Below are 230686 nucleotides of genomic sequence, written 5' to 3' on the forward strand. Positions count from 1 at the left end.
TACAATAGAGCTATAAACGACTTAAAAGATCATACTGCCGCTTGAATCGGCTGCAGAAAAGACTCAAAACCCAGCTTTGGAGCACTCACGCGATGGGACAATCTGTAGGTAATGCCGGCGTTTTTCTGGTCATGACCCTTATTAATTTATATCTCTTTATTATGATGCTGCGTTTTATTCTGCAGTTTTCACATGCGGACTTTTATAACCCGATCTCACAAGCTATCGCCAAGGCGACCTCCCCTCTGGTGAACCCACTACAAAAGGCACTGAAACCTGTAAAAGGTATCAGCATCGCAACTCTGGTCGTTGCTTTCTTTGTGAAGTTAATCGGCATCGCATTAGTATTCCTTATTGCCGGTGAAGGGCTTCCACCTGTAATGAATCTGATCCTGGGTTCTCTGACCGGCATCATCACAACCCTTCTGGACATCTACTTCTATGCCCTGATCGGTTCAATCATTCTGAGCTGGGTTGCCCCTCAAAGCAGCCACCCCGGCGCGATGCTGATCTACCAGATTACCGAACCTGTCATGACTCCTGTACGCAATATACTTCCTTCTATGGGTGGGCTCGATCTGTCACCGATCTTTGTCTTTATTGGTATCAATGTTATTGAAATCATGGTGATGGGGACTCTTGGACAGGCATCCGGTATGCCTCGCTACCTGATTGCAGGTCTTTAGCCGTCGGCACCTCACCAAGGGCAGCTCTGGCTGCCCTTTTTCTTTGTTAACCCACCAGCACCAAACCAAACTAAACAGCGATAATCCGTTATTTTTCTTACTGATAAAGCACTGCCTTCTGCTACCGCAACTGTGTTACAGTGAACCTTTCCGTGGCTTGTGTCCCTGCACGTCTGAACACCTGTTTCAACACTTAAATGGCAGCAACTGAAACTCTGTTGCAACCGTTGACCGCAGGGGAGGCTAAGCCGCCCGCAGACATCTTGATTGAGGAAGATCCTGGGAAATGCCTAATGCGATTCCTGAAGATTCTGTCGGTATTGTCGAACCGCAGATTGCCCACTTCGACACCCCGCTGGAACTCACCTGTGGCCGTACACTCGACAGCTATCAACTTATTTATGAAACCTACGGCACACTTAACGCTGACCGCTCCAATGCGGTACTCATTTGCCATGCCCTGAGTGGCACACACCATGCGGCAGGCTATCATTCTGCAGATGACCGCAAACCCGGCTGGTGGGATGCCTATATTGGCCCCGGCAAATGTATTGATACCAACCGCTTTTATGTTGTCTGTCTGAATAATCTGGGCGGCTGCAGTGGCTCTACCGGCCCGACATCCATTGACCCGGCCACGGGCAAGACCTATGGCCCGGATTTCCCGGTGATGACGGTTACCGACTGGGTTAACAGTCAGGTTCGTCTTGGTGATTATTTAGGTATTACCACTTGGGCCGCGATTGTTGGCGGTAGTCTGGGCGGTATGCAGGCGCTGCAATGGTCGATCAACTACCCGGAGCGTTTGCGCAATACCGTTGTGATTGCCGCTGCACCTCGTTTATCTGCCCAAAATATTGCGTTTAACGAAGTCGCCCGACAAGCGATCATAAGCGACCCAGAGTTTCACGATGGCCGCTATGCTGATCACGACACCATTCCACGTCACGGCTTACGCTTGGCTCGGATGGTGGGGCATATTACCTATCTGTCTGAACACTCTATGGGCGATAAATTTGGCCGCGATCTGCGCTCAGATAAGGTCAGCTTTGGCTATGACGTGGAGTTTCAGGTCGAAAGCTACCTGCGCTATCAGGGCGATACTTTTTCGGAAAGTTTCGATGCCAACACCTATCTGTTAATGACCAAAGCTCTGGATTACTTTGACCCGGCTGCTCGCTACGGTGGCGACTTGTCTAAAGCCCTTGGACAAGCAAAAAGTAACTTTCTGCTGGTTTCGTTCAGTACTGATTGGCGTTTCGCCCCATCCCGCTCAGAAGAGATCGTGGATGCACTGACCGAAGCCGGTCGCCACGTTAGTTATGCCTGTATCGAATCACCCCACGGTCACGATGCATTTCTGATACCCAATGAGCGTTATGAAGCGGTCTTCTCTGCTTTTATGGGCCGTGCAGCCAATGAGGCAGAACAGAAAAAGGCCTGCGACAAGGGGGAAACAGCATGCACCTGACACGCCCTGATTTAGCCATTATTCAAAACTGGGTTCAGCCCAAGAGCCGGGTTCTCGATCTTGGCTGCGGTAGCGGTGAACTGCTGGACTTTCTGCAGCAAAAAAAACAGGTTTACGGCTACGGTCTTGAGATTGATGACCAGAAGATCACCGAATGTATTGCCAAAGGCGTTAATGTGATCGAGCAGAACCTTGATGCCGGTTTGAGCAACTTTAAAGACCAGAGCTACGATGTAGTCGTGATGACTCAGGCTCTGCAGGCGATGAAACGCCCGGATCTGATGCTGGAAGAGATGCTGCGTGTCGGCAAAGAATGTATCGTGACCTTTCCGAACTTCGCCTATTGGCGCTGCCGCTTCTATCTGGCGATAAAAGGAGAGATGCCGGTTTCTAAATCTCTGCCGCACACCTGGTACAACACGCCGAACATTCACCTGTCCACCTTTCGGGATTTTGAGCAGTTGTGCAAAAGCCGCAATCTGCAGATTATCGACCGAGCTGTTGGTAACAGCGAACATGAAAGCCATTGGGCAACCAAGTTATGGCCGAACCTATTCGGCGAAGTGGCGATCTATCGGGTAACACGCTGATTCTGAATAATAAGTTGAACCTGAGAACGGCCATAAGCTATGGCGCTCTCAAACCCCGCTTCGGCGAAGTGGCGATCTATCGGGTAACACGCTGATTCTGAATAATAAGTTGAACCTGAGAACGGCCATTAGCTATGGCGCTCTCAAACCCCGCTTCGGCGAAGTGGCGATCTATCGGGTAACTCGCTAGACCGGAACCCTGCGCCCACGCCGGAGTCTGATGGGCAAACGAACTGTTTCTGTGGAGTATGACTATGTGCACATCAACTTTTAACCGCTGGTTGCTCAGCCTAATAGCAGCGGCAACCCTGCTACTTACTTTATCCAGCCCGGCTCAGGCGGAACAATTTGAGCAGGTGGGTGATTATCAGATTCACTACAACGCTTTTACCACAGGCTTTCTTCAGCCTGAGGTGGCTCAATCCTACGGTATCGTCCGCAGCCGCTATCAGGCGATGATCAATATCTCGGTCTTGAAAAAGCAGGTTGATGGCAGCTACAAACCAGTGGAAGCGCTGGTCACGGGCGATGTTGCCAATCTGGCAGGGCAAAGTGTCAATCTGGCATTCCGCACTATCCGTGAACCCAATGCGATCTATCAGATCACCAGCTTTCGTTTTACGGAAGATGAACCGACTCGCTTTCGCCTGAAAGTGCGCTTTGATCCGAATATGGAACCCTATGACCTGAGTTTTATCCGCCGTTTTTATGGTGAATAAAAAAACCTTACAGCACCTCATAAACGCTACCGTGCAGATATCCCGCTATGTTGTCGCCAGAAGACGGCAACAAGTCATAAGATCGATTAAAACAGAGAGCAAAACCCCATGAGCCAGAAACTAGTCCTAGCCAGCGGCAATAAAGGTAAGCTGAAAGAGTTTGGTGAAGTCTTAGCACCGCTGGGTTTTGAGGTTGTACCCCAATCTGAATATAACGTACCCGAAGTAGACGAAACCGGCCTGACCTTTATCGAAAACGCCCTGCTGAAAGCCCGGGAAGCCAGCCGTATCAGCGGCCAACCCGCCATGGCGGATGACTCCGGTATCGAAGTGGATGCTCTGAACGGTGCTCCGGGAATCTATTCCGCCCGCTTCTCCGGCGAAGGTGCCACCGATGCCAAAAACAATGCCAAGCTACTGGAAGAACTGCAAGGATTACCTCAATCCAAACGCACCGCCCGATACTGGTGTGTACTGGTTTATCTGCGCCATGCGAATGACCCAACGCCTATTATCGCTCAGGGTAGCTGGGAGGGTCGTATTCTGGAAGCCCCGGAAGGCGAGGGCGGTTTTGGCTATGACCCACTGTTCTATATTGAAAATCTGAACTGCACAGCGGCATCAATGGAACCCGAGGAAAAAAACAAACACAGTCATCGCGGTAAAGCGACACTGGACCTGGTCAGCCAACTGAAAGCACGGGGCTAAATACCCTCTGCAACAACACCATCAATGTACTGATCGGACCTGCTTATGACTCTGCCACCGTTAAGCCTCTACATCCACATCCCCTGGTGTGTGCAGAAGTGTCCTTACTGCGACTTTAACTCACATGCGGTTGATCGCTTTAAAGCTGTAACAGGTACGCCTGAGGAAGCAGAACTAAGACAGGCGGGCTTACCGGAGCAGGACTATATCGCAGCTCTGATGCGGGATCTGGAGGCCGATCTGGCGGGTGCACAGGGACGGCCACTGACCAGTATCTTTTTTGGTGGCGGCACACCGAGCTTGTTTTCACCGGAAGCAATTGGGCAAATTCTTCAGGGTGTTGAGCAGCGCATCCCTTTTACTGACGATATAGAGATCACGCTGGAAGCAAACCCGGGCACGGTTGAGCAGGCCCGCTTTGAGGGCTATCGCAATGCAGGCGTTAATCGACTCTCCATCGGTATTCAGAGCTTTGACCCAGCTCAGCTGAAACGCCTTGGCCGGATTCATAATAGTCAGGATGCCATCCGTGCCGCCGAAAGCGCCCGCAAGGCTGGTTTTACCCGCTTTAATCTCGACCTGATGCATGGCCTGCCGAACCAGACAGAGGCAGAAGCACTTGCCGACCTGCAGCAGGCGATTGACCTTCAGCCTGACCACCTTTCCTGGTATCAACTCACCTTAGAACCTAATACCGCTTTTTATCAGGCGCCACCTCCGCTACCGGACGATGACACCCTATGGGAGATTCAGCAGGTAGGGCAACGCTTGATCGCAAGCGCCGGCTATCAGCAGTATGAAGTGTCGGCCTACGCCAAACCCGGTTCGGAAGCCCGGCACAATATAAACTACTGGCAGTTTGGTGATTATCTCGCCATCGGTGCCGGTGCCCACGGCAAGATTACCTGGCCGGCAGCCAATGATGACCTGGAGATAGTCCGAACCAGTAAACAGCGCCACCCCAAGCAATACTTGAACGCGGTGGACTATATATCCCAGCGCACAGCCCTTGAGCCGGCAGAGCTACCGGTGGAATTTCTGATGAATGCTTTACGGCTGAAAGAGGGTGTGGATAAAGCACTTTATCCACAACGTACCGGACGACCTCTTAGCAGCTTATCCCCGGAGCTGGAGAAGCTACAAAAGATGGGGTTGATGGAGCTCGGCACAGGTCGACTGAAAACCACAGACGAAGGTTTTATCTATCTGAATGCGGTGCTGGAAACCTTCCTCAGCTCCGAATAAATCATTCTCCAATAGGCATACACATTAGCTGTGGAGTGGCATAGACAGCTTTTCTTCCAGATCCGTGAGCGTGAGGGGGCGGCTATAAAGAAACCCCTGACCAATATCGCAGCCACTATCCGTCAGAAACTCAGCCTGTTCGATCTGTTCAATTCCCTCTGCAACCACACTTAAACCCAGCTGCTGAGCCAACACAATGATTGTCCGGGTAATGGCGCAATCATTCTGACCATGGGGCAGATCTTTAACAAAAGCCCGGTCAACTTTAAGAACATCAATTGGCATCTGCTTCAGGTAAGCCAGCGAAGAGTACCCAGTACCAAAATCATCAATAGCAAGACTTACCCCCAGCCGCTTTAGCTCATGGAGAACCGGCAACATGTCATCCATACTCTCCATCAGCATGCTTTCAGTGATCTCAAGCTCAATCCATTTGGGATCAACGCCCGTATGCTTCAATACGGTCTCTACCTGGCTGACAAAGCCCGGATCCTGGAACTGACGAACGGACAAATTGATCGCCATCCGGACGGGCATACGCCCTGCGTTATGCCAGTTAACGATCTGCTTGCAGGCTGTTTCCAGTACCCAGTGACTGATGGGAAGAATTAAGCCCGTTTCTTCAGCAAAGGGGATAAAATCTAAGGGTGATATAAGACCACGCTCAGGATCATTCCAGCGAATCAAAGCCTCAACGCCGACAATATCCTGTTTCTTCAGGCATACTTTTGGCTGGTAATACAACTCAAGCTGATTATGCTGCATCGCTTTTCTGAGGCGAACTTCAAGATCCAGGCGTTTCTGAGCCTGCTGATTAAGCTCCTGTGAGAAGAAATGGCAATTACTGCCGGTTTGCTGTTTCGCTTTGTACATTGCAAGCTCTGCATTACGCAGGGCTTCTGTTGTATCGGCAGCATCCTGGGGTAAAAAAGCAACGCCAATACTGGCGAAAGCATTAATCGTGTGCGGCCCCAGCTTAACGGTGCGATTAAACTGATAACAAAGCTGATCCAGCCAGTCATTCAGTTTTTCCCGGCTGTTCGTACAGTGCATAATCGCAAACTCATCACCGCCTAAACGCACCAGTATATCCGAGTCACTGACCACCACTTTCAGGCGGTGTGCAGCAGTCTTGATCAGCCGGTCACCGACACTGTGACCCAAAGAATCATTCACTCGCTTGAAATCATCCAGGTCAATAAAAACTAAAACCGTCTGACCATCAAAACCGGAAGCCTCTGACTCAGCGAAAAACTCATCCAGGTTATCCAGCAGAAACTGACGGTTTCCAAGGCCAGTGATCGGATCAAAAAAAGCCAGCTGCTGAATCTTGCGGTCTGTTTCCCGCTGTGCCGTCAGATCTTCACCAACGGCGACAAAACCCTCAATCTCACCTTTTGCACATGCAATCGGTGAAATAGACATGCTTTGCCAGAACAGCTCGCCATTTTTTCGACGACAAAGTAACTCACCGTGCCAGGGTTTACCCTGCCCCAGCGTGGCTGCTAACTGGCGGCGCACCTCAGGGGATGTGCGCCCTGCAGAAAGAAAATCAACATGTCGGCCAATCACCTCATCAGGAGAAAAGCCAGATACCTGACAAAACTGCCAGTTAACATACTCAATTCTGTACTCTGCGTCCGTGAGCATGACGCTACTGCCACTCTGGTCCAATGCATTAGAAAGCTTTTCTCTCTCCCGCTCGGCTTCAAGGCGGCTCGTAATATCATGGACGATAGAGTAAAGCAGTTTCTGGCCATGAAACTCCACCGGGCCGCTGTGTATTTCAACATCCCGGACTTCACCAGAGGCCAGCTTATGACGGAAGACAAAATGATTGCGCTTTTCCTCCTCGGCCTCGACCATCGCCTGAGCAATCTCTTCCTCTGACATCACATTGATATCTGAAGCATTCAAAGACGTAAGCTGCGCATAGTTGTATCCATAAAAGCGACAGGCAGCCTCATTTGCATCCACCAGATCACCAGATTCCGGATCAAAAAGTAATTCAACAACCCGGCTACGCTTAAACAGTTGGTGATAGCGCTGCTCGCTGTCATTCTGGCAACTTTGCCAATGTTTCCGGGATGCACTGACATCTACTAAGTAGCCACTAAAACGCTCAGGAATACCGGTATCGGTCCGATGGATCATCGTCACGCCCGTCACCCAGATATAGTGGCCATCACGGTGGCAAAGCCGGTAATCATTGTGGGTAATACGGGAGGTATCAGAATCAATGACCTGCGAAAAGTCACGTACCAGGCGCTTAAGATCATCAGGGTGAACCAGGTCAGAATAGACCTGCTTTTTTTCCAGGAATGTATTGGCGGTATAACCAGCCAGATCAGCAATATTATCGGTTACATACTGTACCGGCCACAAATCATCGGCAACCGGCCGGGCACCCCATGTAAAAAACACCACAGGCCCGGTATCAAACAAGCTGGGGTTAATATAAGCCTTCCCTTGCGTATTCATTGCCCACTCCAGCGTCGCACGACCTGCACATCCAGAGCATTCTCACAACGCATCCAGCTGCGCGACATTTATTATTAAAATTATATGCAGTCTCTAAGGGTATACCCTAACTCAAACAAAAAAGCCCCTGCAAGAGGGGCTCATCAGGTTAGTAATAATTAACCCGCTTTTTTCTGCAACCACTGATCCAGAGCTGCAATATCATCCTGTTTTAACGTACCAGCAGCCTGCTTCAGCTTGATCATGCTAATCAGGTAACTGTATCGGGTATCAAGATAGGATGTTTGTGCACTGTAATAAGTCTGCTCCGCCTGTAGAACATCAACAATGTTACGGGTACCTACCTCATAACCGGAGCGGGTCGCACGCAGAGCACTCTCAGACGAGAGCAGCGCCTGACGACGGGCTTCCACCTGCTGTACACTGGTAGTTACTTGGATGTAGTAGCTACGAGCACTCAATGCTGTAGAACGACGCTGCAACTCAAGCCCTTGCTCAGACTGATTCAGATAGTGACCGACCTTTCTGATGTTGGCGCTGGTCGAACCACCGGCGTAAACCTGCCAGCCCATTTCAACACCTAAGGCCAGATTGGTCATATCAGTTTCGGCAGAAGAATCTGTATTCTGGTAACTCAGCTCAGCTTTAGCATTAATGTAAGGCAAATATGCAGACTTGGCGGCTTTTACTGCTGTCGTTGCAACATCTGTCTGCTTCTGAGCAGCCTTCACATCCAGGTTATTCGCCAAGGCCAAGTCGATCCAGTACTGGACCGTTGCCGGCTGAGGTGATTCCACTGGAAAGTCTTCTGCCAAAGTATCCAGCTTGCCATAGCTTTTACCCGTCAGCAGCTGCAAAGATTCCTCACTGATCAGCAAGGCTCCCTCAGCACCAATGCGGGCAGCGCGGGCACCATCATAAGCGGCCTGAGCTTCGTTAACACCGGTAATAGGAATCAGACCAACCTTAAACTGTTGTCTGGCCTGCTCCAGCTGACGCTTAATCGCTTTTTCCTGCGCCTGAGCAGAGGTCAGATTATCCTGGGCCCGCAGAACACCAAAGAAAGCTTCCGTTACCCGTACCATCAGGTCCATTTCTGCCGTCTGATACTCATAGCGTGCTTTTTCTGTGCTCGCCTCAGCAACACCAATCTGAGCGATATTTCCTATATTCAGCAGAGGCTGCGTAACGGTCAATGCCAGCTGTGTCTGGTTGTAACTGTCACCAAGATCACTACCCTGATACGTTCCGTCCGGGGAGTTATTCATCAGGCTGCCACCTGCTGTAACCGTAGGTTTAACACCCGCCCAGGCTACACTTTCATCTTCGATAACCGCATTCAATTCAGACTGGGCTATTTTCAGCTGGTAATCGTTCTCCAAAGCATCCTGGTAGACGCCGGATAAGGTTTGCGCCTGAGCATGAATACTCAAAACAGAGATTAAAGCCGCTGAAATAGCGGTAAGTCGTCGCATGGTCTGCTCCTGCACATTATCAATTCGTTCAGATAAAGCGGTTAACAGTGCCTCCTTAAGGAAACACCAAATAGTATAAATAATGTATTTCAGTATAACGTAAGGCCTATCATAGCGAATAAGCATGGATGCCTCATCGCTGCCAGCCATTATTTTAGACTAGACTAATATATTAGTTAACCAAAATAATATTCAGCCGGTAAGTCTCGCAGAGGCTTAAAGCATGCCCAAGTAAGATAATTAATCGGAATTACATCTTTAAGCGAAGACTGTCTGAATAATTCAGAGGATTGGCAATAATGAAGAATTAAGCGGCAAGATTGATCTGGCGAGCCAGCTGCTCACCCAGTTCGGGGGTCTCAACAACACGATAAAGATTAGTAGCCTGGGCCGGACGAACCCCGGTAACCTGCTGAATATTCGGAAACACATCGGACAGGGCCCGTAGGAAACTAAAATAACCACCATAACCGGAGATCATAGAGTCATTCATCGCGCGGTTAACAGCCATGGCCGTTTTACGGGCTTTTGTATCTGCTTCCAGATTCTGACGCAGCATATCAACCTGAGCATTACTATCAATGCCCTGAATATCAGATGCATAGAGAGGTGTCGTTAACAAACTCAGCAACATAGAGAACTGCCCACCCTGCGAATTGTGCAGAGCGGTGTTCATTGACTTGGCAACACCGGTAGACTGTTCTAGCTGATTAACGATTTTCATCGGATAACGACCAATAAAAGCTGACTGTTCTTCCCCTATCGGCCGTATGAAAAATATCTTTACACTTTAATTGCCATATTTTTTTAATCGAGTCCTGAATTGGTCTTTTTTCACCACCAAAGCGCTGGACATCGCCTGTCAGCCTACCTAGACTCTTGGTCATCTTGACGGGGTGCATGGTTGGCTGAGATCGCTGCAAAGCAGCGGAACCCGAAGAACCTGAACTGGGTAATTCCAGCGTAGGAATCGAGAAAGTGAATCCCCTATCTGCTCTGGCGTACAGAGTTAAAGCTGAAACAGGTAGGCGATAAGATATAAAGGCCATTCCCAATCCTGGCCTTCTGATCTGGTTCATCCTCCGGCACAGCCAACCTGTCGCATCGTCATAACTTAACTCGCTGTTTAAACACTGCACTGTTTCGTTCTGCAAATTCAGTTCAGCCGATACTGATGACGGTAAAAGGTAGGTAAGATGCCAAACTCTCAAAATAACCAGAGCACTCCAAACACGCCTCAGGGCCCTCTCAACCAAACTGCACAGGTTGATCAGGCTTCTATTCAGCCGTTCCCAAACTCACGCAAGATCTACATTGAAGGCTCCCGCCCGGATATTAAAGTTCCGATGCGTGAAATCAGCCTGAGTCCCACTACCGGCAGCTTCGGCAGCGAAGAGAACGAGCCGCTGCGCGTATACGATACCTCCGGCCTGTACAGCGATCCGGACGTTCAGGTGGATGTACGTAAAGGTCTGCACCCTCAGCGTAATCCATGGATCGAAGCGCGTGACGATACTGAGATCCTGCCCAAGCTGTCTTCCGAATATGGCCGCATGCGCGAAGCTGACCTGACACTGGAGCCGCTACGCTTTGATCTGCAACGCAAACCGCGTCGCGCTAAAGACGGTAAAAATGTCACCCAGATGCACTACGCCCGCCAGGGCATTATCACGCCAGAAATGGAATACGTCGCGATCCGTGAGAACATGAAACTCGCCGAGATGCGTGAACAGCACCAGTTGAACGAACAGCATCCGGGGCAATCCTTTGGTGCCGCCATTCCGGATGAGATCACACCGGAGTTTGTCCGTTCCGAGATCGCCCGTGGCCGTGCGGTACTACCTGCCAATATCAACCACCCGGAAATCGAGCCGATGATTATCGGCCGTAACTTTCTGACTAAGATTAACGGCAATATCGGTAACTCGGCGCTGGGGTCTTCTATTGAGGAAGAGGTCGCCAAGATGACCTGGGGCATCCGCTGGGGTGCTGACACCGTGATGGATCTGTCCACCGGTAAGAACATTCACGAAACCCGTGAGTGGATCGTGCGTAACAGCCCAGCCCCAGTTGGCACCGTGCCGATTTATCAGGCGCTGGAGAAAGTGAACGGCGTCGCCGAAGACCTGACCTGGGAAGTATTCCGCGATACCCTGATCGAACAGGCAGAACAGGGTGTGGATTACTTCACCATTCACGCCGGTGTACGTTTGGCCTATGTACCGATGACCGCGAAACGTATGACAGGTATTGTCTCTCGCGGTGGCTCCATCATGGCGAAATGGTGTCTGGCGCACCACAAAGAGAGCTTTCTCTACACCCACTTTGAAGATATCTGCCAGATCATGAAGGCCTATGATGTCACCTTCTCTCTGGGTGATGGTCTGCGCCCCGGCTCCGTTTACGATGCCAACGATGAATCCCAGTTTGCCGAACTGGAAACTCTGGGCGAACTGACCAAAATCGCCTGGCAGCATGATGTGCAATGCTTTATCGAAGGCCCGGGCCATGTTCCCATGCATATGATCAAAGAGAATATGGACAAACAGCTTAAAGAGTGTGGCGAAGCACCGTTTTACACTTTAGGCCCTCTAGTCACCGATATCGCTCCGGGTTATGACCACATCACCTCAGGTATCGGTGCCGCCATGATCGGCTGGTACGGCTGCGCCATGCTCTGCTATGTCACCCCAAAAGAGCACCTGGGTCTACCGAATAAGGACGACGTGAAAACCGGCATCATCACCTATAAGATCGCCGCCCACGCCGCTGACTTAGCCAAAGGCCATCCAGCCGCGCAGGTGCGTGATAACGCCATGTCTAAAGCCCGCTTTGAGTTCCGCTGGGAAGACCAGTTCAACATCGGCCTGGACCCGGATACCGCCCGCAGCTACCACGATGAGACCCTGCCAAAAGAATCCTCCAAAGTGGCACACTTCTGCTCCATGTGCGGACCTAAATTCTGCTCCATGAAGATCTCACAGGAAGTACGGGATCTGGATGCGGAGCAGGTCGCCGCCATCAACGCTCAGGCGGAAGAGGGCATGCAGGAGAAATCGAAAGAGTTTATGGAGAAGGGTGCCGAGCTCTATCAAGAGGTTTAAGAGCGGGAGGTTTAAGAACAGGATGTTTAAAAACGGGAAATTTAAGATCAGTAAGCTTATTTAAGCCGCAGGCCGTTTAGCCATAGCGGCTTAAAAGCAGGCAAGAAAAGGATCTCTTGCCTGTTTTTATGCTGTTTTATTATCTGATTGCTCACATCTGTTTATTGACAGAGTATTCTGGCTTTAACCCTTTAGACAGACACATAACGATCTGCTCAAGGGCAACCCTTCTGCACACCATTAGAGACTCTGTTGACAAAAAACCGATATGCGGCGTAACAATGACATTGTCCATTGAGATCAATTTACTGTTGTGATTCGCCTCATCGGCAAGCACATCCAACCCAGCAGCCGATATTTTTTTTGACTGAAGGCTTTCAATTAACGCCTCTTCATCGATCAACCCGCCGCGGGCGGTGTTAATTAAGATGGCACCGTCTTTCATCTGCGAGAAAGTGTCGGCATTCATCATGTTTTCTGTTTCAGGTAATAGCGGCGTATGCAGCGAAACAATATCGGATATGGCTAACAACGCTTCTAAAGAGTCGCATTTAGTGATGCCCAGTTTTTCTGCTTCTTCAGCCGTTTTAGATGAATGGCAGAAAGCGACCTTGATACCAAAGCCTTTCAGCATCGGAATCAATGCGAGAGGAATGGAACCTAATGAGACAAGGCCACAGGTTTTTCCTTTTAACTGGTGAAGTTCGTTGCCGATAAAGGGCGTCCAGTTCCCAGCCTTTACACTGGCACTGTACGCACTAATGCCTCTACTGAGATCGAGTAACAGCGCCATAACATGACTGGCCACTTCATAGGCACAAAAGCCAGGAGTGTTGGTGACATAAATACCGGCTTTATCCGCAGCATTAATATCGACCTCATTGGTGCCGATGCTTTGCAGCGCGATAATTTTCAGGTTGGGTAAATGCGTTAAAGTATCGGCATCGACCTCGGTATATTCCAATGTTAAAGACTCCGCATCCTTAACATCTTCAATCAGATTATTTCCTGTGACCTGCATAAGGGCTAAATCATGGATTCCCCACTCTTTTAAGAGTTGGTTTTCATAATCCAGATCACCTGGCATATTGTAATAAACGACGCTCTTTTTCTGGCTCACTAGAGGCTCTCCTGAACGTACTCAATGTTCTCATCAGACACCAACGCACAGCTTGGCCGCTAGCTCATCCAACAGCGAAGGTTATCAAGCATGGAACAGCAACGTTCAAGCTGTTCAACGCTCACAAACTCATCTGGTTTATGGCCTTGCTCCATACTGCCTGGGCCGCAGACTAAGGTGGCCACGCCTGCCTCATCAAACAAGCCACCCTCTGTACCAAAGGCGACCGTACCGAACGCAGCGCTCTCACTCCAATCAGCAACCCATTGGGCAAATTCTGATTGTGGGTCGGTTAATAGTGGTGGATAGGCTGCGAGCGATTCAAACTGGATGTCGGCTGCGGAGTGAACCGCCTGCATCATCGGTTTGAGGCTTTGTTGAGCATAATCTTGTAGCGCGTTAAAGGTGGTATTGGCGTTAGCTTTTGGCAGATACCGCATCTCTATGTCGAATTGGCAGTATTCAGGCACAATATTTAAAGCGGCACCCCCTTTGATCGTCCCTGTTTGCAAGGTGCTATAGGGCGGGTCAAACCGATCATCTAAATCTTGTTTCAGCGGTTCTGCAAACTCAGTGATTTTGGTAATCAGCTTGGCGGCATACTCAATCGCATTAACGCCCTCAGGGGCATATGCGGAGTGGCACGCATGGCCGTGCACTTTGCAGCGCATGGCGACTTTACCTTTGTGGCCATAGACCGGTTGCATATTGGTTGGTTCGCCAATAATGCACATGGCTGGTTTTTCTGGGGATGCTTTTAGATGCTCAATAAGACTTCGAACACCTAGGCAACCGACCTCCTCATCATAGGAAAAAGCCAGATGTAATGGCATGCGAAGGTTGGCTTGCTGGAACTGCGGAATGGCCTCCAGCACACAGGCGATAAACCCTTTCATATCCGCACTGCCACGGCCGTAACACTTGCCCTCTTGTTCAGTGAGTTGAAAGGGCGGGTGTGACCAGTTTTGTCCATCTACTGGAACCACATCCGTATGCCCTGACAGCATGACACCACCATCACCATCTGGCCCAAGACGAGCATAAAGGTTCGCCTTGGTTTTTTCCTCGTTGAAAATCAGAGTAGATTCGATGCCCAACGTATCAAGATAGTCACGAATAGCCTTGATTAAATCTAAGTTAGATTCTCGACTGGTGGTATCAAACTCCAACAGCGTGCTAAGCAGCTGTCGGAGCTGAACAGAAAGCGTAGCTGAGGGTAAGCTACTCATTACCCGGTACGCCATAACTAGGGGCTTGGCGCGGGTCAAGCGCACGGGTAACGTAAGCCTGCATCTGTGGCTCATAGTCTTGCCAGAGCTTCGACAGCTCGCCAATAGGGTTTTCTTCGGCCCAATCAACACGCAGATCAACTATCGGCCAGGTATAGTCATCAACGACCTTAACCGCGGCAGAGTGTACCGGCCCAGCTTCTCCACCTGCAGCGATACCCGCCGCTAATGCGGTAATTAAACGACTGGTAAGCTCACCATTGGATGCTTCAAAGCTCTGGGTCATAGCTTCAATAACATCAGTGTTAGCCAGCATGTTTCCTGCGGCAACACAACTTTGCGACTTAACCATGTTGTGTGTCCCCAGGGTTTCAGTACCGCTGAAACACGCTGTTTCTCCACTCATGTTGATAACCGTAACCTGACGATAAGCGCTAAATTTATCTTCCGATAGAGCAGCCCTTAATGCTTGGTCAGGCGTTAATCCATCCTGCAGATGCGCAAGGACTTTTTGGCCCAACGCTGGCAGCGTTATGTTTTGACTTGAAACAGCACCCACTCCAGCTAATAGCCAGGGGCAACGAGCCCCAACGGCAATACTCGATGAGCTAATAGCAATGCCTAGCTGGCCACTTTCAGGGCAATACGCCGCAATAGAAATAGTCATATTGACTCCTAATTACTGTTGCTCAGGGATGACGGCAATAATGTCAATTTCCATAAGCCATTCAGGTTGTGCTAACCCTGCAACGACCAGCCCAGTAGAGATAGGAAAGACGCCTTTCATCCATCGGCCTACTTCACGGTAGACCGGTTCACGGAAACGGGGATCAGTAATATAAGTCGTTGTTTTAACCACATGCGACAGGTCGCTACCGGCTTCTTCCAACAATTGTTTGACGTTTTTCATGGCCTGCTCAGCTTGAGCCTGAGGATCGCCAAGGCCGATAAGCTTACCGTCAAAGTCAGTACCAACCTGACCTCGAACATAAACCGTGTTTCCCGCAACAACCGCCTGGCAAAGATCATTATCAAGAGACTGATTTGGATATGTCTCTTTGGTGTTAAACATTCGAATACGAGTATGGGTCGGCATGATAACTCCTGAGTTAAGCTTTGTTGCTGTATTGACGGTACTGGCGTTGAATCACAATTTGATCGGCAATATATTTTGCGTCATGCCATACGCCCCAGATAAAGGTGGAGCCGCGACGCGACAGCCATGGCAGGCCAAGGAAATACACACCAGATTCACTGGATACGCCCCGGTGATGCTTCGGTTGATTATTTTCATCAAAGGCATTCACTTTTAACCAGCTGTAGTCTGTCGCAAAGCCCGTAGCCCAAATAATGGTTGTAATGCCTTTTTCTACAAGGTCCATCTCCAGTACAGGATTTGTCATGCACTCAGGATCAGGTAATAGCTGGTGAGCTTCAGGCTCTTCGGGTAAATCTAAGCCGTTCTTCGCAATATATTCATCCGCTTGTTTTAGCAGCGATAAGTAGTTGTCATCCCCTGCCTGAATATTACGGACTAGGTCATTGTTAAAACGAACAACGCCATTATTGAAGGACTCTGTACGGCCAACTAAATTTAAGCCTTGGTTTGCTAACTCACGGAAGTCGATCGTTTTTCCACCGTGAGCACCGCTTACCGAGATGGTGACATGTTCTTTGCCAGGTTCATTAGCAGCGGCATCCCACAGACCGAGAACACCCAACCACCAAACAAAATCACGACCACGATAGCTCCGAGGCGGACGGTCATGAGGACCAACTGACAGAAAGACATTTTTACCGGCACGCTGCAGTTCATCGGCAATCTGAACACCAGAAGAGCCGGCGCCAATAACCATGACACCACCTTCAGGCAGTTGTTGAGGATTCCGGTATTGGGCAGAGTGAATCTGATAGAGCTCTGGCATTTCCGGAGCAATAGCAGGAATCACAGGAACCTGGAATGCACCCGTCGCCGACACGATGCGCTGAGCGTTAAATATCCCGTCTGATGTTTCAACGGTAAAGCCATCCGCGCCTTCATTTTTGACCGCACTGTATACTTCAACACCGGTGCGTACAGGGGCATTAAATTTTTCTACATAAGCTTCAAAGTATTCTGCAACCTTGTCTTTAGGCACAAAGCTATCTTCGTCAGCACCAGGAAAAGTCATACCGGGAAAGCGGTCATGCCAAGCAGGCCCATTGGCCACCAGTGAATCCCAGCGAGCAGTGCGCCACGCTTCAGCAATACGATTCTTTTCCAGAACCAGGTGAGGTACGTCTTGGCGGGTCAAGTGCTCACTCATGGCAATGCCCGCCTGACCTGCTCCGATAATCAATGTATCTATATCTGTAATATTCGCCGTCATTTATACGCGCCTTTTTATAACTGGGTTCAATTACCCGTAAAGAGAATAAGACCAGCTTATGACAGCGAATAAACACAGTAAATTATTATAAATATACGATCTAAATAGAAAAAATATTAACGCAAAAAATGCATTGAAAACCGGAAAAGGCTGGCAGGGATTTTTTTTAAAAAGATAAGATAGAAAAGAAAAGAGAGCACAGAAAATAAAAAAAGGGATAAAAAAAGGCAAAACGCCACTATAAAAAAATAAAAACAAAACAAGATAAAACACTAAAAAAAGCGTTTCTTTCAACCAATAAAAATCATTAAAAATACAGACCAATCTGAATAAATTTTATGCTGAAAAATTATAACTCTGGCAGTAGTCTATAAATAACTGTGCGGGTTGAGTGGGTTCATTCGTTTTCAGGTAAGCCATTATCAATGTGGAGCTTTCCATCTCATCCAGTATTTCAACATAAGCGAGTTTTTTTCCATCGTATGTCTCATTAGTACTTGGACGCGTCACCAATACTGAAAACCCCTGTCCCTGCCCAACCATGCAACGAACCATCTCGATCGAGGGCGAGGTATAAGCCACTTCCGGGTGCAGCCCCTTTTCAGTGAAAATATTCAGGAAATAATTCCGGCTGGGGATGACATCCAGCAAAATCATAGGCTCACAGCTTAATTCGGCCAATGTAACCGGGCCACCTTTTAGAGCCAGTGGATGCCCTTCAGGTAAAAGTGCATAGGGTTTATGAGGCGCATTCAGCGGGTCCTTGCGAACAGAGTTACCCAGCTCAAGATCGTACAAGAACGCCAGATCGAACTGTCCTCTGTGCAAGCCAATCATGACTTCATGTTGCTCACCGTCATGCAGCTGAATCTCAATATCGGGATAAACAGCCTTAAACCCTGCAATTAATTTAGGCAGATACAAGGGCGCAACGGATGCAAAGCTTCCGATGGAAACTTTACCTCTGGCCTTTTCGCTACCAGCCAATGTATTTTGCTCAAACTCATGGGAAAGACGTAGCAGCTCCCTGGCTTTTTCATAAAAATTACGGCCACTGGGAGTCAAGGAGACACCCTGAGCATGATGCCGAATCAATAGCTTCTGTCCGAATGTATCCTCAAGATTTTTGATCGCAATGGAGATCGAGGGCTGAGCAATATGAAGTTTTCTTGATGCCTCAGCAATACTTTCCGTTTCAACCACTGTGGCAAAATAGTGCAGCTGCTTTAAGGTAAAATGTCTCATGCTCACCCCTTGGAAAAATATCGCTTATCAATAAACCACCTCTATATTTTTCATATGATGCAAGGCATATGCCATAAACCCTATTTTCTTCTCAGAGCAAGCCAATGCCCGCCACCCTGCGTATTTCTATGGAATAAATATTATTCAGCAAACTTATTTCAATATTGATATCACATCCACGCCCCAACCTGGACAGGCCTGCCCTTATTTGGGGCGATTTTGGTTATTTTATATCATTTTTTAAACGCCAATCTTTTTCCACCAAGGATAAATAGCTAGATAGTTTTTTTAAAACCAGAAGAAAACAAAATAATAATTGCCACCGATCCTAATATCGCCACATATTAAATGCACACATTTGAGATCCCAGTGCTCTCAAAGCAGAGCAGTCTCTCATTAATTATTTCAGTTTAAGGTGGCAATTATATGATGTTTGATTGGGACTACATGTTCAGTTTATTCAGTTTATCTGACTTTTGGGTGGCGAGTTTAACCGTCATTAAACTTAGTGTCGCAAGCTGGTTATTAAGTATCGTTTTTGGTTTTGTATTAGCCCTAGGCAAGCAATCTGATTTCGCTTTATTTAATATGGCTTCTAAATTTTATATCTGGCTGTTTCGCAGCCTTCCACTACTTGTTCTACTCATCTTTGTATATAACATGCCGCAAATGCTACCCAGTACTAGCGGCCTTCTTTCAGACCCATTTTGGTCTGGTTTAATTGCCATGGTGTTATGCGAAAGTGCCTATGTTGCGGAGATACACCGAGGTGGCTTGCTCTCTATTCCAAAAGGACAGGGCGAAGCGGCAAGGGCGTTAGGCATCCGTTTTCTAGGCATTCAATGGCTGGTTGTTATCCCTCAAGCATTACGTGTTGCTTTACCGTCACTGGTTAATGAGTACATCTCTATTGTTAAGCTCACATCACTGGTATCGGTCATATCACTAACAGAAATTCTTATGGTAGGTCAGCGCCTATATTCACAGAACTTCCTTGTTCTAGAAACAATGGCGGCTGTTGCCGTGTTCTATATCTTCATTGTGACCATATTCGATTTTCTGCTAAAACGCCTGGAAGACTACCTTGATGTGACAAAAGGTTGTACTAACCAACAGCCGTCAGACGAGCTGATCGAAAAGGTAAAAAATGCACCGGCACCTGAAATCAAACCAACCTCTGAGTTTGACGGCCCGGCATTACAAGCATCCAAGCTGCACAAAGCCTACAACGATGTTGAAGTATTAGGCTCCGTTAACCTGAGCATACAGCAAGGTGAAGTGGTCTCCGTTATTGGCCCGTCAGGTTCCGGCAAAACGACCTTGATTCGATTGCTGAACGGCCTCGAGCAACTCGATAACGGTGAAATTGATATTAACGGGCAGTCATTTCTGAAATTACTGCGCAATGGCCCCGGCAGCAAACCTCGTTTTGTTGAGAGTTCAGAACATCGCAATAAAATCGGCATGGTGTTCCAGAGCTTCAATCTCTTTCCGCATCTGACCGTACTAGACAACCTGTTACTCGCCCCACGGCACCACAATATGGGCAGTAAAGAAGATCTGGAAATGCAGGCGTACCAACTATTGAACAAGGTTGGCATGTTGGAGCACGCCTGGAAATACCCACATCAACTATCCGGCGGACAGCAACAACGTGTGGCGATTTCACGAGCCCTGATGATGCGCCCTCAGATTATGTTATTCGATGAACCCACCTCTGCACTGGATCCGGAGAAGGTCCATGAAGTACTGCAGGTGATCGAAGACTTAGCTCGTGAAGGTATCACCATGGTGATTGTGACCCACGAAATGAATTTTGCTTTCAAGGTATCCGATAGGATTGTGTTTATGGAGAAAGGGCGCGTGGTATGTGACGACGCACCTCAGGTATTGCGTGATGGCCATAACCCTCGTGTAGATGCTTTTCTTAAGGATGTGTCTTTAGCTTAACAAACCATATTGGAGTAACTCATGATTGAACAATGGCAGATAGACCAATACAACGAACAGGGTTTCCTGGTAGTAGAAAACGTTCTGACCCCAGAAGAAATTGCAGCACTACAAAGCGACTTCGATACATGGGTGGAAGAAAGTCGTCAGCATAAGGAGCCTTGGGGAGAAACCCTGGACAAACGCGCTCGCTTTGATATTGAAGGTGATCATAGTGCGGACCACCCATCACTGCGCCGGGTGACATCGCCCACGGAAATCTCCGATGTGTATAAGCGCACAGCACTTGCTTCTCGTGCGGCTACAATTGCCGGCCAACTGATTGGCGGTAGTGGTACACGTTTGCACCACAGCAAGGTGAATTCGAAACTGCCGCATACAGCGACAGAGGTTAAGTGGCACCAAGACTTCCCATTTACACCACACAGTAACGATGACTTAGTGACCTGCCTAATTATGATTGGTGACGTAACGCCCGCTAACGGCCCGTTGCAAGTTATTCCCGGCAGCCACAAAGGGCCACTGTTTTCCCATTGGGACGGCGACCAGTTTACGGGAACCGTTAGTCCAGAAGTTGAAAAACATTATTGCCAGGAGCCTGTTTCCTGCTACAGCCCAGCAGGTTCAGTCTGCTTTATGCACACCCGTGTGCTGCATGCTTCCAGCCCAAATCAGACAGAAGACCCACGCACCTTATTTATCTGCGTATACGCCGCTGAAGATGCGCTGCCGTACGGAGACAACCCATTACCGAGCATCCACACCGGTAGCCTAGTATGGGGTAAAGAGAGCGGTGAGGTTCGCAGTACCGCCAATAAACTGCGCTTGCCAGAAAAACCATCTGGCGCATCCTTTTTTGTTCAACAGGCTGGGAAAGACTCCGCCGACGCTTGATCCCATTGATTTACGAGAGGAATAATCATGACATTTTCTACTTGGTCTACTCGCTCAACCGCCCGTTCTATCGCCATTGGCGTTGTTGGTGCAGTGCTATCGTTCAACTCTTTGAACGCACTAGCATTTAAAGAGTCAGGTAAAATTATTGCCGGTTCAGATATTACTTTTTTCCCTTACGAGTACATGGATGACAACAAACCTGCTGGTTTCGATATTGAGTTTTTAGCGGGTTTATCCAAGGTTATGGGTCGTGAATCTGTCAATGTTGATACACGCTGGGCTAACTTGATTCCCGGTTTGCGTGGAGGACGTTTTGATATGATTAACTCCTCAATGTATATCACCGCCGACCGTATGAAAGTGATCGACATGATCCCTTACCTAAAAAGCGGTGAATCTATTCTGGCCGTAAAAGGGAGCGATTATCAGCCTCAAGTACCCGAGGACTTTTGTGGTCATACCGTTGGCTCCATGGCCGGTACCTCATGGCTGAAACAGCTGCAAACATTGTCGGTAGATTACTGTGAAGCGGAAGGGCTTGAGCCAATCTCCATCAGAGAATATCCAACCGATCCCCAAACCACCCAAGCGATGCTGGCGAACGCAGTCGAGGCTCAAATTACCGATGCAGCGGTCGCCCGTGGTGTGATTGATAAAGTGGGTAACCGTGTCGTTATCTCTTCCAATACTTTGATTTACCCGGTACTGAATGGCTTTGGTGTCAGAAAAGGTAATGATGAAGTAAAAGATGCCTTAATCGAAGGCTTAGAGAAATTCAGCAAAACACCAGAATATGATGCCTTGCTAAAGAAATATAACTTCCAGGCACCAACAGCTGAAGATCTTGATGCACTGATGCCGAAATAGAAATACGGCTACCAAAACAGAAGCCTTGTCGCAGAAAAAGTGATCTCTTGGCGTGCACAGACTCAGTCTGTGCACGCCCCTTACCGGAGAATATTATGTCTCTTTCTATCGAAGAAAAAACGCGAATAGATCTCGCAGCTGCTTTTCGTATCGTTGCACATTTAGGTATGCATGAAGCCGTAGCAAACCATTTCAGTGCCGCAGTTTCCGCTGATGGTAAGCAGTTTCTTATCAACCCTAAGTGGATGCATTTTTCTCGTATTCGTGCCAGCGATCTATTGTTGCTCAATGCGGATGACGCATCCAACAAGGACAACCCTAAAGTTGATGCTACGGCATGGTCGATACACGGACAGCTGCACCAGCGCTTGCCCCACGTACGCGTAGCGATGCACCTGCATCCGGTTTATGCCACGGCAGTTTCTGCTATGGAAAACCCGCATATTCCGCCTATCGATCAGAATACCGCCCGTTATTTTAATCGGGTTTCTGTTGATACGATGTTCGGTGGCATGGCTGATACCGTCGCCGAAGGTGAACGTTTAATCGGATTACTGGAAAACAACAGTCGCCTGTTAATGGGTAATCACGGGGTGATGGTCACCGGTACCGATATTGGTGTGGCTTTTGATGATATCTGGACCTTAGAGCGAGCGTGCCAAATCCTAATCACCGCCTGGTCAACTGGCCGCCCTTTAAATGTACTCTCCGACGAAGTGGCTGAGAAAACAGCCCAGGACTGGGAAAAATTTACCGATTTCTCTCAACAGCACTTCGAAGAGATGAAGGCATTGATGATCAAACAAGACCCATCCGTGCTCGATTAAATCAAGGATACATCTAACGAAACAAAGAGGACAAAGCAAAGGGAACGGAACAAAAGAGACGGAACCAAGGAGCATGCGGGTACACAGATCAACGATATTACGCTAAAGCAGCTCATAGCCCCTGTGTCAGTGGACTTGGGTGTAAAGGATGTTTATTCTTTTTACCCCTGAAAAATATTATCAGTCCACGGTGATTGCATAAGGCAGCATCCTCAACCTGATAGCCACCTGACGAGGTTTGCCATGTATCTACTGAATGGGTCGCCATGGAGACGCACGACGTTACTGTTGACGATTTTTTTCATGCTTTGGCAGGCGTCTAATGCTTTGGCAGATACTCAGCAGTCACTGACGGTCGTCAAAGGAGAAACATCGTCTGTCCTCAGTCTGAATAAGATTGAATCCCTCGGCCTGCATAAGGTAACGATGCAGCACCCCGAAGGGCCTCAGGGCACCTTTTCCGGGGTCTGGCTGGATGCACTGCTGAAAAGCCAGGAGTTAGACAAGGCTCAGCGTGTTCGCTTTATCGCCGAGGATGGCTATACCACCTTTCTTTCATCAAAAGAGCGCAGGGAGAAGCAGTACCTTCTGGTCACCCGCCTGGACGGCAAGCCTGTAACGCAGAAAGATCTTGGGCCTTACATGCTGATCGTCCCCGAAGATGCTCAAGCGGCTCTTGAAGGTACGGCTTCTATTACCCGCTGGATCTGGGCGGTGCGAAAAATTCAGGTAAGATGATGCATCAGTCAGGCAAACGTCTGCGCCGACGGCTTGCGGCCATCTTCGCGCTGTTGCTGCTGGTCTGCGCATTGGCTATCACCTATTACCTGAAAGAAGCTCGACGCCATGTTGGCGCAGACTATACCTCCATGGTCACCGATGTGATTCGTGCCCAGACCAGTATTTCTGAACTACACCAGATACTGGAAAGTCTGCTCAAAGAGCGGGAAAAACATCATCTCGAACAGCTCAACATCGCTCTGATGCGCATCGACAGACGTGTAAAAACAGTACGCCATTCATTAAACCAAAGTGATCTCCCCGATACAGACTACACCCCTCAGTTTGAAGAGATAAAGCGTGCCGAGGATCAATTGTCCGAGCTGCTTCAGTTGTTGAATAACGCTGAAGAAAATAATGCTGACACCTTAGATATCCCCCATATTCATCGTCTGGGGATGGCTCTGGAACAAAACCTGGCCTGGGCCTACAGCGAACTCAACGAAAGACTCCATTTAGCTTCTGCAACTCAGCGCCAACTGATGCAATGGCTCTCCATTGCTGTGATCGGCTTATTGCTACTTGTGGTACTGATAATCGCCAGCCTTATGCTGGCTCTGATGCGTATTCATCAGCAAAACAGTGCACTGCTTCACCAGAGTCAGACTGACACCCTTACCGGGCTTTACAACCGCCGACGGATGTACCGGATCGCTGAGCAGGAGCTGGCTCGTATTCAGCGTAATGGCGGCTCGATGGGGCTGATATTGATCGACCTTGATCATTTCAAACAGATCAATGACACCTATGGCCACCCCACCGGAGATGCCGTGCTAAAGGCCTTCTCGGCCATGCTTATCAGAGAGATCCGGGAAATAGATATAGCGGTGCGTATGGGCGGTGAAGAGTTTGCCATTATCATGCCCGGTTGCGACAAATCATCAGCACATGCTCTGGCTGAGCGTATCCGCAAGGCAGCCATAGCACTGAAGCTACCAAACAGTTTGAGACTTACTGCCAGCTTCGGAGCCAGTGCAACCCAAGGCCTAGGTGACACTTTCGAACAACTCTTCTCCCGCACGGATAAACTGCTCTATAAAGCGAAGATCCAGGGGCGAAACAGCACGCAAGTCGGTTAAAACGCGCCGCGATATAACAGACGCCCTTGGCGCATATCTTTTTATCTGCTCTATCTTTATGCCGGAATAAACACGTCACCAGTTTATAAAGCCCAGTTCTACCTGGCAGCTCTGAAGCCTTTTCTGAACCAGAACATCTCAACCTGCGTATAAAACAGGAACCAAGTCAAAAAACCGGACAATTCACAATGATTCGGCGGAGGTAGAACCGATGAAGGTATTGATAGGTGCCGGTAATGGCGGAGTCGGACAGGGGCTGATCAAGGCAGTCAGTAAGCGCTATCCCGATGCAGAAATCATAGCAACCTTCCGAAGCAGCAGACCAGAAAAAACCTCAGCAGCCGTTCAGTGGTATCAGGCCGATCTGACCAACAGTGATTCAGTCGCCCAACTCGCTAAATCCGTGACTCAGGTGGACTGGCTAATCAATTGCGCCGGCTTTCTTCACCAGCAGAGCGATAATGGCTTCCAGGGGCCGGAGAAAAGTATCCGCCAGTTTGAGCCGGATTTCTTTCTGCATAACATTCAGCTCAACACCCTGCCAACTCTGCTGCTGGCACAGCACTTTTCTTTAGCTCTTAAAAAAAGCACTCACGGTATCTTTGCTGCTGTAAGCGCTAAGGTCGGCAGTATCGAAGACAACCAGCTGGGTGGCTGGTACAGCTACCGCGCCTCTAAGGCGGCTCTCAATATGGCACTGAAAACCCTGTCCATCGAGTGGCAACGCAGCCATAAGCATCTGTGTGTTGCCGCACTGCATCCCGGCACCACAGATACCGGCCTTTCCGACCCTTTTCAGAAAAATGTTCCCGAAGGCAAACTCTTCGCACCAGAACAAACCGGCCATTACCTGCTGAATGTACTTGAGCAGCTGACACCAGATCAGACCGGTTCTTTCCTGAGCTGGAATGGAGAGAAACTGCCATGGTAGCCCTGCAACCGAAATGAGCAAAACAAATATCTGATTATCAGTCACTGAAAAACCTTTGCCTGCTCTGTCTCTGTGTCTATTATCAATAATGTTGCGACGCACAAATAACCATAAAAAATAATGTCAGCTCAACACAGAGGATTCTGCCATGCTCTATCAACTCCATCATAATTACAGCCAGGTTGCCCAGCCGGTTCACCTTTGGGCTCAGGCTTGGCGCAAGCAGCTATCACTACCCTGGAACCCTCTGCGCATCACCCAAACCGGCAAACTGCTCACCGCTGCGGCTGAACTGATCGAACGCTGTACCGATAACTACGAAAAACCCGATTTTGATCTGCCTTTCACCGAGGTTGATGGCCAGAAAGTGCATATTCGGGAAGAGATCCTTCATACACTGCCGTATTGTAATCTGCTGCACTTCCGTCGTTCCGGTGAGCACCAGCATCCTAAAGTGCTGATTGTTGCACCTATGTCCGGCCACTATGCCACTCTGTTACGGGGTACAGTGGAGCAGTTTATTCCCGACCATGAGGTCTATATCACCGACTGGGTCAATGCCCGAGAAGTTCCTCTGGACGAAGGCAGCTTCAGTTTTGATGACTATGTGCGTTATCTGATTGAGTTTCTGCAGCTGTTAGGGCCGGATACCCATGTGATCGGCGTCTGTCAGCCCAGCGTGCCCACTATTGTTGCCACCACTGTAATGGCAGAACAGAAAGATCCCTGCGCGCCCAAATCCTTGATTCTGATGGGCGGCCCGATTGATACCCGCAAAAATCCAACCGAAGTGAACGATTACGCCTCCGGCAAAGATTACGAATGGTTTCAGGATCAGTTGATCTGTACAGTGCCGGAGGGTTACCCCGGTGCGGGTCAGCGGGTCTATCCCGGCTTTATTCAGCTATCCGGCTTTATGAGCATGAATTTCGACAGTCATGTGAATAAACATTTCAAATTCTTTGGCGATCTGATCAAGGGCGATGGCGACAGCGCTGAAGCACATCGTAAGTTCTATAACGAGTACCTGGCGGTGATGGATCTGCCTGCGCCCTTCTTTCTGGAAACGATCAGAAAGGTGTTTCTCGACCACGATCTGCCCCGGGGTGAAATGACCTATGAAGGCAAAAAGATCAACCCGGCTGCCGTGACCAAAACCGCACTCATGACCATTGAAGGGGAAAACGACGATATTACCGGTATGGGACAGACAGAAGCTGCCCATGACATTCTGACCAAGATTCCAAAAACCAGGCGCCAGCATTATATTCAACAGGACGTTGGTCATTACGGCATCTTTAATGGCCGCCGCTTCCGTGAAGAGATCGCCCCTAAGATTAAAAGCTTTATGAAGTCATCATAAAGACAATATTTATGGGTAATAGGGGCTGCGCCCCTATCCCAAAAACGTGTTTACGCCGCTTCGGTACGTTTCTTATGGCCTTCGCGCAGATGATTAACATCTTCACCTGCCAGAGTATTGCCCACCAAAGTATAGGCTGCACCAAAACCTTTAACGAAACGTCCACCCTGGGGTTTGAGGCGGAAAAGCCGGAAGTCAGACAACTGACTCAGATTCCGGATACGTTCACCCAAACGTGCTTCTAAAATATCAACACCTTCCAACCACGCCGCAGAGTCCGTTTCCAGCAGTTCCGCGTTAACCGAATAATTAACCCGTATCCGTGCAAACAGCTCTTTTGCACTATCTTCATCCTGGGCAATCAACACAGAAGCATCGGGGTTACGCTGCAGATTAATCGCATGCAGCGCTATTTCACTCAGCAACACATAAAGGCATTCATCCCCGATAGCAAAGGGTGCATATGATGCATAGGGCTTTCCATCGGGCTGTATGCTCGACAGAAACAGGCTTTTACGGCTTTCAATAAAGTCCATCACATCACGGTTAATTTTAACCGCCAGCTTTTGCTGTTTTTCTTCGGGGGTCATAGCTATCTCCATTGAGCCTCTGTTCTTTTAACCCTCCTACGATAATGCTGAAAACTGATTCTTGCAAATACTAATTATTATCATTAGTCTTTGCTTAAAGCCGCAGCTACAAACCTGCCATTGAATCCGAACCCCATGTGAGAGAGCCATGACCCGACCTAATTCGCCTCTGATCCGTCAGCTACTTTTTGCACTGACACTTACCCTGTCTGCCGTCAGCTTCGCGGCCGGGAACCAACGTATTATCAGTGCCGACTCTGGCAGCACCGAACTTCTGGTCGCTTTTGGCCTGCAGGATCAGCTGATCGCGATCGATGTCACCAGTACACAACCGGATACCGATAACCCGCTCCCTTCGATAGGTTATCACCGCAATCTATCCGCGGAAGGCATTATGAGCATGAACCCGGATATTCTGATCGGCAGCAACCATATGGGCCCTGACCACGTCATTAAACAGCTGAAACAGAGCCCCGTTAAACTGATTCAGCTTCCGGTAGCCCATACCACAGAGCAGCTTAACCAGAATATTCATACTCTGGCTCAACAGCTGGGACAGCCACATCTGGGCAACAACCTGATTGAAGAAAACAATAAAACGCTGCAGCAACTGCAAGCACAATCTCTGCAGCAAGAAACAGCCGTTTTTCTGCTTAGCATGGACAGCAAGCTGCGTATGGCAGGGAAAAAAACCGGCGGCGGTGCCTTAATTGCACTGACTGGTGCCCAAAATCTGGCGGATTACGATAACTACAGAAGCATCTCCGTTGAAGCTTTAGTCGCAATGCAGCCAGGAATTATTCTGGTCTCAACCCGCGACCCAAAAGATGGCATCAGGAAATTTCTGAACAGCAATCCACTGCTAAAACACACACCAGCAGGGCAGCATGGAAAAATTTATGCGGTTGATGGGCGAACTATTGTTTCTGGTGGACTGAGTGTTTCCGCTCTGGCGGAAGCAAAGCGCCTGTCCGATAAAGCTCAGGCCAACGCATCGATAGCTGATGCCAAGCCTCAGGAGTAACGTTATGCTGCGCCTGCCCCCTATTCTGACCGCTTCAGTGCTGCTGACACTGCTATTATTAGCCGCACTATCCTCCATTATGTTAGGGGCGATGCCTCTGCCTGCTCTGGATAGCTTATTAACGGTTATCGATGCGGCAACCGGCTCTGCTTTCAGTAATTTGCAAAGTTATCAACAGGCCGTTGTCACAGAACTACGACTGCCGCGCATACTGCTGGCTCTGGCGGTGGGGGCTATTCTGGCTCAGTCCGGGGCTGTGATGCAGGGCTTGTTCCGTAACCCATTGGCTGACCCCGGCATTATCGGCGTATCCTCCGGTGCCGCCGTAGGCGCCGTCATCGCTATTGTTTGGCTACCCGCGAGCATCTCAGCCTGGTCGGTTCCCGTGGCCGCTTTTATTTCAGGGCTGGGAGCGACACTCCTGGTCTATGGCCTATCTCAGACCCGCTCCGGCACCTCCGTGCTGGTATTACTACTGGCCGGCGTCGCCTTGTCAGCCTTTGCCGGAGCTGCTATCGGCTTTGTCAGCTATTTTGCCAGCGATGAAAACCTACGGGCCCTCAGTCTTTGGCAGATGGGGTCATTGGCAGGAAGCGATACCCACAAAATTCTACTGGCAAGCGCCACCTTTGCCCTGTTGGCCTACGCATTCCAGAAACGAGCCGGGGCTCTGAATGCACTATTGCTGGGCGAAGCTGATGCCCGCCACCTGGGCATTAACGTAGAACGCCTTAAACTGGAACTGATCGTGCTAACTGCCATTGGCGTAGGTGTCGCCGTTGCCTGCTCAGGAATTATCGGCTTTGTGGGTCTGGTGGTTCCCCATATTGTCCGCATGACCACAGGACCCAGTCACAAGACACTACTACCTCTGGCGGCGCTATGCGGCGCTTTGCTGTTACTGGTGGCGGACCTTTTCTCCCGGCTGGCCGTGCAACCGGCGGAACTACCGGTTGGGTTGGTTACCGCGCTGATGGGAGCACCTTTTTTCCTGTTTATGCTGATTCAGCAACGTCGTCGCTGGAATACCTGATATGACTCTGAAAAAAAACATCAAGGCAGAAAAAGCCATGCTACATCTCAGTAACCTGCATGTGCAGGTGGGCACCAAAAGCCTGCTGAATCTGGATAATCTGGAGCTTAAAGCTGGCGAGGTCATGGGCGTTCTCGGCCCTAACGGTGCCGGTAAATCCACACTGTTTAAGGCGATTACCGGCACCATTGAAAGCGAGGGCCGCGTTCTGCTCCATGGTAAGCCACGCCAGGATTGGCAGCATAAGGCACTGGCACAACATTTGGGGGTACTGGCTCAGTCCAGCGAACTGACCTTCCCTTTTCTGGCCCAGGAGGTGGTTGCTCTGGGACTCACCCCGCTGACCATAGGTCATAAAGAGGGCTGGCAGCTGATCTACAATCTGATGGAGCATACCGACTGCCGACATCTCGCAGAGCGAAGCTACCCCTCTTTGTCCGGCGGTGAGCGCCAGCGCGTACAGCTGGCCCGTGTACTTTTGCAATTAAGTCAGGCAGAAAGCACACCACTGCTGATGCTGGATGAGCCAACGTCTGCTCAGGATCTGGGGCAGCAGCACGGTATCCTCTCCCTCGCCCGTGATCTGGCAAAAAATCAAGGCTATGGTGTACTCGTGATCCTGCATGACCTGAATCAGGCCTTGCAGTACTGCGATTACTGCTGCCTGATTGATAACGGTGAAATTGCCCTGCAGGGTGAACCGGAAGCGATTCTGACACCTGAGACCATCGAGCGGCACTGGCAATACCTACCCGAGAAAATTCATATGAGTAGCGGCCAGCCTATTCTGATCTGACGAACCCCAGAAAACCCAATCATTAAAGCTAAAAAAGGGTTGTAACCAGCTAAGGCAACAACCCTTTTTTTATAGTACAACCTGATTTTTATAGCGTAACCCGGTGTTAAATCGATTCGGCCTCGCCTGACCGTTCCAGTGTTTCCAGCAGCGCCTGCCATTCGGTCAGCTCTTTTTGCCCTGGCTTCCTCGCCCCAAACAACTGCAGCACCTGATAGCCCTGTTGATCGAAGAACTCCAGAGAAGAGACCACACCATCTTCGGTGGGGCGCCGAACCAGCCAGGCTTCAGAAAAAGTCTCTGTGTTCGCATGCAGATTAAAGCCCGGATCAAGCACATTGTACCAAGGCCCCATGCGCACCAGTTTATTGACCGGCCCGGTATGGATCTGAACAATACCGGTGTTGCCCACAAAAAGCATAATCGGTAGCTTTTGCTGAGCCGCCTTTTCTAACGCCTGCTCCAGCACCTCAACCGGCAGAGGTTTAGCCCGTTCCTCCCCTGCCAGACGAAACGCCTGTTTCCGCTCTACGTTATGTTTTTTCAACAGGCCGGAAAAATCATGCACATCCTTTAACTGATCCCAGTCTGCCCGGAAATCGTCCAGATCAACATCCGTATCGACTTGAGTCGGCTTGATAACCCGCTGATCAGCCTGAGCAGCAAGCTCAGGATCGATATACTGTCCGGCGGACTGCTCCTCAACCCGATAGCGGGTAACCAGTTGATCCAAACGCTGAATATCCGTGTCAGCATTAGCATAAACTTTATGGACCGCCGTACCCGCCTGATCAAAAAACTGCAGGCTGCGCCGCTCACCCTCTGCTACATGATAAGCAAAAGCCCACCGCTTAAAGAAAATACGCAGATCAATTTCACCCAGAAACAAGCCAACATCTGAGCCGCCAGCCAACTTGCCATATACGCCGGTTTTTTCGTGAACCACACTGTCATTCCGGGACAAAGCCATGACGGAGCCCAGTGTACGCATCTCTGCCATCAATTGACGCAAGCTTTCCGGATCAGAACGCAGCCGAGTAACACTGGTAACACTGTCTCCACAGTTAAGCGCCACCAGCTCAACTTCACTAACCCCCAGGGCGTCTGCCACATTGCGGATTCTTAGCTTAGGATTATCTGCTTTAAAGCGTGCGACACGCTCGCGCAGGCTATTCAAGCTATCGTGACTCGGATGTTGAATCATGCCGTCTCCCTTATTTTTTGATGGTTCACTTATCAAGCGAGGTTCTATTGTTTATGGTTTGGCGCTGGGATTTACTCTGCCGCCTTCCACTGCTCCACCTGAAGGGTCAGCGGGCTATAGCTGCTGAAGTGAATTCGGCCATAAGCATTACCATCTGCTGATTTTACAATCCAGCCATTGCTGTCGCCTTGTTCATGTACGGTAACGATATGCGTTGTGCTGTCGTAGTCATACCAGCCACTTGATGGCATCAGCGTTTTTACTGCATCCGCAGCGGTAACACAGTCATCCGCCTTAACAGCATCAAATTCAGCCAGGGTATTTGCTGCGGTTAGTTTCTCGAACTCGGCGGCAACCGGGTTACCATCCGCGTCATAAAGCGCATCATACTGATGAGCAACGCAGGCTTTAGCGGAAGCATTAAGGCTGAAGCCTACATACTTCTGATAAGCCATATCCCATGCGGTGTTCGTTGCGGTATCAGCAACCGTGATATCTCCGGACAGATCAAGACCTACCGCCGCTCCACCGGTGGCGTCCAGACTGATCGTTTTCTCCACTGCACCTGTGGCAGCATCGGCATAGCGGATAAAGAGACTGGCGGAGGAAAGATCACCGTTCTCACCGGTATTACTCAGAACCTGAACTTTATGGTGGTTACCTTCATCATCGTCAATCAGGTAGACCGCAAAGGTTGGCCACATGGCATGCCCGCCCGCAGCACCATATTCCAACGCACCAAAATCACCGGGCGCATTAAAGGCTCCCTCGGTGGAATCGGTAAAATACTTATAAACCTGACTGGTATCAGCAGGATCTGTGACATCCCATACAGAGTCCGCTAAAAGAGCACCAACACCCTGAGCATCACCTGCTTTATCACTACCGACAATCGCCGCCTGACCGGAGCCTGATGCACCGCCGTTCAGCGAGTAAACTGTGCTATAGCCGGACTTCTCGACCTTAAGCTCCCAATCATCATACTCGGTAACAATACTGTTAGTTTCAAGATCCCAGTAAACAGCCCCCGAATCCGGTGTCAGACCAGGAGAGGCCGTTGCAGCCTGCCAGGAACCCGCACCCGTCTCACCTGCTGCGGTATCACCATCGGAATCATCATCACTACCCGACCCTAAGCAGCCGGTCAGTGTCAGTGTTGCCGCCAGAACAGCAGTGCTCAGTAAAGAACGGGTAAAGGGTAACTCTAAATTCATGATGTTCTCCGTAACGGTTAGCAGAAAAAATATTAAAGATCGACTCTTAAGCCGGAATAGACGAAGCGCCCGGGATGCGGGCCCTGGTCGTAGGGATCTGAAGGGTCTTTAGTGACATCAGCGAGGTTGTCGACGCCCAGATAGACTTTCAGATGCGGATTGATTTGCTGATTCAGTTTCAGATCCCAGGTGCTCCAGGCGGGCGTGTAATGCTTATTGTCGACATCGCTAAAGCTCTTACTCTCATAACTGCCCAGCAGCGAAGCACTAAAACCTGATCCCGGCTTGAGCGTCAGGCCGGTTTTAAACTGCTGCTGAGGACGACCGGTAAGCTGCTTTCCTGTCGATGCATTTTCGGTATCCATCAAGGTCAGTGCCGTATCCCAATACAGCAGGTGACGCCACTGACCTTTTAGCGCCAGCTCGGCACCGGTAATTGTGGCTCGGTCAATATTCAGATATTCGTAAATGACGACGGATGGTGTACTTCTGGGGTGGTCAGCATTCGAGGCAGACGTGATGAGGTCGGTCAGATTATTGCGATAAAGACTCAGATCCATACTCAGCCCGGAGGGGAAGCTCAGCTCTGCACCAATCTGATAACTATCCGAGCGCTCCGGCTGAAGGTCCGGGTTTCCCATGACCATATAGCCCAAATTACTATGATCAAAAACGTAGTAGCGTTCTTTAAGGTTAGGAACACGATATCCCATGCCCACACCCGCCCGAATACGCACCTCCGCAGCATCTAGCCAGTCTGGGGTATAAGATAGATTGACCTTGGGCGTGTAGTGACTGCCAAAATCAGAATCATACTGATAGCGCACACCGGGCAATAACTCCCAGTGACTTCCCAGAAAAATATCGTTCTGAACAAACAGTTCGGCACTCTTGTTATCCGTTCCGTTACCGATCTCTTCCGTTCGCTGATAACCGGTCAGGGTGGGCTTATCCAGATACTGTTCCAGCTCTGCCTGGGACAGATCGGCTCCCAGGGTCAGTAGCTGGTTATCGGCCAGAGGCGTGTCCCATTGGACACTACCTCGAAGAATCTTTTGTTCTGCGGTACGGATATCACCTTTCTCGGTGGTATCACTAAACGTTTCCTGGGTCAGATATAAAGCCAGCTTATCCTCACCAAACTGAAAACGCGCCCCTGCATCCAGATGCTGACGTTCCGCAACTTCGGTTTTATCCCGATAACCCACTCCAGGTGTAAACAGCAGGTTCTCTGCAGTGGTGTCTTCTTTGTAGTAACTGGGCTCAACAAAGTATTCATTACCCGACAGTGTTTCATAGGTCAGGCGCGCAGAAACATTGGTTTTTGTGCCGGATAAACCATCTCTGCCGGGTGTATCCAGATCAAGATCATAACCATCGGTATCCCTGACGCTGCCATTCAGTACGGCACTCCAGTTACCTTTATTCATCCCAAGATTTAATTGACCATAGCGGGAGCTGATATCCTGCGCCCTACCGCCCAGACTCAAATCAGAGTTACCGATGTTCCCCTGATCATAGCTGCCGGCATCGGCGGTTACAGAAAGACTGAACGCTTTATCCGGTCGACGGGTGATAATATTCACCACACCACCCATCGCTGAACTGCCATACAGCGCTGAAGTGGCACCTTTTACGATCTCTATACGTTCAATATCCGCAGTGGCCAGTTGACTGACATCCACCGATGAGCCTGTACTGGCCGTGACAGGTCGGCCATTAACCAGAATCAGAACCCGATCAGCATCCAGCCCCTGCAACCAGACTTCCTGACCGCCTTTACCATGAATATCTTTCAGCATAAGACCCGAAACCGTTTTCAGCGCTTCGCTGACATTGCGGGCATGTAACGTATCAATCAGTTCCCGGGAGATCACCTCAGTGCGTACCGGAGCATCCTCCAGCAGGCGCTCGGTTCGGGTGCCGGTCACCACCCAGGTCTCTTCCCCGGAAACCCCGTCATCTGCTGAAAGCACGACGCCCGAAGACAACAGAGCCACTGAGAAAACGATCAGATTTAAGGGATATTTCACAATAGATCCTGCAACCAGAGATATTAAGTTAATTTGAAGCTAAACGATAATAATTAGCATTAAATTAAAATACAATGGTAATGAGAACTATTTTTATTTTTGGCGCAGGTATAAAAAAACGGCCCTCAGGCCGTTTCACAAAAACAGATTCAGCTTATCAGCTTACCCGACGATAGATAATATCCCACACGCCATGACCGAGGCGCTCACCCCGTTTTTCAAACTTGGTAATCGGCCGGGAATCCGGGCGCGGTACATAGTCACCATCGGCAGCGGTATTTTCATAACCTTCCGCAACCTGCATCACTTCTACCATATGCTCGGCGTAATTTTCCCAATCAGTGGCCATATGGAAGCGACCACCCACTTTCAGTTTCTTGCGCAACAGCTGAACAAATTCAGGCTGCACAATACGACGCTTATGATGGCGCTTTTTGTGCCATGGGTCCGGGAAAAATAGCTGCAGCAGGTCAACCGAGCCATCCGGAATGCATTGGTTCAGAATCTCAACGGCATCGTCTTCATAAGCCCGCAGATTGGTCAGGCCAGCATCGCCAGCTTCGGCCAGTAACTTACCAACGCCCGGCGTGTGCACTTCGATACCGATAAAGTTATGATCTGGCATGGTTTTCGCTTGTTCAAACAGGGAGTGGCCCATACCAAAACCGATCTCGATCACCAGGGGTGCCTCTCGACCAAAAACCTGTTGCGGGTCGATTTCACCCTGCTCCAGAGTCAGCCCCCATTTTGGCCAGAACTCATCCATACCACGCTGTTGGCCCGCCGTCATACGACCGGTACGCAGGACAAAGCTGCGAATACGGCGCTTATGTTCTTCAGGCGTTTCGTTCTCTTTTCTTTCCTGGCTTTCTACCGGCTGCCCAGAAACCTCAGCCTCGTTGACAGCTTGATTCGGGTTTTGAGCATCAGTTGCATCAGACATTGTCGTTCTTTAAACCTGTATGGTGTTATTTAAAAAGTGAGGGTATTGATTGAAAAACATCGGCAACCCTGTAAAACAGGCCTGCCCGAATCTCAGTGCACTTACGGATAAACTCAGTCAATCAGCCCATCTAACGGAGATGATGCACTGGCATATTTTTTACGGGGCATACGTCCAGCACGATAAGCTTCACGGCCAGCCTCAATCGCCTTGCGCATAGCCGAAGCCATCAGCACCGGGTCTTTCGCTCCGGCAATGGCTGTGTTCATCAAAACCGCTTCACAACCCATCTCCATGGCGATGGCTGCATCAGAAGCTGTACCCACACCGGCATCCACCAGCACTGGAATATTAGCGCTTTCCATGATGATACGGATGTTGTGAGGGTTGAGAATACCCAGACCGGAACCGATCAGAGAGCCCAACGGCATAATGGCACACGCCCCCATATCCTCCAGTTTTTTTGCTGCAATCGGATCATCATTGCAGTAAACCATGACATCAAAACCATCGGAGATCAGGGTTTTCATCGCCTTCAGAGTTTCTTCCATATCCGGGTATAGCGTCTTCTGATCGCCCAGTACTTCCAGCTTCACCAGATTATGGCCATCCAGCAACTCACGGGCCAGACGACAGGTACGCACGGCATCTTCAGCGGTGTAGCAGCCTGCAGTATTGGGTAGAATCGTGTACTTGTCCGGGGTGATCACATCCAGCAGATTCGGCTCATCCGGATTCTGTCCGATATTGGTACGACGCACCGCAACGGTGACAATCTCTGCGCCACTGGCTTCAATGGCCAGGCGGGTCTCTTCCAGATCTTTATATTTACCGGTGCCCACCAGCAAACGGGACTGATAACTTTTCCCTGCAATGGTCAGAAGATCGTCTTTGTTGATCGAATCAGTCATCGAATGATTTCCCCTGTCTCTGTTTGTTATGTTTTTGGTCAAGCGCGTACGTCGCAACGGATGTATCAGCCACCACCGATGGCATGAACAATCTCAACCTCATCACCCGCATTCAGTCGGGTTTCCCCATGCTGGCTACGAGGCACAATCTCAGCGTTGACCTCTACAGCGATCCGCTTACCGGCCAGTTCCATCTCAGCGATTAAGTCCGCCAGTGTCGCCTGATCGGAAAGTTCTTTTGGCTCACCATTAACCAGTATCTGCATCGCTTTTGCTACCTGATCTGTCGGTTAGTATGTCGTGTTTTCATCAGTGACTGTAAATTTCGGCATGATGGGGAGTATATTGCCCTTCGACAATTTCCATGTGTCACTGCTGATATAAAAAAGGGGTAACATTGTACCTCAAACCTCCGGCTTTGCGGCCCTAATCTGGAGCTACCTGATGCAAAATCCTGTAGAAACACCCAAAAAAGCACTTTTTTATTTTTACGGCCTTTTGTGGCTATTGGCGGGATTACTGGGCGCATCCAGCGTATTTCTGGATGCCTGGCTAAGTCATGGCTTCAGCAGTACCGACCCTGACATCCTGAATAGCCTGCAAACGGCAGTTCGCTATCAGCAATTTAACAGCCTGACACTGGCGGTCAGCCTATGGATGGCGGGCAGTACTCTGCGTAAAGGAGAGGGTCTAAGAAAACGCGCCCTGATACCGGCGTTACTGTTTCTTGCCGCGATCCTCGCCTTTTGTGGCGGCATCTACGGCAAACATCTGCTGGGGTTTGCCACCGGAGCCATCACACCGACCGGCGGTTTTCTGATGGCGCTGGGCTGGTTAAGTCTGGCTCATTACGGTTTTTATCAGCACAAACGCTGATTGTCGGGCTAAAGCCACGACCTACAAGGATTATGGTGGGCCGTTCTTCAGGGCGATTTATACCTCGGATCAGCGCGGTGGAATTGAGTAAGTCGCAGTGACATGAGCCACCGGCTCATCATCACCTTCTGAATAGATGCTGATCTCGCCTACCGCCAGGCGCTTACCCAATTTTAGCAGGCGTGCCTCAGCGATCATCGCTTTGGCCGGCTCCGGCTTTCTGAGGAAGTTGATATTCAGGTTAGTGGTTACCGCCAGCGCCACCGGACCGATCTGCCCAAGAATAGCGACATAGAGACAGATATCCGCCAGCGCCATCATCGTGGGCCCGGAAACGGTTCCTCCGGGGCGCAGATGGGCATCATCCACATCCAGTCGCATCACGGCACTGTTTTTTCCCATTTCGGTGACAACACCAATATGCTGGGGGAACTCTTTGTGAAGAAACTGGTTGATCTCACCTACAGTCATGACAGTGTCTGACTGCCCGGTTGTATTCTCTGAGGTAGAGGTTGCTTTTGTTGTTATTGTTGCAGTGGTCATAACGACTCCTGAGCCTGTTTTTATTATGACGATCAGTTTTGCTCATTCCCATGTTCCGCGTGGGAATGTCTATGTTGCACAGACCGGAAGCTACCACGCAGAGCATGGGAGCCAGCCTTATAAAATGCACAACTATCAGCATCAGTATGAGGTTTGTATCGTTACGATGCCTAGCCTCTGTTGTAACTCTTTGTTCACGAATCATCCGTTCAAGCGCCCACCCATCTCCTGCGCCAGGTCGACGGCATAGTTGTCAGTCATACCACCAATAAAATCCAGTACCCGACGATAAGCCTCATAGCGGCTCCAGCCGGTATCAGGAATATTCTCACCAATCAGCGACAGCACTCGTTTGTGTTTAAAGCTTAACGGTGCATCCGACCCGGTCTCTTTAAGTAAGCTCAACTCATCCACTGCGCCGCAAAAATTCTCCAGCAAAACACCCAGAGTTGTATAAGCCCCTATCTCCAGTTTCGCTTTACGTGGGTGGTCAAAAATACGCTGCTGAGCCATCTGCTTCGCCTGAGCCACTCCCTGGGCGATATCCGGTGGGCAGGCATCAATCAGATCCCGGTTAAAGCGGCCAGCAAGCAGCTCTTCCTGATGCTCCACAAAGGCTTTCGATACCGCTGCAACGACCTGCTCCATGGCTGCTCCCCGTAGAGCAGCGACCCGGCGTCGGTTCGAGGCCTTTGCCAACCGGCGATACCCTTCCGGCTCACTGCCTGCAATCTGTAGCAGCAGATCTTCCACTTCCTGATAGGCAAGAATCTCCATCTCAAGACCATCTTCCAGATCCAGAAGGGCATAACAGAGATCATCTGCAGCCTCCACCAGATAGACCAGCGGATGACGACACCAAAGTTGATCAGCTAACTGAATCAAGCCCAGAGCTTTTGCGGTTTCCTGCAACATAGGCAACTCAGTCTGATAGCAGCTGAATTTACCGGCGCTTTTTGTGTTGTCGGGGCTTGAGGCATAAGTTGCCGTCCAAGGGTATTTCAGAAAAGTACCAAGAGTGGCATAGGTCAGCTTCATACCACCAGCGAACTGGTTGTACTCCACCTGAGTCACCATACGAAAACCCTGGGCATTACCTTCAAACGTGATCAGATCTGCTTTCTGCTCCGGGGTCAGGCCATCCAGCCGCCCCTGTTTCTCCGCCTGCAGAAACCAGTCACGGATCGCATACTCACCAGCATGACCAAAGGGTGGGTTACCAATATCGTGCGCCAGACAGGCACTTTGTACAATAACGCCAAGGTCAGCAGGGGAGATATTATCAGGCAGCTGATGCCGCAGGCTATCAGCTACCATCATGCCCAGGCTGCGCCCGACACAACTCACTTCAAGGCTATGGGTTAACCGGGTATGGATATGATCATTTTCCGCTAGTGGGTGAACCTGAGTTTTACGGCCCATGCGTCTGAAAGAGCCGGAAAAAACCACACGGTCATGATCTTTATGGAAGGGAGAGCGCCCGACATCATCGATACCATGCCGGGACATACCCTGCAGCCGCTGGCTGGAGAGTAACTGTTGCCAGGACATCATCTGTTGACTCATGCATTGCTCCCTATAAGGATTATCATAAGCCAACAGATTGCCGTTAAATCAGTTTCAGATCAAAGGTGTTATGATCAGAAATTCATAACAAAGCCAAAGTTAAGGTTGCTATCCAGGTCATCTGAACCAGCCCCCACATCGACTTCCATTTTCCGCCAGCCCAGATAGACATCCACATCCTGAAGCGCCTGGTAATAGACACGCAATGAAAGGTCGGTCATACCATCAACGTCACCAAATGAGGCAACCTGAGGGGCAAAATACAGATGACCTCCAAAGCGCATCTGAGGAATCTGCGCAAAAGAAAAGCCACCCTGAAGTCCCAGCCCTATAGCCGCACCATCAATATCACCTGTACCAGTCAGAGCATAGATACGCCCACCGACACCAATGCTATAGGTTGCGGTATCTTCCTGTGTGTGCAGTCCAAGGTGTCCCACCAAAGCATCGGAATTTTTCTCTTCATGGTACAGAGCACCCACGGCCATATTCAGGCGATTCTGGGGCAGAGGCGCGTCGTATTCCGCACGGATTGTTTCGTTATTGATATTCAGGTCAATGGTGGCCGCCTGAGCTGTCACCGCCATTCCCGCAGTTAATGCCGCTAAAGCTAATCGTTTCATCGGAACCTCGGATAAGTGCAATCGATAAAATTCTCTGGCGATATGCATAAAAGATTCGCCAAAATCAATAAAATATCTTTATTCAGTGCAGGTTAATGCCCGGTATTCAGATACCGTACTGCTCGCGATACTGACGAATCGCATCTGCATGCCGTTTAGTGCTATCATCACCTTTCTCATCCAGGTACAGCAATACCTGTTCCAGCGTGATAATACTCACCACCGGCATATTGAAGTCACGTTCGACTTCCTGAATAGCAGACAGTTCACCCTTGCCTCGCTCCTGACGGTCCAGTGCGATCACAACGCCGCCAGGTTGTGCACCATTGGCATCAATAATCTGCATCACTTCACGGATCGCGGTGCCAGCAGTGATCACATCATCAATGATCAACACCTTGCCTTTCAGGTCAGCACCCACCAGAACACCACCTTCACCGTGATCTTTGGCTTCTTTACGGTTAAACACATAAGGTACATCGCGGTCGTGATGATCCGCCAATGCAACAGCTGTAACTGCTGCTAAAGGGATACCTTTATAGGCTGGGCCAAAGACAACATCATATTCAACTTTTGATGCAGAGATCGCCTGCGCGTAGAATCGACCTAAACGGGCTAAAGCCTGACCTGATTTGAACAAACCCGCATTAAAGAAATAAGGGCTGATTCGGCCTGATTTTAGGGTAAATTCGCCGAAACGTAGTACATTTTGCTCAATTGCAAACTCAATAAACTCGCGCTGGTAGTCTTGCATTCATAAACTCCGGTAGATTTGGCTGCTGAGTATTTACCAAAACGTCTAAAGCTCGGGTATCATACACGCTCGTCGTAGCAGGAACCACGTATGAAGATCATCAACATTAACTTAAACGGCATTCGCCGGGCCGTAGACAGAGGCTTTCTGGACTGGCTTCAACAGCAGGATGCAGACGTTATCTGTGTACAAAATCTGCAGGCCAAGTCCTATGAACTGGACGATTCAGTTCTGTATCCACAGGGTTATGAAGGCTACTTTTTCGATGCAGATCAGGACAACTTTGGCGGTGTTGGCATTTATTGCCGCAAACTGCCCAAAGCGATTATGACAGGTCTTGGTTTTGAACAGGCGGATTTTGAAGGCCGCTTTATTCAGGCGGACTTCGATAAGTTCAGCATCGCGTCTTTTCTGATGCCGGATAACAGCGATCCTCAGGCAAAATATGCCTTTATGGAGCAGTTCAACGAGTATCTGAAAAAACTGCGCCGCAAGCGCCGTGAGCACATTATCTGCGGCAGCTGGTATATCGCCCACAAAACTATCGATCTGGCGGACTGGGCTAACAATCAGGACACACCTGGGTTCCGCCCGGTGGAGCGCGCCTGGCTGGATCAGGTATTTGGCCCCATGGGCTTTTTGGATGCCTTCCGTGAGGTCAACCGCGAAGAAGGCCAGTACTCCTGGTATCCAGAGGTTGATAAACCGCGTAACCGTCAGGATGGCTGGAGAATCGACTATCAGGTAACGGGGCCGAACATGCGGCGCAATATCGTCAATGCCTGGTTTGATACTCAGGCTAACTTCTCAGAGTTCGCACCTCTGGTGATTGAATACGATATCGACCTGTAATTCTGGTACCCGGGAAAGTACCTGCACCTGCCGGATTTTTTACCCTCTGCCGTTTCAGGACGGCAACGATCAGATTCAGATCAAAAGCAGGGTTCTGGCTTACGATGAATACGGCACACAGAGAATATCCTAAAGTGCCGCCCAAAAGGTGCAGAGGTACCCCGGACCAGCTTGTCAGACAGGTGACAAAAAGAAGCCCGTGACCACTTCCAACAGTGATCACGGGCTTCTTTGCATCTGCCGTCAGACTGGTACACCTTTCTTAAACGGTAGAAAATCTATCTGCAGTAAAGTATGTAACCTACTCCGCCAACGCCTGTTGCTGCATCTCAAATAGCTCGGTACAGCCTTTCTTCGCCAGCTCTAACATCGCCAGCAGCTCTTCCTGAGTATAAGGTGCACCTTCCGCAGTACCCTGAACCTCAATAAAGCCGCCCAGATCCGTCATCACCACATTCATATCAGTTTCAGCGATAGAGTCTTCCGGATAGTCCAGATCCAGAACCGGCATACCTTTGTAAACACCCACAGAGATCGAAGCGATCATCTGCTTCAGAGGATCGCCCTTGATCATCTTCTCACGCTGCATCCAGCGGATCGCATCCACCAGCGCCACACAGGCTCCTGTGATCGACGCGGTACGGGTACCACCATCTGCCTGAATCACATCACAATCGATCTGAATGGTATGCTCGCCCAGAGCCTGCATATCAACCGCTGCACGCAGAGAACGACCGATCAGGCGCTGAATCTCCTGAGTACGACCTGACTGCTTACCACGAGCCGCCTCACGACCCATACGGCTACCGGTAGAACGCGGCAGCATGCCATATTCCGCCGTTACCCACCCCTGATTTTTACCGCGCAGAAAACGAGGAACAGACGCATCAACCGACGCCGTACAGATCACCTTAGTATTACCAAATTCAACCAGAACAGAACCTTCTGCATGACAGGTATAGTTGCGGGTGATTTTCACCGCGCGCATCGCATCAGATGCACGTCCACTCGGACGAGAAACCATAGAACACCTTTTCGTTTGTTTAATTGAAAATCAAATGGGTTAAAACCGAAGACAGGACTTCGCTGCTTAACATTTTGGCAAAAAAGAGATCAGCGAAACCACAGCAGGGCAGAAGCCCTAAGCTTGATGACACCAGCACCATAAAAAAGCGCCAGCGCTAAGATCAGATACGCCAATTATACACGTTAAGCCAGCACCCGCGGAGACTTTCCCCGACTGAAGCTAACAACGCTCATTTTCATTGTCCAAGTCTGCTAAACATTATCCCGCGCTTTCGCTAAACTAGCGCCAGCATAAAAAGACTTAACGTGGCACTTATTGCACCTCATCATCGACGCAACTGCCTCAAAATCCGACCGGAGCACATAATGACTCACAGCATGACCGCCTTTACCCGTCAGGAAGAACAGCATCCCTGGGGCACTCTCAGCTGGGAGATCCGCTCGGTCAACCAACGCTTTCTGGAACCTCACTTCCGATTGCCGGACACCCTGCGCGAGCTGGAACCTGCTATCCGAGACCTGCAGCGTAAAAGCCTGAACCGGGGCAAAGTGGAATCTGTGCTGCGCTTTCATCCGGCGCAAGTCAGCGACAGCCTCAATATTGATGAGCAACTGGTGAAGCAACTGGCCAGTGCCGCCGAAACCATCAGCAGCCATCTGAGCAAACCGGGCTCCATCAATCCACTGCAAATTATGCAATGGCCCGGCGTACTGCAGAATGAAGAAGTAGACGCCGATCAGCTGAAAAAAGCCGCCCTTGATCTGTACAAAAAAGGTCTGCAGGATCTGATCGCCATGCGGGCACGGGAAGGTGAAGAACTGGCTAACCTGATCAGCCAACGACTGGACGGCATCGACGCCATCGTCGTACAGGTACGCGCCGCACTACCGGGGATTCTGGAGCGTCAGCGCCAGCTGATTCTGGATAAACTGGACAGCATCAAAGACGACCTCGACCCCACCCGTATCGAGCAGGAGATGGTACTCGTCGCCAACAAAACCGACGTCGCCGAAGAGCTTGACCGCCTGGACACCCACGTTAAAGAAGTACGCCGCACCCTGAAGAAGAAAGACCCCGTCGGTCGCCGCCTCGACTTCCTGATGCAGGAACTGAACCGCGAAGCCAACACCCTGTCCTCAAAGTCCATCGTCACCGAGACAACCCAGTGTGCCGTTGAACTGAAGGTTTTGATTGAGCAGATGCGCGAACAGATTCAGAACATCGAATAGTTTCCTGGGTAGAAAATTACCCGTCCAAGAATGTCTTAAAAGCCCTGTATTATCTTTTGAAAGCGCTGTAAATACAGGGCGTTCCATCACGCCATTGCCCTTCGTCACTTTTTCCATATCGACAAGCTTAGTCGCGCTATCTAAGCGAGTTAATGCCCAATCTTCGACAACATCTCCGGTCGCATAAAACGATCCACCAGCAGCATAAACAGTACCGATGGTACTAACAGGATCAGCGCGGTAATCGAAGCGATCTGATAGTTACCTTCCATACTGGCGGTATAAAGCAGCAATGGCAGTGTTGTGATCTCAGGCGCACCAACAAAGAAGGTGCCGGTAAACTCATCCAGCGATTCCAGGAACACAAAGATGCAGCCCGCCAGAATACCCGGCATCGCCTGCGGCAAACTCACGGTGAAGAAGGTACGTATTGGCCCTGCACCCAAATTTCTGGCCGCTCTTTCCTGCAGAGGATCTGTGGCAGAAAATGCGGCCACTGTGATCCAGACTGAGAACATCAAACCATGCACCGTATGCACCATAACGACCCCGGTAATGGTGCCGTTTAGCCCCAGATCATAAAAAATACGCGCAACGTTCATATAAACCGCCAGATTTGGAAATGCCTGCGGCAATAAAAACAGCAGCATTACCAGCACCCGAAACGGCAGACTACGTCGGGCAAGAGCGTACCCCGCGGGTACCGACACCAATACACAAAGCAGTACCGTTAACAGAGCGATCCCGACACTGGTCAGCAAAGAACCGGAAGTATCACTGTAGGGACTAAACACCTGCCCCCAGTATTTAAAACCCCATTCCACAGGTAGTTTATGGGGGAAATACCAAACTTCCGCCACCGTCCATAACAGCAGGTTCAGCACCGGGCCAAAAATCAGTAATGCCAGTACCAGTAAAAATAAACCCTGTAGCCAGAAGCTGTAGTGGCTATTTTTCAAATACTCCTGCAGGCGAGTGATCAAGCCTGCAGGTTGATCAGAGATCTGATTCATTGAAGATTGAGATACAGGCTCTATCATGCGGGTTTACCTCCGTTGGTCAGACCTTGTTTCAGATAGAACCAGGCCAGTACTGCGGTGATGCTATAAGAGATCAGACCCAGCGCATTGGCTACGCCATAATCACCATAGGAATTGATTCGGAATGCCATATCGGCGGTCAGCATAGTGGGTGTGCCGGTACCTATCATCAGAGGCACTGATAATACGGACATAATGGTTACTGTGGATAAAATAAGCGCTACGCCCAGGCTGGGTAGAATTTGCGGAATCATAATTTCAAACAGAATGCGCACACGTCCTGCACCCAGGTTACGGGCGGCCTGAATTTGATTACGCTCCAGAGCCGCCATAGCACCACTGACCAGCAGAGTGGCAAAGGCCAGCTGTTTCCAGACAAAGGTAAATACAATTCCACTCCAGCCCAGAAAAGAAATGGTATCCAAGGGTTCCATTAAGCCACTGGCGACAAAGGTGTTATTCATAAGCCCGTTTTTAGCCAGAAAAGTCCGCATCATCTGTGCTGAAACAATAAAAGGAATGAACAACGGCATGCGATACAACAACCCCAGAACAGACACCATACGCTGATACGGCGATAGGGTGATCAGGCCTGCAATGGTCAGGGACAGTACAGCAATCAGGGCGACAGATAACGCCACAATAACCAGGCTGAATAAAATGTCCTGACTGTATAATTCAAAAGATTTGACCAGATGAGCCAGGGTCAGCTGACCACTCTCATCAGTCACCGCCGAATGCAGGGAAAAGCCCAGCGGATAAACAAAGAATGCCACAATCAGCAGCATGGCTGGTGTGACCATCAGTAATGACAATACGGTTTTTTCGCGCATGGCGATTGTCCTGCAGTAACGGTTCCGGTGTGGTCGGGTAATCAAAATCACAGCCCGATAAAACAAACAGATCCCAGAGGAAAGACCCGAAGCCCTTTCATATAACAAAAGACACGGATACTTCCACTCGGTTTACAGTGATCAGATCCGGCTTGTTATGGCTGTATCTGAGCACTGAAAAACATCATAAGGATCAGTTAGATACCTCACGCTCGTAGCTTTCTTTAATATCGTTAAAGTAAGGTCCAATCGGGAAGCTCTTACCCTTGGTTGCCAGATCTTTTGGGCCAATTTCCGCAAACAGCTTGTTCCAGCTGGCAGAGTCCAGCTCCGGTTTCACATGATCGGCGTCGATACCTGGATACCAGTTAAAGCGTTTTACGATACCTTCGGCCTGAACCGACGGGCTGGTGGCCAGCTCGATAAACTCGCGGGCCAGTTCAGATTGAGCTGCTTTAGCCGGTGTTACGTAGTACATCGGCTGGCCGGGCATACCCGGTGCGATCAGAGATAGTTTCAGAGATGGAGGAATCTTGCCCTGATCTTTCCAGCTGTAGAACATATCCACCCAAACCGGACCCATAAAGATCTCACCACGGTTCAGCATATCCAGCGTGCCGGCATTACCCGGGGTAAAGGTCACGTTCTCGTTGAACTGCTTCAGCTTGCTCAGTGCCGGTGCCCAGCTGTTTTTCAGGTTGGCATCATAGTCAGATGAGGACAGTGTTTTTGCATCGGAGCCATAGGCATAGATCCAACCGGTGACAAAGCTGACGCCGGACATACCGTTTTTGATGCCGTTATAACCGAAGGCCTTAGGGTGTTTTTCGGTCCACTGCACCAGTTCATCGTAGGACTTAGGTGGGTTTTTCACCAGATCACTGTTGTAAGCGATAGCGGTCTGGCTGTGGAACATCGGCATTACATAGCCATCCACATTGGTACCCAGCGCATTTTTAGCGGTATCACGAGTCACCAGCTGACCGGTTTTAATATCGGAACGGTAGTTAGCCAGTAACTCCTTTTGCACCATTTCGCCACCAATTTTCTGGTGAACAACGGCCACATCGATATCCCAGATGTCAGAACCGCTCTTTTTCTGCGCCTGCAATTTTTCCATAATTTTATGGGAGCCAGCATCACCCGGGCCTGTGCCAAATACCCGGATTTTTACATCTGGGTGACTGGCTTCAAACTTGGGAGCCAGATAGGTTTTTACGTAGTCCACCATGTTCTGACTACCGGCGGTTGCTACGTTCAGTACCGTTTCTGCGCTGGCGGCTACGGATACTGCCATCAGACCGGCGGTCGCCAGTGTTGCCATCCCTTTAGTGAAAGTCATCGCTTAAATCCTCGTTGCTAAAATTTGAAGAACATTAAATGGTGGTAAAACAACAATCAGAAAATATGCAGTGCCTGTTCAGGCACTCGCACGGTTACCGCACAGGCTTCATCCAGAGGTTGCGGATGGTCCACCTGTACTTCATGGTCGCCACAACGCACGCTATGGCGATAACTGTTACCCAGATAAGCGCACTGCCCGACAATACCGGTCATCTGTAATCCCGATGGAAAATCTGAGGAGGATTCAGGCAGTAACTGAGCCGCTTCGCTACGGAAAAAGAGTCGTGCCTGCTGACTACCGGGCTGATTCGATAGCGGTGCCCGATCAAATGAGAGCGCAGGAACAGATAACTGCAAACCAGATTGAGCGCTGGTCATACGCTGGTTCTCCACACTGACCGGCAGCTGGACCTGGTTATCAGCACCCATAAAGTCGGCAACAAAAGCTGTGGCTGGCTGCTGATAGATCTCTTGCGGCGTGCCGGATTGCTCGATTCGGCCCTGATTCAGCACCACAATACGATCTGCCATCACCATGGCTTCTTCCCGGTCATGGGTGACCATAATGGAGGTAAAACCCAGCTGCTTTTGCAGGCTCTTAATCTCGTGGCGCACTCTAAGGCGGATACGGGCATCCAGGTTGGATAGGGGTTCGTCCAGCAGTAGCATCGGCGGTTGAATCGCCAGGGCACGGCCCAGCGCCACACGCTGACGCTGACCACCAGATAGGGCTGTGACAGAGCGGCTTTCATAACCGGTCATATTGACCAGATCCAGCACTTCCTGCACCCGACGCGAGATATCGGACTTACTCATATTGCGCAGTTTCAGGCCGTAAGCGATATTCTGGCTGACGGTCATATGGGGCCAGAGTGCATAAGACTGAAACACCATCGCCATCTCCCGCTGCTCGGGAGGCAGGTGGGTCAGTTCACGTCCGGCAACGTTAATCGAGCCTCCGGATACATCCAGAAAACCGCACAACGCATTCAGCAGAGTGGTTTTGCCGCAACCGGATGGGCCTAACAGCGCGATCATTTCACCTTCCTGTACCTGGAGATTAATTCCGTCCAGTACCAGCGAATCGCCGTATCCCACTTTAAGATCCTGAATAGTCAGAAAAGACATTATATTTCCTGTGATCGTATCCGCTCTGTTGGCCACCTCAGCTGATCATCATTTTCAGCATCGGTCTTCTCAGGCCACTGTCGAGCTGTGAAATCAGGCAGGTCAGTTCGAATATTTCCGTTTTTTTGCAAAAATGAACACGTGTTCTTTTTTTTGTAAAAAAAATGCAATGGCTGACCTGCATCTTATGGCCATACTTTTTCCGAAAGTGATGACAATTTGATTAAGCAAAAAAGACAATGTCGATGGAATAGAAATGAAAATAGATGTCGTGGGCTGTGGCAGCGCCTATTCAACAGAGCACAACACCTCATCCATTCGCGTGATGGATAACAAAGGTTTTCAGTGGTTAATTGACTGCGGTGCAACGGTGCCCAGAGCACTCTGGCAAAGGGACTTGGGCATTGATGAAATTGATGCGATTTATTTCACCCATATCCACCCAGACCACTGTCTGGGACTGACCACACTGCTTAACCGCTGGCATAGCCGGGGGCGTCAGAAGCCCCTTGAAATCTGGTGCCAAGGGGAACATAAGCCATGGCTGGAAACGCTGGCACAATTAGCCTACTGGCCAGAAAAACAGTTAAGTTTTCAGCTCAGCTGGCATGAGGCTGAACCTGAATTCAGCTGGCGGGACTGGCAGATTAAAACCGCATTCACTCAGCACGAGATCAGTAACCGCTCGATCAGAATTGAGATCGAAGAGCACAGTATGTTCTTTAGCGGGGATGGCCGCCCGACTCCAGACAATATCGAACTAATGGAAAATGCCGACATTGTTTTTCAGGAGTGCGGTTCACTGAAGGCGTTGCCAAACACCAGCTCTCACGGTGATCTGCCCGATTGCCTGTCTTTGCGCGATAAAGTGAGTTTTGGCCAGCTCTGTCTATACCATTGTGCCGATCACGAGCGGACAGAGATTGAGCAAGAGATCGCCTCAACCCCATATACCATGATGGTTGAAGAGCATTTCCTATTGGATATCGAACAGATAAAACAGGATGCAGATCAGGCTGAAAACATTATTTGAACACGTGTGCATTTTTAATCTAAATTTTTGCCGATTAAACAGCGTTAATTCTGATATGGAAGGATAACAACAGGTGAGTCAGTCAAGTTTACATCGACCGGTAACCGCACAAGATGTGGCAGAGCGTGCCGGTGTTTCACGCTCTGCGGTATCCCGCACCTTTTCCAATAACGGCAGTGTCGCTCAGGCTACCCGTGAGAAAGTGCTGAAAGCCGCAGAAGAACTGGGTTATCAGGTCAATATGCTGGCCCAGAGCATGAATAAACAACGCAGCACCCTGATTGGTGTCGTGACCACCCGTTTAAGTGATCCCTTCCGCAGTGAGCTGTTAGAAAGACTGCTGCAGGAGATTCAGCAAGCCGGTTTTCAGGCGCTGGTTACCGAAATTAACTCCGAAGATGAACTAGAGCCCACCCTGCGTCGTTTTACTCAGTTTCGGGTCTCCGGTGTGATTGTTACCTCGGGGCAACCACCCTCAGAGTTAGTAGCCGAGTGTGTGCGTATGAAAATCCCTGTGGTCGCGATCAACCGGGAATCTGCTCTGGCGGGTGTGGATATCGTCAAATCAGATAACCGCTCCGGTGCCGCTATGGCAGCCAACCAACTGCTGGCAGCAGGTTGCTGTCATCTGGCCTGGGTGAATGTAGCACCGACAGCCTCTACCTGGTCTGGTATTGCGCGGGCGGAAGGCTTTCGGCAGGCATTAAATGACTCGTTAGCCACCAATGAGATCCGCCTAACTGAGCTAACGACAGAAGATGCCAGTTATGAAGGCGGTCGTCTGGCCGCTTACCGACTGTGCCATCAGGAATTCGCCAACGATTCAACCAGCAACCCAGACAGCAAGTCCTCCAAAAAACCAGACAGCATCCATAAGAACAAAGTAGAACAACAGAGCGTTGATGGCGTGTTCTGCGCCAATGCACAGATCGCCTGCGGTTTTCTGGACGGTATGCGTGAGCATGGCAAAGATGCCCCCAAGGATTTCCAGCTGATCGGTTTTGATGATACGCCGCAAACCCGTTTCTACAGCTACCAACTCAGTACGCTGAAACAGAATATTGATGAGCTGGCCCGGAAGGCGCTGCACTGCCTGCAGCAAAGAACCAAAGACCCCGAGCGCCCTCAACGGGTGGAATCGGTCTCTGTTGAGCTATTGCTGCGCAATACCTCACCCAACCCTTATCAAACACGTAATCCCCAGCATTTAGACAACATGCTGAAGCAACAGCACATGTAGTAACAACCTAGTTAGCAGCAACACCATTACGAAACCACTTTTTAATGTCATCCCAGCCATAGGATGAGAAAAACCAGGAACCACTATGAATCTATATGCCGACCGAATGGATACCGTGCAAAAAATCCTTAGCCATGCCGGAGAACTGGCGTGCCAATACCGTAATGAAGGCCTGGCCGTGAGCAGTAAAGGCCTGCAGGATTTTGTCACGCAAGCAGATAAGGCGGTAGAAGATTATCTGATCCGTCAGCTATCCGGGCTTTATCCTGATGATCTGTTTCTGGGCGAAGAAACCGGCCTGACTGACCGCAATGGCAATACGGTCGCGCCAACGGATTGCCCCCAGCAAACCGGTATCTGGGTAATCGATCCGATTGATGGCACCACAAACTATATTCAGGGCATGGATTACTGGTGTATCTCCGTGGGTTATGTGGTTGATGACACGGTGCAATTAGGTTGTATTTTTGCCCCGGATCGCGATGAATTTTTCCACGCCGTACGAGGTCAGGGCAGCTATCTGAATACACAAAAACTGCAGATGCAAACTCCGGCCCCCGGCAAAGCAATTCTGGGCTTGGGCATGTCATCCCGCCACCCCTTGCCTCGCTATCTGGAAGTGATCGAATACCTGATAGGCCATGAAATCGAGTACCGCCGTTTTGGGGCCGGGGCTCTGATGCTGGCACATGCCGCAGCAGGTCAAACCGATGGTTATTTTGAAGCCCATCTGAATTCCTGGGATGCCGCCGCAGGCTTACTGCTGGTGGAAGAAGCCGGAGGTATTTGCTGCGACTTTTTTGCCAATAACGGCTTATTTGAGGGTAGTCCTATCTGGGTCGCAGCCCCAGGACTTTATGAAGAAAATCAGGCTTTTTTACTGCCTGAAACTACCCCGGTATAAATCCAATATATTGAGTTAAACCCTATGGAAAACAACACGTTAATTGGCTTTATGGCCGCATTTTGTACAACCGTTTCTTTTGTACCACAGGTTATTCATATCCTGCGAACCGGTAACGTGGATGGCATCTCTCTGTTGATGTACTCCATCTTTACCACAGGCGTTTCGCTTTGGTTGTTGTATGGCTTTTTAGTCGACGATATGCCGATGATGGCCGCTAATTTGATCACCTTGATTCTGGCGCTGATGGTACTGGGGCTGACCATTTATAAAAGAAAGCTGCAGAAATTTCGGAAGTAGCCCAAGTAAAACGAACCGGCTTAATTTGCTTTAGTCATGAAAGGGGCGGCGCTATCTTTTTAGCCGCTCCCTTTTAACGGGTATGCGGGCGACATATACTCACCTCTAGCTTGTAGGTTGACTGCTCAGGACAGAGCGGGGAGACCCATTCCGTTAATATGCCGGTCAGCGCCCTGCGTATGCTGGTGGGTATTCTGACGGAACTGGGCGAAGGTAATACCGTTAAGCTGGTGCCGATCCATGCGGAACTGACCACTCGGAACCCTTCCTTATTTCAGTTAATCTGGCGATGGTTCGAAAATGGGAGCTTTTTATGGCTGAAAACCTGAATCAGAAAGCGGCCGAAATAAGCCGAAAGGCGAGATTCAAATTATTTCTATCGGAAGATGACAAGCCGCAAAGTAATAAGTCTAACTCCTATATCAGAGCAATCGACCTTATTTGTGAAATGATCAAGCGTCATCCTGTAGGGTTTGGACAGATCCAAAATCTCTGGTTGATTTCATCATCAGAAAAATTAGAGTCGCTTTACCATTTCCTGCTCCAAGAATCCCGAAATAAACATTCTATCTGGTTTTTTGACGATCAACCCGTCAGCTATTTGCGAGATGGTTTTTGTTCCGCAGCAATCAAGCAATATCATCAATTCTTAGTTGAGCTGAGATTTGAGGAGGCGTTAATTGACGCTTATTCCGATAAATTAAATCTAAATGGTCGAGAGTTAGATTTGTTAGAGGCAAAACATGCACTCCCTAACTACCTTACCGAAGAACTTCAAATACCCGAAGGAAGAGATAAGCTTCAGTTAGTGAAACAACGTATTAACCAATCTGTTTTCAGAAGCATCATTCGTAAAAACTACCAAGGCCGATGTTGCATTACTGGGCTGAACATACCAGCAGTTAATCGTGCCAGCCATATTATTGGTTGGGCGAAAGACCCAAGCAAAAGGCTAGACCCGCGAAATGGATTGTACTTATCAGCAACTTACGATGCCGCGTTTGATCGGCATCTAATATCGCTCGATGATAATTACCGAATTATATTATCCACCGAGCTCAAAGAATTTCATACCCAAGAAAGTTTTAAGCAGCATTTTAAATCGATTGAAGGGAAACTGATTGAAGTGCCATTGGTAATGCCACCAAATGATGAATACTTGGCGGTTCATCGGAAGCTCGGTTCGTTTAATTGAAACAGGTAGTGAGACTTATTGATTGGGATTTTCATCCAAGAACCGAATGGTATTATTTTCTCATTTTTTCCCAGATACTAATTTATTGCATTTGGCTAAGGAGAAGATTTCTACAGCCTGCTTTGTAATAGGGTCTTTTGATTTTTTGATCTGATAGTTTTTTACCCCTTCTCGCAGAAAAGCTATATGTCAATTTTTTGCTGTTTTCTCGACATATAAACCCGATATGTCGATAGCATCGACATAAAGGAAAAACGTGTCGATAAAATTTGATTTTATCGACAAGTCAACCTCATCAAACCTCAAAAAACGCCTGCTCAAACAGTAGCAGAAGAGTTACCGACTCATCACCCTGCGGGGACATCAGATCCGGCGATACCACAAAGCCCCGGAACTAAAGGGAAGAAACCAGAGTTTCTTTAGGAAGTCTGTGCTGAGGCTTTGGCATTTCACAGTGCTGAAATCTTCCAGCCCTGATCACTCATCAAGCCCCATCACACAATCGGCAGGTAAATATCCGTTATCAGCTCGTGCTCATCCACTTCCGGGAAGAAGTTGTGGTAGTGGAAGTAGCAGGGGCTGTCGCGGAGTTCTTCGCCGCTTTCCGGTAGCCATTGCCCGTACAGATAATAGACTTTGGCATCCAGCCCTTCGTGGGGGCCGTGGTGGCGTACGACCGCGCAACGGCCTGGGGCCATGGCTTTGTTGATGATGCCGAAGGCGTTTTCCGGAACCGGTTGCGGGACTTCTCCGGCGATATCAAAGCGGAAATCCTCCGGTGCGGTATTTTTCGGATCGCACAAAATAATGCCGAAGGTTTTACAGCTGACGATGGGAGAGTGGCCGGTCTCGATGCGCCATTGGCGGAACTGTCCGGCGGAGGCCATCACGGTTTCCATGGGGCCTTTGTGTTCCAGTACGGCGATCTGCATCTCTGGCTGGGTAACGATATTGACGTTCACAGGTGTCTCCTGTTGAGAATCGGGTGTCGGGTTTTGGTAGTGCTGGTTCCAGAGCATCCAATCCGCCTGATGGCGAAACTCGCTGGGGGACTGAGCAAAACCCCGTCTGAAGGCGCGGGTAAAGGACTCCGGGCGTTCAAAGCGGGCATCAAAGGCGATATCGGTAATGGGGCGATCCGGTTGAAAGGCCAACTGGTAGGCGGCCCGTTTCAGTCGCAGTTGCTGCACAAAGCGGGTGACGCTCATGCCCATAAACTGGCTGAACTGCCGGTGAAAGTGATAGCGGGAAAAGTGCGCGACCTGACTCAGCTCGTCCAGAGTCAGATCACGATCCAGGTGCTGGTAGATGTAGTCACATACCGCCAACATACGTTGCTGATAGCGCTGTTTTGCCTGATTCACTCCGGCCCCTGATTATCTTGTCTGATGTTGTTTGCTGCCGACTAAAAGCCCGCACTCTGCTGAAGGAACCACCTTCTGACACCAGTATGCGATGACACCGGACTAACAACCTGACCCATCTTGCGCTTTATCAGGATAGATATTCAGAATGCGCAATACTGAGCCCTGCATCTTTTTCTGACGCAGCCAGCGATTTACATTGCCTGGTACAACGTCCATTTGGTGCCTCCTGTAACGTCTGAATTCCTACACCCGCAACTGCAGCTGAATCGGCAGCGCATCATTATTCAAACTTACGTTTTTTATCATGCCTGTAGCCTTTGCTGCTGACAGTCTGCGACATTACTTTTGAAACAGAGCTGATGATGGACTCTTTCAGGCCACGCATCAGATGCACCTCCTGACAAGTGGAGAGATAATCCAAAACGCCTTCAGCGGTTACATCTATGATGGAGGCGGCTTCTCTTAGTCTGAAGCTTTTTGAGCTGGCCAGTCCAAGCAGGTCATTACGGTTGGGGAAAACTTTACTGCCTTTAAGCTTCAGCGCCATTTTATTATCGAGGGTTTCGTAAATCAGGGTGTGGGTAATATCAAAAGGCGGTGAAACAAAGATCTGCTGCATGGCCGCTTCATTAATGTTGTAAAATCTTCGTAACCCAACAAGTCTCCCTCTCGCTTGTCAAAGCGCTCCACAACAAAGGTTTCCAGATTGTCTGAGAGGTAAACTTTTGGTGGCTTCAGGCCGCAGTGCCTGGCAGCCTCCATACAGACATATCCATTTACCGTCAGCAGCGGAAATTCAGCATCAAAGGACTTTACGATAAGATCCTTCTGCTCAACGGTTCTGTCAGTTCCTGAGATGCTGACCTTGGGTTGCACCCCGGCCAATGAGTTTCGTAGGTAGTACTTTTCCAGCAGCTGTGGAAACAGCGGCTCTTCACCCCGATAGTTCAGAATTTCATCCAGAGACACGCCTCCCACCTCCGGTAGCGCAAACTCTGACTGGTAGGAGAGCATGCCGATACCGTTATCACCCTGAAGCGCCAGCAGATACATATCATCAACGCGGGCATATCGGGCGAGGCGTTCCGCGATAAACCGACGGTTAAATCCCTCGGGAAGGTTTTGAGCAAAAATAGGATGCAGCGCCCCTGACGAATAACCGTCCAGTGTTGGCCGTGTCATAGTAAGGGATACGAACTGCTCAATCTGCGATGGCTGGTAGAAGTGTACGGAGCCTCGAGTCAGCAGCCCCAACTCTGCATCCTTTAGTTTCACTTTCAGCTTGTCGATGCGCTTGGGGAGTGTTTCAAAGGCCATTAATCTTCTCCAAAAAGCTCGTCCAGCTCATCCCAATCCGGTAAGCGCCTTTTCTTTTCCGTGACGATAATCTCCAGTCCAACCGCATCCAGATAGCGCTCCAGAATATCCAATGATCCTGAGAAATGACCATTTTCAATCTTGGAGAGTGTCGTTGCAGGGATATTGATGTTTTCGGCTATTTTCTTTTGGGTCAAATTCAGCCTTTTTCTGGCCTGCTTTATCACTTCGCCCATTTCTGTTCGTTTATTCACAGCGATGCCAAAATTTCCTATATAGGAAATACCAAATACTATTAGGATTAAATTTCTTATATAGGAAACTATAGAGGTATGATTTCAGAATAGCCAGAGGAGCATTCGGTATCTTCTACGGGCAAACAGAAATAAGGCCAGGACTGAAATTTTTCAGTCCTGATCCTGCTTCAAAAGCCCGACTGGAAACTACACCCGCAGCTGCAGCTGAATATCCTGAATCAGCATCAGATGGTTAGTAGCGGATGCTTTGGCTTCCTGGTTGGTGAGTCGGAACAGGCGCTGATCCTGTCGGGGCAGGGCCTGATAATCCGCGATAATCTGGTAAAGCCAGATCTCCGGGTCCCATTCCAGCTCATATTCATCCCGATAGGAAAGGGCGCTGACCGCAGGGTGCTGCTCTGCCAGTTCAGGAGTTTCAGTGGCTCTGTCTATGATATGCAGATAAAAGTTTTCCACATCCTGTTTCAGCGCTTTCTGACGGGCGGCCACCGCTTCATCCTCAAAGAGAGCGGTGAAGGTGGCACTTTGCGGGTCTGATGACGGAGAAGGAGTGGTTTTTGGCAGATCATGCACCAGTTCCGCCAGGCGTTGACGCTCTCCGGCCCGGTCGAAGGCTGCGGCACCTTTCAGCTTTATTGGTGCCGCCTGATTAAACAGCTCCGGCACACTACTACGATGTGGATAGTCTGCCGGGCTGTATGCCGGGTGCTGCTTAAGAAAGCTGACCATATTGTTAATCAGCAGAGAGCGGGACTGCTGTTGGCGAAATTTAGCCAGCAGGGCCACCAATCGCTTCTGTACTTCCAGTAAGCTGCCATGATGTCCACTCAGCTGATGCTGCAGGCGACTGACTAACAGTTTACGCAGCTGGCTGCTGCCTTCAGCCAGCTCTATCAACTGATTAAAATCGATCAGCTGCAGACCATCCAGCAAGCGGCGCAGCTGTTGCTGGGCACGCTCGTTTTCCCGGATTTTTTCGTTCAGGCTGCCAACAAAGCCAAAGTCACTATTTAGTCGATTCCAGAGGCTGTCTATCGCGTCTTCAAACTGGCCGGAAAGATCATGTACCAGCTCGGTCAGGCGCTGCAGCTGCATGTCAGCTACGCTGTAATCACCTTTAAATTGCGCTTCTTTATAAGCCTGAACCCGGTTATGAATCTGTTCCAACTTTTGGGCAACGTCAGCATTTACCTGACGACGGTTTTCATCGGAGACCATGCTGGCGATCAGTTCACTGAGCTGAGGGCGTAAGGTCAGCGGCTGGGTCTCATCCGGTCGCCAAAGAATACGGGCGCTTATCAGTTTTCTGAGAGCGCTTTCGCTCAGCTGCCCTTCATCCACAAAGCCTTGCAGATACCCCTGCATCAGCACTTTATGGTATTTGCCCAGCAGTGCCAGCCGCTCAGCGCCGATACTGAACAGGCTGGAGGTGAGATTGCGGTCTGTTGCATCCGCCATCAGAGCAGTACCTCCTGGGAAGGGTCATCCTCCACCGGTAGATGCTCTTCATCACGGATAAAACGCACCATATCCAACAGATAATCGATCTTACCAGTGACAACATAGTAATGGCGGTCACTATGGGGCTGCTGCAGATATCCGTGCTCTTTCAGACGGCGAAAAATCAGTTTTACCTGCTGATCTAAAGCATCACTCTGGCTGTTGAAAAAACGATCATTTGCCAGAGACTGGAGCCGCTGTCGCAAACTTTGGTTATCTTCCGCCCGCAGAACAAACTCCTGTAGTTTCAGGGTGTCTCCGGCGGTAAGTGCGCTGTCGTGACCCAATGCTTCCTGAACCAGCTGCAACCATTCAAGTACCGGCAGCAGCGATTGAATGGTGGTGGTGAACTGTTGGCTGATCTGCTCCCGAGCATCCGGGGTCAACTCCTGATAGGCCAGAAAATAGACGCTTTGATCATCATTAGCGGCCAGCCGGCGGTTCAGCGGCCGCAGATAATGGTTCACCTCATCCCGGGTCTGTCTATTACTCAAATGACGAAAGCCGTCCGGATCGCTGATGGCGCAGACGAAATCACCCGCCAGAAGGCGCTCTAACAGGGGGCCGTGTTGAATCATACTGAGGTCTCCTGATGGGATAATGGGGTCTCCTGATGGATTGCAGAGCTGGCCTGTTTCTCCGCCAGACGCTCCGCCAGTTTACTGATTTTAGGTTGAATACGTTTTAACTGACGTCGGTTCGGGCTCGCCTGATCTGCTTCAATCAGATAGCGATGGCGGAACAACATAAGGACATCGGACTCCGGGTTCGGGAAAGCTCCCACTACAACAATCTGGTTGCTACTACAGGCCTGAAACAGTTTTTCGACGTTGTGGTAAGCCAGGGTGCCGATCTCATCAATTGGCCAGTGCAGGGTGACACTGGCATCACCTTTCAATAGGCGGGTAAAAGCCAACAGGTATTTACAGAGAATCAGATAGGCCATGCCATGACTGGAAGACTCCAGCAGCTGACGGTCATTCTTGATCACCAGATCAGAACCACCTTCACTCAGGTGCAATTCCAGTCGCAGTAGAGATTCAAAACTATACTGCTCATCGGAGCGTAAAAGTTCGGCTACATCTGACAAGGCATCCAGATACTCATCTGATGGTTCGCTATGACCCGCATCCCGCCACTGGCCATACAGTTTGGCAAAGTGCTTAAGAGGCTGCCAGAAACCCAGTTCGTCGATGGTAGAAAGAATTCTCACTTCAGAGCGGCTGATCCCCTCCAGGATAAGATCATCGGAAACAGCGTCACTCAGGCGGCGACTCTGACGGTTAATGCGCCGGTTAATATCGCTGAAGACGTCGAAGAATTTTTTCAGATCACCACCAATATTTTCACCCATCTCTAAAAGCTGTTGCTGCTGATCTTTCAGGATATGCAGCAGATCGGTCAGAATGGGCAGCTGCTCACGGGTGCCGGTAAAGTCAGGTAACTTGCTTTTTTCATGCTCAAGGCGATCAATAAATTCACGACTGGCATTTTCATTCAGCTTGTTTTCAAAACGAGCACCCTCTTTATCCAACAGCGCCAGCTGCTGACTACGTAGCTCCAGCGCTTCATTGGCTCGGGCAAGCCGTTCCGTCAGATCACTGCCACCAGGCTGATCCGCAGGAATACTCGCCAACAGCTCCAGTTCATCCAAGCGTCCCAGTACATTTTGCAGCAATACCAGCATCTCTTCTGCTTGCCGGATGCAGTTTTGCTGCTGTTGTTTATCACTTTCCAGCTGTTTGCTCTGGTGACTAAAGTCTGTTTTCAGCTCCGTAAGAGCCTGCTGCAGATGCCGCTGCTGCTGTTTTAATTCGGTCTCTTCCGCCAATAATTGCGGGCGACGCTGCTGCCAGTCCACCTGCATAAAATCCTGCCACTGACGCAGAAGGTCCTGACGCTCTTCTGTCTGCTGGATCTGTCCTTTCAGCTGTTGCTGACGCTGTTTAAGCTCGCTGAGGCGTTTTGGGTCAATCCCTTTGGCGGATAGCTCCTCATCGAACGCCTGTTGTAACTCTTTAAGCTGCTTACGGTTCTCTTCCCGACGTTGCGCTAACTGCTGATCCATCTGCTCTATCTGATCATCCAGCTGCTGCAGGGCACCTTGCCAATCCGATTTCAACTCCAGCCGCTGGCTCTGATGATCTTCTTTCATTGCCTGAAGATCCAGCTGCTGGCGGGAGGTGATCCCTTCCAGCTGCTGCTTTTTCTCATTCCACTGATCAGCTAACTGTTGCTTACGGGCACTGAGCGCCGATGTTTGCTGCTCTCTGAGGCGGTCTCGGGCATCGCGTACGTAGTCGATATTTTGTTCATATTCCTGCTGCTGCCACTGCACCTGCTCCAGCGCTGCCTTTGCCGTTTCAAAGCTTTCGTGGCACTGCCTCAGTGTTTTTTCTGCGTCCGCCTGCCCGGCTTTTGCTGCCGCCAGCTGCTGCTCCGCCTGCTGGATACGGTGCTGGATAGCCGCTTCATCCTGCGCATAGTCCGGCAGATCCAGCACATTTAACTCCAGTAGCAAGCCGTACAAGCTGCTCTGGGAAAAACCGGTCACTGAATCGGTCGCCTGTGAGAGGGCTTCGCTTAGTCGGGGCTGCAGATCACTGCGTTCCAGTAACTCAGGGGCGACCACTTTACCCAGAGTCTGCTCCCAGTTCGGATAGTTAAGGCGCAGAAAGTGGCGCAGGCTGCCCTGCTCCGGTGTTAACTGACGTTGCAGCTGATGCCGCTCTGATTCTGCCTGCTGTACCCGCTGACGCTGGCGGCCTAACTGGTCATCTGCCTGCTGTTGTGCCGTTCGCGCTTCGTCTAATGCTTGTCGGCTGCGCTGTACCTGCTGCTGATGCTGGCGGGCAACCTGCTGCGCTTCTTCCAGTCGGGCATCGGCTTCCGCAAGGGCTTCCCGTTCCTCTTCGGTTTCCAAAGGGGCGTTCAGCTGGCTTTCCAGTACGGCGATGGCGCTCTGGTACTCCGATTTCTGTTCAGCAAACAACTCCTGTTGCTGCTGGAAACGGTTCTGAAATGACTGATCCAGTTCCGCTAACTGATTATCCTGAGATTCGCGGGTTTTATCTTTTTCCTGCTGCAGCGTTTTTACTTTACGACTGTGCTGCTCACTGTGCCGATCCAAGGCTTCCGATAGTTTAATTTTGCGTAGATCCAGTTGGCGTTCCAGGTCGCCATGCTGTTCTGCCATCAGCTGGTGCTGCTCCTGCAGTTCCTGCAGGTTTTCCCGCCAGAGAGGCAGGGCATCGCTGTCGCGCTGAAGTTGTGGCATGTCCTGCGCTTCGTAGTCATCAAAACGCTGCTGCATACGATCCAGTCTCGCCTGCGTCTCTTTCAGGTCGTGGCCAGCTTTGCTCAGGCTGCTGTTGATGTCGCTTTCCTGCTCTTGAAAGGTCTCTTTCAGATGGCTGATCTGCTTACGCAAACCATGCAAAATCTCTTCACTATCTGCTTTTTTCTGCAACTGTTGCTGCTGATCCTGCTGTAACTGCGGCTGAAGCCCTGTCAGTTGGGATTCCAGCCCATCTAACTGGCGGGCCAGCTGCTTCAGCCCATCCAGTTTTTGCTGCAGGTCGTTCAGTCCCTTGGACTGACGCATCTGCTGAATCCACTCACGGGCTTTAGTGTTTTTCACCTTGGTTGCGGGCAGAATCACGCCATCTTCTTCAAAAATAGCCGCTAACATCGCCTTTAGGGTGTCCATTTTTCCCTCTTTGGCGTGGACGGCACTGACCAATTTTTCGATATGGCGCAGCTTGTGGGGGCCGCTAACCAGGCTGAAGCTGGTGGCCAGACGATGTAGCTTAATGCTTTCAGCATTACTGCCTCGCAAAGCACTGGTGTCATTCTGAATGATGCTGCGATATTCGCTGGTAGCGCTGATCTTAGGGGAGAAAAGCCCTGCGGCCTGATGTCGGACAATACTGGCCCACTCACTGTAGCTGTACGCTTTGTACTCCCCTTTACCGTTATCCTGGAGATAGTGCTCACTCTGATATGGAATACCAACCAGGCGGTACTCCAGACCACCATCGCTTTTCTTGAGCAGAACAGCCTGACAGATTTCGCCGCTGTCGCGCTGATACTCATATATGATGTAGCTATTGGTGAAAGGCAGATAAAACTCGTCAAACTTTTTACGTGTTTTCGGCACAACACGATTGGGCAGCTCGCCGTAAAACACCGGCACCAGACGTTGCAGGGTCGTTTTGCCTGAGGCATTCGTACCGCAGATATTCGCATGTTCATCCAACTGCAGTTCCACCACGCCATTCAGGTGGGTGTTAATCAGTACGATACGAAGTAGTTGCGACATATCACATCCTTCAGGCTGGTCGGTTAAAAAAAATGAGGTTATTCTACCTGCTGCATCCAAAACTGGCGCGGCTTTATCTTATCACCTGATCGCAAAGATGCTATTTGACGGTTAGGGTCGATGGCACTGGGTCACATCTTGAGCGAAACCAGTAAAAACCCTCGGTGCAAGTCAGGAAATATCTGGCATACTTGTCATCTTGATACTTATTTTTAACTGGCCTCGTTTTATGCCTGAAGTGGCAATGGGTATTTCTTAAGCAGCCTTCAGATACCTCTGAATTTACAGAACGGAACTCTGCTATGGCAGGATTATTAAAAACCTTTGTCATGATGCTGGTATTTGCAGCACAATTTGCTCACGCATCCCGATCCGCTGTACTGATTGACTCTCACGACGTTAACCTGACACACTTTCAGATGAGCTATTTTATTGACCACTCTGAAACCCTGTCTTTTGACGAAGCACGGGCACAAACATTTACCTTATCTCCCAACCAGGTTTCCCTGGGCACCGATGCAAAAACCACCTGGTCTCAGATAGAGATCAAAAATCTGACGGATCAGCCAAGACGACTTTTTCTTCACCAGCCCCAGGCTTACCATAATCGTCAGGTTGTCTTCTATGAACAGCAAACGGAAGGCTATAAACAACAACAACTAGAGATGGATACTGCCGCCAGCAGCCCTTTGATGTACAGGGGTAGTGCCATTTTTGAGTTCTGGCTGGATGCAAGGGAGAGTAAACGCCTCTATGTGAAAAGCGTCTCTTTCTCCCATCAGTGGTTTTCTCTGCTGATTCTGGATGAAGACCACTCCCGCCGGGCCCTGCTGGGTATCGGAGCCCATAACGATATTGCGCTGATGGTCGGCATTCTTCTGGCGCTGGTGATCTACAATTTTCTACTCTATTTTTCCTCCAACAAAAAAGAAAATATTTTTTATTCTCTGTATCTGATCTCCGGTGCAGTCTGGGTGGCGCTCTCCTATGGACTTTTGGCCAACCTTTTCAACATTTATGGGGCCGATACGCTTAAAATGCATCTGTCACTGGTCTCTATGCCTGTCTTTTTGATTCTCTTTATGATGGATGTTTTCCAAACCGGAAAACATCATCTGAGGGAGCACCGTTTCCTGCAGTGTATTCTGCTGTTACTGGTATTGAATTTTGTCTACGGGCTATTTGATATTGTTCCCGCCCTGCGCCATACCAGTTCACTGGCCGCCTTAATGATGCTGGTAACCCTCTCTGTCAGTATCTCGCTGCTGAGAAAAGGCGACCCTCTGGCGAAGTATTTTCTGTTCGGCCATAGTCTGTTCGTGATCTTCAGTGGCGTAGCGGTACTTTTCTATAAAGGCATTATCGGTTTTAACTATATCAGCAGCCACGGGGTGGGTATCGGTATTATGCTGGAGTCCCTGATGCTGGCTTTTATCATCTCCTATCGCATCAAAATACTGGAAGATATCAAGGCCTCGCAGGATGAACTCAAACTACTGGCGGTAACTGACCCCCTAACGCACCTCTATAATCGCCGCTACTTCTATACAGAAGCCAACTACCTGCTTGAGCAGGCCCGAAAGACAGAAATGCCTCTGGCGCTACTGATTATAGATATCGACCGGTTCAAAGCTATTAATGATGGTTACGGCCATCAGGTTGGGGATCAGGTGATCGTTGCGCTTTCTGACCTGCTGCGGCTGAATAGCAGAAAAGGAGAGTTGATAGCCCGCTTCGGAGGAGAGGAATTTGTTATGCTTCTACCCAACACCTCCGATGAAAAAGCACAACAAAGGGCGGAGCAGATTCGCAGTGCAGTTCAATCGCTCAGCCTTGACCAGCAGGGCGACAGCTTGAGTTTCACTATCAGTATTGGCGGAGTCGCGATCGACAGCGAACGGGAAACCATCGACACCGCTCTTAATCTGGCCGATATTGCACTCTATGAAGCTAAGAATACCGGGCGCAATTGTGTACGCTTCTCTGAGTGCCAGATGACACCCCTAACCTCCTGATATATCAGGCTGGCATTTCAGCCCTAGCCCTAAGAGTCGCATCCGATCCTGAATACCGATAAAATCCTTGCTCAGAATACTGGTTTTAGGAATCCGACATGCCACAGAACATTGCCAATAATCCTCCCGAAAAAAGCCACGCTAAGGGTACACTTTATATTGTTTCTGCCCCCTCAGGCGCCGGTAAATCCAGCTTAGTAACAGCACTTCTGGAGCAAACCCGGGATATTAAAGTGTCTGTATCTCACACCACGCGGGCTCCACGCCCCGGAGAAGAAGATGGTGTAAACTACAATTTTGTCACTGTGGATCAGTTTAAAGCGCTGCTGACGGAAGATGTTTTTCTGGAATATGCGGAAGTTTTCGGTAATTTTTACGGTACGTCTCGTATCTGGCTGGAAGAGCAGCTTAATGCAGGCACTGACATTATTCTTGAGATTGACTGGCAAGGAGCACAGCAGGTACGTCAGCTGATGCCGGAGTCCGTTGGTATTTTTATTCTGCCGCCTTCTAAAGAAGCTCTGCAGGAACGGCTGGATAACCGTGGTCAGGATTCTGCTGATATTATTGCCGGGCGTATGGCTCAAGCCGTCAATGAAATGTCACATTTTGATGAATATCACTATGTCATTATCAATGATCGCTTTGAAGTCGCTCTGAATGAGCTACGATCTGTTATTATTGCCCAGCGCCAGCTGCTGAATAATCAAAAGCTGCGTCAGGGCTCGCTGATCAGCGACCTTCTGGCATAAACCCTGCCGTTTATGGGATTTAGTTATCACGATCTCTTGTCAGAGAAAGCCGTAATTCAGTAAACTGGGCGATTCTCTGCTGGTTGTCATTATTTATTTGGGGATACCAAATGGCTCGCGTTACTGTTGAAGACTGTTTAGACAATGTAGAAAACCGCTTTGAACTGGTTATGGTTGCCAGTAAACGTGCTCATCAACTGAGTACTGGTGGTAAAGATCCTATGCTGGCATGGGAAAACGATAAGCCGACGGTGATGGCTCTGCGCGAAATTGCAGAAGGCCATGTAACCAGCAAGCTGCTGCGGGATGCTGAAGCGATAGGTCGTGAATTCCAGGGTGACGACGAGGAGTAAGTCGCCTATGTTGGCACAGATAAAGACCCCCTATACCGGCAGCTTTATTAGCAAATCAGTTTAAGGAGCTGCACTGTGTCAACGATTGAAGACTTAGTGGACCGTCTGCGTGGCTATCTGAAACCTGAAGAAATTCAGCAGGTACGCCGGGCGTATTATTTTGCCGAGCAGGCCCACGATGGCCAACGCCGCCGCAGCGGTGAGCACTATGTAACTCACCCTCTGGCGGTTGCCACAATTCTTGCCAATATGCACATGGATCATCAAAGTCTGATGGCTGCCATGCTGCACGATGTGATTGAAGATACCCCGATTACCAAAGACGCCCTCGCTAAACAGTTCGGCGATACGGTGGCCGACCTCGTGGATGGCGTATCTAAGCTGACCCAGATCCACTTTGAGGATAAAGCCCTCGCCCAGGCGGAAAATTTCCAGAAAATGGCCCTGGCTATGGCGAAGGATATCCGTGTGATTCTGGTGAAACTGGCGGACCGGCTACACAATATGCGGACACTGGGTGCTTTACGCCCGGATAAAAAGCGCCGCATCGCCCGTGAAACTCTGGATATCTATTCTCCGATTGCCGCCCGTCTGGGGATCAATACGATCCGCACCGAGCTGGAAGAGTTGGGTTTTGCCGGTATGCACCCCATGCGCTACGAGCGCCTGAAGCGTGCAGTACAAAGTGTTCGTGGTAATCGTAAGCAGGTGATTCGTGAGATCCAGAACGCTCTGCAGACCTGTATCGACGATGAAGAACTAAGCGGTAAAGTTTTTGGCCGCGAGAAACACCTGCTCAGCCTGTACCGTAAGATGCGCGCCCGCCGTAAATCCTTCTCAGAAGTGATGGATGTTTACGGTTTCCGTATCGTGACCGATAAGGTAGACACCTGTTACCGCATTTTAGGTGCCATTCACAACCTGTATAAACCGGTTCCCGGCCGCTTTAAAGATTATATCGCCATCCCCAAAGCAAACGGCTATCAATCACTGCACACCTCCCTGATCGGTATGAACGGCATTCCCATCGAAGTGCAGATCCGTACCCGGGAGATGGAGTCGATGGCCAATAACGGCATCGCTGCCCACTGGCTCTATAAATCTGAACAGGAAGAAAGCGCCAAGGGTATGACCGGAGCCAGCCACGCCCGGGCCCGCCAGTGGGTAAAAGGTTTGCTGGAGATGCAGCAGCGAGCCGGAAACTCTCTGGAGTTTATCGAACACGTGAAGATGGATCTCTTCCCGGATGAGGTTTATGTCTTTACGCCAAAAGGCGACATTATGGAACTGCCGTCCGGGGCAACCGCTGTGGATTTCGCCTATGCGGTACATACCGATGTGGGTAACTCCTGTGTGGCAGCCCGTATTAACCGACGCCTGTCCCCTCTGAGTGCTCATCTGGAAAGCGGTCAATCTGTCGAAGTCATTACCGCGCCAAGCGCCCGCCCCAATCTGGCTTGGCTCAGTTTTGTTGCTACAGCAAAAGCCCGAAGTGCAATCCGTCACTACCTGAAAAATCAGCAGCGTACGGAATCTGTTTCACTCGGCAAGCGTTTGCTGAATAAAGCCCTGGATGCTTTCGACAAGCAGTACGATGATATTCCGAAAGCTCAGGTTGAAGCACTGCTGAAAGAGTTCCAATACGAAACAGAGCAGGATCTGCTGGATGCTATTGGCTTGGGTAACCGCATGGCTTTTGGTGTTGCCCGGGCACTAATTGGTCAGGAAGGTAATTCTGCGGAGCAGGAGCCGGCACCATCTCAAGGCAATAACAAGTTGGCCATCAGTGGTACTGAGGGCTTAGTAACCTCTTACGCCCGATGCTGTCACCCGATTCCAGGGGACCCGGTCGTCGGCCATATCAGCAGTGGTCGGGGTATCGTGATCCATATGGATACCTGCCGCAATATCGCAGATATCAGAGATGACAGTAACCGCTGCGTACCCATGGACTGGTCTGAGGGTGTGACCGGTGACTTCACCGTAGTACTCAGGGTTGAAGCTGAACATCAGAAGGGATTTATTGCCTCACTGGCAGCCCTGATTACAGAAGCCGATGCCAATATTGAGAAAATTACCACTGAAGAACGGGATGCCCGCCTGACGATGGTCAATATCGAAATGGGTGTCAGCAACCGCGTCCATCTTGCGAAAGTGATGCGCAGAATCCGCACGCTGACGAATGTCAGTCGTATCAGTCGGGCCCGTCGCTAACCCAACCCAAAAGCTCACAATTCAAGCAGCAGACCCCTTGTGGTCTGCTGTTTCAGTTTTCTGATCCGGTTAATCCGCCAGAACATAAAAATAACACTAAAGAACGCAGCAAATAATAAAACGGAGATTATGCAATGAGTAATAAAAGCGTTATCCACACAGACAAGGCTCCGGCAGCGATCGGAACTTATTCACAGGCCGTTAAAGCGGGCAATACCATTTATCTGTCCGGGCAGATTCCTCTGGTTCCTGAGACCATGGAGATCATCTCCGATGACTTCGCTGAGCAAACAGAGCAGGTATTTAAAAATATCTCTGCTGTAGTTGAGGCGGCAGGTGGTCAGCTGTCCGATGTGGTAAAACTGAATATCTATCTGACAGACCTGTCAAATTTCGCTACGGTCAACGAAGTGATGGGCCGTTTCTTTAAGCAGCCTTATCCGGCACGTGCCGCGGTGGGTATTAAAGAGTTACCAAAAGGCTCTTTGGTGGAGATTGAAGGTATTGTCGTTGTTTAATTAAGCATCGAAAGTCTATGACAAAAGGACAAAAGCAATAACCAACAATGGATTGCTTTTGTCCTGAGTCATCTGCCGCTCGACTTACAACCGGCTTTTCAGACTACTGACTGTAGTCACCACTTCCTGGGCGCCTGCCTGCATCTCTGCCATCGCTTTGCCCGCTTTCTGGGATAGCTCACCGGCCTCTGACACCTTCTCCAGGCTTTGTTCTATAAGACTGACCGCTTGCTCTGTCAGCTGTCTGTTGCGCCCCACTACGTCAATAATTTCCCGTGTTGCCTCACTTGTCCTCAAGGCAAGCTTGCGTACTTCATCGGCAACAACCGCAAAGCCTCTGCCTTGCTCACCAGCTCGGGCAGCTTCAATGGCAGCATTCAGAGCCAATAGATTCGTCTGCTCTGCAATGCCCTGAATACCACTGACCAATGCAGACACCTGCTCAGACTGCGCATTCAGATCAAAGACTCCCTGGCTTGCCTGAACCATCTGCTCTGAAAGCGACGTCATGGTCTCAATTGTATTCTCAATAAGCTCAAGACCTGCTGAGGCATCAGCATCCGTTTTTTGTGAAATTTCATAAGCTACGTCAGACGTTTCAGCAATCGCAAATTCATGCTGCATTCTTTCGGTGATATCGGTAGCAAATTTAACAACCTTGTACAGCTCACCATTATCATCGTGGATCGGGTTGTAGCTGGCCTCCAGCCAAATCTCACGCCCTAGGTGATCCAGACGCTTGAAGCGGCCTGAAACATATTCACCCTGTCCCAGTCTCTGCCAAAACATCCTGTATTCTTCACTGGCCGCTTCTTGTGGATCACAAAAAATCTTATGATGTTGACCGACGATCTGGTCTTTCTTGTATCCAATAGCTGCCAGAAAATTATCATTGGCCGTCAGAATTTCACCTTGCGGAGTAAATTCAATGACTGCCATAGACCGGTGCAAAGCCAATAGCAGATCACTTTCCTGCCGGGAACGCGTGATGGTTCGGGTCAGCTCCACAGCAAGCACACGGCTTTCAGGCTCACCTTCACTGGACTTAGCCCGGTACATGATCAACCGATACCAGCCATCACTACCATCGGCCTTGCGCAGACGCATCGCTCCATGCCAGTGTTTACCCGACCGGATCGCATCCAGTAATAACTGCTGATGTCGGTTATCTTGGTGAACAGGCCGTAGGTAACGCTCTATAGAAGAACCGATCAACTGCTCCCTGTCATAGCCGGCTGATGCCAGAAAGTCAGCATCTGCATCACGAAAATGCCCTGAACGGTCGAGAGAAAACCAAAGCATCTCCTGACGAAGGGTTTCTTTCATCCCACGATAAAAAGCCAACTCTTCTTCAAGTTCGTTGATGCGTGCTTTGTCACGCCTTCCAGTAAACATATCAGGACACCCTTTGGATAATAGATTAACAGCACAGGCTGCTTTGTTTATGTCGAACTAACTTAAGATCCGGATTTAATCTTGGCTTTCACAGCCTGCAGAGCATCCCAATAACCTTCCCGGTATGTCGGATAGGTAAACTGATAACCGGTACTCAACAACAGACGGTTATCACAAATTTTACTGGTACGACGGCGGGTTGGTGACTCGACTACTTCAGTTGGCGTCACCTGAAGCACCTCTGCCATCCAGCTCATCACCTCAAACAGCGGCACAGAACCCTGGTCCGTTGCCAGATAAATCGGCTCCGGCGTTTTACCAGACTCAACCATCGCAACCAGATGAGCTAAAACGCCGGCACAGTCATCACTATGAATACGGTTGGTATATTTTACTGGCACCTCAGGTGCAATACGTCCCTGGCATGCCTGTCGGATCAACATGTCACGCCCCGGGCCATAAATACCGGAGAAGCGAACACAGCTATGATTCAAGCCACTGCTGCGTAAAGCTTCTTCTGCCTTCAACATAATACTCCCAGCAAACCCTGATGGATTCGGCTGAATGGTTTCATCAACCATTTCCCCTTCCGTCTGCCCATACACACTGGAGCTGGATACAAACAGGATATGCCTGGGCGTATGCTTGCTCTTTTTCAACCAATGCAGCATCTGCTGCACACCCTCCAGATAGGCACTCTGATAAAATGCTTCCGAGAAACCACCTGCGGCCACAGAATAGATGATGTAATCAGGCTTTAGGGTCAGTGCCTGCCAGGAATCAGGATCAGCAACATCCAGCGTGACGGGTTGCACCTCTTCCGGTAAATTTTGCGGATTACGACGTGCGCCATAGACCTGATAATTTTCTGTCAGCAATCGGGCGGTACGACTGCCGATATCTCCGCACCCTACAATCAAAATCTCCTGAGCACTCATCTTTCTTATCTCCCTGGGAATCTCTATTATCTGATGTATCCGGCACCGAATGGACAGGCCCGCACGTATCCTTAAGCTGTATTGATGCAGCGTCAGTCATCATACAAGTAAAGCGTGCTGCTAAACTACCGTCAGTCATCGCTGGGGTCTCTTATAAATACAGATGGACAGGATATGCCAACAACGCCAGTAGCCAACCAGGCCAGCAGCCCTAAAAAAACCGGTCTGGGTTCGGATCAGATCTCTCAACCCGTCACTATTCTGAAGGGTGTTGGGGCGGCATTGGCGGAGAAACTGGCAAAACTTCACATTTCCACCATTGAAGACCTTCTGTTTCACCTTCCGTTACGGTATCAGGATCGCACCCGGATCACGCCAATGGGAGCTATTCGCCGGGGCGACGAAGTCGTTGTGGTTGGTCAGGTTGCTCTGGCTGATGTCACAAAAGGAAGGCGACGGGCTTTGATTGTGCGACTGAGTGATGGCACCGGCAGCATTACTCTGCGCTTCTTTCATTTTAATATGACGCAGAAGAATCAGTTCCGGAAAGGCGTTCTGGTGCGCTGTTACGGTGAAGCACGGCCCGGTGCCAGCGGGCTGGAGTTGTACCATCCAGAGTATAGCCTTGTATCTCAGGATCAGACGATACCCGTTGACGACCACCTGACCCCTATCTACCCACTGACGGATGGCCTGACGCAAAATCGCTTACGCCAACTTATTCAGCTTGCTCTGGCGGAGCTGAAAAAAACAGAAGTGATCGACTGGCTGCCAAAAAGTTTGTTTCCCGACCTACCATCACTGAAAGAATCCCTGCAACTGTTACACGAGCCACCACCGGATGCACCGATTGACGAGCTGACACATTACAAACACCCGAGTCAGCACCGGCTGATTATGGAGGAGCTGATTGCCCAACAACTAAGCCTTTTAAAACTGCGACAACAGCACAAACACCATCAGGCTCCGATATTTAAAGCTACAGGCCAACTAGGCCAGCAGCTGTTAGCTCAACTGCCTTTTCCACTGACGGGTGCCCAGAACCGGGTCGTCGGCGAAATTACACAGGATATTCAGCAACCCAGCCCTATGCTACGTCTTGTGCAGGGTGATGTAGGTGCCGGTAAAACCCTGGTTGCCGCGATGGCGGCCCTGCAAGCCATTGAGGCGGGTTATCAGGTAGCGGTGATGGCTCCTACAGAGATTCTCGCTGAGCAGCACTACAGTAACTTCAGGCAGTGGTTCACCCCTCTTGGTCTGGATGTGGCCTGGATGGCAGGTAAACTCAAAGGAAAAGCGCGACAAGCTCAGCTGGAACTGATCGCCGCCGGAGCTCCTATGGTTGTCGGAACCCATGCGCTGTTTCAGGAAAGTGTCGAATTCAGCAAGCTGGGGCTGATTGTCGTCGATGAGCAACATAGATTTGGTGTCCATCAGCGCTTGAGTCTGCGGGAGAAAGGCCAGAAAGGTGACCTTTACCCCCATCAGCTGATTATGACCGCGACCCCCATTCCCCGAACACTGGCAATGAGCGCCTATGCGGACCTGGACACCTCCGTTATCGACGAACTGCCACCCGGGCGGACACCGATAGAAACCGTAGCACTTCCTGATAGCCGACGGGATGAGATTATTGAGCGTATCGCAACAGCTTGCTATCAGGGCAAACAAGCCTATTGGGTTTGCACTCTGATTGAGGATTCTGAAGCGCTGCAGTGTCAGGCAGCAGAAACCACCTTTGAAGACCTCAGCATCCGGCTCAAAGGGCTGAATATCGGCCTGATACACGGCCGTATGAAAGCACAGGAAAAAGCAGAGATCATGGCACGCTTCAAAGCAAACGAACTGCAGCTGCTGGTGGCGACCACGGTTATCGAAGTCGGCGTCGATGTACCCAATGCTACACTCATGGTCATTGAGAACCCGGAGCGCCTTGGTTTGTCTCAGCTGCATCAGCTAAGGGGAAGGGTTGGCCGGGGAGACCAACAGAGTTACTGTGTTTTACTCTATCACAGCCCTCTGTCCCGGAATGGCAAAGCCCGTGTAGCCGTTATGCGGGATACTCAGGATGGTTTTCAGATTGCAGAAAAAGATCTGGAGCTTCGAGGGCCGGGTGAAGTGCTTGGCACACGCCAAACCGGGCTGGCTCAAATGAAGATCGCAGACCTGGTGCGTGACCAATACCTGTTAGATGAGGTCAATATCGCAGCTAACCGGCTTCTCCAGCACTATCCTCACCACCTGTCACCCTTGGTCGACCGCTGGCTTGGCAGTGCAGACCAATATGCTCAAGTCTGAAGCCTGAAGACCCCATCAACTATAAAAAAACTTTGAAAATACATGTTCATACGTCATGTTCATATATCTTCTGCTAGGGCATAGTAGGTATAATTACAGGAGTTTTTAGTTGGAGATGACAATGTCCTTTAAAGGATTAGTACTGGCGCTTCAGGAAGCTTTATCTCAGTCCGTTTCACCGGATAATTTTCCCGAACTGCTGAAAAACCGCCTTGTACCACGCAACCGTGCAACCGCCAGGCAGCTAATACGCTCCTCCGTTCTGGAAGGTTCCGATGGTGTGCGCCATTTGCTGGCTTTTCCGGCTCATTGTCTGTTGGATATGAAACTTTATCAGGGATATCAGGCGATCTCTCCTAATGCCAAACAGTCTCTGCTAAAACGCAAAAAAATTCAGTCCGTCCCGGCTTTACCTGAAGTGATTGACTATAACCTCATTGTTGATAGCCGCTGCTTTGATCCCGAAATTATCTTTACAGAATCCGGAGATCCCTCCTGGTTACTTGAGTTCACCAGTGAAGAATACAAATCACTGACCGAAGAGTTCAGCAGTGCCAGGATTGAGCAGTTTGCTATTCCTCTGGTTTCAGTTCGTCCCAACCTGACGGCTGTCGATCAGGATGAAGCCGAAATTAAAACAGCGGTGGAAACCATTACGTCCCGGCGTATACGTACCCGGCTGGCAGAAAGTATTGAGATTCCACCGCTGCCTCTCAGTGCACACAATATCATTATGCTACGCAATGATGAGAATGCTGATGGTGATGAGCTCGCCTCTATTGTGGAATCTGATCCAAGCCTTGCGTCACAGGTTATCAGCTGGGCTAACTCTCCCTACTATGGCTTACCCGGACAGATCCATTCCATTCAGGATGCGGTTATTCGCGTGCTTGGTTTTGACCTGACGATGAATCTGTCTCTCGGCCTATCCATGGGAAAAAATATTAAAATGCCCAGTGATGGCGTGTTTGGCTATCGGGGCTACTGGCGTGAAGCTGTCATGAAAGCGATGCTGATGGAGCGCCTGGTGAAACAGATCCCTGCGGACCATCGGCCTGTCATTGGCCTGAGCTACCTTTCAGGTCTGGTGAATAATTTCGGTTATCTGGTCATTGCAGAAGTATTTCCGCCTTACTTCTCGCTTTATTGTCGCTATCAGGAGGCCAACCCTCACGTACCGGCAATGTATATCGAGCGCTTTCTTTTTGGTATTACCCGTGAGCAGATCGGCAGTTTTCTGTTTCAGACATGGGGGGTTCCCGATGAGGTATGCAGTGCAATCCGACATCTGCATAACCCCGCCTATGAAGGCCTGCATCACCAGTACGCCAACTTGCTGTATATCGTAAACCAGCTGGTATGTAATGACGGGGAAGTACGCCTTGGCAAGTTACCGGAGACAGTTCTGAACCGACTGCACCTGGAGCGCGCCCTAGTTGAGAAAACCATAGACGAAATAAGCGACTTCAACGAAGAACTAAACTCTTTGGCGGAGATGCTGGAAAAAGCCAGCAAGTAAGGCGCCATCATATAGCATTACAACGCATTTTTGACGCCGACCACCGGAAACAGAATAGCGTTATTCCAGCATTAAAAAACCCGCAGTGCTAAACATTGCGGGTTTTTATGTGCTCTGAAGCTTAGGCTTAGCAGTCAACTGCATCTTTCAGCTTTTTACCCACTTTAAAGCCTACCGTTTTGCTTGCCGGAATATCCATCGGCTCGCCAGTCTGAGGGTTTTTACCCTTGCGGGCACTACGCTCACGTACTGAGAAAGTACCAAAACCGATCAGGGAAACCGAGTCACCTTTAGCAACGGCACCTGTGATCTCATCCAACATCGCATTCAGAACTTCATTTGCTTTGTCTTTAGACAGCTCCGCCTTTTCTGCGATCGCTGCTGCCAGTTCAGGCTTACGCATGCGTTATCCTCTTTATTATTACTGTTTAATCCGTATGAACGAAGATATTTAAGCAGCCCCCTATGCGGGATGCAAAGGTTTTTTGCCCTTCTGTGATAGAATTCACTCTCCTTAAAAGATGGAATAATGAGGCATGTGTTGGATTTGCAGCAACTGACATCCCAACAGGCAGCTTCCCGCTTGGAATGGGGGAAACTCAACTGGATGCGCCCCCATACGCCGGGACAAGTACAACCCGATGAAGAATGGCTTGATTGGCTCACCGATGCCTCCTCTCTGACCCGTCGGTTGAGAAAGGTTAGCCAACAGCACTTTCATGTTCAGCTATTGCAACAAAAACTGCTAAAGCCGGCGCTGAATGAGTGCCACCTTCTGGGTATGGCAACGCAGGAATATGCACTGGTTCGCCAGGTGGTTCTGCATGGCTTCAATCAACCCTGGGTTTTTGCACGTACCGTGATCCCCTTGCCAACCCTGCGTCAGGGTAACCGGCACCTGATGTTGCTCGGTAATCGCTCTTTAGGTAGCGTATTGTTTAAAAATACCCATACTCAGCGGACTTCTCAGGAGATCACACCGTATCATGCGGACTTCTGTACTCCCTTTGTATGGGGCAGGCGTTCGACTTTTGAGATTCGCCAGGCCCCACTTCTGGTGACGGAGTTATTTCTGGAGCCTTTTCGTCAACATCTACAGCTTCAGTCCTGAATAAACTGATAAAGAGTCTGATATAAGCCCCGGAGGGGAGTTCTGATGACAACATCTGCATTTACCCGGCAGCTTCCCCATTACATCAAGCTGATGCGGGTAGACCGACCCATTGGTACCTATTTACTGCTCTGGCCAACGCTCTGGGCGCTCTGGATTGCAGCAGAAGGTATTCCGGACACAAATATTCTGATCATCTTTATTTTAGGTGTCATCAGTATGCGGGCTGCGGGCTGTGTCATTAATGACTTTGCCGACAGAAAAATCGATGGCCACGTAGAACGCACCAAAGAACGCCCACTGGCAACCGGTGACGTAACAGCCAAAGAGGCGATCGGTCTGTTTGTTTTTCTGGGCCTGGTTTCTTTCGCTCTGGTTCTTATGACCAACCCGCTGACCATTCTGCTCTCTCTTGGTGGCATTCTACTGGCCTTTATGTATCCCTTTATGAAGCGCTATACCCACCTGCCTCAGGTCGTTTTAGGTGCAGCCTTCTCCTGGGCAATACCCATGGCTTATGCCGCACAAACCAATAGCGTTCCTGTGGAAGCCTGGTTACTGTTCGCCGCCAAACTGCTTTGGACCGTGGCTTACGATACTCAATACGCTATGGTTGACCGCAACGATGATGTCAAAATCGGTGTCAAATCCACGGCTATTCTTTTTGGAGAGCTGGACCGGCATATTATTGCGTTATTGCAGGCTCTTGCAGTGATCGCACTGCTGATTGTAGCCTCATACAAAGGGCTGGGAATCTTCTTCTATCTGGGGCTTGCCGGAGGTGTGACACTCTTTGTCTACCAGGCCAAACTGATCGCCCATCGCAGACGGGAAGATTGCTTTAAGGCTTTTCTGAACAATCACTGGGTTGGTGTTTTAATTCTATTGGGTATCGTCGTCGACTATGCTGTGAAATAACATCTGTTGCTGGCTTATCTGCTTTAAAACAGAGGAATTTCACACAAACGTCATCATGTCATCTTACTGTCATATTTACTCGCTGTAATAATAGCGTTACTGATGACATAACCGACTTAGACGGGAACACGGAAATGACAGGAAAAACCGTCCTGATTGTGGATGACGAAGCTCCGATCAGGGAGATGATCGCTGTTGCGCTTGAAATGGCTGACTACGACTGCTTGGAAGCTGAAAATGCACAGCAAGCCCACGCGATGGTAATCGATAAACGCCCTGACCTGATTCTTCTGGACTGGATGATGCCGGGCACCAGTGGTGTTGAGCTGGCACGCCGTCTGAAGCGTGACCCGGCCACCGCAGAAACGCCTGTTATTATGCTGACGGCTAAAGGTGAAGAAGACAATAAAGTGCAGGGCCTGGAAGCTGGGGCAGATGATTATATCACCAAGCCTTTTTCACCCAGAGAGCTGGTCGCCCGCCTGAAAGCAGTACTTCGCCGCACAACACCAAAGGGTATTGAAGACCCTGTTGATGTGAACGGACTGGAGCTGGACCCGGCAAGCCATAGGGTCACCTCTAACGGCGAACCTCTTGAAATAGGGCCAACTGAGTTTCGGCTACTGCAGTTCTTTATGACGCATCAGGAGCGTGCCTACAGCCGTAACCAATTGCTGGATCAGGTCTGGGGTGGCAATGTCTATGTCGAAGAACGCACCGTGGATGTTCATATCCGCCGACTGCGCAAGGCGCTGGGCGAGAAACACGAACATCTGATCCAGACGGTACGCGGAACAGGTTATCGTTTTTCAGTTAAGATCTGAACCTGGTTAACTGAGCATCATTAAAATAACGGCTGAACCAAAACGGTCTGATCTGCTGCAACAGGTCAGACCGTTTATCCAATCGTTCGGCATCAATGTGCAAAAAGGAAGGTAACCGCTTGTGACTCCAATCTGGCAGGCAGAACTCACACGGATCGTATACATCGCCCTTTTTGCCGCCACTGCTGGCTGGCTCTCAGGCTCCGTTGCCTGGGCTTTGGTCACCATGCTGGCTATCTACGTCTTCTTTGCACTTCGCTTTGTTCGCCGTCTCGACCATTGGCTGGAACACAATGCTACCGATCAACCACCGGAAAGCTGGGGAATCTGGGGGCATCTGTTCGATAAGATGTATCGCCATCAAAGACGCTATCAACAGCAACAGCAGCGCCTGACAGAGATTATTAATAAGGTACAGCGCTCCAGTGGAGCCTTACGGGACGCGGTGGTCATGATTGACCAACACGGATCTCTGGAATGGTGGAACCGTGCGGCAGAAGGCCTGCTGGGTTTCCGTCACCCTTCAGATAAAGGGCAGGCCCTGACCAATCTATTACGCGACCCGCGCTTTATCAGTTATTACGACAATCAGGACTATCAGGACCCACTGGTTCTGGCCTCGCCAATGGATGACAATATCGTTCTGGAGTACCAGGTCACCATTTTTGGCAGAAATGAGCGTCTGATGCTGGTTCGTAATATCACGCGACTTTACCGGCTGGAGCAGATGCGTAAAGACTTTGTCGCTAATGTTTCCCATGAACTCAGAACACCTCTGACAGTGATCAATGGCTATCTGGAAACCTTTGCCGATTACAGCGATCAACTGCCTCCTCGCTGGGGCCGGGCAACGCATCAGATGCAACAGCAGTCCCGTCGGATGCAGAATATTATTAATGACCTGCTACTGCTATCCCGCCTGGAAACAACCGATATTGAAGGGCAGCAGCAGTATATTGAGATCGACCTTATGCTCGATAGCATCAAACAAGATGCTCAACTGCTAAGTGGTGACAAAGAACACAAGATAACCACAGACCTGCGTACAGATGCCCGGGTGATTGGTTCCGAAAACGAATTGCGCAGCGCTATTTCAAACCTGGTATTCAATGCAGTGAAATATACGCCGCCGGGCTCCACGATCAAAATGACCTGGCAAAGGCTGCCCCATGATAAGGGCGCCGTTTTAACGGTGGAGGACAACGGCGAAGGTATCGATGCCCGGCATCTGCCTCGCCTGACAGAGCGTTTTTACCGTGTCGATAAAGGACGATCAGCTGAGACAGGCGGCACAGGTCTGGGTCTGGCCATTGTAAAGCATGTGCTACTGCGCCATAACGCCAAGCTGGATATCAAAAGTGAAGTGGGGAAAGGTACACATTTCAGCTGCACCTTCCCTGACACCTCACTGGCCATGCAGGGAGAAAGCACCAGAACGCACTCTAATACGGTTACCCACAGCCCCGAGCTGTCAGACCTGGCGGCTCAACCGAGCGATAACTTTCGAGAGTAACTGAGAGGATTTTTGGTCAATATCGGTAAAACGAATACCGACATAAACGCTCTCTGCATCGATTCGCTTCTCCTGAGCCTGCAGCATAGTCACACAGCCTTTAACGGTCAGCCGGGTTTGCTGCTCCCCTTTTCCGGCGACAAAACCCACGGACAGGTTTGCAAACATATCAGGTAAGCCCTGATCACGAGCAGTCATCACAACAACATCCTGCGGCGTCAGCTCTCGAATCATCACCGGAAGTTTGTATTCACCAAACATCAGCATCGCTTTCCCTCTGACCCGGCGGTTACCAGGGGAGGCCGTACTTTGCATGACAGGCTTACCGGTCAGAACATTAACCGTTGTTCCGCCGCCCATTACACGAGTTCGCTGCCTCATAATTTCGGCCAGATCTTCACGGCTGATAACATGCGTTTTGACCAGTACCTTTGTCACTTTACTGATCAACTGGTCGTTATTAAAAGGTTTGGTCACATAACCTGTTACGCCATGCTGTACCGCTTCAACAACGTACTCCTTGTCATCAAGCGAGGTGACCATGATAAAGGGCACATCTTTATTATGACCTTGCTCATGCTCGCGCAACCAGGTTAAAAGCTCAATGCCAGACATTTCTGGCATCTCCCAATCACAAAGTACCAGGTCGAAACGGCCAGCTTCCAACAACTTCTGGGCTTTACGACCATCCTGGGCTGTTTCAACTTCAAACTGTGGATATTCAGCTTTAACGGCCTTAACCATTAAGTCTCGGGTAAATTTAGCATCATCAACAACAAGTATGCGGGCGGTCTTCATAGCTCTCTCAAATATCTTTCATTCCAGATGGCGCATTTAACGATACGGTACTCAGGTTCGCATCTGGATGCACGGACAACTGCTGCACCCATAACCAGGTTGCACCGGCAACGGCAGCAGGCATAAAAATAAGATTAATAAAGGGGATAAACATCAGAAGATAGCAAACCAATCCAAAGCTGGCGGTATGCCACCAGTTTTGCTTTAGACGACGCTGCATCGCATGAAAGTCTATTTTATGGTTGTCCATCGGGTAGTCCATATACTGAATAGAAAGCATCCAGACTGAAAACATAAACCACAAAATAGGACTGATCAGGTTTACAACAGGAATAAAGCTAATAATGAGAAGGAGTACAACCCGCTTCAGGAAGAACCACTGTTTCTGAAGCTCCCGGTGCAATGAACGTTTTGCCATCTCGGCTATTGTTTCATCCGGGAAATCTACGTGCCCATTACGCAGCTTCAGTTCAATTTTTTCCGCCAGCAAGCCATTAAAAGGTGCCGCAATCAGTGCCGTTGTGGCATTAAAGCCGTATAACACAAAACCCAGCATTGCGATCAATGCCAGCGGCCATAGCAGCCAGCCAAGAAAACTCAGCCATTCCGGCAGAAAAGCGATCAGACTGTCCAGCCAGCCATCAATAAGACCCAGTGTCAGCCATATAAAAACCGAAAGAATAATAATATTGCTCAGTAAAGGCACTAGAACAAAACGCTTCATACCCGGCATAGTAATCAACCGGAAACCCGCAGCCAAAGAGGCTGGGCCTGAAAAAAGATGTGTCATAAAACCTCTGTCGCAGCATTAACGGTTTGAACCGGGGCTGGGATATTTATCCCGAAGTGGCCCAGCGGGGATAATACCTCTACCCATAACCGGCAATAAAGTTCCAACTTACCTTGTTTTGATAGAAAGCAGGCATAACGACCCCCTTTTAATAAATCAAAATATCAGATGTTCTTAAATTTTTGATCATCAAAGATAACAGACACAAAAAAAGGCAGCCGAAGCCGCCCCTTTAACCCGTGGGCTATGGTGCTTAATCGTTACTCAGACGCTGTTCGATGGTTTCCGGTGAGGAGTGACGGACATCCATACCTTTTACCAAATAAATCACGTACTCTGCGATATTATCTGCGTGATCACCGATACGTTCCAGGGCGCGCAATACCCAGATAATGCTCAGTACACGGCTGATGGACCGAGGATCTTCCATCATAAAGGTCACTAATGCCCGCATGGCAGACCGGTATTCCAGATCTACGGCTTTATCCTCCTGAGCAACCTTCAGGGCCAGATCCGTATCAAAGCGGGCGAAGGCGGTCAGAGCATCTTTCACCATATTACGCACATGATTGCCGATATGACGCGTTTCAATATAGCCCCGGGGTGGCTCGCCTTCTTCAGCCAGCTGAATTGCATGGCGGGCAATTTTAGACGCCTCATCACCAATACGCTCCAGATCCGACGTTGCACGGGTAACGGCCATCACTAAACGTAAATCACTGGCGGCAGGCTGGCGTCGTGCCAAAATCCGGGTACATTCTTCGTCAATTCGGATCTGCATTTCATTAATATTACGGTCGTTAGCGCGTACTTCCTCAGCAACAGCGCTATCGCCTTCGGTCAGCGCGTAAATCGCATCCTGAACCTGCTTCTCTACCAGGCCACCCATGGCCAGAAGATGGGTTTTCAGGTCTTCCAGCTCGTTATTAAACTGCTGGGATATGTGATGGCTATGGGTTTCTGTTGTGATTTCCATGGTAATACCTTGTATCTGTGCAAACCAAAATAAGTGTTAAAACCAAAAAGACGTTATAAAAAAGCCTACCAGTCATTAGGTCTGACCAGCCACTAAGACCTCTTATTTAACCGTAACGCCCCGTAATATAATCTTCGGTTTTCTTCTCTTTCGGGTTGGTAAACAGCATATCGGTGTTACCAAACTCAATCAGGTTGCCCATATACATAAAGGCCGTGTAGTCAGAGACACGTGCGGCCTGTTGCATGTTGTGAGTAACAATGGCGATAGTAAACTTATCCTTGAGCTCATAGATCAGCTCTTCGATTTTCAGCGTCGAAATCGGATCCAGCGCGGAGGCGGGTTCATCCAATAGCAACACTTCAGGTTTTACTGCGATGGTACGGGCGATGACCAGACGTTGCTGCTGACCACCGGACATACCCAGGGCACTTTCATGCAGCCTGTCTTTTACTTCATCCCAAAGCGCTGCAGAACGCAGTGCCCATTCAACCGCTTCATCCAGAATACGCTTTTTATTGATACCCTGAATACGCAGGCCGTACGCCACATTCTCATAGATAGATTTCGGGAATGGATTGGGCTTCTGGAACACCATACCAACACGGCGACGCAACTCTGCTACATCAACATTTTTTTGGTAGATATTCTGACCTTCCATATTGATTTCACCGGTGATGCGGCAGCCATCCACCAGGTCATTCATACGGTTCAGACTTCGTAACAGCGTAGACTTGCCGCAACCGGAAGGCCCAATAAAGGCGGTTACCCTTTGTTTAGGGATCGTCATATTGACATCAAACAGCGCTTGTTTATCGCCATAAAAAAGATCCATATTACGAACATCTAAACAGGTTGTTTCCTGTTCCAGTGACAGACTACTGCCTTCGCCACGATTCATTGAGCTGATGTCGATGCTATGGCTTTTGGTTTCATGTGCAGCGGGCTTACCCTGGCTGCCGGTCACATTTGGGGTATCAGTCATAGAAGAACCTGTCGCGTTATTAGCCGGATCTTGAGTCTGTGCGCCAGTCGCTACCGGCGCCTCGGTTACTTTATTTTCAGCCTGAGCTTCCATAGGAATACTCTCTTTAAATTCGTTATTCAGTCTAACTGCGTTTCAGTAAATGGCTTGCCTTATGCCATGACCGCAGGTTTTCCCTGCGGCTCTTACACAACGCCTGTTAATCAGAGGTTACATTTCCAGTGATTTATACTTTTCGCGCAGATGGTTACGGATAGCAACAGCACTAAAGTTAAGCAGTGCGATCACAATCACCAGAAGTAGCGCCGTGGCATAAACCAGCGGCCGGGCTGCTTCAACATTCGGGCTCTGAAAACCCACATCATAAATATGGAAGCCTAGGTGCATAAATTTCTGATCCAGATGGATAAACGGGTAGTTGCCATCCAGAGGCAAACTTGGTGCAAGCTTAACGACACCCACCAACATAAGAGGTGCTACTTCACCTGCTGCCCGAGCCACCGCCAGAATAACCCCAGTCATCATGGCTGGACTTGCCATCGGCAGAACCACACGCCATAACGTTTCCGCTTTCGTCGCACCCAGAGCCAGAGAACCTTCACGTACCGAACGAGGTATACGGGCCAGACCCTCTTCCGTCGCGACAATAACAACGGGGACCGTTAGCAGCGCCAGTGTCAGGGATGCCCACATAAGTCCTGGTGTACCAAATGTTGGAGCTGGCAGTGCTTCCGGGAAAAACAGCTGATCGATATTGCCACCCAGGAAGTAGATAAAGAAGCCAAGACCAAATACGCCATAAACAACGGAAGGTACACCTGCCAGGTTGTTCACTGCGATACGAATCATGCGGGTAGTAAAACCCTGTTTAGCATATTCACGCAGGTAAACAGCAGCGATAACACCAAAAGGAGTCACCAGAACTGACATCAGCAACACCATCATGACGGTACCGAAGATCGCTGGAAAAATACCACCTTCGGTATTCGCTTCGCGGGGATCGTCTGAGGCAAACTCCCAGAGTTTTGCACTGTAGAAGCCCATCTTATCCAGTATATCCATGCGGTTTGGCTGGTAAACACGCACCACCTTGCTCATGGAAACTTCGATTTCCTGACCATTCATCGCACGGGCAACAAAACTGTCACGATTCGCGGCGATGTAAAGGTCTGCCAACTGCTGCTGCAACACCTCATATTCAGCATCTAATACTGACCGCTCAGCATTTAGCTCCGCAAGGTTCTCAGGAGTATTCTCACCATCAATTTCCAGGCGACGCTCTTTTAAGCGTAAACGCTCAATCGCGTAATTAATGCGACCGATTTCATGCTTTTCGATCTGATAAATCTCATCATGGATCTCAACCGCACGATCAACACGTTTCTTAAATTCAGGCCAGACACTATTTTCGCCTACAGCCTGAACGGCTACGGTTTTGTCCTTTTCCTTCAGGGCCAACAAATAACCGTAGAAGTTACCCCACTCATGGCGCTCAACAGCGATCAGATTTTCCGGGTAGCGAACCTCTTTAATAAAGTCCTCCAGTACCCAACGGAAATCTGTACCGTGCACGTCACGGTTGCCAATTTTTATCAGATGGCGATCAACCAGCTCCTGATCAGTATCTATATCAATACCGGCTGCCCGCACCTGTTCCACAGGAACAGACACGGTTTCAACCTTCTCACCAACCAAATGGAAACTGTTGCCATTCAGCTCTCTGACATCGGCCTCCATAATGGAAGCTGGCCAAAAATGCCCCAGCCCCCGTACAGCAATCAGCGCCAGAAGGCCAATTACCATAATCACACTGATCGCCACAGCACCGGCATTCAGCCAGATCCAGGGGGACCCGCTTTTTGTCCAGTTACCTAATGATTCACGCATAACTTTTTCCTTTCACTCCGAGTCGCTTACAGAGCGCCGTATTTTTTACGCAATCTCTGACGAATAACTTCTGCCAGGGTGTTCACAACAAACGTAAACATAAAGAGTACAAATGCAGCGAGGAACAGAATCCGGTAGTGAGTACTGCCCACTGCTGACTCAGGAATCTCTACCGCAATATTAGCTGCCAGTGTCCGCATCCCTTCAAAGATATTCACATCCATAATCGGGGTATTACCGGTAGCCATCAGTACAATCATGGTTTCACCTACAGCACGCCCCATACCGATCATCACCGCAGAGAAAATGCCCGGACTGGCTGTTGGCAGAATGACCCGCGTTAAGGTTTGCCAAGGAGTTGCGCCTAGCGCCAGCGAGCCGTAGCTCAGATGCTTAGGTACGGCAAAGATGGCATCTTCTGTAATGGAGAATATCGTAGGAATTACAGCAAACCCCATTGCAAGGCCTACAACCAGAGCATTACGCTGATCAAAAGGAATACCCATTTCATCCGTCAGCCAGGAGCGTACGTTACCGTCAAACAGGGCGATTTCTAATGTGGAGCTCATACCCAAAGCAAACCAGCTCACCAGAAGTACAACCGGAACCATCAGTAGTGCATGCCAGCCATCAGGTACTGCATGCCGGATTCTGTCTGGCATCTGGGCCCAGGCAAAGCCAAAACCAACCATGCCAATCGGTAGCAGGATCAGCAGAGCAAAGACTCCCGGTAGGTTATTTTCCAGGAAGGGTGCCAGGAACAGACCGGCCAAAAAGCCCAGAATAACGGTTGGCAATGCCTCCATCAGTTCAATCACAGGCTTAATTTTGCGACGCAGTGCTGGCGCCATAAAGTAAGCGGTATAAATAGCACCACAAATTGCCAGTGGCGTCGCCACTATCATGGCGTAGAAGGCCGCCTTAAGGGTGCCAAAAGCCAGAGGCATCAGGCTATATTTAGGTTCAAACTCGTTGTTAGAAGCCGAAGACTGCCAGGTATAAGCGGGCTCTTCATAGCTCTCATACCAGACTTTATCCCATAGCGATGTCCATGAGACCTCCGGGTGTTTGTTATAAACCTCCAATGCCTGCAGCATGCCGTCCTGACGCTCCAGCAAAAGATAGTCAGCACGTGGGCTGATGGCTCCGGCAACAGGTGCCGCACCCAAAACTTTTTCCGTCAGCATGGTACGTTGAGCGGTGGTACTGTAGATGCTCAGCTGTCCTTTCTCATCAAGCATAAGAAAGCCTTTACGGCGATGTTCAGGTAACATCATCGCGACCGGCGTTCCGTCATGTTCAAAGCTACGGATATGTTTCAGTCCCCATTCATTCTGGTCATCACGCACCAAAAACCACTGAGACAACTGACCGTTCTTATCCCCTACTAACAGGGAGATGCCACCCAATTGTAGCGCCACATCACCAATACCACTGTTCTGCTCGGTAATTTTCAGGCGAGCATTCAGCTTTGGTGTATCCATATCCCGGGTATCAACAACATCAACTGAGCCTTTGTTGCTAACCATATAAATCCAGTTCTGGTCAGGGCCAATCAGAATGCTATGGATATCATTCTCAATCACCGGCAACTGCAGAGAGTTACGCTCAATGGTGACATCCCCCAACAGAGACTCTTCTTTCAGATACTGAACCAAGTAAGCTTTTTTATCGGTGGACACTGCAGATATAAGTAAGCTTGAGTCCGTCTCACTAACCGCAATTTTGCTCAGGCCACTACCGGCTTCACTAATTACCAGCGGCTCTTCGCCATAAGGGTAATCAATGCGCGGGGTAATTAAACGTTCATCATTCGGGTAGGTGATCCGGTAACGATCTTTAATCAGCAGCACACGACCATCAGAAAGCCCCAATGCCAGCAGCTTTTTAGACGGGCCTGATGACTGCACGGATAGCAGATCGACACCTTGTGGAACATTAAGCTGTACACGGTCGATAACCTGACCGTTAGCAACACTAAAAAAGACGACCTCACCAACACTGGTCAGGCGCATGGCAACTTCTGCCTGTTCTTCTGTCGCCAGATAGAGCGTTCTCGCCTCATCCGGTCGTACAGATGTTGCGGGCATCTGATATTCCACAACAGGTTCAACACTCGCCGACTTCATCAGAGGGATGATTTCGTATAGCAGGTAGATAAAAATCAGCAGGATCGCAATAATCACACTGATACCACCAATACCAATACCAATTTCGGCAATCTTATCTTTTAACGATCTGACTTTCCGGTGCATACGTAGTGCCGGAGTATCAAAATCGATGACGGGGGCGTTTGGGCTATTTTCTTTCATAGCGGAAAAATACTGCACTTATATGACAGTTGTATGACACCGGACAGGCGACCCAGAACAAAAAAGGGCCGGCTAACGCCCGCCCTTTTATGACACACTCAAACTTAACGTCCTTGTCTCGTCTATCCGATCCGAATTACTTAATACCCAGAGCTTTCAGGGTTTTCTCAGCAACAGCAGATGGAAGAGGCACATAACCATCCTTCACGACCACTTCCTGTCCTTGCTTGGACATCACCATCTTGATGAATTCGCGCTCAAGAGGCTGTAATGGCTGGTTAGGCTTTTTATTGACATAAACATACAGGAAACGGGACAGAGGGAATTTACCGCTGATCGCATTCTCGCTATTTGCTTCGTAGTACGGCTGACCTTCTTTCTTAGCCAGAGGTACTGCCCGTACACTGGATGTCTTATAGCCCATACCAGAGTAACCAATTGCGTTAATAGAGGTACTCACAGACTGTACAACAGATGCTGAACCAGGCTGTTCATTAACATTATTTCTGAAGTCGCCCTTACACAGCGCCTTACCTTTAAAGTAACCATAGGTACCGGATACTGAGTTACGGCCGTACAACTGGATATCACGATTTGCCCAAGAACCGGTCAGGCCCAGGTCACCCCATTTATTAGCATCAGATGGAGCACCGCACTTACGGGTAGAAGAGAAAATCGCATCAACCTGCTCAATGCTCAGGCCTTTGATCGGGTTATCTTTGTGCACGAATACAGCCAGGGCATCGATTGCTACCGGAACTGGAACTGGCTTATAGCCAAAGCGGTTTTCAAATGCTTCCAGCTCTTTATCTTTCATTTTACGGCTCATTGGCCCCAGGTTAGCCGTACCTTCAGTCAGAGCCGGTGGCGCAGTTGAAGAGCCCGCTGCCTGAATCTGAATATTTACATTCGGGTAAGTACGCTTGTACTCTTCTGCCCATAGAGTCATCAGGTTAGCCAAAGTATCAGAACCAACGGAAGACAGATTCCCGGAGACACCACTTGCTTTTTCATAGCTTGGCAGATTCGGATCAACTTTAGCGGCAGCATTGGCCGTAACAGCTGTAACAGTACCTGCAGCAACCAGAGAAACCGCTGCAATCATCTTCTTCATTTTCATGTTATCTCCTGAACATTACGTCCGTTTTCTATTTGACTAAATAAGATGCGTATTACTATTAATCTTGCTATGGGCATACTATAGGCAGGCTTTGTGACAGTTATATGAATGTCATATTCAATGAAGAAACTCTTTTTGTAACCGACAGAAACCTTGCCATCAGGCAATCCCAGTTCTATACGGAGCCTCTGATACCCTTGGCCGATAACCCATAAAAGGTTCCTATCTGGCTCAGTGGTCATAGGGAATAGTGATAGTTAAAGAATTTAGTGATAGTCTGCGCCTGACAGATAAAAAATGCTTGATAGAGCCCCGCCGCGCAGTCGGCGTACCTGAAATCTGGTTCAGTCAGACCTGACAACACACTCAGACAAATAAGAAAAGCTAATGAGCAACGTCGATAATATTGAAGATATTCCTTCACCCTTGGGTGAGCTGACACTGAAGATCGCTGCAACACCTCAGGACACTAATATCTATGGTGATATTGCCGGTGGTTGGTTAGTGTCTCAGATGGATCTAGCTGCAGAGATCAGCGCAGGCAAGCTGGCGAAAGGGCGCACCGCAACCGTAGCCATCAGCGAGATGGACTTTCTATGTCCGGTTCGCATCGGGTCAACTGTCGGCATCTATACCCATGTTAAAGAGGTGGGCCACAGCTCGATTAGCGTCCGTGTCGAGGCCTGGATTCAGCCGCCATTTGAAAGTGACGAACAGGAAATGTTTAAGGTATCTGATGCTAAGTTTGTGATGGTCGCCATTGACGGCAATGGCCGGATTCGCGCTGTACCGGAATCCTGAGCAGGTTTTCAGTATTAGAAAATGGAACAATTTTATTCCGCAAAAGAAGAGGCTGATAAAAACCAGCCTCTTTTTTGTTTTTAGCCACTCTTACTTAGACTCGTAAGGAGAGACTAGACACGTAAAGAGAAACGTTATCCCTTACCTGTCATTAAACGACCGTTCAGATAAGCGTATTCAGAGATCTTCTGATAATCATCAGACAGATTACGGAAGTTTATAAAGGAGTCGTAGATACGACGGCTCAGATCATCTTTTTGCGCTTCTTCAAATACCACTTCATCAGAAATGGTCCGCAGCTCCTGATAAACATCAGAAGGCAGCTCTCGCAGCTCAACACCGTGATCATTGACCAGCTCTTTTAGTGCCACTGCATTGCGATAAGTTACCTCATCCATCATATCCTGGTTGGCAGCACGAGTTGCGACCATAACAACCTCCTGAAGATCAGCAGGAAGTGCTTCAAACGCCGTTTTATTGATCATGCCTTCCAGTACAGAACCCGGCTCATGCCAGCCAGGGTAGTAGTAATATTTGGCTGCTTTATAAAGGCCGAAAGCTTTATCGTTGTATGGGCCAACCCATTCTGTCGCATCGATTGCACCAGTTTGCAGCGAGGTAAACAGCTCAGATCCCGGCAGACTAACCGCCGTACCGCCTGCTCGGTTAAGCACCTCACCGCCTAAACCTGGAATGCGCATTTTAAGGCCTTTCAGATCATCCAGTGAGTTAACTTCTTTATTGAACCAGCCCGCCATCTGAACACCGGTATTACCTACCGCAGTAGGAATCAGGTTAAATGGCTCATAAACCTCTTTCCACAGCTCAAGACCACCACCGTAGTAGATCCAGCTAGCGATCTCTTGTGCGTTCAAGCCAAAAGGAACGGCAGCAAAAAACTGTGCAGCCGGTGCCTTACCCTTCCAGTAATACGAAGCACTATGCCCCATTTGTGCCGTACCTTCTGATACCGCATCAAACACGCCAAACGCAGGTACCAGTTCTCCAGCCCCATAAACCTTAATTTCCAGACGACCGCCGCTCATTTTGGTGATCTTTTCTGCAAGACTGTTCGCTGCGGTACCTAAGCCTGGAAAGTTCTTAGGCCAGGTAGTCACCATTTTCCATTTAATTTTTTCTTGCTTTGCGCTTGCCTGCTGTTTTTCACTGCCCGATTCAGAACCGGTACAACCTGCCAGTACAGCACCTGCTGCGCCCACACCCAGTGCGGTAACAAACTCACGACGCTTCATGCTTTTTAGCTCCTGATTTTTATTTTCTTGTTTTCATTTTTTAAGTGTATCACGACTAAAATTATCAGATTTTCAGTCAGGTTACACTATTCCGGAGTTATCAAACCCTGAATGCCTGTAAAGATCAGCAGACGATCCGGGTCAATAGCAGTGGCTACATCTGCTGTAGCTTTTATAAGGCTTCCAATTTAGCAAAGCCTGCCATTAGCCATTTTTCACCATCATTATCAAAATTCACCTGAATTCGGGCCTTTGCGCCCTGTCCTTCATAGTTCAGTACAATGCCTTCACCAAAAACAGCATGTTTAACCCGTTGGCCTACCATCAGTGCTGGGCCACCATCACCACTGTCTAGGGCTTCTGTTGGCTTCCATTGAGACCCCGGGCGACTGCTGGTGACCGGCTTTGAGATCTGGCCGCGCAGGCGCACCTCTTCCAGCAGATGCTCAGGGATTTCACGAACAAAGCGGGAAGGCGTGTTATAAGTTTCCCGGCCATGCAGCCGGCGCATCTCTGCATAAGTGATGTAGAGCTTTTTCATAGCCCGAGTGATTCCGACATAGCAGAGACGACGCTCTTCCTGGAGCCGTGAAGGGTCTTCCATCGACATCTTATGCGGAAACAGCCCTTCTTCGACACCAGCCATAAAGACCAGTGGGAACTCCAGACCTTTTGCCGAATGCAGTGTCATCAGCTGTACGGCATCTTCATATTCATCTGCCTGTTGCTCACCCGCATCCAGCGCCGCTTCCGAAAGAAAACTTTGCAGCATAACCAGGGTATCCACCCCATCATCTTCATCGGTTTCAACCGGGTCTTCCGAAGGCGTAAAGCCCCGGGCTGCGGTGACCAGCTCTTCAAGGTTTTCCACCCGGGCCTGGCCTTTTTCACCTTTCTCCTGACGGTGAAATTCAACCAGTCCGGTCGTTTCATTCACATGATCTACCAACTCATGCAGGCTAAGCTCATGCCCGGAGTCTTCCAGTTGATCCAGTAATGCCATAAAGCCACTTAGTGCGGATAACGCTCGGGCCGGTAAAATTTTATTGGCAATACAGTGTCCCGCCGCTTCCCAGAGTGAGCAACCCTCATTACGGGCCAGTTCACGCAGAGTATCAATCGTTTTCGCACCAATACCACGGGTCGGCGTATTGATCACACGTTCAAGAGCCGCATCATCGTTTCTACTCTGGATAAGGCGCAGGTAGGCCAGGGCGTTCTTAATTTCAAGACGCTCATAAAAGCGCTGTCCCCCATAAATCCGATAGGGGGTTCCTGCACGGATCAGGGCCTCTTCCAGCACCCGCGACTGGGCATTGGAGCGATACAGAATGGCTGTTTCAGAACGGGTGCCTCCTTCCTGTACCCACTTTTCGATGGTATTGACGATAAAGCGCGCTTCATCCTGTTCGTTAAAACCGGCATACAGGGCGATGGGTTCACCCTCATTACCCTCCGTCCATAGCTCTTTACCCATGCGATCAAAATTATTGGCAATCAGGCTATTTGCCGCTTCGAGAATGGTGCCGGTAGAGCGGTAGTTCTGTTCCAGCCGAACTGTCTTACTACCATCAAAGTCGGAGGCAAACTGGTGGATATTTTCAACTTTTGCACCACGCCAGCCATAGATGGACTGATCATCATCACCCACCACAGTCAGCAGGTTATTATGACCAGATGTCAGCAGGCGTAACCAGGCATATTGAATAGTGTTGGTGTCCTGAAATTCATCCACCAAAATATGACGGAAGCGCTCCTGGTAATGCTTCAGCAATAAAGGATTATCCCGGAGAAGTTCATGGGCGCGCAGTAACAGCTCACCAAAATCTACCAGGCCAGTACGCTGACAGTGCTCTTCATAGAGACTATAAAGATGATTCATGGTGGCGGTGAAGCGGTCGCCTGTATCCATAAAGTAGCCCGCGCGGCGACCTTCATCTTTTTGGCCATTGATATACCCCTGAACCTGTCGTGGTGGCCAGCGCTCATCATCAATACCATGATCTTTCATCAGACGCTTTATCAGGCGTAGCTGATCATCGGAGTCCAGAATCTGGAAATTTTCCGGTAACTTGGCATCCCGCCAATGGGTTCTCAGCAAACGGTGTGCGATACCGTGAAATGTTCCAACCCAGAAGTTACGCATGGGTAAGCCCAGTAAAGCCTCCAACCGGGTCCGCATCTCTGCGGCAGCCTTGTTGGTGAAGGTTACCGACATAATACTGTGAGGAGAGATACCTTCGACCTGCACCAGCCAGCCTATCCTATGCACCAGAACCCGGGTTTTACCACTGCCGGCGCCAGCCAAAACCAGCATATGTTGCGCCGGTGCAGTAACCGCTTCACGTTGAGCATCATTCAGGGCGTCGATAAGGTGTGTAACTTCCATAATCTTCCAGTTATTTTGGCGAGTGATCAGGGCAAAGCTGGCATATTGCCTAGGCTGTAAGGTCGTTTTTACCGTCGAGACTCTATCACAATATGTTACTGAAAACCTTTATCCGACTATTCTGAAGCAAAGGTGCATCTGTTATCTTTAATCATTAGAGGCTTAAGGGAATTGAGCCCATAAAACAAAAATAAGACGACACCAGAGTAATAACTAACCATGACCTATCCTGAAGAGTCCTCTTTTCTGCAGGAACAGGCTGATGCGACCTCCTTCGATCAGGCCTTGCTCTGCGAACAACTGACATTGTTATACAGGGATTCCACAACATACTACCGGCTGGGTATGGGCTGCGCCCTGGTGTGTTGCACTTTGCTGTGGGATACCACAGCAAATATGCTATTGGGGCTCTGGTTGCTGACCTACGCCTTACTGACGTGGGGCGGCATTAACCTTAACAACCGGTTCCAGAAATACCTAAACCATAAGCCCTCTGATACAGCCGCGAGCTCAGCCAGCAAGCTCAACAGATGGCGGCATCTCTTCACTTTAGGCGGTGCTCTGGTCGGCAGCTATTGGGGAGTGTTACTGGTCTGCCTAACACCTGAAGCCAGCATCTTGCTGCAGTCTGTGGTTATTCTGGCCATAACAGGGCTCGCTCTCTATGCCAGTGCTATCTTTTCAGCACTGCTTGTCAGTTACCTTGGATTTGTTCTACCAGCCTTTATCCCTTTTCTATTGCGGGAGTTTAATAGCCCGGAACCTTTGCTTTCTCCCTCGGTAATTCTGGTTTTCCTCAGTTTTCTGATCTATAGCGCCTGGCGCAACCATCTGCTGCTTAAAAACTCTCTGAGCCAGAATGTTAATAACCGTCGACTGCTAAAACAGGTTAGCCACGAGCAGAAGATCACTCAGCAGCTCAACCAACAACTCGAAGCAGAGGCAAAAACGAGAGCAGACGCAGAACAAAAACTACAACAGGCACAATCCAGCCTTGAACACCAGATTCAGGAGCGCACACAGGCTCTGTCAGAAGCCAACCAGCACCTGAAAACAGCAATATCAGAGCAGCGCCAGGCCAGTATTGACCTCGAGCGTAACCGCCAGCGCTACTCCAAAGCAATCGAAGCCAGTGACCTGGGATTATGGGAGTGGGACCTGGAAACAGATGAGATCTATCACTCACATTTTGAGCAGCTGTTTGGTTACTCCGAGCAGGAAATTCCACACTTTATGGGACACCTGCAACCCCTAGTGCATAAAGATGATTATCCGGCACTGAGAACTGCATTGGTGGATACTCTGAAGGGTTATCTTGATCAGTTTAAAGTTCAGTTCCGCATCCGTCACAAAGGTGGACAATGGAGATGGCTGGAGGATACCGGAAGAGTAATCGACCGCAATCCTCAGTCCGGAAAGGCCCGTAAAATGATCGGAACCCGTCGGGACGTGACAGATCAGATTGCCCGTGATGAGCGGTTACGCCTTGCCTGGCATGCTTTTGAAAGCTCCAGCGAGGCGATGTTTATCCTTAATGAAGACTTCGTGATCACCACTCTCAATGAAGCCTTCTACCAGATTACAGGCTATTCTTGTCAGGAGTTGCAAGGCACACCTTTCGACCAGAGCCCGCTATGGCAGCTTGATCAGGAGCTGAATAAAAAGATTCGCAAACAACTGACCCAGCTCGGCGCCTGGGAAGGTGAGTTAATCGAGCAGCGTAAAAATGGTGATAAATTCCCTGAATGGCTGAAAGTGTATCGTGTACCTTCCAAGCAGAGTGAAGCCTCTCACTACGTCGGTATATTCTCAGACCTGACCCAGCGAAGAAAAGCGGAAGAGAAACTCAGCTATCTGGCGAACTACGACGACCTGACAGGGGTTGCTAACCGCAACCAGTTCAAAGACCGACTGCATATTGCTATTTCACAGGCCCGCCTGAATAACGGGAAAATGGCTTTAATACTTCTAGATATTGACCGGTTCAAGGCGATTAATAACACACTGGGACATGATGTCGGCGACCAGCTCTTAAAAGAGCTAGCAAATCGCCTGAACAACCAGATTCAGAACGTAGACACTATTGCCCGCCTCGGGGCTGATGAGTTTGCCCTGATTGTAGACCACTATGAACAGGAGTCTGACGTTACTGAGCTAGCTGAACAGATCTATCAGCTGGTTCATACGCCACTTAAAATCGAAAACCATGAATTAATTACCTCCTGCAGTATAGGTATCAGCCTGTTTCCGAAGCACACTCGTGGCCTTAATATTTTAGTTAACCAGGCAGACCTGGCCCGCAATAAAGTAAAACAGTTAGGTGGTTCAGGATTCGAGTTCTACTCAGAAGAACTGCAAACCGGCTCTCTGGAGCGCTTAAAAATGGAGAGCGACCTTCGCAAAGCGCTCCAGCGTGATGAATTATGTGTCTACTATCAGCCTAAGGTATCGCTCAAAAAAGACCAGATATTTGAGGCTGAAGCCCTTGTGCGCTGGAACCACCCTGAATCAGGCCTTATTTCGCCAGGCTCATTTATTCCCATCGCCGAAGAAACAGGATTGGTGGCAGCCTTGGGTGAACAGGTGCTGATTAAATCTTGCCGGCAAGTGAAAGAGTGGCTGGACAGGGGTGTTGAGATCAAGGTCTCTGTTAACTTATCAGCTCAGCAACTGAGACATAATGATCTGGTTAGTTTTATTGATCAGACTATTCGGGAAGCAGATATCCCCCATAAGCTGATTGAACTGGAACTTACTGAAAGCTCTCTTATTGACGACCCCGAGCACACTGTCGAGGTGCTGGATCAGATCCGGGCACTGGGCATCACGCTGGCGATTGATGATTTTGGAACCGGCTATTCATCTCTCAGCTATCTGCAGCGTTTTCCACTGGACATACTCAAGATCGACCGAAGCTTTCTGAAACAGATAAACAGCCCTGACCCTCAACAAGCGACACTGACAAAAGCCATCATCGCCCTAGGCCACAATCTTGAGATGAGAATTGTTGCTGAGGGTGTCGAAACCCGGGCTCAGCTGGAGTTCCTGATTCGGCATGGTTGCGATTTTGCCCAGGGCTTCTACATCAGCCCACCCGTGCCAGCCCAGACATTCTTTGAGTTGGTTGAGCAGTACAACAGCAAGGTGTAAGCAAAGAAATAAAGTGCAGGTAAAGCAATAAAGTAGCGGGGAAATTCCATTTAAGAACGGAGCATCATGCTCCGTTTGGTTATGTTCTAGTTCAAATCCTCAGCTATCTGTCAGCCTGAGAGAGTGTAGGCTGCGCTTTACAGCCTTAAGATGCTCCGCCAGTTTCGGGCCGCGCATCTTGGCTACACCCACTGCCAGAACATCAATCATCACCAGATGAGCAATGCGTGAAGTCATAGGTGTATAAATCTCAGTATCTTCAGGCACGTCAATGTAAAGAGGAATGGTAGCCAGCTCTGCCAGAGGTGAGCCGCTGGGGCAAAGGGCAATGACATTAGCTCCCGCCTCACGCACCAACTGTATACTTTGCAGCAATGCTTTTGTCCGGCCAGTCTGGGAGATCGCCACAACCACATCAGTATCCGACAGAGTTACTGCCGACATATTCTGCATATGAGGGTCTGAGTAAGCCGCTGTGGACATCTGTAAGCGGAAAAACTTATGCTGGGCATCGGTAGCAACAGCACCCGACGCCCCAAAACCAAAGAATTCTACCCGATCAGAACTGCTCAAGGCGGTGATCGCCTCCTGAACTTTCTCAGTATTGATACGGTTTTTAACAGCAAGTAAGGCGCTGGCTGTCGTATCAAAAATACTGTTGGTAAAATCACTGACCGAATCATCCTGATTCATTGAGAACTGAGCAAAACGCGTCTCTTTTGCCAGGACCTGAGCTAAACGTAGTTTAAAGTCCTGAAAACCATCACAGCCTAATGCACGACAAAAGCGAACAACCGTGGGCTCACTGACATTGGCTTCTGTCGCCAGGTCAACAATACGCATATGAATCACATCCGTTGCATGGTTCAGCACATAATCAGCAACCTTCTGCTCCGAACGGCGAAACTGTGTTTTTGAGTGATGGATCTTTTCCAGGATGTTTTCTTTCACCGGTTTACCACTGGTTAATTAAGCTCTTAGACGTCTGTTTATTTTACCTGTAACTTTGGCATAACGTCATTTTTTATTCCGACGTTAAAATACCAAGCTTGTCACAGGAATTTCATACACGCTATATTAGGATGGTAATCCTAAATCGATACAGGTTGTCATTTACTTATCAATCAAGCCTCAGGAAGAGCCTGGGGGAGGATGCTGATATGAGACACAACCCCACCGTTGACCACGGTAAAGTAGATCAGGTTAAAGATGAGATTTTCGATATCTTCATGTCTATAGAAGTTGAAGAACATGAGGAACGTAAGAAAAGTGAAGCACTAAAACAACTTGAAGCTCGGCGCGGTATCGAAAAACATTTCGAGAAAAAGCGACTCGTAGAAGAGCTTGATGATTATTGTGGAGACGAAGAGGTCAATCACTGATGCTTCCGGAAGAGCACTCTTTTTAGCTTAAGCAGAGACCCTTTATCAGGGCAGCGGTAATCGGCCTGACACAACAGGCCGATTAATTACGATTATTCGACTGTCACTGATTTTGCGAGATTTCTTGGCTGATCTACATCCGTTCCTTTAAGCACAGCAACATGGTAACTCAATAGCTGTAGAGGGATCGTGTAAACAATGGGTTCCAGAATCTCTGGCACGTTTGGCATTTGCTCAACCTTTAAGCCTTCTTCCGGTTTAATATGGTCGGCTCCGGCGAAAACAAACAGCTCTCCACCTCGGGCTTTAACTTCCTGCAAATTCGCTTTTAGTTTGTCCAGTAGCGCATTATTCGGCGCGACGGCAATCACCGGCATCTCTTTATCCACTAAAGCCAGCGGGCCGTGTTTAAGCTCTCCGGCGGGGTAGGCTTCCGCATGAATATAAGAGATCTCTTTTAGCTTCAACGCCCCTTCCATTGCGATAGGGTACAGAGGGCCACGGCCTAAAAAGAGGGCATGGTTTTTCTCGGCAAAGTCCTGCGATAACACTTCAATATCTTTATCGAGCTTAACGGCTGCCAGCAACAGCACAGGTAGTTGATGCAGCGCCTGTACCAGTTCTGTTTCCTTCGCTTCTGTCAGTCCGTGGCGACGCGCCAGGGCGATAGACAGCATGAGCAATGCAACTAGCTGAGTGGTAAAAGCTTTAGTGGAGGCAACGCCAATTTCAGGCCCGGCATTGGTCATTAAGCAAAGATCGGACTCACGGACTAATGAGCTACCGGGTACATTGCAGATTGTCAGGCTGGCTAGCACTTTATCTTTAACGGCACGCAGGGCTGCAAGGGTATCGGCGGTTTCACCGGACTGGGAGATGGTGACAAACAGGGTATTCGCTGGAATCACATGCTTACGATAACGATATTCGCTGGCCACTTCGATCGAGCAAGGAACACCGGCGAGATCTTCCAACCAGTATTTTGCGACTAACCCCGCATGAAAACTGGTGCCACAGGCGATAATCTGAATATGCTGTGCTTGATCAAAAACCTTACAGGCATCGTTACCAAACGCCTGTTCAAGCAAGTGTGTCTCGGAGATACGCCCTTGAAGGGTTGCCTTAACAACTTCCGGCTGTTCATAAATCTCTTTCATCATAAAGTGACGAAATTCACCTTTATCCGCCACAGAAAGATTATGTTCAAAGGTTTTTACCGGTCGGTCGACCTGCTTTAGCGCCGCATCCCAAATGGTCAGGGTATCAGGTGTAATCTGAACAAAATCACCTTCTTCCAGATAGATAAAACGATCCGTAGCCTGTAGTAGTGCCATCTGGTCTGAGGCGATAAAGTTCTCGCCAATACCAACGCCCACGACCAGCGGGCTGCCTTTGCGGGATGCCAGAATTTGATTCGGGTAATCTTTATGCAGAACACCTAAAGCAAAAGCGCCTTCAAGCTGGGAAACCGTCGCTAAGAAAGCATCTTGCAGTGATCTTCCCTCTCGAATAGCACGGGCAACCAGATGGGCGATAACTTCTGTGTCAGTATCTGAGGTGAACTGATAGCCTTCGGCTTGAAGCTCTCGTTTTAACGGTTCATAGTTCTCAATAATACCGTTATGCACGATGGCAAGATCATCACCTGACATATGCGGGTGGGCATTGTTCTCGGTCGGCTTACCGTGAGTCGCCCAGCGCGTATGTGCGATACCACTTAACCCTTTAAGTGGCGCGTCCTGTTCCGCCTGGCTCAGGTTCGCAACCTTGCCAGCCCGACGCAAACGCTGAATCGTGTCACCCTCTAAGACTGCAAGACCTGCAGAATCATACCCCCGATACTCCAGGCGACGCAGTCCTTCCAATAAGATGCCAGAAACAGGCCTTTGTGCTACCGCACCTACAATGCCACACATCGGGGATTACTCTCCTAAAACTGATGATAAACCTGAATATTTTCGTTAACGGCTGAATCTCAGGTCTGTTTATTTCTTCCAACCGACCTTAGCGATCTGTTTGCCGCGACCCACTGCCAGAGCACCGGCTTCTACATCTTTTGTAATGGTTGAGCCAGCCCCAACCACAGCACCTGTGCCAATGGAGACTGGCGCAACGAGGGAACTGTTTGAACCAATAAAGGCACCATCACCAATGACGGTTTTAAATTTATTCACACCATCATAGTTACAGGTAATGGTTCCGGCACCAACATTTACTTTAGCGCCAATACTGGCATCACCAATGTACGTCAGGTGGTTAATCTTTGCACCGGCACCAATCACACTTTTCTTAGTTTCAACAAAGTTACCAACCTTAGAGCCTGCTTTCAGTTCACTGGCTGGACGGATGCGTGCAAAAGGCCCAATAGAGCAAGATTCGGCAATACTGGCACCATCAATGACACTGTTCGCATCGACCTGAGTGTTAGCACCAAGGGTTGAGTTTTTGATCACACAGTTAGGGCCAATCTGTACCCCGTCACCTAAGACAACATCACCTTCGAACAGAGTATTAATATCAATAAAACAATCGCGCCCGACCGTAAGCGAACCCCGAATATCAATACGGGCTGGGTCTGCTAAGCTAGCCCCTTCAATCATTAACTGCTCGGCGAGTTGGCGCTGATACCAGCGTTCCAGTTCCGCTTGTTGTTGGCGATTATTAACGCCTTGTACTTCCTGTTCAAAATCAGGTTGAGCCGTTTTAATTGCTACGCCAGATTTTGACGCCATGGCGATAACATCGGTTAAATAATACTCACCTTGAGCATTTTCACTGGACAGTTTTGGCAACCATTCTGCCAGCTGAGGCTGCGTTAACGCCATAATGCCGGTATTGATCTCTTGAATTTTTAGTTGCTCATCATTGGCATCTTTCTGCTCAACAATTGCTGTGACTAAACCAGCCCCATCCCGAACAATACGGCCATAACCGTTGGGGTTCACAAGATTAACCGTCAACAAGGCCATCTGTTGGTCATTAACCTGAGCCAACAAGTTTTTAAAAATAACCGAAGGTGTTAAAGGCACGTCACCGTATAACACTAAAACCTGGCTGCCTTGGGTTAGGTAAGGCAGTGCCTGAGCAACAGCATGACCTGTGCCTAACTGCTCTTGCTGCACAATAAAGTTAACATCTTGACCCGCAAGCGCTTCTTTAACTTGGTCTCCACCGTGACCAATAACAATATGGACTCGTCTGTTATCCAGCATTTTAGCTTGATCCAACACATGTTGAACCATAGGTTTACCTGCAATGCCGTGCAGTACCTTAGGCATATCAGAGCACATACGCGTACCCTGGCCTGCAGCCAGAATTACAATATCAGTCACCATACTGTAGGTCCTTAACGGGGTTAGAAAAATTCAGAAAAGAAGGGGAAGGTAGAGTAGGACAAATTACGGATAAAAAAAAGGCGGCCTAAGCCGCCTTTTTGTTCGGTACTGTTAAGCACCCAGCTTCCGACGTAACTGCTGTACTGTACGCAAACGCGCAGCAGCCTGAGCCAGTTCAGCCGCAGCCTTGGAGTATTCGAACTCAGAAGATTGATTACTCAGTGAGCGTGCCGCTGCAGCTTTCGCCTCAGCAGCCTCAGCTTCATCAATCTCTTTAGCCCGAACAGCAGAGTCAGCCAGTACGGTTACACGGTTCGGTTGAACCTCAATAAAGCCGCCAGATACGTAGAAAATTTCTTCTCCACCGCTCTGTATGCTAACTCGGACAGGGCCCGGTTGTAGCTCCGACAGTAATGGTGCGTGGCCTGGGGTAATACCCAGGTCACCCAGCACACCGGCGGCAACAACCAGCTCCACACGGCCGGAGAAAATCGACTCCTCGGCACTTACGATATCGCAGTGGACGGTCATAGCCATGGTCTCGCCTCTCTTACTTCCGGGAAAAAGCGAACTTATTTATTCGCTTTCTCTACTGCTTCATCGATGCTGCCAACCATGTAGAACGCCTGCTCAGGCAGTTCGTCATACTGGCCATCCAGAATGCCTTTGAAGCCACTAATAGTGTCTTTCAGAGACACATACTTACCAGGTGCACCGGTAAATACCTCAGCAACGAAGAACGGCTGAGAAAGGAAGCGCTGAATCTTACGAGCACGGGATACGGTCTGCTTATCTTCATCAGATAGCTCATCCATACCCAGGATCGCAATAATATCTTTCAGCTCTTTGTAACGCTGCAGAGTACCCTGTACGCCACGAGCAACATCATAATGCTCCTGACCAATAACCAGAGGGTCCAGCTGACGAGAAGTAGAATCCAGTGGATCAACCGCTGGGTAAATACCCAGAGAGGCAATATCACGAGACAGTACAACTGTTGCGTCCAAGTGAGAGAAGGTTGTTGCCGGAGATGGATCCGTCAAGTCATCCGCAGGTACATATACCGCCTGAATAGAGGTAATAGAACCTGATTTAGTTGACGTAATACGCTCCTGCAGTACACCCATCTCTTCCGCTAGCGTAGGCTGATAACCTACTGCAGAAGGCATACGACCCAGCAGTGCTGATACTTCAGTACCCGCCAGAGTATAACGGTAGATGTTATCTACAAAGAACAGAACGTCACGGCCTTCGTCACGGAATTTCTCTGCCATCGTCAGACCAGTCAAAGCTACACGCAGGCGGTTACCCGGTGGCTCATTCATCTGACCATATACCAGAGATACTTTATCCAGTACGTTTGAGTCGGTCATTTCGTGGTAGAAATCGTTACCCTCACGAGTACGCTCACCAACACCTGCAAACACGGAAAAACCGGAGTGCTCGATCGCGATGTTACGGATCAGCTCCATCATGTTTACGGTTTTACCAACACCGGCACCACCAAACAGACCAACTTTACCACCTTTAGCAAACGGGCAAACAAGGTCGATTACCTTGATACCGGTTTCCAGCAGTTCAGTACTGTTTGATTGTTCTGCGTAAGTTGGTGCAGAACGGTGAATTGGCATACGTTCTTCTTCGCCGATCTCGCCTTTCTCATCGATAGGGCGACCCAGAACGTCCATGATACGACCCAGTGTTTTTGTACCAACCGGTACAGAAATTGGGTTATTTGTATTGACTGCTTCCAGTCCGCGCTTCAGACCCTCGGTAGAGCCCATCGCAATTGTACGTACAACACCGTCACCCAGCTGTTGCTGAACTTCTAGAGTAATCTCGGTGTTAGTAACCGTCAGCGCGTCGTAAACTTTTGGCACGGAATCACGTGGGAATTCCACGTCGATTACGGCGCCGATAATCTGAACGATACGTCCGCTACTCATTTTGGTTCCTCTTAAACCTGTAATTGAAACCTGCTTGTGTATGGCTACGGATTAAACCGCCGCAGCTCCACCAACAATCTCGGAAATTTCCTGCGTAATCGCAGCCTGACGTGCCTTGTTGTAAACCAGCTGAAGGCTGTTAATCAGGTCACCTGCGTTATCGGTCGCATTTTTCATGGCCAACATACGCGCAGATTGTTCACAAGCATTATTCTCGACCACTGCCTGATACGTTTGAGATTCGACATAACGTACCAGTACCTTATCCAGAAGCTCTTTGGCATCTGGTTCGTACAGGTAATCCCAGTGATCAGAGGTGGTTTCCTCTTCAGCCTGCAAAGGCAGCAGCTGCTGTACGAGGGGCTTCTGGGTCATAGTGTTTACAAAGTTGTTATAAACCAAGTAAACACGATCCAGTTCGCCGGCATCGTACGCATCAAGCACTACCTTGACACTACCAATCAGATCGCTCGCAACCGGGGCATCACCGAGCCCGGTTTTAGTTGCCAGAACTTCACCACCATAAGAACGGAAGAAAGTAACAGCCTTAGAGCCGATTGCGCAGAACTTCTGCTCCACACCTTTCTCATTCCACTCTTTCATGCTCTTTAGCAGTGCTTTGAACAGGTTAACGTTCAGACCACCACAAAGACCACGATCGGAAGCAACAACGATGTAACCAACACGCTTTACATCACGCTCTTCCATATACTGGTGGCGATATTCCGGAGTTGCATTCGCAATATGGCCTACAACTTTACGAATCTGTTTGGCATAAGGCTGGCTGGCGGCCATGCGATCCTGTGCACGGCGCATCTTACTCGCGGCAACCATCTCCATCGCGCTGGTAATCTTGCGCGTGTTACCGATGCTCGCGATCTGGTTTTTAATCTCTTTTCCGACTGCCATAGCATCTCGCCTTATTCAAAAAACAAACTTAACTCAGTAACGGCCCACAGCGGAGCTGTGGGCAAAACGCTTACCAGGTTTGAGTTGCTTTGAATTGCTCAACACCAGCTTTAAAGCCAGCTTTGATTTCGTCGTTGAAAGCGCCAGATTGGTTAACTTCAGCCATAAAGTCAGCTTTTTCCGCATTAAAATAAGCCAGAATAGCTGTTTCGAAGTCACCAATTTTGTTAACTGGCACATCGTCCAGATAACCTTCGTTAGCGGCGTACAAAACAACACCCATTTCAGCAATGGACATTGGTGAGTACTGCTTCTGCTTCATCAGCTCTGTTACGCGCTGACCATGCTCAAGCTGCTTACGGGTTGCTTCATCAAGATCAGAAGCAAACTGGGAGAAAGCTGCCAGCTCGCGGTACTGAGCCAGAGCCAGACGAATACCACCGCCCAGTTTCGAAATCAGTTTAGTCTGAGCTGCACCACCAACACGTGATACGGAGATACCAGCGTTCATTGCAGGACGAATACCCGCGTTAAACATATTGGTCTCAACAAAGATCTGACCATCAGTAATGGAGATCACGTTAGTTGGTACGAATGCAGATACGTCACCACCCTGGGTTTCAATGATAGGCAGTGCGGTAAGAGAACCGGTTTGACCTTTCACTTCGCCCTTCGTGAACTGCTCAACGTATTCAGCATTCACACGGGATGCACGCTCCAGCAAACGGGAGTGCAAATAGAAAACATCACCTGGGTATGCTTCACGACCTGGCGGACGACGCAGCAGCAGGGAAATCTGACGATATGCCCAAGCCTGCTTAGTCAGATCGTCATAAACGATCAACGCATCTTCACCGCGGTCACGGAAGTATTCACCCATAGTACAACCGGCATACGGAGCCAGGAACTGCATTGCTGCAGGATCAGAAGCACCGGCGTTAACAACGATGGTATTTTCCATCGCGCCATGCTCTTCCAGCTTACGTACAACGTTTGCAATAGTAGACTGCTTCTGACCGATCGCCACGTAAACACAGGTAATACCTGAGTCTTTCTGGTTAATGATCGCATCAATTGCGATAGCAGTTTTACCAATTTGACGGTCGCCAATAATCAGCTCACGCTGACCACGACCTACCGGTACCATCGCATCAATCGCTTTATAACCTGTCTGAACAGGCTGATCTACCGATTGACGGGCGATAACACCCGGTGCAACTTTTTCTACGGCATCTGTCAGTTTGGCATTAATTGGACCTTTGCCATCAACAGGGTTGCCCAGTGCGTCAACAACGCGACCTTTCAGTTCCGGTCCTACCGGTACTTCAAGGATGCGGCCAGTACACTTGGCAGTCATGCCTTCTTGCAGTGTCAGGTAGTCACCCAACACTACTGCACCTACGGAGTCACGTTCCAGGTTCATCGCCATGCCATAAACGCTGCCAGGAAACTCAATCATTTCCCCGTACATTACGTCAGCCAGACCATGAACGGTTACGATACCGTCAGATACGCTTACAATGGTGCCCTCAGTGCGGGCTTCAGAAGAAACATCGGTATTCTCGATGCGCTTCTTGATAATTTCGCTGATCTCAGATGGATTCAGTTGCTGCATGCCATGTCCCTCAAACTCAGGAATTCATTGCCTCGGCCAATTTCGCAAGCTTTCCACGTACTGAACCGTCAATAACAGTATCGCCAGCATGGATAAGTACGCCGCCGATCAGGCTTTGATCAACCTGAGTCTGGATTTTAATTTCACGATTCAGACGCTTTTGCAGAGCTTGTGCCAATTTGGTCTGCTGTTCACTTGTCAGCTCATAGGCAGAAGTAATTTCTACCTCAACCGTTTGTTCCTGTTCTGCTTTCAGCGTCTCAAACTGCTCTGCAATTTGAGGGAACAGAGGCAAACGGCCTACTTCGCTCAGTGTCTGTACAAAATTCTTACCGTTTTCATCCAGGTCAGAGCAGATATCAATAATGATCCCTACTTTCTGTTCCTGACTGATTGCCGGATTGCCCAGAACATTCTGAACTGCTGAGTCTGATACAGCTTCTGCTGCCAGACCCAACATTTTAGACCATTCGGCCAATTTGCCCTGGCTCAAAGCATACTCAAATGCAGCTTTTGCATACGGCCGGGCAACAGTGCTTAATTCAGCCATCGGTCACCTCGCTTAAAGCTCAGCTGCGAGTTTCTCTACAAGCTCAGCGTGGGCTTTTTCGTCAATAGAAGCGTTAAGAACCTGCTCTGCGCCTTTCAATGCCAATGCTGACACCTGGGCACGAAGCTCTTCTTTCGCACGGTTTACTTCTTGCTCAACTTCAGCTTGAGCAGCAGCAAGTAAACGGGCGCCTTCAGAACGTGCGTTCTCTTTTGCTTCATCAACGATTTGATTAGCTCGCTTGTTTGCTTGCTCTATAATCAGGGCTGCTTGTTCTTTGCCTTCACGCAGCTGTTTACCGGCTTGTTCTTGAGCCAGTTCCAGGTCACGTGCAGCACGACTTGCAGCATCCAAACCATCTGCAATCTTCTTCTGACGAGCCTGCATAGCTTCCATTACTGGAGGCCATACATACTTCATACAAAACCAGACGAAGATCGCAAACGAGATGGCTTGGCCTACGAGTGTTAAGTTCAGATTCACGCCATCACCCCTTGCTTTTCAATGTTGATCTATTAAGGGTTAAAAAAACCAGCTTAAAGATTAACCAGCAAGTTGAGCTACGAACGGATTCGCAAAAGTGAAGAACAGCGCGATACCAACACCGATCATAGTCACAGCATCAAGCAGACCTGCAACAATAAACATTTTCACCTGCAGCATAGGTACCATCTCTGGTTGACGAGCAGCGCCTTCCAGGAATTTACCACCCAGCAGACCAAAACCAATCGCGGTGCCCAGTGCACCCAAACCGATCAGCAGAGCAACAGCAACGGCGGTTAAACCCAGTACTTGTTCCATTTTTTTCTCCCAGTTTTTCTCAAGTTAAAGTTAAGAAAGTTAAAGTTAAAGTTTAAAAAGTTAAAGCAAAAACAGTGTATCAGTGGTCTTCACAAGCCAGGCTCAGGTACACAATGGTCAGCATCATAAAGATAAATGCCTGCAGAGTAATCACCAGAATGTGGAAGATAGCCCATGGCACAGACAGTGCCCACTGAATCCAGAACGGCATAATTGCGATCAGGATAAAAATCAGTTCACCTGCGTACAGGTTACCGAACAAACGCAGCGCCAGAGAGATCGGCTTAGCAATTAAACCAACACCTTCTAACAGCAGGTTGAACGGCATCATCCATTTACCAAAAGGTTGTAATGTCAGTTCGCCAACAAAGCCGCCAACACCTTTAACCTTGATACTGTAATAGATGATCAGGAAGAAAACTGCGATGGACATACCAAGCGTTGCATTCACATCTGTGGTCGGAACCACCTTCATGTAATCAACACCCATAGCCATAAACAGCGCTGGCAGGAAATCAACCGGGACCAGATCCATCAGGTTCATCAGGAATACCCAACAGAAGATCGTCAACGCCAGCGGTGCAATTAAACTACTGCGACCGTGGAAGGTGTCCTTCACACTCTGGTCAACAAATTCCACCATAATTTCAACAAAGTTCTGCAGACCACCGGGAACACCCGTTGTCGCATGCTTCGCCGCTTTGCGGAATAAGAATGTAAAGATAAGACCTAAAAATATAGACCAACCTAAAGTATCAACATGTACCGCCCAGAAGCCCATATCAGCTGCTTCCTTCGCACCATGAGCAAAGCCCAGCGTGCCATCAGGATGCAGACCGAAGGTCAGGTTCTGAAGGTGGTGTTGAATATACTCGGAAGGTGTCGGATTTGCGCCTGCCATTGTCTTCCTCGAAATTTTTGTAGTAGCCGTTAGTTATTCTTTGCTCACTTTAGTTCCAAACGTGTTAGCGCTTAACAACTAAAGGTGCGAGCCAGTGAACAACCTGAACCACCGCGTAAGTTAAAAAAAAGGAAATTGGGTTTAAGGGTCGCACTAATATAAAAACCAGTGCAAATAATACGGCCGTTAAACCAAACTTCACTGCTTCTGCTCTGTAAAAAGACTTTACAATCTGCTTTGCCGCCTGAGCGCCTTGGTGCATAAATACCTGCCAAGCAAAATACAGGTTAGGTACAAAACAAACCATTCCGCCAAAAAATGAAGAATATGCCAGAACTGTATCGCCGGTTAATAAACAACCACCTGATACAAACAGAGTAACCAAAACCTGCAGTCCGACAACCCGGATAACTTTGGGTCGCTTCAGCTGTGCACTTTTGGCGCCCATGTGTTCTCCTAAAAATTCTTTGCACTACAAAGATCAGCCATTGCTTTATGCAGAGCTGATACAGAGTAATGTCATTTTGTGACCGCAGGATTATAGGTTGATTAGGCAGCCCATTCAACTGAATTACCTGATCTAAGACCAATAGATAAGCTTTATTTGTCTTTGGTGCGGGGTTTCAAAGAGGGTTTTTATTGAATATGAGACAAGATACCATCCAGCTCTTCAAGACTTGAATAATTAATCACTAGCTTACCTTTGCCCTTTTTATTGTGGCTGATACTCACCGCTGCACCCAGGGTTTCAGTCAGTTTACGCTGTAAAAATTCAACATCAGCCTGCGGAGTATGTTCGGTTTTTTCTTCAGCCGGCGCCTGTAGTTTACGTACAAAAGCTTCCGTTTGACGCACAGACATACCTTTAGCCACAACCGTTCTTGCAGCCGAGCTCTGCTCATGGCGTTCAAGTCCAAGAATTGCCCGGGCATGTCCCATTTCAAGGTCGCCATGCTCAAGCATTTTTTTCACATCGTCCGGAAGAGTAATCATTCGAAGCAAATTAGCTACTGCTGAGCGGGACTTTCCAACAGCATCAGCCACCTGCTGCTGCGTCAGTTCAAACTCCTGTTGCAGGCGCTGCAAGGCAAAGGCTTCTTCAATGGGGTTCAGATTTTCACGTTGAATATTTTCAATCAACGCCATCGCAATGGCCGCATCATCGCTAACATCACGAATAATAACCGGAACCTGATCCAGTTCGGCTAATTGCGCAGCACGCCAACGACGCTCACCGGCGATAATCTCAAAGCGTTCATGTTGTTCAAGGGGTCGAACAACAATCGGCTGCATAATGCCCTGGGCACGAATTGAGCTGGCTAACTCTTCCAGAGACTCAGGATCCATATCCCGTCGTGGCTGATAACGACCGCGGACTAAAAACTCAACAGGCAGATGGCGCATCTCACCATCTGAATGTTCTTTCTTAACAAGTTGCTCCGGTTGTTCTGCTTTCGTTTCGGGAACCACAGAGACTTCACGGGGTTGAGTCAGGCCGGATGAGCCGGAACCCAACAATGCATCAAGTCCACGACCTAAACCTCGTTTTTTCGCCGACATTGGCTCCCCCGTTAATAAAAGCGAACATTAAAAAGATTAGAAAATTTAAGGGTCAGGCAGCCTGACTGGTTTTACGCACCAGTTCGCCAGCTAACGCAAGGTAAGCAAGGCTACCTTTTGATTTCTCGTCGTAATTCAGAACCGGCATGCCATAGCTCGGTGCTTCAGCCAAGCGAACGTTGCGCGGTATCACGGTTTTGTAAACCCGATCATTAAAATGTTGGATCAATTGCTGGGATACATCCCGAGTCAGACTATTACGCGGGTCATACATCGTCCGCAACAATCCCTCAACACGAAGATCCGAGTTTACCGTCTCCTGAATATGCTGAATGGTTTCCATCAAAGAAGACAAACCTTCCAATGCATAATATTCACACTGAACGGGAATGATTACTCCGTCAGATGCAGTCAGTGCATTAACCGTTAGCATGTTCAATGAAGGCGGGCAGTCAATCAAGACATAATCATATTGGTTACCCAGCTCAGCCAGAACGCGCTTCAGTTGAAAATTACCGCCATCAACCTGCAACAACTGAACTTCTGCCGTGGTCAGATCTGAGTTAGCCGGAAGCAGATCATAACCTGCCGGGTCAGTTCTGACCCGAATCTGCTCGATACTGGCTTCGCCCAGCAAAAGGTCGCAAACAGAATACTCGCATTCATTCTTATCCACACCACTCCCCATTGTTGCATTGCCCTGGGGATCCAGGTCGATCAGCAGAACTTTGCGGCGAGTGGCTACCAGTGATGCCGCCAGATTAACGCAGGTTGTGGTTTTCCCCACGCCACCTTTCTGGTTGGTTACTGCGAATACATTTGTCATCCGTTTCTTCCTGCTATCAGTTTCTGCCGGTGATCAATAAGATCCGGGGGTACGCTGTAAAAGGGCCAGGTGACGTTCCCCATCGGAGCCAGGAACATCCAACCGATGAACCTCTTTGCAGACCACACCTTCCGGCAGGTTGTTCAGCTCATCTTCAGGGTAAACGCCCTTCATGGCCAACCACTCAGCATTTTGGCTACCCAGTTGAAGTGTCCATTGCATCATATCCTGCAATGAACTGAACGCGCGACTCATCACCTGATCAAACAGCTGCTCGGGTTGATATTGCTCAACCCGTTTATTGACAACAGTAACATTATCCAGCTTCAGAGCAGTGACAGCCTGAAACTGGAAACGACTTTTTTTGCCATTGCTATCCATCAGTGTCATTTTCAGATCAGGGCGCACAATCGCTACAGGGATACCGGGTAAACCACCACCAGAGCCCACATCAATACAGTTTGGGCCCTTGATATAAGGCAGAATACTCAGGCTATCCAGCAAGTGACGGTCAACCATCTGAGCCGGATCACGCACTGCCGTTAGATTAAAGGCTTTATTCCATTTTTCCAGTAAGCGTAAGTAATCCATCAGTAAACCTTGTTGCTGTTCACTAATGTTGAGGCCCATCATCTCGATGCCACGGCATAACTGGTCTTCAAGCGCATTATCGTTCAAAGCTATTTACCTGTTAAATCTAAAACCGACCTGAGATCAGGCAGATGTTTTGCTGTTCGTTTTGCCGCCCAGGGTATTACTGCCTGCTATTGCCCGTTTTTTCAGATGGATAAGCAATAAGGAGACGGCAGCCGGAGTTACTCCTGATATACGACTGGCTGCGGCCAGCGTTTCCGGGCGGCTCTCACTCAGCTTCTGACGAATCTCTTTGGACATGCCTTCAATACTGTCATAGTCCAGGTCTGCCGGTAGTTCCGTATTTTCATGGCGGCGCAGTTTTTCAATATCATCCTGTTGACGGCTGATATAACCGGCATATTTCACCTGAATCTGAACCTGATCAGCCACTTGTGGATTATCCACAGGCTCGCCTTTTAAGGATGCAAGATCATCATACTCAAGTTCAGGGCGTTTCAGCAGATCCAGCAGATTATATTCGCGGGTCATGGGCTGACCGGTTTTTGCTTCAACAGCCGTAGCCTGTTCCGTCTTAGGCTGAATCCAGGTACCACTCAGGCGACTGGTTTCCTGCTCAATCTGTTCTTTTTTCACGCTGAAGGCTGCCCAGCGTAAGTCATCCACCAGACCCAGCTCACGGCCTTTTTCTGTTAACCGCAGGTCGGCATTATCTTCCCGCAGAATCAAACGATATTCCGCACGGCTGGTGAACATACGATAGGGTTCACTGGTGCCATGAGTAATCAGATCATCCACCATCACGCCAATATAAGCTTCATCACGGCGCGGATACCAGGCGTCTTTACCCTGGGCCCGCAGACCGGCATTCAATCCAGCTAACAGCCCCTGAGCCCCAGCTTCTTCGTAGCCTGTGGTTCCGTTGATCTGGCCTGCAAAATACAGGTTGGGGACAAATTTAGTTTCCAGCGTGTGTTTCAGATCCTGTGGATTAAAAAAGTCGTACTCAATGGCATAGCCCGGGCGCATGATATGGGCATTTTCCATACCCCGAATCGAACGTACCAGCTCCAGCTGAATATCAAACGGCAAACTGGTGGAGATGCCATTTGGGTACAGCTCATGGGTCGTCAGACCTTCTGGCTCAATAAACACCTGGTGGGAGTCTTTATCAGAAAAACGGTGGATTTTATCTTCGATTGAAGGGCAGTATCGAGGGCCGACACCTTCGATGACACCGGTATACATGGGCGAGCGATCCAGACCCGAGCGAATAATATCGTGAGTGCGCTCATTGGTGTGTGTGATGTAACAGCTGATCTGCTCCGGATGATCATCCAGCGAACCCATGAATGACATAACCGGTGTTGGACTGTCACCCGGCTGTGCTTCCATCTTTGAGAAATCAACGGACTTAGCATCGATACGCGGCGGTGTACCGGTTTTCAGACGGCCAACGCGAAATGGCATCTCACGCAAACGATTTGCCAGGGTGATCGATGGCGGATCACCGGCACGGCCACCGGACTGGGTTTCCAAACCAATATGAATAACGCCGCCAAGAAAGGTCCCTGCAGTCAGTACAACGGTTGCGGAGTGAAAACGAATCCCTGAGCTGGTAACAACACCTGCCGCCTTATCACCATCCATAATCAGGTCATCAGCTGCCTGTTGAAAAATCGTCAGATTTTCCTGATTTTCCAGGATGGTTCGGATGGCCGCTTTGTACAAAATTCGATCAGCCTGGGCACGTGTTGCCCGTACGGCAGGGCCTTTACGGCTGTTCAGTACGCGAAATTGAATACCACCTTTGTCAGTTGCAAGCGCCATTGCACCACCCAAGGCATCAATCTCTTTTACCAGATGACTTTTACCAATTCCCCCGATGGCAGGGTTACAGGACATCTGCCCTAAGGTTTCAATATTATGAGTCAGCAGAAGAGTTTGGCAGCCCATTCTTGCTGATGCCAAAGCGGCTTCCGTTCCCGCATGACCTCCACCGATCACTATTACATCAAAGCGGGTTGGATAATCCACAATATCACCTCTGGTTATCTGGTTGTGCACAACATGACCCAGTTAAAACCCCGCATGGTTGATACACAAATGACTGGTTTCGCGAAGGCAGACAAGTATATACCTGCCTGCGCAAATGAGAAGAGTTGTAAATGCCGACAATGTGAAGTTTTTTTGTCTTTTTCCCACAATTAACATTATTAAAGTCATTTATTTAATTAGTTAGTTATAGTGATAGTTATTATGTGGATAATTTCTGTGGATAAGTGGTGGTAGCTCCCGTTATAGAGGGGTTTTTGCTTGTGTTTAAGTCTTCGAGTTTCCTAGGGACTAGCTAGGGGTATCCTGAGAGAATGTTGTGGATAAATAAGTGACTTATCAACAGTGCTTCTTATGGCCAGTTTATCCATAGGGCTTAATCACAATGATACATCTGTTATACCGTCCGTTTTTAAGGTAAAAAAAGTGAAAACTTTTTTTCAGGCATAAAAAAAACCGCCTTTTAAGGGGCGGGTTTCTCAAACCAAACAAGTTTTAAGCGATGTCAGACATCTGTCTTTTCACGCCAAAAACCTGATTAGCTTTCATCGCTACGTGGCTTACGAGGTGCATCATTACGGCGAGGTCGACCACCACGATTCTCACCCCGAGGACGGCGCGGACGATCACCACGAGGTTCATCTTTAGGTGCAGGCCCTTTATCAACACTGATATTCATTGCAACCTGGCGCACACGGGTCTTCTGCAGGTGATTCAGTACATCTGAAGGCATGCCATCAGGAAGTTCAACGGTGCTGAACTGATCGTACAGACGAATATTGCCGATATACTTACTTTCGATACCAGCTTCATTCGCAATAGCACCAACAACATCACCAGGCTGAAGACCATCGCTACGACCCACTTCAATGCGGTAGCGAACGAAATCAACATCTGTAGGCCGTTCACGACGAGGACGACGCTCTCCGCGCTCACCACCACGTTCATTACGGTCGTTGCGATCGCGACGCTCATTACGCTCACGGGCCGGACGTTCAGGCTCAGGCGGCAGAATCAGTGGGCGTTTTTCCTGAACTTTCCAGGCCAGCGTTGCTGCAATGTCTTCCAGAGAGATTTCATTCTCTTCCGTCAGCTGTTGAATCAGCTTACGGAAAAAATCCATATCTGCGCCAACGGCTGCGGACATCTCAACCACACTGTCTTTAAACTGCTTAACGCGCTGATCAGCAACCATCTCACGGGTCGGCAGATCCATACGTTCAATGCGCTGACGCGTTGCACGCTCAATAGCACGTAGCATACCGCGCTCACGTGGTGTTACGAACAGAATGGCATCACCGATACGACCTGCACGGCCAGTACGACCAATACGGTGTACATACGCTTCGGTATCGTATGGAATGTCATAGTTGATCACGTGAGTAATACGCTCAACATCCAAACCACGGGCTGCAACGTCTGTCGCAATGACAATATCCAGCTTACGGTTTTTCAGCTGATTAACGGTACGTTCACGCAATGCCTGGTTCATATCACCATTCAATGCGGATGCACTGTAACCACGGGCTTCCAGCTTCTCAGCCAGCTCAACGGTAGCATTTTTGGTGCGAACGAAAATAATCGCCGCATCAAAATTTTCTGTTTCCATAATGCGGGTCAGCGCATCCATTTTGTTAACACCACTAACCTGCCAATAGCGCTGGTTGATGGTATCAACAGTAGAGGTTTTCGCCGCGATACTGATTTCCTGAGCACCGTCAAGGTGACGACGAGCTACTTTGCGAATCTCATTCGGCATAGTGGCGGAAAACAGAGCAACCTGACGGGGCTGAGGAACTTGCTCAAGAATCCAGTCCACATCATCGATGAAACCCATTTTTAACATTTCATCGGCTTCATCCAATACCACGGCTTTCATAGTAGAGGTGTCTAAGGTTCCACGGCGCAGGTGATCCATAACACGGCCTGGCGTACCAACAATAACCTGAGGGCCACGACGCAGCTGCTTCAGCTGCAGGGTCATGCTATGGCCGCCATAGATTGGCAGTACATGGAATCCACGCATATCACGGGCATAGCGTTGGAATGCTTCCGCAACCTGAATCGCCAGTTCACGGGTAGGTGTCAAAACTAAAACCTGTGGGCTGTTCTGACGGACATCAATTCTGGATAGCAGTGGCAAAGCAAAAGATGCCGTTTTACCGGTACCGGTTTGTGCCTGACCCAACAGGCTTTCGCCTTTTAACAGAACCGGAATACTCGCGGCTTGAATCGGGGAAGGCGTTTCGTAACCAATCTCTTTTACGGATGCTACAAGTGCTTCGGGAAGGCCCAGCTCATCAAAGCTGGTTACAACAGTTTCTTCTGATGACATTCAAGGGTTACCTGAGTCGTTAAGGTATAAATGACGGAACCCTTGGCATCTCATCCAAGCATACTGACGCGTTAAAATATCGCTCAATATCAATTACGGGTTCCACTTCGCTTAAAAGGAGTCTGTACCACTTACAAGGAGCGGTATGCTGCTCACTAATACAGATAGCCTACATTGGCTATCTCATTGGCAGGGTACGCGCTGTGCGCAATCGGGGCTGATTCGAGGATCAGATTCGGAGAAAACAGCAGTCTTTCACCCTGAGGGGCACGCATTGTGCCTGCATTTGAGGCTAAAATCCAATTTAGTTTCTATTTATTACCACTTATTTACTTATTAAACGGTAAAATTGAATGCTGACATTCAATTCGCTGATTTTCCATTCTGATCAAACGGCTTTATCTAAGCTAACCGCTAAATTTTGAGGTCGATATGCTGCGCGCTCTTTTTCATCATGCTGATCAATTGCTTACGCAATATCGCTCTTTCTGGCAGATGCGGCCCTTCCATATTCGGCAATTCAGAGAATGTAGTCAGTTGCCGGAGAGTCTTCTGTCTAAGCTAACAAAATTGGATCAGAAAGAATTTGAGCAATTAAGTCAAAACTCAGAGGCAAGCAAGCAATGGCTGCAACCCTGGCTACCTTGTCTGGACGACATCGGACTGCTTGAAAAGCGTATTCAGGGCATGTCACAGCAGAGCAACTCTTTCGCTCGCATAGCGGATGTGGATAACTCAGTACTATCCGACTATCAGGAACCGGTGTGTATAAAATATTTGAGCAGCGGAATTCCCGGACGAAAATGGCAACAGATTGAGCTGGTTACGGAATATCTGCCAGCGGCAAACTCTCCATCTAAGCAGAAGCTTCTGGAATGGTGTGCCGGCAAAGGTCATCTGGGCCGACTGCTATCCATCCGTAAAGGCTATGAGGTCACCAGTCTTGAGTGGCAACACAGTCTTTGTATTCAGGGTGAAGCGCTGATCCATCAGCAAAAAAAACGCTATCCACAACTGCAACAACGCATGCAGCAAGGTGATGCACTGTCTAATGATGTGTCCCGACTTTTAAATCAGCATAATACTGCCGTCGCTCTTCATGCCTGTGGTGATCTGCATACTCACCTGATCAGCCAGTGCTGTAACTCTGCACAAGCTATTAAACAGCTTGCGGTTGCACCCTGTTGTTATCACCTGACCGCAGATGATATTTATCAGCCGCTGTCGAAGGCGGGGCAGGGTAGCCTGTTAAGGCTTGATCGACAGGATCTGAAAATCCCGCTGCAGGAAACCGTGACCGGTGGTCAGCGTGTCAGCCGCTTGCGGGATATCGAACTGCACTGGCGTTTAAGCTTCGATTTTTTGCGCCAGTCACTGACAGGGGAAACTCACTATAAACCTCTGCCAGCTTTCCCGAAGAAGCTGCTCTCCGGTGGATTCAAAGAGTTTGTTCACTGGGCTCTGATCAATCGTGAGCTGTTAAGCGATGATCATGACTCCGACAATTTGCCCTTCAACGAACGAGAAATGTCTCAGGCGTTAACGGAAGGAGCTGAAAAGCTGCTTATGGTTCGTAAGCTGGAATGGCTGCAGAGTTATTTTCGCAGACTTCTCGAAATTTGGCTGGTAGCAGACCGGGCACTGTCACTTGAAGAAGCAGGGTTTCACGTGGAACTTTATCAGTTCTGCGATAAAGCTGTCAGTCCGAGAAACCTGCTGATTCTGGCTCGGCGATAATCACGACACTTTTTTGTGGTTTGGACTCAGTTTCAGCTTTTTCTGTTCAGCCCGAACATTGATCAGATTACCACTAAACATAACGGCAGCCCCTACGAGCACCCAGATATCCACCGACTCCTGATAAAGCAGATAGCCAACACACATAATCAGAGGTAAACGTAGAAAATCCATCGGCACAACCACGGTTGCATCCGCCAGTTTAAATGCACGTGTCATGCAGTAATGAGCACTCATCGCCGTCACACCCACGAGAACGATCCAGGGCAACATCTCCCAACTTGGCCACTGCCAATCCAAAACGCTGGGTATCAGGCCAAAGGGCAGCTGCATCACCGTCATATAGAAGAGAATCGTCAACGGGGCATCCGTCGCCGATAAAGACTTGGTCTGAATGTAGGAGAAAGCGTAACCCACAGCTCCGGCCAGAACCGCCAGTGCAGCAGGGTTCATCCCTTGCGTCGAGGGTCTTAGAATCATCACCAGCCCCGTCAGCCCTAAAGCCAGAGCTGTCAGACGAGCTGGCGTCAACTTCTCGCCCAACAGAAAAAAAGCAAACAGAGCGGTCCAGACCGGAGTGGTGAACTCGATAGCGATCACCTCAGCCAGGGAGATATAAGCTAGCCCATAGAACCATCCATATTGCCCCGCATAGTGGGCTATATTCCTCAAACCATGACGCATCAGATGCTGCGTTTTCATCAGATGTAAACCCTGGTATGAAATCAGAGCACTGATCAAAAAAACGCCGATAACACTGCGGAAGAAGAGAATATGGTAGGTTTCAAGCTCAGCGGAAAGCTCACGACCTGAAACTGCCATCGCCATAAAGGAGAGCAGTGCGCCGGACATCCACAAGGCTGCCCGAACCGGTTTACTGAATTCCATAACTTATCATCCTGACCCGGTTAGTGTCTTACTTACCAATACAGAAAGAGCCGAAGATCTTGCCCAGCAGATCATCGGCACTCATCTGCCCAGTGATCTCGCCCAAAGCCTGTTGCGCCATACGCAGGTCTTCGGCCAGTAATTCACCTGCCCCCATATTCAGCAGTTGATAGTGACCGTTATTGATAAATTCACTGGCCTGTTCCAGTGCATCCAGATGACGGCGCCGGGCACTGAAACCACCTTCGGTACTGCCGGTATAACCCACGGTCTCTTTCAGGTGCTGCGTCAAATTATCCACACCCTCGCCGGAACGGGCACAAAGCCGGATCACCGGTCGCTCTGTGGACAAATCAATACCTGCTGTTTCACCGCTCTGGTCAATCTTGTTGCGGACGACGGTTACCGGTACGGAGGGAGGCAGCTGGTCGATAAACTCCGGCCACAAGGTATGGGGGTCGTTAACCTGAGTCGCGGTACTGTCGACAATCAGCAAAACACGGTCGGCCTGTTTGATCTCATTCCAGGCCCGTTCCACACCGATCTTCTCCACCTGATCCGGAGTTTCCCTGAGACCTGCGGTATCAACAATATGCAACGGCATACCATCAATATGAATCTGTTCCCGCAAGACATCCCGGGTAGTTCCGGCAATATCCGTGACGATGGCGCTGTCTTTACCGGACAGGCAGTTCAGTAAGCTGGATTTACCGGCATTAGGACGCCCGGCGATCACAACCGTCATGCCTTCCTGCATAAGAGCTCCCTGGCTGGCGCTATCTTGTACCTGCCGCAGCTCCTCTCGAATAGCATTAAGATCTGCCATTACTTTGCCGTCTGCCAGAAAATCGATCTCTTCCTCTGGAAAGTCGATCGCCGCTTCCACATATATCCGCAGGTTGGTTAACTTATCCACAAGCTGATGAACTTTCTCAGAAAAGGCACCCTGCAAAGAGCGTACTGCATTACGGGCTGCTTGCTCCGAAACACTATCGATCAGATCGGCAATCGCTTCGGCTTGAGCCAGATCCATCTTATCATTCAGGAATGCCCGCTCAGAGAATTCACCGGGTCGAGCCATACGTACACCACAGGCTAAAACCCGTTTAAGCATCATATCCATAATGATGGGGCCGCCGTGACCTTGAAGCTCGAGCACATCTTCGCCGGTAAAAGAGTTGGGGCCAGGGAAATAAAGAGCGATACCTTCATCCATGACACCGCCATCTTCATTATAAAAAGGGCCGTAATGGGCATAGCGGGGTTTCGGTATAACGCCAAGTAGCTGTTCAGCCAATAAGGCAGATTTTGGTCCAGAGACGCGAATAATACCCACGCCACCACGACCAGGGGGTGTTGCCTGTGCAGCGATCGTATCAATGGTGTATGCAGCGCTCTGTGTCATGGCCAAAATCCCCATAATAATCTTAGTGTTGAACAACAATAGTCAGGCTTAAATCGAAATACCGAATAATACTCAAACCGCTTATTGTATGCTTATACTGAAGCTGCCTGAATAATCTAAAACAGGTTGTGGGTAAAACGAAAAAAGCCCCCGAAGGGGCTTTTCAAGCAAAAAATTAGCTGATGCTAAGCTTTTGCTTTTTTATCATCATCACCGCTGCCACTTTCAATACGCTTGGTAATCACATATTGCTGAGCAATAGACAGTACGTTATTCACAACCCAGTACAGAACCAGACCTGCAGGGAACCACAGGAAGAATACTGTAAAGACAACAGGTAGTGCCTTCATCAACTTCGCCTGCATTGGATCAGGAGGTGTTGGGTTCAGTAGCTGCTGAATAAACATGGATGCGCCCATAATAATCGGCAATACGAAGTACGGATCTTTCACTGACAAGTCTTCAATCCAAAGCATAAACGGCGCATGACGCAGTTCTACACTTTCCATTAGCATCCAGTACAGTGCGATAAATACCGGCATCTGAATCAGAATTGGCAGACAACCACCGATGGGATTGATCTTCTCTTTCTTGTACAGCTCCATCATCGCCTGAGACATCTTCTGACGATCTTCGCCGTACTTTTCTTTCATCCGCTGCAGTTCCGGACCGACGCGGCGCATATTCGCCATGGAGCGATATGCAGATGCAGACAGATGGAAGAATGCCGCCTTAATCATCACGGTCAGGATAATAATTGACCAGCCCCAGTTACCCAGGAAACCATGAAGCAGGTTGAGCATCCAGAACAAAGGTTGTGCGATAAACCAGAGCCAACCGAAATCAACGGTCAGCTCCAGGTTTGGAGCTGCTGATTCCAGCTGTTCCTGTACCTTAGGGCCAACATATAAGTTGCTGCCAAAAGTAGTCTGCTCACCAGGTTGCAGAACCGTCTCAGGGCTGGAGAAACCTACGATATTATCACCCCGGGATGTGCTCCGGGTGCTGTACTCCTGTTTGACATTCTGATCAGGAATCCAGGCACTGACAAAGTAGTGCTGGATCATCGCAACCCAACCACCTACTGATTCACGCTTAACATCTGCTTCCTGAATATCTTCAAACTTGATTTTTTCGTATTTCTCATTAACCGTAGAAATAGCAGCCCCCAGATAGGAGACCATGCCCATGCCTTCAGCCTGAGTCGGATCTGGTGAGTTATCACGCTTTAATTGAGCAAAGTAATAACCGGACCAGGTTTCGCTACTGGCATTATTAACAAGGTACTCAACACGAATGTTGTAACTGTCCCGTTGCAAGGTGAAGCGCTTGGTGATTTGCACTCCGGTGCTCTGAACATAATTCAGATCAACCTGAAGACTGTTTTCACCTTCCGTTAGTTCATAGGTGGTTTTTTCTGCGCTGAACAGAGGACGACCGCCGCGGGAAGCGTCTGGGCCATTGACACCAGCCAGACCGCTTTGTGCAACATAAGTACGGACTTTACTACGTTCCAGCAAAACGAAAGGGGTATTCGAAGTACTCACCTGAGCCAGATGCTGCGGGAGTGCTGCAAAAACGATGTCACCGCCTTTTGGATCGATACGAAGATCCAATACGTTGGTACGTACTTCAATCAGGGAAGTACTGGCTTCTGACGTGTTAGGCAAGTCGCCACGGGTAGAATTCTGGGGGATATCTTCCTGGACCAGATCATTCGCTGACGATGCTTCAGATGGAAGAGTATTCTGTACCACAGGAGCCTGAGCTTGTGGGCCATAATCTTTATTCCACTGAACCACCATCAGATAAGATACTAAGGCCAGGGAGATGATCAAAAATAAACGTTTCACGTCCATGGGTATGCTCTTACCGGATTCGTGTTGAAAAATGAAATGCTATTTTGAGTGTGGCGCTGCTCTCTGGCAAGCCATACCAGGGATAAATCTTTGAAATAGCATCAGGATTGTTATTTTTCCGGACGAGGTTTCCGCTTACCACGAGATTTGTGGTCGGACTTTTGACCGGATAGCTTCTTGCGGTGCAATGTCTCTAGCCTTTTCCAAGCCAAATTAAGCTGGTGAGCATATTCTTCTGAAGAGAGATCACTGAGACCCTTCTGGGTGAGTAAGACAAGATCCATCGCGGGCATCTGATGCTTATTCAACCGAAACGATTCACGGGTAAGGCGTCTGATCCGATTTCGATCAACTGCTCGACGAAGATTTTTTTTAGCCAGAATCTGGCCGATGCGAGGATGGGGCAGAGTATTGGGACGGGCAAGAATCATAAAACAACGACCAAACACTTTGATCTGGACGTCATCAAATACGGAGCGGTAATCCCCGGCAGTCAGAAGTCTGACATCCCGGGGAAACCCGTAACTGGTCATCGTGCTAATAAATCAGCAAACCAGAAATCAGGCACTCAGACGTACGCGGCCTTTGGCACGACGACGAGTGATGATTTTACGACCATTTTTAGTCGCCATACGAGCACGGAATCCGTGATTACGCTTGCGTTTCAGAACGCTTGGTTGAAAAGTTCTTTTCATGACTGTATTCCCACACTTTCACTTTCAAAATGGCGCAGAAAGTGCGCCTAGTCTTTGATCAGGGCGGAGATTCTAGAGAATAACGCCTGAGACTTCAAATATTTCCTGAAGAAAAAGTGGTTGTGCATAACTTTATTCGCCAAAAACTCTCCTTAGGTGCCTGAATTTTAAGCATTAAGCAGCGGCTTTGCATCCTTAAAATCTTCTGCACGATGGTTAAGAGTTCTCTGCCAGTATTTTTAACTCAGGGGATTTTCACTGATTACTTGGTAGGAACTCCTGAAAGCTCTAAACAGAGCAGTTATCCAAGCTGTAAACAGAATCAATATAGATTTATTAAATAAAGAAAGATAATAGTAGTGATATATATAGAAGAAAGACTTTTCTGTGGATAAGCGACTGCAGCCCAGAGTATGGCTGATTTGGCTCATTGTATAACCCAGAAGATAAAAACCATTTTAATTGTCAGTATGCTCGGAGTGAGCTGTGGATAAAATTGCACCTTATACACATGCAAAATTATCCCTTGTTTACTCCCCAACGCTTAACCTAACCAGACGACCCTGTTATCCACAGCTGTAAAAGCAATGAAATTGCCTGATATCATGCGCTGCATGTGGATAACCTAAGCCTTAACCGATAAAATGCTCCTTTGTTTTTCTTGGGGATCGACTGTGTCTTTAGCACTCTGGCAGAAATGCTTAGGTTACTTACAGGATGAGCTGCCTTCTCAGCAGTTTAATACCTGGATTCGCCCTCTTCAGGCTGATACTGAGGGGCAAAGTCTGAAACTGTTAGCACCTAACCGTTTTGTTCTCCAGTGGGTTTCCGATAAATATCTGGCGCGAATTTCTGAGCTGTTGAATGAGCTGAGTAATGATCAGCCACCGCAGCTTATTTTGGAGATTGGCAGTAAGCGAACGGTTTCTGCCCCTGAGGCAACGACACGACCTGTAACGCCTCCTGGTGTGATTGTCCGGACATCCCCGCCGCGGCCTCATTTTGTACAGGAGCCTGAGTCCTCAGCAGACACATCAGTCAAATTGACTTCTGTTTCGTCAACTTCCGGTAGAAGTGGAAATTCATCTACGCACAGCCCAGGTAATTCTTCAGTTAAACCTGAACGTACTGTGCAGGTTGACGGAGCCTTGAAACACCAGAGTGCTCTGAACCCTAATCACACTTTTGAAACCTTTGTAGAAGGTAAATCAAACCAGTTGGCCCGGGCTGCATCCCGTCAGGTTGCTGAAAACCCTGGTGGTGCTTATAACCCGTTGTTTCTGTATGGCGGGGTAGGCTTAGGTAAAACGCACCTTATGCATGCTGTGGGAAACTTTCTGGTACAGCAAAACCCCAATGCTAAGGTGATGTATCTCCACTCTGAACGTTTTGTAGCGGATATGGTGAAAGCGCTTCAGCTGAATGCAATTAATGATTTTAAACGTCTCTATCGCAGTGTGGATGCCCTGCTGATTGATGATATTCAGTTTTTTGCCGGTAAAGAACGCTCGCAGGAAGAGTTTTTCCATACATTCAATGCTCTGCTTGAAGGCGGGCAGCAGATGATTCTGACCAGTGATCGTTTTCCAAAAGAGATCAGTGGTATGGAGGAGCGTTTAAAATCTCGCTTTGGTTGGGGTTTAACGGTGGCAATTGATCCCCCGGAGCTGGAAACCCGGGTAGCAATTCTTAAAAAGAAAGCAGATCAGGCGAGAGTTTTGTTATCCGATGATGCTGCTTTCTTCATCGCCCAGAAAATTCGCTCTAATGTGCGGGATCTTGAAGGGGCTCTGAAAAAAGTGATTGCAGATTCTCACTTCAGAGGACAGCCCATCACCACTGACTTTATCCGGGAATCTCTGCGCGATCTGTTTGCGGTCCAGGATAAGCAGGTTGGTATCGATAATATTCAGCGTACTGTGGCGGAATACTACAGCATTAAAGTGCCGGATCTTTTATCGAAACGACGAAGCCGTTCGGTTGCCCGGCCACGTCAGGTAGCCATGGCATTGGCGAAAGAACTGACGAATCACAGTTATCCTGAGATTGGTGATGCTTTTGGCGGGCGTGATCACACCACCGTTTTACATGCTTGTCGCAAAGTAAAAGAGTTACAGGAAGAGAATGCTGAGATCCGTGAGGACTACAAAAGTCTTTTAAGAGCGCTGACCAGCTAAGCTGGATTCTCCCGGTGCCGAAAGAAAAACGAATTAAGTGTGTCTGAAGTGTTGAGCACTTCAACATCAGTTAAATTTTTATGGAATAGTCTGTTATGAAATTTACCGTTTCCCGTGAAGCTCTGTTGCGACCGCTTCAGCTGTTGAATGGTGTTGTTGAGCGTCGTCAAACGCTCCCTGTGCTGTCTAATGTACTGGTTGTTGCGGACCCTCAGGGGCTGTCTTTGACGGGTACTGATCTGGAAGTGGAGATTCTGAGCCACTTATCTATTGATGGTGCCGTTGAAGTGCCGGGAGCGACCACGGTTCCAGCGAAGAAGCTTTTCGATATTTGTAAATCTCTTCCTGATCAGTCTCAGATTGAATTTTCCCTTCAGGATCAAAAGGTTATCATCCGTTCAGGCCGCAGCCGATTTTCTCTGTCCACACTTCCGGCAGCGGAATTCCCGAAAGTAGAAGAGAGTCAGCAGGATCTCTCTTTTGAGCTGACTCAGAAAGAGTTTAAGCGCCTGCTGGATCGCTCTTCCTTTGCTATGGCACAAAATGATGTGCGTTATTATTTGAACGGTTTACTGTTGGAGCTGAGTCCCGGCATGTTGCGCAGTGTTGCTACCGATGGCCACCGTTTGGCAACCTGTTCTTTGCCGATTGATCATGGTGCAACCAGTGTGGTTCGTTCGATTGTTCCTCACAAAGGTATCGTCGGTCTGGGTCGTTTGTTTGATGATTCAGACACACCAGTACAAGTGGTGTTGGGAAGCAATCATATCCGGGTTAAAACCGGTGACTATATTTTTACCTCTAAACTGGTGGATGGTAAATTCCCGGATTATGAGCGTGTGATTCCACGAAATGGTAATAAGGTGGTTGTTGCTGACCGCCAAGAGTTACGCGAAGTTCTTCATCGAGCCTCCATTCTTTCTAATGAGAAATACCGTGGTGTTCGGCTTTGCCTGACAGATAGTAATCTTGAAGTCACAGCAAATAATCCGACTGAGCAGGAAGAGGCTGAAGAGAACATCAGTGTAAATTATCAGGGCGACTCTCTGGAAATTGGCTTTAACGTGACGTACGTTTTAGATGTGCTGGATGTCCTCAATAACGAGCAGATCAAGATTACGGTTTCGGATGCTAATAGTAGTGCTCTGATTGAAGAGTTTGGCACTGATGATGATTCTCTTTATGTTGTTATGCCTATGCGCCTGTAAGATCTCGGGTGTCTAAATCGTATCATCATGCAGAACTTATTAGAGAAAGCTGCCTGTTTAAAGCCTTACCTAAGCGGTAAGGCTTTATTTATTTTCCCCGTCAGACTGATCAGAGGCCGAAGGAAATGAGTATACGACGGCTGGATATTGCAGGTTTCAGGAATCTGAAGTCAGCGCAACTGCAACCGGCCTCAGGCGTAAATCTGATCATTGGTGAAAATGGTGCAGGAAAAACCTCAATACTGGAGGCGATCTCTGTCCTTTCCACCGGGCGGTCTTTCCGTGCAAGCCGCACACCGGCCATCATTAATTTCGAACAGGATGCTTATACTCTGTTTGCCGAAGTTTTTAATGCTCTTGCTGCCCATCAACAAATTGTTCCTATTGGTATTTCCCGAAACCGACAAGGTGAACAACAGATCCGAATTGCAGGTCAACAGGCGAGAACCGCATCTCAGTTAGCCGAATTACTCCCGGTACAAACTATCAATTCCGAGTCGTTTCAGTTACTCGAAGGCTCCCCTAAAGTCCGTCGTCAGTTTGTTGACTGGGGGGTGTTTCACGTGGAACATGTTTTTTTCCCGGTATGGCAAGCGGGGCAAAAAGCGTTGAAACAGCGCAATAAGCTACTGAAATATGGTAAAATGCAGGGCTCTGCGCAGCATGATACATGGGATGAGGCGTTGGCTGGGTATGCGGAACAAATCGATCTCTACCGCGCTCGCTACGTTGAGATGCTGGTTCCTGAGTTTAAGTCGACTCTGTCGGAGTTATCATTCTCGGATGAGGTGTCTCTCAGTTATTACCGGGGGTGGGATCGAACGGTTTCCTGCCTTGATGTACTGCGCCACAATAGAGAAAAAGACTTGGCACTTGGCTTCACTCAGTCAGGGCCGCACAGAGCAGATCTTAAAATCAGGGTTAACAAACTACCAGCGGTAGACGTGCTATCCCGTGGACAACAAAAATTAGTGGTGTGCGCTTTACTTTTAGCTCAGGGGCGACTGATGCAGAAAGTAACCGGAAAACAGAGTATCTATCTGGTTGATGACCTGCCTGCTGAGCTGGACAGTGAACACCGAAATTATTTATGCCAGGTGCTGGAAGAGATGCAGTGCCAGGTTTTTATTACCAGTGTGGAGGCGGATGCACTGATCCAATCTTGGTCAGCGTCAACGCCAATGACTGTGTTTCACGTGAAACATGGTGAGTTAGATCACACACCCGGACCCGCTGCCATCAGGTAAGCTGAGCCGGCTGTAAACACAGGAACAGGATATGAGCGAACAATCATACGATTCATCCAGCATTAAGGTTTTAAAAGGTCTCGATGCGGTTCGTAAGCGTCCAGGGATGTATATCGGCGACACCGATGATGGAACAGGCCTGCACCATATGGTGTTTGAGTTGGTGGATAACTCAATTGATGAGGCGCTGGCGGGTCATTGTTCTGATATTAAGGTCATTATCCACCCGGACGAGTCGATTACAGTATCAGACGATGGCCGTGGTATTCCTGTGGATATGCACGAAGAAGAAGGTGTATCAGCCGCTGAAGTGATTATGACGGTGCTGCACGCTGGTGGTAAGTTTGATGATAATAGCTACAAAGTATCCGGCGGCCTGCACGGTGTTGGTGTTTCTGTTGTAAACGCCCTTTCCGAAAAATTGACCCTGACAGTATGGCGCAGTGGTAAAGTTCATGAACAGGTTTATGTTCACGGGGTACCTGAAACGCCGCTACGCGTGATCGGTGAAACGGAAAAAACCGGCACAGAAACCCGCTTTCATCCTTCACCTGAAACCTTTACTAACGTTGAGTTTCACTACGATATTCTGGCAAAACGTCTGCGGGAACTCTCTTTTCTGAACTCTGGTGTCAGCATCACGCTGACCGATGAACGCTCGGGACGTACTGATAACTTCAAATATGAAGGTGGCCTGAGTGCCTTTGTTAAGTACCTGAATCAGAACAAAACAGCACTGAATGATGTATTCCATTTTTCGGCAGAGCGGGAAGATGGAACCGGGGTTGAAGTGGCTCTCCAGTGGAACGATTCCTATCAGGAAAATATCTACTGCTTTACTAACAATATTCCTCAGCGTGATGGTGGTACCCACCTTGCCGGTTTTCGTGCGGCCTTAACCCGCACACTGAACAACTATATTGAACAGGACCCTAAGGTCAAAAAAGATAAAGCGAGTACCTCCGGTGAAGATGCCCGTGAAGGATTGACTGCCATTGTCTCTGTGAAAGTACCTGATCCTAAGTTCTCATCGCAAACTAAAGATAAATTGGTTTCTTCGGAAGTGAAATCTGCAGTTGAGCAAGAGATGGGACGCCTGTTTGCTGATTACCTGCTGGAAAAGCCGAACGAAGCTAAGGCAATCGTTAATAAGATGATTGATGCGGCCCGGGCCCGTGAAGCCGCCCGTAAAGCTCGTGAGATGACCCGCCGTAAAGGGGCACTGGATATTGCCGGTTTACCGGGAAAACTGGCCGACTGCCAGGAGAAAGACCCGGCGCTGTCTGAACTTTACTTAGTGGAGGGTGACTCTGCAGGCGGTTCCGCTAAGCAGGGTCGTAACCGTAAAACCCAGGCGATTTTGCCGCTGAAAGGTAAGATTCTGAACGTCGAGAAAGCACGTTTTGATAAAATGCTGTCGTCGGCAGAGGTTGGTACTCTGATTACCGCTATGGGCTGTGGTATTGGTCGGGAAGAGTTCAACCCGGATAAACTACGCTACCACTCCATTATCATTATGACGGATGCTGATGTGGATGGTTCTCATATCCGCACCTTGCTGCTGACCTTCTTCTTCCGTCAGATGCCCGAGCTGATCGAGCGTGGTCATATATTTATTGCTCAGCCGCCCCTGTACAAAATTAAGCGCGGTAAGCATGAGCAGTACCTGAAGGATGAACTGGCTCTGGAAGAGTACCTGACGAATACCGCTCTTGATGGCGGTGCACTGTACGTTAATCCAGAGGCTCCGGGTATTACAGGCGAAGCACTCGGTGGCCTGGTTGCCAGTTATCAGGATGTAGCACGTCGTATTACTCGTTTGTATCGTGCTTATCCTCAACCTGTGCTGGATCAGATGTTGGATCTTCCATTGCTTGATGATACGGCTTTAGCTGACAGGGCAGCAGTTCAGGCCTGGATTGATCAACTGAAAGCGATTCTGGAAGAGAATGCAGGTCGACACCCGGCAATGCGTTTTGAATGGCGTGTCTCACATGATAGTGAACGTAGTGTATACCTGCCGGAAGTGACTATTCTGGCCCATGGGGTACCAACTGAGTATCGGTTTGGGTTGGACTTCTTTAAGTCTCAGGATTACAAGGCGATCAGTGAGCTGGCAGCCCGGTTGGATGGCTTACTGGAAGAGGGCGCTTATGTTAAGCGTGGCGAGCGTAAACGCGAAGTAAGCCGCTTCTCTGATGCTCTGACCTGGTTGCTGGGCGAAGCCCGCCGCGGCTTCAGTATTCAGCGCTACAAAGGTCTGGGTGAGATGAACCCTAGTCAGCTCTGGGAAACCACCATGGACCCGGAAACCCGTCGTATGCTGCGGGTTAGTATTGAAGATGCTGTTGCTGCAGATCAGATTTTCACCACTCTGATGGGGGATGAAGTAGAGCCTCGCCGTGACTTTATCGAAACCAACGCCCTGACCGTTGCAAATTTGGACGTTTAATCAAGTATTTCGTTTAAACACCGGAAAAAAAGCAGCCTGCGAGCTGCTTTCAGGTTGCTGACAAAGTCCTCGCCATCGTGCGGGGACTTTTTATAATAGCCCTATCAGAAGTTTCATTTCTTGCTGGCAAAAAAAAGGCCCCCACTCTTACGAACCGAAGTTCTGGAGGAAGCCGTTGTTACCTAAGGAATATCGATCAGGGTTAAGAGTGTCAATTATGGCGGGCTTTATATCGCTTTGTGTTAGCCTTCAGTCTCAAGCAACCAGTCAATAAAGTCTGCTAGTTCATCAAAAACTAACGCATTTTCCAGCCCTTCGTTAGCGGTGAGTGTTTTCTCCCCTTTACCGGTTTTAACCAGTACCGCTTTGCATCCTCGAGCTTCACCCGCCTGTAGGTCGCGTAAGCTATCCCCAACCATAAAACAGCCTGATAGGTCACTGATGCTTAGCTCTTCCATAATTTGATCGATAAGGCCGGGCAGAGGCTTACGGCACTCGCATCCTTCATCAGGTTTGTGGGGGCAGTATTTTATGGTGGCAAAAGAACCACCTTCAGCCTCAACGAGTTGCGTCATCTTATTATGCATCGCATCAAGGTCATTCTGGTTGAAATGACCACGACCCAAACCCGATTGGTTGGTTGCCACGGCAATCAGATAACCTGCCCTGGAAAGCCGGGCGATTGCCTTGATGCTGTTTTCTATGGGAATCCACTCGTCTGCATTTTTTACAAAAGCATCTGAGTCCAGGTTGATAACGCCGTCGCGGTCGAGGATAACCAGTTTAGTCATGGCTGTATTTGAAATTCTTTTATGGAGTGGATGGTGATGTTTAAAAAATATAAAAAAAGAGCCGTAAACATACGGCTCTTTTCCAGCTTTAACAACCACGATATGTAAGGGATTACAGGGATTGTGTTTTTGTCAGCTGTTTTTGTCGCTTATTGCTGTTTTATTGTTGCAGCAAGGCAATATCGGCAACTTCTAAGAACAGGCTGCTTAGTGATGCCAGAAGAGCAAGACGGTTATTTTTAACCTGCTCATCGTCGGCCATCACCATGACATTGTCGAAGAAGTTATCAACAGCACTACGCAGGCTGGCCAGGCTATTTAGCGCAGCCTGATAATTTGCAGCTGCAAACAAAGGAGCCAGTTCAGCTTGCTTAGCCGCAACCTGTTCTGCCAACACTTTTTCCGCATCTTCTGCCAGTAATGCAGTATCAACCTGTGCATTGCCCTGATAGTTCTGTTTAGCCAGAATGTTGTTCACACGCTTGTTGGCTGCAGCCAGAGCTTCGGCCTCGTCCAGCTTGCTGAAGGCTGTTACTGCCTGTACTCGACGATCAAAGTCATACGCGTTACTCACCGGGCGAGAACGTACTGCGAGGAAAGTTTCAACAGCGATGCCTTCAGCTTGATACCAAGCACGGAAACGGTCCAGCATATAGTTCAGCACATCATCTACTAAGCCTTCTGCTTTTGGCAGATTGCCATGTTGAGCAATACTGAGTTCGATTAAGTCTTTCAGATCGATATCCAGTTTGTTGTGTACCAAGATGCTCAAAATACCGATGGTTGCACGACGCAAAGCAAACGGATCTTTATCACCGGTTGGACGCTGGCCGATACCAAAAATACCCACCAAGGTGTCAATACGATCCGCAATGGCCAGAGCCATACCTGTTTTAGTGGCAGGTAGCTCATCACCGGCAAAGCGCGGCATATACTGTTCATTCAGGGACTGAGCAACCTCAGCATCTTCACCATCATTTGCGGCATAGTGTGCGCCCATGATGCCTTGAAGGTCTGTAAATTCCAGTACCATTTCAGTGACGAGGTCACACTTGCTCAGATCAGCTGCACGCTGTGCTTTGGTTTTGTCACCATCAATCTGTTCAGCAATAAACTGAGCGATTTGGCTAACACGCTGGGATTTATCATAGATACTGCCCAACTGTTTTTGGAAGGTAACGGTTTTCAGTGCATCGATACGTTCTGCCAAAGGCTGCTTTTTATCTGTTTCAAAGAAGAAAGCGGCATCAGACAGGCGAGGGCGAATCACTTTTTCGTTACCGGCAATAACCTGGGCCGGATCTTTACTGACAATATTGGATACGGTAATAAAGTTAGGCTTTAACTGGCCATCTTTATCCACAACGTGGAAGTATTTCTGGTGCTCTTTCATGGAAGAGATCAGGCAGGCTGCCGGTACCTCGAGGAAGCGCTTTTCAAAGGAGCCGGTTAGCGCAACAGGCCACTCAACAAGGCCGTTAACCTCGTCCAGCAGATCTTCATCTATTTCAGCAATAGCGCCTAGTTTGGAGGCTTCTTCGTTGACCTGAGTACGGATGGTCTCACGACGCTCTTCCATATCAACCAGAACAAATGCTTTACGTAGTGTTTCCACATAGTTATCGGTGGAGGCCAGCTCGATAGCTTCGTTGTGATGGAAACGGTGGCCCATGGTGGTCCGGCCAGCGGTCAGGCCTAGTACTTCACAGTCGATAACATCAGTACCAAACAGACTAACCAGCCAGTGAACAGGGCGAGAGAACTCAATGCGGCTGGAACCCCAACGCATACGTTTAGGAACTGGCAGTTGAGATATTGATTTATTAATCAGCTCAGGCAGCAGGTCTGAGGTCTGAGTACCTTTCTGAAGAGTGTTAAAGACCAACCAGGTTCCTTTAGGGGTTTCCATCTTTTCCAGGTCATCAAAGGCAACGCCGCAGGAGCGAGCAAAACCTTCCGCCGCTTTTGTTGGTTTGCCATCGGCATCCAGTGCAGCCTGCAGGGCTGGCCCCCGGCGTTGAACCTCTCGATCTGGTTGCGCGACTGCCAGTTGCTTAACCTGTACCGCCAGTCTGCGGGGGCTGGCCAGAGCTTTTACGTCAGCAAATGGGATATCTGCTTTTTCCAGACCCACTTTTATGCCTTCAGCGAACGCATCAGAAAGACGTTTCAGCGCGGTTGGGGGTAGCTCTTCCGTACCCAGCTCAACCAGGAAATCACGTACTTCAGCCATGTTATGCCTCTTCCTCTTTATACTGAGCCAGAACTTCTTCACGCAGGGCGTCAGGCGCCAGCGGGAAACCGAGATCTTTACGCACCTTGAAGTAGGCATTCGCAACGTCACGAGCCATGGTACGCACACGCAGAATATAGCGTTGACGCTCAGTTACTGAAATTGCGTGACGTGCATCCAGCAGATTAAAGGTGTGGGATGCTTTTAAAACCTGCTCATAAGCCGGCAAAGGCAGTGGTGTATCCTGACCTAAGAGCTTTTGGCACTCTGATTCGCAATGATCGAAGTTCTTAAACAGCATAGGAACATCGGCATGCTCAAAGTTATAGGTGGATTGTTCCACTTCATTCTGATGAAACACATCACCATAGGTGACTTTCTTACCCATAGGATCGATGGTCCAAACCAAGTCATAGACACTGTCTACGCCCTGAATGTACATGGCGATCCGCTCAAGCCCATAGGTGATTTCGCCCGTCACGGGATAGCACTCAATACCGCCAGCTTGCTGGAAGTACGTAAACTGAGTGACCTCCATACCGTTTAGCCAGACTTCCCAGCCAAGACCCCAGGCACCCAATGTTGGGGATTCCCAGTTATCTTCTACAAAGCGTACGTCATGGACATTGGTATCGATACCCATCATGCGCAGTGAGCCAAGATAGAGCTCCTGAATATTGCTTGGGGAGGGCTTCATCACCACCTGAAACTGATAGTAATGCTGCAGTCGGTTAGGGTTCTCACCATACCGGCCATCTGTTGGGCGGCGGGAAGGCTGAACATAGGCTGCATTCCACGTTTCAGGGCCGATAGAGCGCAAGAAAGTAGCTGGGTGGAAAGTCCCTGCGCCTACTTCCATATCCAGCGGCTGCAGAACAACACAGCCCTGATTGGCCCAGTATTGTTGCAGGGCCAGAATCAGGCCCTGAAAAGTTTTTACGTCTGGCGTATTTTGGTTCATCTCAGTTAGCCACCATCAATGAGCTAATGAATTTTTATAAGTGGTCAAGTATACATTTCGTCCGCATATCTATGTAGTGGACATTGGGCAACAAGCATAAAAAAAGCGGCTGATATAGCCGCTTTCTCGGTGATCTACCGGTTTTACACCATCTGATAAGATCAGAATGGCTTAATCACACTTAACAGCACAGTATCTTCGTCCGCATAGGGTAGCACAAGGGCCTCGTCAGGCTGTAGATTACCATTGATCACTTCCGTGACTTTAGCCGCGTAGAGCCAGCCCATCAGTACCTGTGAGAAGTAGTGCTTCTGATCATTCATGCGGGAGATCCCCGTCAAGGGTGACAGACCGTAGAAAACGGCTTTGGCATAAGGGTTGTCAGTCATTTGAGCGGCGGTCAGAAAAGGAACGGCTCCGACATATGCATGACCGCTGACGGTGTGCTCGTATTCAAATTCAAAAATATTCCATTCAGAGCCAACACCATGTCGTGGGCGGGCGCCACCGAGAATAGCCTGTGAGGCCCAAACAGCAGGTAAGCCTACCAAAAGCGCCTGAGCTGTGCGATCGCCCCACTCCGGAACAGGCCCGCAGTCGCGTTCGCAAGCGAGGCGGTTGAGTGCTGCCAGACCAAAATAGATAGCGGTTGGAGCTGTATCGCCAAATGTTTTTGTGATCTCAGAGAAGTCATTGGATGATTGCGAAAGGATGTTGCTGTTATAGCTATCCTGGATCTCCTGATCGAGATCAGTATTGGCAAAAATACCGCCAACTAAAAGAGTTTTTCCTAACCAGGGGAGGTTATCCGGGCTATATACATTCTGATAGCCGTGGCCTAAATCTGAAGCAAATTCAGAGAAGCCGTTATCAGCATGCACTCTTGAGGTATAGGAAAGTACGAAGACAGCAGTAAGGGCGATGGAAAGGGTAATTTTTGACATATATCCGTATATTCTAATAATTAATCGATTGGGTAGGGGCGATCAATATAACTGATGAATCCTTAAGAAACGATTAATAACTGGTGAAAAGTACCGATTTAATGCAGCTGAAGTATTAACTTTTGTAACCTTTCTGTAAGGCCTGCCACAGTTCTTCAGGGATGCTTTGTGCCTTAGTGAGCTTACAGACAGAACGATACAGCCTTGCCAGGTTTTGTTCTTGCCAGCCTCCCTGTTTCGGCATCTTCTTACAGCGATCAAAGTCGATCAGCCACACCTTTCCCTCCGGATTGACCAGAATGTTGTTGGCATTGAGGTCAACATGATTAAGCCCCCAGCGGTGAAAGCAGGCGATTGTTTTGCCAACCTCTTGCCATAGTAATACCTGATGATTATCTGACAGATAACCGGCAAAAGGGTGTGCATCAGGGATTCTTAGGGTGAGCAGGTCACCCTGGTATAACAAGCCATGTTGAATCACCCGTGCTGCTATAGGTTTTGGGACGGGCAAGCCAGCCTGGTGCAGCTGGTAGGTGATATGAAACTCCCGCCAGGGCCGACTTTCCTCCAGACCGGAAAACCAATATTTATCCTGGCTGATTTTGGCCATGAGCCCGCCACGCCGATAGTGACGAAGCAGGTAGTCTTTTCCATCCGGGTGTTGAATAAAGAAAGCCTGCCCCCGGCCTCCACTGGGCTCGGTCAGTCGCTGCTGCTTTTGCCAGTATTCTGGCTGAAAGAAAGTCGCATCAATTTGTGACAGATGTTCCGCATCATATAGAATGTGCTGCTTCTTGGAGGAATATATCTCAATGGTCATGACTCGTTTCCGGAAAACACCGCCCCAAACTATCTGCCTGATCAGGTTGTCTGCGTTGGGTGATGTGTCAAATGTCGTTCCTGTGGTGAAGCGCCTGCAACAGGTTTGGCCCGACACACGAATTGTCTGGGTGACGGGCAAGGCGGAGCACAGTTTACTTAAGGGTCTGGCAGGGGTCGAGTTTATTGTTTACGACAAATCGGCCGGTCTTAAAGGGATGCGTGAAATCTGGAAACAGCTTTCTGATACCCGGTTTGATCTGCTTTTACATATGCAGGCGGCGCTCAGGGCTTCGGTACTGTCCCTGGGTATAAAAGCTGACATTAAGTTGGGTTTCGACAAAGCCCGGGCAAAAGACTGGCAGTGGCTCTTTACCAACCAAAGAATCTTACCTCGGGACAAAAGCCATGTTGTCGAAGGGTTTTATGACTTTCTGAGTACGCTGGGTATTGCACCAGAACGACCTGAAGATATGGAGTGGCAGCTACCGGTTTCCCCGGAGGCTATTGAAGAAGCCCGGCAGAAGTGCCCCTGCGATCGTTACGTTGTCATCTCCCCATGCTCCAGTGAGCGGGCCAGAAACTTTCGTAACTGGACATTGGATGGCTATGTCGAGGTTGTGGAGTATCTCTATCAGCAGTATGGGCTAAAAGCTGTGATTACCGGCGGGAACAGGGATATTGAGCATTACTACGCCAAAGAAATTATGGAGCGATCAGGAACACCTGTGCTGAACCTTGTCGCTCAGACATCACTGCAGGGATTGGTTGCATTGATCCGGCGAGCCTCCCTTGTTATCGCCCCTGATTCGGGGCCGGTACATTTTGCTAATGCTGTGAATACGCCGGTTATCGGTTTGTTTGCCACTTCAAATGTTCAGCGAACAGGGCCGTATAAATGGCAGCAGTGGGTTGTTAATAAATACCCCGAGGCCGCGAAGACCTATAAGCATAAATCTGTTGATCAGCTCTCTTGGGGAGAACGGGTGCGCCATCCACACGCAATGGAGCTAATACAAACCGGTGATGTTTTCCTCAAAATTGATCAGTTGCTGGCGGATCATTCCTCGCAATCCTGATACCTAAGCCTGTTTGCGTTACTAAATTTATAGGTATACGCCTGACTCTCAGTTTTATGAGAGCCGAAATGACATCAAAAAAAGATTGAGTTATTTATGAAGATTAACCGCAGTCTGTATAGCGCTATTCTGACACTGCTGTCACCGGTTTTGCTTTGGAAGGCAAAAAAAGAGAGTACTGAACTGAATCACTTCTCCGAGCGCCTTGGCTATACACCGGACCTACCGGATAAACCTGTGATCTGGCTGCATGCCGCTTCAGTTGGTGAAGTTATTGCAGCAGCACCCTTGATTGATCGTTTGCTGAAAGAGTATGAGCAGCATCAGCTGGTTGTTAGCACGATGACGGCTACAGGTGCCCGCCAGGCGAGAAAGGTACTGAAAGGCAAAGGCACGCAACTGATGATTCCGCTGGATCTACCCCGGTTTGCCAACCGTTTCCTGGATAATTTAAAGCCTGATATTGCGATTATTATGGAGACAGAGATATGGCCAAATCTGATCCAGGGTTGCCATATACGCAGCATCCCTGTGGTATTCGCAAATGGTCGTCTATCGGATAAGTCACTGGTTAGCTACCGGAAATTTAAGGCAACAACCCAGGAGATACTGGCCAGTGTTTATGCGGTCGCTGCTAAGTCTGACGAAGATGCAAAACGCTTCATGGAGCTTGGGGTTCCTATTGATAAAGTCAGCGTTACCGGCAGTATAAAGTTTGATATCGCACCTGATCCTGAGCTGCTGGAGAAAGGGCAGACACTTAAAAAGAGACTCTTTGGTGAGCGCCCGGTCTGGGTTGCCGGCAGTACGCATGCGGGTGAAGATGAGCGTTTGCTGGAGGCACATCAGCTTTTACTGAAAGAGCACTCTGATGTCGTTCTGATATTGGTTCCCCGGCATCCTCAACGTTTTGATTCTGTTGCGGATCTGATTGATTCTCAGGGTTTGTCATTTAAACGGCGTTCAGCAGACGACAGTTTTACTGAGAGAGACAGTGTTTTTTTAGCAGACACCATGGGCGAGTTGATGCTGATGTATGCCGCTTCAGATATTGCTTTTGTTGCCGGAAGCCTGATGCCCATTGGTGGGCATAATTTGTTGGAGCCCGCCTCGCTGGGTAAACCTGTGCTTTCAGGAGGACATCTGTTTAATTTCTCGGATGTCGCTGAAACCTTTGACCAGCATGGTGCTCTGACTCGATGCTCTGACCCCATGGATATTTTTACACAATTAAGGCCGATGATTGAGCTACCGGATTTGCGCCGGGAATTGGGCAAAAAAGCGTTTGAAGTCGTGGAAAGTAACCGGGGGGCTCTGGATAAGCAATTTACTATTATTCAGAAGGCAATGACTGAAGATAAGAGCTCACGATGAAGAAGATAAAACGTCATATCAAGCATTTTTTAGAGCAGAGACTGACAAAATCCTTACTAAGCTTTCTTAGCCGTCGGTCATTAGCCCGGCTGCAGTCATGGGGTGGTTGGCTGGGTAAGCTGATGTATCGAAATAATACTAAGCTGGCCCGAATCACCCGCAAAAATCTGTCATTGGTTTATCCCGAGCTTGGGGAAGAGCAGCTGGAGGACCGGGTTAATAAGAGTCTTCAGGAAACAATGAAAATGGGTATGGAGTTAGGCCGCTGCTGGATTGCCCCGCTGGAAGATATTATGTCCGACGTTAAAAATGTCTACGGTCTTGATGAGCTGAAAGCGCTTCATAACTCAGGGCAAAGCGTTATTGTTCTTGGACCTCATTTAGGTAACTGGGAACTGTTCGGGCATTTTATTAACCAACACTTCACCTTTTCTGCGATGTATGCGCCCCAGAAAAATGAAGAGCTGGATCGTATTATTTATCATGGCCGGTCCCGGGCAGGAATGGAGATGGTTCCGGCAAACCTTAAAGGTGTTGCTAGCCTGCTAAAGTCACTGAAGCAAGGCGGTATTGTAGGAAGCCTCCCAGATCAGGAACCAGATGATCGTTCGGGCGGTGTTTTTGCGCCTTTTATGGGTGTAGAGAGCTTCTCTCCGAAACTGGTAACCCGTCTGATCAGTAAAACCGGTGCGAAAGTGATGGCTGGTTTTGCAGAACGTCTGCCTGACGGGCAGGGCTTTAATATTCATTTTATTGCAGCTGATGATGGTATTTACAGCCCGGATGAGGTTCAGGCAGTAACGGCTATGAATCGTACGGTAGAACGGTTGGTTGCCATCGCCCCGGAGCAATATCAGTGGGAATATAAACGCTTTAAAACCCGTCCAGAGGGTGAAGCAAGGTTTTATTAGGTGGCCTGCAAAAACTACGTAGGTAAAGAGCGATATTTCTCAGAGATATCGCTCTTTTTTATTGAGGCAGGGTTGAGTCCGGGCGTGTTATCGACGCCAGAACATTGGCGTGAAGAGCACCAGCAGGGTAAAAATTTCCAGACGTCCAAGCAGCATAGCGACGATCAGAATCCACTTGGCTATATCGGGAATATTGCCATAGTGGGCAGCCACATCGCCGAGACCAGGCCCCAGGTTGTTCAAAGCTGAGCCAACAGCAGACCAGGCCGTTACCTGATCCAGCCCTGTAGCTAAAAGCCCGATCAGCATTACCACAAAGAGCATCATATAGACGGAGAAAAATCCCCATACGGCTTCAATGACCCGATCAGGAACACTTCTGCCGCCAACCTTTACAGGAATAACCGCACTGGGGTGAATCAGGCGTTTAACTTCCCTTAAGCCCTGCTTAAGAATCAGCAAAACCCGGATAACCTTCATGCCACCCCCGGTAGAGCCAGCGCAGCCACCCACAAAGGCAGCTAAGAAAAGGGTAAAGGGTAGTACACTGGGCCACTGTGAAAAGTCAGCGACACCAAACCCCGTTGTTGTCGCAACCGATACAACCTCAAATAAACCGTTTCTGAATGAGTCTGCGAAGCTATAGGTACTGGTGAGCCAAAGAACTCCTATAGTGCTGACAGAGGTAAGGGTCATCAGAAACAGAAAGAATTTAAATTCAGGATCGTAAAAATAGTTTCGAACTGAGCGCTCCCGCCAGGCAAGAAAGTGCAGAGAGAAATTAACCGTAGAGATCAGCATGAAAACGATGCCAATTGACTCAATCGCAGCACTATCAAAGTGGCGGATACTGTCATCATGAGTAGAGAAACCGCCAATGGCTACTGTAGAAAAACTATGGCTGACAGCATCAAATAAACTCATACCAGCGATCCAGTATGCACCGGCGCAAAGAAGCGTCAGAGTCAGGTAGATGTACCAGAGTGCTTTAGCTGTTTCAGTAATTCGGGGTGTCAGTTTATTGTCTTTAACCGGGCCCGGAATCTCAGCGCGGTAGAGTTGCATGCCCCCAATTCCCAGCATCGGAAGAATGGCGACGGCCAGAACAATAATCCCCATACCTCCCAGCCATTGTAAAAGCTGGCGGTAGAAAAGGATGGATTTGGGAAGATCATCCAGGCCTGTGATCACTGTTGCACCTGTCGTGCTGAGCCCGGAAACCGACTCAAAAACGGCATCAGTAAAGCTCAGATCCGGCGTTTCTGTTAAAAACAGTGGAATGGAACCGAAAAGGCTCAGTACCGTCCAGAAAAGAACCACCACCAGAAAACCATCCCTTGTCCTCAGTTCCTTTCTCTCCCGCCGTACCGGCAGCCAGGTAAAGAACCCCGTAAAAAAGGTGATCGACATGCCGGTTATGAATGCCAGATGCGCGCCATCTTTGTAGAAGGCAGAGATCAGAATAGAGGGCATCATGGTGATGCTGAACAGCATCAGCAGCAGCCCCAGAATGCGCATGGTAATAACAATATTCATAGTTGCCGTATTTTATTCATAGTGACTGTGTTTGACTCATCGTAACGGTGTCTTATTCAGAGAGCGGTATTGCTGTCAGCAAATAACAGCACTAGAAAAAGGTCAGGCCTACCTGGAACAGGCGTTCAACTTCGCGAATTTTACGTTTATCCACCAGGAACATGATCACATGATCATCTTGCTGAACGATGACGTCATCGTGGGCGATAATTACTTCACCACTGCGTACGATTGCACCTATGGTGGTACCATCTGGCAGATCGATCTCTTCAATCGCTTTGCCGACTACTTTTGAACTTCGTTCGTCACCATGGGCAATGGCCTCAATGGCTTCAGCCGCACCACGGCGTAGGGAGTGTACGTTAACAATATCACCACGACGGACATGGGTGAGCAGACTGCCGATCGTTGCCATCTGAGGTGATATCGCGATATCGATCTCACCACCCTGAACCAGATCGACATAGGCCGCGTTGTTGATCAAGGTAAGTACTTTGCTGGCGCCAAGACGCTTCGCCAGCATGGAGGACATAATGTTGACTTCATCATCGTTGGTTAACGCGCAGAAAATATCAACCTCATCAATATTTTCTTCCACCAGCAGATCTTTATTAGTGGCACTACCGCGTAGCACAATCGTTCGGTCGAGTTTCTCCGAGAGCTCCTGACAGCGTGGCAGGCCGTATTCGATGATCTTAACCTGATACTCGTGTTCAAGCGCTTCTGCCAGACGTTCACCGATATTGCCGCCACCGGCGATCATAATGCGCTTATATTGGTGATCAACCTTACGCAGTTCGCTCATAACCGCATTGATATTATGGCGGGCCGCGATAAAGAAGACTTCATCGTCCGCTTCGATGACCGTATTGCCTTGAGGAATAATCGGTCTATTACGGCGATAGATAGCTGCTACCCGGGTATCAACGTTAGGCATATGCTGGCGGAGGTAACCCAGCTCCTGACCCACTAAAGGGCCGCCATAATAAGCGCGTACCGCAACCAGCTGGGCAACACCGCCAGTGAAATCCAATACCTGAAGTGCTCCCGGGTATTGAATCAGGCGTTTAACGTGGTTGGTAACTACCTGTTCCGGGCTGATCAGCACATCAATTGGGATCGCTTCGGCACCAAACAGCCCCTTCCTGCCGGAATAGGCATTGGAGCGGACACGGGCGATTTTTGTAGGCGTGCGGAATAGGGTAAAGGCGATCTGACAGGCGATCATATTGACTTCATCGCTGTTGGTTACAGCGATCAGCATATCGCAATCTTCACCGCCAGCCTGACGCAAAACCGAAGGGTATGAGCCTTTTCCCTGTATCGTGCGGATATCAAAACGGTTCTGCAGTTCTCTTAACCGGGCTCCATCGGTATCAACTACGGTAATGTCATTTTCTTCAATGGCCAGGTTCTCAGCCAGAGTGCCGCCAACCTGGCCAGCACCCAGAATAATAATCTTCATTATCAGATCTCAGTTAATTCCGCTTGGGGTTTCCGCCCGCTTTGGGCTTTTGACAGGTAGCCTGTCATGTTTCCGCAGTTCTTACTGCTGTTCTGCAGGTTTTTGCAGTACAGCATAAAAGAAACCATCGTGTCCCTGAGACTGAGGCAACAACTGTTGACCAAAGCCTGTCTCGTGACCAAAAGGCACCGCCTGGGGCCCGATTAGGTGGGCGTCAGAGGCTGATAAAAACTGCCGGATATTGCCTGAATTTTCCATGGATAAAACCGAGCAGGTAGCATAAACCAGGATGCCCCCCGGTTTAAGTGTTTTCCAGAGTAGCTGGAGCATCGATTGCTGTAACTCAGTTAATGCCGGAATATCTGCTTTACGGCGCAGCCATTTAATGTCCGGATGACGACGAATAACACCTGTTGCCGAGCAGGGTGCGTCCAGCAGAATACGATCGAAGAGTTGTCCGTCCCACCAGTTATCCAGGTCCGTAACATCTGAGCAGTGTAGCTCGGCATTCAGGCCAAGACGCTCGAAGTTCTCCTCCACACGCTGCAGGCGACGAGCTTCACTGTCGACCGCGACGACAGATGCATCTGGCGCTCTCTCCAGAATGTGTGCTGTTTTTCCGCCGGGAGCACAGCAGGCATCTAATACCCGTTGACCGGGCTGCAATTGCAGTAACTGTACGGATAACTGAGCCGCTTCATCCTGAACGCTGATTACACCATCAGAAAAACCTGGTAATGAGGTTACATCCAGAGCCTTATCCAGCTGAATGCCGTCAGGGGAGTACTCACAGGCATTAGCATCAATCTGGGCTGCTGTCAGCTGATCCAGGTATTCGTCGCGGTTGGCCTTACTGTGATTGACCCTCAGGGTCATGGGAGGATGCAGGTTGTTCGCCTCAGCGATTTGCTGCCACTGCTCCGGCCAGTCTTCTTTCAGATGGTTCAGTAACCAGTTCGGGTGGGCCAGACGGGCAGCATCAGAGCGTTCAAGAGCTGTCAGAAGTTGTTCTCCTTCCCGCTGGAAACGTCGCAGGCAACCGTTAAGTACCCCTTTGGCCCACGGCTTTTTGATATCCACAGCACCTTGTACTGTTTCATTAATAGCGGCATGAGCAGGAATCCGCATATAGTGCAGCTGATAAAGACCGACAAGTAGCAGGAGGTCAATATCTCTGTCTTTAGCCTTGAACGGCTTTTCCAGCAGCTGGTTGCGAACCCCTTCCAGTTGAGTCAGCCAGCGTAATGTGCCGAAACAGAGTTCCTGTAGCAGCCCCCGATCCTGGTCAGGGACGTTGTCCAGGTGTTTCGGCAAGGTGGTAGACAGGGAATCTTGCTGTGAAACCACAGGTAAAAGCGCCTGCACTGCTGCGACACGAACATTGGGACGAGCCATAAAATATACCGCCGTAATCTGCTAAAAAGCCCCTGCAAAAGCAGAGGCCGGACTATTCAATCAACGCCTGTGATACCAGAGAGAGCTATGATCCTAGCTGGGTTTCACCGGGCACAAACAGGTTTTTACCTGAGTTTAAGATATCCACAACCGAAAGTGCTTTTTTACCCGGCAGTTGCAGGTTCTTTATACACAGGGAGCCTTGACCACACGCAATGCGCAGGCCGGATTTATCGATACTGATGACCGTTCCCGGTGCCAGATCTGAGGCATTAGTTTCTGGCTCTGCCTGCCAGATACGTAGGGTCTGGCCATCCAGTGTCGTCCAGGATACAGGCCAGGGATTAAAGGCACGAATACAGCGGTCAATAAAAGCAGCATCTTTCGACCAGTCGATCTCAGCTTCAGCCTTGCTCAGTTTCTCAGCATAGTTTGCCAGCTTATCATCCTGTACTTCCGGTGAGAGAGTGCCTTTTGCCAGTCCATCAACTGCCTGCTTCAGCGCTTCACCGCCCTGGTCTGCCAGTTTGTCATGCAGGGTCTGAGATGTTTCATCTGCTGCGATATCAAGACGGGTTTTTAGCAGCATAGGGCCGGTGTCCAGGCCTGCTTCCATCTGCATAATAGTCACACCGGTTTCCTTATCACCCTGCCAGATAGCACGTTGAATCGGAGCAGCACCGCGCCAGCGCGGCAAGAGGGAACCGTGGACATTAATGCAACCCAGGCGGGGGGTATCCAGTACTACCTGAGGCAGAATAAGACCATAGGCTACGACCACCATCAGATCGGCATTATGGCTGGCCAGAACCTGTTGAGCTTCTTCATCCCGCAAAGAAACCGGCTGATGAACCGGAATGCCATGCTCCAGCGCCAGTGCTTTAACCGGAGTCGGTGCCAGTTTGCGGCCGCGACCCGCCGGGCGATCCGGTTGGCTGTAAACGGCGACAACCTCATGGCGAGTTTCTAGCAGAGCAGTCAGAGAGTGCACTGCAAACTCAGGGGTTCCGGCAAAAATAATGCGCAGGGAATCAGATGTCATTAGTGGATCTCCACGAAAAGTAACGATCAGTAAAGTCACCTGCTTCCGACAGCCGGTAGCATAATCAGCTTTGCCAGAAACAGAACAGGCCAGCGGTGGCTGGCCTGGCAGAAAGAAAATCGGTTTTAGCGGTTCTGTTCTTTATGGCGCTTATCCATCAGTTTACGCACACGATTACGTTTCATCGTGGACAGATAATCAACAAATACCTTGCCCTGCAGGTGATCACACTCATGCTGAATACAGTGTGCCAGAAGGCCATCGGCTTCCAGCTCATAAGCATCGCCATTACGGTCCAGAGCGTTCAGGCGAACACGCAAAGAGCGTTCAACATCGGCATAATACTCAGGAACAGAAAGGCAACCCTCCTGCATCATCTCTGTTTCATCATCCAGCGGGGTGTATTCCGGGTTGATCAATACATATGGCTGGTCACGATTTTCGGAAACATCGATCACAATAATCTGCTGATGAATGTTGATCTGAGTGGCTGCCAGGCCAATTCCGTTGGCATCCAGCATGGTTTCAAACATATTGTCGACGATCTCACGGATACTGTCGTCAACCTTTTCCACCGGCTTAGCGACCGTGCGCAGGCGGGTGTCCGGGTACTCTAGAATTTCAAGAACTGCCATGGCATTTGCCTTTATTAATACTGTCTGGGACAGACCCGTATAGTTTCAGCACTGCTGTTAACAGTACTTATAAGTGTCGTTCTGTCCGAATAATTTTTGTCTCGGGAAGCGTACAATCAGCCGCTTCGGTAAAATTTGACTGGTATTGTAGGGGGGAGGTTCCCCAGGGGCAATCTCTTGAGTGGAATAAGCTTAACTTCCAGGTCTCTTGCTATTGGGCTGTGGTGAAGATTCTCTGCTGCGGCCTGAGTGCGCTACACTGCTATTAACATCGTCGTGGTGATTGTTAATACTGGTCACTGTGGCTTTCTGGTGGCGGCACCTAAACTTGGGTGGCTACAAAAGATTTATATTAAGGAGCGACAGGATGTCCCCCGAATTTACCTCTGATGACCAGAGTAAAACCTCAATCCAGCCCGATACTCAGGCTGTCGAGCTTCAGACCCGCTTGCGTTTTCTTGCACTATCCTCTTTGAAAGGTCTGGGCCCTGCGGGTCTAAGAGACCTGTTAGCTTTTGCAGAGCAGGAGGGCGCGGTCTGTGGTGACGACGACTTTTGGCTACTCGTTCTGACTCTGCTGCAAAAACAACAACGTATTTCAACAGATGAACTGCATACGTTTGAGCAGCGTATCGCCGATCCTATATACAGTCCTTCAGGCATCAGCTGGCCAGAACGTGACCGGGTTGTTGAGTGGCTACAAGCATCCAAAGACAGGCAGCTTCTGGCATTGGGACAGGATGATTACCCATTACTGCTATCGGAAATAGCGGATCCTCCATTGCTGCTCTATCTGCAAGGTGATGCTGACCTGTTGCACCGACCTCAGCTGGCGATAGTCGGAGCACGCCGGCCAACCGCGATGGGGCTGTCTGATGCCCGGGCTTTTGCTGGCGCACTTACTGAGTTGGGGTGGGTGATAACCAGCGGCCTTGCGGAAGGTATCGATGCAGCAGCGCATCAGGGCGCGCTGCAGGCAAATGCCTCCACAGTTGCTGTATTGGGAACGGGTATTGATCGCTGTTACCCATCACGTCACAAAGGATTACAGCAACAGATAGCGGCTTGTGGCTTGCTGGTTAGTGAGTATCCATTGGGGACGCCACCAAGGGGGCCTAATTTTCCCCGGCGTAACCGTATTGTCAGTGGCTTAAGCCTCGGTCTTCTGGTTGTGGAGGCGGCATTAAAAAGTGGCTCTTTAATCAGTGCCCGGCTTGCCAGTGAGCAAGGCCGAGAGGTGTTTGCCATTCCAGGATCGATCCATCAGGCACAAAGTAAAGGCTGTCATCAGCTGATTAAAAACGGAGCGAAACTGACGGAAACCGTGATGGATATGCATGAGGAACTTGGGCATTGGTTGAGTCAGCCTTCCATAGTGGGTCAGACTGTTGCAAATGATCGCCAACCAGAGCTATTTGGAGCTTCATCACCTGTATCCCGAAAAGTTGCTTCGCTTTCCGGAGACCAGAAGCAAGCCGCTAAAAAACGTGAGTCCAGTGAGTTTAGTTCAGATGATGCTTTTCGTCTTTGGCAAGCCGTTGAAGCAGGGGCAGGAAGTATTGATGAATTAGTCATGACGTGTCAGCTTGATCCGGTTCAGATTAGTCAGCACTGCCTGATGCTGGAGATGCAGGGGCTGTTGGTTCAGAAAGCGGGTCGCTGGCAGGTATTGTGAGCGCTTTTTCTTGCATCTCTGATAAGCCTTAGTTAATTTCCGCCCTGAACTTGAAGCAGGTAATAAACGTGGATAAGCAACACATTCAGCAAGCGGCAGAAACGATCAGACAGGGCGGTGTTATTGCCTATCCCACCGAAGCGGTTTGGGGGTTGGGCTGTGATCCACACAATACTGAGGCGCTGGAGAAGCTACTGACGCTGAAGTCCCGTGACCCGGCTAAGGGGGTTATCCTGATCGCCGCCAGCTTTGAGCAGGTGCAGCCCTATATGGATTCCTCCTTTATGGAAGGACTTTCCCATGAGAAAAAGTTACAACTTACTCACACCTGGCCCGGCCCGAATACCTGGTTAGTGCCTCCTTCGGATAAAGTACCGGCTTTGATTAAAGGTCAGCATCCGCTGGTGGCTATGCGGGTAACGGCTCACCCTCTGGTGCAGGCGTTGTGTGAAGCCTTTGGTGGCCCCATTGTTTCTACGTCGGCCAATCCGGCGGGAGAAGACCCTGCGCTGAGTGAAAAAAATATCCACACCTACTTTGATGATCGTTTGGACTATGTGTTGTCCGGTGAGCTGGGTGGATTGGGTCAGCCCAGTACCATTCGTAATTTGCTGACCGGTGAAACCCTGCGCGCCTGACACTATCCCTCTGTAAGCCGTTGATGCTTGTCTCTGCAGGCTAATCCCCCTAGTATTTGCGGCAACTTTTTTGATTGGGTTTCCTGTCCGGAGACTCCATACCTTTTTTCTCAGTCCGGCTCTGTGATCTACCGCTTTTTTAGCGCCTGGCTGAAATGTTAACCACCGGAGAAAACCATGAGTGCTGTCGATTTTGAAGCCGTTAAATCCTATCTGCTCGACCTGCAGGATCGTATCTGTGCGGGGCTTGCTGAAGAAGATGGCAAGGTTGGCTTTCAGGAAGATAACTGGCAGCGTGAACAGGGTGGCGGCGGTCGTACCCGTTTGATCACCGAGGGTGCGGTGTTTGAAAAAGGCGGCGTGAATTTCTCCCATGTATTTGGTGGAAAACTACCCCCAAGTGCATCTGCAGTTCGTCCCGAACTGGCAGGCCGGAGTTTTCATGCGGCAGGCGTTTCTCTGGTGATGCATCCCGAAAACCCCTACGTACCAACCTCCCATATGAACGTGCGTATCTTCGTCGCGGAGAAAGAGGGTGAAGAGCCGGTTTGGTGGTTTGGCGGTGGTTACGACCTGACACCGTATTACGGCTTTGAAGAAGATTGTGTTGCCTGGCATCAGGTAGCGAAACAAGCCTGTGAGCCATTCGGGGAAGAGGTTTATCCGAAGTACAAAAAATGGTGTGACGAGTACTTCTACCTGAAGCATCGTGATGAGGCTCGTGGTGTCGGTGGTCTCTTTATGGACGATCTGAACGAAGCCTCTTTCGGCAGCTTTGAAGAGTGCTTTAAGTTTATTCAGGCGGTGGGTGACAGCTATCTGGAGGCTTACCGTCCTATTGTCGCCAAGCGTAAAGAGACGCCATTTGGTGAGCGTGAGCGTAAGTTCCAGTGCTATCGTCGCGGTCGCTATGTGGAGTTCAATCTGGTCTTTGACCGTGGCACTCTGTTCGGCCTGCAATCCGGTGGTCGTACCGAGTCGATCCTGATGTCTCTGCCGCCAGTCGTGCATTGGGATTACGGCTACGAGCCGGAAGCGGGCAGTGCGGAAGCCGAGCTTAATGAGCGCTTTCTGCCGCACCGTGACTGGATCTGATTTCCCAAAAAGAAAGCCGGGCAGTTACCCGCTGTCCGGTTCTAACCCTATTCAAATTGTTATCCGAAACGTCTGCCAAAAGACGTTGCTGAATGAATTTGCAGGAGCCAGAAGATGAGCCAACAGGCCGCCAACGATGCTATGCCTACCAATAATGATGTTAGCCACAAACTTCAGGTTGCCTATATCATGGACCCGCTGTGTGGCTGGTGTTACGCCGCCGCACCGATAGTGGACGCGATGCGAGAGGCGTTTGGTGATCAGCTGCAGTGGCAGATCTATCTGGGGGGGCTGATTCGTGAGTCCCGGGTTCTGGGGCCACGCTTCTGTGATCATATTCTTGCGGCCAGTCAGCGTATTGAACAGATTACCGGTCAACCCATCGGTGCTGACTTTAAGCAGATGATTCAGCAGCCGGACTGCAAGCTGGACTCCCGTCCGGCCAGTATCGCCATTCACGAGCTGATTCTGCAAGGTGAGCCGGAAAAGACACTGGATTACATCAAGCGTCTGCAGAACCACCACTTCCGTGAAGGTTTCAGCCTGAATGAAACCGATCTTCTGATCAGCGCTACCGATGGCCTGTTAGATGATCAGGGCTCTCTGAAAGAGAAGCTGAGTAAACCCGCAACCTGGTCGGATCTGATGGACCCACTGTTTACTCAGGGTCATAACATGATGACCTCGTCGGAAGGTCAGGGTTATCCAACCTTTGCCATTAAGTATCGTGGTCGTTACCAGAAAATTCAGCATGAAGATTTTTATGGGGACCCGGAAGGACTGATTCAGGCGTTGAAGCCTGTGGTGGCTGAAGTGACGTCCGGCCAGGTCGCAACGTCTCAGGTAACGGAGGTTTAAGATGACAGACCGTTATGCGGTATTTGGCAACCCTATCGCCCACAGCAAATCGCCACAGATTCATCAGGCGTTTGCCCGTCAGACCCAGCAGCTGCTGAGCTACGAAGCTTTGCTGGCACCGGTGGATGCTTTTGCTCAATCCCTGCGTGCTTTTCTGGCGGATCAAGGGCGGGGCTGCAATATCACCGTACCTTTTAAGCAGGATGCTTTTGAAACCGCAGAGCAACTGACTGCCCGTGCTCAGCGCGCCGGTGCCGTGAACACGCTTTGGCTGGCGGAAGATGGTCAGCTTTGGGGCGATACCACAGATGGTGTTGGCCTGGTGCGTGACCTGACCGATAATCAGCAGGTTGGTATCAGTGGTCAGCGGGTACTGATTCTAGGGGCCGGTGGTGCCGTGCGTGGCGTGATCGAACCGATTCTGGAACAGAAGCCGGCTTCCGTGATGATTGCTAACCGCACCGTTTCCAAGGCTGAACTTCTGGTGGATATCTTTAAAGATCTGTTGCCGGAAGGTTGTACCCTTTCTGTCTGCGGTTTTACCGACCTTGAAGGTCAGCAGTTTGATCAGGTGATCAATGGTACGGCAGCCAGCCTGTCGGGTGATCTGCCTCCGCTGCCGGATAACCTGCTGGCAGATAACGCAGCCTGCTATGACATGATGTACGGCGCGGAAACTACGGTCTTTAACCAGTGGGCACTGAACCATGGCGCTGCCAAGGCGATTGATGGCCTGGGTATGCTGGTGGAGCAGGCTGCAGAGTCGTTCCGTATCTGGCGTGGCGTAAAACCGGAAACGACGGAGGTACTGGCAGACCTGAGGGAGCAGCTGCAGGGCTGATGGCTGGTGTGGCAACTAAGCTCGCTCCCACGCTCTGCGTGGTAGCGCAGTTTATGCATTCCCACGCGGAGCGTGGGAACGAGTTTTCGCCTGAATCAGCGCTTCTTATAAAGTCCGATCAGACACAGCACCAAGCCCAGCAGCGACAACAGGATACCGCTGTTCACCAGCAGCGGCTGACGCTCGGAGAAGGGAACGAAAATGGTACGTCCCTCGATACATTCGCCCACCCGGTAATCAAAGCCCATACCCTCGGCGATACACTTCTGGACTTCGGTCAGTTCTGCCCAGTAGCCACTCATCATGGCAACGGATGGGACAACCATTAACGCTAAGCCCCAAAGTACCCAGCGGTTTTTAATCGAATACATCATCTCGTTTTGCGTTACCTGTTAAATCATCAGTTGCTGATCGGACAGATCAGATCGTACAGTTGGGTACACGACCAGCGGCTTTTGCCTTCTCGTACAGAGCGTTAGCCTTCGGCATCAGTTTCTGCAGATCCTTAATCCTGCGGTCATGGGATGGGTGTGTCGACAGAAGCTCTGGCTGGCTTTGGCCTCCGCTTGCCTTAGCCATATTTTCCCATAGTGACACGGCCTGCTCAGGCTGGAAACCTGCTTCGGCCATAAGTTCCAGTCCGATGATATCAGCTTCACTCTCCTGAATCCGGCCAAAAGGAAGTATGACACCGACTTGTGAACCTATACCCAGTAGGGCAAAAAGCTGATCTTTCTGTTCACTTGGTTCACCGCTGATCTTATAGGCCAGAGCTAGGCCTGTTTGGGTCGCATAAGCGGTGGAGACACGCTCGTTACCGTGTTCTGCCAGTACATGGGCCAGTTCGTGACCGATCACCGCTGCCAGCTGGTGCTGGTTTTCCGCAACCTCCAGCAGGCCGGTATAAACGCCAACTTTACCGCCGGGCAGAGCAAAAGCATTCACCTGTTCAGAATCGAACACCACCACTTCCCAGTTATCGATACCGTACTTTGCCGGTACTTGGGCGATCACCTGATTCGCCACACAGTTTACATACTGGCTGGTGGTGGTCTTATTGGTTGCTGGCGTTTCCTCTTTCATTTGAGCAAAAGATTGCACGCCCATCTGGTCGATCTCAGAGCTGGGGAATAACTTAAGTTGTTGACGACCCGTAGGCGAGCTAGCACAGGCGGTTAGCAGTGCAGCACTGATACCGGTAATTAAAGCGCGTCTGGCCCAACGTTTTACACCCGTGCTACGGGCTTTATTGTGGAGAGTACTGCGGAACGAAGTGGCTGATGACATAGCAGAAAACCTATCGTTGTAAGTTGAAATCGCGGTAAAGAACGGCGAAATTCAGAAAAAATTCATCAAACAGGGTTGGTAGACTGATTATCCCTGATTCACTTGCAGAGTACAGTGTCTGTTTTAACAGAATGAAGCTAGACCTATGACGTATTGAATCACAGAGCCTTTATTCTATTATCACTTCATCATGTACAGGAGGTATATGAGTCACCCAAGGAATGGATATGGACACTCCCTCATTGACTGCTTTTCTGGCAGTTTTCAGATCTGGCCTTTTACTGAAAAAGGCAACCTCTATCTATCCTGTTACCTGTTTGTCCCGTCAAATGAATTGAGGGGCGGGTAACGACTTCACTTTGCTTAAAAAGGAATTTTTATGCTTAAAGCCATAGCTCCGGCAGCTCTGCTGCTGGTTTCTTCTGCAGTATTTGCTGTATCGGCGGATATCAAGAATGCACCTTTTGACCGCACACCGGTTCCTTCAATTTATAACGAGGATTACGTTGATATTCCCGGTGAAAAACGACGGGAACACGGTGACCTGACGCAAGACTATTCTCTGGCTGTTGAGCCTAAAACCCGTCGGAGTATGTTGTCGGCTGAACCCGGAAGACAGACACTTTCTGCAACAGGTAGCAGCGTTGCCGAGCAGACCGATTGCCCCAATCTTGATTTTGGCAGCGGCTTGTCTTTGACGTTTTCGGCTCAGGGGCAGTTTGCCTGTGTCAGTACCCTTGTCGAAACAGAAACTAAAATTGAAGGTCTGCTGCTGAATATTCCAGCAGAGGTTAATTACGACCTGTTCCTCTTCAAGCATGACGAGAACGGCTTAACACAGCTGGATGCGTCCTTTCAGGCTAATGCAGCCGTAGAAAAAACCTTTGCTAAGGTGCAACCGGGAGCCTACGTACTGGTCGCGCAAGCGACACAAGGAGCCTCGGCAGACCCGGTTATTTTTGGTTGGCAGGGTTATACCCAAATTGACAGTCAGGAAGCCAATGATAGGTTTGAACAACGTACGCCGTTATCAACTAATGCCGTGATTCAGGGGAATCTGGATAACAGCAATGATAAGGACTTCTTTGCCTACACCGCAGGGCCGGATCAGGCGCAGCTGAACCTGCGCTTCAATGCCAGTGAGCAATTTGTGCTTGAAACCTGGAGTGGCACCAGCTGGGTACAGTTACCCAATAATCAGTTAGGGGCTTACAGCGTAACCCCAAACACCACGGTTAACTTTCTGGTCAGAGCCACAGCGGATAACCCGCCTCCGGCATCAGCCCAGTACGCCCTCGCAATGGCCGCACCGGGAACGGCTACCTCTATTGATAACTTAAAAGTCTGGAACAATGAAAGGCTGAGTAAGCTGTTACTGCTGGCGAGTTACGAGCCACCGACAACATCCACCTCCGTGCAGGCGCATAAACTGCTGAACTTCAAGGGATGGCTGAAAGATGCAAGTGGAAACCCCGCTCCATTCGCTAATGTATCAATTGCTATTAAAACGCTTGGGTCTGATATTGAGTATTCAACCTTACAAGCAGACGAAAAAGGAATGATTAATGGGTCGGTGAGCCTTTCAGATACCTGTGCTGCAAACGACTATAGGAAGCGAATTCATAACCGTGTTTATAGTGGAACGCCAACAAACCCATCAATGTGGTGGGATATTGATTTTTCTATTGGGGACTTTGCAATTTCTGTTGGTGATACCATTGACTATGGAAGTTTTTATCATATCTGTAAAGAACGTTTAGTTGAAACGTGTTTTTATGACAAAAACTACAGTACAGGTATGACGGAGCTTAAATGTTTTTGATTTTCTAGTTTGAGCTAATTTTACCCTCCAAGCTGGATAGCCAGCTTGGAGAGGTTGATTAAGCCTTCGTATTTACTATTGTTGTCTTCACTATTTTGCCACCATAGCTTTCGTTGGACTTATTTATAATGAATGCATGAATGCTCTGCCATCCAATTTTTTCTTTAATGTAATGCTCTTTTTCTATTCGATTTTTTTTATTATAATACTCAACTTGTTCTGAGTAAGCCGCTTCGAAATAATTAATGTATTCTTCACTTATTTCGTTCAAGCTAATTGATTTTTCTTTCTCAAAATCTTCTCTATTGAAATCAGAAACTACATGAGACCTCCGATAGACGCCCTCTGATATTCTTGATAGTGAAGATGTAATTTTTATTGTTGTCTCTTCATCTTCGATGAGGCTCTTTTCCAGTTTTTTGGTAGTATCTTCAGAAACTTTCTGCCCATTTATATCGTATACATTGCTTAATCTAAGTTGGCCATCTTCAATAAATACATTCATTTTGCTCAAATCAAGTTCAGGGTGGTTTTCTGACTGTTTGGACTTGAATTGATTAAAGCCTTGAATAGCATCAATTAATGTATGGTTAACTAAAGAAATTAGATCAATTGTTTCTTCAACGTTGTCTTCCATAGCATTCATAATGTCTTTCATAGCATTCATACGATCTTCACTTAAACCGTAAAGCTGGCTGACCTCATTCTTGGAAATAGCCTGCAGGTTTCCGTTAACTGACGTATTTGCAGGGGTACTGATGTTCTGTTTCAGATTTGAATAGGCGGACTGGCCCATCGGCGGGGTATAACTGCCCTGTATTTTCATATGCTCGCTCCGTGAGTGTCTTGTGTGGTTTGTGGCTTGCTGCGATTCTGCAGCTTTTATCATTCATCGGCAGGGTTGCGGGTAACTTAAGAAAATCCTTATGTTTTTGTCGGTGGGCGCGAAAAGCTAAACCCCGTGGTAAAACGGGGTTTACTATGGAGTAAGGGTCTGTACTTATTTGTTGTAACCTTCAGCAATATGCTCGTCTTTCAGCTTCACATAGTTACCGGCGGTGTAGGTGAAGAACTTCATCTCTTTTTCAGTCAGCGGACGTTTTTTCTCCACCGGGCGGCCGACATAAAGATGACCGGACTCCAGCACCTTGCCCGGCGGTACCAGGCTACCAGCACCGACAATGACTTCATCTTCCACCACGGCACCGTCCATCACCATAGCGCCCATACCGATCAAGACCCGGCTACCAATGCTACAGCCGTGCAGCATCGCCTGATGGCCGATGGTGACATCATCACCAATGATCAGCGGGAAACCATCCGGGTTAAAGGGGCCAGCGTGGGTGATATGCAGTACTGAGCCATCCTGCACACTGGTGCGGTGGCCGATGCGGATACGGTGCATATCACCCCGGATAACGGTTAGCGGCCATACGGAGCAATCATCGCCAATTTCAACATCCCCCAGAACCACGGCGGTCGGATCAACAAACACGCGCTCGCCCAGCTTGGGTGTCCACTCTTTAAAAGGGCGAATATTGGTGGCAGGTGCAGACGCGGTGTTTTCCGGTTTGTCTATGGACATGGCAGAAGCTCCGTTTTAGTTGTCGTTATCGTAAAATGAGGAAAGCTATGCGGCGATTATAACCCGCGACACGGTGGAATTTCTGTTGTCTGTCCCCATATTCACTGTAAGCGAAAAAGCCAAAGATTACTGATAAGGATTCATCCATGAGCAATCCGTTACTGGAAACCCACACCCTGCCACCTTTCAGCCAGATCAAACCGGAAATGATTGAACCGGCACTGGATCAGATTCTGGCGGACAACCGCGCGGCCATTGCCGAATTGCAGCAGCAGGAAAACCCAAGCTGGGAATCTCTGGCACAGGCGATGAGTGAACATGAAGATCGTCTGGCGCAGATGTGGTCACCGGTGGGCCATCTGAACGGTGTACTGAACAGCGATGCTCTGCGTGAAGCCTACAACGCCTGTCTGCCCAAGCTGTCTCAGTACGGCACTGAGATCGGCCAGAACGAAGCCCTGTGCGACAGTTTTAAAGCCCTGAAAGCCAGCCCGCAGTTTGCTGAATTAAATGAAGCCCAGCAAAAAGCAGTGAACAATACTCTGCGTGATTTCCACCTGTCCGGTATCGATCTGCCGGCAGAAAAGAAAAAGCGTTACGGTGAGCTGAAATCCCGCCTGTCGGAACTGAGCAACAAGTTCTCTGAAAATGTCATGGATGCCACTCAGGGCTGGACCAAACATATCACCGACGAGAAAGAGCTGGCTGGTCTGCCGGAAAGCGCGCTGGGTCTCTTACAACAGTTAGCCGAACAAAAGGCAGAAAAAGAGCAGAAAGAGCTGGGCGGTTGGCTGATCACGCTGGATTTTCCGGCGTTCCATCCGGTAATGACCTACGCTGAAAACCGCTCCTTGCGGGAAGAGGTGTACACCGCCTTTGTCACCCGCGCATCGGATCAGGGCCCGAATGCCGGTCAGTGGGATAACACTCCGGTCATGGATGAGATTCTGCAGCTGCGTCATGAGCTGGCGCAACTGCTGGGTTTTAATAGCTACGCGGAATACTCCATCGAAACCAAGATGGCTTCCAGCACCGATGAAGTTTTGGGCTTCCTGACCGATCTGGCGGAGCGCTCTGTGCCTCAGGCCCGTCAGGAGTTTAGAGAGCTGCAGGCCTACGCTAACGAACAGGGGTTTGACGGTGAACTGAAAGCCTGGGATGTGGGGTTCTACAGCGAGAAACTGCGCCAGCAGCGTTATGCCATTTCGCAGGAAGAGCTGCGGCCTTACTTTCCGGCACCGAAAGTGATATCCGGTATGTTTGAGGTGGTGAACCGTCTGTACGGCATCACCATCGAAGAAAAAACTGAACAGGTGGATCGCTGGCACGAGGATGCCAAATACTACGAGATCTCGCAGGACGGTCAGCCGATTGCCGGTTTCTATCTGGATCTGTACGCCCGTGAAAACAAACGCGGCGGAGCCTGGATGGATGATTGCCGTGTGCGCCGTCGTAAAGCCGATGGTTCTATTCAGCTGCCAGTGGCTTATCTGGTGTGTAACTTCTCCGCCCCGGTTGGTGGCAAGCCTGCACTGTTGACCCACGATGAAGTCACCACCCTGTTCCACGAGTTTGGTCATGGTCTGCATCATATGCTGACCAAGATCGATGTAGCGGATGTCTCCGGTATCAACGGCGTTGCCTGGGATGCGGTAGAGCTGCCCAGCCAATTTATGGAGAACTTCTGCTACGAGAAAGAAGGTCTGGATCTGATAGCAGGTCATGTGGATACCGGTGAGCCGCTGCCACAGGCGATGCTGGATAAACTGCAGGCGGCGAAGAACTTCCAGTCCGCCATGATGATGGTGCGCCAGCTGGAGTTCTCCCTGTTTGACTTCCGTCTGCACAACGAATATCAGCCGGAGTGGGATTCCAGTGTGCAGCAGCTGCTGGATGAGGTGCGCGCTCAGGTGGCCGTACTGCCGCCGGTGCCATTCAACCGCTTCCAGCACGGTTTCAGCCATATCTTCGCCGGGGGTTATGCAGCCGGTTACTACAGTTATAAATGGGCTGAAGTACTGTCTGCTGATGCCTATTCCCGCTTTGAAGAGGAAGGCATCTTCAACGAAGCCACCGGTCGTTCCTTCCGGGAGAACATTCTGGAGATGGGCGGTTCCCGTGAACCGGCTGAGTTGTTTAAAGCCTTCCGTGGCCGCGAACCAAAAGTGGATGCCCTGCTGCGCCACTGTGGAATCCAAGGCTAAAGAGTAAGGTTAAAGGCAGCGCTAAGCCGGAACGCTAATGGTGTTCCATCAGACAGGGCGGCATAATGGCCGCCCTGTCCGGCTGAAAAATATTAACAGGTACTTTTTACAGGTCTTTAACAGGTAAAAATATGACAATTGTAAAACGCTTTATCGCCGGTGCCGTATGCCCGCGCTGTGGTGAGATGGATAAACTAAAAGCCTGGACCGAGGATGAGGTGCAGTACCGTGAGTGTGTTGCCTGTGGTTTTACTGATGAGATGTCACTGACCGCACCACCGGTTGAAGAACCGGCAACCCGAGTGAATCAGAGCCAACCCGACCCGAAAGATGAGATTCAGGTGGTGAACCTGATGGACCCTAAGGCGAAGTAATTATTTCTGAAAAGCAGCTTGGTATGCTGGCTGCTTCAGAATTGCTTATAAATCTCTTTTCTGTGTCCAGCCTGCAAAACCAGTATTGTCATAATATTGTCCTGCAGTTCACACAGTATCCGATAGTTGCCGACTCTGTAGCGCCACAACTCTGAAAAATTTCCCTTGAGTGCTTTCCCCGTTTGCCGGGGATTGTCGCCCTTTGCAGCCCGGGATTTAAGGTAACTCAGGATGCGCCCTGCATCCTGTTTATTCATCTTTTTTAGCTGCTTACGTGCGGTATCAGAAATCTCAATTGTCCAACCCAAGCTCATGCTCTACATCCCTGAGAGAGTGTATCTTTTCTTCGCCTCTGCGAATCCGTTGCAGAGTGTCTTCGGCCAGATAGATCTCTTCCAGCTCGTCGAAGTGATCCTCAATCAGCCGTCTCAGATAGAAGGCTTTTGAGCGCCCCGTGACTTCGGCCAAGTGGTTCAATCTATGTTCAATGTCTTCGTTAAGACGTATGCTGGTTGCCATTTTATGCACCTTTGAATCCTGTTTGTATTCAATGTATTCAGTTTAGGGCATAGGGCTGAAATGGCTAGGATTTTTTTGATCAGCAACAAAAAAGGACTTGATATTAAGCCTTTTAAGCCAATATTGCTGGCTCATTTTTTACTTACCAACCCGCCTGCTTGATGCGGTTCAGCAGAATCAGCTTGTAGTGCTCCGGATCCTTATAGCCGTGGGCGTGACCTTCCTCTTCTGCCAGGTGTTTCGCCAGCAGGCGGGATATCCAGTAACGCAGTGAGCAGGCACGCAGAAAGCCGGGCAGGGCGTGGCGTTCGGTATCGGTCAGGGGACGCACACTTTCGTAGTTTTCCAGTAGGGCTGCCTGTAGCTCTAGGTCCGGCTCGCTGCCATCCTGACAACTCCAGTCGTTCAGTACCACCGCTAAGTCATAGAGCAGGTGGCCGTTACAACCATTATAGAAGTCGATGACGCCGGTTAGGGTGTCACCTTCGTAGAAGGTGTTATCCCGAAACAGATCGCCGTGCAGAATACCTTCCGGTAGATCCGGGCACTCTTCCAGTAAATCAGTAAAGTGGCTGATCTCCAGCTGCATAAGCTGCTGATCCATCTCATCCAGCAGTGGTAGCAGATCCGGTGCTACAGATTTCATCCAGCCGATAGAGCGATTATTAGGCTTGTGCAGATCAAACTGTTGCGCGGTAACATGCATCTGTCCCAGCCAGTTTCCCAGTTGTTTCGCCTGTTCAATGCCTGGGTTTTCCGGATGACTGCCGCTCAGGCAAGGGAATAAAAGGGCTGGTTTATCCGACAGAGTATGCAGGTATTGATCTGACTTATCGGCTATGGGGGCTGCAACGGTGTCCATACCACTGGCTTTCAGTTGCGTCAGTAAAGAAACAAAGTAACCCAGGTCACTGTGATCGCCCTGTTCGAACAGGGTCAGGATATAGCTTTCCGACTGATCTTCGTAGCTGATACGGTAGGTGGTATTTTCGGTACCGCCCATCAATCCCTGCAGCTGGTAATGACTGCTCAGGCCATAGCCTTGCAGAAAAGAGTTGAGTTCAGTTTCGGAAACCTGAGTATAAACGGCCATTGTTTGTGCTCTTATGTGTGTGCAGGGAGTAAATGTCTTATCAGCGATTTTTTATTAAAAGCATCGCAAAATCAATAAGATGGTCTGCATTGTTGCCAATTTATGGCGTTTACCAGCGCAGTAGAACCCACTCAGGGATCAGAAATGATTTGCGGGTCGTCTCTTTACGGACAAAATTACCATCACCATTAGCATCCACCAGAAAGTACTCCGGGCCTGCTTTAGGCTTTACTTTAATGGCGTAGAGTATGCCGTTAGCTCGATACTCATAAAGTGTACGGTCACCACCATCACGAATGGTAATCTCCGGTTCCGGTTGCTGGCTTTCCGCCAGTGCTTTGTTCACAGGTAGCGTCAGGGAAAGTGAGAGCAGCAAAGCCCCGGTTAGAGCGAAGAAGGAGGCGTGTTTCATGTTAAATCCTTGTCAGACCTTTGGTCTGAATCCTCTGTGCATTATGATGAATCCTATTATATTCCCAGTATAACCGAGTTGAGTTGATAACCCGATGAATGACACCACCGAATTGCCTTTGGTTCTGGTTGATGGTTCCTCCTATCTGTACCGTGCCTTTCATGCCCTGCCGCCGCTGATGACCTCGAAAGGTCAACCCAGTGGTGCAATCAAAGGGGTGATCAATATGCTGAAAAGCCTGCTGAAACAGTACCCGCAGGCGCCGGTTGTGGTGGTGTTTGATGCTAAGGGTAAAACTTTCCGCGACGATATGTATGCGGAATATAAAGCTCAGCGGCCACCTATGCCGGATGAGCTGCGCTCCCAAATTGAGCCGCTGCATAAAGCGATCCGAGCGATGGGCATGCCGTTGCTATGTGTTACAGGTGTAGAAGCGGATGATGTGATTGGTACGCTGGCACAACAGGGCGAAGCCGCCGGACGTTCGGTGATTGTTTCTACCGGTGATAAGGATATGGCCCAGCTGGTGACTGAGAAGGTCACGTTGGTGAATACCATGACAGACACCGTAATGGATATTCAGGGTGTGCATGACAAATTTGGTATTGGCCCGGAGCTGATTATCGATTTCCTCGCCCTGATGGGGGATAAGGTGGATAACATTCCCGGTGTACCCGGTGTGGGTGAAAAAACGGCCTTGGGTCTTCTGCAGGGAATCGGTGGGCTGGATGCGATCTATGCCGATCTGGATAAAATCCCAGAATTGAGTTTTCGTGGTGCAAAAACACTACCTAAGAAGATGGCCGAGAATAAAGAGATGGCTTATCTCTCCTATGAGCTGGCGACGATCAAATGTGATGTTGAGTTAGATGTCACCATTGCCGATCTGGTGATGGCTCCACAAGATACCGACACCTTAAAAGAGCTTTACGCCGAACTGGAATTTAAAACCTGGCTTAATGCCCTCAATCGTGCGGAGAGCGTATCTCCCAAAGTTGCCAATGATGAGGCCACTGCTGCGGAAGTGGAGCAGGCGGCAGAAGAGGAAGAACCTGCTATTGCCGGTGAGTATGAAACGGTGCTCACCGAAGAAGCCTTTAATAACTGGTTGGAACAACTGAAAGCCGCTGAACAGTTTGCCTTTGATACGGAAACTACCAGCCTTGATTATATGCAGGCACAGATTGTCGGTGTTTCCTTTGCGGTAGAAGCGGGCAAGGCGGCCTATGTACCGGTGGCCCACGACTATATGGGTGCGCCGAAGCAGCTGGGTCGTGACTGGGTGCTCAATCAGCTGAAACCCCTGCTGGAAGACCCGAACAAAGGCAAGATCGGTCAGCACTTGAAATACGATATCAATGTACTGGCCAACTACGGCATCGAACTGCAGGGTGTCGCCAGTGACACCATGCTGGCCTCCTATGTGCTTAACTCTACCGCTACCCGTCACGATATGGACAGTCTGTCCAGTAAGTATCTGGGCCACACCACCATCAGTTTCAAAGAGGTTGCTGCGAATGACGGCGAAGCGGCAGCGGAACAGTTTGATCTGCTGGGGGACAGTGACTCACAGTCAAGCAGTGAGTTGCTGGTGTTAGAAGAGAAAATTTACGCATTGGCTGGAGAGAAGTTTGATATCGGTTCGCAAAAAGAGTTGGCAGATATTCTGTATGTAAAGCATGCCATCCCCGTGAAGGATAAGACTAAGTCCGGCGGCTCTACCTCTCTGAATGCTCTGAAACGTCTGTCCCGGGATCATGAACTTGCCAGACTGGTGTTTGATTACAAAACACTGGAAAAAAACACTAAGGATCAGGCTGGCTTGGGCAAAGCCCTGCTGCCATTTAACAAGATCAAGCTGGAAAAAGCAGCGCCTTACGCGGCAGAAGATGCGGATATTACTCTGCGCCTGCATAACAAATTGTTGCCGATGGTACAGGCCGAAGGCCGACTGGCCGACCTGCTGACCGAGGTTGAGCTGCCACTGGTGCCTGTGCTGTCCCGAATTGAGCGTAACGGCACCAAAATCGACTCTGATAAGCTGAAGAAGCAAAGCCAGCAGATTACAGCACGTCTGCGGGAGCTGGAAAGCGAAGCCTATGAGCTGGCTGGCCGTGAGTTTAATCTCGGTTCGCCTAAACAGTTGGGCGAGATCCTCTATGAAGAGATGCAGCTGCCGGTGAAGAAAAAAACACCGTCCGGTAAACCTTCTACCTCTGAAGAAGCTCTGCAGGAGCTGGCTTTAGACTATCCGCTGCCTAAACTGATTATGGAGCACCGGGGTCTGAACAAGCTGATGTCCACCTACACCGATAAGCTGCCTCAGATGGTCAGCGACCGTACCGGGCGTCTGCATACCTCCTATCATCAGGCGGTGACGGCTACGGGGCGCTTATCATCCAGTGATCCGAATCTGCAGAATATCCCGATCCGTACCGAAGAGGGGCGCCGTATCCGTCAGGCCTTTGTGCCGGAAGCGGGTAATGTGATCGTTGCGGCGGATTATTCTCAGATTGAGCTACGCATTATGGCGCATCTTTCCGGTGATAAAGGTTTGTTGGAAGCGTTTAAAAATAATCAGGATGTGCATAAGGCGACCGCTGCCGAGGTTTTCGGCTGCACACCGGATCAGGTCACGACCGATCAGCGCCGTAGCGCGAAAGCGATTAACTTCGGCCTGATCTATGGCATGTCAGCCTTTGGCTTAGCCAGACAGCTGCATATCGAACGTGGTCAGGCACAGGTCTATATCGAGCGTTACTTTGACCGCTACCCTGGCGTTGCACGCTATATGGACAGTATTCGTGAAAGTGCGAAAGAAAAAGGCTATGTGGAAACCTTACTGGGGCGTCGTCTTTATCTGCCGGAGATCAATGCCCAAAACGGCGCTATGCGTAAAGCTGCCGAGCGTACCGCCATTAATGCGCCGATGCAGGGCACTGCGGCCGATATCATCAAAAAAGCGATGATTAATGTACATAACTGGCTGGCGGACGAAACAGACCCTGCTGTTCAGCATGTGAAAATGATTATGCAGGTGCATGATGAATTGGTCTTTGAGGTGCCCAAAGATCAGCTGGAGGCATTTAAAGCGGGCTTGCTACCCTTGATGGAGCATGCAGTTGAGCTGGATGTGCCCTTGCTGGTTGAAGCCGATAGCGGTGAAAACTGGGACCAGGCGCACTGATAAAAGGGCTGATCGTTACCTGATGCAATAAAACAGAGTAAAAATTAGCCCGAAGCTCTCTTCAGCTGAGCTATTATTTTGATTGCCAGTTGAGGCTGTAGGCAGGGTGGTAGCGGTATCGCCCTGTTTTTTACATATACCCTGACCTTTATAAGGTTTTTAACTGGGCGATGTATGATGTTACCTTTAAAAAAATGATCTGAAGCATCCGCTGCAGATATCTGTTTTTTTAGTGCTTTGAGTACCCCATGAATAATAATAAATACAAGTTTGTTTCTCTTTATGTGATCTGCTGCAGCTTTAAATTAAACAGGCACGACTATGTTTAACCGGCTGTCGCTGCGGCAAAAGCTGATTGCAGTTCCTGTTATCGGATGCTTTATCGTTGTCATTTTTATCTTTGCGATGCTGGGGCTGGTCAACCGTCAGGAAGAGGCCATGCGCCAGATTGTGACAGAAGACCTGAGCAGTATCGCCCGAAATACCTCTCTTTTATCTGACCTTTCCCGAAACCATGTCTCTTTTCAGGAGCTGCTGGCCCGTTATCAGCAACAGATAGATAACTTCAGTCTGAGTAACATTGGTCTGAGTCGTATCCATGTGATCTACCAGATACGGGATAATCTGCAGTTGGAGTCTCAGTTACAGCGAAGTACAGAGATTCCCCGGCTGAGTGAAGCCCTGAAGGCTCTGATTGACGACCTTGAGGGGTATGCTGTCAGTGCTGAGGCAACCCTTGAACATGCCGCTGATCATCATCCGGCAACGCCACAGATGTTGCTGCTGCTGAATCGCAGTTTTGCCAATACGCATCGCCAGTTCATCACCTTTTTGGAGTTGATGGGCCAGAGTATTAACGATGACACCACAGCAGAGCTGCAGGCGCTGGAAGAAGAAGTTATTGTTTTTACTATGTTGATGAGCCTGGTGCTCTTCATGCTGTTGGTATTCAGTTTCCGCCAGACGGGCGAGTTTTCCAGTAGTTTGCATCGCATGATTAAGGCATTGAATACACTAGCCTCTGGAGAGCGGCGTATCGGTCTGCGTGACCGGCACTTTGAAACCAAAGAGTTACAGCAGATGTCGGAAGCGATTGACTGTTTTCAGCGTAGTCTGGTGGCACTTGATATCACACAGAATAAGGTTGAAGAGACTAATAAACAGTTACGCCAGGAGATTACCTTTAAAGAAAATGCTGAGTCTGAGCTGAATAATGCTCTGGATGCACTGCAGCTGGCGAATGATGAGCTGGAAAATCGAGTCTCAGAGCGTACACAGGAGTTGGCTGAGATCAATGATAGCCTTCAACAGGAAGTGGATTTCCGGCGGGAAGCTGAAAAGCAGTTACAGCTGTTTAAGATGGCTGTTCATAATACCAGTGAAGCCGTAATTATTACCGACTCAGACGCCTGTATTCTGGAAGTAAACCCTGCGTACTGTCAGATTACGGGCTATAAACGGCAGGAAGTGCTGGGTAAGAACCCTAATATTACTCGCTCTGATCGACATGATTCTGAGTTTTATCGACAGATGTGGGAACAACTCCGTCAGTGTGGTGAGTGGAGTGGTGAGATCTGGGATCGCCGTAAAAGTGGTGATGTATTTCCGAAGTGGCTCAGTATTAATGCGGTAAATGATGGCACTTCCGACCATACATACTACGTCGGTGTCTTTATGGATATCAGCCGGATTAAACAGGCCGAGCAAGAGCTTGAGCGGCTGGCTTACTATGATCCCCTGACCGGCCTGCCCAACCGAGTTCTGTTTGATGATCGCCTTGAACAGGAAATCAGAACCTGCACGTCTGACCATGGTTGTTTTGGATTGCTTTATATTGATCTGGATCGTTTCAAGTATGTTAATGATACCCTGGGCCATTCCGTGGGTGATGAGTTACTGGTTGAAGTGGGGCAGCGTATCAAAAGCTGCATTCGGGAACCGGATACCGTAGCCCGCATGAGTGGTGATGAGTTCACTGTTATCGTGCGTAGTGTCCGTGGATCTGATGACATGGAAGTTGTCGCAGCCAAGATCATTGAACAGATTGAGTTGCCGGTACAGATTGCAGAGCGGGAGATTTTTGTCGGTGCCAGTATCGGTATCAGTCTGTACCCTGAGCATGCCTCTGATAGTGAGCTGCTTAAGAAATATGCAGATCTGGCAATGTATAAGGCCAAGGAGTCTGGCCGGGGGCGTTATCAGGTTTTCAATGCCGATATGACGGCGGTCGACCTTGATCGTATGGCGCTGACCGGTCAACTGAAGCAGGCGATCAGTCAAAAAGAGTTTATTCTGCATTATCAGCCAATCGTCTCTATTGCTGATTCTTCTATTTCTGCTGTTGAAGCACTGATTCGCTGGCAGCCGGAAGATGGCAGGATTATCTATCCGGGAGACTTTATTGAGCATGCGGAAGAGACCGGACTCATTCATGCTATAGGTGACTGGGTACTGGAAGCAGCCTGTGAGCAGGCGGCGATCTGGAATAAACAACTGAAGCATCCGGTAGCGATGGCGGTTAACCTATCCGCTGTTCAGTTTGAAAACCCTGAACTTCCTGCTTATATCGCAGACATACTCAACCGAACGGGGCTTAACCCTGAGTTACTGCATGTAGAGATTACTGAAACGACTGTGATGAAGCAGCCGGATCAAACAGAGAACCTGCTCAGGGAGATATCAGCGTTAGGGGTTAAGATCTCCATTGATGACTTTGGTGCCGGTTATTCTTCCCTGAGCTACCTGATGCGTTTTACTGCTAACAAACTTAAAATTGACCGTGCTTTTACTCAGCAACTGACCGAGCGGCGTAATGATCAGATTATTCCGACGGCTATCATCAACCTGGGAAGCAGTCTCCACCTTGAAACCGTAGCGGAAGGTGTTGAAACTGAGTTTCAGCTACAGATGCTGAAAGATAAAGGTTGCACTTATGCACAGGGGTATCTTTTAAGCCGACCTGTGTCGCCGGATTCAGCATTTGAAATGTTAAAGCAACACTGGATTAGACCGTCCTGATGTCCGCTGGGGAACCCGTTGACCACCTCCCTGTCTGATGGATAACTAAACTGTTCACTAGGATACGACCTGAAATATGAAGCCATTTATATTGTCACTGGCATTACTGGCAACGGTTACTTTACCGGTACAGGCTGCAGATACCGAAGCGTTAAAAGAGAAAGCAGCGGAGTTTGCAGATGAAACTGCTGAGGTAGCCTCCGAGGTTGGGAGTCAACTGAAGGATTGGGGGAGTAAAGCCTGGGACACCAGTAAAGAAGCGGCAGATGCGGCTAAAAAAAAGCTGACGGAAACTGACCGTGAAGCTGTTGGGGAAACTCTGAAAGATATTGGTAGTTCGTTGCTTGAAGGGGGGAAGCGCGCCGCTGAGGCAGCCAACGAGAAGCTGGATGAGTTCAGCCGTGAGCAGGAGATGGACGAAGTCCCCGAAGCTGAAGGTACCATGATCTGAGTATTCTTTATGGGGAGTGTAGGTCGCGGCTTTAGCCCGACAGAGTTGTCGCCCTAAAGGACGACCTACACGAAAGAAGTGTTGCTCCAGGGCAGAGCGTTATTTCAGATAGGTACTGTTACTCTGGTATAGAAAGGGTAGATGTAGGGAATGTAGGTCGCGGCTTTAGCCCGACAGACTTGTCGCCCTAAAGGACGACCTACAGAAAAGAAGTGTTGCTCCAGGGTAGACCGTTATTCCAGATAGGTATAGCCCGCCAGCCCCTCTTCCAGCTCTCTGATAAAGAGCGCCTGCTCTGCATCGGTCAGGTCACTGGCGTCCATCTTGGCGCGGTAGCTGTCCATCAGTTTGTTTGGATCAAAGTTCACGTACTCCAGAACCTTGGCCACAGTATCACCCTTGATCACCTGATTGATCTGCACCTCACCCCCGACATTGACGGTAACATCCACCGAGTCCGTATCACCGAACAGATTGTGCATATCCCCCAGAATTTCCTGATAAGCCCCCACCAGGAATACGCCTAACAGGCGTTGCTCACCTTCCGGCCAGGCCGGTAACGGCAGAGTGGTTTCCAGTCCCTGACCGTCCACATAAAGATCGATTCGGCCATCGGAATCACAGGTAATATCCTGAATAACACCACGACGTAGTGGGGGCTGATGCAGTTGAGACAGAGGGAGAATCGGGAAGATCTGCTCGATACCCCAAACATCCGGCAGCGACTGGAAGAGGGAGAAGTTAGCGAACAGTTTGTCGGCCAGTTTCTCATTCAGCTCATCCAGAATGGTACGGTGAGCACGGTTACGGGTGTTAAGCTGACCACGTAACTGGTCACAAGTCGCGGTGTAGATACGTTCTGCCAGAGAGCGCTGGGGCAGACTCAGAATGCCCAGGGTGTACATATCCTGCGCTTCAGAAACCGCCTGCACCACATCGTGATAGCTTTCCACCAGAGAACGTTCGTCAGCGCCCTGCGTCACCAGCTGAAAGGCGCGCCATAGCTCCTGGATTACCGCAGGTTCGTCATCACTGATGCTGTCCGGTGCATTAGTATCCGGTGACTCAATATCAATTACATCGGTAATCAATACTGCGTGGTGCGCGGTAATCGCCCGACCTGATTCGGTAATCAGGTGTGGGTACGGTAGATTATTATTACGGCATACCTCGTTGATCGCATGCACTACATTGTTGGCATACTCTTCCATACTGTAGTTGATGGAACAGATACTACGGGAGCGAGTGCCTTCATAATCCACACCCAGGCCGCCACCGACATCGACAAAGCGTACGTTCGCACCCAGATTGCACAGCTCGTTATAGAAACGGCCGCACTCCTTCAGGCCGCGCTGAATATCACGGATGTTGGCGATCTGAGACCCCAAATGGAAGTGCAGCAGTTGTAGTGTATCCAGAGCATCGGCTCTTTTCAGTTGCTCAACTACCTGCAGAATCTGGCTGGCCGAGAGACCAAACTTGGACTTCTCACCACCGGTGTTTTGCCAGTTACCTTTGCCGATGGACGCCAGACGGGCACGGATTCCCATGCGCGGCTTTACGCCCATCTTTTTACTTTCTTCCAGTACAAGGCTCAGCTCGTTCATCTTCTCGATGACGATAAAGACTTTATGGCCGAGTTTTTCGCCCAGCAGCGCCAGCCGTACGTATTCCCTGTCTTTATAACCGTTGCAGACAATAACGGAGTTTTGTTGTCCCGTTTGTGCCAATACTGCCAGCAGCTCCGGTTTACTACCGGCCTCCAGGCCTACACGGTTGGCTGAACGGGCAGAGGTATTCAGAATTTCTTCCACCACACGGCGCTGTTGGTTTACCTTGATCGGGTAAACCGCTGTGTAGCCGCCAGTGTATTCCTGTTCCTGCATCGCCTTATCAAATGCCGCACACAGGCGGTTTACACGGTGGTGCAGAATATCGGTAAAGCGAACCAGAACAGGTAACGAAAGCCCCTGAGCCTGAAGCGTCTGACAAAGTTGAGTCAGGTCCACTGAAGCATTCGGCTGCGTCGGGCTGGGTTTTACAACGACCCGACCCTTAGGATTAACAGCAAAGTAATCACTGCCCCAGTGGTCTATGTTGTAAGTGCGGAACGCATCTTCAAGGCTCCAATCGGTCATCTCTTCGTTACTCACCTTTAGGGTCTGTGGTGACACTGCAGAACAGGTGCAGGTCGGGATTGTCTGAACGGTTCTGAGGGTAGATCATTTTAATGACGAAAGCAGTTTTTCCTGTGTACTTTGTCGTGATTGACTCGCTTTCCGGGTGCCTTTCAGGCGCGCGCATTATCCATTCAATCCGGGAAAAATCAAACAAAAATACTGTGCTTCTCACCGACTGACTTTTATCGGATTTTGGGTTAAAAATATCTTTGTTTCTACAGGGGCAATCCGTTATTGTTGCGCCCCTTATTTAAACGGCTTGAAGGGCTCTTTCAAACAGAAGAGTTTAGGCTGCAGGCCATCTTCCCATCAGGTGCAACCACATCTCAGGTTTCAGAAATGAATGCCCGGGATGCAGACGTTTCTGAGATGCAATTGTTGAGGTAGCTATGAGCGAACAACTGGACAACAACTGGTTTACTGAGGTTTTCACTTCCTGTGGTTCCGGCTTTTCTTTGAAAGTAAAAGCGAAACTGCACGAGGAACAGAGCCCGTATCAGAAGCTGGAAATCTACGATACGGAAACTTATGGCAACCTGATGGTGATTGATGGCTGCGTGATGCTGACGGATCGTGACAACTTTCTCTATCATGAGATGATGTCTCATCCGGCACTGTTCAGCCATGCAGATCCTAAGCGTGTGGTGATTATCGGTGGTGGTGACTGTGGAACCCTGCGTGAAGTACTGAAGCACCCTGGTGTTGAGAAAGTGACCCAGATCGATATCGACAAGCTGGTAACCGACCTTTCCGAAAAATACTTCCCGGCACTGTGTGACAGCAATGATGACCCTCGGGCCGAGCTGTTGTTTGAAGATGGTGTGAAGTGGGTTGATGAGTGCCCGGAAGAAAGCATTGACCTGATCATTGTCGACTCTACTGATCCGGTTGGCCCGGCGGAAGGCTTGTTCAAAGTGGATTTCTTTAAGCGCTGTTTCCGCATCCTTAAACAAGGGGGCGTTATGGTGCAGCAGTCTGAGTCGCCGTTGTACCACACCGACAGCATTATCAAAAATCTGCATGTTGATATGCAGGCAGCAGGTTTCAGCACTACCGCAACCCTGCCGTTTCCTCAGCCGGTGTATCCGTCAGGCTGGTGGAGTTGCACACTTGCAGGTAAAGGCACGGATGTTAAATCTTTCCGAGAAACTGATTCTGCGGCCAAAGGTTTTGAGACCGACTATTACACCGTGGACATGCATCATGGCGCCCTGACTTTGCCTCCTTTTATGAAGAAGGTTCTGGGATAACACCTAATATTTGTCAGGCTAGTCAGGATTCTTCTGACTGGCCTGATGGCGCTCAGAAATTATTCGGCCTGACCGGTTAAGTGATCTGCCATACGAATAATTGCAGAGACTTGTTGGTTTTTACGGGAGAAGAAAGGCTCTGATTCGTAGCCCCACCAATCCCAGCAGCCTTTTGGATTAGGCAGGCTTTTTTTTGTCTGTGGATAAAGCACCACGATATTATTGGTTTCTGCCCAGCGGTTAAAACCACTGTTCCGGATAAAATGGTCTTCGGCAACCTCTGCACTCTGATCACAACCGTGCAACGCGATATGCAGCTTGCATCTGTTGTTATCATCACGGCAGGCTTCAGGAATATAGAGATAACCCCTGTCCAGCATGCCTTTACCCTCAAAAAACTCCAGTTGCCCAAACTCCACTATATCGCTTTTCTGGTTTGTCTCCGCTGCAGGCTTTAGCTGACCATACAGAGTAGAGAAGGCTTCACCTGCACCATCAAAGTGACAGTTTTGCAGATGATGGCCTGATGGTGAGCCACATTCCGCATCGGTCTGCAGTGTTGGAAACCCATGCCCGGCTTCCGGAAGCGCCGTGATCCTCAAGTTATAGCTGGCCACCAATGTTTGGTAAAACGTTATCAGGCTTTCAGTAACCGCTGGCGCTACGACAGCATCACTCTGACCCATAAAGATATAAACAGGGTCATCCACCAGCAGAGCCAGATCACCAATAGTACCGCTGCGACTGGCTTTCTGTAGCATGGTCATACGCTCCTGCTGGCTAATCATGGGCAGGGTAGTTTTCATACAGGACATCATGGCATGGCTTAAGCCTTTAATCGCGCACCCCCAGGGGCCAGCAGAGAAAATGGCAGCCCCTTCGATTTTTTCCGGATGTGCCAGATGTAACTGATTGGCCATATAACCACCGGAAGAAAAACCCGATACTGTGATTGATGCATGGTTAAGGCTTGCCAGATAAGGAAGTCGGCTATAATTATCATCAGATTGGTTTGACGTACAGGCGCTAAGAATCAGGCCGCAAGCCAGAAGGCTGAGCAAGTGAATGAAACGTGAGGAGTTGTGCCAAGCCATAGGGCTAAACCTGCATAGGGAAATTTGTCGCTACCATAGCGAATCCCTGAGAGGATTCCTATTGCGCCTTTTGCCTATATCGCCTTGTTTATCCGGTGGGTACTAAAGAGTTGAAGGTTACGTTATTTGTGGTTCGAGAAAGAATACAAAGGCATAAACAGTATATCGACAGCTTTTATCCACTGGAATACCCCCCTTAACCACAGAGTTATCCACAGGCTGAGTGATATATGTTTCTAACCGGGCTCCTGGTGGTTATCTCGGATGGCCAGAATTGCATCCAGGTTGCTCATAAAAGCATCCACTAAACTGGGCTCGAAGTGAGTGCCTCTGTTTTCCCGGATGAGAGTCAGGGCATCTTCAACAGACCAGGCTTTTTTGTAGGGACGTTCAGATGTTAATGCATCAAACACATCTGCGATGGCGCAGATGCGGCCGACCAGAGGTATCTCTTCACCTTTCAGGCCGTTCGGGTAGCCAGTACCATCCCATTTTTCATGATGAGTCAGGGCTATATCGCGTGCCATCGTCAGTAGGTCAGAGTCTTCACCTTCCAGAATATCAGCACCCATCTGAGCATGTTGCTGCATAATTTCCCACTCTTCAGGCTCAAACTTGCCGGGTTTGAGCAGGATATGATCAGGAATACCGATCTTACCGATATCATGCATAGGACTGGCATTAAGCAGCAGGTCACACTGGTATGGATCCATTCCCATCGCTTCACCCAGAAGATGAGATATTTTACTCATACGGACAATATGTAAACCTGTTTCATTATCGCGGTACTCTGCCGCACGGCCCAGACGGCGCACCACCTGCAGGCGGGTTTCATTTAACTGCTGAGTACGCTCAGTAACCTTCTCTTCCAGCGACTCATTCAGACGCTCCAAACCCTGGCGGTATAGCTTAGTGCTTAAAAGGTTTTTTACCCGGTGAAGCAGCTCATTTCGTTCAAAGGGCTTAGTAACGTAATCCTGAGCACCGACCTCCAGAGCCTGAGTACGAAACTCCTGAGCAGACTGAGCAGTTAAAACCAGAACCGGCGGCGGGGTTTCAAAGCGCGCTTTAAGGGCTTCCAGAACAGCAAAACCGTCCATATGAGGCATATTAAGGTCAAGCAGAATCAGATCGAAATCATGGGTATCAACCAGGTCACAGACTTCACGAGGGTCCATGGTGGATGCAATATCACTGTACCCTGCTTTAGCCAGAGTTCTTTCAAGCAGTTTCACGTTGACCGGCTCATCATCAACAATGAGAAGTTTGCCTGCAAAAATATCAATGGATGATGTCATTCTTATGCCCTGTTAGCGTCTGGCGTCTTACAGCTAATGTAAAACCTTGCTGGGTTTAACGCAAACCCCAAGTTGGTCTTAAACATCCAGATAGCAACGGCGGCCTTAAAATCTGAAATGCAGTTAGAGCTTGGTATAAAGGGGCTGATTTACTTGGGAGCGGCTGTAATATTTTGTTCGGGAGAAAAATTCAGGGGAGTGTTGCTTAGAATGAGATATAAACAGAGGTTTAAAATCACGTAGCTTATTGATTTTAAATGGCCCGCTCGGCGCGATTCGAACGCGCGACCACCATTCGGAGGGCAGTCGGGAAATGGATTTCAAATAGTGCTAATTAACATTAATGCATTTTAATCAATAGGTTAGCGTTATTATCAGATGGCTGGTTGTGTAGTTTAATGTCACATGAAGTCAGTTTTCTGGTCACAAATGAGAACTAAAAACCATACATTTTGTCCAACTATTTAGATTGAGATTAGCACGGATGAGAGGTTGGTTTGAAAACTGGGGATGACAACGTATCGGTACTTGTAGAGTGGCTAAAGAGTAATACAGATCTGCCTGAAATAGCGATAGAGCACTTCGTCAGGATGTGCCTTTTTCTCAGGTTTCCGAGAGACCTTATCTACTTCTTTTTTGTCCTTGAAACGCTCATTGAACTGCTAGAAATTGCGTCTGAAGTTGACGGTGCTGAGCACTGTAAATCAGCACTCGATTTCGAGTTAGCGTTGGATGTTTTGCATGTGCTTCAAGAGCATGAGGAAGCAATTATCTTAAACGTGAGTTCTGACCTCAATCGTTGGCATCCATCTTTGATTAAAGCATCTAATACCGATAAGCATCCATTTTGGGGTGGGTTTCAGTTTTATCCTGTCTACTCCTTCCTTTTTAATTCAGCTGATACCGATGATGAAGATCATAAAACAGATTATCGATATCTGCAGGCTAATACTCTGATAACTGTTCTCATCATGAATACTTCTGCGGTCAATTTGACAGATATATGGTCCTCCTGGAAAAGTTACGCACAGAACAAAAAACCTGCAAAAAGCTACGTGATCAGTGCCTGCCGATTTGTCCGAGCGAGTAGTGATCAAGATCACTTTGATCAGTTCGAAGATGTCCGATCAGAGAGTTTTATCGAAGTGGTCGAGGAGAGAGGTCATGTTAGTGGTGAAGACCGACCTGTAGCCCACACCATGCTAAATAGCTTGTTCTGCCATGCCTATGATGTTCTTTTTCCATACCAAAAAGCGGCTGCCAAGAAAGACAAAAAAACCAGTAGCAAAGACAGAAAAACGAAGCATCGGAAGAAGCAGAGTAATCAGTTCTCTGATGGTTTTGTGCTCTATCCAGCGGCATACACGGAAGAGGACATCTCAGGCGAATTCATTGGACTACCAAACCTTAAGATAAAGCTACTTGGAGATAAAAAGCCACGAGATGGCCTGACACGTTGGCGAGATTGGGATGTACCTCCAGAAGAGCTCTCTTCTGACCCAAATGTTGTTTGCATTGATGATATTGATTCTAAAAATGCGCCGAGTAATCCACGGTCCATGGCAAGGCATATTAGTATGTCCAATCAGTGCTTGAAAGTCGATTGGGGGCGATTAACGCATACTGAAATGGCTCAAGTCATGAATGCGATTATGGCTGACTTGAGTTCAGGAAAGTTAAAGGCTCATCAGCAAGAGGTTTTGGTGATGTTGCTTCTTTCCATCTGGCTAGGTCGTTCAATTGATGAGCTAAAGACTCTGTGTTGGCTCGGACTGAATGCTCGTCCAGATAAGAATAAAATCTATATTCAAGATGATTGTGAGGGCAAGGTCAGCCACTTTGTTTTCTCACCAGTGAAACCGTCGTTAAAAAAACACCTATCGGCTAAGAAAAAGCAGCATGTGTATCCTCAAGCTGAGTTCATAAAACTACCTGACATTCTGCACTTGGGGTCAATTATTGAGGCATTCTGCAAGCCAGCTAAGATGAAGGAGAAAGATTCAGCTCTGATTTTTACCCGACGGGTGTCGACTTATAAAGACGGCATTCGAGCGTTTATTGGAAGTTTAGATATCTCTGCTAGGGTATCTCTGCCACGCTTACATCATTATCTGCATAGAAATCTGGTTTTTGAAAGTAATGCGGATCTGGTTGATGCGACATTGCTGACGAGCCAATTTCGTACTCCGGTGCATACTCTCCTTCACTATACGGCGACCAGTGAGGCGAGGCTGACTGATATTTATCTTCGCACAGTGAAGGCATGTCTAGCCAAGCTGAAAAAGGCGGGCATGAAGAACTTGGAAGGTGTTCTGAAGGATAGTCAGCTCTTTGCTCCAGTGAATCTTGATAAATCATTTGCAGGCTCTCCATCCAGTCCAAAGTCAGCAAGCGTCAGAATAGCCCTAGATAGAATCCGAAAAGATCTGATGGCAAGCCAAGAAAGCAGTCGAGAACGCCATAATCTTTTCACACTTTATAATTTTCTATTTCAGTCGTATCAGGTAGGTATTCGTGCAGTTTTAAATCCTTTTTTGTGGCTTGAAAATATCGTTGAGATTGATGGCAGCCTTGATGTAGTCATGTTGTCCGACAAGGACAATGAAAATTACTTTAACAGTCGTATTGTTCCAATAACTGAGCGGCTGAAAAATCAGATGGCTGTTTTTGAGAAATACCATCGCAAGAAAGTGAAACGACTAGCTAAGAATAATTCCGTCTTTTCTGGGTATTTCTCTCAGCCTAAGCCATCACCATTTTTTCTGGATCAAAATGGTAATCCAGAAACTCTAAGACCAAAGGTTATTGAGAGATATCTAAGGCCTTACCTTCCATTGCCGGCTAACTCCAACCGAAAGTTTCTTCGTACAGAGCTAAATAGAATGGGCTGTGATCAGGAAGTCATCGATGCCTTCCTGGGGCACTGGTCCCGAGGCCAGGAGCCGTGGGGTGAGTTTTCAACGGTAAGTTCGATCGAGTTAGCAAAAGCTATTGCTCCAAAACTTGATTGTTTAGCTGAGTCGATTGGCTTATCACTGGTCGAGATTAAGGCATGACAATGGAGTCTACAGATCAGGCTGTTAAACAATTGCTTCTTCCTATATGGAAAGAACCAGAGAAAAGTGCAAAGAGGCATGAAAGAAGGCAGGTGTTATTAAAGTTTCTTTCAGCTGAAACAAGCCAAGTTGCAGGTGTTCTTTTATATGGCGAACAGCCTGAAAGGGGTGGGGGAGAAGAAGCTGATCAGTCCGCTAAGGTTAATAATGATGACGTCGAGATGCTGGTTTCTGAGTTGTTTAAAGAACTGGCAGGCTCGAAAGAGGAGCGGGTTAAGGTCATCAAACTTCTGAAACTGATTATCAGGGAAGGAAACAAGCAGTCTCTTTGGAGCATTCCTGAGCCTGCAGTGCCAATGATAATTCCTGAGGTGAAAGGGCGATTTACACCTCAGCGATTTGATGTAAGTACGAGGCAGAGAGAAAAAGGCTGGCGAGAAGTATTCTTCAGAATGCTTGAGTCCCAAGGTCAGCTGGATTCTGATGGCCGGTTGGGACTACTGCTTTACAGCGCTATTTGTGACGGAGGGCTACTGGCAACGTCACTCTTGAATGCTTTCATCCGACACCCTGCAGAGTTAATGAGTTTGAATAGTCAGGTGTATCTTCATCTTAGACCGGTCTGGTCTGGTCACGAGGGTGCAGAGAGCCGGATGTGGTTTCCTTCTCCTGTGACGCAAGCTTTGGTTGCGAAGACCATCGCTTCGGGGGAGTGGTTTTCCCCACCAGATAACAAGAGAAAGCATACCTCGTATGTCTTCAGGCTGATTACTAAATTTTTTAAACAAGCTGGCCTTGAGAAAAGTAACGGGCCAAGAAATATCAGTGAACTGCTTAATGCTACCTCTCTGATTTATGACCTACAGCTTGAGCCATTCGTTGCAGACTTTCTAAAACATAAGTATCTGAATCATTCGTTGAAGCCATCGGCCCTGGTTCGTCTTAGTCAGGACTCTCCCGCCAAAATTCATACCTTGCAGTGCTTAGATCGAACCAATATTGGTGTGGATAGCCTTGAAGAGTCAGAGGATTTGCCCGCTGTTGAACAGCAGTCCTCGGAGGAAGGCTATGTCATCCCTGGATTCCAAACTGAATGGAGCAAGCCTCAAAAACATGACTACCTGAAATACACCTTGTCTCAAATCAAGGAGGCATGTGGTGACCAAGAAGCACACTTGTATCGGTTGTTGGCTGAATGGATTGATAGCGAGCTGCACGGCAAAGCAGCACTGTCAGCAAACTCTGCCCGCTATTACTTTAATACACTGAGTCGTAACCTGTTTCCTGCGATTCAGGGGCAGTCCTTGGCTGAGCTGTCGGCGTTAGATTTTGAAGAGCTTTACCTAGAAGCGCTGTACCAGCTGAACAGCGATGGTATGCAGCGTAAGGTTGCCAAAATGCTGATGCGCTTTCATCGGTTTCTGGTGAATAAATATGGCCTGCCAGATATAGATTATAGGGAAGTGTTGGGGGCGCATGATGCACCGGTTCCTGTTGATGCTGACCTGATCTATTTTGATGAGTACCAGAAAATCTTGAAAGGGTTGGAGTCTTCAGGTTTAGAAAAGATCTATCCAGGATTGGTCAAAGTGGCGAGGCTGCTGGTCATTGTTGCCTTCAAATGTGGCCTGCGTAGGAATGAAGTTTTACGGGCTCGGCTGGCTGATTTTCAGTTGTATGGATCTGAACCTGAGCTATTGGTGAGGGCGCACCCGGGGCGTCGACTCAAGACACCGAATGCCCAACGAAGGATACCGCTTCATGCTTTATTGAGCGAGGATGAAATTGCTGAGCTGACAGCATGGTACCGAAAACGCCTGTCTGATAAAGGAGAGGTTGGCCGTTTAGAACAAGGTGAAGAAACAGATAATAGCGACTGGGCGAGTAGTCGCTCATCAAAACCTCTGGATGGCTATATGTTTAGCATCCCGGAGGTCAATCAACACGTTGTGTCTCAAGACTTGATCATGCCATACATTCATCAAGTGATGCGGCGGGTGACCGGTGACGAGTCGATCAGATTTCACCATTTCAGGCACAGCTTTGCCACCTGGACCTTGCTACGACTTCTTAATTTGGATTACTCAAAAGCACCGTTGGATAAACTGTTCGTGCAGAGACGTGAAACGCAATGCTGGATTGAGAGGAGTCAGCGGGATGTTCTGGTGCTGTTGACGGAACAACATACGAGGAAAAAACTGTTCTTACTGGCTCGCTTGCTCGGACATTCCTATCCAACCATTTCACTTGAGCATTATGTGCATTGCTTAGATTGGATTTCAGCACAACGAGTTCGGGCTATTACTGCTTCTGATTTTCAATTGGTTGTAAAAGCAACGGGGCTGCCTCAGGCCAGTGCATATCGGAATGGAGACGGTGATGTTGATTGCCTGCTCAATTATCAGCTGAGAAAGCTGAAGCTTCTTAATCTGGAAGTACCGAGTCTTCCCGAAACCAACGGTGACACTCTTGAAGTTTTTGATGAAGTTACGGAGAGATTAGAGCTTTGTTGGCGCTACTTGTATGTTATCAGCCGCTTCAACCTTGATCCGAAACAGATGGCTCAGACCTATGAGATACAGCCTGAACTTGCAGCGCAGTGGGTTGCAGCGGCTCAAAAGCTATGCAATCAACAAGAGGTGGGACGATTCCGGTTTTCGAAACACCCAGAGCAGACAGATAAGCTCTTGTGGGCTCCGGCAAAGCCAACAGAGAGTTCAGAAATGGCGCTGGCCTCGGACTGGGTTAAGAATCTGATGCGCTTGGATCGGGATTATCGGCTGGAAGTTCTGGATATCTATCAGTGCTACGGATGGGGTAAGCGGTATCACTTCGTTTTTAACAATGCTGAAGAGCTAAAGCAGCTTTATTCCTTGATGGATGAATTGGGGCTCACCCGAGATGACATCGTGTGTACGCTGTTGATGGGAGAGCTGGTTACGACCCGGGAAGAAGCAGCGAATCGCAGATACTGGAAGCAGGCTTTGAAGTCAGGTTGGAAGCGAGGTATGAAGACCTATAAATTCGCTCGAATGAAGAATATGGGAGATCATGGTCTGTTGGCTGTGAATATCCAAAACAAAGAAAGGAACAGAGCATCTGAAGCGTTCCGTTTTGTGATGGCTATGGCTCATATTCTGACGGAGTAGCGACTTGAGAGGTAAAGTTGGCTGGATCGGCCAACTTTACCCCGGGGAATTATTCCATCATGCCAACACAGTTTCCCTGAAGCCCGGCGGGGATTTGTCCGATGAGCTGCTGTTTAAAGTGGGTTAGATCTTCCGGTTCCAACTCAGTATTGGTCTGAAGCAAAAGCCGCTTTTGTACCCATAGCTCAAGTGCCGAGTGGTTACTGAGAGTAGGGTTGATTCCCAGGTAGGTTGCTAAGCCAAAGCCTTCCTGAATATGCAGGCCCAGAATCAGAGCTTGGGTAATAAACAGAGCCTGCGGTGAGACCCAAGAGGCGTTTTGAGAATATTGAGACATGATGTTCTCCTATTCGCTTTGAGCGGTATCGATGTGAGTTTCACCTAAAGAGGTTTCTGAAGCCTGCAGCCACTGATTAAATGCACTGCCATCCCGACGCGTTAAGTTGGGTACGTACCTTGAATAGACACGAAAGAGCATTTCAGTGGTTGTATGGCCCATCTGTCGTGCAATCCACTCTGGATTTTCACCGGCTGCCAACCAAAGTGTGGCTGCCGTATGGCGGGTCTGATAGGGGCGGCGTCGCTTCAGTCCCAGGTGGTCGAGAATGGGGTACCAAACCCGGTTGCTGATATTTTTATGATTCAATGGTTGGCCGCTTTGGTTGCAAAATACCCAAGTGCAGTGCCCTGAAACCTCATGCTGGCGCTTGAGTGCATCCAGTACGGGCTGGGACATCAGGATGTCCCGCTGGGAGCCATCCGTTTTGGTATAGGTCATTTCACCCTTCACAAAGGTTTCACGGATCTGAATAATTTTCCGGTCAAAGTCCACGTACTCCCATTTGAGACCGTCGATTTCCCCAGTACGCATACCGGTAAAGAAACGAACAGCGTAGTAATTTTGAAAATCTGGGCGGACCTTTTGCAGGATTTGCTTAACTTCCTCCAGCGTAAATGGCTCAACGTCTGTCCGGGGAACCTTAAGAGATTTGATTCCCTTCCAAGGGGATGTAAACTCGTAGCGGTCAGCGGCCTCATTCAAAATCATCCTGAGCGGCGTCATGATCTTATTGATCGTGGCCGGTTTCAGTGGCTTGCGGATTCGTTTTGGTTCTTTGGCGAGAGTAGAACGAAACTGCAAAATATCTGATTTGGTGATGTCGCTGATCACCTTCTTCCCAAAGACTGGAATCAGGTAGGTGTTCACGTTGAGCACCACGGTATTCACGTAGCTTTTACGCCATTCCACATCTTTTTCTGACAGCCAGGTCTGGGCAAAATCTTTGAAAAGCGGTATCCCACTCGGGTTACTCAACCCTCTGTTCTGATGTTCAAACTGCTTTGCCTTTTTACTTTTTGGAAAGAAGGTGCTGTAGTCAAACACCCCCAGTGTGATTTCTGCTTCAAGCCGCTGTAATACGGTTTTTAGACGCTTTTTGTTCGCTGGCGTGTCGGTTAACGAGGTAGCTTCCCTGCAGCGAACTCCTTTATACCGAAAATCCAGATAGAGCTTTTGCCCCCGTGAGTAAATGTTTCCCATGCTTTAACTCCTTATTGGATACCGTTAATCAGGGTCGTGATTGCAGGTGGCTGGTGCATATCGGCTTCGATCTTTTCCCAGATATACAAAATCTTCCGGCCACCGAATGGGCGGATGTAATGAATACCTTCAAAAAGAACAGAGTCTTTCAGTTGGTTGCGAATAGTTCGTGTGTCGTACTTGATACGGTCTGCAAGTTCTTGAGTTGTAAGATAAGTAGACATAGTCGAATTACCTCTGGAGTAGTGTTATCCTAAATTGATAAAGGGTTTTCCAGATAACAAAATGCTATCCTGGATGGCATTTTATGCTGCAAAATGTATTTTGCAATGTTTTTTTGCCATCCAGGATGATATTTTTTCTTTTAATGAGGTTTTAAGTGATCAAGTGTCACCTGGCTCGACTAATGGGCGAGCACAAAATGAAGATTGCGGATGTTTCCCGTGAGACAGGGTTGAATCGAAACACGGTGACTCTGCTGTATAAAGAGACGGCTCAGCGGATCGATTTAGATGCGATTGATAAACTTTGTGATCTGTTTGATTGTGAGGTAGGAGATCTATTGGAGCGGGTAAGATAAGTGACATTGAACAAAGAGGCTTTACAGTTGTGAGACGACCTGCAAAGAAAATGATTTCTCTTTTTAGTGGGGCTGGTGGCTTGGACCTCGGGCTTGCCGCAGCAGGTTTCATCAATAAACTGTGTGTAGAAATAGACCCCACAGCTCAGCAAACTTTGGCTTTAAATCATCCGAAGTGGAAAATCGCCTTGCCGGGTGATATTCACGCATTAACACCTAAAGAACTTCTCAGGCAATCAGGCCTTAAGCCTATGGAGTTAACCTTGCTTGCAGGAGGCCCGCCCTGTCAGCCTTTTTCAAAGTCTGGGTATTGGGCTACTGGCGATACTAGTCGCCTGACCGACCCGAGAGCCAAAACACTTAAGGCTTACTTAGATATTGTCTGCGAAGCACTCCCAGAAGTGGTTTTGCTGGAAAATGTCAAAGGAATCGCTTATTCAGATAAGGATGAGGGGTTACAGCTGTTGGTTAATGAACTGAATAAGATCAATCGAACCAAACAAACCAACTATCAGCCAAATGTAATTGCTCTGAATGCAGTTGATTATGGGGTTCCTCAGTCAAGGGAGCGGGTATTTATAATCGCGAACAGAGAAGGAAAGAAATTTGATCTACCTGCTCCAACGCATTTTGCTCCAGAGGAAGTTAAGGGTAAAGGCAAGCCGTATTTAACAGCTTGGGATGCAATTGGCGATCTAGATTCGGACCTTTGGCCTGGCGATGTTAAGCCTTCGGGGAAGTGGGCAGATCTTTTACCAACAATCCCTGAAGGTCAGAACTATCTATGGCATACAGATAACATGGGAGGGGTCCCATTATTTGGATGGAGAACTCGATTTTGGTCATTTTTGCTTAAGCTCGCGAAGTGTAAGCCAAGTTGGACTATTCAGGCTCAACCAGGGCCTGCAACGGGGCCATTTCACTGGAAAGGAAGGCTTCTTTCAACTCGTGAATTAGCAAGACTGCAAACCTTTCCAGATAATTACCAATTTGTTGGCGATAGACGTGCAGCTCATATGCAGATAGGAAACGCAGTTCCACCTGCCCTTGGTGAGTTATTTGGGTTGGAAATTCGGCGTCAGTTCTTCGGAGAACGTGTTCGCAGAAAGCTACGCCTAATACCAGCAAAAAGAAATGATTGCCCTCTGCCAGAAGAGCCGGCACCTGTACCTGAAAAGTATTTGTCATTAAGGGGTGCTCATAATGCCCACCCGGGAACAGGGAAAGGACCTAGAGCACAAAAACGCGAACAAAAGGAATAATAATGCCTGATAGCAGTAAACGTGAATCGCGCTCACGAATTCTAGAAGCTCTTGAACGGGAGTTAATGGGGCCTACTACCGCTGACGAATCAATTAATGAATTTCCGACTACCCGATATATCGTAGGTCGTTTGGCGCCCCTCAAGTCTGAAATTCCCGATTACGAAAAAGACGAACTGGCTGCGGGTAATGACGATGATGAGGGTGGTGAATACGAACCACAACCACCGCTCATTGTGGGTTTTAGCCCTTCGTCTATGGGGTTGTCTTTTCTGGTTTCGCAGGAAACCAAAACCATCAATGCCAATGCTGCGTGGGGCGACTATCGTCGTGAAAAAGACGAATCTGAAGGCGGAACGTATTGGCAACGCTATCAGCGGGCCGTTTTAGTAGAGGGCATACCGGTTGATAAAATTGGCAAGCTGAGTCCGATTCCCTTATCAAAATCCAATGCGTCCAAGTCAGTTACTATTACTCCAGACGGCTTTAGGCGACCAGGAGAAGATGGTGACGGAGATGGCCAAGTATTTCTGGAAGGTGTTGTTCACCATATTGATGGCGCCAAGGCGGTCAGTCTGTTTCTGGTAAACCGCCGACCTAAAGGTGACGATTCCGACAAAGCAAAAGATCAACAATGGTTAATGCAACCAAAACTTCAGGTGTTTGGGGCTGACAAAGGGCCGATCTTCATCGCCAAAGATTTCGATAAAGACATATCCAAAGACCCTGAAATTGCGACGGCCAATCTGCTTTATAGAGATGCCAAAGAATTCGCTACTGGGCATGGGGTCGCTGCAGGATGGGATGGTCTTAACGTCACTCGTGACCGCGCGAGCTTATTATTTACCGATTTCATTCCAAACTTCGAAGTTCCCAGTCTGATAGCCCAAAGTGGCGCGATTCCCGGTCTTAACTTGGATATGCTGGAGCTAAGCAAATGTGCAACGCCCAACGATTTATTCCAGGCTATCGAGCCGCTGTTGTTAGCTTACGAGCAATGGGTAGCCGATAGAAAAGCAGAAGCGAAGAATGCCCCCTTTAACTCAACGCCAGAAAATATTGATACCTCTAAGGTGCTTATTGAGTCCTGCGAGGACGCCGCTCGAAGAATGCGCGAAGGCTTGGAACTCATTCGAGATGAGAAAAATGCCTTTGATTCATTTTTGTTTGCCAACCACGTTATGTGGGATCAGCGTATTCATGCTATTTGGGCAGGTAGAAACCGTGATAAGGGAGAAATCGTAGGCACGCCGGCAGACTTCGACAAGTCTAACAACCGCACCTGGCGTCCATTCCAGATGGGCTTTATCTTGCTCAACATCGCCAGCATGGTGAATAAGCCCAAAGTCGGTGAGAAAGTTGCAGCAGACCGAAAACTCGTAGACCTGCTCTGGTTCCCGACGGGTGGCGGTAAGACCGAAGCCTATCTTGGGCTCGCGGCATTTACGCTCGCCTATCGGCGCCTGCGCGGCGATGTAAATGGCCTTGATTCCAGCGCTGGCGTTGCCATCATCATGCGCTACACCTTGCGCCTGCTCACGGTTCAGCAGTTTCAACGAGCTACGGCACTAATCTGCGCCTGCGAATTGGTGCGCAAGAGCAACCCTGAAAAGTGGGGGCAGGAGCCCTTTAAAATTGGCCTTTGGGTGGGTAAAGCTACAACACCAAACGATGCCAAAGCATCTGGGAAGGCGCTTGAAAAGTTAGAAGAGGGTAAAAAACCACGTGATGGCAGCCCGGTTCAGCTAGTGTCTTGCCCTCGCTGCGGCACCTCGCTGGTTACGCCGCAAGGAAAACCGGAAAATCAAACTTACGACTTTGATAATGCGCGGCTAAGAACGCTTGTTCGTTGCCCCAATCCAAAGTGCGAATTCTGTGCACGTAAGTCAAATGATCAAGGCTTGCCAGTTGTTGTTGTCGATGACGAAATCTATCGTGAGTGTCCATCTCTGGTTATTGCTACCGTGGACAAATTTGCCCGTATGCCCTTTAAAGGTGAGACTCAGGCACTCTTCGGTTTGCGAGATAGATACAGTCCAACCTATGGCCATCTAACGCCAGGGCATGGTGAAAAGCCTAATCAACGCGTCGTCAAAGATGATCAGCCTGCACTTCGTTTAGTGCCACCAGAATTGATTATTCAAGACGAATTGCACCTAATCTCTGGCCCGCTGGGTACTATGGTTGGACTATACGAGACGGCAGTAGATTTTCTTACCCGAGTTGAAGTCGAAACAGGTGTTTCGATACCAGCCAAGATTATTGCGTCCACAGCAACTATTCGCCGAGCTCGTGAGCAAATTCGTCAGCTCTACAACCGTGATTTGGCGATCTTTCCTCCTAGCGGTTTGTCATCTAAAGATTCCTTTTTTGCTAAAGAACAGGAAATCAAAGAGGATGACGACAAAACAGCGGGTCGCCTCTATGTCGGATTGAATGCTCCAGGCTCCAGTACTAAAACCTTATTGGTGCGTGTCTATGCGGCACTGTTGGCAGCAGGTGAGGCCGAAATTACGCGTGACCATGAAGCCGCAGACCCTTATGCAACCGTTGTAGGTTACTTTAATAGTTTGCGCGCACTGGGCGGAGCTCGTCGTCTGGTGGAAGACGACATCAAGAAGCGTCTGCGCTATCTGTCCCAGCAGCGTGGGTTTCCACAACGCTACATCAATGATCCAGATGAGCTGACCAGCCGACTGGATTCTTGGCGTATCCCAGGCTTATTAAAACGCCTGGATAACAAGTTTCCGCGAGAGCAAGGCAAGCAATATCCGGTCGATGTACTGCTAGCCACCAATATGATTTCGGTGGGAGTGGACATTGATCGCTTAGGTCTCATGGTCGTAACTGGCCAGCCTAAGAGCACCGCAGAATACATTCAGGCAACCAGCCGAGTAGGTCGTAAACACCCAGGTTTGGTCATCACTATGTACAACTGGCTGAGTGCGCGTGATCTTTCACATTACGAACACTTCCGAGGCTACCATGCAGCGCTTTATCGCTATGTGGAAGCCATCAGTGTGACGCCGTTTTCATCACGCGCGTTAGATCGCGGATTGCGCGGCGCCTTTGCGGCTATGCAGCGTCTGGGCGGCCAGAACATGGCGAGAGAAGTGCAGGCGCAGAACTTTGACCCTGCATTACCCGGCACGGATCTAATGATCACCGATATCACGCTGCGCGCGGCAGATTTGGTTGGCAAGAAAAACGCCAAACTGGTTAACAATCGCCTGATGTCCAGCCGTGATGATTGGGCACACTATGCAGACGATCTGCTGCGCTATTCCTGGCTAAAAAGCGGTGAGCGCCCGCCAAACAATGCCCGGGTTTTGTTGAAAACGTCCGGTACTGATAACGAAGGCCAATGGTCAACCCCAGGCTCTCTGCGGGAAGTTGAACCAACAGCAGCATTTTATCTGAGTGATGAGGAGTAACACGGATGTCGAGTAAAAGAGCAATTGGCGATGTTCGTCCCAGTCAGGTAATCACCACCTTTGGTCCCGGTGCGATTGTCGATCTACAAACCCTCTCAGTTATTGTCGCCGGTATTGACGGTTGGCACTTGGATGAAGATCTGGTTATTCACGAGCCTCGCCTGCAGCGTGCGTTAAAGGTAAAGCGTTTCTTTTCTGCAGAGCCGGCTAGTGGTAACTATTTTACTAAGCGGGGCACTGTTCCAACTTTTCTGTTCCCGCGCTATCAAGTCTGTACGCACCCCGAATGTGCAACGCTTTCTGAACCAGGCGAAGAGCTGGTTGAGTACAACGAAAAAACGCAGGAAATGGAGTGCAAGGCACCCAACTGCAAAGGTCGGGGCAAGTTCCGCGCCCCCACCATTCCAGCACCTTTCGTAGTGGCCTGCCCGAGTGGGCATATTGATGACTTTCCATGGCGCGCCTATGTACATCGTGATGCCGACACCAACTGCCAAAAACGCATGCGCTTGGTTTACTCGGGTACGACAGGATCGGTGTCCGATATTTGGATTTATTGCGCCTGTGATGCTAAACGCAGCGTAAGTGATGCCTTTGGTGAAAACCGCAGCCTTGCCTTGGGCGAATGCACTCGCAAGCGCCCATGGCTGGGGATAAAAAATAAAGATCCTCACGAGTGTAAACACGCCGGTCAGCTACGAGCGATTCAGCGCGGAGCTACAAATGGCTGGTTCCCCTTGGTACGCAGTGCATTATCGATTAAAGAGGCCGCCAGCCCGATTGGCCAGGCGCTTAAGAAGTGCCCCCACCACCAGGTGGAAAAGATCGACTCGCCAGAAAAACTGCAAATACTGCTGGAATTGGAAATGTTCCCGGCACTGGCAGAGTTTAAAGCCGAAGATATTTGGCAGACCCTGTTAAAAGAGCGCGGTGAAATAGAAACCGATGAGATTGACCTGCGTTTGCCGGAGTGGAACGCCTTCCGCGATATTGTAGGCAGCAATCAAGGTGATCAGTCCGACTTCTTTCTTGAGGCCGGGGAAGTACCTGACTTCCTCGCTGATAAAGTCGAGCGCATTGTGCTAGCCCGCAAGCTTCTGGAAGTGCGCGCACTCACCAGCTTTACCCGCATCGATTACGCTTCCGGCATGGATGACGACGGCATGGGGGCCTCGCGCGCGCCCATCTATAAAGAGCGCCAGGATTGGTTGCCAGCCGTCGAGGTACGCGGAGAAGGTATCTTCCTGGAGCTAAAAGAAGAGGCTATAAATGCTTGGGAGGCAGAGCCCGCTGTACAAAAGCGCGCTGCCGCTATCGAGCAAAAATACAAAGAATGGGCCGCTGAGCGCGGTGTGGATGCGGATGACTTCCCCGGTGCGCGTTATGTGTTGCTGCACAGCCTGGCTCATGTGCTGATACGCCAATTGGCATTGGATTGCGGTTATTCCGAATCGTCGGTACGCGAGCGTATCTACAGCAGTACCGATCCCGAGCGCAAAATGGCCGGCATACTGTTGTACACCGCCAGCGCGGATTCCGAAGGCAGCTTGGGTGGTTTGGTAGATCTTGGCACCAAAGAGCGCTTCCCGAATCTGATACACAATGCCTTGGAAAACGCTAAACGCTGCTCGTCCGACCCGCTGTGTGCAGACCATCAACCCGATGTGCATGCAACCATTAACGGTGCTGCTTGCCACGCCTGTGTGCTGGCGCCAGAGACCTCCTGTGAAGCGTTTAACCGCTTTTTGGATCGAAACTTCCTGGTGCCTACCATGGCATACAGCGATATGGCTTACTTCAAATAATGAGGAGTAGCCATGTCTGCTAACAGGGATAAATCTGCCTATGCTTTGGCTCAGGCGGTGCGCCAGCTGATGAATGCTGGTGCTTTTGCTGAGGTTCTCGCTGGGGTAGAGAGCGGAGTGCTAACTGCACAGTCGGGCTCCGCCAGTATTGCCAAACTTGCCGCTGGGCGCGGAGCAGTGCAAAGCGCTCTTTCAAATGTGATCGCTATTTGGGCCAGTGATTTTTCCGCACTCACGAACTCTGCCTTTGCGCTGCAGCTGGCCGCGCTGAAAGAAGCTGTGCTGTTAACCGAAGGCGAAGCTACGCAAACCGAAGTGGTCTGGACCGGGCCAAAAGTGGAAGGTTCCTACCTGCGCGCCACCCGCCAAGTGGTACAGGACATTATCTCCGCTGCTCAGTCAGAACTTTTGGTAGTGGGCTATTGGCTGGCCGGGAAAGAGGATTACGAAGGCATTATTAACGACATCATCGAGCTGATGGCCCATGCTGTTGCCCGTGGAGTCAAAGTTACCATGGTGCTGGACGAAGGCGAAAAAGGCTACGGTAAAAACAACCGCGATACCCTGATTGCCCTGTGGCCCAAAGGGGTTGCCCTTCCCAAACTGCTCACCTGGAAAATCCCTGCTGACGATAAGCACCTTAAACTACACGCCAAGGTGCTGGTCGCCGATCGGCACGATGCTTTGGTCACCTCTGCCAACCTCACCATGTATGCGTTGGATCGCAATATGGAAATGGGCGTTCGGGCGCAGGGGCAACCCAGTAAACGGATTGCTGAGCACTTTGACTTGTTAAGGCACAAGAGAGTGCTTGTTTCGTATTTTTTTTAGTTTCTTTCTTGAATGAAGTACTCTTCGTTGAGAGCTAACAGTCGGGCAAGCACTTCATCGCGAAGATCATCAGGCCAGCGGTATCGCCAGGGAATGGTTTTTCCTTCCTCCACTTCGTAATCTGGTTCAAAAACATATTTAAGTTCAAGATCATCCCATTCGTATGCCTTAAGTACAGCTTCATCAATCTTTTGATGCAAGTGACGTAGTGTCCCAATTTCATCGGAAATCTCTTGGGGACTGTGAAATCTGTTGTATATTTTTGTTAGGCCTTCTCCGTAGGCACTCATCAATCTTTTTCGGAAACTGAAATATTTATCAGCAGCAGATTGTAATCTATTTTTATGTTTTTCAAGGTTTGGGAATGGGTATGTTTCAAAACAGTCTGTAGGGGTGTAAACAGGGTCATCCTTCATTGTAGAGCCAAAGAATAAGGCCCACTCTTCGTGAAACCTCGAATGCATCACACAGAACATAATCAGAGAACTGGTGGAGAATACTACCAATTTTTGGTCATAAACCATGCCATTGTCTAAAAAAGTATAAGACCTATACTTACTTGTCTGGCCGCAAACCAAAACTTTTTTCAACCCTTTTATTGATGCGTAAAGCTTGGGTCTACTTCGCTCATATATCCACCACTTTTGAGCTGCAATTTTACCTTTTTGCTTCTGGCGCTCAGGATAAACTCGTTCTTTGACAATGTTATATAGGTCTGGAAATCTCTTTACTTCATCTTCTGTCATGTTTCCAAAATCAATAATATATCGATCCGTCTTATGCTCTGGATCGTCGTTCAATGCAGCAGCACCTATGTATGGTTTTATAAATTTTTGGTACTCCGGGTTATTGGTGACTAGTTCATTCATGGTCTTGAGGGGAGATGCTATTCCTTTTTTATCATTATCATCAAAGGTAAAGCCCATCCCTAATGGTGTAGACCCCTTGAAACTGATACCTTTGTTTCTTGTTAGTACATGAGGGTTCTTAGAGTCACCCTTGTCAAATAAAAATGCAGTTATCTTTTTGACACTCTTAAAGTCCAGCTCATAGTCTGAATGCCATTTTCCCTTGATAGAGAATATAAGACTTACAATTACAGCAGCCTTTCCAGGCCAAGGAACTCTGCGTTGAGCAGAATAAATATCGCCTTCGTTATTTAATATCCAGCGCAAACCCGTACTGCGCGTATCTCCCTGTCGAATTGTTTTAGTGGCGATTAAGCCAAAAGCACCCTGCTTGCGAAGTAAATTAAATGTGCGACGGAAAAAGTGAGCAACTAAATCAGAGTTACCATGGGTCTCTTCATGGATCAGTTTTAACCAATCCAAAAAATAATCACGATTGCCTTCAATCGTTGTATTTTTTCCGGCAAAAGGGGGGTTGCCAACAAAGGCATCAAACCCGCCATTTTCGCGATGAAAGACCTCTGGGAATTCTACTTCCCAGCAAAATGGAATAATGGGCTTATCGCCGGTAGTTAGTCCGAGAATTATTTTATCTATTTCGGTAGGGGCATTCTCATCTTTCCTCAAACGCTCCAACCAGTACCGATATTCAATCAGTTTGGCTTCCCGCTGCTTGGTATTGGCGCCATCAAAAAACGCAGCAATCGCTAAGGTCGCCTTCGTGCGGATGCTGGCAAGTGCTTCTTCGGCGATGCGGTTTTCTTTTTCTTTGCTGACAAAATCGTGATCAGCGATATTGTGGATGGCTTCGCGATGTTTCTCTGCTTCTTCTACTTCCTGATCTGGCTGGCTCGCAAACAGCGGGCCGAAGTCGTTGCTGAGTGGCTTCCAGGTAAAATTGAGAATCTGTTCCGGCGTTAATCCCACCAGCGAGTTACCATGCTTAAGCGCATGGTCGACAAACGTAAAGGGGCGATCGGTCGAAAGCGTGGTCAGCCATAGGGAGAGCTTGGCCATCTCCACCGCCAAGCGGTTCATATCCACACCATAAATGCAGCGTTCGGCTACATAACGGCGGGCAAATACAATCCGCTCCTCTCGGGATTCCGGCATCAGGTTTTCGCTGGCCTCACCCTGCGAGGGTGTACCAAAGGGCATGGTTAAAATGCTGTCTGGCTGCTCGGTTGCCATGCGCTCCCAAGCATCCACCAGACGCTCGGCTAGGTATCGCGTGGCCTGTACCAGAAATGCACCGGAGCCCATGGCTGGGTCGCACACCTTAAGGGCCAGAATCTCCTGTGGAGTTTTGATTAATCTTGGCTCAACCAGCAAACCGGGCTTGCCTTCAACATTCACATATACCTGATGTTCCAGCGTGCGGCGTACTACTGGCTCGGTCAGTGTTGGCGGTGTGTAGTGAGCTCCACTGGAACGGCGATCCTGACCGTGAGTAACGTATAGGCCTCCGGGGCGCACGATGCCCAAGGGCTGCAGAAAGCGTTCAACCGGCTTTGCCTGCTCCAGCAACTCGGCATCATCGGTGCCTAGGTTAACTAAGGTTTGTCGCTCTTCGTTGCGCTCCATAATCTTGCGTAAAGCAGGAGCCTTCTTGTTGGTGTACTTACCTTTAATTACCGCCTTAATCACCTCCTCAGGCGAGAGGTTTTCAAATTGGGCTGATTCTGCTGGAGGCGGCTCATGAGCCTGTTGTCCAACTTTCCACCCCTGAAATAGGAGCAGCGTTTTGTTTTCTGGCCCTCTCGCAACACGGCGATCAAGCAAGCTCTCATACATATGGCCAATTTGCTCGACTGCGAGCGTGCGATAGCTGACCAGCTGGCGCACGCCATCGGCTTTTGCATATTTCAGGCTGCGCAGAATATCGCGGATGACCGCATCTCTGACTTTGGGCGACTCAGGTACTTCTGTTGGCCATTCACCATTCTTGGCTCGGCCGTCCAATAGTGGGTAGCGGTCTGGATCAAACAGTTGGCCGCCGTGAGCGGCAATGCGGATATCCGGGTCTACGCTACCATCGTGTAATAGTCGCGCGCTTGCTAACAGGCGTGCATACGCGGCATAGGAATGTTTCAGTTTTTCCGGCGCTAGGCGGCAGTTTTCCTCAAGCTCAGTGAGCAAGTGCAATACGCCATAGGCCCGGTCGTAAGTGACGTTGCCATGAGGCAGTAACCCGTTTTCCTCGGCATAGAGGGTAAACAGCAAGCGCATGATAAAGGCGACGCTGGACTCAAATACTTCTGCTTCGCTGTAACCGTTTAGATAGTGGCCACCCAACTCGGCATCAGTTCTATCCAGCTCATGCACCAGAATTTGCAGCGCTTCACGTACCTGATTGCCCAGTTGGTCTGCAACATCTAGCTGGCGCTGACGGCTCTGTTTAATCAGCTCAAGAATGACTTGATCACGCGGACCTGCGAAGAAACGTGATTCCCCCAACAAATCTTTAAACGCGGCCAGTGTAATTGGGTCATCGTTCCAAGTTTGAACTGTCCAGGTCATCCAAGAGGTGGTTTCTGAGGGAGATGCCACAATCAAGCGCCAAGCTTCGCCATTGGTGAGCAAGCCAAGCTCAACACCTGTTTCACGCAATAAACGCTCGAATTTTGTGGTGGGCGATGCTTTCCAGCGGCCTTTGTCTTGCAGCCAAGACTTATCCAGTGATTGCTCGCGTGGCACCTCCATCACCAGCATCACGGCATTGCCCTCATCGAGTAACACGCGTGTGGGGCGAAGGACTTCCTGCTGCTCGTGCAGGTTGACCACTCTGTCGGCTGGAATTGCGGCACCCACTTGCCAGTAGTCTTTGTCTTTAAGGCCGAGAAAATCTTCGAGGATAAAGTTAATCCAGGCAGGCTGCCCGTTACCTTCCACCATGCCCTTGGGCAGATTCCAGATTTCCCGCTGCTTTCTGAATGCCGCAATTTCTGCCTTGTCGAGCGAGCGGAAGTTTCCCGCATCTGCTAATACCGGCTCGCTTAACACGACACCGGTAATTTCTACACTGGATAGCCAGCGATGCTGGCGGTTTGCTACACGTTTATTAGTGGCCATTAGTTGCTCCCCTTAGGCAAAATTACCTCCAGAGCAACCGGATACATTCTTTGGTCAGTCACTTTGTATAAATCTCGCTGGCGTTTTGGTTCAGTCTCACGATCCTGTTGAAGTTGCTCGAGCCTGCGCTGAAGAGCAAGCAGATCCTGCTCTCGTTGATCTTGTTCTTCTTCATCAAATGAAAATTGCATCTGCATGTCTGCAGATCGCTTCTGCCAATCTTTTATGGCATTGCGGATTGCCGTGATGCGCTCAGTAGCCAGGCTCTGAGCATGTTTGCGAGCCAGCTCGCCACGCTCATTTAGCGTGGCAATCAGTGCATTGGCCTCTTCTTCGGCGGCGCTCGAAAGCTGTTCTGTAATGGTTTCAATGAGCGGTGCAACCAGCGCTTTCACACCCTCGGTGCTACCAGCAAAATTTGCCGCATCATTTGGACGAACAATATCTTGTGGAACAAGAGCATTACCCTGAACCGAAAGCGGGCAGCGAACCAATCCTTCGTGGAGTCGATTATGTTCTGGTCCCAGCAGTACCAAGCGCCCCGAGGCGATGATGGCCGGTGTAGTAATCTCGGAAGATTCTGTGATGGTCACTCGATTTAACTGGCTTTTGGTAGATTGCGCTCCCCACATCTGAACGCGGAAGGTGGAAATCGCCCGTCGCATAAGTGGGTGATCGAGGTGAACAATTCCTACGGCATCATCTTCACGCGCTTTGTTGCGATTAAATGAGAGACGCTTTTTCAGGTAGTCTGTACTGACGTAGGATTTGCATTCGGTCCAAGCCGTTGGCACGCGCGTTAATGAAAACTCGTCATCACCCAGGTCCGAGATTGCTTCAGTACAACCTTCTAAACTCAACGCTTGGCGTAGCAGGTCAAGCTGATTACTTTCAGAAATGTCGAGCGCACTGCGAGCTCGGTTCAACGCTTCGACCATCTGTGCGACGCTTTCATTCTCCCGAGCTTCCAGTGCTATTTCTTCACGCGCAAGCCGTCTACGAGCGTCGTCATCGATGGCTGCAAGGTTAACAGCTTGTCCCAGCGCCTTCTTTCTTACGTTATCAGCGATCAGGGCGCCTACGCTGCCCAAGTCATTTCGGATGGTTTCGACTTTGTCGACGATGTGCTTAAGAAACTCGGAGTCTTCCTGATTTTTAAACACAAAGTGATGAATGCGCACTTCGTCTGCTTTTTGTCCGTGGCGGTCTACCCGGCCGTTGCGCTGCTCGAGGCGGATCGGGTTCCAAGGGATTTCGTAATGAATCAGATTCCGACAGTGCTTCTGGAAGTCCGCACCTTCAGAGGCCGCATCCGTAGCGAGCAAAATGCGGACATTGGTTTCGTTGCTTGGCGACTGAAATTCATCGTTGATCTTTTGTCGATCGGAGTCTTTCATGCCGCCAACGATGGTTCTGGTTGCTTCCAGGAAGCCATGCTTTTCCAGAATCCGTTCCAGATAATTTAGGGTGTGTTTGTATTCTGTGAAGATGATAACGCGCTCACCATTCCATTGATCGCCATCGCGCAGATTCCTATTGATCCACCCAATTAGCGCCGCTGCTTTGCTGTCTTCCTGAATTGAAAAGTGCGATACCTGCTTATCAACAATTTCAAACATACGCTGCAGCATATCCTTCTCATCTGCTGACAGCTCAGAAATCAGTTTGGAGGCAGCGCTTGTCGCAGCCTCTAGGTTGTCCTCTTTATCTTCATCATCGCTCCAGTCTTCCGATTCCTTTTGCTCGAAGCTGTTAAACAGCGATTCGCCAATACCAAGCTCACCTTTAATGCCAGCATTTTCTGTATGTACGATAAGGCTCTCGCGTAGAGCCAATGGTGAGGATAAGGCACGCTTTTTCAGCAGCGTAAGGATGAACTGGAGAGGACGTTCAGAACGCTTGTCGACATAGGCCAATCGACTTTCAGTGTAAGCGTTCAGTAGATTAAAAAGGTTTTGCTCTTCCTTAGGCAGCGTGACATACAGCTGCGGATCTGTTTTTCCATCGCGAGGCAGGATCACACGTTTCGGAAAACGTGGCGAACCATCGGGGTTGGATATTTCTTGCTTCAGGCGTCGAATGGTAACGGCAGAGAGCTGGGTCTTATCAAGGTCTGTGCCACGAGAAAAACGCAGGTTGTCCAGAATTTCCAGCAGGCCTGTAAAGCTCTCACGATAGCCGTTATGGGGCGTAGCGGTAAGAAACATCTTGTGTTCGAACTGTTCGGATATCGAACGCAACAACGAGGTACGCTCTGAGTCACGCACATATTGCTTTTTGCCTGATGGCGCTGCGTTGTGGGCCTCGTCTAGAATCAGTAAATCCCAGGGCCTGCTGTTTGGGCTTTCTTCTAGTCTTCTCTGAGTGAACTCATCAAACAAGCGACGAGGGTGTTCGGTTTTTAGATAATCAATCGAAGTCACAAGACGAGGGAAGCTGGCCCAAGGATTAATACTTGGACCGTACTCCTTCCGCATTTTAAGCACCGCATCTCGGTCGATGATCTTGAATTCGAGGCCGAACTTTTCAGCCATCTCATCAATCCATTTTATTTTCAGATGCGCAGGACAAACGATCAGAACACGACTTGCTCGGTGACTATGAATAAGCTCCTGTGTGACCAAGCCTGCTTCGATGGTTTTACCTAAGCCAACATCGTCTGCCAGCAAGAGGCGAACTCTGGGCATATTGGTCGCGCGGATAACAGGGGCTAGCTGGTACTCCTCCATCTGCACGCCACCACGGAAAGGTGCTTGCAACATATCGCCAACAGCTAGCGAACTTGCGCCCCACTGAAGGGAGCGGATAAAGGCATCGAAGAGATCGGGAGCGTCGGGAGCTGTAATACTGGGCAGTGAGGTCGACTCAACAAAGGCGGGGGCAATTTCGCGCTCCCAAATGACCTGGATATTCTCGCCAAGCGCGTCATCGCTTAGGCACTCTAAGGAGACTCTGTGTATTGCCTGTTTTGAGTGTGTTCTGGTTTTGTTTACTGCGGTTACTGCCCAAATTTTGTGGCGCAGTTTGACGATTTGGCCTTGTTCAGGTGCTTGCATTTTTCATCCGATGACTATTGCGCTAGTGAGACTCAATATTACATCAGTAGATAATTTATGTATGAAACGGATTAATAAAGTTGGGCACAAAATGGACACAATTTGGTCACAACAGAGATTTTTCAGGAGAGGAAATCACGTAAGTCATTGATTTAAATGGCCCGCTCGGCGCGATTCGAACGCGCGACCACCGCCTTCGGAGGGCGGTACTCTATCCAGCTGAGCTACGAGCGGGCAGTGCGGTGTATTTTATGGAGTTATTGGCCTGATGTCTACCGCGAACCCCCTGTGAGATCAAAACAGTTTTACTGAAAGCGCTTTAAAATCAAGATCTAAACGGGTAACGGTTGGGGCTGGCTTAGGAGATGGTGCTTTGCAGGGGCGGGTTTTCCTCTGGATTAGCTGATGCTTAGCGGGCTATACGCCTTGTTGGCTATTTCCGCTAAGACTAATTGCCGCTATACTTCCGTTTTTTAGGGTTAATAGAATACACACCGAAAAAAAAGCAAATCTTGTTTTTTGACGGACCAGTGATTAGAGGTGGTGAGAGTGAAACGCAGCGGAATTATCGCGGGTGTTATGGGCGTGCTGGCTGGCGCGGTTCTGAGCACATCAGTACAAGCGGCAGAAATGTCTAAAGAAGCGATTGCAGAGCGTCTGGCACCGGTAGGTGACGTTTGTCTGCAGGGACAGGATTGTGGTGGTGCAGCCCCTGCTCCGGCAGCAGGCGGTGGTAAATCACCTGAAGATCTGTATGGCACGGTTTGTTCAGCGTGTCACAACACTGGCGCAGCAGGTGCTCCGAAGAAAGGTGATACAGGTGCATGGGCTCCTCGTATCAGTAAGGGCATGGATACTTTGTATAGTCATGCTCTGAATGGCTTTAATGCGATGCCTGCTAAAGGCGGTAACCCGACTTTGAGCGACGACGAAGTGAAAGCTATCGTTGATTACATTGTAGAAAGCAGTAAGTAAGCCTTTTCCTTACTGTCTGTTAGCTACTAAAAAACGGCGCTGCTTAACCTGAAAGCAGCGCCGTTTTTTTATACCCTTATGCCTGACCTGCATCTTCAGAGGCTGGTGTGATTATTGAGTGGAAACCGCAATGCTAACCCCCTAGGCGTTTCTTAAGGGCATCCAGCGCGGCATGCCCTCTGGCTCGTTTAGCTTCGTCGGGTGCATTCTCTTTGCCTTCCCAAGCGAGATCACCTTCCGGCAGCTCTTCCAGGAAGCGGCTGGGAGTGCAGTTGAGCATTTCGCCAAACTGTTTGCGCTGACTGGCAAAGCTCAGGGTCAGAGTTTCCCGGGCCCGGGTGATTCCCACGTAGGCCAGGCGACGCTCTTCTTCGATATTACCTTCATCAATACTGTTGCGGTGTGGCAGCAGATCTTCTTCCATGCCGATAATATAAACATGGGGGTACTCCAGCCCTTTGGCGGAGTGCAGGGTCATAAGTTGAACCCGATCGGAGTCATCTTCTTTTTCCTGCTGTTCCAGCATATCTCGCAGTACAAGGCGAGATATTGCATCTTCGATGGTGGCTTCATCGTCCTCTTCCTGCATTCTAGCCAAGGTGTCACGCAGGGAGTCCACCAGAATCCAGACATTGGCCATGCGCCGTTCTGCAACCTGCGGTGAACTGGAGTTCTGGTGCAGCCAGGCTTCGTAGTCGATATCCTGAATCATCTGGCGGATGGCGGCGATGGGGTCATCCTGGGCGCAGCGTTTGATGGTCTGCTGCAGCCAGTGATTAAATCGGCCCAGCTTCTCCAGAGCTTTGCCGGAGAGATACTGCTCCAGCCCCAGTTCGTCGCAGGCGTTAAACAGGCTGATATGTCGGCTGTTGGCGTAGGTTCCCAGGCGCTCAAGCGTAGAGGGGCCGATCTCCCGACGAGGCATATTGATCACCCGAAGAAAGGCGTTATCGTCCTCTGGGTTTACCAGTAAGCGCAGGTAACCCATGATATCTTTGATCTCATGGCGGGAGAAAAATGAGGTGCCGCCGCTGATTTTGTAGGGTACCTGATACGCCTGCAGCTTGATCTCCAGCAGGCGTGCCTGATGGTTGCCACGGTAGAGAATGGCAAAATCTTTATAGTGGCCATCGTTTTTGATGCGATGGGTCAGAATTTCGGTTACAACACGCTCAGCTTCCGCGTCTTCGTTACGGCAGCTGATCACCCGTATGGGCGAGCCGGAGCCCATATTACTCCACAAGGTCTTCTCATAAACGTGTGGGTTGTTGGCGATCAAAGTATTCGCGCAGCGCAGAATCAGTGAGGTTGACCGGTAATTCTGTTCCAGTTTGACGATTTTCAGATTTTTGAAATCGTCCCCCAGCTTAATCAGGTTTTCCGGCCGGGCACCTCGCCAGGCGTAGATCGACTGGTCATCGTCACCTACCACGGTTAATGCGCCGCGATAGCCGATTAGTAGTTTTACCAATAGATACTGACTAACGTTGGTATCCTGATACTCATCCACCAGCATATAGTGCATTCTGTTCTGCCAGCGATCCAGTACGTCAGGATGATCACGGAACAGACGAACCGGTAGGCGGATCAGGTCATCAAAATCTACGGCGTTGTAGGCCTGCAGGTGGCGATCATATTCTCTGTATACCGCTGCAGCTAATGTTTCCCGGTCGTCGTTGGCCAGTCCCATCGCCTGTTCCGGCTCGATCAGGTCATTCTTCCAGTTGGAGATCATATGCTGTACCAGCCCGATAATTTCAGCATCGGTCTGGAAATCTTTGTGCATCAGATCCTTAATCAGCGACTTGGTATCCTGATCATCAAACAGAGAGAACCCGGCTTTATAGCCCAGGGTTTTATGTTCGCGGCGGATAATGGTCAGACCCAGATTATGGAAGGTGGAAACCGTCAACCCGCGAGCTTCTTTACCTTGCACTAGCTTACCCACCCGCTCTTTCATCTCCCGGGATGCCTTATTGGTAAAGGTAACGGCTGCTATCTTATTAGCTTTGATGCCTTTCTCTTTGATCAGATAGGCGATTTTGGTGGTAATGACACTGGTTTTACCACTGCCGGCACCAGCCAGCACCAAAAGAGGGCCACCGACATATTCCACGGCTTCACGTTGGCGATCATTCAGGCGAGAGAGCATATTGGGTTCCGGTCCAACTGAGATAAAAACGGGCTTAAATCTTCGAGACAGGGATTGTACCAGTGGCTGTTAAAAAAGCAGTGTGAACTTTGTGAAGATCATACTGCTTATGCAAAAAACGATATAAAGAAGACTGAGATTTTTTCTCCAGGGGCTTGATGGCTAGTGAGTGAGCTGCTGCAGATACCGGTCCAGTTGTCTGAGTCCCAGAGCTTCAGAAACGGCAGGTACGCCGACGGTCTCTTCACCGGCCAGGTCGGCGATGGTGCGGGCCACTTTCAGAATCCTGTGATAGCTGCGAGGAGATAAACCTAATTGCTCCATCGCTTGCTGCAGAAGTTGGCTGGCATCATCCTGCAGGCTTATCTGGTTATCCAGTTCACGGCCGGTAAGTTGTGCGTTGCTTTTACCTGAACGATCCAGCTGGCGCTGATGAGCTTCCGTTACCCTTGCCTGAACCTGCTGACTGCTTTCACCTGGGCTAACATTGGCGAGCTGTTCCGGGGGCAGGCTGGTGACCGCCACCTGCAGGTCGATACGGTCTAATAGTGGGCCGGACAGTCGACTTTGATAGTTTCTGACTTGCTTGGCTGTGCAGCGACAAGCGCGCAGGTTGTCACCAAAGTAACCGCAGGGGCAGGGATTCATTGCAGCAACTAACTGAAAGCGGGAAGGGTAGCGTACCTGCTGGGTGGCCCGTGAAATATGGATTTCACCGGATTCTAGTGGTTCCCGTAATACTTCAAGCACCCGCCGATCATATTCCGGTAGTTCATCGAGAAAGAGAATCCCATTGTGCGCTAGACTGATCTCTCCGGGTTTGGGGCGTGAGCCACCGCCAACGAGTGCAACGCCGGAAGCTGTGTGGTGCGGGCTGCGGAACGGCCTTTGCCCCCAGTCATCCATGGAGAAGCGGCCGGATACGGAAGCCAGTGCCATGACTTCCAGTGCATCCTGTTCACTCATTTTAGGCAGGATACCCCCAAGGCGGCTGGCAAGGAGTGTTTTACCTGTTCCTGGAGGCCCGACTAACAGAAGGTGGTGATTACCCGCTGCGGCGATCTCAAGAGCCCGACGAGCCTGAAACTGTCCTTTTACATCGGCCAAGTCAGGTTGGTCTCTTAGCTGCGTGTAGCGCTTTTGGTTTTCAAGTTGGTGTAGCGGGAGCTCCTCTTGCCCATGGAGCATGGCGGTTACTGTTAGTAAGTGGGCGGCTGTCATCACTTTGTTTGCTTCTGGTAGTGATGCTTCATCACCATTCCCTGAGGGAACCAACATGGTGCGTCCGGCCTGGGCGCATGCTAAGGCCGCAGGAAGAATACCGGATACTGGGCGTAATTCAGCGGATAGAGAGAGTTCGCCATAGCACTCAAAGTTGCTTAAACGGTCTGCAGGGATCTGACTGGACGCCGCTAATACACCCAAAGCGATCGCAAGGTCGTATCGACCACCCTCTTTGGGGAGATCCGCGGGGGCCAGGTTAACGGTGATACGTCGCTGGGGATATTCAAAACCTGCATTGATCAGAGCACTGCGGACGCGATCCTTGCTCTCTCTGACGGCGGTTTCAGGCATGCCCACAATAGCCAGCCCGGGCAACCCGTTGGTGAGGTGTACTTCGATGCGCACTTCCGGGGCGTCGATACCCACAGAAGCACGGCTGTAGATGACCGCAAGTGTCATGGCGCGATTCCTTATGCGTTGAGAGGGCAATGACGAGCCCTGCTTCTTTATCGTCCATTAAAAGAAGCTGCCGTTCCGATCGGCTGAGCAGCAGTGTTTACTTCTGCTGATCTTTTGCTGCCAGTTCCGCTACAACAGCTTCCAGTTGAGTAACCTGTGCCTCGAGTGCGTCTGCTTTAGCACGGGTGCGTAGCAAAATCTCACTCTGAATATCGAATTCTTCACGGGTTACCAGGTTCAGTTTAGCAAAAACACTCTCGGCTACCGATTGCATTTGGCGCTTTAGTTCAGTGTCGCCGGGCAGGCCTGCTCCGGAGAGTTTTTCACCCATCTGGCGGGTGAACTCAGCAATTACTTCAGGTTTTAACATCTTAAGTGCCCAATCGTTGTGTTATTCCATTGGTTTTTCAGTAAATGATTCGTCAGAAAACCGGTTGAAGAGTGTACCACTTTACGCACTTTTACTGGGTTTCGGTTTTGCCTTGTTATGTTGCCTTGTGGTGCACTGCAAGTGCACGAAAATGGTGCGCTTAGCCTTTGTTTGGAATTTTGTCGGTGCAATGTTTTTTCTGTTTTGGTGCATCAAGCTCGTGCTTACAGGTTCTTTTTGCTTCTAGATGCATGAAAAACATAGCTTTTTTCTTTTTGGCACATCCTGTGCAGAATCCCGGGTATGTTGGCGATAGTGCATTGAGCAAGCGGTGCACCGAGAGAAGCCACGCTTTAAACTAAATTACTGGAACAGTAATTCAATCTGATAAGCACGTGAAACGTGCCGTAGGGGTAAACCAATGAAACTGGTCACTGCAGTCATTAAGCCGTTCAAACTGGATGATGTACGCGAAGCCTTATCCGATATCGGTATTCAAGGGATAACGGTCACTGAGGTTAAAGGATTTGGCCGTCAGAAAGGCCACACTGAGCTTTATCGGGGTGCGGAGTACGTAGTGGACTTCCTGCCGAAAGTGAAACTGGAAGTTGCGGTTTCGGGAGATCAGGTTGATCAGGTGGTCGAAGCGGTTACTAACGCTGCAAATACAGGCAAGATCGGTGATGGCAAAATCTTTATCACTGCTCTGGAAGAAATTGTGCGTATCCGTACCGGAGAACGCGGTACTGACGCAATCTAAGCGACACATTCGCTTAAAACTGAATTTAGCCTTCGGAGGGCCTTCCCAATGGAAGATTTAGTACAAGTAAAGTATGCAATTGATACTTTTTATTTTCTGATCTGTGGTGCACTGGTTATGTGGATGGCGGCAGGTTTTGCCATGCTGGAAGCCGGTCTGGTTCGTGCCAAAAATACCACTGAAATTCTAACTAAGAACATCGCTCTGTATGCGATCGCCTGTACCATGTATCTGCTTTGCGGCTACTTCATTATGTATAGTGGTGATGCGGGCGGTATTTTGCCAAATCTGGGTTTCCTGATTGGTGAAGAGAATGCAACGGAAGCGGTTTTAGCAAGCGGTGGTGATACCTATTACTCTGCACGTTCTGATTTCTTCTTCCAGGTGGTTTTCGTAGCGACAGCTATGTCTATTGTCTCTGGTGCGGTTGCTGAGCGTATGAAACTGTGGGCTTTCCTGGCTTTTGCAGTTGTTATGACAGGCTTTATCTACCCAACGTCCGGTTACTGGACCTGGGGTGGTGGCTTCCTGAGCGAAGCAGGTTTCTCAGACTTTGCTGGTTCCGGTATTGTTCACATGGCGGGTGCTGCAGCTGCACTGGCAGGCGTTCTGTTACTGGGTGCCCGTAAAGGTAAATACGGTGCAAACGGTCAGATCAACGCTATTCCTGGCAGCAACATGCCTCTGGCGACTTTGGGTACTTTCATCCTGTGGATGGGCTGGTTCGGCTTCAACGGCGGCTCTGAGCTGAAACTGTCTGATGTGGGTGAAGCAAATGCTGTTGCACAGGTATTTGTTAACACTAACGCAGCAGCAGCAGGTGGTGCGATTGCCGCTCTGATTCTGGCTCGCCTGTGGTTCCGCAAGGCGGATCTGACCATGGTACTGAATGGTGCACTAGCAGGTCTGGTTGCAATTACTGCAGAGCCTCTGGCTCCAACAGCTTTAGCGTCTACTCTGATTGGCGCGGTAGGTGGTGTACTGGTTGTCTTCTCTATCATCATGCTTGATAAGCTGCGTATTGATGATCCTGTAGGTGCTATCTCTGTACACGGTGTTGTGGGTATCTGGGGTCTGCTGGCTGTACCTCTGAGCAATGTTGATGCAACCTTCTCTGCACAGCTGCTGGGTATTATCTCTATCTTTGGCTGGGTATTCGTAGCAAGCCTGATCGTATGGAGCATCCTGAAAGCAGTTATCGGTATTCGTGTCTCTGAAGAAGAAGAATACGAGGGTGTCGATATCGCTGAGTGTGGCCTGGAAGCTTACCCTGAATTCACTAAAGGCTAAGGGTACTTAAAGGTCAGGTGCTCAATGATTCAAAGGTTAAATAACCGGGCACCAAGTGAACAAAAATAAGAGATTGATATAGAAAACGATAAAAGATTAAGAAAAATATAAAGAGGTTTTAACCTCAAAAAACCTTCAGGGTGCCTACGGGCACCCTTTTTTAATGTCGACAATAGCAGTATGCTATTGGCAGTTTAAACAGGGGATGCATACCAGACCTGTTCACTAATTCTTACCGGCTCACGAGGCCGGGACCGTTTTCACAGGAGTACAACAATGAAACTGGTTACTGCGATTATTAAGCCGTTCAAGCTGGACGACGTGCGCGAGTCTCTTTCAGAGATCGGTGTTCAGGGTATTACCGTGACGGAAGTAAAAGGCTTTGGCCGACAGAAAGGTCATACCGAGCTGTACCGTGGTGCAGAGTATGTTGTGGATTTTCTGCCAAAAGTAAAAGTTGAGATCGCTGTTGGTGATGATGTGGTTGATCAGGTGATTGAGGCGATTACGAAAGTGGCTAATACCGGTAAGATCGGTGATGGTAAGATCTTTGTTTCTGCACTGGAGCAGGTGATTCGTATCCGTACCGGTGAGAGCGGTACAGACGCAGTTTAGTTTTTTCGTGAACTGCTGAGCATAAAAAAGCGGCTCAGGGCTAACACCCTGAGCCGCTTTTTTATTTGTTGAGTAGAGTCGGGCGGGCGATCAGTGGACGTGCTTGTTCATGCCTACCATAACTTTCTTAACTGGCATGCTCACTACAGACATACTGCCATTGCTGAAGTAGAGTTTTACCGATATTTTCTGACCTTCAAACAGATTTTGTTTCAGGCCGATCAGCATGATGTGGTGACCACCGGGTTTAAGGTGGGCCATTCCGTTACCGGGAATAGCAATTTCAGAAACCTGACGCATTTTCATCACACCCTGATCCATCGTATGGGTATGTAGCTCTACTGCGTCGGCAACGCTGCTTTGAGCACGGATCAGGCGAACCTCTTTTGCAGATTTATTCTCCAGCATCATAAAAATAGCAGAGTTAGACTGCCCGGGAGGAACCGCGCGTGCGTAGGGGTTTTTTACATCAACCGTACTGGCAGCCATTGCCATGGGTGTGATCAGTGCGAATACCAGAGCGGTAAGCCATTTTTTCATAATTTTTCCTTTTTATTCACAACGATTTCAGAAGTCTTTCAGTCGGATCAGGGCAATTGACGTTTTATAGCATCGAGCAGTGCGTCCGGCGAGGCTGAATGGTTTACAGTTTCGAGCACTTCGCCTTTGTCATTGGTCAGGTAAAACATAGACGTGTGATCAACGGTGTAGCCCATAGCGCTGTTGTCGATCTGAGCTTTCTGATAGAAGGCGCCATATTTCTTTGACAGGGCCAGAATTTTCTCAGGATTGTCCGTCAAACCGATAATTTGGGAGTGAAAAAACTGGGTGTAGCTTTTCAGGTGCTGCAGGGAGTCGCGCTCAGGGTCAACGCTGATCAGAATGCCCTGGAGTTGGGTTAACTGTTCCTGGGGGAGCTGCTTGAAGGCGTGGGCCATAACAGACAGAGACGTTGGGCAGATGTCTGGGCACTGGGTATAACCAAAGTAAATAATATTCAGCTTGTCAGGATAATCACTTAACGTGAATGGGCCATCAGCAGACTGTAGCGTAAAATCACTACCAATCTGCATGACTTTGGCTGAGGTTTTCATCTGGTACTTCTGATACGTTTCCATCCCGGCAATTAAAGCCACCACAGGCAGTAACATCAGAAAAGCCTTGAAAAAGTGTTTCTTAAAACTGTTGAGCATACGTTTGTTCCATCGCTAAGAGATAGGGCCTGATTTGTCGGGTATCCTACATGAAAAGGATCTCTGGCTCTTAATAGTGATTTGTTTTACAGATCGCTTTTTATAAAGAGTCCGGTAGCAGCGAAAAGTTGCTCCAGACAGATCCGATATCTGTCAGATAATTCACATCTGCAGTACATCAAAGTCGAACCAAATATTTTCTGTACCCCGATCAGTTTCCAGTTCCACCCTTCCTCTCCAGGGCATCACCTTCTCGGTGCAAACGCTGATGGTGCCATTTACAGCGAGTGCATTGCTATCGGAGAATGGGCGTAATGTGTATTGATGAATGCCCATATACATCGTCCGGCCCGTCAGTGCCAGTTTTGCGGAAGTCAGGCGTACATTGTCAGCCATGATACTGAACTCGACAGGCTTCAATGCTAATACCGGCCAGGGAGAGACTGACAGGCGAACGGAGTCACCACTACTCAGAGTTACAGTACAGTGTCCCTGCTCCATTGTGCAGCCTGGCATCTGGCTTTCATCAATATCCATCAAGGCATTCAGGTGATTGGCCAGATAGAGCAACATTACCAGCAAAGCGGCTATGGTCAGTGTCCAGAGAAGCTTGAGTTGTTTGGTCGACATAAATTAGTTTTTGCCTGTTTCAGCAGGGCGTATGCCTTCACGGTATACGCCATTCAAGAGAGTGAAGTCTAACCAAAACCGATCTAAAAACCGTGTGACCAATTGCCGCATATTTTTTCCTCCAGAGGAAAAGTGTCCGAGCGTTGTGCCGTGTCAAAAAAATACCGGTTTTATGTTTGGTGCAGACTGGCCTTAGAGTAAGTACTGTCTGCTTGGCCTTGCTGTTGGCCTTAGGTAGACTGCGCCAATACAACAGTGTTGGTGCTGTTCTCTATCATAGAGTGTTGGTACTTTTTCCTGTTCCCGAGAAGAGGATGTTATGTTAATTATTGATGCGCTGGTTCCGGTATTTATGGTGATTATGGCCGGAACATTGCTGAATATTTTTCGTTTTCCCGGTGGTGATTTCTGGCCACTTGTTGAACGCTTTACCTATTTTTTCCTTTTCCCGGTGATGTTGATCAGCAATATGGCGAATGCCCGTATTGATCAGGTTGCGGTGGATAAGGTTGCGCTGGCGATTATATTACTGCTATTTGCGATGACAGCTTTAGTGGTGGTGTTAAAACCCCTGTTAACCCAGTCGGGGCCTGTTTTTACCTCCATCTATCAGGGGGGGCTGCGCTTTAACACCTACGTCGTGCTGGCTGCTGCCGAAGCACTTTATGGTGAGGCAGGTCTTACAATCGCGGCCGTGGCCATGGCTATTATGATTCCCCTGATCAATGTTTTCTGCGTGTTTATCTTTACGCTTTATGTCGGGCAAAGTGGCAGTGGTCTGGGTGCAACGCTGAAAGCGATTGCAAAGAATCCGTTGATTGTAGGCTGCGTGGTCGGTGTCGGGCTTAATATTACAGGTATTGGTTTACCGGGCTGGAGTGCTGCTGCCTTTAACATTGTCAGTAATGCTGCCTTGCCTTTGGGGCTTTTGGCCGTAGGCTTTGCCCTGAACCTCAGGTCTATCAGAGAAGCCTCCTGGCCGCTGATCTCATCAAGCCTGATTAAGCTTTTTATCATGCCTTTGATGGCGACGGTTATTGGTTACCTGGTGGGGCTAAGTGAGCTGGAGATTGGGGTGTTGTTGCTGTTTGCGGCTATGCCAACGGCAACATCATCTTATATTCTGGCGCGTCAGCTGGGAGGGCACGCCCCTTTGATGGCTGCAATCACCACTGCGCAGACACTACTGGCAATGGTAACCTTACCTATTGTGCTTCAGTTATTACCCGGTAGCTTGGCCCCGCTGTTTGCGTAGCCGGGCATATTTGTCATAGCAAGGCGCGCGCTGTCTGACCTATAGGTATTAGCTGATGGCGTGGGTCAATTCGTTTTCACAGGACTGATCTCCGGCCAGACAGGTCAGGTTGTTAAGTGTTATGGCCGCGATTTGAGTTAATGCTTCTTCAGTGAAGAATCCCTGATGGCCTGTGATCAGGACATTGGGGAAGCCCTGCAGGCGCTCAAATAGCTCATCGTCGATGATTTTACCGGAGTGATCATGGAAGAAGAGCTGGCTTTCCTGCTCGTAAACATCCAACCCCAGAGCCTGAATCTTACGGCTTTTCAGTCCGGCGATCAGGGCCTTAGTATCCACTAGTCCGCCCCGACTGGTGTTTATAATCATGACACCCTCTTTCATACGACCGATGGATGCTTCATCAACCAAGTGATAACTGCCTTCATTTAACGGGCAGTGTAGCGTGATAATGTCTGAGCGACTGTAAAGCTGTTCCAGCTCAACGTAGTGGCCTCCCAGGCTGACATACTCCGGGTTAGGGTAGGGGTCGTAGGCGATCAGCTTACAGCCAAAGCCGTTGAGAATTTTAGCCGTTGCCAGGCCGATCTGGCCGGTGCCGATCAGACCAACCGTTTTGCCGTGCAGATTAAAGCCTAGTAGGCCGTTCAGGGTAAAGTTACTCTCCCGAACCCGGTTGTAGGCACGGTGGGTCTTTCGGTTCAGAGTCAGAATCAGCGCCAGTGTGTGCTCAGCTACCGCCTCCGGTGAATAGGCGGGAACCCGTACCACGGGCAGTTCCAGAGACTTGGCTGCAACCAGATCAACATTGTTAAAACCGGCACAGCGCATGGCGATAAATTGAACCCTGTGGGCCTTTAGCCGGTTCAGTACCGGGGCGCTCAGGTCATCATTAACGAAGGCGCAAACCGCATCAAACCCTTTGCACAGCTCGGCATTAGCCTCGTTTAGTTGCTGCTCAAAGTAGCTCAGCTCATAGCCATGCTGGCTATTTTCCTGTTCCAGAAACTGTTTGTCGTAGGGTTGAGCACTGAAAACAGCAATACGCATGTTCGGAATTCCTTTTGCTTTATATCATCAACGTAATCCGGTGACCTGAAATCAGGCCAGCCAGGAAAGTGCATTATGGCGAATGGCTACGCCTACAATATAGGCGATGACGGTTAATGCTGCGACCAGGGCGATCACGCGGACCCCTTTGGTTTTTCCCCGTTTTAAAGCAAGAGTACCCAGTACAATATACGCTATCAGACCCAGTACTTTGGCGGTTAACCAACCGTGTGTAATTGGGTATTGCTGAATCTGAAACATCAGACCGATGGCGCTGATCAGTAGCAGAGTGTCGACTACGTGCGGGAGAATCTTCACCCAGCGCTTTTTCAGCTGATCAGAGTCCAGCAGCATCCAGACACTGCGAAGTGCAAACAATCCCAGGCTCAGGGCAACGGTTAACAGGTGAATATGTTTAAACGCAGCGTACATGGTTAATCCTTTCTCAATGGTTGTTAGGTAGGTGCTGGAATGTCAGGCCTGAAGTGCTTGGCGCTCTATAAGGGCTGACACTGGGGGCAGAAGACACTGCTCCGGTTATTCTGACGAATCTCTTTAAGTTCGGTTTTACAGTGCAGGCAATCTGACCCTGCGCGCCCATAGACGTTCAGCTGCTGAGCAAAATAGCCGGGTTTGCCATCGCCACCAACAAAATCTTTCAGAGTGGTGCCGCCCTGCTCGATTGAGCGTTGCAGTACCTTTTTGATGTTATCGGTTAGCTGTGCCAGTTGACCCGGTTTTAGACTGCCGGCCGCCTGCTGAGGGTGAATACCGGAGAGAAACAGTGCCTCATTGGCGTAGATATTTCCGACACCCACGACCACTTTACTGTCCATAATCAGGCTTTTGATAGCGGTTTTACGCTTGGCGCAACGTTGTGCCAGGTAGTCAGCATTAAACAAATCTGACAGGGGCTCAGGCCCCAAATGAGCGATCAGTTTATGCTCTTCAACCGGTTGATCGGTCCAAAGTATGGCGCCAAAGCGTCTGGGGTCGTGATAGCGAAGAATGTCGCCACTTTCCATGATGATGTCGACATGATCATGCTTGTTGACCGGTTCGCCAGATGTATTGGCCAGCAAAACCCTGAGACTACCGGACATACCTAGATGCATGATCAGGGTGCCATGATCAAAGTGAAATAACAGATACTTGCCTCGGCGCTCAACCTTGTTTATCTGTTTGTTGCAGATCTGTGGACTAAGGTCATCGGGAATAGGCCAGCGTAAGGAAGGCTGCCGAACAATAAGCTGTTTTACTCTTTGCTTCAGGCAGTAGGGGCTGACGCCTTTTCGGGTGGTTTCTACTTCTGGTAATTCAGGCATGGCTGGCTCTTTACGGCGCGCTCCTGTTAGGGAGGATAATAACCCAGTTGCAAAGTTGGCTATTATGCGGGCATAAAAAAACCCGGGCAAGCCGGGCTTTTTTCAGAAGAAAAAATCTTATTTGATTTTAGCTTCTTTGTACATAACGTGCTTACGAACAACAGGATCGAATTTCTTCATTTCCAGTTTGTCTGGCGTAGTACGCTTGTTTTTGTCTGTGGTATAGAAGTGACCTGTACCGGCAGACGATACCATTCTGATTTTATCACGCATGATTTAGACTCCTTTGTTCCGTGCTTACAGCTTAGCGCCGCGTGCACGAATGTCAGCCAGTACCTTCTCGATACCTTGCTTGTCGATGATACGCATGCCTTTAGCAGATACGCGCAGTTTCACAAAACGTTTCTCGGCTTCAACCCAAAAACGGTGCGTGTGAAGGTTAGGAGTAAAACGACGACGCGTTTTATTTTGTGCGTGTGATACATTATTTCCGGTTACAGGACGCTTCCCGGTAACCTGGCAAACTTTGGACATTTTCTAGCCTCCAGCCGCTAGCTAGGCGTCTTAACTATTCAAGAAACCTGGGGGAATCAGCGAATCAGCCGGAAAAACGGCGCCCTGCTTCAACCCATCAATTTAAAGGCGCACTGTTATATCAGAAAGCCCACTAGCTGACAAGTTATATGTGATTTTGCGGCTGTTTTTCTCTGTTTTGTACAGATTCGCTCTGTTCTCCACAGAAATACCAACCAGAAGTGCGTCATTATCTACATCAGGCCGCGTTGAGCAAGCGAAACCGTATCTCCGTTACCAATAATAAAGTGATCGAGCACTCTGACATCAATTAAATCGAGTGCTTTTGTCAGTTTGTGGGTGATTCTTTCGTCTGACTGACTGGGCTCTGCGATACCAGAAGGATGGTTGTGAGCAAAGATGACCGCCGCGGCATTATGGGCGAGAGCACGTTTAACAACCTCTCTGGGATAAACGCTGGCGCTGTCGATGGTACCGCGGAAAAGCGGCTCAAAGGAGAGCACCTGGTGCTGGTTGTCCATAAAAAGACAGGCGAACACTTCATGGGGCTCATGGCGAAGCTGGGTAATCAGATAGTGCTCAGCAAGTTCTGGGCTGGTGAGGGCTTCACCGCTTTCGAGACGAGCCATCAGATGGCGCTTACTCATTTCCAGAACAGCTTGCAGCTGGACGTACTTTGCCGGGCCAAGGCCGTTATGACTGCAGAAGCTTTTCAGGTCTGCTTCCAGAAGAGCCCGTAGGCCATCAAAACCGATGAGGAGTTCTCTGGCCAGTTCCACCGCATTTTTGCCGGGAATACCGGTGCGGAGAAATATAGCTAACAGCTCGGCATCACTGAGTGCGCCAGCTCCCTGCTTCAAAAGCTTCTCTCTTGGCCGTTCCTGTTCAGGCCAGTCCTTAAGGCTCATCGTCACCTCCCTGATGACTTTTTCTGTTCCTGGTTACCGGAACTCACTCCATTGCCTGTTAGTTTTGACCGAAATTCCGGTTAAGGCAAGTTCAGATCAGAGGAGTAGCTGACGGCTTAACAGTGCACATGCTATCTTGTTGCGCTTTGGGTCAGTTTGGTTTGGCTGATCATTGGACTCAGGTCTGGACAGGTAGCTTGGGTCTGGGATTTATAGTCTGGGCCAGGAATTTATAAACAGAGAGTGTGGTTATTATGTTGGCTAAGGTTCGTATTCTGTTGGGTATCAGCGGTGGTATTGCTGCTTATAAATCCGCTGAGCTGACCCGCTTGCTGATCAAGGCCGGTGCAGATGTTCGCGTTGTCATGACCGAGGGCGCACAGGCTTTTATAGCACCTCTGACCTTTCAGGCGCTGTCGGGCAATCCAGTGCATACTCACCTGCTTGATCCGGAGGCTGAGGCCGGTATGGGGCATATCGAGCTGGCAAAATGGGCTGACCTGATTGTGATTGCTCCGGCCAGTGCTGATGTGATGGCGCGTCTGGCAGCCGGTATGGCGGATGATCTGCTGACAACGCTGTGTTTGGCAACTGAGGCTAAGGTCTTACTGGCCCCGGCGATGAACCAAGCGATGTGGCGTCATCCTGCGACCCAGGGAAATGCGAAACGACTGGCTGGTTATGGTTATCAGTTTCTCGGCCCAGGGCAGGGTGAGCAAGCCTGCGGTGATGTTGGCCCCGGCCGTATGTTGGAGCCGGAAGCCCTGGTGGCTCTGATTAGCAAGGCTGCTGTTGAGCTGCAGTCTGGACCCCTGTCTGGTGCTGTGCGGCATGATTTCATGGGTTTGCTGGCAGGGAAAACCGTTACAATTACTGCAGGCCCGACACGGGAAGCGGTTGACCCGGTGCGATATATCAGTAATCACAGCTCGGGCAAAATGGGCTTTGCACTGGCGCAGGCCTCGCTTAATGCCGGTGCTAAGGTGAATCTGATCGCCGGGCCGGTTCAGATCTCGGCTCCTGAAGGTGTGAATCTGATCTCTGTACAGAGCGCACAGCAGATGCTGGATGCCAGTCTTTCCGTTATTGGAGAAACCGATATTTTTATCGCAGCGGCTGCTGTCGCCGATTATCGGCCCTCTGATGTGGCAGACCAAAAAATGAAAAAACAGCCCGGGCAGGATAATCTGGTGCTGCATCTGGTGCAGAACCCGGACATTGTTGCCACGGTTGCCAAGCATGCTCAGCGTCCTTTCACCGTCGGTTTTGCTGCGGAAACTCAGGATGTGGAGTCTTATGCAGCAGATAAGCTGGTGCGCAAGAACCTGGATATGATTATTGCCAATGATGTCTCCCGTACTGACATAGGCTTTAATAGCGACCAGAATGCCGTCACGCTGCTTTGGCAGGAAAAGAGTACCCTTCAGTCTCATAGCCCTGAACAGGCCGCTAAACAAGATTTAGCACAGGATCTGATCCTCTGTATTGCCCATCACTTTCACCAGGGCAACACTGGTGAGGCGTAAGTTTAACAAGCAGTTGGCGCTGAAATCGTTATAATACCAAGTCTGCATCGGGTAGGTCCTTCGGGAGCCTGAATGCCCTCTTTTGATGCGCTTTTGCCGTTTCTGCTGTTAGCGTTCTTCCTAGCCTGAGGTTAGTTGTACTGAGGTTAAGTGTACAATTGTACGGAGGTTAATTGCGCAGAACGGGTTCCAGCCGGCCTGACCGGAAAAATTCTTATTTTCTAAAAAAGAGCAGAACTATCGATGAGTACACTCGACGTCAAAATCCTGAACCCTAAAATTGGACATGAGCTTCCGCTGCCGCACTACGCAACTGAAGGCTCTGCGGGTATGGATCTGCGTGCGTGCATCGATGAGCCATTGACGCTCCAGCCCGGTGAAACTCAGCTGATCGGTACGGGTCTTGCTATCCATATCGGTGATCCGGGGCTTGCGGGTGTAATTTTGCCACGCTCCGGCCTTGGGCATAAGCACGGTATCGTTTTGGGTAATCTGGTGGGCTTGATTGACTCTGATTATCAGGGTGAGCTGATGATCTCCTGCTGGAATCGTGGACAGTCGGCCTTTACTCTCGAGCCCGGTGAGCGGTTGGCTCAATATGTACTTGTGCCGGTGGTTCAGGCCGAACTGAATATCGTTGATGATTTTGACGCCTCTGATCGGGGCGCCGGTGGCTTTGGTCATTCCGGCCGCCAATAACCGATCTGTTTCTCCATAAAAGCAGCGCCTTTCCGGTAACCCCTTTTTTTTAAGCCAAAGAAGGGGATTCAGAATATAACTAAGAGGTTTTACAGGTACTTCCATGAGTGACAACGCCAGCACCAAGACTGAACATGCCATTGAAGTTGTTAAGGTTCTTAGCGAAGCCTTACCTTATATCCAGCGCTTTTCCGGCAAAACCATTGTGATTAAGTATGGTGGTAATGCCATGACAGACGAGGGGCTAAAGGCTTCGTTTGCCCGTGATATGGTGCTGATGAAAGAGGTCGGTATCAATCCGGTGGTTGTGCATGGCGGAGGACCTCAGATTGGTGAGCTGCTGGAGAAGCTTAAGATTGAATCCCGCTTCGTTAACGGTATGCGTGTTACCGACGAAGAAACCATGGATGTGGTTGAGATGGTGCTTGGCGGTTTGGTTAATAAAGAGATTGTCAGTCTGATCAATCAGGCGGGCGGTAAAGCTGTGGGCCTGACCGGTAAAGATGGCGGCTTAATTGAAGCGAGAAAGCTGAAAGTTACCCATAAAACCCCGGATATGACCGCCCCGGAAATCATAGATATTGGCCATGTTGGTGAGGTAGCCAACGTTCAGACTGATGTAGTGGATATGCTGGTACAGCGGGACTTTATACCTGTGATTGCTCCGATTGGTGTGGACGGAGATGGTCGCTCTTATAACATCAACGCAGATTTGGTCGCAGGCAAGGTGGCTGAAGCTCTGGGTGCCGAAAAGCTGATGTTACTCACAAATATCGCCGGTCTGCTGGATAAAAATGGTGATATTCTGACTGGGTTGAGCACAACACAGGTTGATGAATTGATTGAGGATGGCACCATTTACGGCGGCATGTTACCAAAAATTGGTTGTGCTCTGAGCGCCGTGAAAAATGGCGTGGTAAGCTCTCATATTATTGATGGCCGGGTTCCTCATGCGACCCTGCTTGAGATCTTCACCGATGCCGGGGTAGGAACTCTTATTACCAATCAGGACTGATGGTCGTAAAGGTATTGATAAAAACGCTGGGAAAACTGGAAAGGCCATGACGCAGGATAGTAAGCAGAAGCACACTAAATCATCTCGCCGGGAACAGATTCTGCAGGCACTCGTTCAGATGCTTGAGAATAACCCTGGTGCCAGAATCACAACGTCTAATCTGGCAAAAGAGGTTGGCTTATCTGAAGCTGCGCTGTATCGCCACTTTGCCAGTAAAGCCAAGATGTTTGAAGGCTTGATAGAGTTCATCGAAGATACGGTTTTCAGCCGGGTGAACCGTATTCTGCAGGATGAGCCGCAGGCTATTTATCGCTGTGAGCACCTTCTGACGCTGGTGTTAGCCTTTGCTGACCGGAATCCGGGTCTGTGCCGTATTCTGACCGGGGAGGCTCTGGTCGGTGAAAATGAGCGTCTGCGGAGTCGGGTATCCCAGTTTTACGAGCGCCTGGAAACTCAGCTTAAGCAGGTTCTGCGGGAAGCTGAAATTCGCGACAAAATGAAAACCCGTATGCCTGTTCCTGTAACGTCTCAGCTGCTTCTCTCAATCGTAGAGGGGCGTATTCAGCAGTATGCCCGCACGGGGCGCTCACCGGTGGAAAACTGGCCGGAACAATGGGCTTATCTGGCCCATGAGCTGATGATTCCCATTGCGATTGGCGCCTGATCCTGGTGCAGTGAAGGTTTAAAGCATGTTGACCAGGCATCGTTTGCTGATTGCTGACAATTCTATTTTCTTCCGGGATGCTCTGGCGCAGACTCTGATGAGTCAGGTTCAGGGACTGCAGGTTGATTCTGTCAAAAACTGCGCCGGAGGCAAGCAACTGCTGGCTCAAAACCAGGGCGAATATATGGCTGTGATCAGCGGGCTGGTGCTGGAAGATGCCGCTGCTGGTGCCATGCTTGATCTGGCTGCTGAATATAAAATTCCTGCTATTGCACTGACCAGCTCCCTGGACCGGGAGACCCGCCAGCTGGTAATGGACAGAGATGTTATCGACTATTTCTTTAAGGACCAGGACGGCCTTGAAGGTATCATTTCACTGATCAGAAGACTGATCTCTAACCGCAAGCATAAGGTGCTTGTGGTGGACGATGCACCAACTTACTGTGCCTACCTTTCTGCGCTTCTGGAGCGCCAGCAGTATCAGGTTGTTGTAGCGCATACCGGAGACAGGCCGTTGATATACTAGGTCGGCGCAGTGATATTTCGATGGTGATGATGGATTATCAGCTACCCGGTATGAGTGGCTATGATGTGATTCGTATTATTCGAAAACAGTATAGTTCTACAGAGCTGCCGATTATCGGTATTTCTGGCCAAACCGATCAGCAGATTCCTGCACAGATTCTAAAATGCGGAGCCAATGACTTTATGTATAAAGGCTTCACTGTGGAAGAGTTCTATAGTCGCATCAATAACATGATGGATCTTTTGTTGAGTGTGCGTGAATTGAAAGATGCGGCCTATAAAGACTTCCTGACCGGAATGCCCAATCGCCAGTACTTCTATCCCGCCGCGGATGCTTTGATCGCACAACTTGGCACTGAAACAGGCGAGCTGGGGTTTGTGATGATGGATATCGACTTTTTTAAGCAGGTAAATGATCTGTACGGCCATAGTATCGGGGACGAGGTGCTGAAAGTCGTTGCGAACTGCATTCGCACTGAAAGTCAGAGTAATGCGCTTATGGCAAGGCTTGGGGGCGAAGAGTTTTGCCTTTTGACCCGGGGAGTTAGCGACTCGGATCTTTTGGCGCGCATGGATAAACTGCGTACTCTGATCTCAGGTACTGAAATTGCTATACCCGGGAAAAGCCTGAAAGTGACTTTGAGCATGGGGATCTGTATGCGCAAAGATGAGACGCTGGAAGATCTGATGGCGCAGGCAGACCAGGCACTTTACACAGCGAAAGAGGATGGCAGAAATAAAATCGTTGTTTATCAGTCTGAGTAATCGTGCTAACCCGATAAGTACCTTAGCGGGCAATCAAAAAAAACGCTGCACTACGCAATTGAGTGCAGCGTTTTTTTGTTTTTGGCTAAAGACTGCCCGCTTGGACTTTTTAGCCTTTGCTCAGCGTCTGGTCGAGGTCTTTGATGCGTTGAGGCGCAAATGCGTAGTACATAACCGGGATCACAATGAGCGTCAGTAGTGTTGATACGGTCAGACCAAAAATAAGCGTAATCGCCAAGCCGTTGAAGATAGGATCGTCCAGAATAAAGAGTGCACCTATCATGGCGGCTAACGCTGTTAGGATAATAGGTTTGGCACGCACCGCACCGGATTGAATGACCGCGTCCTCAAATGATATGCCCTCTGCTAACTGCTGATTGATAAAGTCTACCAGCAGTATTGAGTTCCGCACGATGATGCCAGCCAGAGCGATCATGCCGATCATAGAGGTTGCTGTAAATTGAGCTCCCAGCAACGCGTGCCCCGGCATAACACCGATCACAGTCAGTGGAATTGGCGTCATAATGATCAGAGGGACTCGGTAGGAGCGGAACTGAGCAACCACCAGCATATAAATCAGAATCATACCCACGCCGTAGGCGATGCCCATATCCCGAAATGTCTCATATGTAATCTGCCATTCACCATCCCATTTAACCGATGGTACCAGAGGCCATTCAGGCTGTTGAATAAAGAATTGCTCCAGAGGCGTATCTTTAAACAAAGGCTCATCATCAAGTTGGCCAATCAGGTCGAACATGCCGTATAGCGGGCTATCCAGGTCACCGGCCATATCCGCAGTGACAAAAGTTACTGGTAACAGGTCTTTGTGGTAGATGGTTTTTTCCCACTGGGTATCCACCAGGTTGACTACTTCAGACAGGGCGACCAGATCACCGTTTATGCTGCGTACTTTGAGCGTCATAAACTGCAACAGATTACTCTTATCCGCTTCGTTCAACTCAAGGCGTATCGGCAGCGCATACTTCTGATGGCTCTCATGCAGATAGCTGATATCTTCACCGCCCAATGCGGCGGTAATGGCAGAAACAATGCGTGCCTGAGGTACACCCAGTAAAGAAGCCTTTTGGCGATCAACCTGCAAAAGATACTTTGTGGCCTGAGCCTCAATCATATCGTCCACATCAACAATACCATCAGTTTGCGCCAGGCGGGCGCGAAGTGCTTTAGCGGTATCGGTCATAGCATTCTGATCCGGGCCGTAAATTTCAGCCACAATTGGGGCGGTCACCGGTGGTCCGGGTGGTACTTCAACAATTTTCACATTGGCGTTGTAACGCTCACCGATGGCTTGCAAAGGCTCTCGCATGCTCAGCGCAATATCATGACTCTTGCGATCGCGTTCAGACTTGTCTGCAAAGTTCACCTGAATATCGCCGGAGTGAGGATCAGCCCTGAGATAGTACTGACGAACCAAGCCGTTAAAGTTGATCGGCGCAGCAGTTCCCGCATAGGTCTGATAGTGGGTTACTTCTGGCACGGTTTGAAGATATTCGCTGAGATCCAACAGGACGCGCTGGGTTTGCTCAACCGGCGTACCTTCCGGCATATCCACAATGATCTGGACTTCTGACTTGTTATCAAAGGGCAGCATTTTAAGCACAACCGCTAGCGTCGCAGGCAGTGCAACAGAGGCCATCATCAGGACAGCAATACCGGCACCAAGAGCTACACGCTTTTTGCGGCCCTTCCTGCCCTGCAGGAAAGGGCCAACCAGATTGCGGAAGAACGTCAGCATCTTGGTATTAGCGGTTTCGTGGCCCGCATGATCACCCGGTGCGGCGTCGTCATGCTTGAGCAGCTTGAAAGCTAACCATGGGGTGACAACAAAAGCGATCACCAAAGAGATCAGCATACCCATGCTGGCATTGATCGGGATAGGGCTCATATAGGGGCCCATAAGTCCGCTTACAAACGCCATCGGCATCAAGGCCGCAATAACGGTAAAGGTTGCCAGAATCGTGGGGCCGCCCACTTCATCGACTGCGATGGGAATCGCTTCCCGCATCGACTTGCCACCCATGCTGAGGTGTCGGTGAATATTTTCCACCACCACGATGGCATCATCCACCAGAATCCCGATAGAGAAAATCAACGCGAATAGGGATACCCGGTTCAGGGTGAAGCCATAGGCCCAGGAAGCAAATAGCGTGATCATCAGGGTGATGACAATAGCCAAACCAACAATCAGCGCCTGACGGAAACCGAGAGCAGCTAAAACCAAAAGCACAACCGCGCCGGTGGCAAAGATCAGCTTGGAGATCAGGGTGTTGGATTTATTATTGGCGGTTTCGCCATAGTCACGGGTGACCGTTACCTGAACGTTTTCAGGAATCGCTATGTTTTTCAGCTGGTCGATTCGATTGGTGACGCCTTCGGTAATATCGATGGCGTTTTGACCCGGTTGCTTAGCAATCGCAAGCGTGACCGCTGGATAGAGACCTGCTTTTGATTGATCGGCAAAAGCGGGGCCGGTACCCATAAAGACGCTCTGTTCAGGAACATCTGCGCCCAAGGTAATATCGGCAACATCTTCCAGATAAACCGGTGAGCCAGCGTTTAGGCCGACAATCAGGCGTTTAACGTCATCAACCGTGGAAAGAAAATCACCTGCTTGAACCGGAATAACCGTGTTGTCGCGGATAATTCGAGTTTCTGATCCGGTGGAGTTGCCTGATTGCAGTGCATTACGCAGGTCATCAATGCTGATATTAAAACCAGATAGACGGGCAGGGTCTAAAGCAACCTGAACCGTGGTGTCGGGGCCACCTAGGGTGTAGATATCGCGGGTGCCTTTAACACGTTTCAGTTCGACTTCCAGGTTGTGGGCGATCTTTTTCAGATCATGGCTGCCCACGCTGTCATCGTCTGACCAAAGGGTCAGGGACATGATGGGAACATCATCAATGCCCATAGGTTTGATCAGCGGCTGACCGACACCTAAATTCGGTGGCAGCCAATCACCATTGGAGAATACCTGGTTGTACAGGCGAACAATGGCTTCTTGGCGGGTGACGCCTACTTCAAACTGAACGGTTAGCACCGACATTCCCGCACAGGATACGGACATGGTGTGCTCTACGCCTTCAATTTCGCTGAGTACTTGCTCGGCTGGGGTAGAAACCAGTTGTTCAACTTCAACAGGTGGCGCACCGGGAAAAGGAATAAAGACGTTGGCGAAGGTTACGTCAATCTGCGGCTCTTCCTCTTTGGGCGTAATCAGGATTGCCAGCAAGCCCAGCAACATACCAACAATGGCCAGTAAAGGGGTTATCTCGGTGCTTTGGAATGCTTTCGCTGTTCGCCCTGAGATGCCCAGAGGATTCTGATCAGGTTCCCGGTTATCATGCATCTTGTTCAGCCCTCGCAGCCTTGATCTGTTTCAGTGCATCATTGGGGGCCAGAACGATTTTGTCACCAGCTTGAAGGCCTGAAAGAATTTCGATCTCACCATTTTTTTCGTAGCCGGTGCGCACCTGACGCAGGCGTGGTATATCTTGGTTATCCAGTATATAAACAGCGCGTAACTCACTACGGGTAATTAGTGCAGACGAGGGGATTTTCAGCGCTTGACCGGTTTCGATTGGCAGGGAGACTTTAACCATCATGCCAGGGTAGAGACCTGCTTGTTTCTCAGGCAAGTGCACACGAGCTCTGAAGTTGTGGGTTTTGGCGTCAGCATAAGGAAATATTGTCAGATCTTTAGCAGGCACTACCTCACTATTAGGCAGGATAACTTCCGCCAGTTGATGCTGACGGACTGTCGCAGCATAGCTCTGTGGCAGGTCGATATTGACGCGCATAAGGTTCAGGTCAATACCGGACATCAGAGGTGAGCCTGGAGCGACCACTTCCCCGATCTCGACAAAGCGTTGTGTGACAACTCCTCCATAAGGTGCGATCACTTTCGTGTAAGACATCTGCTTCTGGGCTTCTTTCAACGCGCCTTGGGCACGGCGATATGTCGCACTGGCAGCATCCAGCTGGTTTTTTGCCTGATCATATTGGGCTTTTGATGCCAGCTCATTTCGATAGATCTCATCAATACGTTCAAATGCTTGTTCCGCATCCCGCTTATTAGCAAGCGCAGCCCGTGCTGCAGCCTGGGCCTGCTCAAGGCGAGCTTGCTGCTCGGTATCACTGATCTCCAGAATGACAGAGCCGGGCTTGACGTTATCGTCTACATCGTAATAGATCGCTGTTACTGTGCCCGCTGTCTGAGCGGCAACAGTGCTTTGACGGACGGCTTCAACGATGCCATCCAGCTTTATGGCCTGGCTGACGGCGGTTGGTTCCAGCGTCAGTGTTTCCAGCGCGTGTGCCGGCAGAGAAAGTCCTCCGAACAGACAGGCGACCGACAGCCAGGTTTTCAGGTGTTTGCTTAACATGAGTTGTTCTCCGGCTAAACCCGTTGAATCGGGCCTGAATTGGATTTTTTGCATATTAGCTTAACCTAATTATATAGGCAAATATGAAACAGATTTTCCCACCAGTTAAACCTATAGTGGATAATAGGTCATCATATTTCAGGGAGGTGTGACAAGCCAGAATGGCTTGTTCTGAGTGTAACGAATATGGGCAGACTTGCAGGTATCGGGTTAATCAGGTGATGTTACGGGCCCAAAAGGCAGGGCTTATTTTGACTGGACTTTAAATAATAAGGCCGCCGAAAGAGGCAGCCTTACTTTGGAAAAACGAAGCCACAGAGAAAACGCTTATGCTTCGACAGACTCTTCCATTAGCTTACGCACCTTATTCATAGCGTTTTTCTCCAGCTGACGAATACGCTCAGCAGAAACACCATAAACATCAGCCAGCTCATGCAGAGTCGCTTTGCTGTCGGTTAGCCAGCGCTGTTGCAGAATGGCCTGGCTACGCTCGTCAAGTTGCGACATGGCAAGCTGTAGACGGGAAGATGAGTCTTCAGCCCAGTTGGCGTCTTCCAGCTCGGTTGCCGGGTTGAAACGATGATCTTCCAGGTAGTATGCCGGAGCCTGATACGATGAGTCATCGTCATCATCGGTGTAGCCGTCAAAGGCAGCATCATGGGCGCTGAGTCGGCTTTCCATCTGGCGAACGGTCTGGGGTTTTACATCCAAATCCTTCGCGATGGCGTCAACTTCGGCATTGTTAAGCCAGCCGAGCCCTTTTTTGGCGCTACGCAGATTAAAGAACAGCTTACGCTGAGCTTTTGTGGTGGCGACTTTCACAATGCGCCAGTTACGCAGGACGTATTCATGAATTTCGGCTTTGATCCAATGAACAGCAAAAGAAACCAGACGAACACCAACGTTCGGATCAAAGCGTTTAACGGCCTTCATCAGGCCTACATTACCTTCCTGAATCAGGTCTGCTTGTGGCAGGCCATACCCGGAGTAGCTTTTTGCGATATGTACTACAAAGCGTAGATGTGACATAACCAGCTGGCGAGCGGCATCAAGATTACCCTCGTCATGCAGTTGACGGGCAAGTAATTGCTCGCGCTCAACAGACAAAACAGGGATGCTGTTAGCAATCTGAATATAAGCGTTAAGGTCCTGTCCGGGAGACAGGTAGTCGATCGTTTGCAGGCTAGTATTCATATTACCTCGAAGAAGCAGTTATATTCTTACCAATTGGAACAAGAGTACCGACTTGATCAATAGAACTGATCTTTATGATTTACGGTTAAGCCAAAAGTTCAATCAGGAGATTAATATAAAATCTCCTGTATATTTTGCAAGCACCCAATGCGTCCTGGGGCTCTGGCAACATTGATTTAATTGATCACCAATGTTGCTGTGATTATCTTGTCTGGCTACAGAAGATTATCCACCCTTGGTTTAGCGGGGTTCTACATCTCCCAGATGGCGACCCACCGCAACCCAGGCTCCCAGCCAGCCGAGAACGGTTCCAGAGAGAACCAGTAGCAGAGAGTTAGCCATGCCCAGGCCTACCAGCTCAAAGCTGCTGGAGTAGACGCTGGCTAAGGCACGAACAGGGCCTGCCAGCCAGATCAGGCTCAGATTGATAATCATCCAGGCCATCACGCCTCCGCCCAGCCCATACCAGATGCCAGTGTAGAGGAAAGGGCGGCGCACAAAGGCATTCGTACCACCGACCAGCTTTACAATTACAATTTCATCACGCCGGTTTTCAATGGCTAGGCGAATGGTGTTACCTACTACGAGTAAAACGGCAATTCCGAGCAAAACAGCCAGTGCACTCACCGCACGTTGTGCAAGCTCCATAATGTAGTAAAGGCGTTTCACCCAGGCGAGATCGAGTTGAGCTTCGTCTACCTCCTGTAAACTTTGCAACTCGTTCAATAGTTGTTCCTGTTCGTGAATCCGTCCTGCCGCAGGCCGAACCACCAGAACACTGGGTAACGGGTTGCCATCCAAGTAGTCTAGTGCTTCGCCAAAGCCTGAGAATTCTTTAAATTCCCCCAGGGCCTGTTCACGGGATATATATTGAACTGATGCAATATCACTTCTTTGACGCAGGTTTTCAGCCAAAGACTCTGCCCGCGGTTCGGAAACATCAATCTTAAGAAAGAGTGACATCTGAGCCGCCCCGTCCCAGTTGCTGGTGACCAGCTGAGCATTGTTAAGGAAGATATAAAGACTGGCAGGTAATGCCAGAGCAATAGCCAGCACGGCCCAGGTCATCAGGCTGGCAAAGGGTGCCCTGATGACCCGCCACAGGCTATCGATAGCCATGAGGCGGTGGTGGCGTAGCCAGCTGCTCACTTTATGATTACTTTGGACTTTATGCTCGCTGGCGCCCTCTGAGTTTTGCCGTTTGGGAGGGGCTTTACGGAGTGTTGGCGGTACAGGCCCTTTGGCTACCCCGCGACGTGGGCTGCGAAGAGGTGTTGCGCCGGTTGCCCCTCTTGGAGATGTGCCACGATTATGGGGTTTACCTACCTGGCTCATAGCATGCCTCCATCGGTTACAAGCTGTCCTTCACTCAACGTCAGTACCCGGTGACCCATGCGGGCGATGAGACTCAGGTCGTGGCTGGCGATAAGAACGGTGACGCCCACTTCGTTGAACTGTTCAAACAGGTTCATAATTTCAGAGGACAGCTGGGGGTCAAGGTTACCTGTAGGCTCATCTGCCAGCAGAATGGGGGGTTTGTTAACCACCGCCCTGGCGATGCCGACACGCTGCTGTTCACCCCCGGAAAGCATAATAGGGTTCAGTTTCTCTTTCTTGAGTAAGCCAACTTTATCCAGTGCTGCGCGAACACGACGGCCAATATCTGACGGGTCCGTACCTTCAATCATCAGGGGTAATGCCACGTTGTCAAAAACGGAGCGGTCGAACAGTAACTGGTGGTTCTGAAAAACAACGCCAATGTTGCGGCGAAGATAGGGTACTTGGCTGCGCCCCATGCGTGAGAGGTTCTGACCGTTAATAAACACCTGACCCTGAGAGGCTTTTTCCATCCGCATAATCAGTTTCAGCAAGGTGCTTTTACCGGCCCCTGAATGTCCGGTGAGAAAGCACATTTCGCCTTCTGCGACGGTGAGATTGAGTTGCCTGAGGGCTTCATGCCCGTTCTCGTAGCGTTTACTGACGTTATCGAAGCGGATCATGGCATCCTGCGTTGAATGTTTGGGGAGAAACTCCGGCCTATATGCTCAGCCTGAGATGTCTCCGGATTAGATCAAAAGGGTTGTCCGCAGCCCGGCCGGGCCACAGCTAACCCGCCCATGTCAGCCTTCGTTCTTATCGAACAGGGCCTTGGTAAACTGGTCGGCATCAAACGGTCGCAGATCGTCCACCTGCTCTCCGACACCGATAAAGCGGATCGGAATCTGCATTTGTTGTGCCAGGGCAAATACGATACCGCCTTTGGCGGTTCCGTCCAGCTTAGTGAGTGTGATGCCGGTTAAACCTACAGCCTCATCAAACAGGCTGGCCTGAGAGAGGGCGTTTTGTCCCGTTCCGGCGTCAACCACCAGCATGGTTTCGTGTGGGGCAGAATCATCCAGTTTTTTCATAACCCGGGTGACTTTTTTCAACTCTTCCATCAGGTTGCTTTTATTTTGCAGGCGACCGGCGGTATCAGCAATTAACACATCTACGTTACGGGCCTGAGCCGCCTGGATGGCATCAAAAATCACGGACGCACTGTCGGCACCAGTATGCTGTGCGATGACAGGTACGTTGTTGCGCTCCCCCCAAACCTGAAGTTGCTCAACAGCAGCAGCACGGAAGGTATCACCGGCGGCCAGCATAACGCTCTTGCCTTCACTCTGAAATTTCTTTGCCAGCTTACCAATCGTCGTGGTTTTGCCCACGCCGTTAACGCCAACCATTAAAATAACGTATGGGGTGGTTTGTTCACCGATCACCAGAGGCTTATTGGAGGGCTCCAGCATGGTGCGCAGTTCTTCCTGCAGTGCTTCGTATAGCGCCTGAGCATCGGTCAGTTGTTTACGTGAAACACGTTCAGTCAGGCGATCAATAATTTCTGAGGTCGCTTCAACGCCGATGTCGGCAATCAGGAGTTGGGTTTCAATATCTTCCAGCAGGTCATCATCGATCTGTTTTTTACCCAGAAATAAACTGGCAAGACCTTCACTCAGGTTGGCACGAGTCCGGCCTAACCCTTGTTTAATGCGACCGAAGAAACCGACCTTTTCTTTCCTGGGGGCAGCGTCGGCCTTCGGAGTCTCTATTACCGGCTCAGGTGACATGTTCGCATCAGGGATAATCGGGTCTGAAGGTGCAGGCGTTTCCTGAGTGGCTTCTTCCTCTGCCGGATGCTCCAGGCTCGGAGTTGAAGACTTTTCATCAGACAACGCTGTAACGGGGGTGTCCTGGTCTACTACGCTGTCTGCCACTGCTATTGGCTGTTCAGCAGATACTTCTTTTTCCTGAGTGTTGCCTGTCTGGGTAGAGAGCTCCTCTAACGCAGGGGTCTCATGGGCCTCAGTTTCTGTGGCATTGGTCTCCGGAGATTGTTCCAGAGGCGCTTCCGGTTGTTTCTTGTTACGCTTGAAGAATCCAAACATGGGATAAATTCTGTCTCTTTAGAACGGAAAATAGCAGGTGAGCCCCTGCCTCTTATGGCGCTCTATCCTACCACTTGTCGCTCACGGGGGGTACAATCCACGGCGCTTTGCCCCCTTATGTTTTATTAAAATGACTCCCGTATCCGGAAACTGCTATGTCCAGACCTCGTCGCTCCGCCCCCCGCTTATCCTCTGCCAATCAAAAAAAATCCGGTCATCTTAAATCTGCCAGTGGCGCCTCAGGGGGTAAGAATCAGCTGCGGATTATTTCCGGTGAGTGGCGCGGGCGTAAATTGCCTTTCCCTGATGGCGAGGGTTTGCGGCCAACGGGTGACCGTATGCGGGAGACACTGTTTAACTGGTTGAGTTTTGATCTGTATGGTCGCAGGGTTCTGGATCTGTTTGCCGGGAGTGGTGCACTGGGTTTGGAGGCGTTATCCCGAGGCGCTAAAAGCGCTGTTTTTCTGGATAACCATCCAGGGGTGGTACGTCAGATGAGGGAGAATCTGGAAACACTTAAATGCGAACATGCAGAGGTTTTTCAGGGCGAGGCACTCAACTGGCTAGGTGGAGATAAAGACAAATTTGATCTTATTTTTCTTGATCCGCCTTTTGGCAAGGGCTTGCTAGCGCCGGTTTGCCAGCAACTGGAACAGCTACAGCGTCTGGCAGATGGCGCATTGATTTATTTGGAAGCGGAGAAAGATTTCGATTTTACTGAAATCCCAGCCTGCTGGTTGTTGGAAAAGGAGAAAAAATCGGGTCAAGTCATCTGCCGGCTCTATCGTCGAAGTGGATAGATAGAGGCGAACGTCAGTCGGTATTGGGCTGGAAGGCCTGCATTTTCGCCCGGGTCTCTTCTTTTGTATGCGGCGTCAGATAAGGCATCTCAAGGTAAAACATCTGATAGATAACCTGGTTGAGTTGTTCCCGGCTTTGCCGGTCTTCCATTGCACCCAGGGCAGTACGTAGATAGGTTGTCCAGCTGGTGACCAGAATCCAGATATTCAATGCCAGAGGCTTCAGTTGGTCTTCAGGTATATCCATAAAACCAGACTCACACATTCTGACATACACTTGTTCAGTACTGGCAATTCCCTGAGTGGCAAAAGCCTGATAGCGGGCTTTTAGTTCGGCGTCATTCGCCAGCATGCCCACAAGGTCCCGGTGCATAAAACGGTATTTCCAGATAAGGTCGAGTAGCCTTTCTGTGATTAGGGCACGATCATCCAGGGTGATTGCCCGGTTATCCGGTAGGGTAAAGAGTTCATCTACGGCCGCTTCATACTGATCAAAAATGCGTGCAATGATGTCGGATTTATTTCGATAGTGGTAATAGAGATTACCCGGGGATATTTTTATATGGGCAGCAATATGATTGGTTGTTACGGAGCGCTCTCCGTGGAGATTGAACAACTCTAAAGAAGCCTGAACAATTCTATCTTTTGTTTTCACGGTCAATTCTCGGGGTGTGGGGCTGCTGACTTATTATCCGTTACTGTATATTCATCCGTTACTGTGTATCAGCAAATTTTGCCATGGAATGTGCTAACAGTGCTGTTTTAACAGTCATTTAAAATATAACACTACTGGAATGGAAAATCCGTTTTGCAAATGACCGGGAATCCTTGTGCTATTACTGTCATAATCCAGCATTAGCCAGTGAACAGAGCATTTAATTTTCTGCTCCGTAGATGCTATTACAGCCGGGTGCCTTTGGCTGCGTTGAATTAGCTATAACCTTATAGCGAGAGAAGTTTGTACCGGTGAGGCAATTTGTTTACCATTCTGCCTCTCCAAAATCCGCGCATAATCAGGAAAATGCGATGACGACGGTAGTTTATCCCGGAACGTTTGACCCTATTACCAACGGTCATACCGATTTGGTAGAGCGTGCCAGTAGGATTTTTGACAAAGTGGTTCTGGCTATTGCTGCCAGCCCGCGCAAAAAACCTTTGTTGCCTCTGGAGCAGCGCGTTGCCCTTGCTGAGTCAATTTTGTCTCAGTATAGCAACGTAGAAGTTTGCGGTTTTGACTGCCTGTTGACCGAATTTCTGGAACAACAACAGGCGCGCGTTATTATCCGTGGCCTGCGTGCAGTATCCGATTTTGAGTATGAGTTACAGCTTGCCAACCTGAACCGGGCGATGTCTCCCGATGTGGAGAGCATTTTCCTGACCCCGGAAGAGCGTAATTCTTACATCTCATCTACGCTGGTGAGAGAGATTGCCTGCCTGAACGGCGATGTAAGCAAATTTGTGCATCCAACCGTCGATCAGGCTCTTAAAGAACACTTTAAAAACGACTAAGCAAGTTAGCTTTTTGATGAGGTAAGCGTTATGGCTTTGATGATTACCGACGAATGCATCAACTGTGATGTATGTGAACCTGAATGCCCTAATGGTGCAATCTCTCAGGGTGACGAGATCTATGAGATTGACCCAAATCTGTGTACCGAATGTGTTGGTCACTATGATGAACCTCAATGTGTGCTGGTTTGCCCGGTAGAGTGTATTCCGGAGAACCCTGAGCATGTTGAGTCGAAAGATGAGCTGATGGATAAATACAAAATTATCCAGGCTTCTCTGGGTTAATTCTGTTTTTCGTTCAGAACAAATGCAGCACTTGGGTGCTGCATTTTTTTTACCTGTAATCTGGACTCGGCCATTATGAATTCTTTGTTCTCACCCGTCACAAATTACCCATAGCGCCGGAGCTACTGTGTTATCGCCTTCGCCCTACAGACAGATTTTTTTACTTTCTCTGCCGATCATTATCTCTAATATCAGTGTGCCACTGCTGGGACTGGTGGATACGGCTGTGGTCGGGCATTTGAGTGATGCATCTTATCTTGCGGGGGTGACGCTAGGGGCCACCCTGTTTAGTTTTTTATTTTGGGGTTTTGGTTTTTTGCGGATGGGGACAACCGGTGCTGTTTCCCAGGCTGCGGGTGCTGCTGACTGGTCGGCAGTGACACGTCTCCTGCAGCAGGGCGTGCTGATGGCGTTAGGGATTGCATGCTTGCTGCTGCTTTTCCAGTTTTGGTTGCTACCCGGTGGCCTTTCCCTTCTGGCAGAGGAGGGAAGTGCTCGTGATCAGGCTGCGTTATACGCAGGGGTACGTATCTGGTCTGCACCAGCTGTTCTGGTGAATTATGTCTTGATGGGCTGGTTTCTGGCGCAGAAAAACAGTCGTTTTGCGTTGCAGATGCTGCTGCTGGGGAACGGGATCAATATTTTGCTCGATCTGATCTTCGTTATGCTATTGGGCTGGCAGGTACAGGGCGTGGCATTTGCCTCGTTGATTGCAGATTACAGTGTGATGGCTGCCGGTGTTTGGCTGGCGCTAAAACGTCTTGCTCAGTTGCAGTCGAAGTGGCAATGGCAGGCCTGGATCGCCAGTGAGTTTAAGGTGTTGTTTAGGGTTAATCATCAGCTGATGGTGCGTACCTGGTTGCTGCTAGGCAGTATGGCGTACTTTACTTCCCGTGGAGCTGCTTTCGGTAGTGAAACGCTGGCGGCTAACGCAATTCTGATGCAATTGATCATGATGGCATCTTACGCTTTGGATGGATATGCCCATGGAGCTGAGGCTCTGGTCGGTCAGGCGCAGGGCGCAAAGGATTATCAAAAGCGCAACCAGATTGTTTGGGCCGGTGGCGTGATGAGCATTCTGACCGTCTTTGTGATCAGTAGTGGCTATATATTCTGGGGTGATGAGTTGATTGCTCTGTTGACGGATCTTGACTCGGTACGCCAATTGGCGGGTGATTACCTGATATGGGCTGCCGTTATTCCCGTGCTGGCGGCGTCGGGCTATCTGCTGGATGGTGTCTATATTGGAATGATGCGCAGTGATGTGATGCGTAACGGGATGTTGGTGGCTTTTTCTGCGTTTGTATTTTTGGCATGGTTACTGTCTGACCAGGGGAACCAGGGGTTATGGTCTGCTTTCGCCGGGTTTATGCTGCTGCGCTCCCTGTTTATGGCTCTGCATTTCTTACGGGTATTCAGGCGCACCGCCTGATGGCGGGATGCCGTTAGTGAGGCAGCAGTCTGCCAAAGGGAGCTACATCTGCTGAGCTACGCCTTCGCAATGAGGGAGGAAATTTGCGACGATATAAAGTTCACCCTCACGATGAATAGTGCCTTGAATAATTCCACCCGCATCCTGACTGGGTGGCGGCTCTATGCTCTTGCCATCAAACCCCACAATGGCTTCAACTTTATCCACGACAATACCGCAGAGACCGTCATCGGTTTCGATTGATATAATGCGGGAATCTTCAGATCTTGGGTCTTCAGGCAGGTCCATCAGCTTACGTGCTGAGATTACGGTGAGCACCTCTCCACGAATATTCAGAATACCGTCAACATCATATGGGGCTCCCGGGATCGGAGATGGCTCCTGGTAGCGAAGTACTTCCTTGATACTGCCCACGGGATGGGCATATTTTTCGCCGGCTAAAGAAAAGCTGACCCATTGATTATCCATTGATTCACGCCTCTCTGAAATGCGATATAAAACAAAATATAGTTAGAGAACTATATAATCTAATGATCTTTAAGAAAAGTTAAACCCCTGGGATGTGTCGTTATGTTGCTTTACTTTACGATATTGCGCCGGAAATGGGCTTTCCCATGTACTCCCCAATGGTCTTGTTTAACAAATGATATGTTTAGAGATATAATCTTTTTCGATTCGGGCAGGTTTACCCCTGCATAACTGAAAAACATGAAGGAGGCAGCTGCTTTTGTTACGGTCCTTTGCGGGATCAGAAAGCTGAACCTAAACAATGAAAACCCATACGGTAGAGAAGATCGGCGGCACGTCGATGAGTGATTACGCCGCGGTACGAGATAACATCATTTTTCACAAACAATCCCGGAAAGAAGAAGGGTATCAGCGAATTTTTGTGGTATCTGCGTACGGTGGTGTGACCGACCTGTTGCTTGAGCATAAAAAATCCGATAAAGCCGGGGTGTTTGCTTCATTCGCCGGAGCAGAAGATAGCAGTGTTTGGCGTGATAAAATGACTCGCCTACGAGCCAAGTTAATGTCGATTAACTATGAGCTGTTTGGTCAGACGCCTTTATGCCAGTTAGCGGATAGCTTTATCGGTGACCGCTTGGATGAGGCGGAGCAGACTCTGAACGATCTTGAAAGTGTGTGTCAGCATGGCCACTTTGACCTCAGTGACCACCTGATGACGGTTCGTGAAATGATGGCCAGTCTTGGTGAAGCACACAGTGCCTGGAATATGGCTCAGTTGCTTAAGCGTGATGGGATTAATGCAGTTTATGTCGACCTGACCGGCTGGAATGCAGAAAAGCATCTATCCCTTGATGAGCGAATTGAAGCGGCCTTTAAGGATGTCGATCTGGCGAATTGCTTACCGATTGCCACCGGCTACGCTCACTGTACAGAAGGACTGATGCAGACCTTTGACCGGGGTTATAGTGAGATGGTCTTCAGCCGTATTGCGGTGCTGACAGAGGCCCGCGAAGCGATTATCCATAAAGAGTACCACCTGAGTAGTGCTGACCCGCGCCTGGTGGGCGTGGATAACGCTGTGCCAATTGGCCGTACAAATTATGATGTGGCAGATCAGCTGGCGAACCTGGGTATGGAGGCGATCCACCCTAAAGCGGGGAAAGGTCTGCGTCAGCAGTGCCTGCCGCTACGTGTGATGAATACCTTTGAACCGGATCATGCCGGCACGCTGATCACCGCTGAGTATGTCAGTGAAAAGCCTTGTGTCGAGATCATTGCTGGCCGACAAAATGTCTATGCGCTGGAGTTTTTTGATCAGGATATGATGGGGAGCATGAGCCGTTATGGCCGCGAATTACTGGGCATTATCGAACGGTTTAAAGTTCCACTGATCAGCAAAGATAATAATGCCAATACGTTAACACACTATATGGCATCGAATCTGAAAACCATAAAACGGCTTCAGAAGGCGATTCAGGAACAATATCCAGGTTGTGAAATGAGCCTGAAGAAAGTAGCAATGGTTTCTGCGATCGGAAGTGATATGCAGGTGCCGGGTATTCTGGCGCAAACCGTTAATGCACTGGCCTCGGCTAAAATTAGTGTGCTCGCGCTGCAACAGTCTATGCGTCAGGTTGATATTCAGTTTATTGTATCGAATGATGACTATGATCTGGCTGTTCAGAGTTTGCACAGCAGCCTGATTGAGATTCACAATCACGGAGAAGCAATTTGTGCTGCCTGATAAGGCAGATAAAATGACAGATTTATCTCTTCTCCAGAGAAGCAGCACAAGCTAAAAAAACAGCCATCGTCTGAAGAGACGATGGCTGTTTTTTTTGTGATCCCGGTTTTAATGTTGATTCTGGCGTGCCATAAGTGGCGCTGAGGTCATATTTGTCTGACGGCTGTGTCTTTTAGCTCGCTGCAGGAAGATTAACTTTGGCAGTGTTTTATATAATTCCCTTTAAAATCAATACCTAATAAAATAAGGATGAGGCTTCAGTTTGTTGGCACTCGTGTTGCAATATCTGGAATGTAAAGCGTCAAACGCTGACTTCTACTGGATATAACAGGAGTGACCACGATGGCACATGCTGAATCCCACGATTATGAAACGATTGGTGTTGGTGCAACACTATTGATGGCTGCTGCAGGTCTTGTACTTGGTATTTTTCCGGTATTGACTCAGATCTGGGTGTTGTTGAACTAGATATACACAATGTTTGCCAGGATGTAGTGTTGGTTTTATTCTGGCTCCGTTATCAAAATAGCTCCGCTGAATCGGGGCTATTTTTTTATCTGTTGTTTACAGGATGCCCCGTGTGGAATGGATCTTTTTCTCGCTGTTTGGCAGGCATGCTGCCATGCTAGGATTATTCATGATAAAAGAAGCAACTCGGAAAGCAGGAGACCTGCGCTATCTGAGATAAGGTACAAGTAAATATCACTTTTAGGAGCAGGGGATGGCTGAGGCCACTGTAAAGCTTGGTATTCGGGCGAAATTGGTCGTCTTATTTCTGTTGATCAAAGTGATCCCTCTGGTGATTTTGGCATTGTTAGCCTGGCAGGGTGTGGTTTACCTTGGTGAGCGTCTGAATGACGAAACGCGTCAACTGAGCAGTGAGGTGCGTCTCACTGTAGAGGATATGGCGGATACCTTCAGTCAGAAAGCAGAGCGAGCTCTGAATGATCGTGCCCGTGAAGAGCTGGAGCGCCTGACCACAGACACCGCCCGTGACGTTGCCCGCTTTTTGTATCAGCGGGATGCAGACCTTAATCTCGCTGCCGCTCTGCCCATTGAAGAAGATAGCTTTCGCCGTTTTGTCGAACATCGCAGCAGCCGGATCATGGATGCAGGGGCGTGGCAGCTGTCAGAAGATGGCAGTGGCTGGGTGCCGGCGAATCCACCGCCGCCTGATGCCTCTGATGCTAAATCCAGCAACGCTGAAAACCAGCAGGATTTTCATTACCGGCCCCCGGAAAGCGTACAACCCACCCTGCAGATTCCTCTGTATCACGAAATAACCTTCATTGGTCTTGATGGCCGCGAGCGCGTCAAAGTGCAAACCTCAGACCTGTTACGAGAAGGCCTGCAGGATGTTTCCAAGCCAGAAAATACCTATGCCAAAGCGGAAGACTACTTCGCAGAGTTAAAGGATCTGAAGGCCGGTGAGATTTATGTCTCCGATGTCATCGGTCCTTATGTACCCTCCCGGATTCTGGGCCCTGCAACACCGAAAGCCGCCGATAAGCGTCAGATTCCTTTTCAGCCGGAGCAGGAAGCCTACGCTGGCCGTGAAAACCCTGCCGGTAAGAAGTTTCGCGGCATTATTCGTTGGGCAACACCGGTGAGCCGTAACGGTAAAAAGATTGGCTATATCACGCTGGCATTGAATCACGATCATATTCTGGCTTTCACCGACAATCTGAAACCCACTGAGAAGCGCTACGCGCAAATTGCAGATGCCAGTAGTGGTAATTATGCCTTTATGTGGGATTACAAAGATCGGAATATCGCCCATCCGCGACATCACTCTATCGTTGGTTTTGACCCAAAGACAGGTCAGCGAGCGGTTCCCTGGCTGGAAGCTTCTATTTATGAAGGTTGGCAAAAAAGCGGACGGCCGCTAAGGGAGTATCTGGCCGATATACCGGCTTTTGACCAGCAAACCCGCAGTAAAAAGCCAGCTCTGGAGCTCATCAGGCAAGGGCAGTTGGGCCTTGAGTGTCGCTATCTGAATTTTGCACCCCAGTGTAAAGGCTGGAACGATCTTACACGTCAGGGAGGCTCAGGTTCTTTTCTGATTCATTGGACAGGTGTTTGGAAGCTGACGACTGCCGCAACGATTCCTTACTTTACCGGGCACTATGGCGATACGCCCCGAGGTTTCGGTTTTGTCACCATAGGTGCCAATATCGATGATTTCCAGCAGCCTGCAAAAGATACTGTTGCCCTTATGGAAAGTAAGCTGGAGGAGTTTACGGCCCTCCTTAATGAGCGTCAGAAAGAGCTTAGCGGCTTGATTAATAAGATCGTGGCCGATGTGGCAATGGAGTTGACCGTTTCCACCGCCATCATGGTGATTATTGTGGTGGTTATCGCGGTTTGGATGGCATCCATGATTACCGGCCTGGTGCGCTACTTTACTTCAGGGCTGAATAAAATTGAGGATGGGGATTATGGATTCCGTTTTGAAGCCCAGCGTAATGATGAACTCGGACAGTTAAGTCATGCCCTTAATGGCATGGCAGACAGCGTAGAGGCATCCTTTGAAGTTTCAGACCAGGCCCGCAAAGATGCGGAGCAGGCCAGTCAGATGAAAAGTGATTTTCTTGCCCGTATGTCCCATGAGTTACGTACTCCGCTCAATGGCATTATGGGGTTTGCAGAGATATTAAAACTGGATGATGAGAACGCTGAAACCCGTGAGTATGCCGATATTATTCATCAAAGTGGCAACCATTTGCTGAAGCTGGTTGATGATATTTTGGATCTTGCCAAGATGGACGCAGGTCAGCTGACGTTAACCCCCCATGAAGTCAGATTGCAAAACTGGTTAACCCGCTTTATAGCTGTGCACCGTGGCGGCGCAGAGCGCAAGGGACTTCACTTAGCGTTGGATATCACATCCCTGCCATCGGATTTTACCCTGTATATTGATGATACCCGTATGCGGCAGGTGTTGAATAATCTTGTGGAGAATGCCATCAAGTTTACTCAGCAGGGCAAGGTTGAACTGTCTGTATCCGAAACAGAAAGTAGTGTGATTTTTGATGTTAAAGACAGTGGAGAAGGTATTCCACCGGAGGCACAGGAGTGGGTTTTTGAAGCTTTCCGTCAGGCAACAGAGTTTGTAAGCCGCAGTCATGGCGGAACCGGGCTCGGCCTCAGCATTGTACGTGAGCTTTGCCATGTTATGGGGGGTGAGGTTGAACTGGTGAACTCTACTCTTGGGAAAGGCAGTCATTTCCGGGTTGTTTTGCCACGGCAGGACGCACCGCCGGAAGAGTCAGACGATACCTGCTGATC

General features: G+C 49.4%; 198 protein-coding genes, 1 tRNA gene, 1 pseudogene and 1 riboswitch. Of the genes and pseudogenes, 86 read left to right on the forward strand and 114 right to left on the reverse strand.

The window, feature by feature from the left end; all coding sequences use genetic code 11:
- The first annotated feature begins 92 nt into the window (after window positions 1-92).
- The 6 genes from ACN0R8_RS05670 (at window position 93) to hemW (ending at window position 5419) form a co-directional block, all read left to right on the forward strand.
- Entirely contained in the window at window positions 93-686 is a 594-nt protein-coding gene (locus ACN0R8_RS05670) for a YggT family protein (protein ID WP_417595927.1), read from the forward strand.
- Between the two features lie 286 nt (window positions 687-972).
- Window positions 973-2157, forward strand: coding sequence for a homoserine O-succinyltransferase MetX (gene metX / locus ACN0R8_RS05675; protein WP_417595929.1), 1185 nt, complete (start codon window positions 973-975; stop codon window positions 2155-2157).
- The gene (gene metW, locus ACN0R8_RS05680; RefSeq protein WP_417595931.1) at window positions 2148-2747 is read left to right on the forward strand and encodes a methionine biosynthesis protein MetW; all 600 of its coding nucleotides are present in this window, start codon (window positions 2148-2150) and stop codon (window positions 2745-2747) included. Before metX ends, metW begins: the two co-directional genes overlap by 10 nt.
- Before the next feature lie 254 nt (window positions 2748-3001).
- Window positions 3002-3466 carry a DUF4426 domain-containing protein gene (locus ACN0R8_RS05685; protein ID WP_417595933.1) on the forward strand — a complete coding sequence of 155 codons (465 nt, stop codon included), beginning with the start codon at window positions 3002-3004 and terminating at the stop codon, window positions 3464-3466.
- A 108-nt stretch (window positions 3467-3574) separates the two neighbouring features.
- Window positions 3575-4174: an RdgB/HAM1 family non-canonical purine NTP pyrophosphatase gene (gene rdgB / locus ACN0R8_RS05690; protein WP_417595935.1), complete on the forward strand. Its 600-nt coding sequence runs from the start codon at window positions 3575-3577 to the stop codon at window positions 4172-4174.
- A gap of 45 nt (window positions 4175-4219) precedes the next feature.
- Window positions 4220-5419: a radical SAM family heme chaperone HemW gene (gene hemW / locus ACN0R8_RS05695; RefSeq protein ID WP_417595937.1), complete on the forward strand. Its 1200-nt coding sequence runs from the start codon at window positions 4220-4222 to the stop codon at window positions 5417-5419.
- A 24-nt stretch (window positions 5420-5443) separates the two neighbouring features.
- On the opposite strand, the gene ACN0R8_RS05700 is transcribed toward hemW, so the two are convergent.
- From ACN0R8_RS05700 to ACN0R8_RS05710, 3 genes are all read right to left on the reverse strand, one after another.
- Window positions 5444-7900 (reverse strand): EAL and GGDEF domain-containing protein, encoded by a 2457-nt coding sequence (locus tag ACN0R8_RS05700; RefSeq protein ID WP_417595939.1) that lies wholly within the window; start codon window positions 7898-7900, stop codon window positions 5444-5446.
- Window positions 7901-8058: 158 nt separating this feature from the next.
- Complete coding sequence (locus ACN0R8_RS05705; RefSeq protein ID WP_417595941.1) at window positions 8059-9375, reverse strand: TolC family outer membrane protein; 1317 nt, start codon at window positions 9373-9375, stop codon at window positions 8059-8061.
- A gap of 307 nt (window positions 9376-9682) precedes the next feature.
- Complete coding sequence (locus ACN0R8_RS05710; RefSeq protein WP_417595943.1) at window positions 9683-10099, reverse strand: hypothetical protein; 417 nt, start codon at window positions 10097-10099, stop codon at window positions 9683-9685.
- A gap of 158 nt (window positions 10100-10257) precedes the next feature.
- A riboswitch (TPP riboswitch) is annotated at window positions 10258-10362 on the forward strand.
- A 209-nt stretch (window positions 10363-10571) separates the two neighbouring features.
- Between ACN0R8_RS05710 and thiC the strand changes: the two genes are divergently transcribed.
- Window positions 10572-12479 (forward strand): phosphomethylpyrimidine synthase ThiC, encoded by a 1908-nt coding sequence (gene thiC / locus ACN0R8_RS05715; protein ID WP_417595945.1) that lies wholly within the window; start codon window positions 10572-10574, stop codon window positions 12477-12479.
- Window positions 12480-12630: 151 nt separating this feature from the next.
- Here thiC and ACN0R8_RS05720 read toward each other — a convergent pair whose 3' ends face one another.
- The 6 genes from ACN0R8_RS05720 to ACN0R8_RS05745 form a co-directional block, all read right to left on the reverse strand.
- Window positions 12631-13599 carry a C-terminal binding protein gene (locus ACN0R8_RS05720; protein ID WP_417595947.1) on the reverse strand — a complete coding sequence of 323 codons (969 nt, stop codon included), beginning with the start codon at window positions 13597-13599 and terminating at the stop codon, window positions 12631-12633.
- Between the two features lie 59 nt (window positions 13600-13658).
- Window positions 13659-14828 carry an acetylornithine deacetylase gene (gene argE, locus ACN0R8_RS05725; RefSeq protein ID WP_417595949.1) on the reverse strand — a complete coding sequence of 390 codons (1170 nt, stop codon included), beginning with the start codon at window positions 14826-14828 and terminating at the stop codon, window positions 13659-13661.
- Complete coding sequence (locus ACN0R8_RS05730) at window positions 14821-15495, reverse strand: DUF1028 domain-containing protein (protein ID WP_417595951.1); 675 nt, start codon at window positions 15493-15495, stop codon at window positions 14821-14823. Before ACN0R8_RS05730 ends, argE begins: the two co-directional genes overlap by 8 nt.
- Window positions 15496-15507: 12 nt before the next feature.
- On the reverse strand, window positions 15508-15924 hold the full coding sequence (locus tag ACN0R8_RS05735) for a RidA family protein (protein ID WP_417595953.1): 417 nt from the start codon (window positions 15922-15924) through the stop codon (window positions 15508-15510).
- Between the two features lie 13 nt (window positions 15925-15937).
- Window positions 15938-17197 carry a flavin-containing monooxygenase gene (locus tag ACN0R8_RS05740; RefSeq protein WP_417595955.1) on the reverse strand — a complete coding sequence of 420 codons (1260 nt, stop codon included), beginning with the start codon at window positions 17195-17197 and terminating at the stop codon, window positions 15938-15940.
- Between the two features lie 336 nt (window positions 17198-17533).
- Complete coding sequence (locus tag ACN0R8_RS05745) at window positions 17534-18442, reverse strand: LysR family transcriptional regulator (protein ID WP_417595957.1); 909 nt, start codon at window positions 18440-18442, stop codon at window positions 17534-17536.
- Window positions 18443-18868: 426 nt separating this feature from the next.
- Here ACN0R8_RS05745 and ACN0R8_RS05750 point away from each other — a divergent pair, with 426 nt between their 5' ends.
- From ACN0R8_RS05750 to ACN0R8_RS05785, 8 genes are all read left to right on the forward strand, one after another.
- Window positions 18869-20392, forward strand: coding sequence for an amino acid ABC transporter permease/ATP-binding protein (locus ACN0R8_RS05750; RefSeq protein ID WP_417595959.1), 1524 nt, complete (start codon window positions 18869-18871; stop codon window positions 20390-20392).
- A gap of 21 nt (window positions 20393-20413) precedes the next feature.
- Window positions 20414-21286 carry a phytanoyl-CoA dioxygenase family protein gene (locus tag ACN0R8_RS05755; protein ID WP_417595961.1) on the forward strand — a complete coding sequence of 291 codons (873 nt, stop codon included), beginning with the start codon at window positions 20414-20416 and terminating at the stop codon, window positions 21284-21286.
- A gap of 27 nt (window positions 21287-21313) precedes the next feature.
- The gene (locus ACN0R8_RS05760; RefSeq protein ID WP_417595963.1) at window positions 21314-22156 is read left to right on the forward strand and encodes an ABC transporter substrate-binding protein; all 843 of its coding nucleotides are present in this window, start codon (window positions 21314-21316) and stop codon (window positions 22154-22156) included.
- Between the two features lie 95 nt (window positions 22157-22251).
- On the forward strand, window positions 22252-22983 hold the full coding sequence (locus tag ACN0R8_RS05765; RefSeq protein ID WP_417595965.1) for a class II aldolase and adducin N-terminal domain-containing protein: 732 nt from the start codon (window positions 22252-22254) through the stop codon (window positions 22981-22983).
- Between the two features lie 243 nt (window positions 22984-23226).
- A complete protein-coding gene (locus ACN0R8_RS05770) occupies window positions 23227-23721 on the forward strand; it encodes a hypothetical protein (RefSeq protein WP_417595967.1) in 495 nt (164 codons plus the stop codon).
- Window positions 23721-24842 carry a diguanylate cyclase gene (locus ACN0R8_RS05775; protein ID WP_417595969.1) on the forward strand — a complete coding sequence of 374 codons (1122 nt, stop codon included), beginning with the start codon at window positions 23721-23723 and terminating at the stop codon, window positions 24840-24842. Before ACN0R8_RS05770 ends, ACN0R8_RS05775 begins: the two co-directional genes overlap by 1 nt.
- A 211-nt stretch (window positions 24843-25053) precedes the next feature.
- Window positions 25054-25773 carry an SDR family oxidoreductase gene (locus ACN0R8_RS05780; RefSeq protein ID WP_417595971.1) on the forward strand — a complete coding sequence of 240 codons (720 nt, stop codon included), beginning with the start codon at window positions 25054-25056 and terminating at the stop codon, window positions 25771-25773.
- A gap of 148 nt (window positions 25774-25921) precedes the next feature.
- On the forward strand, window positions 25922-27136 hold the full coding sequence (locus ACN0R8_RS05785) for a polyhydroxyalkanoate depolymerase (RefSeq protein ID WP_417595972.1): 1215 nt from the start codon (window positions 25922-25924) through the stop codon (window positions 27134-27136).
- Window positions 27137-27186: 50 nt separating this feature from the next.
- Here ACN0R8_RS05785 and ACN0R8_RS05790 read toward each other — a convergent pair whose 3' ends face one another.
- On the reverse strand, window positions 27187-27726 hold the full coding sequence (locus ACN0R8_RS05790; protein ID WP_417595974.1) for a HugZ family protein: 540 nt from the start codon (window positions 27724-27726) through the stop codon (window positions 27187-27189).
- 148 nt (window positions 27727-27874) lie between these two features.
- Between ACN0R8_RS05790 and ACN0R8_RS05795 the strand changes: the two genes are divergently transcribed.
- Genes ACN0R8_RS05795 through ACN0R8_RS05805 form a run of 3 tightly spaced genes read left to right on the forward strand, consistent with a single transcriptional unit; the run spans window position 27875 to window position 30579 of the window.
- A complete protein-coding gene (locus ACN0R8_RS05795) occupies window positions 27875-28750 on the forward strand; it encodes a heme/hemin ABC transporter substrate-binding protein (RefSeq protein WP_417595976.1) in 876 nt (291 codons plus the stop codon).
- 4 nt (window positions 28751-28754) lie between these two features.
- Complete coding sequence (locus ACN0R8_RS05800; RefSeq protein WP_417595978.1) at window positions 28755-29783, forward strand: FecCD family ABC transporter permease; 1029 nt, start codon at window positions 28755-28757, stop codon at window positions 29781-29783.
- 1 nt (window position 29784) lies between these two features.
- A complete protein-coding gene (locus ACN0R8_RS05805) occupies window positions 29785-30579 on the forward strand; it encodes a heme ABC transporter ATP-binding protein (protein WP_417595980.1) in 795 nt (264 codons plus the stop codon).
- Between the two features lie 106 nt (window positions 30580-30685).
- Here ACN0R8_RS05805 and ACN0R8_RS05810 read toward each other — a convergent pair whose 3' ends face one another.
- The 6 genes from ACN0R8_RS05810 to thiS form a co-directional block, all read right to left on the reverse strand.
- Complete coding sequence (locus ACN0R8_RS05810; RefSeq protein WP_417595982.1) at window positions 30686-31783, reverse strand: hemin-degrading factor; 1098 nt, start codon at window positions 31781-31783, stop codon at window positions 30686-30688.
- 71 nt (window positions 31784-31854) lie between these two features.
- Window positions 31855-32997, reverse strand: coding sequence for a hypothetical protein (locus ACN0R8_RS05815; RefSeq protein ID WP_417595984.1), 1143 nt, complete (start codon window positions 32995-32997; stop codon window positions 31855-31857).
- Window positions 32998-33029: 32 nt separating this feature from the next.
- Window positions 33030-35030 carry a TonB-dependent receptor plug domain-containing protein gene (locus tag ACN0R8_RS05820; protein ID WP_417595986.1) on the reverse strand — a complete coding sequence of 667 codons (2001 nt, stop codon included), beginning with the start codon at window positions 35028-35030 and terminating at the stop codon, window positions 33030-33032.
- 157 nt (window positions 35031-35187) lie between these two features.
- Window positions 35188-35973: a tRNA (guanosine(46)-N7)-methyltransferase TrmB gene (trmB, locus tag ACN0R8_RS05825; RefSeq protein WP_417595988.1), complete on the reverse strand. Its 786-nt coding sequence runs from the start codon at window positions 35971-35973 to the stop codon at window positions 35188-35190.
- 113 nt (window positions 35974-36086) lie between these two features.
- The gene (locus ACN0R8_RS05830) at window positions 36087-36884 is read right to left on the reverse strand and encodes a thiazole synthase (protein WP_417595990.1); all 798 of its coding nucleotides are present in this window, start codon (window positions 36882-36884) and stop codon (window positions 36087-36089) included.
- Between the two features lie 65 nt (window positions 36885-36949).
- Window positions 36950-37150, reverse strand: a complete 201-nt coding sequence (thiS, locus tag ACN0R8_RS05835) for a sulfur carrier protein ThiS (RefSeq protein WP_417595992.1) — start codon at window positions 37148-37150, stop codon at window positions 36950-36952.
- A 178-nt stretch (window positions 37151-37328) separates the two neighbouring features.
- Here thiS and ACN0R8_RS05840 point away from each other — a divergent pair, with 178 nt between their 5' ends.
- Complete coding sequence (locus ACN0R8_RS05840) at window positions 37329-37760, forward strand: DUF423 domain-containing protein (protein WP_417595994.1); 432 nt, start codon at window positions 37329-37331, stop codon at window positions 37758-37760.
- Between the two features lie 69 nt (window positions 37761-37829).
- Here ACN0R8_RS05840 and ACN0R8_RS05845 read toward each other — a convergent pair whose 3' ends face one another.
- The 4 genes from ACN0R8_RS05845 to pyrE form a co-directional block, all read right to left on the reverse strand.
- Window positions 37830-38231, reverse strand: a complete 402-nt coding sequence (locus tag ACN0R8_RS05845) for a PaaI family thioesterase (RefSeq protein WP_417596369.1) — start codon at window positions 38229-38231, stop codon at window positions 37830-37832.
- A gap of 273 nt (window positions 38232-38504) precedes the next feature.
- Window positions 38505-39869: a deoxyguanosinetriphosphate triphosphohydrolase gene (locus ACN0R8_RS05850; RefSeq protein ID WP_417595996.1), complete on the reverse strand. Its 1365-nt coding sequence runs from the start codon at window positions 39867-39869 to the stop codon at window positions 38505-38507.
- A gap of 74 nt (window positions 39870-39943) precedes the next feature.
- Window positions 39944-40492: a YfaZ family outer membrane protein gene (locus tag ACN0R8_RS05855; protein ID WP_417595998.1), complete on the reverse strand. Its 549-nt coding sequence runs from the start codon at window positions 40490-40492 to the stop codon at window positions 39944-39946.
- A 106-nt stretch (window positions 40493-40598) separates the two neighbouring features.
- Complete coding sequence (gene pyrE, locus ACN0R8_RS05860) at window positions 40599-41246, reverse strand: orotate phosphoribosyltransferase (protein WP_417596000.1); 648 nt, start codon at window positions 41244-41246, stop codon at window positions 40599-40601.
- Between the two features lie 90 nt (window positions 41247-41336).
- Here pyrE and ACN0R8_RS05865 point away from each other — a divergent pair, with 90 nt between their 5' ends.
- Window positions 41337-42098 (forward strand): exodeoxyribonuclease III, encoded by a 762-nt coding sequence (locus ACN0R8_RS05865; protein ID WP_417596002.1) that lies wholly within the window; start codon window positions 41337-41339, stop codon window positions 42096-42098.
- Window positions 42099-42399: 301 nt separating this feature from the next.
- Here the strand turns inward: ACN0R8_RS05865 and rph are convergent, their stop codons facing one another.
- Window positions 42400-43122, reverse strand: coding sequence for a ribonuclease PH (gene rph, locus ACN0R8_RS05870; protein WP_417596004.1), 723 nt, complete (start codon window positions 43120-43122; stop codon window positions 42400-42402).
- 368 nt (window positions 43123-43490) lie between these two features.
- Here rph and ACN0R8_RS05875 point away from each other — a divergent pair, with 368 nt between their 5' ends.
- Window positions 43491-44354, forward strand: a complete 864-nt coding sequence (locus tag ACN0R8_RS05875; protein WP_417596006.1) for a YicC/YloC family endoribonuclease — start codon at window positions 43491-43493, stop codon at window positions 44352-44354.
- A 149-nt stretch (window positions 44355-44503) separates the two neighbouring features.
- Here the strand turns inward: ACN0R8_RS05875 and ACN0R8_RS05880 are convergent, their stop codons facing one another.
- The 4 genes from ACN0R8_RS05880 to ACN0R8_RS05895 form a co-directional block, all read right to left on the reverse strand.
- Complete coding sequence (locus tag ACN0R8_RS05880; RefSeq protein ID WP_417596008.1) at window positions 44504-45394, reverse strand: ABC transporter permease; 891 nt, start codon at window positions 45392-45394, stop codon at window positions 44504-44506.
- Window positions 45391-46227 (reverse strand): ABC transporter permease, encoded by an 837-nt coding sequence (locus ACN0R8_RS05885; protein WP_417596010.1) that lies wholly within the window; start codon window positions 46225-46227, stop codon window positions 45391-45393. Before ACN0R8_RS05885 ends, ACN0R8_RS05880 begins: the two co-directional genes overlap by 4 nt.
- A 193-nt stretch (window positions 46228-46420) precedes the next feature.
- On the reverse strand, window positions 46421-47569 hold the full coding sequence (locus ACN0R8_RS05890) for an extracellular solute-binding protein (RefSeq protein ID WP_417596012.1): 1149 nt from the start codon (window positions 47567-47569) through the stop codon (window positions 46421-46423).
- Window positions 47570-47625: 56 nt separating this feature from the next.
- A complete protein-coding gene (locus ACN0R8_RS05895) occupies window positions 47626-48699 on the reverse strand; it encodes an ABC transporter ATP-binding protein (protein WP_417596014.1) in 1074 nt (357 codons plus the stop codon).
- 256 nt (window positions 48700-48955) lie between these two features.
- Here ACN0R8_RS05895 and ACN0R8_RS05900 point away from each other — a divergent pair, with 256 nt between their 5' ends.
- The 6 genes from ACN0R8_RS05900 to ACN0R8_RS05925 all read left to right on the forward strand — a co-directional run bounded on the left by ACN0R8_RS05900 (window position 48956) and on the right by ACN0R8_RS05925 (window position 53371).
- The gene (locus ACN0R8_RS05900) at window positions 48956-49732 is read left to right on the forward strand and encodes an MBL fold metallo-hydrolase (protein ID WP_417596016.1); all 777 of its coding nucleotides are present in this window, start codon (window positions 48956-48958) and stop codon (window positions 49730-49732) included.
- A gap of 73 nt (window positions 49733-49805) precedes the next feature.
- Window positions 49806-50972, forward strand: a complete 1167-nt coding sequence (locus tag ACN0R8_RS05905) for a LacI family DNA-binding transcriptional regulator (protein ID WP_417596018.1) — start codon at window positions 49806-49808, stop codon at window positions 50970-50972.
- Window positions 50973-51057: 85 nt separating this feature from the next.
- Complete coding sequence (locus tag ACN0R8_RS05910; RefSeq protein ID WP_417596020.1) at window positions 51058-51876, forward strand: inositol monophosphatase family protein; 819 nt, start codon at window positions 51058-51060, stop codon at window positions 51874-51876.
- A 24-nt stretch (window positions 51877-51900) separates the two neighbouring features.
- Window positions 51901-52176, forward strand: a complete 276-nt coding sequence (locus tag ACN0R8_RS05915; RefSeq protein WP_417596022.1) for a SemiSWEET family sugar transporter — start codon at window positions 51901-51903, stop codon at window positions 52174-52176.
- Window positions 52177-52334: 158 nt separating this feature from the next.
- On the forward strand, window positions 52335-52505 hold the full coding sequence (locus ACN0R8_RS05920) for a hypothetical protein (RefSeq protein WP_417596024.1): 171 nt from the start codon (window positions 52335-52337) through the stop codon (window positions 52503-52505).
- Entirely contained in the window at window positions 52490-53371 is an 882-nt protein-coding gene (locus ACN0R8_RS05925) for an HNH endonuclease (RefSeq protein ID WP_417596026.1), read from the forward strand. The genes ACN0R8_RS05920 and ACN0R8_RS05925 overlap by 16 nt, the downstream gene beginning before the upstream one ends.
- Window positions 53372-53865: 494 nt before the next feature.
- Here the strand turns inward: ACN0R8_RS05925 and ACN0R8_RS05930 are convergent, their stop codons facing one another.
- From ACN0R8_RS05930 to ACN0R8_RS05960, 7 genes are all read right to left on the reverse strand, one after another.
- Complete coding sequence (locus ACN0R8_RS05930; protein ID WP_417596028.1) at window positions 53866-54735, reverse strand: AraC family transcriptional regulator; 870 nt, start codon at window positions 54733-54735, stop codon at window positions 53866-53868.
- Window positions 54736-55018: 283 nt separating this feature from the next.
- On the reverse strand, window positions 55019-55357 hold the full coding sequence (locus ACN0R8_RS05935) for a hypothetical protein (protein ID WP_417596030.1): 339 nt from the start codon (window positions 55355-55357) through the stop codon (window positions 55019-55021).
- Window positions 55309-56055, reverse strand: coding sequence for a type II toxin-antitoxin system HipA family toxin (locus ACN0R8_RS05940; protein ID WP_417596032.1), 747 nt, complete (start codon window positions 56053-56055; stop codon window positions 55309-55311). The genes ACN0R8_RS05935 and ACN0R8_RS05940 overlap by 49 nt, the downstream gene beginning before the upstream one ends.
- On the reverse strand, window positions 56055-56309 hold the full coding sequence (locus tag ACN0R8_RS05945; RefSeq protein WP_417596034.1) for a helix-turn-helix domain-containing protein: 255 nt from the start codon (window positions 56307-56309) through the stop codon (window positions 56055-56057). The genes ACN0R8_RS05940 and ACN0R8_RS05945 overlap by 1 nt, the downstream gene beginning before the upstream one ends.
- Window positions 56310-56498: 189 nt before the next feature.
- Window positions 56499-57770 carry a hypothetical protein gene (locus ACN0R8_RS05950; RefSeq protein WP_417596036.1) on the reverse strand — a complete coding sequence of 424 codons (1272 nt, stop codon included), beginning with the start codon at window positions 57768-57770 and terminating at the stop codon, window positions 56499-56501.
- Window positions 57770-58390, reverse strand: coding sequence for a hypothetical protein (locus tag ACN0R8_RS05955; RefSeq protein ID WP_417596038.1), 621 nt, complete (start codon window positions 58388-58390; stop codon window positions 57770-57772). The genes ACN0R8_RS05950 and ACN0R8_RS05955 overlap by 1 nt, the downstream gene beginning before the upstream one ends.
- Window positions 58387-62133 (reverse strand): ATP-binding protein, encoded by a 3747-nt coding sequence (locus tag ACN0R8_RS05960; RefSeq protein WP_417596040.1) that lies wholly within the window; start codon window positions 62131-62133, stop codon window positions 58387-58389. Before ACN0R8_RS05960 ends, ACN0R8_RS05955 begins: the two co-directional genes overlap by 4 nt.
- A 302-nt stretch (window positions 62134-62435) precedes the next feature.
- On the opposite strand from ACN0R8_RS05960, the gene ACN0R8_RS05965 reads away from it, so the two are divergent.
- From ACN0R8_RS05965 to ACN0R8_RS05985, 5 genes are all read left to right on the forward strand, one after another.
- On the forward strand, window positions 62436-64148 hold the full coding sequence (locus ACN0R8_RS05965) for a diguanylate cyclase (RefSeq protein WP_417596042.1): 1713 nt from the start codon (window positions 62436-62438) through the stop codon (window positions 64146-64148).
- A gap of 98 nt (window positions 64149-64246) precedes the next feature.
- A complete protein-coding gene (gmk, locus tag ACN0R8_RS05970; RefSeq protein ID WP_417596044.1) occupies window positions 64247-64900 on the forward strand; it encodes a guanylate kinase in 654 nt (217 codons plus the stop codon).
- A gap of 110 nt (window positions 64901-65010) precedes the next feature.
- Entirely contained in the window at window positions 65011-65253 is a 243-nt protein-coding gene (gene rpoZ / locus ACN0R8_RS05975) for a DNA-directed RNA polymerase subunit omega (protein WP_078319691.1), read from the forward strand.
- Between the two features lie 75 nt (window positions 65254-65328).
- A complete protein-coding gene (gene spoT / locus ACN0R8_RS05980; protein WP_417596047.1) occupies window positions 65329-67467 on the forward strand; it encodes a bifunctional GTP diphosphokinase/guanosine-3',5'-bis pyrophosphate 3'-pyrophosphohydrolase in 2139 nt (712 codons plus the stop codon).
- Between the two features lie 134 nt (window positions 67468-67601).
- The gene (locus ACN0R8_RS05985; RefSeq protein WP_417596049.1) at window positions 67602-67985 is read left to right on the forward strand and encodes a RidA family protein; all 384 of its coding nucleotides are present in this window, start codon (window positions 67602-67604) and stop codon (window positions 67983-67985) included.
- Between the two features lie 84 nt (window positions 67986-68069).
- Here the strand turns inward: ACN0R8_RS05985 and ACN0R8_RS05990 are convergent, their stop codons facing one another.
- The 3 genes and pseudogenes from ACN0R8_RS05990 to ACN0R8_RS06000 form a co-directional block, all read right to left on the reverse strand.
- Window positions 68070-68609 carry a methyl-accepting chemotaxis protein gene (locus tag ACN0R8_RS05990; protein ID WP_417596370.1) on the reverse strand — a complete coding sequence of 180 codons (540 nt, stop codon included), beginning with the start codon at window positions 68607-68609 and terminating at the stop codon, window positions 68070-68072.
- Window positions 68610-69380, reverse strand: a pseudogene (locus ACN0R8_RS05995) (PAS domain-containing protein); the annotation flags it as partial.
- A 62-nt stretch (window positions 69381-69442) separates the two neighbouring features.
- Window positions 69443-70318: an SDR family oxidoreductase gene (locus ACN0R8_RS06000; RefSeq protein WP_417596051.1), complete on the reverse strand. Its 876-nt coding sequence runs from the start codon at window positions 70316-70318 to the stop codon at window positions 69443-69445.
- A gap of 174 nt (window positions 70319-70492) precedes the next feature.
- Here ACN0R8_RS06000 and recG point away from each other — a divergent pair, with 174 nt between their 5' ends.
- A complete protein-coding gene (gene recG, locus ACN0R8_RS06005; RefSeq protein ID WP_417596053.1) occupies window positions 70493-72616 on the forward strand; it encodes an ATP-dependent DNA helicase RecG in 2124 nt (707 codons plus the stop codon).
- A gap of 121 nt (window positions 72617-72737) precedes the next feature.
- Window positions 72738-74135, forward strand: coding sequence for an HDOD domain-containing protein (locus ACN0R8_RS06010; protein ID WP_417596055.1), 1398 nt, complete (start codon window positions 72738-72740; stop codon window positions 74133-74135).
- Window positions 74136-74262: 127 nt separating this feature from the next.
- On the opposite strand, the gene ACN0R8_RS06015 is transcribed toward ACN0R8_RS06010, so the two are convergent.
- Window positions 74263-74538: an HU family DNA-binding protein gene (locus tag ACN0R8_RS06015; RefSeq protein WP_078319698.1), complete on the reverse strand. Its 276-nt coding sequence runs from the start codon at window positions 74536-74538 to the stop codon at window positions 74263-74265.
- Window positions 74539-74682: 144 nt separating this feature from the next.
- Between ACN0R8_RS06015 and ACN0R8_RS06020 the strand changes: the two genes are divergently transcribed.
- The 4 genes from ACN0R8_RS06020 to phoR all read left to right on the forward strand — a co-directional run bounded on the left by ACN0R8_RS06020 (window position 74683) and on the right by phoR (window position 78501).
- Window positions 74683-75246 carry a chorismate--pyruvate lyase family protein gene (locus tag ACN0R8_RS06020; RefSeq protein WP_417596057.1) on the forward strand — a complete coding sequence of 188 codons (564 nt, stop codon included), beginning with the start codon at window positions 74683-74685 and terminating at the stop codon, window positions 75244-75246.
- 45 nt (window positions 75247-75291) lie between these two features.
- Complete coding sequence (ubiA, locus tag ACN0R8_RS06025; protein ID WP_417596059.1) at window positions 75292-76164, forward strand: 4-hydroxybenzoate octaprenyltransferase; 873 nt, start codon at window positions 75292-75294, stop codon at window positions 76162-76164.
- A gap of 134 nt (window positions 76165-76298) precedes the next feature.
- Entirely contained in the window at window positions 76299-76988 is a 690-nt protein-coding gene (gene phoB / locus ACN0R8_RS06030) for a phosphate regulon transcriptional regulator PhoB (RefSeq protein ID WP_417596061.1), read from the forward strand.
- A 121-nt stretch (window positions 76989-77109) separates the two neighbouring features.
- On the forward strand, window positions 77110-78501 hold the full coding sequence (gene phoR / locus ACN0R8_RS06035) for a phosphate regulon sensor histidine kinase PhoR (protein ID WP_417596063.1): 1392 nt from the start codon (window positions 77110-77112) through the stop codon (window positions 78499-78501).
- On the opposite strand, the gene ACN0R8_RS06040 is transcribed toward phoR, so the two are convergent.
- The 7 genes from ACN0R8_RS06040 to ACN0R8_RS06070 all read right to left on the reverse strand — a co-directional run bounded on the left by ACN0R8_RS06040 (window position 78460) and on the right by ACN0R8_RS06070 (window position 87369).
- On the reverse strand, window positions 78460-79299 hold the full coding sequence (locus tag ACN0R8_RS06040) for a response regulator (protein WP_417596065.1): 840 nt from the start codon (window positions 79297-79299) through the stop codon (window positions 78460-78462). The genes phoR and ACN0R8_RS06040 overlap by 42 nt on opposite strands.
- A gap of 7 nt (window positions 79300-79306) precedes the next feature.
- Window positions 79307-80089: a sulfate transporter CysZ gene (gene cysZ, locus ACN0R8_RS06045; RefSeq protein ID WP_417596067.1), complete on the reverse strand. Its 783-nt coding sequence runs from the start codon at window positions 80087-80089 to the stop codon at window positions 79307-79309.
- Window positions 80090-80342: 253 nt separating this feature from the next.
- Window positions 80343-81065, reverse strand: coding sequence for a phosphate signaling complex protein PhoU (gene phoU / locus ACN0R8_RS06050; RefSeq protein WP_417596069.1), 723 nt, complete (start codon window positions 81063-81065; stop codon window positions 80343-80345).
- 106 nt (window positions 81066-81171) lie between these two features.
- Window positions 81172-81966 (reverse strand): phosphate ABC transporter ATP-binding protein PstB, encoded by a 795-nt coding sequence (gene pstB / locus ACN0R8_RS06055; protein ID WP_417596371.1) that lies wholly within the window; start codon window positions 81964-81966, stop codon window positions 81172-81174.
- Window positions 81967-82260: 294 nt separating this feature from the next.
- Window positions 82261-83937, reverse strand: a complete 1677-nt coding sequence (gene pstA / locus ACN0R8_RS06060) for a phosphate ABC transporter permease PstA (protein ID WP_417596071.1) — start codon at window positions 83935-83937, stop codon at window positions 82261-82263.
- A gap of 26 nt (window positions 83938-83963) precedes the next feature.
- The gene (locus tag ACN0R8_RS06065; protein ID WP_417596073.1) at window positions 83964-86249 is read right to left on the reverse strand and encodes an ABC transporter permease subunit; all 2286 of its coding nucleotides are present in this window, start codon (window positions 86247-86249) and stop codon (window positions 83964-83966) included.
- Between the two features lie 136 nt (window positions 86250-86385).
- Window positions 86386-87369: a PstS family phosphate ABC transporter substrate-binding protein gene (locus ACN0R8_RS06070; protein WP_417596075.1), complete on the reverse strand. Its 984-nt coding sequence runs from the start codon at window positions 87367-87369 to the stop codon at window positions 86386-86388.
- Window positions 87370-87756: 387 nt separating this feature from the next.
- Here ACN0R8_RS06070 and ACN0R8_RS06075 point away from each other — a divergent pair, with 387 nt between their 5' ends.
- Window positions 87757-88170, forward strand: coding sequence for an acyl-CoA thioesterase (locus tag ACN0R8_RS06075; RefSeq protein WP_417596077.1), 414 nt, complete (start codon window positions 87757-87759; stop codon window positions 88168-88170).
- A gap of 134 nt (window positions 88171-88304) precedes the next feature.
- On the opposite strand, the gene ACN0R8_RS06080 is transcribed toward ACN0R8_RS06075, so the two are convergent.
- Window positions 88305-89423, reverse strand: coding sequence for a TRAP transporter substrate-binding protein (locus ACN0R8_RS06080; RefSeq protein ID WP_417596079.1), 1119 nt, complete (start codon window positions 89421-89423; stop codon window positions 88305-88307).
- Between the two features lie 172 nt (window positions 89424-89595).
- Window positions 89596-91815 carry a DNA helicase II gene (uvrD, locus tag ACN0R8_RS06085; RefSeq protein ID WP_417596372.1) on the reverse strand — a complete coding sequence of 740 codons (2220 nt, stop codon included), beginning with the start codon at window positions 91813-91815 and terminating at the stop codon, window positions 89596-89598.
- Window positions 91816-92031: 216 nt separating this feature from the next.
- Here uvrD and ACN0R8_RS06090 point away from each other — a divergent pair, with 216 nt between their 5' ends.
- Window positions 92032-94962: an EAL domain-containing protein gene (locus ACN0R8_RS06090; RefSeq protein WP_417596081.1), complete on the forward strand. Its 2931-nt coding sequence runs from the start codon at window positions 92032-92034 to the stop codon at window positions 94960-94962.
- Between the two features lie 99 nt (window positions 94963-95061).
- Here ACN0R8_RS06090 and hexR read toward each other — a convergent pair whose 3' ends face one another.
- Window positions 95062-95913, reverse strand: a complete 852-nt coding sequence (gene hexR, locus ACN0R8_RS06095; RefSeq protein WP_078319710.1) for a transcriptional regulator HexR — start codon at window positions 95911-95913, stop codon at window positions 95062-95064.
- 209 nt (window positions 95914-96122) lie between these two features.
- On the opposite strand from hexR, the gene ACN0R8_RS06100 reads away from it, so the two are divergent.
- Entirely contained in the window at window positions 96123-96344 is a 222-nt protein-coding gene (locus ACN0R8_RS06100) for a PA3496 family putative envelope integrity protein (RefSeq protein ID WP_417596083.1), read from the forward strand.
- A gap of 92 nt (window positions 96345-96436) precedes the next feature.
- On the opposite strand, the gene glmS is transcribed toward ACN0R8_RS06100, so the two are convergent.
- The 16 genes from glmS to ACN0R8_RS06180 all read right to left on the reverse strand — a co-directional run bounded on the left by glmS (window position 96437) and on the right by ACN0R8_RS06180 (window position 113771).
- Entirely contained in the window at window positions 96437-98260 is a 1824-nt protein-coding gene (glmS, locus tag ACN0R8_RS06105) for a glutamine--fructose-6-phosphate transaminase (isomerizing) (protein ID WP_417596085.1), read from the reverse strand.
- Between the two features lie 69 nt (window positions 98261-98329).
- Entirely contained in the window at window positions 98330-99679 is a 1350-nt protein-coding gene (gene glmU, locus ACN0R8_RS06110; protein ID WP_417596087.1) for a bifunctional UDP-N-acetylglucosamine diphosphorylase/glucosamine-1-phosphate N-acetyltransferase GlmU, read from the reverse strand.
- Window positions 99680-99790: 111 nt separating this feature from the next.
- Window positions 99791-100216, reverse strand: coding sequence for a F0F1 ATP synthase subunit epsilon (locus ACN0R8_RS06115; RefSeq protein WP_078319713.1), 426 nt, complete (start codon window positions 100214-100216; stop codon window positions 99791-99793).
- 35 nt (window positions 100217-100251) lie between these two features.
- Window positions 100252-101625: a F0F1 ATP synthase subunit beta gene (gene atpD / locus ACN0R8_RS06120; RefSeq protein ID WP_417596089.1), complete on the reverse strand. Its 1374-nt coding sequence runs from the start codon at window positions 101623-101625 to the stop codon at window positions 100252-100254.
- A gap of 51 nt (window positions 101626-101676) precedes the next feature.
- Window positions 101677-102534, reverse strand: coding sequence for a F0F1 ATP synthase subunit gamma (gene atpG, locus ACN0R8_RS06125; protein WP_417596091.1), 858 nt, complete (start codon window positions 102532-102534; stop codon window positions 101677-101679).
- A gap of 70 nt (window positions 102535-102604) precedes the next feature.
- Window positions 102605-104149 (reverse strand): F0F1 ATP synthase subunit alpha, encoded by a 1545-nt coding sequence (gene atpA, locus ACN0R8_RS06130; RefSeq protein WP_417596093.1) that lies wholly within the window; start codon window positions 104147-104149, stop codon window positions 102605-102607.
- Between the two features lie 16 nt (window positions 104150-104165).
- Window positions 104166-104699, reverse strand: coding sequence for a F0F1 ATP synthase subunit delta (locus ACN0R8_RS06135; protein WP_417596095.1), 534 nt, complete (start codon window positions 104697-104699; stop codon window positions 104166-104168).
- Between the two features lie 12 nt (window positions 104700-104711).
- The gene (locus tag ACN0R8_RS06140; protein ID WP_078319718.1) at window positions 104712-105182 is read right to left on the reverse strand and encodes a F0F1 ATP synthase subunit B; all 471 of its coding nucleotides are present in this window, start codon (window positions 105180-105182) and stop codon (window positions 104712-104714) included.
- A gap of 60 nt (window positions 105183-105242) precedes the next feature.
- Window positions 105243-105500 (reverse strand): F0F1 ATP synthase subunit C, encoded by a 258-nt coding sequence (gene atpE, locus ACN0R8_RS06145; RefSeq protein ID WP_028299499.1) that lies wholly within the window; start codon window positions 105498-105500, stop codon window positions 105243-105245.
- Window positions 105501-105579: 79 nt separating this feature from the next.
- Window positions 105580-106401, reverse strand: coding sequence for a F0F1 ATP synthase subunit A (gene atpB / locus ACN0R8_RS06150; protein ID WP_078319719.1), 822 nt, complete (start codon window positions 106399-106401; stop codon window positions 105580-105582).
- Window positions 106402-106465: 64 nt separating this feature from the next.
- Window positions 106466-106849: an ATP synthase subunit I gene (locus tag ACN0R8_RS06155; protein WP_417596097.1), complete on the reverse strand. Its 384-nt coding sequence runs from the start codon at window positions 106847-106849 to the stop codon at window positions 106466-106468.
- A 188-nt stretch (window positions 106850-107037) separates the two neighbouring features.
- Entirely contained in the window at window positions 107038-107961 is a 924-nt protein-coding gene (locus ACN0R8_RS06160; protein ID WP_417596099.1) for a ParB/RepB/Spo0J family partition protein, read from the reverse strand.
- 52 nt (window positions 107962-108013) lie between these two features.
- Entirely contained in the window at window positions 108014-108787 is a 774-nt protein-coding gene (locus tag ACN0R8_RS06165) for a ParA family protein (RefSeq protein ID WP_417596101.1), read from the reverse strand.
- Window positions 108788-108820: 33 nt separating this feature from the next.
- Window positions 108821-109465 (reverse strand): 16S rRNA (guanine(527)-N(7))-methyltransferase RsmG, encoded by a 645-nt coding sequence (gene rsmG, locus ACN0R8_RS06170; RefSeq protein WP_417596103.1) that lies wholly within the window; start codon window positions 109463-109465, stop codon window positions 108821-108823.
- A 36-nt stretch (window positions 109466-109501) separates the two neighbouring features.
- Window positions 109502-111418 (reverse strand): tRNA uridine-5-carboxymethylaminomethyl(34) synthesis enzyme MnmG, encoded by a 1917-nt coding sequence (gene mnmG / locus ACN0R8_RS06175; RefSeq protein ID WP_417596105.1) that lies wholly within the window; start codon window positions 111416-111418, stop codon window positions 109502-109504.
- A gap of 556 nt (window positions 111419-111974) precedes the next feature.
- On the reverse strand, window positions 111975-113771 hold the full coding sequence (locus tag ACN0R8_RS06180) for a DEAD/DEAH box helicase (protein WP_417596107.1): 1797 nt from the start codon (window positions 113769-113771) through the stop codon (window positions 111975-111977).
- Window positions 113772-114203: 432 nt separating this feature from the next.
- Here ACN0R8_RS06180 and ACN0R8_RS06185 point away from each other — a divergent pair, with 432 nt between their 5' ends.
- Window positions 114204-115508, forward strand: coding sequence for a methyltransferase (locus ACN0R8_RS06185; protein ID WP_417596109.1), 1305 nt, complete (start codon window positions 114204-114206; stop codon window positions 115506-115508).
- Here the strand turns inward: ACN0R8_RS06185 and ACN0R8_RS06190 are convergent, their stop codons facing one another.
- The 5 genes from ACN0R8_RS06190 to rpmH form a co-directional block, all read right to left on the reverse strand.
- Window positions 115509-116396, reverse strand: coding sequence for a DMT family transporter (locus tag ACN0R8_RS06190; RefSeq protein ID WP_417596111.1), 888 nt, complete (start codon window positions 116394-116396; stop codon window positions 115509-115511).
- Window positions 116397-116424: 28 nt separating this feature from the next.
- Window positions 116425-117801: a tRNA uridine-5-carboxymethylaminomethyl(34) synthesis GTPase MnmE gene (gene mnmE, locus ACN0R8_RS06195; RefSeq protein ID WP_417596113.1), complete on the reverse strand. Its 1377-nt coding sequence runs from the start codon at window positions 117799-117801 to the stop codon at window positions 116425-116427.
- Between the two features lie 185 nt (window positions 117802-117986).
- Window positions 117987-119660: a membrane protein insertase YidC gene (gene yidC, locus ACN0R8_RS06200; RefSeq protein ID WP_417596115.1), complete on the reverse strand. Its 1674-nt coding sequence runs from the start codon at window positions 119658-119660 to the stop codon at window positions 117987-117989.
- 110 nt (window positions 119661-119770) lie between these two features.
- Complete coding sequence (gene rnpA / locus ACN0R8_RS06205; RefSeq protein WP_417596117.1) at window positions 119771-120193, reverse strand: ribonuclease P protein component; 423 nt, start codon at window positions 120191-120193, stop codon at window positions 119771-119773.
- Between the two features lie 27 nt (window positions 120194-120220).
- Window positions 120221-120355, reverse strand: a complete 135-nt coding sequence (gene rpmH, locus ACN0R8_RS06210; RefSeq protein ID WP_078319729.1) for a 50S ribosomal protein L34 — start codon at window positions 120353-120355, stop codon at window positions 120221-120223.
- A 674-nt stretch (window positions 120356-121029) separates the two neighbouring features.
- Here rpmH and dnaA point away from each other — a divergent pair.
- The 4 genes from dnaA to gyrB all read left to right on the forward strand — a co-directional run bounded on the left by dnaA (window position 121030) and on the right by gyrB (window position 127439).
- A complete protein-coding gene (dnaA, locus tag ACN0R8_RS06215; protein WP_417596120.1) occupies window positions 121030-122532 on the forward strand; it encodes a chromosomal replication initiator protein DnaA in 1503 nt (500 codons plus the stop codon).
- 95 nt (window positions 122533-122627) lie between these two features.
- Window positions 122628-123740: a DNA polymerase III subunit beta gene (dnaN, locus tag ACN0R8_RS06220; RefSeq protein WP_417596122.1), complete on the forward strand. Its 1113-nt coding sequence runs from the start codon at window positions 122628-122630 to the stop codon at window positions 123738-123740.
- 125 nt (window positions 123741-123865) lie between these two features.
- Window positions 123866-124987: a DNA replication/repair protein RecF gene (gene recF, locus ACN0R8_RS06225; RefSeq protein WP_417596124.1), complete on the forward strand. Its 1122-nt coding sequence runs from the start codon at window positions 123866-123868 to the stop codon at window positions 124985-124987.
- A 31-nt stretch (window positions 124988-125018) separates the two neighbouring features.
- On the forward strand, window positions 125019-127439 hold the full coding sequence (gyrB, locus tag ACN0R8_RS06230) for a DNA topoisomerase (ATP-hydrolyzing) subunit B (protein WP_417596126.1): 2421 nt from the start codon (window positions 125019-125021) through the stop codon (window positions 127437-127439).
- Window positions 127440-127681: 242 nt separating this feature from the next.
- Here the strand turns inward: gyrB and gmhB are convergent, their stop codons facing one another.
- The 5 genes from gmhB to ACN0R8_RS06255 form a co-directional block, all read right to left on the reverse strand.
- Window positions 127682-128230, reverse strand: coding sequence for a D-glycero-beta-D-manno-heptose 1,7-bisphosphate 7-phosphatase (gene gmhB / locus ACN0R8_RS06235; protein ID WP_417596128.1), 549 nt, complete (start codon window positions 128228-128230; stop codon window positions 127682-127684).
- Between the two features lie 160 nt (window positions 128231-128390).
- A complete protein-coding gene (gene glyS / locus ACN0R8_RS06240; RefSeq protein WP_417596130.1) occupies window positions 128391-130463 on the reverse strand; it encodes a glycine--tRNA ligase subunit beta in 2073 nt (690 codons plus the stop codon).
- Between the two features lies 1 nt (window position 130464).
- A complete protein-coding gene (gene glyQ / locus ACN0R8_RS06245; RefSeq protein WP_078319737.1) occupies window positions 130465-131424 on the reverse strand; it encodes a glycine--tRNA ligase subunit alpha in 960 nt (319 codons plus the stop codon).
- A gap of 161 nt (window positions 131425-131585) precedes the next feature.
- Window positions 131586-132368: a phosphatase PAP2 family protein gene (locus tag ACN0R8_RS06250; protein WP_417596132.1), complete on the reverse strand. Its 783-nt coding sequence runs from the start codon at window positions 132366-132368 to the stop codon at window positions 131586-131588.
- A gap of 115 nt (window positions 132369-132483) precedes the next feature.
- Window positions 132484-133188, reverse strand: a complete 705-nt coding sequence (locus ACN0R8_RS06255; protein WP_417596134.1) for a 3-deoxy-D-manno-octulosonic acid kinase — start codon at window positions 133186-133188, stop codon at window positions 132484-132486.
- Here ACN0R8_RS06255 and ACN0R8_RS06260 point away from each other — a divergent pair.
- The 3 genes from ACN0R8_RS06260 to ACN0R8_RS06270 all read left to right on the forward strand — a co-directional run bounded on the left by ACN0R8_RS06260 (window position 133181) and on the right by ACN0R8_RS06270 (window position 136551).
- On the forward strand, window positions 133181-134266 hold the full coding sequence (locus ACN0R8_RS06260; protein ID WP_417596136.1) for a glycosyltransferase family 9 protein: 1086 nt from the start codon (window positions 133181-133183) through the stop codon (window positions 134264-134266). The two genes, ACN0R8_RS06255 and ACN0R8_RS06260, sit on opposite strands and share 8 nt — an antisense overlap.
- A 96-nt stretch (window positions 134267-134362) precedes the next feature.
- A complete protein-coding gene (gene waaA, locus ACN0R8_RS06265; RefSeq protein ID WP_417596138.1) occupies window positions 134363-135640 on the forward strand; it encodes a lipid IV(A) 3-deoxy-D-manno-octulosonic acid transferase in 1278 nt (425 codons plus the stop codon).
- The gene (locus ACN0R8_RS06270; RefSeq protein ID WP_417596140.1) at window positions 135637-136551 is read left to right on the forward strand and encodes a lysophospholipid acyltransferase family protein; all 915 of its coding nucleotides are present in this window, start codon (window positions 135637-135639) and stop codon (window positions 136549-136551) included. Before waaA ends, ACN0R8_RS06270 begins: the two co-directional genes overlap by 4 nt.
- A gap of 87 nt (window positions 136552-136638) precedes the next feature.
- Here the strand turns inward: ACN0R8_RS06270 and ACN0R8_RS06275 are convergent, their stop codons facing one another.
- The 5 genes from ACN0R8_RS06275 to def form a co-directional block, all read right to left on the reverse strand.
- On the reverse strand, window positions 136639-138087 hold the full coding sequence (locus ACN0R8_RS06275) for a TrkH family potassium uptake protein (RefSeq protein ID WP_417596142.1): 1449 nt from the start codon (window positions 138085-138087) through the stop codon (window positions 136639-136641).
- Between the two features lie 91 nt (window positions 138088-138178).
- On the reverse strand, window positions 138179-139552 hold the full coding sequence (gene trkA, locus ACN0R8_RS06280) for a Trk system potassium transporter TrkA (RefSeq protein ID WP_417596144.1): 1374 nt from the start codon (window positions 139550-139552) through the stop codon (window positions 138179-138181).
- A gap of 81 nt (window positions 139553-139633) precedes the next feature.
- Window positions 139634-140947, reverse strand: coding sequence for a 16S rRNA (cytosine(967)-C(5))-methyltransferase RsmB (rsmB, locus tag ACN0R8_RS06285; RefSeq protein WP_417596146.1), 1314 nt, complete (start codon window positions 140945-140947; stop codon window positions 139634-139636).
- Window positions 140948-141032: 85 nt separating this feature from the next.
- Window positions 141033-141989, reverse strand: a complete 957-nt coding sequence (gene fmt / locus ACN0R8_RS06290; RefSeq protein ID WP_417596148.1) for a methionyl-tRNA formyltransferase — start codon at window positions 141987-141989, stop codon at window positions 141033-141035.
- 125 nt (window positions 141990-142114) lie between these two features.
- Window positions 142115-142624 carry a peptide deformylase gene (gene def / locus ACN0R8_RS06295; protein WP_417596150.1) on the reverse strand — a complete coding sequence of 170 codons (510 nt, stop codon included), beginning with the start codon at window positions 142622-142624 and terminating at the stop codon, window positions 142115-142117.
- Window positions 142625-142991: 367 nt separating this feature from the next.
- Between def and dprA the strand changes: the two genes are divergently transcribed.
- From dprA to aroE, 5 genes are all read left to right on the forward strand, one after another.
- Entirely contained in the window at window positions 142992-144299 is a 1308-nt protein-coding gene (gene dprA, locus ACN0R8_RS06300; RefSeq protein ID WP_417596152.1) for a DNA-processing protein DprA, read from the forward strand.
- Between the two features lie 68 nt (window positions 144300-144367).
- Complete coding sequence (locus tag ACN0R8_RS06305) at window positions 144368-144937, forward strand: L-threonylcarbamoyladenylate synthase (protein ID WP_417596154.1); 570 nt, start codon at window positions 144368-144370, stop codon at window positions 144935-144937.
- A 177-nt stretch (window positions 144938-145114) separates the two neighbouring features.
- Window positions 145115-146032: an oxygen-dependent coproporphyrinogen oxidase gene (hemF, locus tag ACN0R8_RS06310; RefSeq protein ID WP_417596156.1), complete on the forward strand. Its 918-nt coding sequence runs from the start codon at window positions 145115-145117 to the stop codon at window positions 146030-146032.
- 114 nt (window positions 146033-146146) lie between these two features.
- Entirely contained in the window at window positions 146147-146890 is a 744-nt protein-coding gene (locus ACN0R8_RS06315) for a hypothetical protein (RefSeq protein WP_417596158.1), read from the forward strand.
- A 1-nt stretch (window position 146891) separates the two neighbouring features.
- Entirely contained in the window at window positions 146892-147731 is an 840-nt protein-coding gene (aroE, locus tag ACN0R8_RS06320; RefSeq protein WP_417596160.1) for a shikimate dehydrogenase, read from the forward strand.
- Between the two features lie 95 nt (window positions 147732-147826).
- On the opposite strand, the gene ACN0R8_RS06325 is transcribed toward aroE, so the two are convergent.
- On the reverse strand, window positions 147827-148105 hold the full coding sequence (locus tag ACN0R8_RS06325) for a hypothetical protein (RefSeq protein WP_417596162.1): 279 nt from the start codon (window positions 148103-148105) through the stop codon (window positions 147827-147829).
- 46 nt (window positions 148106-148151) lie between these two features.
- A complete protein-coding gene (locus ACN0R8_RS06330) occupies window positions 148152-149018 on the reverse strand; it encodes a M48 family metallopeptidase (protein WP_417596164.1) in 867 nt (288 codons plus the stop codon).
- A gap of 379 nt (window positions 149019-149397) precedes the next feature.
- Between ACN0R8_RS06330 and ACN0R8_RS06335 the strand changes: the two genes are divergently transcribed.
- Window positions 149398-150840, forward strand: a complete 1443-nt coding sequence (locus ACN0R8_RS06335; RefSeq protein ID WP_417596166.1) for a hypothetical protein — start codon at window positions 149398-149400, stop codon at window positions 150838-150840.
- 58 nt (window positions 150841-150898) lie between these two features.
- Here the strand turns inward: ACN0R8_RS06335 and ACN0R8_RS06340 are convergent, their stop codons facing one another.
- A complete protein-coding gene (locus ACN0R8_RS06340; protein WP_417596168.1) occupies window positions 150899-151666 on the reverse strand; it encodes a hypothetical protein in 768 nt (255 codons plus the stop codon).
- Between the two features lie 174 nt (window positions 151667-151840).
- The gene (locus ACN0R8_RS06345) at window positions 151841-152425 is read right to left on the reverse strand and encodes a gamma carbonic anhydrase family protein (RefSeq protein WP_417596170.1); all 585 of its coding nucleotides are present in this window, start codon (window positions 152423-152425) and stop codon (window positions 151841-151843) included.
- Between the two features lie 146 nt (window positions 152426-152571).
- On the opposite strand from ACN0R8_RS06345, the gene prlC reads away from it, so the two are divergent.
- Both prlC and ACN0R8_RS06355 read left to right on the forward strand, forming a co-directional pair.
- Window positions 152572-154629 carry an oligopeptidase A gene (gene prlC / locus ACN0R8_RS06350; protein WP_417596172.1) on the forward strand — a complete coding sequence of 686 codons (2058 nt, stop codon included), beginning with the start codon at window positions 152572-152574 and terminating at the stop codon, window positions 154627-154629.
- Window positions 154630-154760: 131 nt separating this feature from the next.
- Window positions 154761-155003 carry a YheV family putative zinc ribbon protein gene (locus tag ACN0R8_RS06355; RefSeq protein WP_417596174.1) on the forward strand — a complete coding sequence of 81 codons (243 nt, stop codon included), beginning with the start codon at window positions 154761-154763 and terminating at the stop codon, window positions 155001-155003.
- A 35-nt stretch (window positions 155004-155038) separates the two neighbouring features.
- Here ACN0R8_RS06355 and ACN0R8_RS06360 read toward each other — a convergent pair whose 3' ends face one another.
- The 4 genes from ACN0R8_RS06360 to ACN0R8_RS06375 all read right to left on the reverse strand — a co-directional run bounded on the left by ACN0R8_RS06360 (window position 155039) and on the right by ACN0R8_RS06375 (window position 157027).
- Window positions 155039-155317 (reverse strand): type II toxin-antitoxin system RelE family toxin, encoded by a 279-nt coding sequence (locus ACN0R8_RS06360; protein ID WP_417596176.1) that lies wholly within the window; start codon window positions 155315-155317, stop codon window positions 155039-155041.
- The gene (locus ACN0R8_RS06365; protein ID WP_417596178.1) at window positions 155295-155522 is read right to left on the reverse strand and encodes a TraY domain-containing protein; all 228 of its coding nucleotides are present in this window, start codon (window positions 155520-155522) and stop codon (window positions 155295-155297) included. Before ACN0R8_RS06365 ends, ACN0R8_RS06360 begins: the two co-directional genes overlap by 23 nt.
- A 142-nt stretch (window positions 155523-155664) precedes the next feature.
- Window positions 155665-156615: a homoserine kinase gene (locus ACN0R8_RS06370; RefSeq protein WP_417596180.1), complete on the reverse strand. Its 951-nt coding sequence runs from the start codon at window positions 156613-156615 to the stop codon at window positions 155665-155667.
- Window positions 156616-156724: 109 nt separating this feature from the next.
- Window positions 156725-157027, reverse strand: a complete 303-nt coding sequence (locus tag ACN0R8_RS06375; protein ID WP_417596182.1) for a DUF2782 domain-containing protein — start codon at window positions 157025-157027, stop codon at window positions 156725-156727.
- Window positions 157028-157121: 94 nt separating this feature from the next.
- Here ACN0R8_RS06375 and polA point away from each other — a divergent pair, with 94 nt between their 5' ends.
- The 3 genes from polA to ACN0R8_RS06390 all read left to right on the forward strand — a co-directional run bounded on the left by polA (window position 157122) and on the right by ACN0R8_RS06390 (window position 163683).
- On the forward strand, window positions 157122-160214 hold the full coding sequence (gene polA, locus ACN0R8_RS06380; protein WP_417596184.1) for a DNA polymerase I: 3093 nt from the start codon (window positions 157122-157124) through the stop codon (window positions 160212-160214).
- 321 nt (window positions 160215-160535) lie between these two features.
- Window positions 160536-163232 carry a putative bifunctional diguanylate cyclase/phosphodiesterase gene (locus tag ACN0R8_RS06385; RefSeq protein ID WP_417596186.1) on the forward strand — a complete coding sequence of 899 codons (2697 nt, stop codon included), beginning with the start codon at window positions 160536-160538 and terminating at the stop codon, window positions 163230-163232.
- Window positions 163233-163308: 76 nt separating this feature from the next.
- Window positions 163309-163683 carry a hypothetical protein gene (locus ACN0R8_RS06390; protein WP_417596188.1) on the forward strand — a complete coding sequence of 125 codons (375 nt, stop codon included), beginning with the start codon at window positions 163309-163311 and terminating at the stop codon, window positions 163681-163683.
- A 233-nt stretch (window positions 163684-163916) separates the two neighbouring features.
- Here ACN0R8_RS06390 and speA read toward each other — a convergent pair whose 3' ends face one another.
- The gene (gene speA, locus ACN0R8_RS06395; protein ID WP_417596373.1) at window positions 163917-165821 is read right to left on the reverse strand and encodes a biosynthetic arginine decarboxylase; all 1905 of its coding nucleotides are present in this window, start codon (window positions 165819-165821) and stop codon (window positions 163917-163919) included.
- A gap of 431 nt (window positions 165822-166252) precedes the next feature.
- On the opposite strand from speA, the gene speE reads away from it, so the two are divergent.
- The gene (speE, locus tag ACN0R8_RS06400) at window positions 166253-167113 is read left to right on the forward strand and encodes a polyamine aminopropyltransferase (protein ID WP_417596190.1); all 861 of its coding nucleotides are present in this window, start codon (window positions 166253-166255) and stop codon (window positions 167111-167113) included.
- Between the two features lie 59 nt (window positions 167114-167172).
- Here the strand turns inward: speE and ACN0R8_RS06405 are convergent, their stop codons facing one another.
- Window positions 167173-168207, reverse strand: coding sequence for a hypothetical protein (locus ACN0R8_RS06405; protein WP_417596192.1), 1035 nt, complete (start codon window positions 168205-168207; stop codon window positions 167173-167175).
- A gap of 236 nt (window positions 168208-168443) precedes the next feature.
- The gene (locus tag ACN0R8_RS06410) at window positions 168444-169505 is read right to left on the reverse strand and encodes an HD domain-containing phosphohydrolase (RefSeq protein ID WP_417596194.1); all 1062 of its coding nucleotides are present in this window, start codon (window positions 169503-169505) and stop codon (window positions 168444-168446) included.
- Window positions 169506-170002: 497 nt separating this feature from the next.
- On the opposite strand from ACN0R8_RS06410, the gene ACN0R8_RS06415 reads away from it, so the two are divergent.
- Both ACN0R8_RS06415 and ACN0R8_RS06420 read left to right on the forward strand, forming a co-directional pair.
- Window positions 170003-172561, forward strand: a complete 2559-nt coding sequence (locus tag ACN0R8_RS06415; RefSeq protein ID WP_417596196.1) for a hypothetical protein — start codon at window positions 170003-170005, stop codon at window positions 172559-172561.
- 92 nt (window positions 172562-172653) lie between these two features.
- Window positions 172654-175710: a hypothetical protein gene (locus ACN0R8_RS06420; RefSeq protein ID WP_417596198.1), complete on the forward strand. Its 3057-nt coding sequence runs from the start codon at window positions 172654-172656 to the stop codon at window positions 175708-175710.
- Window positions 175711-175759: 49 nt separating this feature from the next.
- Here the strand turns inward: ACN0R8_RS06420 and ACN0R8_RS06425 are convergent, their stop codons facing one another.
- From ACN0R8_RS06425 to ACN0R8_RS06435, 3 genes are read right to left on the reverse strand one after another with little or no spacing between them, the layout of a single operon-like run.
- Entirely contained in the window at window positions 175760-176047 is a 288-nt protein-coding gene (locus ACN0R8_RS06425; protein WP_417596200.1) for a hypothetical protein, read from the reverse strand.
- Between the two features lie 9 nt (window positions 176048-176056).
- Window positions 176057-177250 (reverse strand): Arm DNA-binding domain-containing protein, encoded by a 1194-nt coding sequence (locus ACN0R8_RS06430; RefSeq protein WP_417596202.1) that lies wholly within the window; start codon window positions 177248-177250, stop codon window positions 176057-176059.
- Window positions 177251-177261: 11 nt separating this feature from the next.
- Entirely contained in the window at window positions 177262-177474 is a 213-nt protein-coding gene (locus tag ACN0R8_RS06435; RefSeq protein ID WP_417596204.1) for a hypothetical protein, read from the reverse strand.
- 155 nt (window positions 177475-177629) lie between these two features.
- Between ACN0R8_RS06435 and ACN0R8_RS06440 the strand changes: the two genes are divergently transcribed.
- The 5 genes from ACN0R8_RS06440 to drmC are packed head-to-tail and all read left to right on the forward strand — an operon-like array spanning window position 177630 to window position 185162.
- A complete protein-coding gene (locus ACN0R8_RS06440) occupies window positions 177630-177830 on the forward strand; it encodes a helix-turn-helix domain-containing protein (RefSeq protein ID WP_417596206.1) in 201 nt (66 codons plus the stop codon).
- A 29-nt stretch (window positions 177831-177859) separates the two neighbouring features.
- Window positions 177860-179092: a DNA cytosine methyltransferase gene (locus ACN0R8_RS06445; protein ID WP_417596208.1), complete on the forward strand. Its 1233-nt coding sequence runs from the start codon at window positions 177860-177862 to the stop codon at window positions 179090-179092.
- A gap of 2 nt (window positions 179093-179094) precedes the next feature.
- Window positions 179095-182526 carry a DISARM system helicase DrmA gene (drmA, locus tag ACN0R8_RS06450; protein WP_417596210.1) on the forward strand — a complete coding sequence of 1144 codons (3432 nt, stop codon included), beginning with the start codon at window positions 179095-179097 and terminating at the stop codon, window positions 182524-182526.
- A gap of 5 nt (window positions 182527-182531) precedes the next feature.
- Window positions 182532-184331 (forward strand): DrmB family protein, encoded by a 1800-nt coding sequence (gene drmB, locus ACN0R8_RS06455; RefSeq protein WP_417596212.1) that lies wholly within the window; start codon window positions 182532-182534, stop codon window positions 184329-184331.
- A 12-nt stretch (window positions 184332-184343) separates the two neighbouring features.
- On the forward strand, window positions 184344-185162 hold the full coding sequence (drmC, locus tag ACN0R8_RS06460) for a DISARM system phospholipase D-like protein DrmC (protein ID WP_417596214.1): 819 nt from the start codon (window positions 184344-184346) through the stop codon (window positions 185160-185162).
- On the opposite strand, the gene ACN0R8_RS06465 is transcribed toward drmC, so the two are convergent.
- The 3 genes from ACN0R8_RS06465 to ACN0R8_RS06475 form a co-directional block, all read right to left on the reverse strand.
- Window positions 185159-189142, reverse strand: a complete 3984-nt coding sequence (locus ACN0R8_RS06465) for an Eco57I restriction-modification methylase domain-containing protein (protein WP_417596216.1) — start codon at window positions 189140-189142, stop codon at window positions 185159-185161. The genes drmC and ACN0R8_RS06465 overlap by 4 nt on opposite strands.
- Entirely contained in the window at window positions 189142-192198 is a 3057-nt protein-coding gene (gene drmD, locus ACN0R8_RS06470; RefSeq protein WP_417596218.1) for a DISARM system SNF2-like helicase DrmD, read from the reverse strand. The genes ACN0R8_RS06465 and drmD overlap by 1 nt, the downstream gene beginning before the upstream one ends.
- Window positions 192199-192355: 157 nt before the next feature.
- A tRNA-Arg gene (locus tag ACN0R8_RS06475) sits at window positions 192356-192432 on the reverse strand.
- A gap of 315 nt (window positions 192433-192747) precedes the next feature.
- On the opposite strand from ACN0R8_RS06475, the gene ACN0R8_RS06480 reads away from it, so the two are divergent.
- Window positions 192748-193173 (forward strand): c-type cytochrome, encoded by a 426-nt coding sequence (locus tag ACN0R8_RS06480; RefSeq protein WP_417596220.1) that lies wholly within the window; start codon window positions 192748-192750, stop codon window positions 193171-193173.
- Window positions 193174-193306: 133 nt separating this feature from the next.
- Here ACN0R8_RS06480 and rep read toward each other — a convergent pair whose 3' ends face one another.
- The 3 genes from rep to ACN0R8_RS06495 form a co-directional block, all read right to left on the reverse strand.
- Window positions 193307-195325 (reverse strand): DNA helicase Rep, encoded by a 2019-nt coding sequence (gene rep, locus ACN0R8_RS06485; RefSeq protein WP_417596222.1) that lies wholly within the window; start codon window positions 195323-195325, stop codon window positions 193307-193309.
- 162 nt (window positions 195326-195487) lie between these two features.
- On the reverse strand, window positions 195488-197008 hold the full coding sequence (locus ACN0R8_RS06490; protein ID WP_417596224.1) for a YifB family Mg chelatase-like AAA ATPase: 1521 nt from the start codon (window positions 197006-197008) through the stop codon (window positions 195488-195490).
- 97 nt (window positions 197009-197105) lie between these two features.
- The gene (locus tag ACN0R8_RS06495) at window positions 197106-197378 is read right to left on the reverse strand and encodes an accessory factor UbiK family protein (RefSeq protein ID WP_417596226.1); all 273 of its coding nucleotides are present in this window, start codon (window positions 197376-197378) and stop codon (window positions 197106-197108) included.
- A 421-nt stretch (window positions 197379-197799) separates the two neighbouring features.
- Here ACN0R8_RS06495 and glnK (ACN0R8_RS06500) point away from each other — a divergent pair, with 421 nt between their 5' ends.
- From glnK (ACN0R8_RS06500) to glnK (ACN0R8_RS06510), 3 genes are all read left to right on the forward strand, one after another.
- Window positions 197800-198138: a P-II family nitrogen regulator gene (gene glnK / locus ACN0R8_RS06500; protein WP_078320510.1), complete on the forward strand. Its 339-nt coding sequence runs from the start codon at window positions 197800-197802 to the stop codon at window positions 198136-198138.
- A gap of 48 nt (window positions 198139-198186) precedes the next feature.
- A complete protein-coding gene (locus ACN0R8_RS06505) occupies window positions 198187-199428 on the forward strand; it encodes an ammonium transporter (RefSeq protein WP_417596228.1) in 1242 nt (413 codons plus the stop codon).
- Between the two features lie 276 nt (window positions 199429-199704).
- Window positions 199705-200043, forward strand: coding sequence for a P-II family nitrogen regulator (gene glnK, locus ACN0R8_RS06510; RefSeq protein ID WP_417596230.1), 339 nt, complete (start codon window positions 199705-199707; stop codon window positions 200041-200043).
- A gap of 90 nt (window positions 200044-200133) precedes the next feature.
- Here the strand turns inward: glnK (ACN0R8_RS06510) and ACN0R8_RS06515 are convergent, their stop codons facing one another.
- The 3 genes from ACN0R8_RS06515 to ACN0R8_RS06525 form a co-directional block, all read right to left on the reverse strand.
- Window positions 200134-200583, reverse strand: coding sequence for a copper chaperone PCu(A)C (locus ACN0R8_RS06515; protein WP_417596232.1), 450 nt, complete (start codon window positions 200581-200583; stop codon window positions 200134-200136).
- 47 nt (window positions 200584-200630) lie between these two features.
- Window positions 200631-201236, reverse strand: a complete 606-nt coding sequence (locus ACN0R8_RS06520) for an SCO family protein (RefSeq protein WP_417596234.1) — start codon at window positions 201234-201236, stop codon at window positions 200631-200633.
- A gap of 162 nt (window positions 201237-201398) precedes the next feature.
- Window positions 201399-201866 carry a hypothetical protein gene (locus ACN0R8_RS06525; RefSeq protein ID WP_417596236.1) on the reverse strand — a complete coding sequence of 156 codons (468 nt, stop codon included), beginning with the start codon at window positions 201864-201866 and terminating at the stop codon, window positions 201399-201401.
- 319 nt (window positions 201867-202185) lie between these two features.
- Between ACN0R8_RS06525 and ACN0R8_RS06530 the strand changes: the two genes are divergently transcribed.
- Window positions 202186-203121 (forward strand): AEC family transporter, encoded by a 936-nt coding sequence (locus ACN0R8_RS06530; protein WP_417596238.1) that lies wholly within the window; start codon window positions 202186-202188, stop codon window positions 203119-203121.
- Window positions 203122-203169: 48 nt separating this feature from the next.
- Here the strand turns inward: ACN0R8_RS06530 and ACN0R8_RS06535 are convergent, their stop codons facing one another.
- The 6 genes from ACN0R8_RS06535 to radC form a co-directional block, all read right to left on the reverse strand.
- A complete protein-coding gene (locus tag ACN0R8_RS06535) occupies window positions 203170-204171 on the reverse strand; it encodes a 2-hydroxyacid dehydrogenase (RefSeq protein ID WP_417596240.1) in 1002 nt (333 codons plus the stop codon).
- Between the two features lie 51 nt (window positions 204172-204222).
- A complete protein-coding gene (locus tag ACN0R8_RS06540) occupies window positions 204223-204603 on the reverse strand; it encodes a SirB2 family protein (RefSeq protein WP_417596242.1) in 381 nt (126 codons plus the stop codon).
- A gap of 65 nt (window positions 204604-204668) precedes the next feature.
- Window positions 204669-205496: a bifunctional DNA-formamidopyrimidine glycosylase/DNA-(apurinic or apyrimidinic site) lyase gene (mutM, locus tag ACN0R8_RS06545; RefSeq protein ID WP_417596244.1), complete on the reverse strand. Its 828-nt coding sequence runs from the start codon at window positions 205494-205496 to the stop codon at window positions 204669-204671.
- A 117-nt stretch (window positions 205497-205613) separates the two neighbouring features.
- Window positions 205614-205769 carry a 50S ribosomal protein L33 gene (rpmG, locus tag ACN0R8_RS06550; RefSeq protein ID WP_078320520.1) on the reverse strand — a complete coding sequence of 52 codons (156 nt, stop codon included), beginning with the start codon at window positions 205767-205769 and terminating at the stop codon, window positions 205614-205616.
- A 24-nt stretch (window positions 205770-205793) separates the two neighbouring features.
- Entirely contained in the window at window positions 205794-206030 is a 237-nt protein-coding gene (rpmB, locus tag ACN0R8_RS06555) for a 50S ribosomal protein L28 (protein WP_078320521.1), read from the reverse strand.
- A gap of 233 nt (window positions 206031-206263) precedes the next feature.
- Entirely contained in the window at window positions 206264-206938 is a 675-nt protein-coding gene (gene radC, locus ACN0R8_RS06560; protein WP_417596247.1) for a RadC family protein, read from the reverse strand.
- Window positions 206939-207192: 254 nt separating this feature from the next.
- Here radC and coaBC point away from each other — a divergent pair, with 254 nt between their 5' ends.
- The 6 genes from coaBC (at window position 207193) to ACN0R8_RS06590 (ending at window position 212132) form a co-directional block, all read left to right on the forward strand.
- The gene (gene coaBC / locus ACN0R8_RS06565) at window positions 207193-208464 is read left to right on the forward strand and encodes a bifunctional phosphopantothenoylcysteine decarboxylase/phosphopantothenate--cysteine ligase CoaBC (protein ID WP_417596249.1); all 1272 of its coding nucleotides are present in this window, start codon (window positions 207193-207195) and stop codon (window positions 208462-208464) included.
- 243 nt (window positions 208465-208707) lie between these two features.
- The gene (gene dut, locus ACN0R8_RS06570; RefSeq protein ID WP_078320524.1) at window positions 208708-209163 is read left to right on the forward strand and encodes a dUTP diphosphatase; all 456 of its coding nucleotides are present in this window, start codon (window positions 208708-208710) and stop codon (window positions 209161-209163) included.
- A gap of 103 nt (window positions 209164-209266) precedes the next feature.
- Window positions 209267-210178 (forward strand): acetylglutamate kinase, encoded by a 912-nt coding sequence (argB, locus tag ACN0R8_RS06575; RefSeq protein WP_417596252.1) that lies wholly within the window; start codon window positions 209267-209269, stop codon window positions 210176-210178.
- A gap of 46 nt (window positions 210179-210224) precedes the next feature.
- Window positions 210225-210842, forward strand: coding sequence for a nucleoid occlusion factor SlmA (gene slmA, locus ACN0R8_RS06580; RefSeq protein ID WP_417596254.1), 618 nt, complete (start codon window positions 210225-210227; stop codon window positions 210840-210842).
- 25 nt (window positions 210843-210867) lie between these two features.
- Complete coding sequence (locus tag ACN0R8_RS06585) at window positions 210868-211368, forward strand: hypothetical protein (RefSeq protein ID WP_417596256.1); 501 nt, start codon at window positions 210868-210870, stop codon at window positions 211366-211368.
- A 20-nt stretch (window positions 211369-211388) separates the two neighbouring features.
- Window positions 211389-212132: a diguanylate cyclase gene (locus ACN0R8_RS06590; RefSeq protein WP_417596258.1), complete on the forward strand. Its 744-nt coding sequence runs from the start codon at window positions 211389-211391 to the stop codon at window positions 212130-212132.
- Between the two features lie 109 nt (window positions 212133-212241).
- Here ACN0R8_RS06590 and ACN0R8_RS06595 read toward each other — a convergent pair whose 3' ends face one another.
- From ACN0R8_RS06595 to ftsY, 6 genes are all read right to left on the reverse strand, one after another.
- A complete protein-coding gene (locus tag ACN0R8_RS06595) occupies window positions 212242-215505 on the reverse strand; it encodes an efflux RND transporter permease subunit (protein WP_417596260.1) in 3264 nt (1087 codons plus the stop codon).
- Window positions 215498-216541, reverse strand: a complete 1044-nt coding sequence (locus ACN0R8_RS06600) for an efflux RND transporter periplasmic adaptor subunit (protein WP_417596262.1) — start codon at window positions 216539-216541, stop codon at window positions 215498-215500. The genes ACN0R8_RS06595 and ACN0R8_RS06600 overlap by 8 nt, the downstream gene beginning before the upstream one ends.
- A gap of 327 nt (window positions 216542-216868) precedes the next feature.
- Window positions 216869-217735, reverse strand: coding sequence for an RNA polymerase sigma factor RpoH (gene rpoH, locus ACN0R8_RS06605; protein WP_417596264.1), 867 nt, complete (start codon window positions 217733-217735; stop codon window positions 216869-216871).
- A 240-nt stretch (window positions 217736-217975) separates the two neighbouring features.
- On the reverse strand, window positions 217976-219070 hold the full coding sequence (gene ftsX / locus ACN0R8_RS06610; RefSeq protein ID WP_417596266.1) for a permease-like cell division protein FtsX: 1095 nt from the start codon (window positions 219068-219070) through the stop codon (window positions 217976-217978).
- Window positions 219067-219735 carry a cell division ATP-binding protein FtsE gene (ftsE, locus tag ACN0R8_RS06615; RefSeq protein WP_417596268.1) on the reverse strand — a complete coding sequence of 223 codons (669 nt, stop codon included), beginning with the start codon at window positions 219733-219735 and terminating at the stop codon, window positions 219067-219069. The genes ftsX and ftsE overlap by 4 nt, the downstream gene beginning before the upstream one ends.
- A gap of 120 nt (window positions 219736-219855) precedes the next feature.
- The gene (ftsY, locus tag ACN0R8_RS06620; protein ID WP_417596270.1) at window positions 219856-221160 is read right to left on the reverse strand and encodes a signal recognition particle-docking protein FtsY; all 1305 of its coding nucleotides are present in this window, start codon (window positions 221158-221160) and stop codon (window positions 219856-219858) included.
- 155 nt (window positions 221161-221315) lie between these two features.
- On the opposite strand from ftsY, the gene rsmD reads away from it, so the two are divergent.
- Window positions 221316-221960: a 16S rRNA (guanine(966)-N(2))-methyltransferase RsmD gene (gene rsmD / locus ACN0R8_RS06625; protein WP_417596272.1), complete on the forward strand. Its 645-nt coding sequence runs from the start codon at window positions 221316-221318 to the stop codon at window positions 221958-221960.
- Window positions 221961-221973: 13 nt separating this feature from the next.
- Here the strand turns inward: rsmD and ACN0R8_RS06630 are convergent, their stop codons facing one another.
- Window positions 221974-222615, reverse strand: coding sequence for a TetR/AcrR family transcriptional regulator (locus ACN0R8_RS06630; RefSeq protein ID WP_417596274.1), 642 nt, complete (start codon window positions 222613-222615; stop codon window positions 221974-221976).
- Window positions 222616-222986: 371 nt separating this feature from the next.
- On the opposite strand from ACN0R8_RS06630, the gene coaD reads away from it, so the two are divergent.
- The 3 genes from coaD (at window position 222987) to ACN0R8_RS06645 (ending at window position 225186) form a co-directional block, all read left to right on the forward strand.
- Window positions 222987-223469, forward strand: a complete 483-nt coding sequence (gene coaD, locus ACN0R8_RS06635) for a pantetheine-phosphate adenylyltransferase (protein WP_417596276.1) — start codon at window positions 222987-222989, stop codon at window positions 223467-223469.
- A gap of 30 nt (window positions 223470-223499) precedes the next feature.
- A complete protein-coding gene (locus tag ACN0R8_RS06640) occupies window positions 223500-223754 on the forward strand; it encodes a YfhL family 4Fe-4S dicluster ferredoxin (protein ID WP_417596278.1) in 255 nt (84 codons plus the stop codon).
- A gap of 127 nt (window positions 223755-223881) precedes the next feature.
- Window positions 223882-225186 carry an MATE family efflux transporter gene (locus ACN0R8_RS06645; protein ID WP_417596280.1) on the forward strand — a complete coding sequence of 435 codons (1305 nt, stop codon included), beginning with the start codon at window positions 223882-223884 and terminating at the stop codon, window positions 225184-225186.
- Between the two features lie 42 nt (window positions 225187-225228).
- Here the strand turns inward: ACN0R8_RS06645 and ACN0R8_RS06650 are convergent, their stop codons facing one another.
- Entirely contained in the window at window positions 225229-225654 is a 426-nt protein-coding gene (locus tag ACN0R8_RS06650) for a chemotaxis protein CheW (protein WP_417596282.1), read from the reverse strand.
- A 301-nt stretch (window positions 225655-225955) separates the two neighbouring features.
- On the opposite strand from ACN0R8_RS06650, the gene ACN0R8_RS06655 reads away from it, so the two are divergent.
- From ACN0R8_RS06655 to ACN0R8_RS06665, 3 genes are all read left to right on the forward strand, one after another.
- Entirely contained in the window at window positions 225956-227398 is a 1443-nt protein-coding gene (locus tag ACN0R8_RS06655; protein WP_417596284.1) for an aspartate kinase, read from the forward strand.
- Between the two features lie 342 nt (window positions 227399-227740).
- Entirely contained in the window at window positions 227741-227866 is a 126-nt protein-coding gene (locus ACN0R8_RS06660; protein WP_274378435.1) for a hypothetical protein, read from the forward strand.
- A gap of 253 nt (window positions 227867-228119) precedes the next feature.
- Complete coding sequence (locus ACN0R8_RS06665; RefSeq protein ID WP_417596286.1) at window positions 228120-230684, forward strand: sensor histidine kinase; 2565 nt, start codon at window positions 228120-228122, stop codon at window positions 230682-230684.
- Window positions 230685-230686: the final 2 nt, after the last annotated feature.

This window comes from Oceanospirillum sp. (assembly GCF_048265165.1).
Classification (GTDB): Bacteria; Pseudomonadota; Gammaproteobacteria; order Pseudomonadales; family Halomonadaceae; genus Oceanospirillum.

Coding starts and splice junctions, on each gene's coding strand:
- metX (WP_417595929.1), top strand. CDS start 973: ATGCCTAATGCGATTCCTGAAGATTCTGTCGGTATTGTCGAACCGCAG.
- ACN0R8_RS06000 (WP_417596051.1), bottom strand. CDS start 70,318: ATGAGTGCTCAGGAGATTTTGATTGTAGGGTGCGGAGATATCGGCAGT.
- gyrB (WP_417596126.1), top strand. CDS start 125,019: ATGAGCGAACAATCATACGATTCATCCAGCATTAAGGTTTTAAAAGGT.
- coaD (WP_417596276.1), top strand. CDS start 222,987: ATGACGACGGTAGTTTATCCCGGAACGTTTGACCCTATTACCAACGGT.
- glyQ (WP_078319737.1), bottom strand. CDS start 131,424: ATGAACCAAAATACGCCAGACGTAAAAACTTTTCAGGGCCTGATTCTG.
- ACN0R8_RS05990 (WP_417596370.1), bottom strand. CDS start 68,609: ATGCAGCATGAATTTGCGATTGCTGAAACGTCTGACGTAGCTTATGAA.
- ubiA (WP_417596059.1), top strand. CDS start 75,292: ATGACAACATCTGCATTTACCCGGCAGCTTCCCCATTACATCAAGCTG.
- ACN0R8_RS05855 (WP_417595998.1), bottom strand. CDS start 40,492: ATGAAACGATTAGCTTTAGCGGCATTAACTGCGGGAATGGCGGTGACA.
- glnK (WP_417596230.1), top strand. CDS start 199,705: ATGAAACTGGTTACTGCGATTATTAAGCCGTTCAAGCTGGACGACGTG.
- metW (WP_417595931.1), top strand. CDS start 2,148: ATGCACCTGACACGCCCTGATTTAGCCATTATTCAAAACTGGGTTCAG.
- ACN0R8_RS06650 (WP_417596282.1), bottom strand. CDS start 225,654: ATGGATAATCAATGGGTCAGCTTTTCTTTAGCCGGCGAAAAATATGCC.
- ACN0R8_RS05785 (WP_417595972.1), top strand. CDS start 25,922: ATGCTCTATCAACTCCATCATAATTACAGCCAGGTTGCCCAGCCGGTT.
- glmS (WP_417596085.1), bottom strand. CDS start 98,260: ATGTGTGGCATTGTAGGTGCGGTAGCACAAAGGCCTGTTTCTGGCATC.
- ACN0R8_RS05770 (WP_417595967.1), top strand. CDS start 23,227: ATGTATCTACTGAATGGGTCGCCATGGAGACGCACGACGTTACTGTTG.
- argB (WP_417596252.1), top strand. CDS start 209,267: ATGAGTGACAACGCCAGCACCAAGACTGAACATGCCATTGAAGTTGTT.
- ACN0R8_RS06405 (WP_417596192.1), bottom strand. CDS start 168,207: ATGGCTTGGCACAACTCCTCACGTTTCATTCACTTGCTCAGCCTTCTG.
- ACN0R8_RS06590 (WP_417596258.1), top strand. CDS start 211,389: ATGGTGATGATGGATTATCAGCTACCCGGTATGAGTGGCTATGATGTG.
- slmA (WP_417596254.1), top strand. CDS start 210,225: ATGACGCAGGATAGTAAGCAGAAGCACACTAAATCATCTCGCCGGGAA.
- ACN0R8_RS06100 (WP_417596083.1), top strand. CDS start 96,123: ATGAGACACAACCCCACCGTTGACCACGGTAAAGTAGATCAGGTTAAA.
- ACN0R8_RS05935 (WP_417596030.1), bottom strand. CDS start 55,357: ATGCAGCAGATCTTTGTTTCACCGCCTTTTGATATTACCCACACCCTG.
- radC (WP_417596247.1), bottom strand. CDS start 206,938: ATGAGCCTTAAGGACTGGCCTGAACAGGAACGGCCAAGAGAGAAGCTT.
- ACN0R8_RS06040 (WP_417596065.1), bottom strand. CDS start 79,299: ATGAAGACCGCCCGCATACTTGTTGTTGATGATGCTAAATTTACCCGA.
- ACN0R8_RS05840 (WP_417595994.1), top strand. CDS start 37,329: ATGCAAAATCCTGTAGAAACACCCAAAAAAGCACTTTTTTATTTTTAC.
- trmB (WP_417595988.1), bottom strand. CDS start 35,973: ATGTCTGATGCAACTGATGCTCAAAACCCGAATCAAGCTGTCAACGAG.
- ACN0R8_RS06505 (WP_417596228.1), top strand. CDS start 198,187: ATGGAAGATTTAGTACAAGTAAAGTATGCAATTGATACTTTTTATTTT.
- ACN0R8_RS06530 (WP_417596238.1), top strand. CDS start 202,186: ATGTTAATTATTGATGCGCTGGTTCCGGTATTTATGGTGATTATGGCC.
- thiS (WP_417595992.1), bottom strand. CDS start 37,150: ATGCAGATACTGGTTAATGGTGAGCCAAAAGAACTTTCCGATCAGGCG.
- cysZ (WP_417596067.1), bottom strand. CDS start 80,089: ATGACACATCTTTTTTCAGGCCCAGCCTCTTTGGCTGCGGGTTTCCGG.
- ACN0R8_RS06525 (WP_417596236.1), bottom strand. CDS start 201,866: ATGTCGACCAAACAACTCAAGCTTCTCTGGACACTGACCATAGCCGCT.
- ACN0R8_RS05730 (WP_417595951.1), bottom strand. CDS start 15,495: ATGACTATTTCTATTGCGGCGTATTGCCCTGAAAGTGGCCAGCTAGGC.
- rpoZ (WP_078319691.1), top strand. CDS start 65,011: ATGGCTCGCGTTACTGTTGAAGACTGTTTAGACAATGTAGAAAACCGC.
- speE (WP_417596190.1), top strand. CDS start 166,253: ATGAGCGAACAACTGGACAACAACTGGTTTACTGAGGTTTTCACTTCC.
- ACN0R8_RS05685 (WP_417595933.1), top strand. CDS start 3,002: ATGTGCACATCAACTTTTAACCGCTGGTTGCTCAGCCTAATAGCAGCG.
- atpA (WP_417596093.1), bottom strand. CDS start 104,149: ATGCAGCAACTGAATCCATCTGAGATCAGCGAAATTATCAAGAAGCGC.
- ACN0R8_RS05880 (WP_417596008.1), bottom strand. CDS start 45,394: ATGATAGAGCCTGTATCTCAATCTTCAATGAATCAGATCTCTGATCAA.
- ACN0R8_RS06660 (WP_274378435.1), top strand. CDS start 227,741: ATGGCACATGCTGAATCCCACGATTATGAAACGATTGGTGTTGGTGCA.
- ACN0R8_RS06520 (WP_417596234.1), bottom strand. CDS start 201,236: ATGCTCAACAGTTTTAAGAAACACTTTTTCAAGGCTTTTCTGATGTTA.
- rpmB (WP_078320521.1), bottom strand. CDS start 206,030: ATGTCCAAAGTTTGCCAGGTTACCGGGAAGCGTCCTGTAACCGGAAAT.
- ACN0R8_RS06600 (WP_417596262.1), bottom strand. CDS start 216,541: ATGTTAAGCAAACACCTGAAAACCTGGCTGTCGGTCGCCTGTCTGTTC.
- ACN0R8_RS06655 (WP_417596284.1), top strand. CDS start 225,956: ATGAAAACCCATACGGTAGAGAAGATCGGCGGCACGTCGATGAGTGAT.
- ACN0R8_RS06315 (WP_417596158.1), top strand. CDS start 146,147: ATGAGCCAACAGGCCGCCAACGATGCTATGCCTACCAATAATGATGTT.
- rpmG (WP_078320520.1), bottom strand. CDS start 205,769: ATGCGTGATAAAATCAGAATGGTATCGTCTGCCGGTACAGGTCACTTC.
- ACN0R8_RS05790 (WP_417595974.1), bottom strand. CDS start 27,726: ATGACCCCCGAAGAAAAACAGCAAAAGCTGGCGGTTAAAATTAACCGT.
- ACN0R8_RS06435 (WP_417596204.1), bottom strand. CDS start 177,474: ATGTCTACTTATCTTACAACTCAAGAACTTGCAGACCGTATCAAGTAC.
- ACN0R8_RS06270 (WP_417596140.1), top strand. CDS start 135,637: ATGAAGAAGATAAAACGTCATATCAAGCATTTTTTAGAGCAGAGACTG.
- ACN0R8_RS05850 (WP_417595996.1), bottom strand. CDS start 39,869: ATGAGTCAACAGATGATGTCCTGGCAACAGTTACTCTCCAGCCAGCGG.
- recF (WP_417596124.1), top strand. CDS start 123,866: ATGAGTATACGACGGCTGGATATTGCAGGTTTCAGGAATCTGAAGTCA.
- waaA (WP_417596138.1), top strand. CDS start 134,363: ATGAAGATTAACCGCAGTCTGTATAGCGCTATTCTGACACTGCTGTCA.
- ACN0R8_RS05740 (WP_417595955.1), bottom strand. CDS start 17,197: ATGACGGCGAATATTACAGATATAGATACATTGATTATCGGAGCAGGT.
- ACN0R8_RS05765 (WP_417595965.1), top strand. CDS start 22,252: ATGTCTCTTTCTATCGAAGAAAAAACGCGAATAGATCTCGCAGCTGCT.
- ACN0R8_RS06340 (WP_417596168.1), bottom strand. CDS start 151,666: ATGAAAATACAGGGCAGTTATACCCCGCCGATGGGCCAGTCCGCCTAT.
- ACN0R8_RS05910 (WP_417596020.1), top strand. CDS start 51,058: ATGAATCTATATGCCGACCGAATGGATACCGTGCAAAAAATCCTTAGC.
- ACN0R8_RS05775 (WP_417595969.1), top strand. CDS start 23,721: ATGCATCAGTCAGGCAAACGTCTGCGCCGACGGCTTGCGGCCATCTTC.
- atpE (WP_028299499.1), bottom strand. CDS start 105,500: ATGGAACAAGTACTGGGTTTAACCGCCGTTGCTGTTGCTCTGCTGATC.
- ACN0R8_RS05780 (WP_417595971.1), top strand. CDS start 25,054: ATGAAGGTATTGATAGGTGCCGGTAATGGCGGAGTCGGACAGGGGCTG.
- ACN0R8_RS06015 (WP_078319698.1), bottom strand. CDS start 74,538: ATGCGTAAGCCTGAACTGGCAGCAGCGATCGCAGAAAAGGCGGAGCTG.
- drmA (WP_417596210.1), top strand. CDS start 179,095: ATGCCTGATAGCAGTAAACGTGAATCGCGCTCACGAATTCTAGAAGCT.
- mutM (WP_417596244.1), bottom strand. CDS start 205,496: ATGCCTGAATTACCAGAAGTAGAAACCACCCGAAAAGGCGTCAGCCCC.
- ftsE (WP_417596268.1), bottom strand. CDS start 219,735: ATGATCCGCTTCGATAACGTCAGTAAACGCTACGAGAACGGGCATGAA.
- ACN0R8_RS05865 (WP_417596002.1), top strand. CDS start 41,337: ATGAAGATCATCAACATTAACTTAAACGGCATTCGCCGGGCCGTAGAC.
- coaBC (WP_417596249.1), top strand. CDS start 207,193: ATGTTGGCTAAGGTTCGTATTCTGTTGGGTATCAGCGGTGGTATTGCT.
- rnpA (WP_417596117.1), bottom strand. CDS start 120,193: ATGACCAGTTACGGGTTTCCCCGGGATGTCAGACTTCTGACTGCCGGG.
- rep (WP_417596222.1), bottom strand. CDS start 195,325: ATGCTCTCTCGCCTGAATGATCGCCAACGTGAAGCCGTGGAATATGTC.
- ACN0R8_RS05670 (WP_417595927.1), top strand. CDS start 93: ATGGGACAATCTGTAGGTAATGCCGGCGTTTTTCTGGTCATGACCCTT.
- ACN0R8_RS06355 (WP_417596174.1), top strand. CDS start 154,761: ATGACAATTGTAAAACGCTTTATCGCCGGTGCCGTATGCCCGCGCTGT.
- ACN0R8_RS06640 (WP_417596278.1), top strand. CDS start 223,500: ATGGCTTTGATGATTACCGACGAATGCATCAACTGTGATGTATGTGAA.
- ACN0R8_RS06165 (WP_417596101.1), bottom strand. CDS start 108,787: ATGACAAATGTATTCGCAGTAACCAACCAGAAAGGTGGCGTGGGGAAA.
- ACN0R8_RS06410 (WP_417596194.1), bottom strand. CDS start 169,505: ATGACATCATCCATTGATATTTTTGCAGGCAAACTTCTCATTGTTGAT.
- ACN0R8_RS05815 (WP_417595984.1), bottom strand. CDS start 32,997: ATGAATTTAGAGTTACCCTTTACCCGTTCTTTACTGAGCACTGCTGTT.
- ACN0R8_RS06665 (WP_417596286.1), top strand. CDS start 228,120: ATGGCTGAGGCCACTGTAAAGCTTGGTATTCGGGCGAAATTGGTCGTC.
- ACN0R8_RS06070 (WP_417596075.1), bottom strand. CDS start 87,369: ATGAAAATGAAGAAGATGATTGCAGCGGTTTCTCTGGTTGCTGCAGGT.
- ACN0R8_RS05895 (WP_417596014.1), bottom strand. CDS start 48,699: ATGTCTTTTCTGACTATTCAGGATCTTAAAGTGGGATACGGCGATTCG.
- ACN0R8_RS06430 (WP_417596202.1), bottom strand. CDS start 177,250: ATGGGAAACATTTACTCACGGGGGCAAAAGCTCTATCTGGATTTTCGG.
- ftsX (WP_417596266.1), bottom strand. CDS start 219,070: ATGAGCCAGGTAGGTAAACCCCATAATCGTGGCACATCTCCAAGAGGG.
- trkA (WP_417596144.1), bottom strand. CDS start 139,552: ATGAAGATTATTATTCTGGGTGCTGGCCAGGTTGGCGGCACTCTGGCT.
- ACN0R8_RS06535 (WP_417596240.1), bottom strand. CDS start 204,171: ATGCGTATTGCTGTTTTCAGTGCTCAACCCTACGACAAACAGTTTCTG.
- dprA (WP_417596152.1), top strand. CDS start 142,992: ATGTCCCCCGAATTTACCTCTGATGACCAGAGTAAAACCTCAATCCAG.
- ACN0R8_RS06185 (WP_417596109.1), top strand. CDS start 114,204: ATGCTGCGCGCTCTTTTTCATCATGCTGATCAATTGCTTACGCAATAT.
- ACN0R8_RS06075 (WP_417596077.1), top strand. CDS start 87,757: ATGAGCAACGTCGATAATATTGAAGATATTCCTTCACCCTTGGGTGAG.
- ACN0R8_RS06255 (WP_417596134.1), bottom strand. CDS start 133,188: ATGACCATTGAGATATATTCCTCCAAGAAGCAGCACATTCTATATGAT.
- ACN0R8_RS05940 (WP_417596032.1), bottom strand. CDS start 56,055: ATGGCCTTTGAAACACTCCCCAAGCGCATCGACAAGCTGAAAGTGAAA.
- ACN0R8_RS06180 (WP_417596107.1), bottom strand. CDS start 113,771: ATGTCATCAGAAGAAACTGTTGTAACCAGCTTTGATGAGCTGGGCCTT.
- drmD (WP_417596218.1), bottom strand. CDS start 192,198: ATGCAAGCACCTGAACAAGGCCAAATCGTCAAACTGCGCCACAAAATT.
- dnaN (WP_417596122.1), top strand. CDS start 122,628: ATGAAATTTACCGTTTCCCGTGAAGCTCTGTTGCGACCGCTTCAGCTG.
- ACN0R8_RS06135 (WP_417596095.1), bottom strand. CDS start 104,699: ATGGCTGAATTAAGCACTGTTGCCCGGCCGTATGCAAAAGCTGCATTT.
- dut (WP_078320524.1), top strand. CDS start 208,708: ATGAGTACACTCGACGTCAAAATCCTGAACCCTAAAATTGGACATGAG.
- pstB (WP_417596371.1), bottom strand. CDS start 81,966: ATGAATCGTGGCGAAGGCAGTAGTCTGTCACTGGAACAGGAAACAACC.
- phoU (WP_417596069.1), bottom strand. CDS start 81,065: ATGGAAATCACAACAGAAACCCATAGCCATCACATATCCCAGCAGTTT.
- ACN0R8_RS06065 (WP_417596073.1), bottom strand. CDS start 86,249: ATGAAAGAAAATAGCCCAAACGCCCCCGTCATCGATTTTGATACTCCG.
- polA (WP_417596184.1), top strand. CDS start 157,122: ATGAATGACACCACCGAATTGCCTTTGGTTCTGGTTGATGGTTCCTCC.
- ACN0R8_RS05805 (WP_417595980.1), top strand. CDS start 29,785: ATGACTCTGAAAAAAAACATCAAGGCAGAAAAAGCCATGCTACATCTC.
- ACN0R8_RS05755 (WP_417595961.1), top strand. CDS start 20,414: ATGATTGAACAATGGCAGATAGACCAATACAACGAACAGGGTTTCCTG.
- ACN0R8_RS06585 (WP_417596256.1), top strand. CDS start 210,868: ATGTTGACCAGGCATCGTTTGCTGATTGCTGACAATTCTATTTTCTTC.
- mnmE (WP_417596113.1), bottom strand. CDS start 117,801: ATGACACAGAGCGCTGCATACACCATTGATACGATCGCTGCACAGGCA.
- ACN0R8_RS05750 (WP_417595959.1), top strand. CDS start 18,869: ATGATGTTTGATTGGGACTACATGTTCAGTTTATTCAGTTTATCTGAC.
- pyrE (WP_417596000.1), bottom strand. CDS start 41,246: ATGCAAGACTACCAGCGCGAGTTTATTGAGTTTGCAATTGAGCAAAAT.
- ACN0R8_RS05900 (WP_417596016.1), top strand. CDS start 48,956: ATGAAAATAGATGTCGTGGGCTGTGGCAGCGCCTATTCAACAGAGCAC.
- ACN0R8_RS05985 (WP_417596049.1), top strand. CDS start 67,602: ATGAGTAATAAAAGCGTTATCCACACAGACAAGGCTCCGGCAGCGATC.
- glnK (WP_078320510.1), top strand. CDS start 197,800: ATGAAACTGGTCACTGCAGTCATTAAGCCGTTCAAACTGGATGATGTA.
- rpoH (WP_417596264.1), bottom strand. CDS start 217,735: ATGAATACTAGCCTGCAAACGATCGACTACCTGTCTCCCGGACAGGAC.
- hemW (WP_417595937.1), top strand. CDS start 4,220: ATGACTCTGCCACCGTTAAGCCTCTACATCCACATCCCCTGGTGTGTG.
- ACN0R8_RS06260 (WP_417596136.1), top strand. CDS start 133,181: ATGGTCATGACTCGTTTCCGGAAAACACCGCCCCAAACTATCTGCCTG.
- ACN0R8_RS06275 (WP_417596142.1), bottom strand. CDS start 138,087: ATGAATATTGTTATTACCATGCGCATTCTGGGGCTGCTGCTGATGCTG.
- ACN0R8_RS05890 (WP_417596012.1), bottom strand. CDS start 47,569: ATGACTTTCACTAAAGGGATGGCAACACTGGCGACCGCCGGTCTGATG.
- ACN0R8_RS06390 (WP_417596188.1), top strand. CDS start 163,309: ATGAAGCCATTTATATTGTCACTGGCATTACTGGCAACGGTTACTTTA.
- ACN0R8_RS06515 (WP_417596232.1), bottom strand. CDS start 200,583: ATGAAAAAATGGCTTACCGCTCTGGTATTCGCACTGATCACACCCATG.
- ACN0R8_RS06155 (WP_417596097.1), bottom strand. CDS start 106,849: ATGGGCGCCAAAAGTGCACAGCTGAAGCGACCCAAAGTTATCCGGGTT.
- atpD (WP_417596089.1), bottom strand. CDS start 101,625: ATGAGTAGCGGACGTATCGTTCAGATTATCGGCGCCGTAATCGACGTG.
- ACN0R8_RS06010 (WP_417596055.1), top strand. CDS start 72,738: ATGTCCTTTAAAGGATTAGTACTGGCGCTTCAGGAAGCTTTATCTCAG.
- ACN0R8_RS05845 (WP_417596369.1), bottom strand. CDS start 38,231: ATGACTGTAGGTGAGATCAACCAGTTTCTTCACAAAGAGTTCCCCCAG.
- ACN0R8_RS05920 (WP_417596024.1), top strand. CDS start 52,335: ATGCCGGTCAGCGCCCTGCGTATGCTGGTGGGTATTCTGACGGAACTG.
- prlC (WP_417596172.1), top strand. CDS start 152,572: ATGAGCAATCCGTTACTGGAAACCCACACCCTGCCACCTTTCAGCCAG.
- ACN0R8_RS06540 (WP_417596242.1), bottom strand. CDS start 204,603: ATGTACGCTGCGTTTAAACATATTCACCTGTTAACCGTTGCCCTGAGC.
- atpG (WP_417596091.1), bottom strand. CDS start 102,534: ATGGCAGTCGGAAAAGAGATTAAAAACCAGATCGCGAGCATCGGTAAC.
- rsmD (WP_417596272.1), top strand. CDS start 221,316: ATGTCCAGACCTCGTCGCTCCGCCCCCCGCTTATCCTCTGCCAATCAA.
- argE (WP_417595949.1), bottom strand. CDS start 14,828: ATGAGTAGCTTACCCTCAGCTACGCTTTCTGTTCAGCTCCGACAGCTG.
- ACN0R8_RS05885 (WP_417596010.1), bottom strand. CDS start 46,227: ATGCGCGAAAAAACCGTATTGTCATTACTGATGGTCACACCAGCCATG.
- ACN0R8_RS06495 (WP_417596226.1), bottom strand. CDS start 197,378: ATGTTAAAACCTGAAGTAATTGCTGAGTTCACCCGCCAGATGGGTGAA.
- rdgB (WP_417595935.1), top strand. CDS start 3,575: ATGAGCCAGAAACTAGTCCTAGCCAGCGGCAATAAAGGTAAGCTGAAA.
- ACN0R8_RS05795 (WP_417595976.1), top strand. CDS start 27,875: ATGACCCGACCTAATTCGCCTCTGATCCGTCAGCTACTTTTTGCACTG.
- ACN0R8_RS05745 (WP_417595957.1), bottom strand. CDS start 18,442: ATGAGACATTTTACCTTAAAGCAGCTGCACTATTTTGCCACAGTGGTT.
- ACN0R8_RS05925 (WP_417596026.1), top strand. CDS start 52,490: ATGGCTGAAAACCTGAATCAGAAAGCGGCCGAAATAAGCCGAAAGGCG.
- yidC (WP_417596115.1), bottom strand. CDS start 119,660: ATGGACGTGAAACGTTTATTTTTGATCATCTCCCTGGCCTTAGTATCT.
- gmhB (WP_417596128.1), bottom strand. CDS start 128,230: ATGACTAAACTGGTTATCCTCGACCGCGACGGCGTTATCAACCTGGAC.
- ACN0R8_RS06375 (WP_417596182.1), bottom strand. CDS start 157,027: ATGAAACACGCCTCCTTCTTCGCTCTAACCGGGGCTTTGCTGCTCTCA.
- ACN0R8_RS05960 (WP_417596040.1), bottom strand. CDS start 62,133: ATGTCGCAACTACTTCGTATCGTACTGATTAACACCCACCTGAATGGC.
- glmU (WP_417596087.1), bottom strand. CDS start 99,679: ATGGTGACTGATATTGTAATTCTGGCTGCAGGCCAGGGTACGCGTATG.
- rpmH (WP_078319729.1), bottom strand. CDS start 120,355: ATGAAAAGAACTTTTCAACCAAGCGTTCTGAAACGCAAGCGTAATCAC.
- ACN0R8_RS06345 (WP_417596170.1), bottom strand. CDS start 152,425: ATGTCCATAGACAAACCGGAAAACACCGCGTCTGCACCTGCCACCAAT.
- ACN0R8_RS05965 (WP_417596042.1), top strand. CDS start 62,436: ATGGCAGGATTATTAAAAACCTTTGTCATGATGCTGGTATTTGCAGCA.
- ACN0R8_RS06595 (WP_417596260.1), bottom strand. CDS start 215,505: ATGCATGATAACCGGGAACCTGATCAGAATCCTCTGGGCATCTCAGGG.
- glyS (WP_417596130.1), bottom strand. CDS start 130,463: ATGGCTGAAGTACGTGATTTCCTGGTTGAGCTGGGTACGGAAGAGCTA.
- ACN0R8_RS05760 (WP_417595963.1), top strand. CDS start 21,314: ATGACATTTTCTACTTGGTCTACTCGCTCAACCGCCCGTTCTATCGCC.
- ACN0R8_RS06465 (WP_417596216.1), bottom strand. CDS start 189,142: ATGGCCACTAATAAACGTGTAGCAAACCGCCAGCATCGCTGGCTATCC.
- fmt (WP_417596148.1), bottom strand. CDS start 141,989: ATGACATCTGATTCCCTGCGCATTATTTTTGCCGGAACCCCTGAGTTT.
- ACN0R8_RS06360 (WP_417596176.1), bottom strand. CDS start 155,317: ATGAGCTTGGGTTGGACAATTGAGATTTCTGATACCGCACGTAAGCAG.
- atpB (WP_078319719.1), bottom strand. CDS start 106,401: ATGGCAGGCGCAAATCCGACACCTTCCGAGTATATTCAACACCACCTT.
- ACN0R8_RS06250 (WP_417596132.1), bottom strand. CDS start 132,368: ATGTCAAAAATTACCCTTTCCATCGCCCTTACTGCTGTCTTCGTACTT.
- ACN0R8_RS06090 (WP_417596081.1), top strand. CDS start 92,032: ATGACCTATCCTGAAGAGTCCTCTTTTCTGCAGGAACAGGCTGATGCG.
- ACN0R8_RS05950 (WP_417596036.1), bottom strand. CDS start 57,770: ATGGCGGATGCAACAGACCGCAATCTCACCTCCAGCCTGTTCAGTATC.
- ACN0R8_RS05705 (WP_417595941.1), bottom strand. CDS start 9,375: ATGCGACGACTTACCGCTATTTCAGCGGCTTTAATCTCTGTTTTGAGT.
- speA (WP_417596373.1), bottom strand. CDS start 165,821: ATGACCGATTGGAGCCTTGAAGATGCGTTCCGCACTTACAACATAGAC.
- ACN0R8_RS06335 (WP_417596166.1), top strand. CDS start 149,398: ATGCTTAAAGCCATAGCTCCGGCAGCTCTGCTGCTGGTTTCTTCTGCA.
- ACN0R8_RS06330 (WP_417596164.1), bottom strand. CDS start 149,018: ATGTCATCAGCCACTTCGTTCCGCAGTACTCTCCACAATAAAGCCCGT.
- ACN0R8_RS05830 (WP_417595990.1), bottom strand. CDS start 36,884: ATGACTGATTCGATCAACAAAGACGATCTTCTGACCATTGCAGGGAAA.
- ACN0R8_RS05700 (WP_417595939.1), bottom strand. CDS start 7,900: ATGAATACGCAAGGGAAGGCTTATATTAACCCCAGCTTGTTTGATACC.
- hemF (WP_417596156.1), top strand. CDS start 145,115: ATGAGTGCTGTCGATTTTGAAGCCGTTAAATCCTATCTGCTCGACCTG.
- rph (WP_417596004.1), bottom strand. CDS start 43,122: ATGGTTTCTCGTCCGAGTGGACGTGCATCTGATGCGATGCGCGCGGTG.
- ACN0R8_RS06490 (WP_417596224.1), bottom strand. CDS start 197,008: ATGACACTTGCGGTCATCTACAGCCGTGCTTCTGTGGGTATCGACGCC.
- ACN0R8_RS05810 (WP_417595982.1), bottom strand. CDS start 31,783: ATGATTCAACATCCGAGTCACGATAGCTTGAATAGCCTGCGCGAGCGT.
- recG (WP_417596053.1), top strand. CDS start 70,493: ATGCCAACAACGCCAGTAGCCAACCAGGCCAGCAGCCCTAAAAAAACC.
- ACN0R8_RS06190 (WP_417596111.1), bottom strand. CDS start 116,396: ATGGAATTCAGTAAACCGGTTCGGGCAGCCTTGTGGATGTCCGGCGCA.
- drmB (WP_417596212.1), top strand. CDS start 182,532: ATGTCGAGTAAAAGAGCAATTGGCGATGTTCGTCCCAGTCAGGTAATC.
- ACN0R8_RS06325 (WP_417596162.1), bottom strand. CDS start 148,105: ATGATGTATTCGATTAAAAACCGCTGGGTACTTTGGGGCTTAGCGTTA.
- ACN0R8_RS05800 (WP_417595978.1), top strand. CDS start 28,755: ATGCTGCGCCTGCCCCCTATTCTGACCGCTTCAGTGCTGCTGACACTG.
- def (WP_417596150.1), bottom strand. CDS start 142,624: ATGGCAGTTCTTGAAATTCTAGAGTACCCGGACACCCGCCTGCGCACG.
- ACN0R8_RS06115 (WP_078319713.1), bottom strand. CDS start 100,216: ATGGCTATGACCGTCCACTGCGATATCGTAAGTGCCGAGGAGTCGATT.
- ACN0R8_RS05875 (WP_417596006.1), top strand. CDS start 43,491: ATGACTCACAGCATGACCGCCTTTACCCGTCAGGAAGAACAGCATCCC.
- ACN0R8_RS06365 (WP_417596178.1), bottom strand. CDS start 155,522: ATGGCAACCAGCATACGTCTTAACGAAGACATTGAACATAGATTGAAC.
- ACN0R8_RS05915 (WP_417596022.1), top strand. CDS start 51,901: ATGGAAAACAACACGTTAATTGGCTTTATGGCCGCATTTTGTACAACC.
- ACN0R8_RS05955 (WP_417596038.1), bottom strand. CDS start 58,390: ATGATTCAACACGGCCCCCTGTTAGAGCGCCTTCTGGCGGGTGATTTC.
- drmC (WP_417596214.1), top strand. CDS start 184,344: ATGTCTGCTAACAGGGATAAATCTGCCTATGCTTTGGCTCAGGCGGTG.
- ftsY (WP_417596270.1), bottom strand. CDS start 221,160: ATGTTTGGATTCTTCAAGCGTAACAAGAAACAACCGGAAGCGCCTCTG.
- ACN0R8_RS06080 (WP_417596079.1), bottom strand. CDS start 89,423: ATGAAGCGTCGTGAGTTTGTTACCGCACTGGGTGTGGGCGCAGCAGGT.
- ACN0R8_RS05710 (WP_417595943.1), bottom strand. CDS start 10,099: ATGAAAATCGTTAATCAGCTAGAACAGTCTACCGGTGTTGCCAAGTCA.
- ACN0R8_RS05735 (WP_417595953.1), bottom strand. CDS start 15,924: ATGCCGACCCATACTCGTATTCGAATGTTTAACACCAAAGAGACATAT.
- ACN0R8_RS06370 (WP_417596180.1), bottom strand. CDS start 156,615: ATGGCCGTTTATACTCAGGTTTCCGAAACTGAACTCAACTCTTTTCTG.
- ACN0R8_RS06385 (WP_417596186.1), top strand. CDS start 160,536: ATGTTTAACCGGCTGTCGCTGCGGCAAAAGCTGATTGCAGTTCCTGTT.
- aroE (WP_417596160.1), top strand. CDS start 146,892: ATGACAGACCGTTATGCGGTATTTGGCAACCCTATCGCCCACAGCAAA.
- pstA (WP_417596071.1), bottom strand. CDS start 83,937: ATGCGTGAATCATTAGGTAACTGGACAAAAAGCGGGTCCCCCTGGATC.
- rsmB (WP_417596146.1), bottom strand. CDS start 140,947: ATGGCTCGTCCCAATGTTCGTGTCGCAGCAGTGCAGGCGCTTTTACCT.
- ACN0R8_RS06425 (WP_417596200.1), bottom strand. CDS start 176,047: ATGTCTCAATATTCTCAAAACGCCTCTTGGGTCTCACCGCAGGCTCTG.
- ACN0R8_RS06160 (WP_417596099.1), bottom strand. CDS start 107,961: ATGTCGGCGAAAAAACGAGGTTTAGGTCGTGGACTTGATGCATTGTTG.
- phoB (WP_417596061.1), top strand. CDS start 76,299: ATGACAGGAAAAACCGTCCTGATTGTGGATGACGAAGCTCCGATCAGG.
- gmk (WP_417596044.1), top strand. CDS start 64,247: ATGCCACAGAACATTGCCAATAATCCTCCCGAAAAAAGCCACGCTAAG.
- thiC (WP_417595945.1), top strand. CDS start 10,572: ATGCCAAACTCTCAAAATAACCAGAGCACTCCAAACACGCCTCAGGGC.